This window comes from Leclercia adecarboxylata (assembly GCF_006171285.1).
Classification (GTDB): Bacteria; Pseudomonadota; Gammaproteobacteria; order Enterobacterales; family Enterobacteriaceae; genus Enterobacter; species Enterobacter barmai.
Genome location: NZ_CP040889.1, coordinates 458,079 through 688,764 on the forward strand (window position 1 = coordinate 458,079; position 230,686 = coordinate 688,764).

Annotated in this window: 202 protein-coding genes and 7 tRNA genes (2 of these 209 only partly in view); 75 read left to right on the forward strand and 134 right to left on the reverse strand. The window is 57.6% G+C overall.

Annotation, left to right across the window (positions count from 1 at the left end; genetic code table 11):
• The 3 genes in view from glpA to glpC are tightly spaced (each overlapping or abutting the next) and all read left to right on the forward strand, a layout consistent with a single transcriptional unit that may run on beyond the window.
• Window positions 1-654 carry the 3' end of an anaerobic glycerol-3-phosphate dehydrogenase subunit A gene (gene glpA / locus FHN83_RS03965; RefSeq protein WP_139563283.1) on the forward strand. 975 nt of this gene lie to the left of the window's left edge, so the window shows 654 of its 1,629 coding nt (coding positions 976-1,629); its start codon lies beyond the left edge, outside the window; the stop codon is at window positions 652-654.
• Entirely contained in the window at window positions 644-1,861 is a 1,218-nt protein-coding gene (glpB, locus tag FHN83_RS03970; RefSeq protein WP_139563284.1) for a glycerol-3-phosphate dehydrogenase subunit GlpB, read from the forward strand. Before glpA ends, glpB begins: the two co-directional genes overlap by 11 nt.
• Window positions 1,858-3,048, forward strand: coding sequence for an anaerobic glycerol-3-phosphate dehydrogenase subunit GlpC (gene glpC / locus FHN83_RS03975; protein WP_139563285.1), 1,191 nt, complete (start codon window positions 1,858-1,860; stop codon window positions 3,046-3,048). Before glpB ends, glpC begins: the two co-directional genes overlap by 4 nt.
• 40 nt (window positions 3,049-3,088) lie before the next feature.
• Here glpC and yfaU read toward each other — a convergent pair whose 3' ends face one another.
• The 8 genes from yfaU to tctD form a co-directional block, all read right to left on the reverse strand.
• Window positions 3,089-3,889, reverse strand: a complete 801-nt coding sequence (yfaU, locus tag FHN83_RS03980) for a 2-keto-3-deoxy-L-rhamnonate aldolase (RefSeq protein ID WP_139563286.1) — start codon at window positions 3,887-3,889, stop codon at window positions 3,089-3,091.
• Between the two features lie 16 nt (window positions 3,890-3,905).
• Window positions 3,906-5,195: an MFS transporter gene (locus FHN83_RS03985; protein ID WP_139563287.1), complete on the reverse strand. Its 1,290-nt coding sequence runs from the start codon at window positions 5,193-5,195 to the stop codon at window positions 3,906-3,908.
• Window positions 5,196-5,245: 50 nt separating this feature from the next.
• On the reverse strand, window positions 5,246-6,451 hold the full coding sequence (rhmD, locus tag FHN83_RS03990) for an L-rhamnonate dehydratase (protein ID WP_139563288.1): 1,206 nt from the start codon (window positions 6,449-6,451) through the stop codon (window positions 5,246-5,248).
• Window positions 6,452-6,464: 13 nt separating this feature from the next.
• Window positions 6,465-7,247, reverse strand: a complete 783-nt coding sequence (locus FHN83_RS03995; RefSeq protein WP_139563289.1) for an IclR family transcriptional regulator — start codon at window positions 7,245-7,247, stop codon at window positions 6,465-6,467.
• Between the two features lie 200 nt (window positions 7,248-7,447).
• On the reverse strand, window positions 7,448-8,647 hold the full coding sequence (locus tag FHN83_RS04000; protein ID WP_039030998.1) for a nicotinamide mononucleotide deamidase-related protein YfaY: 1,200 nt from the start codon (window positions 8,645-8,647) through the stop codon (window positions 7,448-7,450).
• Between the two features lie 92 nt (window positions 8,648-8,739).
• The gene (locus FHN83_RS04005) at window positions 8,740-9,282 is read right to left on the reverse strand and encodes a YfaZ family outer membrane protein (protein WP_039030997.1); all 543 of its coding nucleotides are present in this window, start codon (window positions 9,280-9,282) and stop codon (window positions 8,740-8,742) included.
• A 130-nt stretch (window positions 9,283-9,412) separates the two neighbouring features.
• Complete coding sequence (locus FHN83_RS04010) at window positions 9,413-10,822, reverse strand: sensor histidine kinase (RefSeq protein ID WP_138369872.1); 1,410 nt, start codon at window positions 10,820-10,822, stop codon at window positions 9,413-9,415.
• Complete coding sequence (gene tctD, locus FHN83_RS04015) at window positions 10,809-11,483, reverse strand: transcriptional regulator TctD (RefSeq protein WP_039030995.1); 675 nt, start codon at window positions 11,481-11,483, stop codon at window positions 10,809-10,811. The genes FHN83_RS04010 and tctD overlap by 14 nt, the downstream gene beginning before the upstream one ends.
• Window positions 11,484-11,633: 150 nt before the next feature.
• Here tctD and FHN83_RS04020 point away from each other — a divergent pair, with 150 nt between their 5' ends.
• From FHN83_RS04020 to FHN83_RS04030, 3 genes are read left to right on the forward strand one after another with little or no spacing between them, the layout of a single operon-like run.
• Complete coding sequence (locus tag FHN83_RS04020; protein WP_039030994.1) at window positions 11,634-12,614, forward strand: Bug family tripartite tricarboxylate transporter substrate binding protein; 981 nt, start codon at window positions 11,634-11,636, stop codon at window positions 12,612-12,614.
• A gap of 11 nt (window positions 12,615-12,625) precedes the next feature.
• The gene (locus FHN83_RS04025) at window positions 12,626-13,057 is read left to right on the forward strand and encodes a tripartite tricarboxylate transporter TctB family protein (RefSeq protein ID WP_039030993.1); all 432 of its coding nucleotides are present in this window, start codon (window positions 12,626-12,628) and stop codon (window positions 13,055-13,057) included.
• Window positions 13,058-13,068: 11 nt separating this feature from the next.
• On the forward strand, window positions 13,069-14,583 hold the full coding sequence (locus tag FHN83_RS04030; protein ID WP_039030992.1) for a tripartite tricarboxylate transporter permease: 1,515 nt from the start codon (window positions 13,069-13,071) through the stop codon (window positions 14,581-14,583).
• On the opposite strand, the gene menE is transcribed toward FHN83_RS04030, so the two are convergent.
• The 8 genes from menE to FHN83_RS04070 all read right to left on the reverse strand — a co-directional run bounded on the left by menE (window position 14,584) and on the right by FHN83_RS04070 (window position 22,517).
• Window positions 14,584-15,945 (reverse strand): o-succinylbenzoate--CoA ligase, encoded by a 1,362-nt coding sequence (menE, locus tag FHN83_RS04035; protein ID WP_139563290.1) that lies wholly within the window; start codon window positions 15,943-15,945, stop codon window positions 14,584-14,586.
• The gene (gene menC, locus FHN83_RS04040) at window positions 15,942-16,907 is read right to left on the reverse strand and encodes an o-succinylbenzoate synthase (protein ID WP_139563291.1); all 966 of its coding nucleotides are present in this window, start codon (window positions 16,905-16,907) and stop codon (window positions 15,942-15,944) included. Before menC ends, menE begins: the two co-directional genes overlap by 4 nt.
• Window positions 16,907-17,764 (reverse strand): 1,4-dihydroxy-2-naphthoyl-CoA synthase, encoded by an 858-nt coding sequence (gene menB, locus FHN83_RS04045; RefSeq protein ID WP_138369868.1) that lies wholly within the window; start codon window positions 17,762-17,764, stop codon window positions 16,907-16,909. Before menB ends, menC begins: the two co-directional genes overlap by 1 nt.
• Window positions 17,761-18,537, reverse strand: coding sequence for a 2-succinyl-6-hydroxy-2,4-cyclohexadiene-1-carboxylate synthase (gene menH / locus FHN83_RS04050; protein ID WP_139563292.1), 777 nt, complete (start codon window positions 18,535-18,537; stop codon window positions 17,761-17,763). Before menH ends, menB begins: the two co-directional genes overlap by 4 nt.
• Window positions 18,534-20,204 carry a 2-succinyl-5-enolpyruvyl-6-hydroxy-3-cyclohexene-1-carboxylic-acid synthase gene (gene menD, locus FHN83_RS04055; RefSeq protein WP_139563293.1) on the reverse strand — a complete coding sequence of 557 codons (1,671 nt, stop codon included), beginning with the start codon at window positions 20,202-20,204 and terminating at the stop codon, window positions 18,534-18,536. Before menD ends, menH begins: the two co-directional genes overlap by 4 nt.
• 88 nt (window positions 20,205-20,292) lie before the next feature.
• The gene (gene menF / locus FHN83_RS04060; RefSeq protein WP_139563294.1) at window positions 20,293-21,588 is read right to left on the reverse strand and encodes an isochorismate synthase MenF; all 1,296 of its coding nucleotides are present in this window, start codon (window positions 21,586-21,588) and stop codon (window positions 20,293-20,295) included.
• Between the two features lie 99 nt (window positions 21,589-21,687).
• Window positions 21,688-21,993, reverse strand: coding sequence for a stress response protein ElaB (gene elaB / locus FHN83_RS04065; RefSeq protein ID WP_039030985.1), 306 nt, complete (start codon window positions 21,991-21,993; stop codon window positions 21,688-21,690).
• A gap of 62 nt (window positions 21,994-22,055) precedes the next feature.
• The gene (locus FHN83_RS04070; protein ID WP_139563295.1) at window positions 22,056-22,517 is read right to left on the reverse strand and encodes a GNAT family N-acetyltransferase; all 462 of its coding nucleotides are present in this window, start codon (window positions 22,515-22,517) and stop codon (window positions 22,056-22,058) included.
• Between the two features lie 73 nt (window positions 22,518-22,590).
• On the opposite strand from FHN83_RS04070, the gene rnz reads away from it, so the two are divergent.
• Both rnz and FHN83_RS04080 read left to right on the forward strand, forming a co-directional pair.
• A complete protein-coding gene (gene rnz / locus FHN83_RS04075) occupies window positions 22,591-23,508 on the forward strand; it encodes a ribonuclease Z (RefSeq protein ID WP_139563296.1) in 918 nt (305 codons plus the stop codon).
• A 66-nt stretch (window positions 23,509-23,574) separates the two neighbouring features.
• Window positions 23,575-24,579, forward strand: a complete 1,005-nt coding sequence (locus FHN83_RS04080; protein ID WP_039030982.1) for a chemotaxis protein — start codon at window positions 23,575-23,577, stop codon at window positions 24,577-24,579.
• Window positions 24,580-24,679: 100 nt separating this feature from the next.
• On the opposite strand, the gene nuoN is transcribed toward FHN83_RS04080, so the two are convergent.
• From nuoN to lrhA, 14 genes are all read right to left on the reverse strand, one after another.
• On the reverse strand, window positions 24,680-26,137 hold the full coding sequence (gene nuoN, locus FHN83_RS04085) for an NADH-quinone oxidoreductase subunit NuoN (RefSeq protein ID WP_039030981.1): 1,458 nt from the start codon (window positions 26,135-26,137) through the stop codon (window positions 24,680-24,682).
• 6 nt (window positions 26,138-26,143) lie between these two features.
• Window positions 26,144-27,673, reverse strand: a complete 1,530-nt coding sequence (nuoM, locus tag FHN83_RS04090) for an NADH-quinone oxidoreductase subunit M (protein WP_039030980.1) — start codon at window positions 27,671-27,673, stop codon at window positions 26,144-26,146.
• Window positions 27,674-27,832: 159 nt separating this feature from the next.
• On the reverse strand, window positions 27,833-29,674 hold the full coding sequence (nuoL, locus tag FHN83_RS04095) for an NADH-quinone oxidoreductase subunit L (protein WP_138369861.1): 1,842 nt from the start codon (window positions 29,672-29,674) through the stop codon (window positions 27,833-27,835).
• On the reverse strand, window positions 29,671-29,973 hold the full coding sequence (gene nuoK, locus FHN83_RS04100) for an NADH-quinone oxidoreductase subunit NuoK (protein WP_032612773.1): 303 nt from the start codon (window positions 29,971-29,973) through the stop codon (window positions 29,671-29,673). Before nuoK ends, nuoL begins: the two co-directional genes overlap by 4 nt.
• Window positions 29,970-30,524: an NADH-quinone oxidoreductase subunit J gene (nuoJ, locus tag FHN83_RS04105; RefSeq protein ID WP_039030978.1), complete on the reverse strand. Its 555-nt coding sequence runs from the start codon at window positions 30,522-30,524 to the stop codon at window positions 29,970-29,972. Before nuoJ ends, nuoK begins: the two co-directional genes overlap by 4 nt.
• An 11-nt stretch (window positions 30,525-30,535) precedes the next feature.
• Window positions 30,536-31,078, reverse strand: coding sequence for an NADH-quinone oxidoreductase subunit NuoI (nuoI, locus tag FHN83_RS04110; RefSeq protein WP_003861491.1), 543 nt, complete (start codon window positions 31,076-31,078; stop codon window positions 30,536-30,538).
• Between the two features lie 14 nt (window positions 31,079-31,092).
• On the reverse strand, window positions 31,093-32,070 hold the full coding sequence (nuoH, locus tag FHN83_RS04115; protein ID WP_039030977.1) for an NADH-quinone oxidoreductase subunit NuoH: 978 nt from the start codon (window positions 32,068-32,070) through the stop codon (window positions 31,093-31,095).
• Complete coding sequence (nuoG, locus tag FHN83_RS04120; protein ID WP_138369860.1) at window positions 32,067-34,793, reverse strand: NADH-quinone oxidoreductase subunit NuoG; 2,727 nt, start codon at window positions 34,791-34,793, stop codon at window positions 32,067-32,069. The genes nuoH and nuoG overlap by 4 nt, the downstream gene beginning before the upstream one ends.
• Window positions 34,794-34,847: 54 nt before the next feature.
• On the reverse strand, window positions 34,848-36,185 hold the full coding sequence (gene nuoF / locus FHN83_RS04125) for an NADH-quinone oxidoreductase subunit NuoF (RefSeq protein ID WP_039030975.1): 1,338 nt from the start codon (window positions 36,183-36,185) through the stop codon (window positions 34,848-34,850).
• Complete coding sequence (gene nuoE, locus FHN83_RS04130) at window positions 36,182-36,682, reverse strand: NADH-quinone oxidoreductase subunit NuoE (protein WP_119937089.1); 501 nt, start codon at window positions 36,680-36,682, stop codon at window positions 36,182-36,184. The genes nuoF and nuoE overlap by 4 nt, the downstream gene beginning before the upstream one ends.
• Before the next feature lie 2 nt (window positions 36,683-36,684).
• Entirely contained in the window at window positions 36,685-38,487 is a 1,803-nt protein-coding gene (gene nuoC / locus FHN83_RS04135; RefSeq protein WP_138369859.1) for an NADH-quinone oxidoreductase subunit C/D, read from the reverse strand.
• Window positions 38,488-38,576: 89 nt separating this feature from the next.
• Window positions 38,577-39,251: an NADH-quinone oxidoreductase subunit NuoB gene (nuoB, locus tag FHN83_RS04140; protein WP_003861482.1), complete on the reverse strand. Its 675-nt coding sequence runs from the start codon at window positions 39,249-39,251 to the stop codon at window positions 38,577-38,579.
• A 15-nt stretch (window positions 39,252-39,266) separates the two neighbouring features.
• The gene (gene nuoA / locus FHN83_RS04145) at window positions 39,267-39,707 is read right to left on the reverse strand and encodes an NADH-quinone oxidoreductase subunit NuoA (RefSeq protein ID WP_032612789.1); all 441 of its coding nucleotides are present in this window, start codon (window positions 39,705-39,707) and stop codon (window positions 39,267-39,269) included.
• 630 nt (window positions 39,708-40,337) lie between these two features.
• Window positions 40,338-41,276: a transcriptional regulator LrhA gene (gene lrhA, locus FHN83_RS04150; protein ID WP_039030973.1), complete on the reverse strand. Its 939-nt coding sequence runs from the start codon at window positions 41,274-41,276 to the stop codon at window positions 40,338-40,340.
• Between the two features lie 947 nt (window positions 41,277-42,223).
• Between lrhA and alaA the strand changes: the two genes are divergently transcribed.
• Both alaA and yfbR read left to right on the forward strand, forming a co-directional pair.
• The gene (gene alaA / locus FHN83_RS04155; protein ID WP_138369858.1) at window positions 42,224-43,438 is read left to right on the forward strand and encodes an alanine transaminase AlaA; all 1,215 of its coding nucleotides are present in this window, start codon (window positions 42,224-42,226) and stop codon (window positions 43,436-43,438) included.
• A gap of 94 nt (window positions 43,439-43,532) precedes the next feature.
• Entirely contained in the window at window positions 43,533-44,132 is a 600-nt protein-coding gene (gene yfbR, locus FHN83_RS04160; protein ID WP_039030971.1) for a 5'-deoxynucleotidase, read from the forward strand.
• An 81-nt stretch (window positions 44,133-44,213) separates the two neighbouring features.
• On the opposite strand, the gene FHN83_RS04165 is transcribed toward yfbR, so the two are convergent.
• The 4 genes from FHN83_RS04165 to yfbV all read right to left on the reverse strand — a co-directional run bounded on the left by FHN83_RS04165 (window position 44,214) and on the right by yfbV (window position 47,836).
• Complete coding sequence (locus tag FHN83_RS04165) at window positions 44,214-46,046, reverse strand: SLC13 family permease (protein ID WP_139563297.1); 1,833 nt, start codon at window positions 46,044-46,046, stop codon at window positions 44,214-44,216.
• Window positions 46,047-46,123: 77 nt separating this feature from the next.
• A complete protein-coding gene (locus FHN83_RS04170; RefSeq protein ID WP_039030969.1) occupies window positions 46,124-46,783 on the reverse strand; it encodes a sugar phosphatase in 660 nt (219 codons plus the stop codon).
• A gap of 11 nt (window positions 46,784-46,794) precedes the next feature.
• Window positions 46,795-47,289: a YfbU family protein gene (locus tag FHN83_RS04175; RefSeq protein ID WP_139563298.1), complete on the reverse strand. Its 495-nt coding sequence runs from the start codon at window positions 47,287-47,289 to the stop codon at window positions 46,795-46,797.
• 91 nt (window positions 47,290-47,380) lie between these two features.
• A complete protein-coding gene (yfbV, locus tag FHN83_RS04180; RefSeq protein WP_039030967.1) occupies window positions 47,381-47,836 on the reverse strand; it encodes a terminus macrodomain insulation protein YfbV in 456 nt (151 codons plus the stop codon).
• A gap of 336 nt (window positions 47,837-48,172) precedes the next feature.
• Here yfbV and ackA point away from each other — a divergent pair, with 336 nt between their 5' ends.
• On the forward strand, window positions 48,173-49,375 hold the full coding sequence (gene ackA / locus FHN83_RS04185; protein ID WP_039030966.1) for an acetate kinase: 1,203 nt from the start codon (window positions 48,173-48,175) through the stop codon (window positions 49,373-49,375).
• A 76-nt stretch (window positions 49,376-49,451) separates the two neighbouring features.
• Window positions 49,452-51,590, forward strand: coding sequence for a phosphate acetyltransferase (gene pta / locus FHN83_RS04190; RefSeq protein ID WP_039030965.1), 2,139 nt, complete (start codon window positions 49,452-49,454; stop codon window positions 51,588-51,590).
• A 55-nt stretch (window positions 51,591-51,645) separates the two neighbouring features.
• Here pta and yfcD read toward each other — a convergent pair whose 3' ends face one another.
• Genes yfcD through yfcF form a run of 3 tightly spaced genes read right to left on the reverse strand, consistent with a single transcriptional unit; the run spans window position 51,646 to window position 53,495 of the window.
• On the reverse strand, window positions 51,646-52,188 hold the full coding sequence (yfcD, locus tag FHN83_RS04195) for an NUDIX hydrolase YfcD (protein ID WP_039030964.1): 543 nt from the start codon (window positions 52,186-52,188) through the stop codon (window positions 51,646-51,648).
• A 55-nt stretch (window positions 52,189-52,243) separates the two neighbouring features.
• Complete coding sequence (gene yfcE / locus FHN83_RS04200) at window positions 52,244-52,795, reverse strand: phosphodiesterase (RefSeq protein ID WP_138369855.1); 552 nt, start codon at window positions 52,793-52,795, stop codon at window positions 52,244-52,246.
• A 55-nt stretch (window positions 52,796-52,850) separates the two neighbouring features.
• Window positions 52,851-53,495: a glutathione transferase gene (yfcF, locus tag FHN83_RS04205; RefSeq protein ID WP_139563299.1), complete on the reverse strand. Its 645-nt coding sequence runs from the start codon at window positions 53,493-53,495 to the stop codon at window positions 52,851-52,853.
• A 144-nt stretch (window positions 53,496-53,639) separates the two neighbouring features.
• On the opposite strand from yfcF, the gene yfcG reads away from it, so the two are divergent.
• From yfcG to FHN83_RS04225, 4 genes are read left to right on the forward strand one after another with little or no spacing between them, the layout of a single operon-like run.
• Window positions 53,640-54,269 (forward strand): GSH-dependent disulfide bond oxidoreductase, encoded by a 630-nt coding sequence (gene yfcG, locus FHN83_RS04210; RefSeq protein WP_139563300.1) that lies wholly within the window; start codon window positions 53,640-53,642, stop codon window positions 54,267-54,269.
• A 51-nt stretch (window positions 54,270-54,320) separates the two neighbouring features.
• On the forward strand, window positions 54,321-54,683 hold the full coding sequence (gene folX / locus FHN83_RS04215; protein ID WP_039030960.1) for a dihydroneopterin triphosphate 2'-epimerase: 363 nt from the start codon (window positions 54,321-54,323) through the stop codon (window positions 54,681-54,683).
• A 19-nt stretch (window positions 54,684-54,702) separates the two neighbouring features.
• Complete coding sequence (locus FHN83_RS04220; protein ID WP_138369853.1) at window positions 54,703-55,596, forward strand: TIGR01777 family oxidoreductase; 894 nt, start codon at window positions 54,703-54,705, stop codon at window positions 55,594-55,596.
• Window positions 55,597-55,653: 57 nt separating this feature from the next.
• Window positions 55,654-56,163, forward strand: coding sequence for a GNAT family N-acetyltransferase (locus FHN83_RS04225; protein WP_139563301.1), 510 nt, complete (start codon window positions 55,654-55,656; stop codon window positions 56,161-56,163).
• Window positions 56,164-56,238: 75 nt separating this feature from the next.
• Here the strand turns inward: FHN83_RS04225 and hisP are convergent, their stop codons facing one another.
• The 15 genes from hisP to pdxB form a co-directional block, all read right to left on the reverse strand.
• Entirely contained in the window at window positions 56,239-57,012 is a 774-nt protein-coding gene (gene hisP, locus FHN83_RS04230) for a histidine ABC transporter ATP-binding protein HisP (RefSeq protein ID WP_139563302.1), read from the reverse strand.
• Window positions 57,013-57,020: 8 nt separating this feature from the next.
• Complete coding sequence (locus tag FHN83_RS04235) at window positions 57,021-57,737, reverse strand: ABC transporter permease (RefSeq protein WP_039030956.1); 717 nt, start codon at window positions 57,735-57,737, stop codon at window positions 57,021-57,023.
• Complete coding sequence (locus FHN83_RS04240) at window positions 57,734-58,420, reverse strand: histidine ABC transporter permease HisQ (protein ID WP_039030955.1); 687 nt, start codon at window positions 58,418-58,420, stop codon at window positions 57,734-57,736. Before FHN83_RS04240 ends, FHN83_RS04235 begins: the two co-directional genes overlap by 4 nt.
• A gap of 83 nt (window positions 58,421-58,503) precedes the next feature.
• The gene (gene hisJ, locus FHN83_RS04245; RefSeq protein WP_032612831.1) at window positions 58,504-59,286 is read right to left on the reverse strand and encodes a histidine ABC transporter substrate-binding protein HisJ; all 783 of its coding nucleotides are present in this window, start codon (window positions 59,284-59,286) and stop codon (window positions 58,504-58,506) included.
• 241 nt (window positions 59,287-59,527) lie between these two features.
• The gene (gene argT, locus FHN83_RS04250; protein WP_039030953.1) at window positions 59,528-60,310 is read right to left on the reverse strand and encodes a lysine/arginine/ornithine ABC transporter substrate-binding protein ArgT; all 783 of its coding nucleotides are present in this window, start codon (window positions 60,308-60,310) and stop codon (window positions 59,528-59,530) included.
• 297 nt (window positions 60,311-60,607) lie between these two features.
• Window positions 60,608-61,177, reverse strand: a complete 570-nt coding sequence (locus FHN83_RS04255) for a UbiX family flavin prenyltransferase (protein ID WP_039030952.1) — start codon at window positions 61,175-61,177, stop codon at window positions 60,608-60,610.
• A gap of 89 nt (window positions 61,178-61,266) precedes the next feature.
• Entirely contained in the window at window positions 61,267-62,784 is a 1,518-nt protein-coding gene (gene purF, locus FHN83_RS04260; protein WP_039030951.1) for an amidophosphoribosyltransferase, read from the reverse strand.
• A gap of 33 nt (window positions 62,785-62,817) precedes the next feature.
• Window positions 62,818-63,306 carry a colicin V production protein gene (gene cvpA / locus FHN83_RS04265; protein WP_039030950.1) on the reverse strand — a complete coding sequence of 163 codons (489 nt, stop codon included), beginning with the start codon at window positions 63,304-63,306 and terminating at the stop codon, window positions 62,818-62,820.
• 255 nt (window positions 63,307-63,561) lie between these two features.
• Entirely contained in the window at window positions 63,562-64,269 is a 708-nt protein-coding gene (dedD, locus tag FHN83_RS04270; RefSeq protein ID WP_039031117.1) for a cell division protein DedD, read from the reverse strand.
• Window positions 64,259-65,527, reverse strand: coding sequence for a bifunctional tetrahydrofolate synthase/dihydrofolate synthase (gene folC, locus FHN83_RS04275; RefSeq protein ID WP_139563303.1), 1,269 nt, complete (start codon window positions 65,525-65,527; stop codon window positions 64,259-64,261). The genes dedD and folC overlap by 11 nt, the downstream gene beginning before the upstream one ends.
• Before the next feature lie 68 nt (window positions 65,528-65,595).
• A complete protein-coding gene (gene accD, locus FHN83_RS04280; RefSeq protein WP_039030948.1) occupies window positions 65,596-66,501 on the reverse strand; it encodes an acetyl-CoA carboxylase, carboxyltransferase subunit beta in 906 nt (301 codons plus the stop codon).
• A 142-nt stretch (window positions 66,502-66,643) separates the two neighbouring features.
• Window positions 66,644-67,303 (reverse strand): DedA family protein, encoded by a 660-nt coding sequence (locus tag FHN83_RS04285; RefSeq protein ID WP_139563304.1) that lies wholly within the window; start codon window positions 67,301-67,303, stop codon window positions 66,644-66,646.
• A 28-nt stretch (window positions 67,304-67,331) separates the two neighbouring features.
• Window positions 67,332-68,144 carry a tRNA pseudouridine(38-40) synthase TruA gene (gene truA, locus FHN83_RS04290; RefSeq protein WP_138369848.1) on the reverse strand — a complete coding sequence of 271 codons (813 nt, stop codon included), beginning with the start codon at window positions 68,142-68,144 and terminating at the stop codon, window positions 67,332-67,334.
• The gene (locus FHN83_RS04295) at window positions 68,144-69,157 is read right to left on the reverse strand and encodes an aspartate-semialdehyde dehydrogenase (RefSeq protein WP_138369847.1); all 1,014 of its coding nucleotides are present in this window, start codon (window positions 69,155-69,157) and stop codon (window positions 68,144-68,146) included. Before FHN83_RS04295 ends, truA begins: the two co-directional genes overlap by 1 nt.
• A gap of 67 nt (window positions 69,158-69,224) precedes the next feature.
• Complete coding sequence (gene pdxB / locus FHN83_RS04300; RefSeq protein ID WP_138369846.1) at window positions 69,225-70,361, reverse strand: 4-phosphoerythronate dehydrogenase PdxB; 1,137 nt, start codon at window positions 70,359-70,361, stop codon at window positions 69,225-69,227.
• A 114-nt stretch (window positions 70,362-70,475) separates the two neighbouring features.
• Here pdxB and flk point away from each other — a divergent pair, with 114 nt between their 5' ends.
• Window positions 70,476-71,480 carry a flagella biosynthesis regulator Flk gene (gene flk / locus FHN83_RS04305; RefSeq protein ID WP_139563305.1) on the forward strand — a complete coding sequence of 335 codons (1,005 nt, stop codon included), beginning with the start codon at window positions 70,476-70,478 and terminating at the stop codon, window positions 71,478-71,480.
• 48 nt (window positions 71,481-71,528) lie between these two features.
• Here the strand turns inward: flk and fabB are convergent, their stop codons facing one another.
• Window positions 71,529-72,746 carry a beta-ketoacyl-ACP synthase I gene (gene fabB, locus FHN83_RS04310; RefSeq protein WP_039030943.1) on the reverse strand — a complete coding sequence of 406 codons (1,218 nt, stop codon included), beginning with the start codon at window positions 72,744-72,746 and terminating at the stop codon, window positions 71,529-71,531.
• A gap of 158 nt (window positions 72,747-72,904) precedes the next feature.
• Here fabB and mnmC point away from each other — a divergent pair, with 158 nt between their 5' ends.
• Window positions 72,905-74,905, forward strand: coding sequence for a bifunctional tRNA (5-methylaminomethyl-2-thiouridine)(34)-methyltransferase MnmD/FAD-dependent 5-carboxymethylaminomethyl-2-thiouridine(34) oxidoreductase MnmC (gene mnmC / locus FHN83_RS04315; protein ID WP_176556465.1), 2,001 nt, complete (start codon window positions 72,905-72,907; stop codon window positions 74,903-74,905).
• A 70-nt stretch (window positions 74,906-74,975) separates the two neighbouring features.
• Here mnmC and FHN83_RS04320 read toward each other — a convergent pair whose 3' ends face one another.
• The 6 genes from FHN83_RS04320 to prmB all read right to left on the reverse strand — a co-directional run bounded on the left by FHN83_RS04320 (window position 74,976) and on the right by prmB (window position 79,545).
• Window positions 74,976-75,257 carry a YfcL family protein gene (locus FHN83_RS04320; protein ID WP_039030941.1) on the reverse strand — a complete coding sequence of 94 codons (282 nt, stop codon included), beginning with the start codon at window positions 75,255-75,257 and terminating at the stop codon, window positions 74,976-74,978.
• 9 nt (window positions 75,258-75,266) lie between these two features.
• A complete protein-coding gene (locus FHN83_RS04325; protein ID WP_039030940.1) occupies window positions 75,267-75,815 on the reverse strand; it encodes an elongation factor P hydroxylase in 549 nt (182 codons plus the stop codon).
• Window positions 75,815-76,624, reverse strand: a complete 810-nt coding sequence (locus tag FHN83_RS04330) for a sulfite exporter TauE/SafE family protein (protein WP_039030939.1) — start codon at window positions 76,622-76,624, stop codon at window positions 75,815-75,817. The genes FHN83_RS04325 and FHN83_RS04330 overlap by 1 nt, the downstream gene beginning before the upstream one ends.
• Complete coding sequence (mepA, locus tag FHN83_RS04335) at window positions 76,624-77,448, reverse strand: penicillin-insensitive murein endopeptidase (protein ID WP_139563307.1); 825 nt, start codon at window positions 77,446-77,448, stop codon at window positions 76,624-76,626. The genes FHN83_RS04330 and mepA overlap by 1 nt, the downstream gene beginning before the upstream one ends.
• Window positions 77,449-77,450: 2 nt before the next feature.
• Window positions 77,451-78,536 (reverse strand): chorismate synthase, encoded by a 1,086-nt coding sequence (gene aroC / locus FHN83_RS04340; protein ID WP_039030937.1) that lies wholly within the window; start codon window positions 78,534-78,536, stop codon window positions 77,451-77,453.
• Between the two features lie 76 nt (window positions 78,537-78,612).
• Window positions 78,613-79,545 carry a 50S ribosomal protein L3 N(5)-glutamine methyltransferase gene (prmB, locus tag FHN83_RS04345; protein WP_039030936.1) on the reverse strand — a complete coding sequence of 311 codons (933 nt, stop codon included), beginning with the start codon at window positions 79,543-79,545 and terminating at the stop codon, window positions 78,613-78,615.
• 157 nt (window positions 79,546-79,702) lie between these two features.
• On the opposite strand from prmB, the gene smrB reads away from it, so the two are divergent.
• A complete protein-coding gene (gene smrB, locus FHN83_RS04350; RefSeq protein ID WP_039030935.1) occupies window positions 79,703-80,254 on the forward strand; it encodes an endonuclease SmrB in 552 nt (183 codons plus the stop codon).
• Between the two features lie 43 nt (window positions 80,255-80,297).
• On the opposite strand, the gene sixA is transcribed toward smrB, so the two are convergent.
• The 4 genes from sixA to FHN83_RS04370 form a co-directional block, all read right to left on the reverse strand.
• Window positions 80,298-80,783, reverse strand: coding sequence for a phosphohistidine phosphatase SixA (gene sixA, locus FHN83_RS04355; RefSeq protein WP_039030934.1), 486 nt, complete (start codon window positions 80,781-80,783; stop codon window positions 80,298-80,300).
• 210 nt (window positions 80,784-80,993) lie between these two features.
• Window positions 80,994-83,141: a fatty acid oxidation complex subunit alpha FadJ gene (fadJ, locus tag FHN83_RS04360; protein ID WP_139563308.1), complete on the reverse strand. Its 2,148-nt coding sequence runs from the start codon at window positions 83,139-83,141 to the stop codon at window positions 80,994-80,996.
• Complete coding sequence (gene fadI / locus FHN83_RS04365) at window positions 83,141-84,451, reverse strand: acetyl-CoA C-acyltransferase FadI (RefSeq protein ID WP_139563309.1); 1,311 nt, start codon at window positions 84,449-84,451, stop codon at window positions 83,141-83,143. Before fadI ends, fadJ begins: the two co-directional genes overlap by 1 nt.
• Before the next feature lie 154 nt (window positions 84,452-84,605).
• On the reverse strand, window positions 84,606-84,890 hold the full coding sequence (locus FHN83_RS04370; protein WP_139563310.1) for a YfcZ/YiiS family protein: 285 nt from the start codon (window positions 84,888-84,890) through the stop codon (window positions 84,606-84,608).
• A 372-nt stretch (window positions 84,891-85,262) separates the two neighbouring features.
• On the opposite strand from FHN83_RS04370, the gene fadL reads away from it, so the two are divergent.
• Entirely contained in the window at window positions 85,263-86,585 is a 1,323-nt protein-coding gene (gene fadL / locus FHN83_RS04375; protein WP_171029954.1) for a long-chain fatty acid transporter FadL, read from the forward strand.
• Window positions 86,586-86,634: 49 nt separating this feature from the next.
• Here fadL and mlaA read toward each other — a convergent pair whose 3' ends face one another.
• Entirely contained in the window at window positions 86,635-87,387 is a 753-nt protein-coding gene (mlaA, locus tag FHN83_RS04380; protein ID WP_039030929.1) for a phospholipid-binding lipoprotein MlaA, read from the reverse strand.
• A gap of 315 nt (window positions 87,388-87,702) precedes the next feature.
• Here mlaA and FHN83_RS04385 point away from each other — a divergent pair, with 315 nt between their 5' ends.
• From FHN83_RS04385 to FHN83_RS04395, 3 genes are all read left to right on the forward strand, one after another.
• The gene (locus tag FHN83_RS04385; protein ID WP_139563311.1) at window positions 87,703-88,632 is read left to right on the forward strand and encodes a formate/nitrite transporter family protein; all 930 of its coding nucleotides are present in this window, start codon (window positions 87,703-87,705) and stop codon (window positions 88,630-88,632) included.
• A gap of 75 nt (window positions 88,633-88,707) precedes the next feature.
• Window positions 88,708-88,779 (forward strand) — tRNA-Arg (locus tag FHN83_RS04390).
• A gap of 124 nt (window positions 88,780-88,903) precedes the next feature.
• Window positions 88,904-89,125 (forward strand): hypothetical protein, encoded by a 222-nt coding sequence (locus FHN83_RS04395; RefSeq protein ID WP_039032028.1) that lies wholly within the window; start codon window positions 88,904-88,906, stop codon window positions 89,123-89,125.
• 36 nt (window positions 89,126-89,161) lie between these two features.
• Here the strand turns inward: FHN83_RS04395 and FHN83_RS04400 are convergent, their stop codons facing one another.
• Window positions 89,162-91,078 carry a flagellin gene (locus tag FHN83_RS04400; RefSeq protein ID WP_139563312.1) on the reverse strand — a complete coding sequence of 639 codons (1,917 nt, stop codon included), beginning with the start codon at window positions 91,076-91,078 and terminating at the stop codon, window positions 89,162-89,164.
• Between the two features lie 198 nt (window positions 91,079-91,276).
• Here FHN83_RS04400 and FHN83_RS04405 point away from each other — a divergent pair, with 198 nt between their 5' ends.
• On the forward strand, window positions 91,277-91,813 hold the full coding sequence (locus FHN83_RS04405; protein WP_139563313.1) for a cysteine hydrolase family protein: 537 nt from the start codon (window positions 91,277-91,279) through the stop codon (window positions 91,811-91,813).
• Window positions 91,814-91,847: 34 nt separating this feature from the next.
• A complete protein-coding gene (locus FHN83_RS04410) occupies window positions 91,848-92,387 on the forward strand; it encodes a DUF2058 domain-containing protein (RefSeq protein WP_039032031.1) in 540 nt (179 codons plus the stop codon).
• Between the two features lie 42 nt (window positions 92,388-92,429).
• Here FHN83_RS04410 and FHN83_RS04415 read toward each other — a convergent pair whose 3' ends face one another.
• The 8 genes from FHN83_RS04415 to FHN83_RS04450 all read right to left on the reverse strand — a co-directional run bounded on the left by FHN83_RS04415 (window position 92,430) and on the right by FHN83_RS04450 (window position 107,487).
• Window positions 92,430-93,794, reverse strand: coding sequence for an HlyD family type I secretion periplasmic adaptor subunit (locus FHN83_RS04415; RefSeq protein ID WP_138369819.1), 1,365 nt, complete (start codon window positions 93,792-93,794; stop codon window positions 92,430-92,432).
• Complete coding sequence (locus FHN83_RS04420; RefSeq protein WP_139563314.1) at window positions 93,781-95,967, reverse strand: type I secretion system permease/ATPase; 2,187 nt, start codon at window positions 95,965-95,967, stop codon at window positions 93,781-93,783. The genes FHN83_RS04415 and FHN83_RS04420 overlap by 14 nt, the downstream gene beginning before the upstream one ends.
• Window positions 95,968-96,070: 103 nt before the next feature.
• A complete protein-coding gene (locus tag FHN83_RS04425; RefSeq protein WP_039032033.1) occupies window positions 96,071-97,420 on the reverse strand; it encodes a TolC family outer membrane protein in 1,350 nt (449 codons plus the stop codon).
• Between the two features lie 171 nt (window positions 97,421-97,591).
• Window positions 97,592-102,520, reverse strand: coding sequence for a hypothetical protein (locus FHN83_RS28135; RefSeq protein ID WP_176556466.1), 4,929 nt, complete (start codon window positions 102,518-102,520; stop codon window positions 97,592-97,594).
• Window positions 102,521-102,799: 279 nt separating this feature from the next.
• Window positions 102,800-103,141 (reverse strand): hypothetical protein, encoded by a 342-nt coding sequence (locus tag FHN83_RS04435; protein ID WP_039032618.1) that lies wholly within the window; start codon window positions 103,139-103,141, stop codon window positions 102,800-102,802.
• Between the two features lie 26 nt (window positions 103,142-103,167).
• Window positions 103,168-105,114 carry a cyclic di-GMP receptor LapD gene (gene lapD / locus FHN83_RS04440; RefSeq protein ID WP_139563315.1) on the reverse strand — a complete coding sequence of 649 codons (1,947 nt, stop codon included), beginning with the start codon at window positions 105,112-105,114 and terminating at the stop codon, window positions 103,168-103,170.
• A 9-nt stretch (window positions 105,115-105,123) separates the two neighbouring features.
• Entirely contained in the window at window positions 105,124-105,816 is a 693-nt protein-coding gene (lapG, locus tag FHN83_RS04445) for a cysteine protease LapG (RefSeq protein WP_139563316.1), read from the reverse strand.
• Between the two features lie 9 nt (window positions 105,817-105,825).
• Window positions 105,826-107,487 (reverse strand): Mur ligase, encoded by a 1,662-nt coding sequence (locus FHN83_RS04450; RefSeq protein ID WP_139563317.1) that lies wholly within the window; start codon window positions 107,485-107,487, stop codon window positions 105,826-105,828.
• 115 nt (window positions 107,488-107,602) lie between these two features.
• Here FHN83_RS04450 and FHN83_RS04455 point away from each other — a divergent pair, with 115 nt between their 5' ends.
• The 6 genes from FHN83_RS04455 (at window position 107,603) to ypdK (ending at window position 115,306) form a co-directional block, all read left to right on the forward strand.
• Window positions 107,603-108,502, forward strand: a complete 900-nt coding sequence (locus FHN83_RS04455) for an alpha/beta hydrolase family protein (protein ID WP_139563318.1) — start codon at window positions 107,603-107,605, stop codon at window positions 108,500-108,502.
• Window positions 108,503-108,506: 4 nt separating this feature from the next.
• Window positions 108,507-111,824, forward strand: coding sequence for a CapA family protein (locus FHN83_RS04460; RefSeq protein ID WP_176556467.1), 3,318 nt, complete (start codon window positions 108,507-108,509; stop codon window positions 111,822-111,824).
• Between the two features lie 94 nt (window positions 111,825-111,918).
• On the forward strand, window positions 111,919-112,263 hold the full coding sequence (locus FHN83_RS04465; RefSeq protein WP_139563320.1) for a hypothetical protein: 345 nt from the start codon (window positions 111,919-111,921) through the stop codon (window positions 112,261-112,263).
• Window positions 112,260-113,705, forward strand: coding sequence for a hypothetical protein (locus FHN83_RS04470; RefSeq protein WP_139563321.1), 1,446 nt, complete (start codon window positions 112,260-112,262; stop codon window positions 113,703-113,705). The genes FHN83_RS04465 and FHN83_RS04470 overlap by 4 nt, the downstream gene beginning before the upstream one ends.
• A 247-nt stretch (window positions 113,706-113,952) precedes the next feature.
• Window positions 113,953-114,873 carry a kdo(2)-lipid IV(A) palmitoleoyltransferase gene (lpxP, locus tag FHN83_RS04475; RefSeq protein ID WP_139563322.1) on the forward strand — a complete coding sequence of 307 codons (921 nt, stop codon included), beginning with the start codon at window positions 113,953-113,955 and terminating at the stop codon, window positions 114,871-114,873.
• A gap of 352 nt (window positions 114,874-115,225) precedes the next feature.
• Window positions 115,226-115,306, forward strand: coding sequence for a membrane protein YpdK (ypdK, locus tag FHN83_RS28930; RefSeq protein ID WP_353620503.1), 81 nt, complete (start codon window positions 115,226-115,228; stop codon window positions 115,304-115,306).
• A gap of 53 nt (window positions 115,307-115,359) precedes the next feature.
• Here ypdK and alaC read toward each other — a convergent pair whose 3' ends face one another.
• A complete protein-coding gene (gene alaC / locus FHN83_RS04485; RefSeq protein ID WP_139563323.1) occupies window positions 115,360-116,592 on the reverse strand; it encodes an alanine transaminase in 1,233 nt (410 codons plus the stop codon).
• A 386-nt stretch (window positions 116,593-116,978) separates the two neighbouring features.
• Here alaC and FHN83_RS04490 point away from each other — a divergent pair, with 386 nt between their 5' ends.
• Together FHN83_RS04490 and FHN83_RS04495 are read left to right on the forward strand one after the other, a co-directional pair.
• A complete protein-coding gene (locus FHN83_RS04490; RefSeq protein WP_138369807.1) occupies window positions 116,979-118,676 on the forward strand; it encodes a sensor histidine kinase in 1,698 nt (565 codons plus the stop codon).
• A 12-nt stretch (window positions 118,677-118,688) separates the two neighbouring features.
• A complete protein-coding gene (locus tag FHN83_RS04495; protein ID WP_139563324.1) occupies window positions 118,689-119,426 on the forward strand; it encodes a LytR/AlgR family response regulator transcription factor in 738 nt (245 codons plus the stop codon).
• A gap of 40 nt (window positions 119,427-119,466) precedes the next feature.
• On the opposite strand, the gene glk is transcribed toward FHN83_RS04495, so the two are convergent.
• The gene (gene glk, locus FHN83_RS04500) at window positions 119,467-120,432 is read right to left on the reverse strand and encodes a glucokinase (RefSeq protein ID WP_039032608.1); all 966 of its coding nucleotides are present in this window, start codon (window positions 120,430-120,432) and stop codon (window positions 119,467-119,469) included.
• Between the two features lie 204 nt (window positions 120,433-120,636).
• On the opposite strand from glk, the gene FHN83_RS04505 reads away from it, so the two are divergent.
• A complete protein-coding gene (locus FHN83_RS04505) occupies window positions 120,637-121,872 on the forward strand; it encodes an ion channel protein (RefSeq protein ID WP_139563325.1) in 1,236 nt (411 codons plus the stop codon).
• On the opposite strand, the gene ipdC is transcribed toward FHN83_RS04505, so the two are convergent.
• Window positions 121,873-123,528 (reverse strand): indolepyruvate decarboxylase, encoded by a 1,656-nt coding sequence (gene ipdC / locus FHN83_RS04510; protein WP_039032606.1) that lies wholly within the window; start codon window positions 123,526-123,528, stop codon window positions 121,873-121,875.
• A 184-nt stretch (window positions 123,529-123,712) separates the two neighbouring features.
• Here ipdC and mgrA point away from each other — a divergent pair, with 184 nt between their 5' ends.
• Entirely contained in the window at window positions 123,713-124,711 is a 999-nt protein-coding gene (gene mgrA, locus FHN83_RS04515) for an L-glyceraldehyde 3-phosphate reductase (protein WP_039032605.1), read from the forward strand.
• A gap of 126 nt (window positions 124,712-124,837) precedes the next feature.
• Complete coding sequence (locus tag FHN83_RS04520) at window positions 124,838-125,182, forward strand: DUF2502 domain-containing protein (protein WP_039032604.1); 345 nt, start codon at window positions 124,838-124,840, stop codon at window positions 125,180-125,182.
• Between the two features lie 29 nt (window positions 125,183-125,211).
• Here the strand turns inward: FHN83_RS04520 and FHN83_RS04525 are convergent, their stop codons facing one another.
• Complete coding sequence (locus tag FHN83_RS04525) at window positions 125,212-126,453, reverse strand: Nramp family divalent metal transporter (RefSeq protein WP_039032603.1); 1,242 nt, start codon at window positions 126,451-126,453, stop codon at window positions 125,212-125,214.
• Between the two features lie 344 nt (window positions 126,454-126,797).
• Between FHN83_RS04525 and FHN83_RS04530 the strand changes: the two genes are divergently transcribed.
• Complete coding sequence (locus FHN83_RS04530; RefSeq protein ID WP_039032602.1) at window positions 126,798-127,985, forward strand: NupC/NupG family nucleoside CNT transporter; 1,188 nt, start codon at window positions 126,798-126,800, stop codon at window positions 127,983-127,985.
• A gap of 53 nt (window positions 127,986-128,038) precedes the next feature.
• Here FHN83_RS04530 and FHN83_RS04535 read toward each other — a convergent pair whose 3' ends face one another.
• The 3 genes from FHN83_RS04535 to FHN83_RS04545 form a co-directional block, all read right to left on the reverse strand.
• Window positions 128,039-130,222 (reverse strand): EAL domain-containing protein, encoded by a 2,184-nt coding sequence (locus tag FHN83_RS04535; protein WP_139563326.1) that lies wholly within the window; start codon window positions 130,220-130,222, stop codon window positions 128,039-128,041.
• 202 nt (window positions 130,223-130,424) lie between these two features.
• A tRNA-Ala gene (locus FHN83_RS04540) sits at window positions 130,425-130,500 on the reverse strand.
• A 41-nt stretch (window positions 130,501-130,541) separates the two neighbouring features.
• Window positions 130,542-130,617 (reverse strand) — tRNA-Ala (locus FHN83_RS04545).
• 220 nt (window positions 130,618-130,837) lie between these two features.
• On the opposite strand from FHN83_RS04545, the gene FHN83_RS04550 reads away from it, so the two are divergent.
• A complete protein-coding gene (locus FHN83_RS04550; RefSeq protein WP_039032600.1) occupies window positions 130,838-131,197 on the forward strand; it encodes a YfeC-like transcriptional regulator in 360 nt (119 codons plus the stop codon).
• Window position 131,198: 1 nt separating this feature from the next.
• Window positions 131,199-131,585, forward strand: coding sequence for a YfeC-like transcriptional regulator (locus FHN83_RS04555; RefSeq protein WP_039032599.1), 387 nt, complete (start codon window positions 131,199-131,201; stop codon window positions 131,583-131,585).
• Between the two features lie 41 nt (window positions 131,586-131,626).
• On the opposite strand, the gene gltX is transcribed toward FHN83_RS04555, so the two are convergent.
• Entirely contained in the window at window positions 131,627-133,042 is a 1,416-nt protein-coding gene (gltX, locus tag FHN83_RS04560) for a glutamate--tRNA ligase (RefSeq protein ID WP_039032598.1), read from the reverse strand.
• A gap of 257 nt (window positions 133,043-133,299) precedes the next feature.
• Here gltX and FHN83_RS04565 point away from each other — a divergent pair.
• The 5 genes from FHN83_RS04565 (at window position 133,300) to FHN83_RS04585 (ending at window position 134,164) form a co-directional block, all read left to right on the forward strand.
• Window positions 133,300-133,375, forward strand: a tRNA-Val gene (locus tag FHN83_RS04565).
• A 44-nt stretch (window positions 133,376-133,419) separates the two neighbouring features.
• Window positions 133,420-133,495, forward strand: a tRNA-Val gene (locus FHN83_RS04570).
• 48 nt (window positions 133,496-133,543) lie between these two features.
• A tRNA-Val gene (locus tag FHN83_RS04575) sits at window positions 133,544-133,619 on the forward strand.
• Window positions 133,620-133,623: 4 nt separating this feature from the next.
• Window positions 133,624-133,699 (forward strand) — tRNA-Lys (locus tag FHN83_RS04580).
• 120 nt (window positions 133,700-133,819) lie between these two features.
• A complete protein-coding gene (locus tag FHN83_RS04585; RefSeq protein ID WP_039029645.1) occupies window positions 133,820-134,164 on the forward strand; it encodes a FlxA-like family protein in 345 nt (114 codons plus the stop codon).
• 49 nt (window positions 134,165-134,213) lie between these two features.
• Here the strand turns inward: FHN83_RS04585 and FHN83_RS04590 are convergent, their stop codons facing one another.
• The 5 genes from FHN83_RS04590 to FHN83_RS04610 all read right to left on the reverse strand — a co-directional run bounded on the left by FHN83_RS04590 (window position 134,214) and on the right by FHN83_RS04610 (window position 138,601).
• Window positions 134,214-135,098: a LysR family transcriptional regulator gene (locus FHN83_RS04590; RefSeq protein ID WP_139563327.1), complete on the reverse strand. Its 885-nt coding sequence runs from the start codon at window positions 135,096-135,098 to the stop codon at window positions 134,214-134,216.
• Between the two features lie 45 nt (window positions 135,099-135,143).
• A complete protein-coding gene (locus FHN83_RS04595) occupies window positions 135,144-135,311 on the reverse strand; it encodes a XapX domain-containing protein (RefSeq protein ID WP_039029647.1) in 168 nt (55 codons plus the stop codon).
• 57 nt (window positions 135,312-135,368) lie between these two features.
• Window positions 135,369-136,625: a nucleoside permease gene (locus FHN83_RS04600; RefSeq protein ID WP_139563328.1), complete on the reverse strand. Its 1,257-nt coding sequence runs from the start codon at window positions 136,623-136,625 to the stop codon at window positions 135,369-135,371.
• Between the two features lie 50 nt (window positions 136,626-136,675).
• Window positions 136,676-137,509, reverse strand: a complete 834-nt coding sequence (xapA, locus tag FHN83_RS04605; RefSeq protein ID WP_139563329.1) for a xanthosine phosphorylase — start codon at window positions 137,507-137,509, stop codon at window positions 136,676-136,678.
• A gap of 159 nt (window positions 137,510-137,668) precedes the next feature.
• On the reverse strand, window positions 137,669-138,601 hold the full coding sequence (locus FHN83_RS04610) for a LysR family transcriptional regulator (RefSeq protein ID WP_039029650.1): 933 nt from the start codon (window positions 138,599-138,601) through the stop codon (window positions 137,669-137,671).
• An 89-nt stretch (window positions 138,602-138,690) separates the two neighbouring features.
• Here FHN83_RS04610 and FHN83_RS04615 point away from each other — a divergent pair, with 89 nt between their 5' ends.
• Window positions 138,691-139,689: a bile acid:sodium symporter family protein gene (locus FHN83_RS04615; RefSeq protein WP_139563330.1), complete on the forward strand. Its 999-nt coding sequence runs from the start codon at window positions 138,691-138,693 to the stop codon at window positions 139,687-139,689.
• Here the strand turns inward: FHN83_RS04615 and FHN83_RS04620 are convergent.
• From FHN83_RS04620 to zipA, 3 genes are all read right to left on the reverse strand, one after another.
• Window positions 139,686-139,901, reverse strand: a complete 216-nt coding sequence (locus tag FHN83_RS04620) for a DUF3820 family protein (RefSeq protein WP_139563331.1) — start codon at window positions 139,899-139,901, stop codon at window positions 139,686-139,688. The two genes, FHN83_RS04615 and FHN83_RS04620, sit on opposite strands and share 4 nt — an antisense overlap.
• Before the next feature lies 1 nt (window position 139,902).
• A complete protein-coding gene (ligA, locus tag FHN83_RS04625; protein WP_139563332.1) occupies window positions 139,903-141,918 on the reverse strand; it encodes an NAD-dependent DNA ligase LigA in 2,016 nt (671 codons plus the stop codon).
• A 69-nt stretch (window positions 141,919-141,987) separates the two neighbouring features.
• Window positions 141,988-142,971, reverse strand: a complete 984-nt coding sequence (zipA, locus tag FHN83_RS04630; RefSeq protein ID WP_139563333.1) for a cell division protein ZipA — start codon at window positions 142,969-142,971, stop codon at window positions 141,988-141,990.
• A gap of 230 nt (window positions 142,972-143,201) precedes the next feature.
• Between zipA and cysZ the strand changes: the two genes are divergently transcribed.
• From cysZ to crr, 5 genes are all read left to right on the forward strand, one after another.
• The gene (gene cysZ / locus FHN83_RS04635; protein ID WP_039029655.1) at window positions 143,202-143,963 is read left to right on the forward strand and encodes a sulfate transporter CysZ; all 762 of its coding nucleotides are present in this window, start codon (window positions 143,202-143,204) and stop codon (window positions 143,961-143,963) included.
• Window positions 143,964-144,117: 154 nt separating this feature from the next.
• Window positions 144,118-145,089, forward strand: a complete 972-nt coding sequence (gene cysK, locus FHN83_RS04645) for a cysteine synthase A (RefSeq protein ID WP_039029656.1) — start codon at window positions 144,118-144,120, stop codon at window positions 145,087-145,089.
• A gap of 378 nt (window positions 145,090-145,467) precedes the next feature.
• A complete protein-coding gene (gene ptsH, locus FHN83_RS04655) occupies window positions 145,468-145,725 on the forward strand; it encodes a phosphocarrier protein Hpr (protein ID WP_000487600.1) in 258 nt (85 codons plus the stop codon).
• Between the two features lie 44 nt (window positions 145,726-145,769).
• Entirely contained in the window at window positions 145,770-147,497 is a 1,728-nt protein-coding gene (gene ptsI / locus FHN83_RS04660; RefSeq protein WP_039029657.1) for a phosphoenolpyruvate-protein phosphotransferase PtsI, read from the forward strand.
• A 43-nt stretch (window positions 147,498-147,540) separates the two neighbouring features.
• The gene (gene crr, locus FHN83_RS04665) at window positions 147,541-148,044 is read left to right on the forward strand and encodes a PTS glucose transporter subunit IIA (RefSeq protein ID WP_039029658.1); all 504 of its coding nucleotides are present in this window, start codon (window positions 147,541-147,543) and stop codon (window positions 148,042-148,044) included.
• A 48-nt stretch (window positions 148,045-148,092) separates the two neighbouring features.
• On the opposite strand, the gene pdxK is transcribed toward crr, so the two are convergent.
• The 10 genes from pdxK to FHN83_RS04715 all read right to left on the reverse strand — a co-directional run bounded on the left by pdxK (window position 148,093) and on the right by FHN83_RS04715 (window position 156,424).
• Window positions 148,093-148,929: a pyridoxine/pyridoxal/pyridoxamine kinase gene (gene pdxK / locus FHN83_RS04670; RefSeq protein WP_138369794.1), complete on the reverse strand. Its 837-nt coding sequence runs from the start codon at window positions 148,927-148,929 to the stop codon at window positions 148,093-148,095.
• 5 nt (window positions 148,930-148,934) lie between these two features.
• Window positions 148,935-149,846 (reverse strand): cysteine synthase CysM, encoded by a 912-nt coding sequence (gene cysM, locus FHN83_RS04675; RefSeq protein WP_039029660.1) that lies wholly within the window; start codon window positions 149,844-149,846, stop codon window positions 148,935-148,937.
• A 114-nt stretch (window positions 149,847-149,960) separates the two neighbouring features.
• Window positions 149,961-151,055, reverse strand: a complete 1,095-nt coding sequence (gene cysA, locus FHN83_RS04680) for a sulfate/thiosulfate ABC transporter ATP-binding protein CysA (RefSeq protein ID WP_039029661.1) — start codon at window positions 151,053-151,055, stop codon at window positions 149,961-149,963.
• The gene (gene cysW, locus FHN83_RS04685) at window positions 151,045-151,920 is read right to left on the reverse strand and encodes a sulfate/thiosulfate ABC transporter permease CysW (RefSeq protein ID WP_139563335.1); all 876 of its coding nucleotides are present in this window, start codon (window positions 151,918-151,920) and stop codon (window positions 151,045-151,047) included. The genes cysA and cysW overlap by 11 nt, the downstream gene beginning before the upstream one ends.
• Window positions 151,920-152,753: a sulfate/thiosulfate ABC transporter permease CysT gene (gene cysT, locus FHN83_RS04690; RefSeq protein WP_039029663.1), complete on the reverse strand. Its 834-nt coding sequence runs from the start codon at window positions 152,751-152,753 to the stop codon at window positions 151,920-151,922. Before cysT ends, cysW begins: the two co-directional genes overlap by 1 nt.
• Window positions 152,753-153,769 (reverse strand): sulfate ABC transporter substrate-binding protein, encoded by a 1,017-nt coding sequence (locus tag FHN83_RS04695; protein WP_139563336.1) that lies wholly within the window; start codon window positions 153,767-153,769, stop codon window positions 152,753-152,755. The genes cysT and FHN83_RS04695 overlap by 1 nt, the downstream gene beginning before the upstream one ends.
• A gap of 162 nt (window positions 153,770-153,931) precedes the next feature.
• Entirely contained in the window at window positions 153,932-154,831 is a 900-nt protein-coding gene (locus FHN83_RS04700; protein ID WP_139563337.1) for a Dyp-type peroxidase, read from the reverse strand.
• A 93-nt stretch (window positions 154,832-154,924) separates the two neighbouring features.
• Window positions 154,925-155,500 (reverse strand): RpoE-regulated lipoprotein, encoded by a 576-nt coding sequence (locus tag FHN83_RS04705; protein ID WP_039029666.1) that lies wholly within the window; start codon window positions 155,498-155,500, stop codon window positions 154,925-154,927.
• A 62-nt stretch (window positions 155,501-155,562) separates the two neighbouring features.
• Window positions 155,563-156,012 (reverse strand): DUF2919 domain-containing protein, encoded by a 450-nt coding sequence (locus FHN83_RS04710; RefSeq protein ID WP_039029667.1) that lies wholly within the window; start codon window positions 156,010-156,012, stop codon window positions 155,563-155,565.
• A complete protein-coding gene (locus FHN83_RS04715) occupies window positions 155,999-156,424 on the reverse strand; it encodes a GNAT family acetyltransferase (protein WP_032613000.1) in 426 nt (141 codons plus the stop codon). The genes FHN83_RS04710 and FHN83_RS04715 overlap by 14 nt, the downstream gene beginning before the upstream one ends.
• A gap of 212 nt (window positions 156,425-156,636) precedes the next feature.
• On the opposite strand from FHN83_RS04715, the gene amiA reads away from it, so the two are divergent.
• Both amiA and hemF read left to right on the forward strand, forming a co-directional pair.
• Window positions 156,637-157,512, forward strand: coding sequence for an N-acetylmuramoyl-L-alanine amidase AmiA (gene amiA, locus FHN83_RS04720; RefSeq protein WP_139563338.1), 876 nt, complete (start codon window positions 156,637-156,639; stop codon window positions 157,510-157,512).
• Window positions 157,512-158,411 (forward strand): oxygen-dependent coproporphyrinogen oxidase, encoded by a 900-nt coding sequence (gene hemF, locus FHN83_RS04725; RefSeq protein WP_139563339.1) that lies wholly within the window; start codon window positions 157,512-157,514, stop codon window positions 158,409-158,411. The genes amiA and hemF overlap by 1 nt, the downstream gene beginning before the upstream one ends.
• A gap of 58 nt (window positions 158,412-158,469) precedes the next feature.
• Here hemF and maeB read toward each other — a convergent pair whose 3' ends face one another.
• On the reverse strand, window positions 158,470-160,749 hold the full coding sequence (gene maeB / locus FHN83_RS04730) for an NADP-dependent oxaloacetate-decarboxylating malate dehydrogenase (RefSeq protein WP_139563340.1): 2,280 nt from the start codon (window positions 160,747-160,749) through the stop codon (window positions 158,470-158,472).
• A 292-nt stretch (window positions 160,750-161,041) separates the two neighbouring features.
• On the opposite strand from maeB, the gene tal reads away from it, so the two are divergent.
• Together tal and tkt are read left to right on the forward strand one after the other, a co-directional pair.
• On the forward strand, window positions 161,042-161,992 hold the full coding sequence (tal, locus tag FHN83_RS04735) for a transaldolase (RefSeq protein ID WP_039029671.1): 951 nt from the start codon (window positions 161,042-161,044) through the stop codon (window positions 161,990-161,992).
• Window positions 161,993-162,011: 19 nt separating this feature from the next.
• The gene (gene tkt, locus FHN83_RS04740; RefSeq protein ID WP_039029672.1) at window positions 162,012-164,000 is read left to right on the forward strand and encodes a transketolase; all 1,989 of its coding nucleotides are present in this window, start codon (window positions 162,012-162,014) and stop codon (window positions 163,998-164,000) included.
• Between the two features lie 104 nt (window positions 164,001-164,104).
• Here the strand turns inward: tkt and FHN83_RS04745 are convergent, their stop codons facing one another.
• From FHN83_RS04745 to aegA, 3 genes are all read right to left on the reverse strand, one after another.
• Window positions 164,105-165,148 carry a DUF1176 domain-containing protein gene (locus tag FHN83_RS04745; RefSeq protein ID WP_138369787.1) on the reverse strand — a complete coding sequence of 348 codons (1,044 nt, stop codon included), beginning with the start codon at window positions 165,146-165,148 and terminating at the stop codon, window positions 164,105-164,107.
• 125 nt (window positions 165,149-165,273) lie between these two features.
• Complete coding sequence (gene nudK, locus FHN83_RS04750; RefSeq protein ID WP_138370001.1) at window positions 165,274-165,849, reverse strand: GDP-mannose pyrophosphatase NudK; 576 nt, start codon at window positions 165,847-165,849, stop codon at window positions 165,274-165,276.
• Between the two features lie 65 nt (window positions 165,850-165,914).
• Window positions 165,915-167,864, reverse strand: coding sequence for a formate-dependent uric acid utilization protein AegA (gene aegA, locus FHN83_RS04755; protein ID WP_139563341.1), 1,950 nt, complete (start codon window positions 167,862-167,864; stop codon window positions 165,915-165,917).
• Window positions 167,865-168,061: 197 nt separating this feature from the next.
• Between aegA and narQ the strand changes: the two genes are divergently transcribed.
• Both narQ and acrD read left to right on the forward strand, forming a co-directional pair.
• Window positions 168,062-169,756 (forward strand): nitrate/nitrite two-component system sensor histidine kinase NarQ, encoded by a 1,695-nt coding sequence (gene narQ / locus FHN83_RS04760; RefSeq protein ID WP_139563342.1) that lies wholly within the window; start codon window positions 168,062-168,064, stop codon window positions 169,754-169,756.
• A gap of 200 nt (window positions 169,757-169,956) precedes the next feature.
• A complete protein-coding gene (acrD, locus tag FHN83_RS04765; protein WP_039029676.1) occupies window positions 169,957-173,070 on the forward strand; it encodes a multidrug efflux RND transporter permease AcrD in 3,114 nt (1,037 codons plus the stop codon).
• A 106-nt stretch (window positions 173,071-173,176) separates the two neighbouring features.
• On the opposite strand, the gene ypfM is transcribed toward acrD, so the two are convergent.
• Entirely contained in the window at window positions 173,177-173,236 is a 60-nt protein-coding gene (gene ypfM, locus FHN83_RS04770; RefSeq protein ID WP_015572204.1) for a protein YpfM, read from the reverse strand.
• Between the two features lie 389 nt (window positions 173,237-173,625).
• Here ypfM and FHN83_RS04775 point away from each other — a divergent pair, with 389 nt between their 5' ends.
• Genes FHN83_RS04775 through FHN83_RS04785 form a run of 3 tightly spaced genes read left to right on the forward strand, consistent with a single transcriptional unit; the run spans window position 173,626 to window position 175,337 of the window.
• Entirely contained in the window at window positions 173,626-173,982 is a 357-nt protein-coding gene (locus FHN83_RS04775; RefSeq protein ID WP_039029677.1) for an ArsC family reductase, read from the forward strand.
• Window positions 173,983-173,985: 3 nt separating this feature from the next.
• Entirely contained in the window at window positions 173,986-175,113 is a 1,128-nt protein-coding gene (dapE, locus tag FHN83_RS04780; RefSeq protein ID WP_039029678.1) for a succinyl-diaminopimelate desuccinylase, read from the forward strand.
• 26 nt (window positions 175,114-175,139) lie between these two features.
• Complete coding sequence (locus FHN83_RS04785; protein WP_039029679.1) at window positions 175,140-175,337, forward strand: YpfN family protein; 198 nt, start codon at window positions 175,140-175,142, stop codon at window positions 175,335-175,337.
• 38 nt (window positions 175,338-175,375) lie between these two features.
• On the opposite strand, the gene ypfH is transcribed toward FHN83_RS04785, so the two are convergent.
• The 6 genes from ypfH to dapA all read right to left on the reverse strand — a co-directional run bounded on the left by ypfH (window position 175,376) and on the right by dapA (window position 181,906).
• Complete coding sequence (ypfH, locus tag FHN83_RS04790) at window positions 175,376-176,071, reverse strand: esterase (RefSeq protein ID WP_138369782.1); 696 nt, start codon at window positions 176,069-176,071, stop codon at window positions 175,376-175,378.
• A gap of 73 nt (window positions 176,072-176,144) precedes the next feature.
• The gene (locus FHN83_RS04795; protein WP_327062105.1) at window positions 176,145-178,145 is read right to left on the reverse strand and encodes a tRNA(Met) cytidine acetyltransferase TmcA; all 2,001 of its coding nucleotides are present in this window, start codon (window positions 178,143-178,145) and stop codon (window positions 176,145-176,147) included.
• Between the two features lie 15 nt (window positions 178,146-178,160).
• Window positions 178,161-179,030, reverse strand: coding sequence for a neutral zinc metallopeptidase (locus FHN83_RS04800; protein WP_039029682.1), 870 nt, complete (start codon window positions 179,028-179,030; stop codon window positions 178,161-178,163).
• Between the two features lie 123 nt (window positions 179,031-179,153).
• Complete coding sequence (gene purC / locus FHN83_RS04805; protein ID WP_139563344.1) at window positions 179,154-179,867, reverse strand: phosphoribosylaminoimidazolesuccinocarboxamide synthase; 714 nt, start codon at window positions 179,865-179,867, stop codon at window positions 179,154-179,156.
• 109 nt (window positions 179,868-179,976) lie between these two features.
• A complete protein-coding gene (bamC, locus tag FHN83_RS04810; protein WP_039029684.1) occupies window positions 179,977-181,011 on the reverse strand; it encodes an outer membrane protein assembly factor BamC in 1,035 nt (344 codons plus the stop codon).
• A gap of 16 nt (window positions 181,012-181,027) precedes the next feature.
• A complete protein-coding gene (gene dapA, locus FHN83_RS04815) occupies window positions 181,028-181,906 on the reverse strand; it encodes a 4-hydroxy-tetrahydrodipicolinate synthase (protein WP_138369780.1) in 879 nt (292 codons plus the stop codon).
• A 145-nt stretch (window positions 181,907-182,051) separates the two neighbouring features.
• On the opposite strand from dapA, the gene FHN83_RS04820 reads away from it, so the two are divergent.
• The gene (locus tag FHN83_RS04820; RefSeq protein ID WP_039029686.1) at window positions 182,052-182,621 is read left to right on the forward strand and encodes a glycine cleavage system transcriptional repressor; all 570 of its coding nucleotides are present in this window, start codon (window positions 182,052-182,054) and stop codon (window positions 182,619-182,621) included.
• Window positions 182,621-183,091 (forward strand): thioredoxin-dependent thiol peroxidase, encoded by a 471-nt coding sequence (bcp, locus tag FHN83_RS04825; RefSeq protein ID WP_039029687.1) that lies wholly within the window; start codon window positions 182,621-182,623, stop codon window positions 183,089-183,091. Before FHN83_RS04820 ends, bcp begins: the two co-directional genes overlap by 1 nt.
• A 135-nt stretch (window positions 183,092-183,226) precedes the next feature.
• Here bcp and FHN83_RS04830 read toward each other — a convergent pair whose 3' ends face one another.
• Window positions 183,227-184,288, reverse strand: a complete 1,062-nt coding sequence (locus tag FHN83_RS04830; RefSeq protein WP_138369778.1) for an AI-2E family transporter — start codon at window positions 184,286-184,288, stop codon at window positions 183,227-183,229.
• A 222-nt stretch (window positions 184,289-184,510) separates the two neighbouring features.
• On the opposite strand from FHN83_RS04830, the gene bepA reads away from it, so the two are divergent.
• The gene (gene bepA / locus FHN83_RS04835; protein WP_039029689.1) at window positions 184,511-185,974 is read left to right on the forward strand and encodes a beta-barrel assembly-enhancing protease; all 1,464 of its coding nucleotides are present in this window, start codon (window positions 184,511-184,513) and stop codon (window positions 185,972-185,974) included.
• An 11-nt stretch (window positions 185,975-185,985) separates the two neighbouring features.
• Window positions 185,986-186,345, forward strand: a complete 360-nt coding sequence (gene arsC / locus FHN83_RS04840) for an arsenate reductase (glutaredoxin) (protein WP_039029690.1) — start codon at window positions 185,986-185,988, stop codon at window positions 186,343-186,345.
• A 33-nt stretch (window positions 186,346-186,378) separates the two neighbouring features.
• On the opposite strand, the gene FHN83_RS04845 is transcribed toward arsC, so the two are convergent.
• The 4 genes from FHN83_RS04845 to FHN83_RS04860 all read right to left on the reverse strand — a co-directional run bounded on the left by FHN83_RS04845 (window position 186,379) and on the right by FHN83_RS04860 (window position 190,844).
• Window positions 186,379-187,080, reverse strand: a complete 702-nt coding sequence (locus FHN83_RS04845; RefSeq protein WP_071886429.1) for a DnaA inactivator Hda — start codon at window positions 187,078-187,080, stop codon at window positions 186,379-186,381.
• 95 nt (window positions 187,081-187,175) lie between these two features.
• Window positions 187,176-188,465 (reverse strand): uracil permease, encoded by a 1,290-nt coding sequence (uraA, locus tag FHN83_RS04850; RefSeq protein ID WP_039029691.1) that lies wholly within the window; start codon window positions 188,463-188,465, stop codon window positions 187,176-187,178.
• A 94-nt stretch (window positions 188,466-188,559) separates the two neighbouring features.
• Window positions 188,560-189,186, reverse strand: a complete 627-nt coding sequence (gene upp, locus FHN83_RS04855; RefSeq protein WP_032613066.1) for a uracil phosphoribosyltransferase — start codon at window positions 189,184-189,186, stop codon at window positions 188,560-188,562.
• Window positions 189,187-189,413: 227 nt separating this feature from the next.
• A complete protein-coding gene (locus FHN83_RS04860; RefSeq protein WP_039029692.1) occupies window positions 189,414-190,844 on the reverse strand; it encodes a 6-phospho-beta-glucosidase in 1,431 nt (476 codons plus the stop codon).
• A gap of 279 nt (window positions 190,845-191,123) precedes the next feature.
• Here FHN83_RS04860 and purM point away from each other — a divergent pair, with 279 nt between their 5' ends.
• From purM to ppx, 4 genes are all read left to right on the forward strand, one after another.
• The gene (purM, locus tag FHN83_RS04865) at window positions 191,124-192,161 is read left to right on the forward strand and encodes a phosphoribosylformylglycinamidine cyclo-ligase (RefSeq protein WP_139563345.1); all 1,038 of its coding nucleotides are present in this window, start codon (window positions 191,124-191,126) and stop codon (window positions 192,159-192,161) included.
• Window positions 192,158-192,799, forward strand: a complete 642-nt coding sequence (purN, locus tag FHN83_RS04870; protein WP_139563346.1) for a phosphoribosylglycinamide formyltransferase — start codon at window positions 192,158-192,160, stop codon at window positions 192,797-192,799. Before purM ends, purN begins: the two co-directional genes overlap by 4 nt.
• Before the next feature lie 181 nt (window positions 192,800-192,980).
• Window positions 192,981-195,041, forward strand: coding sequence for a polyphosphate kinase 1 (gene ppk1, locus FHN83_RS04875; RefSeq protein ID WP_039029695.1), 2,061 nt, complete (start codon window positions 192,981-192,983; stop codon window positions 195,039-195,041).
• Window positions 195,042-195,044: 3 nt separating this feature from the next.
• Window positions 195,045-196,586 carry an exopolyphosphatase gene (ppx, locus tag FHN83_RS04880; protein WP_039029696.1) on the forward strand — a complete coding sequence of 514 codons (1,542 nt, stop codon included), beginning with the start codon at window positions 195,045-195,047 and terminating at the stop codon, window positions 196,584-196,586.
• A gap of 8 nt (window positions 196,587-196,594) precedes the next feature.
• On the opposite strand, the gene FHN83_RS04885 is transcribed toward ppx, so the two are convergent.
• A complete protein-coding gene (locus tag FHN83_RS04885) occupies window positions 196,595-198,835 on the reverse strand; it encodes an EAL domain-containing protein (protein ID WP_139565416.1) in 2,241 nt (746 codons plus the stop codon).
• Between the two features lie 348 nt (window positions 198,836-199,183).
• Here FHN83_RS04885 and FHN83_RS04890 point away from each other — a divergent pair, with 348 nt between their 5' ends.
• Window positions 199,184-199,390, forward strand: coding sequence for a YfgG family protein (locus FHN83_RS04890; protein ID WP_039029698.1), 207 nt, complete (start codon window positions 199,184-199,186; stop codon window positions 199,388-199,390).
• Window positions 199,391-199,417: 27 nt separating this feature from the next.
• On the opposite strand, the gene FHN83_RS04895 is transcribed toward FHN83_RS04890, so the two are convergent.
• Entirely contained in the window at window positions 199,418-200,302 is an 885-nt protein-coding gene (locus FHN83_RS04895) for a LysR family transcriptional regulator (protein ID WP_139563347.1), read from the reverse strand.
• Between the two features lie 98 nt (window positions 200,303-200,400).
• Between FHN83_RS04895 and FHN83_RS04900 the strand changes: the two genes are divergently transcribed.
• The gene (locus tag FHN83_RS04900) at window positions 200,401-201,582 is read left to right on the forward strand and encodes an MFS transporter (protein ID WP_139563348.1); all 1,182 of its coding nucleotides are present in this window, start codon (window positions 200,401-200,403) and stop codon (window positions 201,580-201,582) included.
• Here the strand turns inward: FHN83_RS04900 and FHN83_RS04905 are convergent.
• Complete coding sequence (locus FHN83_RS04905) at window positions 201,579-202,304, reverse strand: SDR family NAD(P)-dependent oxidoreductase (RefSeq protein ID WP_139563349.1); 726 nt, start codon at window positions 202,302-202,304, stop codon at window positions 201,579-201,581. The two genes, FHN83_RS04900 and FHN83_RS04905, sit on opposite strands and share 4 nt — an antisense overlap.
• Window positions 202,305-202,524: 220 nt before the next feature.
• Between FHN83_RS04905 and FHN83_RS04910 the strand changes: the two genes are divergently transcribed.
• The 3 genes from FHN83_RS04910 to FHN83_RS04920 are packed head-to-tail and all read left to right on the forward strand — an operon-like array spanning window position 202,525 to window position 204,035.
• Entirely contained in the window at window positions 202,525-202,986 is a 462-nt protein-coding gene (locus FHN83_RS04910; protein WP_139563350.1) for a DUF6130 family protein, read from the forward strand.
• A 35-nt stretch (window positions 202,987-203,021) separates the two neighbouring features.
• Window positions 203,022-203,276, forward strand: a complete 255-nt coding sequence (locus tag FHN83_RS04915; RefSeq protein WP_139563351.1) for a DUF1471 domain-containing protein — start codon at window positions 203,022-203,024, stop codon at window positions 203,274-203,276.
• Between the two features lie 9 nt (window positions 203,277-203,285).
• Window positions 203,286-204,035: an alpha/beta hydrolase gene (locus FHN83_RS04920; protein WP_139563352.1), complete on the forward strand. Its 750-nt coding sequence runs from the start codon at window positions 203,286-203,288 to the stop codon at window positions 204,033-204,035.
• Window positions 204,036-204,096: 61 nt separating this feature from the next.
• Here the strand turns inward: FHN83_RS04920 and guaA are convergent, their stop codons facing one another.
• Entirely contained in the window at window positions 204,097-205,674 is a 1,578-nt protein-coding gene (gene guaA, locus FHN83_RS04925) for a glutamine-hydrolyzing GMP synthase (protein WP_138369767.1), read from the reverse strand.
• A 68-nt stretch (window positions 205,675-205,742) separates the two neighbouring features.
• The gene (guaB, locus tag FHN83_RS04930; RefSeq protein ID WP_039029706.1) at window positions 205,743-207,209 is read right to left on the reverse strand and encodes an IMP dehydrogenase; all 1,467 of its coding nucleotides are present in this window, start codon (window positions 207,207-207,209) and stop codon (window positions 205,743-205,745) included.
• 159 nt (window positions 207,210-207,368) lie between these two features.
• Here guaB and xseA point away from each other — a divergent pair, with 159 nt between their 5' ends.
• Window positions 207,369-208,742 carry an exodeoxyribonuclease VII large subunit gene (xseA, locus tag FHN83_RS04935; RefSeq protein ID WP_139563353.1) on the forward strand — a complete coding sequence of 458 codons (1,374 nt, stop codon included), beginning with the start codon at window positions 207,369-207,371 and terminating at the stop codon, window positions 208,740-208,742.
• Here xseA and FHN83_RS04940 read toward each other — a convergent pair whose 3' ends face one another.
• Window positions 208,743-209,876 carry an MFS transporter gene (locus FHN83_RS04940; RefSeq protein ID WP_139563354.1) on the reverse strand — a complete coding sequence of 378 codons (1,134 nt, stop codon included), beginning with the start codon at window positions 209,874-209,876 and terminating at the stop codon, window positions 208,743-208,745. It lies immediately after the preceding gene.
• 158 nt (window positions 209,877-210,034) lie between these two features.
• On the opposite strand from FHN83_RS04940, the gene FHN83_RS04945 reads away from it, so the two are divergent.
• Together FHN83_RS04945 and FHN83_RS04950 are read left to right on the forward strand one after the other, a co-directional pair.
• Window positions 210,035-211,054, forward strand: coding sequence for a M4 family metallopeptidase (locus FHN83_RS04945; RefSeq protein WP_039029709.1), 1,020 nt, complete (start codon window positions 210,035-210,037; stop codon window positions 211,052-211,054).
• Window positions 211,055-211,405 (forward strand): protealysin inhibitor emfourin, encoded by a 351-nt coding sequence (locus FHN83_RS04950; RefSeq protein WP_138369764.1) that lies wholly within the window; start codon window positions 211,055-211,057, stop codon window positions 211,403-211,405.
• Here FHN83_RS04950 and FHN83_RS04955 read toward each other — a convergent pair.
• The 13 genes from FHN83_RS04955 to FHN83_RS05015 form a co-directional block, all read right to left on the reverse strand.
• Window positions 211,402-211,620: a zinc ribbon domain-containing protein gene (locus FHN83_RS04955; protein WP_039029711.1), complete on the reverse strand. Its 219-nt coding sequence runs from the start codon at window positions 211,618-211,620 to the stop codon at window positions 211,402-211,404. The genes FHN83_RS04950 and FHN83_RS04955 overlap by 4 nt on opposite strands.
• 52 nt (window positions 211,621-211,672) lie before the next feature.
• Window positions 211,673-212,707: a Gfo/Idh/MocA family oxidoreductase gene (locus FHN83_RS04960; protein WP_139563355.1), complete on the reverse strand. Its 1,035-nt coding sequence runs from the start codon at window positions 212,705-212,707 to the stop codon at window positions 211,673-211,675.
• Window positions 212,708-212,766: 59 nt separating this feature from the next.
• Window positions 212,767-214,320 carry a peptide MFS transporter gene (locus FHN83_RS04965; RefSeq protein ID WP_138369762.1) on the reverse strand — a complete coding sequence of 518 codons (1,554 nt, stop codon included), beginning with the start codon at window positions 214,318-214,320 and terminating at the stop codon, window positions 212,767-212,769.
• A gap of 308 nt (window positions 214,321-214,628) precedes the next feature.
• On the reverse strand, window positions 214,629-216,101 hold the full coding sequence (gene der / locus FHN83_RS04970; RefSeq protein WP_039029714.1) for a ribosome biogenesis GTPase Der: 1,473 nt from the start codon (window positions 216,099-216,101) through the stop codon (window positions 214,629-214,631).
• A gap of 110 nt (window positions 216,102-216,211) precedes the next feature.
• Window positions 216,212-217,390, reverse strand: coding sequence for an outer membrane protein assembly factor BamB (gene bamB, locus FHN83_RS04975; protein WP_139563356.1), 1,179 nt, complete (start codon window positions 217,388-217,390; stop codon window positions 216,212-216,214).
• 10 nt (window positions 217,391-217,400) lie between these two features.
• The gene (locus FHN83_RS04980) at window positions 217,401-218,021 is read right to left on the reverse strand and encodes a YfgM family protein (RefSeq protein ID WP_039029716.1); all 621 of its coding nucleotides are present in this window, start codon (window positions 218,019-218,021) and stop codon (window positions 217,401-217,403) included.
• Window positions 218,022-218,034: 13 nt separating this feature from the next.
• Entirely contained in the window at window positions 218,035-219,309 is a 1,275-nt protein-coding gene (hisS, locus tag FHN83_RS04985) for a histidine--tRNA ligase (protein ID WP_039029717.1), read from the reverse strand.
• Window positions 219,310-219,400: 91 nt separating this feature from the next.
• Window positions 219,401-220,519 (reverse strand): flavodoxin-dependent (E)-4-hydroxy-3-methylbut-2-enyl-diphosphate synthase, encoded by a 1,119-nt coding sequence (gene ispG, locus FHN83_RS04990; protein ID WP_139563357.1) that lies wholly within the window; start codon window positions 220,517-220,519, stop codon window positions 219,401-219,403.
• Window positions 220,520-220,549: 30 nt separating this feature from the next.
• Window positions 220,550-221,557, reverse strand: coding sequence for a cytoskeleton protein RodZ (gene rodZ, locus FHN83_RS04995; RefSeq protein ID WP_139563358.1), 1,008 nt, complete (start codon window positions 221,555-221,557; stop codon window positions 220,550-220,552).
• 292 nt (window positions 221,558-221,849) lie between these two features.
• Window positions 221,850-223,016 carry a bifunctional tRNA (adenosine(37)-C2)-methyltransferase TrmG/ribosomal RNA large subunit methyltransferase RlmN gene (locus tag FHN83_RS05000; protein ID WP_139563359.1) on the reverse strand — a complete coding sequence of 389 codons (1,167 nt, stop codon included), beginning with the start codon at window positions 223,014-223,016 and terminating at the stop codon, window positions 221,850-221,852.
• Window positions 223,017-223,185: 169 nt separating this feature from the next.
• A complete protein-coding gene (gene ndk / locus FHN83_RS05005) occupies window positions 223,186-223,617 on the reverse strand; it encodes a nucleoside-diphosphate kinase (protein ID WP_039029721.1) in 432 nt (143 codons plus the stop codon).
• A gap of 155 nt (window positions 223,618-223,772) precedes the next feature.
• Window positions 223,773-226,112, reverse strand: coding sequence for a peptidoglycan glycosyltransferase PbpC (gene pbpC, locus FHN83_RS05010; protein WP_419146406.1), 2,340 nt, complete (start codon window positions 226,110-226,112; stop codon window positions 223,773-223,775).
• A protein-coding gene (locus FHN83_RS05015; protein WP_139563360.1) for an alpha-2-macroglobulin family protein crosses the window boundary here: on the reverse strand, window positions 226,099-230,686 show its 3' portion. The gene runs 371 nt beyond the window's last position; only the last 4,588 of its 4,959 coding nucleotides appear in the window; its start codon lies beyond the right edge, outside the window; its stop codon occupies window positions 226,099-226,101. The genes pbpC and FHN83_RS05015 overlap by 14 nt, the downstream gene beginning before the upstream one ends.

A 230,686-nucleotide genomic window follows, 5' to 3' on the forward strand; every position in this document is an offset into this window, starting at 1 on the left:
GGACGTAACGTTAGCCGGGGCATCGTGCTTCTCGATCACGCTGAGCGCGACGGCATGGAGGGGTTCATTACCATTACCGGCGGCAAGCTGATGACCTACCGTCTGATGGCCCAGCTTGCGACCGATGCCGTCTGCCGCAAGCTGGGCAATAGCCAGCCGTGCGTCACCGCAGAACAACCGCTGCCCGGATCGCGGCAGCCCACCGAGAAAACGCTGCAAAAGATCATCTCCCTCCCTGCCCCGCTGCGCGGGTCGGCCGTCTATCGCCATGGCGACAGGACGCCGGCCTGGCTGGGTGAAGGGCGGCTTAGCCGCAGTCTGGTCTGCGAATGTGAAGCCGTTACCGCCGGTGAAGTGCAGTACGCGGTGGAGAACCTGACGGTCAATAGCCTGCTCGATCTCCGTCGCCGCACCCGCGTGGGCATGGGCACCTGCCAGGGCGAACTCTGCGCCTGTCGTGCCGCCGGGTTGTTGCAGCGTTTTAACACCACTACCGCCACCCAGTCGCTGGATCAGCTCAGCGCTTTTCTGAATGAACGCTGGAAAGGCATTCAGCCCGTCGCCTGGGGCGATGCCCTGCGCGAAACCGAGTTTACCCGCTGGGTCTACCAGGGGCTTTGCGGTCTTGAGAAGGAGCAACAGGATGAAATTTGATACGGTGATTGTCGGCGGCGGGCTGGCGGGCTTGCTCTGCGGCATCAAACTCACGAAGCAGGGGCTGCGCTGCGCCATTATCACCCGGGGCCAGAGCGCCCTGCACTTCTCCTCGGGCTCGCTGGATCTGGTGGACGAAAGGTGCCGCGATAAACTGCCGCCGGAGCACCCTTATCATCTGACCGGTGCGCAGCATATTGACCGCCTGGCGCTGGAAACCGAAGCGCTGCTGGCGGAGTGCGGCGCGCGTCTGCAGGGGAGCGCCAGGCAAAATCATCAGCGGGTCACGCCGCTTGGCAAACTGCGCTCTGCCTGGCTCAGCCCTGAAGAGGTGCCCGTTGCCCCCTTTAATGCCGCGCGCGTGCGGGTGGTGGGCATCAGCGGTTTTCTTGATTTTCAGGCACATCTTGCGGCGGCATCGCTGTGTCGCCAGGGCGTTAACGCCGAGGCGGCCGAGATTGAGCTGCCCGAACTGGATGTCCTGCGCGATAACCCGAGCGAGTTTCGCGCGGTGAACATCGCCCGTTTTCTGGATAACGAGGAGAGATGGTCGCTGCTGTACGACGCCCTCAGGCCGCTCGGCGAAACATGTGACGCGCTCTTTATGCCCGCCTGCTTTGGCTTAAGCGACAACAGGCTCTGGCGCTGGCTTTCGGATCGCCTGCCCTGCACGCTCGGGTTACTGCCTGGGCTTCCCCCTTCGGTGCCCGGCATTCGCCTCCATACCCAGCTCCAGCGCAAATTTGTGGCGCAGGGCGGCGTGTGGATGGCGGGAGACGAGGTGAAAAAAATCACCCTGACCGACGGGGCAGTCAGCGAGGTATGGACGCGCAACCATGGCGATATTCCCCTGCGCGCGCACTTCACCGTGCTGGCAAGCGGCAGCTTCTTCAGCAACGGGCTGCTCAGCACCCGCGAGGGGATCCGGGAAGCCATTCTGGGACTGAATGTCAGGCAAAGTCCGTCTCGCGCGGACTGGTATCAGAGCGATTTCTTTACGCCGCAGCCCTGGCAGCAGTTCGGCGTTATCGTGGATAGCCATCTGCACCCGCAGCTTTCCGGTAAGGCGATCGGCAATCTTTTCGCCATCGGCTCCGTGCTGGGCGGCTACGATCCCATCACCCAGGGCTGTGGCGGCGGCGTTTGTGCCGTAACGGCACTCTACGTTGCGGAGCAGATTATTCAGCGCACGGAGGCTGAACAATGAACGATACCCGTTTCGAAAGCTGCATTAAATGCACGGTCTGCACCACGGTCTGCCCGGTCAGCGGCGTGAACCCGCGCTATCCCGGTCCGAAGCAGGCGGGGCCCGACGGCGAGCGCCTGCGCCTGAAGGACGGCAGGCTCTACGATGAGGCGCTGAAATACTGCATCAACTGTAAACGCTGTGAGGTGGCCTGCCCGTCGGATGTCAACATCGGGGATATTATCCAGCGCGCCCGGGCACGCTACAGCAGGCAAAAACCGTCATTGCGGGACGCCATTCTGAGCCATACCGATCTGATGGGCAGCCTCTCAACGCCCTTTGCCCCGCTGGTGAATGCCGCTACCTCACTCGAGCCGGTGCGCAAGCTGCTGGACGCCACGCTTAAAATCGACCATCACCGCAGCCTGCCAAAATATTCTCACGGGACTTTCCGCCGCTGGTATAAATCCGTTGCGGCGGAACAGGCGCAGTTTGCCGAACAGGTCGCCTTCTTCCACGGCTGTTACGTGAACTACAACCATCCGCAGCTGGGAAAAGATCTGCTGAAAGTGCTTAACGCCATGGGGACCGGGGTACAGCTTCTCAGCAAAGAGAAGTGCTGCGGCGTCCCGCTCATCGCCAACGGGTTTACGGATAAAGCGCGCAGGCAGGCAAAAAGCAACGTTTCGTCGCTGCGCGAGGCCATTGTCGACAAGGGGATCCCGGTGCTGGCGACCTCGTCCACCTGTACTTTTACGCTGCGCGATGAGTATCCGCACCTGCTGGATGTCGATAACAGCGGCCTGCGGGAACATATCGAGCTGGCGACGCGCTTTCTGTGGCGCAAGCTGGACGGCGGACAGACGTTGCCCCTGAAGGCGTTACCGCTGAAAGTGGTCTATCACACGCCATGCCATATGGAAAAGATGGGCTGGGCTCTCTATACGCTGGAGCTGCTGCGGTTAATTCCGGGCCTTGAGCTAACGGTGCTGGATTCGCGCTGCTGCGGCATCGCGGGCACCTACGGCTTTAAGCGGGAAAACTACGAAACATCACAGGCAATCGGTGCCCCGCTGTTCCGCCAGATTGAGGAGAGCGGCGCGGATCTTGTGGTGACCGACTGTGAAACCTGTAAATGGCAGATTGAGATGTCCACCCACAAGCGCTGCGAGCATCCCATTAGCCTGCTGGCACAGGCGCTGGTTTAAGCAAGCGCCCGGCAGAACGTCACTGCCGGGCTCCCCCTGATTAATAACTCGTTTTACTGGCCGCGGATAACGGTGTTTTGAACATCGCCAGTCGCCTGTCGAGGGCGTCGGTGTAGAGCATGGTGTCCACGCCTACCGCAACAAAGGTCACCCCCCAGCTCAGCGCCTTTTGCGCCATCTGTGGATCGACCGCAAGAAAGCCTGCGGCTTTACCCGCAGCACAAATGCGGCGAATGCTGCGCTCGATAATCGCCTGGACTTCCGGGTGCCCGGCGTTGTCCGGATAACCCAGCGACGCCGACAGATCGGCCGGACCGATAAACACGCCGTCAATCCCCTCCACTTCCAGGATCGCATCCAGGTTATCCAGCGCCGTTTTGCTCTCCACCTGAATCAGCAGGCAGAGCTCGTCATTGGCCTGAGCCATGTAATTTTCGACTCGTCCCCAGCGCGCCGCTCGCGCCACCCCTGCCCCGACACCGCGCGTGCCCAGCGGCGGATAGCGCGTAGCCGAGACGATCTCCCGCGCCTGCTCTGCGCTGTCGACCATCGGGATCAGCAGCGTTCTGGCACCAATATCCAGCACCTGTTTGATCAGGCTGCGCTCGCCGTCAACCGGGCGGATCACCGGCTGGCTGGCATAAGGGGCAATCGCCTGCAGCTGGTGGTAGAGATCCTGAACGGTGTTAGGCGCATGCTCCCCGTCGATTAACAGCCAGTCATAGTCTGAGGTTGCCGCTATCTCCGCCATGTAGGACGAGGTGGAACTCAGCCACAGCCCAATCTGCGGTTCGCCGTTTCGCAGGGCCTGCTTAAAAGGGTTAGAAAGAACGTTCTGCATAATAACTCCCTGAAAATTAATGATGTATGCGGTCGGCCTGCGGCACGGAGCGGGTCACTCCCAGCACGAAGATCGCCAGCGAACCGAGAATGGCGATGGCGGCCAGCGCCAGCAGCCCGGCGGCATCGCTGCCAAAGACGTTCTGGGCTTCCACCCGGATGAGCGGGGCGAGAAAACCGCCCACCGCGCCAAACAGGTTGACGAAGCCAATCCCTGCCGCCAGCGCGGTGCCGGAGAGCAGCTGCGTCGGCATGGTCCAGAAGACCGGCTGCACGGCAATGAACCCCACCGCGGCCACGCACAGGGCCATTATCGCCAGTACCGGCGACACCAGCCCCGACACACCCACCCCAATACCGGCAGCCAGCAGCGTCAGGGTGGCGATGTTGCGCCGTTCGCCGGTGCGGTCGGAATAACGCGGGATAAGCCAGGTGCCAAACAGCGCCGCAACCCACGGGATCGCCGCCACCACCGAGGCGGTAAAGCCCACTTTGGTGCCAAGCAACGCAGCGACCTGGGTCGGCAGGAAGAAGATCAGCCCGTAGACGGCAATCTGAATGGTCATGTAGATAAAGGCCAGCTGCCAGACCCGGCCATTGCGCAGGGCATCCCTCAGGCGTGACGTCGCTTTGCTCTGCTCTTCACTCGCCAACTGGTTGATCAGCGCCTGTTTCTCCTCTGCGTTCAGGAAGCGTGCCTGCTGCGGTGTATCGTCAAGCCAGAAGAAGGTGAAGACCCCGGCCCCCACGGCGATCAGCCCTTCGATAACAAACATCCAGAACCAGCCGGGATGGCCCATAAAGCCATGCATCTCCAGCAGCGCGCCGGAGAGCGGCGATCCGAGCGACAGCGCCAGCGGCGCGCCCATGTAGAACAGCCCCATGATGCTGGCGCGGTTGCGCTGGGGGAACCACTGGGAGGTAAGGTAAATCATGCCGGGGAAGAAGCCCGCTTCCGCCGCCCCCAGCAGGGTGCGGATCAGCAGGAATTTGCTTTCGGTATCGGCCCACGCCATCGCCGCAGAGAGGAATCCCCACAGCAGCGTGGTGGTGCCAATCCACGTCCGGGCACCGAATTTGCGCATCAGCAGGTTGGCGGGAACCCCCAGCAGGGCATAGACCACAAAGAAGATCCCGGCCCCGAGGGCGTAGGCTTCGTTGCTGAGCCCGGTATCGATCTGGTAGCTCTCCTTGGCGAAGCCGATGTTAGAGCGATCCAGAAACGCCAGCACGTACAGCGCCAGCATAAACGGGATCAGACGGGCGCGGTTTTTCCTGACCACGCCGTCAAGCAGAGTCATACTCATAGACAATCCTCAGTGAACGGTGACGCCACGCCGGTGCGCGGCGCGGCGGTTTAGTGGCTGTAAGGACGTTTCAGGGCGCAGTCACGGTTGAGCTCGACGCCGAAACCGGGTTTATCCAGTACCGATTTGTGGATGCGGCCATTCACCGGCACCGGTTCATCGAGCAGGATCGGGTCAAACTGCGGACGCAGCGTGGCGCAGTCCGGGCTGGTCATCAGGAATTCGCTGAACGGCGTGTTGGTGAAGGTGATCACCGCGTGATGGGAGTAGACCGACGAGCCGTGCGGCACCACCAGCTGCCCACGGGCTTTGGCGATGGCGGCGATCTCCACCAGGGTGGTTAAGCCGCCGCACCAGCCCACGTCCGGCTGCATGATGTCGATCCCGGTCTCCGATAGCGTGCGGAAGGACTGCAGGGTGCCGTGGTGCTCGCCGCTGGTCACCATCATGCCCGGCGGGGCATTGCGCTTCAGCTCGCGGTAGCCTTCATACTGCTGCGGCGGCAGGCACTCTTCAATCCACTTCAGGTTATAGGGCGCACAGGCGTGGGCCAGCTTCGTGGCGTAATTCACATCCTGGCTCATCCAGCAGTCCAGCATCAGCCAGAAATCAGGGCCACATTTTTCCCGGTACTCCGCCACCATCGCCACATCCTGGCGGATCCCGGCGTCGCCGTCGTGCGGCCCCCGGTGAGTCGGCATTTTACCGCCGATGAAGCCCATCTCTTTCGCCAGGTCCGGGCGCGCGCCGGTGGCGTAAAAACGAATTTCATCCCGCACCGCACCGCCCAGCAGCTTGTAGACCGGCAGCCCAACCACCTTGCCGAACAGATCCCACAGCGCCAGGTCGATGCAGGAGATGGTGTTCAGCACCAGCCCGCCAGAGCCTGCATAGAACATCGTCGCCCCGAGCATCTGGTCGTGGATGAGCTTGATGTCGCTGACGCACTTGCCCTCAACAAAGCGGCTGAGGTGTTTCTCCACGATAAAGCAGCCCATCTCTCCTGCGGTGGAGACGGCAAAACCGGTCTGGCCGTTGTCGGCCTCCACTTCGACAATCAGCGTACCGAGGACGTTAATGCCGAACGACTGGCGCGACTGCTCATACTGCGGGTATTTGCTCATCGGGGTGGCGATGTGGTCGTCGATCCAGTGGTTAGCCCCCTGGTCGTGATAATCGCCGCCGCCAGCGCCCTTCTCTGCCGTAGCGCCACCGGTGAACCAGGCGCGGATCTGTTTAATCTTTGGTAGGGTCATGATGTTCTCCATTTTATGAGGCGTGTTGTTCGAAGGGGCTTTTCCAGCCCAGTAAGCGGGAAATGTCTTTCGCGCAGGCAATGGCTTTACCGGCCAGGTAGTCGCGGTTGTCCTCGTTGATTTGCAGCCGGGTGCCCACCACCGAGATCGCCGCGGTGAGTTCGTTGCTGGCATTAACGACCGGGGCCGCCACGCAGCGCACGTCGGGGTAGTCTTCGCCGTTATCAAAGCTCCAGCCCCTGGCGCGAATGCGTGCCAGCTCGCTCCGCAGCTGCCCGGGATCGGTAATGGTGGTCGGGGTGGCTCGCTCCCAGCTCAGACCGGCGATAATTGCCTCCTGCGTCTGGGTGGGTTGCCAGGCAAGCAGACACTTGCCAATGCCCGAGCGGGAGAGCGACAGGCTTTTGCCCTCATGGGAGCGCACGCTGATGGTGGCCGGGGACTCGATCTTCAGAATATAGTAGGCGTTATCGTGATCGATGATGCCGAGGTGGCACAGCATGCCGCATTCGTCCATCAACCGGGTCAGACGCGGGCGCGCCAGCTCGCGCAGATCCATCCGGCTGACGGCTTGGCCTGCCAGCTCCACCAGCTTGGTCCACAGGCAGTAGTTATCCTGGTTATCGAGGCTCAGAAAGCGCTGTTTTCTCAGCTCACCCAGCAGCAGATAGGCGGTGCTTTTCGGGATGCCGAGCTCCTCGATGATGGTCGCGGCGCTGCACGGCCCCAGACGGGCAATGGTATTGAGAATATCAATGGCGCGGGTCAGCGCCGGTACTTTGCTTGATTCCAGCATAGTGGACTCCAGTCCTGAATACTGGAATCAGTGTTGCGGCTGTGAGGGAGTTTATTTGTGAGCGAGTTCAAATCTCGCGCGCTATCCAGCCTGCTGGACAAGCAGCAGTGGAATTATGTGATAAACAGCACGGAAAAAAATCTGGCGAGTACAACAGGTTGGACAAACAGGCGCCGGGCGGGGAGCCCGGCGCGCAACTGTTACGGCAGGAACAGCGACTCAACCACGTTGATCCAGCCATGCTCGCTGGCAACCGGTTTGCCGTTCAGCCAGCGACGCAGCATATTCAGCGCCATCATCGCACAGACCTCCTGACGTACCGCCAGGCTGTAGCGCGTGGCGCTCATTTTGACGCGCAGGCCGTGGGTGCCTTCGGGAGTAGAAAGGGCAAAGTTAAGATGCTCCTCTTCCAGCCCGGAGATCGCCAGCGCCAGCCCGGCGAAGTGGTTCACCCGACGTTCGGCGGCCCAGTGCGCGGTTTGCGCCAGGGTCTCTTCCTGAGAAGGCACCACTTCGCTTGCCAGCAGCGAGGCGTTGGCGCGGGATAACTGCAGAGCCAGAAGCCCGCCGGTGAACTGCTCGCTCAGGGTCAGGCCTAGCTGACGGGCCTGCAGTTCACGAACGATCTGCGCCGGTAACCCCTCGGTACCTTCAAAAATCAGATTCTCACCCGCGACGCGCTGAACTTCTGGCCACAGCGCCAGCATCGCGGCTTTTTCCGTCGCCGGGCCGGTGAGTTTCAGTTCGATAATCGGCATCGAAGAGCGATACCCCATCGTGACGCCCGGCGGTAAAGCGAGATGATCGAGGCTCTGGGCCAGATCGCTTTCGGAGCGGCCAAAGGTAGTAAGACGCAGGCAAATCGGCGGTTCAGGAAGGGTAAAACGGGCCCGCAGTCGCGGCAGGATCTCCTGTTCGACCATCACCTTAAATTCGGAGGGCACGCCGGGGGTGAAGAACATCAGACAGCGGTTAAGCTGAATAGCAAAGCCGCATGCGGTGCCAACCGGGTTATCCACCAGCTCCGCGCTGGCCGGGATTTCGGCCTGCTTGCGGTTGCTGGGCGCCATCACCCTGCCGCGGTCGCTGAAGAAACGTTCCATATGGCTGAGCCACTCGGTGTGCAGCACCAGCTCTTCGCCTTTTGCCGTGGCGGCGGCCAGCGCGCTCAGATCGTCGCTGGTGGGGCCGAGCCCGCCATTCACAATCAGCACGTCGGCGTGTTCGCTGCGCTCGCGCAAAACGTTAACCAGTGCCTCAAGCGAGTCACCCACCGTATTACGCCGCGTTAACGGCAATCCCTGTTCAAAGAAAATATCAGCCAGCCAGGCCGCATTGGTATCGGTAATTTGTCCATGCAGCACTTCATCGCCAGTGGACAGCATCTCCACGTTTATCATTGTGTTCTCCCGCTTAGGTGGTGAAAACACTATAACGCAATCGGCGGGGAGAGGGAGAGAAACAGGCGCGGCAGAACGCCGCGCCGAAGGGATCAGAAGCCTGCGCTCACGCCCACGTACGGGCCATCAGCAATGGCGTTGTCGCGGTTGCCATCTTTGCCCGCCAGGTTCAGGTAGCGGTAGCCCGCTTCAATGGTAATCGGACGCATAATGGTCCAGCGCGCACCGGCGTTGGCTTCTTCATAGCTGTCGATACCGCTGGAGAGGGAGTCCGGAGAGTAGTAGTACTCGCCGAACAGCCCAAAGCTGTCGCCAATTTTCCACTGCAGGCCGCCGCCGACCGCTGCCGCGTAGCCTTCGTCGCCGTCGTTCGGGTTGGTGTAAATGCCTTTACCGCCGACGGTTGCGAGGAATGGACCAAGAGGGATATTGAACCCCAGCCCCAGGCTTGCCGCATCGCCGTCGTCATCGTTATGCGTCCAGCCGCCGGTCATCGCCAGACCTGCGCTATCCGTGCCAAGACCAAAGCCCAGGTGGGTATAGTCCTCGCCCGCCGAGCCGTTAAAGGAGATAGCGTTAGCCGCCGCAGATACAAACATCAGGCCGCTTAAGCCCAGTAATGCCACTTTTTTCATTGTCGTGATCCCGCACAATTTTATTCATGAATGTCCCAAAACCGCGAGATTTTACCCTGAGACTCTCAGGGATCAATGGACTCTGCGTGCGTCAGACAATTAGTTTGTAACGATTTGATAATATCTGCCTTTATGCCATCAGGAGAAAACGCATTTTGACGCACAGCCCGCCAGAGGTTTCGCTGCGCGACAGCTGAAGATGGCTGCGGTGCAGGCGGGCAATATCGCTCGCCAGCGCCAGACCGATGCCCGATCCGCTGGCATCGCCCACGTTATCCAGACGGCGAAACGGCAGCATGGCCTGCGGGATCAGATCCTCGGCTATTCCCGGGCCGCTGTCTTCCACGCTCAGCTCAACCGCGCCGTTATGGGTGCGCAGGTACACCGTCACCATCCCCTGCTCCGGCGTGTATTTAATCGCATTTTCCAGCAGATTGGCGCACAGCTCGCCCAGCAAAACTTCATCTCCTTCGATTATCACCGGCTGCTGCTCACCGTCGTATCCCAGATCGATCGCTTTGCTGCGCGCCTGCGCCAGCCGGGAGAAGCAGCAATTCTGCACCACCTGCACCAGATCGACGGCGGCAAACGGGTGCTCCTCCTGCTCTTTACGCTTCACCGCCGCAAGCTGTAACAGGCGCTCGGTCAGCACGATGGTGTTATCCAGCGTCACGTTCATCGCCCGTAAGCTCTCCTGCCACAGCGCCGGATCGTCCCGCGTCAGGGCAACCGAGACCTGGGTTTTCAGCACCGCTAAGGGTGTTTTGAGCTGGTGAGAGGCATCGGCATTGAAGCGCTCCTGGCGCGAAAGCACCCCGCGTAGCCGGTCAATATAGCGGTTGAAGGCCACGATCAGCAGTCGGGTTTCTGACCAGGGCAGCAGCTCGGGCAGCGGGGCCAGCACCCCCGGTTCGCGCCGGACCATCAGGGATGAAAGCTGGCGCATCGGGCGCAGCACGCGGCGCAACAGCCAGGCGGTTAAAATCAGCGTCAGCAGGACCAGCATCCCCTGAGATACCCATGACGAGAACAGCAAGCTGCTGGCGAGATAGCGACGGGACTGTAGCGTTTCGGCGACATAGATCTCCGCCATGCCGACAATACCGTCCTCGTTGACGGGCTGGAGCAGTTTCGCCACGCGGATCGCCTGCCCGCGGTATTCGGTATGATAAAACCAGGCCAGCGCCGGGTAGAGCGTGGTACGCGACGTTGAAGGGGGCATCTTCGGCAGATCGTCATAACCGGAGATCACCCGCCCGTCGGGGGCGACCACCTTGTAGTAAAGCCGGTCGTTCATGTTGAGCTCAAAGCTGTCGAGCACCACCCAGGGCACATTCACCTCGAGCCTGCCGTCATGAACCACCAGCCGCTCGGAGACCGTCCGCGCCGAGGATAGCAGGGTGCGGTCGTAGGCCTGCGTCGCCGCCTGCAGTGCGCTGACGTAGCTGTTAAACGCGGACAATCCCCACAACAGCAGCAACGGCAGGCCCAGAAAAAGCAGCAGCTGAAAGTAAAGTGACTGCGGCTTAACCCACCTCATCGCCGCACTCCAGCACGTAGCCAAGCCCGCGCAGGGTGGTTACCCGCACCCCGCTGCCGCTCAGCTTTTTGCGCAGGCGATGGATATAGAGGTCGATACTCTCCGGGCTGACGTCGTCGTTCAGGCTGAACACCTGGTCGAAAAGCTGCTGTCGTGAGACGGGTCGGGTCCGGCGATGCATCAACACTTTCAGCAGAGAGAGCTCGCGCGGCGTCAGGGAGAGCGGCTCATCGCGCAGCAGAAAAAAGCCTTCATCGTCGTACTCCAGCTCCCCCAGGCGCTGACGCTCCTGAGTCCGCCCTTCGCTTCTGCGCAGCAGGGCACGCAGCCGGGCATCAAGCTCCTCCAGCTCGAACGGCTTCGGCAGATAGTCATCCGCCCCGGCATTCAACCCTGTCACCCTGTCCGCCACGTTGCTGCGGGCAGTGAGAAACAGCACGGGAAGCGTCTGGCCGCGCTTGCGCAGGCGATGGACCACCTCCAGCCCGTCAAAACCGGGCATGCCGATATCCAGGACGGCGACGGCATAGCTTTCACCCTGCAACAGATGGTCGGCCGCCCGGCCGTCGTTAACACAGTCCACGGCGAAGCCACCCTGCACCAGCGCTTTCTCCAGCCAGTGAGCCAGCTCACGATTATCTTCCGCTAGTAAGAGACGCATATCACATCCTGTAAAGTTGGTGTCGCAGTGAAAGGGAAATGAAAGGTTAATGTTTTAACAATCACGCAACGGAATCGCCACAAGGTGGTTCACATAATCAGAAAAAAGACCTGTACCCGTACTCCCGGTTCTCCGGCGTGAGGATAAACGATGAAAAAACAATTACTTTCTACCCTTGCTGCAAGCGTATTGCTGTTGAGTGCCTCTGTCGTCCAGGCGCAGGATGCCCCGTCCCGCACCGAATGTATCGCCCCGGCTAAACCAGGCGGCGGCTTTGATCTCACCTGCAAGCTGATTCAGGTCAGCCTGCTGGAGACGAAGGCTATCGAAAAACCGATGCGCGTCACCTACATGCCCGGCGGCGTGGGCGCGGTGGCCTATAACGCGATTGTCGCCCAGCGCCCTGCCGAAGCGGGCACCGTGGTGGCCTTTTCCGGCGGCTCGCTGCTGAACCTCTCCCAGGGCAAATTTGGCCGCTACGGTGTGGATGACGTGCGCTGGCTCGCCACCGTCGGCACCGATTACGGCATGATTGCCGTGCGGGCAGACTCCCCGTGGAAATCCCTTCAGGATCTGCTGACCGCCATGGAAAAAGATCCGAACAGCGTAGTGATTGGCGCGGGGGCATCGATCGGCAGCCAGGACTGGATGAAAGCCGCCCTGCTGGCGCAGCAGGCAAAAGTGGATCCACACAAGATGCGCTATGTGGCGTTTGAGGGCGGCGGCGAGCCCGTCACGGCGCTGATGGGCAATCACGTTCAGGCTGTCTCGGGCGATCTCAGTGAAATGGTGCCCTACCTGAGCGGCGATAAAATCCGCGTGCTGGCGGTCTTCTCGGAAAACCGTCTGCCGGGGCAGCTGGCGAACGTCCCGACCGCCAAAGAGCAGGGCTATAACCTGGTCTGGCCAATCATCCGCGGATTCTTCGTCGGGCCAAAAGTGACCGATGCCGAGTACCAGTGGTGGGTCGACGCGTTCAACAAACTTCAGCAGACCGAAGAGTTTAAGAAACAGCGCGATCTGCGCGGGCTGTTTGAGTTTAACCTCAACGGCAAGCAGCTGGATGAGTACGTTAAAAAACAGGTGAATGACTACCGCGAGCAGGCGAAAGCCTTTGGACTGGCGAAATAACCGGAGGCGCTATGAGCGATCGTATTTTTGCCGGGATCTGGCTGCTGCTCTGCATTGGCGGGCTGTTCGTCGCCTGGCAGATCCACAGCGAATACAGCTATGAACCCGTGGGGCCTCGCCCTTTCCCGATGGGCATTGTCGGCCTGATGCTGCTCTGCTCCGTCGCCCTGCTGCTGCGACAGCCGGATGACGTGCAGTGGCCGCTACGCCGCACCCTGCAACGTCTGCTGGTGATGGTGATTGTTCTGTTGACCTACGCGTGGGGCTTTGAGTGGCTCGGCTTCCCGATTGCCACCGCCCTGCTGACGATGGTGATTGGCATGCTGTTTAACGCCTCGCTGCCTGCGGCGGGGATCTCCGGGGTCGTGCTGGGCATTTTACTCTGGTACGCCTTCGACCGCCTGCTGGACGTGACGTTGCCCCTCGGCGCCTGGTTTAACTAACGGAGCACGCTATGGATACCTGGATTTATCTCTCTCAGGGGTTCGCGGTAGCGATGACCCCGGAAAACCTGGTCATTGCCCTGATCGGCTGTTTCGTCGGGACCATTGTCGGCCTGCTGCCGGGCCTGGGGCCCATCAACGGCGTGGCGATCCTGCTGCCGCTGGCCTTTGCCCTGCACCTGCCCGCAGAGTCGGCGCTGATCCTGCTGGCGACGGTTTACATCGGCTGCGAGTACGGGGGGCGTATTTCGTCGATACTGCTTAACGTGCCCGGCGACGCTGCCGCCATCATGACCGCGCTGGACGGTTATCCGATGGCGCAGCAGGGACGCGGCGGGGTGGCGCTCTCCATTTCGGCGGTCAGCTCGTTCTTCGGGTCGCTGATTGCCATCGGCGGCATCATCCTGTTTGCTCCGGCGCTGGCCCAGTGGTCGCTGGCGTTTGGTCCGGCTGAATATTTTGCGCTGATGGTGTTCGCCATCGCCTGCCTCGGCAGCATGATGGCGCAGAATCCGCTGAAGTCGTTTTTATCCGCGCTGATTGGCTTAGGCTTAGCCACCGTCGGCGTGGATGCTAACACCGGGGTGTATCGCTTTACCTTCGACAGCGTTCACCTGTCCGACGGCGTGCAGTTTATCGTCGTGGTGATTGGCTTGTTCTCGGTCTCTGAAATTTTACTGATGCTGGAACATACCAGCAGCGGGCAGACGCTGGTCCGCAAAACCGGCCGCATGATTTTTAACGCCAGAGAGGGTGCGCAGTGTATCGGCGCCACCTTGCGTTCGTCGGTAATTGGTTTCTTCGTCGGCATTCTGCCCGGCGCGGGGGCGACCATCGCCAGTGCTATCACCTACATGACCGAGAAAAAGCTGAGCGGTAACAGCGACAGCTTCGGCAAAGGCGATATTCGCGGTGTGGCGGCGCCCGAAGCGGCAAACAACGCCTCGGCCTGCGGTTCGTTTATCCCGATGCTGACGCTCGGCGTGCCGGGTTCCGGTACCACGGCGGTGATGATGGGCGCGCTGACGCTCTATAACATCACCCCGGGTCCGGCGATGTTTACCGAGCAGCCGGATATTGTCTGGGGTCTGATTGCGGCGCTGCTGATCGCCAACGTGATGTTGCTGGTGATGAACATCCCGCTGATCGGCCTCTTCACCCGCATGCTGACCATTCCCCTGTGGTTCCTGGTGCCCGCCATTGCAGCCGTCTCTGCGGTTGGGGTCTACGCGGTGCACAGCACCACCTTCGACCTGGTGCTGATGGTGCTGCTCGGCGTGCTGGGGTACATCCTGCGCAAGATGCACTTCCCGATGTCGCCGCTGATCTTAGGGTTTGTGTTAGGGGAAATGCTGGAGCAGAACCTGCGCCGCGCCCTCTCCATCAGCAACGGCAATATGGCGATCCTGTGGGAAAGCAGCGTGACGAAGATCCTGCTGGCGATGGCGATTATGGTGATCGTGGTGCCGCCGGTTCTGCGTCTGGTGCGCCGCCGTCAGCGCAAGCCGCAGCCGGATATTGGTTGATTAGCCTCTCAGCAGGGCATTGACCCACTGTTTTAACGCCTGGCGGGAGATTTTAATCCCGCCATTTTTTAGCTCAGCGGGCAATGCCAGCCAGTGTACCGGCTGTTCAAAGCGCGCCACCCTGCCCCGGATCCAGTCAGGGAGGCGGGCAATATCGGTTCCCGGCTCACACTCCACCACCGCGACCGGACGCTGCCCGAACTCGGCGTCGTCCAGCGGAACGATAAACACCTGGCTTATCTGCGGATGCGTGGCGATGATCCGCTCAACGGCTTCCGGCTGAACCCCCTCTCCCCCGCTGAAAAAGAGATTATCCATGCGGCCTAAAATGGTCAGGCGCCCGTTTTGCCACTCCCCGCGATCGCGGGTGGCAAACCAGCCCTGAGCATTCGTCAGGGAGAGTAACGCCCCGTCCCGCCAGTAGCCTGCCGCCATACTTTGCGCTCTGATCCAGACCTCACCGTCAATAACCTGCACCTCCCTGCCGGGCAGCGGAGCGCCAACGTCCGGCTCGCCGTCCGCCGCTTTCGCACAGACGGTTGAGGCGAACTCCGTCAGACCATAACCGCAGAAAGTGCGAATACCCTGCTCACGCGCCTTCTCCGTTAATTCGACAGAAATTGCCGCCCCGCCGAGCAGGACGGCTTTCAGCGCAACCTGATGCTGAGCATTAAGCAGACGCCAGAGCTGGGTCGGCACCAGAGAAGCATGGGAGCAGCCCTGCAGCGCCTGCTCCAGCGGCTGTTTTTCACGTACGGTTAACCGCGCGCCAGCCTGCAGCCAGCGCCACAAAATGCCCTGGCCAGAAACGTGGAACAGCGGCAGGGAGAGCAGCCAGTCGTCATCATCGCTGTAGGGCATCAGCGCCAGAACCCCTTCTGCGCTGGCAAGATGCGCCGCACAGGTGTGCACCGCCGCTTTCGGCAAACCCGTCGAGCCGGAGGTGAGCGTCATGGAGGCCAGACGTTCCGGCTGCCAGGGGACAGCATATTCACCCGGCATCTCTGAGAGGCTAAGTAAAGCGATGCCGTCATAGGCGCCGTCCAGCACCAGCGCATGGCGCAGCGTCATCTGCGGAAGCAGCACGTCCAGCAGCGGTCCCGGAAGCTGGGGATTCACAGGCAGAATGCGCGCCCCGCACTGGAGCAGCGCCAGCCAGGCCAGCAGCGTCTGCGGGTGGTTACAGGCGAGCAGCATGACGCCCTCACCGTCCTCCACACCCTGATGCCGGAACCCGGCGGCAAGGCTGTCGATACGCGCGCAGAGCTGATGCCAGGTGAGCACATCGTCATTCAGCCGCAGCGCCGGTCGATCGGCTTTATGCGCGCACCAGTGCCGCCACGGCCAGTCGGAAAAGGTCATAGCAGCGGCTCCAGCGCCTCGCGGCCCAGACATGGCAAGGCATTGCCCGGCCAGGTGCGCAGCAGCTGCGCCTGCATCAGGTTCAGGGTGTCCAGGCCAGGAAGGGTATCCGGCGTGTACTGCGCGGCAATGCGCGCCAGCTGGGACAGACCGAGGCTCGACTCAATGGACGAGCTGATCACCGCCGTCATCCCCAGGGCATGCGCCGCTTTTACCTGCTCGTGCACCTTCGCGAGGCTGCCGGTGAGCGTGGGCTTGATCACCACTGCCCTGACGCCCGGCTCGGCCGCGAATTCAAAATCGTCCTCGCGCAGGCTTTCATCCCAGGCGATGGCGATCCCGGTCTCACGGGCAAATGCCAGCGAGTCCGCGCGGGTTTTGCAGGGCTCTTCCAGAAAGGCAATCCGATCCCGGTACGCAGGGTTAACGTACTTCGCAAACTGCTGCGCCTTCAGCGGGGTCCAGGCCCGGTTAGCATCAAGGCGCAGGCGCAGATCCGGGATGGCCTCCAGCAGCAGGTTCGCCACCATGCCGTCACGCACCGCTTCATACAGGCCGACCTTGATCTTCGCTACTTTCTCGCCCGGCATCGCGGCGAGAACAGCAAACAGCTCATCGGGATCGCCGGTACAGAGCGGTGCCGCGCGGTAGTTGGCCGCATCAGGTAAAAGGCCAGCCAGCTCGGCCAGCGCACAGCTGATGCCAAAATCCACCGACGCCACGCCCGGCAGCCGCGGCTCTTCGCCGTCACGCCAGGCTATGCACCAGGCCCGCAGGGCAGCTTCTGCGTCTTCCAGCGACTCACGGCTGAAGCCCGGTAGGGGGGAGATCTCTCCCCACCCTTCCCGTCCGTCGTGCTGCAGATAAACGAACAGACCGTCGCGGGTTTTTAACCGCCGCTCGCGCAGTACCACACCCGCGTCCATCGGTATCTGCCAGCGGTAGATCTGCACGCTACGCATTACGGATTCCGTTTGTATTTGCTGAAGTCCGGCTGGCGCTTCTCGTTGAAGGCGTTACGTCCTTCCTGGCCCTCTTCGGTCATGTAGAACAGCATGGTGGCATTGCCCGCCAGCTCCTGCAGCCCGGCCTGACCGTCGCAGTCGGCGTTCAGGGCCGCCTTCAGGCAGCGCAGCGCCATCGGGCTGTTTTGCAGCATTTCACGACACCAGCGCACGGTCTCTTTTTCGAGGTCGGCAATGGGTACCACGGTGTTCACCAGGCCCATATCCAGCGCTTCCTGGGCGTTGTACTGGCGACACAGGAACCAGATTTCACGCGCTTTTTTCTGACCGACGATGCGGGCCATGTAAGACGCGCCCCAGCCGCCGTCGAAGGAGCCGACTTTCGGGCCGGTCTGGCCGAAAATGGCGTTCTCGGCGGCAATCGTCAGGTCGCACATCATATGCAGGACGTGACCACCGCCAATGGAGTAACCCGCCACCATCGCGACAACCGGTTTCGGGCAGGTGCGGATCTGGCGCTGGAAGTCGAGCACGTTTAGGTGGTGCGTGCCCGCATCGTCCTGGTATCCGCCGTAGTCGCCGCGCACTTTCTGATCGCCACCGGAGCAGAACGCCTTCTCACCTTCCCCGGTCAGGACGATCGCGCCGATGTTGTCGTCATAACGGGCATCCGCCAGGGCCTGGATCATCTCTTTGACGGTTAACGGGCGAAACGCGTTGCGCACTTCCGGACGGTTGATGGTGATTTTAGCGATGCCGTCCGCCGATTTGTGGTAGCGAATGTCGGTATAGCCTTCGGAGCAGTCCTGCCATTCCACCGGTGCGTAGAGCATGTTTTCATCAGGGTAGATCATAGAGTGTCCTTTGTTGAAAGACGGAGTATCTGGGCCAGACGCTCAGCCACCGCAACGGGGTTTTCCCGATGGGCGTTATGTCCGGCGTGAGGAATTTCATGGCGGATCGCAGAAAGTTGCCGGGCAATATCCCGAAACTTGTGGTCCTGCTCGCCATAGAGATAGAAAAAAGGGACGGCGCTCTCAGCGAGCGCCGCCCGTAAATCGGGTTGTTCTGCCAGGGACGTGGCCTGCAGCATCGCGGCCAGGGTCGTCCCGTTATTCTGGCTACGCAGAGCGACCAGCTGCTCCCGCTGCGCCGGGGTGAGCGAGGCAAAGACCGGCTGTTGATACCAGTCGGCAAACACCGCTTCCAGGGGCTCCTGGCGAAAACGCGCCGCCCAGTGGGCATCGGAGGCGCGGCGGCTGGCGCGTGCATGTTCATCACTCAAACCGGGATGCGCCCCCTCGACGATCAGCCCCTGCAGCCCGTCGGGCCGCTGGCAGGCGTGATACAGTGCAATGCGGCCGCCGAGGGAGTACCCCACCAGCCAGTAGTTGAGTATGTTGTAACTAATAAGGGTGCGTTCCAGCAGGCGACTGACGTCATCGAAATCGCTCACCGCAATGGACGCCGACTCGCCGTGCCCCGGCAGATCGAGATACAGCCGGGGATACGCATCCAGATGCTCGCCCGGCAGCTGCCATTCGCGGCAATCGCCGGAAAAACCGTGCAGGAACACCAGCCAGGGTTTATCCGCCTGACCTTTACGCTGCGTTCCCGCGAGGATCACAGGTGGCTGACCTGCGCCAGCAGGTTTTGCAGCATCTGCGCCCCGTCGCTGTCGTTCACCACCACTTCGATAAGCGTGGCGCCGGGTTTGCTCCACGCCGTGTTGAGCGCGCTCTCCAGTTCATCCCAGCTCTCAGGGCGCTGATACCTAAGGCTGAACATCGCCGCGGCATGTTCAAACTGCACGTTTTGCGGCATCAGATAAAAGCGTTCCCGTTCGCTCTGCGGGGTCGGCAGCAGGGAGAAAATCTGCCCGCCGTTGTTGTTGATCACCATCAGCACAAAGGGCGCAGAGGCCTGACGGAGCAGCGCCAGCGCATTCAGATCGTAGAGCGCCGACAGATCGCCGACAATGGCCAGCGTCGAACGGGCACTGGCGCGCTGAACCCCGGCGGCAGTGGAGATCAGCCCGTCAATGCCGCTGGCCCCCCGGTTACTGAACACCGGATAGCCCGCCGGCAGGCGGGAGAAGGCGTCAATCAGGCGCACCACCAGGCTGTTGCCCACAAACAGTTGTCCCTGTTCGGGCAGATAGCGATGGATGCGGTGCGCCAGCTGCGCCTCGCCGAATGCGTCGCTCTGTTGCGCCGTCAGCGCCCAGGCCTGGCGGGAGAGTTCGGGGATTTCGCTTGCCCAGGGGGCGCGTTTTTCCGCCGGATGCCGTTCCAGCCAGTCGGCCACGCCGGAGACCAGCCGACGCCCGCGATGATGCGCGGGATCGAGCCGCCCTTCGTGCGGATCCACCAGCCAGTACTCTTCCGGCGTGCAGGTAGCCTGCCACTGTAAAAGGCGTTTTCCCGTCAGGCTGCTGCCAAGCTGCACCACAATCTGCGCCTGCTCCAGCTCGGTGACGGCCCTGGCGTTGCCGAGCCAGAGATCGGCGCACGGCAGCGGCTGTCCGGTCTGGGAGAGCACGTCGCCAATCAGCGGCCAGCCCAGCCGTTGCGCCCACTGGGCCACCTGTTTGCCCTCTTCGGCACTCATCCTGCCCGCGAGCACCACGCCGCGCTTCTGCCGCCAGAAGAACCAGTCGCGCTGGATGGGGCTTGAAAGCTCCGCCGGTGCGCGCAGCCAGGGTTTATCGCTCTGCCACCAGTCGCCCAGCGCCTGCTGCCAGTCAAGATCGGTATCATCCATTTCGCCATACAGCGGCTCGGCAAACGGACAGTTAATGTGCAGCGCACCCGCACGCAGCGCGCCCAGGGCGTTATCCACCGTCGAGACCAGCCAGCGGGCGGGAATATCCCGGGTCGGGCGCGGCAGCGACAGGGTCTGAGAGGGATGGGAAGCAAAAATACCCTGCTGGCGAATGGCCTGGTTTGCGCCGCAGTCAATTAACTCCGGGGGGCGATCGGCGGTGAGCAGGACCAGTTTTTCACCGGTCAGACCGGCTTCAATCAGCGCGGGATAGAGATTCGCCACGGCCGTACCGGAGGTGACAATGACGGCCACCGGCGCGTCGCTGGCTTTTGCCAGCCCCAGCGCCAGATGTCCGAGGCCGCGCTCATCAAAATGGGTGTGATGAATAAAGGCACGGTTTTCAGCAGCGGCCAGGGTCAGCGGCGTCGAGCGCGAACCTGGCGCGATGCAAACGTGCCTGACCCCATGGCGGGTCAGGGCTTCAAGGATCACCGCCGCCCAGCGTCGGTTAAATGAACTCACTGACATGGAATTGTCCGGTATCAATATTGCGACGTAGTATAAATAATAGAGAAAGATGTAATTTTGATATGAATCGGGAATGTACGACTCAGTATTAATCCTTTAGGAGCAGAGTGCGCAGTCCGGCGGCTTTATTTTCAATCTCCTGCCACTCCTGTTCAGGGTCGGAACCGCTCACGATCCCTGCCCCGGCATACAGGCGAACGGCGTTCTCCTGTACCCTGGCCGAACGCAGCGCCACGCAGAACTCGCTTTGCGCCAACGAGAGATAACCCGCAGAACCGGCATACCACTCCCGGTCGAAGGGTTCATTGCGGGCGATGAACTCCCACGCCGCCTGGCGCGGCAGACCGGCCACTGCCGCCGTGGGTTGCAGGCGCAGCAGGCACTGCTCATCGTCCGGCTGTTGCAGCGTGGTCCAGATGCAGCGGCGTAAATGCTGAACCTTACGCAACCGCACGATTTGCGGCGGGAGCACGTCGAGCACGCCGTTATCACGCTGCAGACGCTGACAGATGTCCTCCACCACCAGCATGTTTTCACGCTGGTTTTTATCGTCGTTCATCAGCCAGTTCCCCAGGCGGGCGGCCCTGGCATCGTCAGGATGGCTGGCAACGGTCCCGGCCAGCGCCTCGGTGCGCAGCAGCATGGCGCGCCGCCGCCACAGCCGTTCCGGTGAGGATCCGAGAAACGCCTGGCTGGCATCGCTGCGCATCAGGAAGTGGTAGCACTGGAAGTTGACCTGGCGGCTGGCCGCCATCAGCGCGGCAGGGTTTACCGGCTGGTTAAACTGCAGATCCGTGGCCCGGGCCAGCACCACTTTATCGAACTCCCCCCGGGCGATGGCGTCTGTCGCCCGGGTGATTAACTGCAGCCAGCCTGCTTTGTCAGGCTGATGGGTTTCGCTCACCACCGTCTGCGTCACCGGGGCAACCGGCTGGCTCTCCGCCAGGGAACGTACAAACTCCCGCGCGCGGATGGCCTCGGTTTTTAACGAAGTGTCGCTCCAGAGCACCAGGCGCAACGTGGCGGTTCCGCCGAAGCGCTGCCACAGCAGACGCGGCAGGAACAGGCTGCCCTGGGCTGGATCGAACGCGTTAACGCCAACCACCCGAAGATCGGGCGCGTGCGGATACAAGTGCAAAAATTGACGGGCAGCGGATAACGAGGGGAAATGCTTTATCGCCCCCAGCGCGGCGTACTCTTCATCGCCATTGCGCTGCTGCCAGTAGAACTGCGGGTAGAGTTGCTGGGCATTCAGCCAGCCGAGCGGGTCGAACGCATCATTCAGGGGAAAGGAGACATCGAGACAATGCAGGCCAGGCGCCTCGGGAAAATCAGCAGCTAACTGATGGCAAAGACCTTCCAGCGCGGTGGAAATCGAGTGCACGCGAACTTCTCCCAGCTCAAAAACCTCACATTATAAGGGGTACTTATCAGAAAAAGCAGTACCCCCGATTTGGCAGGGAGAAGCCTTCGTGCTGTGTTGTTAACGGCGGGCGAGCAGAATACCCAACACCAGACCAGCGGCGGCGCCTACGCCAATCCCCTGCCATGGTTTTTCACGGACATAATCATCCGCACGGTAGACCGCTTTTTTGGCCCTGTAATAGTATTGATCGGACGCATGGCCAACGCGCGTTTTCACATCATGCAGAGCCTGCTCAGCACGCGCTTTAAGCTCAACGTATTTCTGATCGGCCGGATCGCCGGAAGAGCGTAAGACCTCTTCCAGGGTTTCACTCAGCAGGGTCAGATCGTCATCAACATGGTTATCCGATGATTGAAAAGACATAGTGTTCTCCATGTGGTTGCATCAGTTCGATAACTATAGACAATGCCTGCCAATTCCGCCTGTTACGCTTGTTGTTCCTCTTTCGCCATCCCGACATGCGGTATGCCGTCTTCATCGTAAATTTCGGTCACCGGGATAAAACCAAAATGGCTGTAAAACGCCTGCAGATGGGCCTGTGCCCCCAGGTATAAGGCCTTGTTCGGCCAGTGGTTTTGACAGGAGCGAAGCGTTTGCTCCATCAGGGCGTAGCCGAGCTTTTCGCCCCGCGCCAGGGGGCTGATAATGACGCGGCCAATCACAACCGGGGAAAAATCATCGTCGCTTTTCAGAATCCTCGCATACGCCACCAGCTGGTTATCTCTCCAGCCGAGGATGTGGCGGTTCTCTCCCACCAGGTCGTCGCCGTCAATGTCCTGATAAGGGCAGGTTTGTTCTACCACAAACACCTCGCAGCGCAGTTGAAGTAAGGCGTAAAGCGCAGGAACGGTCAGCTCGCTATGGTGCAGATCTTGCCACTGGATCATTGAGGTCTCCTTATCGTATAGGTAGCCGTTATACTAATGACTTTTCGTCCCCGGCGCAGAGGCTTAGTGCATTATGGAGCTGCTTTTTTTAGGAACATCCGCTGGCGTGCCGACCCGTACGCGCAACGTCACATCCCTGGTGCTGGATCTACAGCACCCCACCCGCAGCGAACTGTGGATGTTTGACTGCGGCGAAGGCACGCAGCATCAGTTGCTGCGCACCGCCACCCATCCCGGCAAGCTGAATAAAATCTTCATTACCCACCTGCACGGCGACCACCTTTTTGGCCTGCCGGGGCTGCTGTGTAGCCGCTCAATGGCGGGCAATATTCACCCGCTGACCATTTTCGGCCCGCCCGGTATCCGGGAGTTTGTCGAAACCAGCCTGCGGATCAGCGGCTCGTGGACTGACTATCCCCTCGAGATTATTGAGATCAAACCGGGAGTGGTGTTCAGTGATGATGCCTATACCGTGACCGCCGCGGCGCTCAATCACCCCGTAGAGTGTTACGGCTTTCGCATTGAGGAGTGCGATAAACCCGGCGCGCTGGATGGTGCGGCGCTCGTTGCGGCTGGCGTGCCTTTCGGCCCGCTGTTCCAGCAGCTGAAACGCGGTGAAAGCGTGACCCTGGAAGATGGCCGGACGATCAACGGCGCCGACTATCTCTCCCCGCCCCGCCCCGGTAAAAAGCTGGCTATATTCGGGGATACCGCTCCCTGCGAGAACGCCCTTGCGCTGGCAAGCGGGGTTGATCTGCTGGTGCATGAGGCCACCCTTGAGAGTGCGATGGAGGAGAAGGCCAACAGCCGCGGCCACAGCTCGACGCGTCAGGCGGCCATGCTTGCCCGGGATGCGCAGGTCAAAAAACTGATCGTCACCCACGTCAGCTCCCGCTATGACGCCGAAGGCTGCGCCATGCTGCTGGCCGAGTGCCGCACCGTGTTTGCCGACACCCGGCTCGCAGAAGATTTTGCTACAGTGCGCGTTTAATGCTCTGGTTTTCCCCGAAACTGCCGATAACCAAACCAGGCAGGTATTTTTCACTTAGGGGCAAACATGGATAACTTCCAGAAAGACATTGATGACAGGGCAAATCTTACCCTGTCGAACCGTTTTGAGCTGCTGCTGTTTCGTCTGGGCACCTCGTTGAATGAAAACAAATCTGAGCTGTTCGGCATCAACGTCTTTAAGCTTCGCGAGATTGTGCCCATGCCAGCATTCACCAAACCGGCGGGGATGAAGTCGCCGCTGATGGGTATGGTCAACATTCGCGATCAGGTGATCCCGGTCATCGATCTGGCCGCGGTGGCAGGCTGCAAGCCCACCACCGGCCTTAACATTCTGCTGATCACCGAGTACGCCCGTAGCGTCCAGGCCTTTGCCGTGGAGTCGGTTGAGAACATCATGCGACTGGACTGGAAGCAGGTGCATGCGGCGGAAACCGCCGTCAGCGGACGCTATATCACCAGTATTGCCTGCCTGGACGAGAAGACCGATACCAACGATCTGGCGATGGTGCTGGACGTGGAGCAGATCCTCTATGACATCACCCCGGCCAACCACGATCTGCATGCGACCGATCTGAAAACCACCAAATTCAATATCAAGCCAGGTGCGGTGGCAATTGTGGCGGAAGACTCTAAAGTGGCGCGATCAATGCTGGAAAAAGGGCTGCAGGCGATGGAGATCCCGGCGCTGATGCACATTACCGGCAAAGAGGCGTGGGAGAAAATTGGCGTGCTGTCGGCGCAGGCGCAGGCGGAAGGCGTGCCGATCACCGATAAGATCGCGCTGGTGCTCACCGATCTCGAGATGCCGGAGATGGACGGTTTTACCCTGACGCGCAAGATCAAAACCGACGCCATCCTGAAGGACATTCCGGTGGTGATCCACTCCTCGCTTTCCGGTAATGCCAACGAAGACCATATCCGCAAGGTGAAAGCTGACGGCTACGTGGCGAAGTTCGAGCTGAACGAGCTGTCGTCGGTGATTGAAGAGGTGCTGGAGCGGGCAACAAAGAAAATCGACGGGCCGTTGATTAGCCGTAAGCAGTTGGCTTAAGCCCGGCGGCGCTTCGCTTGCACGGGCCTACGGTCTTGTAGGCCGGGTAAGCGCAGCGCCACCCGGCAATAAAAAAACCCGCCGAGGCGGGTTTTTGTTTTTACATCAGCGGCATCGCGTGCTGCACGATGGTGATCAGCGGCTGCGGATAGATACCGAAGATCAGTACCAGCAGCGCGGAGATCAGCACCACAATACCGCCGGCGCTGTACTGCCAGTTGCCCGGCGCATCGCGGTTGAGCTGCGAAGGCGCGCTCAGGTACAGGCTCACGGCAACGCGCAGGTAGTAGTAGAGACCAATCGCGGAGCCGATAACGACACCCGCCGTCAGCCACCACAGACCCGCCTGCACACCCACTGCCAGCACGTAGAACTTACCGATAAAGCCCAGCGTCATCGGGATACCCGCCAGAGAGAGCATCATCACCGTCATCACCGCAGAGAGGATCGGACGGTGCCAGAACAGACCACGGTAGGAGAACAGGGAATCTGCATCCGGGCCACGGTACGGGCTGGACATCAGGCTCACCACGCCGAAAGCGCCGAGGCTGCTGAACAGGTAACCGGCCAGGTAGACACCGACGGTCTCCATGGACATCTGGCCGCTCTGCAGGGCAATCAGCGCCACCATCAGATAGCCCAGATGGGAGATGGAGGAGTAGCCCAGCAGACGCTTGATGTTGGTCTGGCTCAGCGCCATCAGGTTACCGAAGATGATGGAGACGAAGGCGATAATGCCCAGCACCACGCGAACCGCTTCACTCTCGCCAACCGGTGCGTAGAGGAACAGACGCATCACCACGCCGAAGATAGCGATTTTGCTCGCCGTCGCCAGGAAGGTGGATACCGGCGCCGGAGCACCCTGGTAAACGTCTGGCGTCCACAGGTGGAACGGAACCAGAGAGAGTTTAAAGCCGAGGCCCACGATCATCATGCCCAGACCCGCCAGCAGCAGCGGCTCGTGCAGCATGCCGTCGCCGAGGCTCTTGCCGAGCGCTTCGAAAGAGAGGTTACCGGACTGAGCGTAGATCAGCGCAATACCAAACAGCAGGAAGGACGAAGCAGCAGCAGACAGGATCGTATACTTGATACTCGCTTCCAGAGAGCGCTTCTGGCGGAAGGCGTAACCAATCAAGCCGAACAGCGGCAGAGAGATCAGCTCGATGCCGAGGAACAGCGCCGCCAGATGGTTGGCATTGGCCAGCAGAATACCGCCAAGGGCAGCAATCAGAACCAGCAGGTAAAACTCTTCTTTGTTGTCGTTGTAGCCTTCCAGCCACGGGTAAGCAAAGGTACAGGTCGCCAGGCTGGCTAACAGCACCAGCCCGGTGTAGAGCATAGCGAAGCCGTCAACGCGCATCAGCGGCGTGACGTCCATCGCTCCCGCCTGGCCAACAAACCAGAGGGAGACTAACGCAGCGTTCAGACCCAGAACCGCCAGCGTGGCATTCAGGAAGTGATTGCGTCGCCACGCAATGGAGAGCATCACAACCACCACCGTCAATCCGACGATCAGCAGCGGTAGCAGCGCAATCAGTTGTTGTGGAGTTATTGTCATGGCGATTTACGGCCTTGTAGTAGAAGCAGAATTAACAAACCACTGCTGGATATTACCCATCGCGGAGTGCGAGGTATCCAGAATCGGCTGAGGGAAGAAGCCCAGCAGCACCAGCAGTACGACCAGCAGCAGGATGATGAACAGCTCGCGCAGCGACATCCCCGGCAGTTCTTTAGCAGCGATTTCACTCTTCGCTTTACCGAAGTAAGCGCGGTGCAGCATCGCCAGCGAGTAAACCGAAGCGAACACCAGACCGAAGGTAGAGATGACGGTGATCACCGGAACCACTTTGAAGCTGCCGAACAGGATCATGAATTCGCCGACGAAGTTACCGGTACCCGGCATCCCCAGCGTCGCCACCGCGAAGAACATCGACATCGCTGGCAGCCACTTCATCTTGCCCCACAGGCCGCCCATCTGACGCATGTCACGGGTGTGCAGACGTTCGTACAGCTGACCACACAGGATGAAGAGACCGGCTGCGGACAGACCGTGAGCAATCATCTGGATGACCGCGCCCTGGTACGCCAGCTGGCTGCCGGTGTAGATAGCAATCAGCACGAAGCCCATGTGGGAAACGGAGGTGTAAGCAATCAGACGCTTGATGTCGTACTGCGTGAAGGCCATCCAGGCACCGTAGAAGATACCGATCACACCCAGCCACATGGCAATTGGCGCAAACTCTGCGGAGGCATTCGGGAACAGCGGCAGCGCGAAACGCAGCAGGCCGTAGGCCGCGGTTTTCAGCAGGATGCCTGCCAGGTCAACGGAACCCGCCGTTGGTGCCTGGGAGTGCGCATCCGGCAGCCAGCCGTGCAGCGGAACCACCGGCATTTTCACCGCAAACGCGATAAAGAAGCCCAGCATCAGCAGATATTCCACGCCGTGGGACATCGGGGTCTTCAGCAGGTCCTGATAGTTGAAGGTCCAGACGCCGGTCGCGTTGTAGTGCACGAACACCAGCGCCAGGATGGCAATCAGCATCACCAGACCACTCGCCTGGGTATAGATGAAGAACTTGGTTGCCGCCGTGATACGCGTTTTACCGTCGGACGCCTTATGGCCCCACAGCGCGATCAGGAAGTACATCGGCACCAGCATCATCTCCCAGAAGAAGAAGAACAGGAACATGTCGATGGCAAGGAACACGCCGATAACGCCGCCCAGGATCCACATCAGGTTCAGGTGGAAGAAGCCCTGGTATTTTTCGATTTCTCGCCAGGAGCACAGCACCGCCAGAACGCCGAGCAGACCGGTCAGCACCACCATCAGCAGCGACAGACCATCAATCGCCAGATGGATCGTAATACCGAAGCGTGGGATCCACGGCAGAATGAATTCAGACTGCCACTGCGGGATGCCCGCAGACTGGGTGAGTGAATAGCCGCCCTGCAACCAGAGTTGCAGGCCAAGCGCGAGCGTCAATCCCATGGTGATCAGCGCAATCCAGCGCGGCATCTTCACGCCAAAGCGTTCGGTCTGCCAGCACAGGAACCCACCGATAAAGGGAATTAATATTAGCCAGGGTAGTAACATGGCGATTTGCATTCCTTTTTAAAGTCCCTAAGGGACCGATTTTCAACGAATTCGACAAAATTCACGCGTTAGTGCGGTTTGTGGTGTCGGGTGGCGCTCACGCTTACCCGACCTACGGTCTCGTAGGCCCGGTAAGCGCAGCGCCACCGGGCAAAACCACTATCGCAACACCATCAGCAGCGCCAGCACGACAACCGCACCGATGCTCATGGACGCCACATACCAGCGCAGATAGCCGTTCTCGCTGAACAGCAGGCCTTTACCTGCAAAGCGGGAAAGGATCGCCGGGATGTTCATCATGCTATTCAGCGGATCGCGCTTGATAAGCCACGCAATGCCGAGGAACGGTTTCACGAAGATCATGTCGTACAGCCAGTCGAAGCCCCACGCGTTGTACCACCAGGTGCCCAGCAGACGGCCCGGCGCACTGTTGGCAACCGCAGTGACCAGGGTACGTTTGCCCAGCCACAGCCATGCTGCAATCAGGATGCCCGCGATAGCGACCACACCGGAGGTGATTTCAAGCGTCAGAACGCGACCGTGCTCAAGCTCGGTTGTTGCCGGCAGTACGCCCTGCAGCGGTGGCACAATCATCGCGCCAACGAAGGTGGACAGGACCAGCAGCACAATCAGCGGCAGGTGGTGGGTGATCCCCTTCCCTGCGTGAGCGTGAATTTGTTCTTTACCGTGGAAGACGATGAAAATCATACGGAAGGTGTACAGAGAGGTCATAAACGCACCGACCAGACCTGCAACCATCAGATTGATATGACCATTCGCCATGGCGCCCGCAAGGATTTCGTCCTTACTGAAGAAGCCCGCGGTGATAAGCGGCAGTGCCGCCAGCGCCGCGCCGCCGACCAGGAAGCAGACGTAAACCAGCGGAATGGATTTGCGCAGACCGCCCATCTTGAAGATGTTCTGCTCGTGATGGCAGGCGAGGATCACCGAACCGGACGAGAGGAACAGCAGCGCTTTAAAGAACGCGTGCGTCATCAGGTGGAAAATCGCCGCATCCCAGGCCTGAACGCCCAGCGCCAGGAACATGTAACCAATCTGGCTCATGGTGGAGTAAGCGAGAACGCGTTTGATGTCGGTCTGAACCAGCGCGGCAAAGCCTGCCAGCACCAGGGTAACCGCACCGACGATACCCACCAGATGCAGGATTTCCGGCGTCATCAGGAACAGGCCGTGGGTACGCGCAATGAGGTAAACACCGGCGGTCACCATGGTCGCGGCGTGGATCAGCGCGGAGACAGGGGTTGGACCCGCCATCGCGTCGGCAAGCCAGGTCTGCAACGGCAGCTGTGCGGATTTACCCACAGCACCACCGAGCAGCATCAGGGTTGCCCACCACAGCATGTTGTTGCCTGCTTCGAAGTGCGCCGGCGCCAGTTCCACCATCTCGCGGAAGTTCAGCGTGCCCAGCTCGTTGTAAAGAATGAACAGCGCGAAGGCGAGGAAGACGTCACCCACACGGGTCACGACGAACGCTTTCATGGCCGCTGCGCCATTCTTCGGATCGGTGTAGTAGAAACCGATCAGCAGATAAGAGCACAGACCCACGCCTTCCCAGCCGAGATACATCAGCAGCAGGTTATCGGCCAGCACCAGAACCACCATGCTGGCGATAAACAGGTTGGTGTAGGCGAAGAAGCGGGAGTAACCCTCTTCACCGCGCATATACCAGGAGGCGAACATGTGGATCAGGAAGCCCACGCCGGTCACCACGGAGAGCATGGTCAGCGAGAGACCATCCAGCACCAGGTTGAAACCGATGTTGAAATCACCGACTGACATCCAGGTCCACAGCGGAACGCTGAAAGGCTCACGTCCGCTATTTAAGAAGTCGATCCCCGCATACGCGGTCACCAGCGCCGCAAGGCCGATGGAGCCAATACCGACGGTGGCGGAGAGATTCTCAGACCAGCGGCCTCGAGAAAACGCCAGCAGCAAAAAGCCGATCAGCGGAAAAATAATGGTTAAGGCAAGCATGTTCATCCACGCAACTCACTTACTGAATCGATGTTCAGGTTCTGGCGGCGACGATGGAGCTGCAGCAACAGCGCCAGGCCAATACTCGCTTCCGCAGCCGCGAGGCTGATGGCGAGAATGTACATCACCTGACCATCGGTCTGGCCCCAGTAGCTACCGGCAACCACAAAGGCCAGCGCGGCAGCGTTGATCATGATCTCCAGGCCAATCAGCATAAACAGCAGATTGCGGCGGATAACCAGACCGGTTAAGCCCAGCACGAATAAAATCGCGGCGAGGATCAGTCCGTGTTGTAAAGGGATCATGCGCGATCCTCCGTTTTTCTTTGCGCGCTGTCGTCCTTGCGGTTGCTCAGCACTTCACCCATGCGCTCTTCGCGACCCACGTGGAAAGCGACGACCAGACCTGCCAGCAGCAGCATAGAGGCCAGTTCAACCGCCAGAACGTAAGGACCAAACAGGGAGATACCCACTGCTTTGGCGCTGATTGGCGTCCCGTCGATACCCTGGTCGTTAACACCCAGAATGGCGTAAACGATCACCGCCAGCATGATGGCCGACAGAATTGCCGGACCAATCCACACCTGCGGCTTCAGCCACTGACGTTCCTGCTCAATTTCAGACCCGCCCAGGTTCAGCATCATCACCACGAAGACGAACAGAACCATGATGGCCCCGGCGTAAACGATGATTTCAAGCGCACCGGCAAAGTGTGCGCCCAGCGCAAAGAACACCCCGGAAATAGCCAGCAGCGAAATGATTAAATAGAGCAGCGCATGCACCGGATTGGTGTGCGTAATCACTCGCAGCGTAGCCAGGATGGCGATCAGGCCACAGATATAAAAAGCGAATTCCATTGCCCCTCTCCTTACGGTAACAGGCTCTTGACGTCGATAGGCTTGGCTTCGTTCTCTGCTTCGCCCTTATCTTTGCCGTCGATTGCCATACCCGCCATCCGGTAGAAGTTATATTCCGGGTATTTGCCCGGACCGGAAATCAGCAGATCCTCTTTCTCGTACACCAGGTCCTGACGCTTGTATTCGCCCAGTTCGAAATCCGGGGTCAACTGAATCGCCGTGGTGGGGCACGCTTCTTCACACAGACCACAGAAGATGCAGCGTGAGAAGTTGATGCGGAAGAACTCCGGATACCAGCGACCGTCTACCGTCTCTGCTTTCTGCAGAGAGATACAGCCTACCGGACAGGCTACCGCACACAGGTTACAGGCAACGCAGCGCTCCGAACCGTCCGGATCGCGCGTCAGCACGATACGGCCACGGTAGCGCGGCGGCAGATATACCGGCTCTTCCGGGTACATCCGGGTTTCGCGTTTTGCAAACGCGTGCAGGCCGATCATCCAGATACTGCGTACCTGGGTGCCAAAGCCTACCAATAATTCTTTCAAGGTCATGATCTTAAAGCCCCTTATGGCTGCTGCCAGAGAATGACAGCCGCCGTTACCAACAAGTTGACGAGCGTCAGCGGCAGGCACACTTTCCAGCCGAAGGACATTACTTGGTCATAACGCGGACGCGGTAATGCTGCGCGAATCAAAATGAACATCATCATGAAGAACGCGGTTTTCAGCGCGAACCAGATGAACGGCGGTAAGAACGGGCCATGCCAGCCACCAAAGAACAGCGTTACCATCAGCGCGGAAATGGTGACGATACCGATGTACTCGCCCACGAAGAACAGACCGAACTTCATACCGGAATATTCAATGTGGTAACCATCGGCCAGTTCCTGCTCGGCTTCTGGCTGGTCAAACGGGTGACGGTGACACACCGCCACACCGGCGATAGCAAAGGTGACAAAACCAAAGAACTGCGGAATGACGTTCCAGATGTCGGCCTGGTTGTTGACGATGTCGGTCATGTTGAATGAACCGGCCTGCGCCACCACGCCCATCAGGGAGAGACCCAGGAACACTTCGTAGCTCAGCGTCTGCGCGGAAGCACGCATCGCACCCAGCAGGGAGTATTTGTTGTTACTGGACCAGCCCGCGAACAGCACCGCGTACACCGCGAGGCCTGCCATCATCAGGAAGAACAGGATCCCGATGTTCAGGTCAGCCACAACCCAGGTCGGGCTCACCGGAACGATAGCAAACGCCAGCAGCAGCGAGGTAAAGGCGATCATCGGTGCCAGAGTAAAGATCACGCGATCCGAGAAGCGCGGGATCCAGTCCTCTTTAAAGAACATCTTGATCATGTCCGCGACCAGCTGGAGTGAACCACCCCAGCCCACGCGGTTCGGTCCGTAACGGTTCTGGAACAGACCGAGCAGACGACGTTCACCAAAGCTCATGAACGCGCCGCAGGTGACGACCACCAGCAGAATAACAACCGCTTTCAGGATGCTCAGCAGGATGTCGATAAGATCGGGCGTTAACCAACTCATGCTTTTGCCTCCTGCAGGTTATCAAGACGTGCACCCGCCAGGACCGGCGCGATGCCAGGCATACCCATCGGCAGACCCACCTGCCCTGCCGTCAGACCTTCAGAGAGAATCAGCGGCAGGCTGATTGTCTGGCCTTCGTAGCTAAAGCTGATGTTCGCGCCCGCGTTAACGCCAAGCTTCGCGGCATCCGCCGGGTTGAGCTTGATGTACGGCTGCGGCATACGGGTCTGGAAGACCGGGGAACGCTGGGACATTTCGTCGCTACCGAACAGATGGTAGTACGGCGCAATCCGCCAGTTGCCCTCTTCGGCCTGGAAACTTGCCGGAACGGTAGAGAAGAACTCGAGACCGGTTTCAGACGCTTCGATCAGGCGCACGCCCGGATCGCCGTGGCGCAGAGAACCGCCCACTTCAGCCTGGAACTTGTTCCATGCCTGCGGGGAGTTCCAGCCTGGTGCCCATGCGAACGGGATTTGCGAACGCGGTGCAGACGGCTGGTTGTTCCCTTCCATAGAGAAGGCGAACATGGTGTCTTTGTCCTGCGGCTGGCGCGGTTCGTGCACGCTGATGTTGGCGCGCATTGCGGTACGGCCACTGTAGCGGTGCGGTTCACGCGCCAGTTTCTGACCGCGAATACGGAAGCTCGCTTCCGGCGCGGCATCTTTAATGCCTGCCAGCTGCGGCAGTGCGGCGACGGCAGCGTCGATCACGTGGTCGAGCTGGGTCCAGTCCACTTCGCGGCTCAGCACGGTGCTGTGCAGGGAGTGCAGCCAGCGCCAGCTCTCCAGCATCACAATGCTGCTGTCGTAGTACGCCGGGTCATAAACCTGGAAGAAGCGCTGGGCACGGCCTTCGTTGTTGATAACGGTACCGTCGCTTTCTGCAAAGCTTGCCGCAGAGAGCACCAGATGCGCTTTGTCCATAATTGCGGTGCGCTGATGGTCGATAACCATCACCAGCGGCGCTTTTGCCAGCGCAGCGTCAACGCGGGCCGCAGAGGCATGGCGATGCAGGTCGTTTTCCAGCACCACAACGGCGTCAGCGGAACCGGATTCCAGTTCGCTTAACGCCGCTTCCAGAGAGCCGCCGCCGATCATGCCCAGACCGATGCTGTTTACCGCACGGGCAATCATGGTCACGCCAACGTCCGCACCGCGGCCTTTCAGGGCTTTGGCAACGTTTGCAGCCGCTTCAATGATCTCTGCGCTACCGGCGTTAGTACCGGAAACGATCAGCGGTTTTTTCGCACCGGCCAGAGCCTGCACGATCACATCGATCTTGTTCTGCAGATCGCGATCCAGACCTTCAACGGCCGGAGCACTGTTATCCAGCGCGTGGGCAATCGCAAAGCCAAGGCGGGCCTGATCTTCAACCGGCGCACGGTAGGTCCATGCTGCGATATCATCCAGACGGGTGTCATCGACGTTCGTCACAAACAGAGGATGCTTGGCGCGCTGACCGATGTTGAGGATCGCCGCAATCTGCCAGTCAGCCACTTTCTGCGCCGCTGCCATTTCACGTGCTTTACCTTTCACCGCCTGGCGAACCGCCAGGGCAGCGCGAGCGCCGGTCTGGGTTAAATCTTCGCCCAGCACCAGAACCGCATCGTAAGATTCGATTTCGCGCAGCGCCGGGGTATGGATCCCGCCTTCGCGCAACACTTTCAGCACCAGCTGCAGACGTTCCTGCTCGCCTTCGGCGATACCGGTGTAGAAGTTATTCGCCCCCACCAGTTCACGCAGCGCGAAGTTGCTTTCGATGCTGGCGCGCGGGGAGCCGATACCGATCACTTTCTTCGACTGGCGCAGAATATCGGCTGCGCCCTGCATCGCCTGCTCGGCGTTCAGGGTGATGAAGTCGTCGCCACGACGCTGAACCGGCTGACGCGGACGGTCTTTCAGGTTCACATAGCCATAGCCAAAACGACCGCGGTCGCAGAGGAAGTAGTGGTTAACGGTACCGTTGTAACGGTTTTCGATACGACGCAGTTCGCCGTAACGTTCACCCGGGCTGGTGTTACAGCCAAGGGAGCACTGCTGGCAGATGCTTGGCGCAAACTGCATGTCCCACTTACGGTTGTAACGCTCGGAGTGCGTTTTGTCGGTGAAGACGCCGGTCGGACAGATTTCGACCAGGTTACCGGAGAATTCGCTTTCCAGGGTGCCATCTTCCGGACGACCGAAGTAGACGTTGTCATGTGCGCCATACACGCCCAGATCTTCGCCGTCAGCGTAGTCTTTGTAGTAACGCACGCAGCGGTAGCAGGCGATGCAGCGGTTCATTTCGTGAGAGATGAACGGCCCCAGATCCTGGTTGCGGTGGGTACGCTTGGTAAAGCGATAGCGACGGAAGCTGTGGCCGGTCATCACGGTCATATCCTGAAGGTGGCAGTTACCGCCCTCTTCACAAACCGGACAATCGTGCGGGTGGTTGGTCATCAACCACTCCACCACGCTTTCACGGAACTGTTTTGCTTCCGCGTCGTCGATGGAAATAAAGGTTCCTTCGGTGGCTGGCGTCATACAGGACATCACCAGGCGACCACGCGTGTCTTCCGCGTTTTGATATTGCTTCACCGCACACTGGCGGCAAGCACCGACGCTCCCCAGCGCCGGATGCCAGCAAAAATACGGAATATCAAGGCCCAGAGAGAGACATGCCTGTAGCAGGTTGTCCGCCCCGTTCACCTCGTATTCTTTGCCGTCTACATGAATCGTAGCCATTAGCATGCTTCCAGTTGGCTCGGTATAGACCGAGCGTTAATCAAAATTCTGTTTTTACCAGCGCGCTTTCAGCAGGTTCGGCTGAATACCATTGATTGAATGGGTATTGCTGAACGGCTGCTTGATGCCTGCTTCGAATTCTTCGCGGAAATATTTAATCGCGCTCTGCAGTGGCTCAACCGCACCTGGCGCATGCGCACAGAAGGTTTTACCTGGACCCAGGAATCGACACAGTTGCTCAAGTGTCTCGATATCACCAGGCTGGCCTTCGCCACGCTCGATTGCGCGCAGGATCTTCACGCTCCACGGCAGACCATCACGGCACGGTGTACACCAGCCGCAGGACTCGCGGGCGAAGAACTCTTCCAGGTTACGCACCAGCGGTACCATGCCGATCTCGTGGTCGACGGCCATCGCCAGCGCCGTACCCAGACGGCTGCCTGCTTTACCAATGCTTTCGAACTCCATCGGCAGATCGAGGTGCGCTTCGGTCAGGAAGTCGGTCCCTGCCCCGCCTGGCTGCCAGGCTTTGAATTTGAGGCCATCACGCATGCCGCCGGCGTAGTCTTCAAGAATTTCACGTGCGGTGGTGCCAAACGGCAGCTCCCAGACGCCCGGGTTCTTCACGCGACCGGAGAAGCCCATCAGCTTGGTACCGGCATCTTTGCTTGAAGAGATGCCCTGATACCACTCCACGCCGTTAGCGAGGATAGCCGGAACGTTACACAGGGTTTCGACGTTGTTAACGCAGGTCGGTTTACCCCATACGCCGGAGCTCGCCGGGAACGGTGGCTTGGAACGTGGGTTCGCACGGCGGCCTTCCAGGGAGTTAATCAGCGCGGTCTCTTCCCCGCAGATATAACGCCCGGCACCGGTGTGCACGAACAGTTCGAAGTCGAAACCGGTGCCCAGAATGTTTTTACCCAGCAGGCCCGCTTCGGTGGCTTCGGCAATCGCGCGACGCAGGTTCTCTGCCGCCTCGATGTACTCGCCACGCAGGAAGATGTAGCCACGGTAGGCTTTCAGCGCGAAGGCCGAGATCAGCATGCCTTCTACCAGCAGGTGCGGCAGCTGTTCCATCAGCAGACGGTCTTTATAGGTGCCCGGCTCCATCTCATCGGCGTTACACAGCAGGTAACGGATGTTCATGGATTCGTCTTTTGGCATCAGGCTCCACTTCAGACCGGTGGAAAAGCCCGCGCCGCCGCGCCCTTTCAGGCCAGCGTCTTTAACCGCATTAACGATCTCATCCGGAGCCATGCCGCCGAGGGCTTTACGCGCGCCTTCATAACCGTTTTTGCTCTGGTATTCGTCAAGCCATACCGGCTGTTTGTCATCGCGCAGACGCCAGGTCAGCGGATGAGTTTCAGCAGTACGAATTACAGTTTTCATTTGTACTGCTCCAGCAGATCGGGAATGGCTTCCGGCGTCAGATGGCTGTGAGTGTCCTCATCAATCATCATGGTCGGCCCCTTGTCGCAGTTGCCCAGGCAGCAGGTTGGCAGCAGGGTAAAGCGACCATCAAAGGTCGTCTGGCCCGGCTTGATATTAAGCTTCTGCTCAATAGCGGCCTGAATGCCCTGATAACCGGTGATATGGCATACCACGCTGTCGCAGTAGCGGATCACGTGGCGACCAACCGGCTGGCGAAAGATCTGGCTATAGAACGTTGCCACGCCTTCGACGTCGCTCGCCGGGATACCCAGCACTTTTGCGATCTCATAGATCGCGCCATCCGGCACCCAACCACGCTGTTTCTGTACGATTTTCAGCGCTTCAATGGACGCCGCACGCGGGTCTTCGTAGTGGTGCATCTCGTGCTCAATGGCGGCACGCTCTGCTTCACTCAGCTCAAAAGCCTCGGTTTGTGGTTGTTGATTCTCGTGCATAATTAGCGGTCCACATCTGACATAACAAAATCGATACTACCCAGATACACAATCAGGTCGGAGACCAGACTGCCGCGGATGGCGGCCGGGATCTGCTGCAGGTGCGCAAAGCTCGGCGTACGAATACGGGTGCGGTAGCTCATGGTGCTGCCGTCACTGGTCAGGTAATAACTGTTGATACCCTTGGTCGCTTCGATCATCTGGAAGGATTCGTTGGCCGGCATGACCGGACCCCAGGAAACCTGCAGGAAGTGCGTGATCAAGGTTTCGATATGCTGCAGCGTGCGCTCTTTCGGTGGCGGCGTGGTCAGCGGGTGATCCGCCTTGAACGGGCCTTCCGGCATGTTGTTGAGGCACTGCTCAAGAATGCGCAGGCTCTGACGCAGCTCTTCCACTTTCAGCATCACGCGGGTATAGCAGTCGGATACACCGCCGCCGACCGGGATTTCGAAGTCGAAGTTTTCGTAGCCAGAGTAAGGACGGGCTTTACGCACGTCGAAATCAATACCGGTCGCACGCAGTCCAGCACCGGTGGTGCCCCACTCCAGCGCCTCTTTCGCGCCATAAGCGGCAACGCCTTTCGAACGACCAATCAGGATGGTGTTACGCAGTGCGGCTTTTTCGTAAGACGCCAGACGTTTCGGCATCCAGTCGAGGAACTCACGCAGCAGACGATCCCAGCCGCGCGGCAGGTCGTGTGCGACACCGCCGATACGGAACCAGGCCGGGTGCATACGGAAGCCGGTGATCGCTTCCACCAGATCGTAGATTTTCTGACGGTCGGTAAAGGCGAAGAAGACCGGGGTCATCGCGCCGACGTCCTGAATGAAGGTGGAGATGTACAGCAGGTGGCTGTTGATACGGAACAGTTCCGACAGCATGACGCGGATAACGTCAACGCGTTCTGGCACCTTGATGCCGGCCAGTTTTTCCACGGCCAGCACGTACGGCATCTCGTTCACGCAGCCGCCGAGGTATTCGATACGGTCGGTGTACGGGATGTAGCTGTGCCAGGACTGACGCTCGCCCATCTTCTCTGCGCCACGGTGGTGATAGCCCACATCCGGCACACAGTCGACGATCTCTTCGCCATCAAGCTGAAGAATAATACGGAATGCACCGTGGGCAGACGGGTGGTTTGGACCGAGGTTGAGGAACATGAAGTCCTCGTTGTCGGTGCTGCGCTTCATGCCCCAGTCTTCCGGTTTGAAGGTCAGCGCTTCCATCTCCAGATCCTGCTTGGCTTTGGTCAGCTCAAACGGGTCGAATTCGGTGGCGCGCGCCGGATAGTCTTTACGCAGCGGGTGGCCGGTCCAGGTCTGCGGCATCATGATGCGCGTCAGGTGCGGGTGGCCATCGAAGGTCATGCCGAACATTTCCCAGGTTTCACGCTCGTACCAGTTGGCGTTCGGGAACAGTTTGGTGATCGTCGGCAGATGCATGTCGTTTTCAGACAATGCCACCTTGAGCATGATATCCGTGTTGCGGTCTATTGAGATCAGGTGGTAGAAAACGGAAAAATCCGCCGCGGGTAAACCGTGGCGGTGGGTACGCAGACGTTCGTCCATGCCGTGTAAGTCAAACAGCATGACGTAAGGTTTAGGTAGTTTCTTTAGGAAATCAACCACTTCCAGTAACTGCTCACGCTTCACCCAAACAACGGGTACCCCGGTGCGGGTGGCCTGAACAGTAAAGGCATCCGGCCCAAAACGGTTGCGCAGTTCGCCGATGACCGGGTCATCAAGATGATCCCGTGTTTGCCAGGCGGCGTCTTGCGCGGTTAAGTCGGTCATAGTGTTCACCATTGCAAAAGGTCCGTGGTGACTGTCGGGCGTGGCTTCGCGCTATTTGAATAGTGATATGCGAAGGTTATCTCCATGCCCACAGGCGCAAATTAAATTTCGTCTGGTGTACGCAGATTGGTCACTGCAATACGTTCGCCGCGTTTACGCTCGCGCTCAGACTGCATGTTAGCGCGGTACACGCCCTGGTCACCCACAACCCAGGAGAGCGGACGGCGTTCTTTGCCAATCGACTCCTGCAACAGCATCAGCGCCTGCATGTAGGCTTCTGGACGCGGTGGGCAGCCCGGGATGTAAACGTCAACAGGGATAAACTTATCTACACCTTGTACGACGGAATAGATGTCGTACATGCCGCCAGAGTTTGCACAAGCGCCCATGGAGATAACCCATTTTGGCTCGAGCATCTGGTCGTACAGACGCTGAATGACCGGTGCCATTTTGGTAAAGCAGGTACCCGCAACCACCATCAGGTCAGCCTGACGCGGAGAGGCACGCAGTACTTCTGCACCAAAACGCGCAACGTCATGCACCGCAGTGAATGACGTCACCATTTCAACGTAGCAGCAAGAAAGGCCAAAGTTGTATGGCCAGATGGAGTTCTTACGACCCCAGTTGACCATATCGTGCATGGCATGCTCGAGCTTGCCCATGTACACGCTTTTATTGACTTCTTGCTCCAGGGGGTCGGTTACGATCTCCTGCTTTTGCAGGGGGTAACGGTCATTCTCACCGTTAGGATCTATGCGGGTGAGCGTATAATCCATCTTATTGCCTCGCTGTTACTGCTGACGATTAGAGATACTGTTTTCCGGGTTGATACGTTCACGGCGTGAACGCGCAGGTGTCCAGTCCAGCGCGCCAATACGCACCAGATAAACCAGACCGGCCAGTAACACTAAAATGAAAATTGCGGCCTCGACAAAGCCTACCCAGCCACTCTCACGAATGGAGGTCGACCATGCGAACAGGTAAAGCGCTTCCACGTCGAAAATGACGAAGAACATAGCTACCAGATAGAACTTGGCAGACAGGCGTAAACGCGCGGTACCTACCGAATCGATACCCGATTCGAATGGCGTGTTTTTGTGCCTTGCGCGGGCGCGACCGCCCAGGAACCAGCCGCCGACTAACATCAGGCAGCACAGGCCAATGGCAACGATAAGAAAGATTGCGAATGCCCAGTGATGAGCGATGACTTCTGTGGATGTTGACATACTCATTGCTTACTCATCAAAAGTGATACCTGAGACACTGCTCTTACTGGCAGATGGGCATCACATCGATTCATGGGGAGGAACAAATAACCGTACACTAACTGTCGAAAATGAGACATAGACAGCAAAATGATGTGGTTTTTTACTCCTTTCTATAACCTTTTGTCAACTTTAACAAAAGTTTCTTCACATTAAATTACATCGATCGAACTTCATTAACATTTAATGCCCTTTACCCTCAAAAACTGTGAGGCGCGTTCCTGCGTCAGGGTGTTGAATCGTGTCCGTAATGAACTAATACAAAGATTACCCGCCTATTTTGACAGTATTTGCCGTCGATTCCTCCCCCCAAAGAGGAGTATTTTCTTGATCTGTGACACGCTTTTGTTAATTCAATCAAAAAAACGGCAACATCTTTGCTGCTTTTTTAACATGCCCATTGACATTAGAAAGAAGAAGTATAGCGGGTTTTCGGAGGAAGGCTTAATTACTATCAGATTGATAAAAAAGAAGAATAGTAAAAACTTAAGGCAAACTAACGCAGTCGCATGCAAAAAAAGAACCACTGTGCGATGGGGTCGCGCCAGTGGCTCTTTTAAGTATCAACGAATTGTTACCAGAATATGAGGGTTTCGTTTACTCGAAATCGCGCTCGATCACCAGGGAGTCATCCCCTCCTTCTGGGGTAACATTATTGTACTGCCAGGGGTTGTGGTAATTATCCATGGCGTTGAAGATGGTCTGTGCGAGTTCATTGTTGCTGGCCGGGTTGTGGCATAGCATGTACTCGGTATCCGGCAGCGCAGGCAATCCGTCGGCTTTACCTAACACGCGTAAATCAGGGCTCATCATCTCAACAGGTCGTGCCGTCACGCCAAGACCTGCTTTGACCGCGGCGCGGATGGCAGGCAGCGTTGAGGCGACGTAAGCCAGTCGCCATGGAACATTGGCGGCATTGAGCGTGGACAGCACAACGTCGCGGAACGGGCTGGGATCGTCCAGCAGCACCAGCGGCACCGGTTCACCGCGCTGCAGCGTAAACTCGGCGGCACAGTACCAGTGGGTCGGAGAGGTGCGCAGCGTCAGACACTCAAACTGGCTGGTACGATGGGTCGTCACCACCAGATCGACCTCCTGCTCCTGCAGCATATCAACCATAAAAGCGTTGCGTTTAACCCTGACATCAAGAGCAAGTTTCGGATAAACCGAACTGATGCGGTTGAGCAGAAACGGCAGAATGGTATCGGCTGACTCATCGGATGCACCTAATGTTAAGACACCCTGCAGGTTGCTAAACATTAATGATGAACATGCTTCATCATTAAAACGCAGAATTTTTCTGGCGTAACCCAGCAGCTGAATACCATGCTCAGTCAACAGCTTGTTGCGCCCATGGCGGGCAAAGAGCTCTTTGCCGACCAGTTGTTCCAGTCTTTGCATTTGTTGACTGACTGCAGACTGGGTACGGCAAACTGCCGCCGCCGCCGCAGCAAAGGTGTTCAGATCGGCGACCGCCACAAAGGTTCTCAGCAGATCGAGGTCGAGGTTCATTATCGGACGATTTGCATTAATCATATCTTTTCACTTACAGGTTGCTCGTGCGGAGCTGCCCCGGGTTTAAGCTGTGTGCGTAAAAGTAATACAGTTCCCTCTGAACAAAATCCTCTGACGTCCCGGTCCGGCAGTGTGCCTGCAAAATGTAATTGAGCTGGGTATATCAGTGGTCAGAAACAACTTATCTGACGTTATTTTTATTCTCAAAAGCGTTCGAGATATATTGATGTTTGCCGGATGATGTAAATTCCATTAAAGAAGATGCATTTCCAACGTCAACTTTATCGCAGTACAGGTTAAGCAGCAATGGTGTCGCTTAACTTCTCAAGGCAGAGATAATTCTAACAATTACAATAAACTATTAAAGGTCCAGGCATCAAGGCCTGCGGTGGCCTGTTATCTGGCATCACTCAACCCGGGTTACATCTTACCCTAAAACCTTTTTATTTATAAGCCTTATTGCAGTTCTTGTGATTTAACCTTAATGATAACTAACTAAACTAATTTTATTAATATTAACGAAAGTTGCGATTTCGTCTTTATTCAGAAATAAATAATAATTGAAACAGGACTTAATGATTAATAATACTTAACATTAATTTCACATGAGCAACGTTAATATAAAAAGGCAGGAAAGCGAATACCAGGATGTTTCATTCAGCTTTTTCGAAACATCACCAGAGGAAACTGTAGCACTGCCAGCGTAAGTCGCTCAACACGCGGCTTTTTCACAGCGAAAAATCCACTTCAGGCCGCCTCAGGCAATACAAAAAACCATACAAAAGCCGAAATTCACCCGATAAAATGAATTGCGCTTAAAAAAATAGATAAAAATTTCATAGTCGACAGCCACCAATGTTCAAAATCTTCTTCTGCCAATGCTTCAAAATCGGGCAATCGAGGAGTACATTGTTTCGTGCTGACTTCCACGGCAGGACGTCGCAATAACAGTAAAAGGTCAAAGATTCATGTCACCCATCGAAAAATCCAGCAAGTTAGATAACGTTTGTTATGACATTCGTGGCCCGGTTCTTAAAGAGGCAAAGCGTCTCGAAGAAGAAGGTAATAAAGTACTTAAGCTCAATATCGGTAACCCGGCGCCATTTGGTTTTGATGCACCGGATGAAATTCTGGTTGATGTGATCCGCAACCTGCCGACGGCGCAAGGTTATTGCGACTCAAAAGGTCTCTATTCAGCGCGTAAAGCCATCATGCAGCATTATCAGGCGCGTGGCATGCGTGATGTGACCGTCGAAGATATCTATATCGGTAACGGTGTTTCCGAGCTGATCGTCCAGGCGATGCAGGCCCTGCTGAACAGCGGCGACGAAATGCTGGTGCCCGCCCCTGATTACCCGCTGTGGACCGCGGCTGTGTCGCTCTCAAGCGGTAAAGCGGTACACTACCTGTGCGATGAATCCTCCGACTGGTTCCCCGATCTGGATGATATTCGCGCCAAAATCACGCCGCGTACCCGCGGGATCGTCATTATCAACCCGAACAACCCGACCGGCGCCGTCTACTCTAAAGAGCTGCTGCTGGAGATCGTCGAGCTGGCCCGCCAGCATAACCTGATCATCTTCGCCGACGAGATCTACGACAAAATTCTGTACGACGCTTCGCAGCACCACTCCATCGCCGCGCTGGCGCCGGATCTGCTGACGGTCACCTTTAACGGACTGTCTAAAACCTATCGTGTTGCCGGTTTCCGTCAGGGCTGGATGGTGCTGAACGGGCCGAAGAAACACGCCAAAGGCTATATCGAAGGTCTGGAGATGCTGGCCTCGATGCGTCTTTGCGCCAACGTCCCGGCGCAGCACGCGATCCAGACGGCGCTGGGCGGCTATCAGAGCATCAGTGAATTTATCGTGCCGGGCGGGCGTCTGTATGAGCAGCGCCAGCGCGCGTGGGAGCTGATTAACGATATTCCGGGCGTCTCCTGCGTGAAGCCAAACGGCGCGCTGTACATGTTCCCGAAAATCGACATCAAACGCTTTAACATCTTTGACGATCAGAAGATGGTGCTCGATTTCCTGCTGCAGGAAAAAGTGTTGCTGGTTCAGGGAACGGCGTTTAACTGGCCGTGGCCTGACCATGTGCGTATCGTGACGCTACCGCGCGAGGATGAGCTGGAAATGGCCATCAGCCGGTTCGGGCGCTTCCTCTCCGGATACCATCAGTAAAACCATCATCGGGCTGCCACAGGCAGCCCGATTTGCATCTCTCCTCCCCTCCCCTCACAATGAAACCTGTCGCTGTGCAGAATTAAGGTAACTTATGAGTCAGAGTCATTTCTTCGCCCATCTTTCCCGCCTGAAACTGATCAACCGCTGGCCGCTGATGCGCAACGTGCGCACCGAGAATGTTTCCGAACACAGCCTGCAGGTTGCCATGGTCGCCCACGCGCTGGCCGCCATCAAAAACCGCAAGTTCAACGGTCAGGTGAATGCCGAACGGATCGCACTGCTGGCGATGTACCACGATGCTTCTGAGGTGCTGACAGGGGATCTGCCCACCCCGGTGAAATACTTCAATTCGCAGATCGCCCAGGAGTACAAGGCGATTGAAAAAATTGCCCAGCAAAAACTGGTCGACATGGTGCCGGAAGAGCTGCGGGATATCTTTGAGCCCTTGATAGACGAGCAGAGCTACAGCGAAGAAGAACATCGGATCGTTAAGCAGGCCGATGCGCTGTGCGCCTACCTGAAATGTCTTGAGGAGCTTTCAGCCGGTAACCACGAATTTTTGCTGGCGAAAACCCGGCTTGAAAAGACGCTCGAGGCGCGACGCAGTGAAGAGATGGACTACTTCATGGAGGTGTTTGTCCCGAGCTTCCAGCTGTCGCTGGATGAGATCAGCCAGGATTCCCCGCTGTAGATTACGCCTGGCGGCGCTTCGCTTGCGCAGGCCTACGATTGTGCAGGCCGGGTAAGGCGGAGCCGCCACCCGGCTTCAGTCTCAAAACGGGAACAACACCGGGATCATCACTACGCACACCAGCATGACCAGAATGGTAAACGGCACGCCGAGCTTCACGAAGTCGCTGAAGGTATATTTGCCAGGCCCCAGCACCAGGGTGTTAACCGGGGACGAGACCGGAGTCATAAACGCAGCGGAAGCGGCCATCGCCACCATCATGGCGAAAGGATATGGCGATACTCCCATCGATTTCGCCATCGCCAGGGCGATAGGCGCCATCAGCACCGCCGTCGCGGTATTGGAGATAAACAGCCCGATAGTGGCGCACATGATGAACAGGCACATCAGCATTATATAAGGGCCGTAGCCGCCGCCCACCTCCATCAGCCCTTTCACCACCAGATCGACACCGCCGGTTTTTTGCAGGGCCAGCGCGAAGGGCATCATCCCGACAATCAAAATAATGCTCGGCCAGTGAATGGCTTTGTAAGCGCTTTCAGCATCAATGCAGCGGAATTTTCCCATCAGCAAACAGGCGATAATCGCCGCCACCGGATTAGGGATTTCGTCGGTTAGCATCAGGGCCACCATCAGCACCAGACAAAAAATGGCGTGCGGCGCCTGACTGTGGGCGGGAGACGCATCGCTGACTTCCACAGGCAAGTTGAGCACCACAAAGTCCCGGCCTCTCTGACCCAACTGGGTGATCAGCTTCCAGTTACCTACCACCAGGAAAATATCTCCCAGCTGCAGAGGCTCATCCACCACCGAGCCGTTCATCGCTTCGCCGTCGCGCTTTAACCCCACGACGTTCAAACCGTAGCGGGTACGGAATCCTATTTCGCGAATGGTTTTGCCGAGCAGCTCCGACTCGGGGATCAAGGATACTTCGGCCATGCCCACATCCAGCGCCTGATCGGAGAAGTACTCCCCGAGCAGGATCATCGGCTCCAGCAGCTGTTCGCTACAGAAATCGCGCAGATCGACCTCGGCGGATGACATATCAATCAGTAGCACGTCCCGGGCGCGGAATTCCGATACGCCGTTAACGTTGACGATAACCCGGCGAAAACGGCGCCAGCGCTCCACGCCGATAACGTTGGCGCCGTAGCGTTCGCGGAGTTTCAAATCATCCAGACGTTGCCCAATCAGCGGTGAACCGGGGCGGATCGCCAGACGGCGCGCTCGCCCGGTGAGGCGGTACTCTTTAATCAGATCGCGAAACGTGCGGCGCTTCCAGCCGTCGCGGGCTTTATCCTGCTTGTCGCTTTTCAGGGCAAAGCGGGTCAGCAGCATGTAGATAATGCCCATCACCAGAATCACCAGCCCCAGCGGCGTCACGCTGAAGAAGCTGAAACCTTCCAGACCTTCACGCAGCAGTTCACTGTTGACCACCAGGTTCGGGGGCGTCGCCACCAGCGTCATCATGCCGCTGATAAGCCCGGCAAAGCTGAGCGGCATCATCAGGCGCGAGGGGGAGATCTGCATGCGCATGGAGACGCTCAGCACCACCGGAATAAAGATAGCTACCACCCCGGTGGAGCTCATAAAGGCTCCGAGTCCGGCGACCGTGAGCATCAGGAACACCAGCATTTTGGTTTCGCTGTTACCCGCCACGCTGACAAGCCAGGTTCCCATGCTGGTCGCCACGCCGGTACGCACCAGGCCGTCACCAATAATAAAGAGGGCCGCAATCAAAATAACGTTGGGATCGCTAAAGCCTGAAAAGGCTTCCGGAAGCGTTAAGGTGCCGCTCAGCACAAAGGCGACAATCACCAGCAGAGCCACGGCATCCATGCGCACTTTGCCGGTCGCAAAAAGAATAATCGCGATAAGGAGCAGGCTTAACACCCAGATAAGTTCACCGTTCACAACAGATCCTTGTCAGAAAAGAGTGATGCAGATAGTGCCATAAAAAAGCCCCAACAATGTGGGGCTAAATCATGTGATTACATTTTCCGCGAGACTGTTACATTCCCGTCAGGGGTGCGGCTGACGGCGAGAGCCTCCAGCGTGGTGAGCACAAAGTCAGCCTCGTCCAGACGCGGCGAACCGGCAGGGACGTTGACGGCAATGACGTGGCTGCCGGCATTGAGGCCCGCCAGCACGCCGGCAGCGGCATCTTCTACCACTACGCACTCTTCAGGCGGCAGTCCCAGCAGCTCCGCGCCCAGTAAAAAGGCATCGGGCTCCGGCTTGCCCCGCTTGACCCGCTCTGCGGTAATAAACACTTCCGGCAGCGGCAGACCTGCTGCTTTATGGCGCGCATGGGCCACAGGAACCGAACCGGAGGTGACGATAGCCCAGGGGATCGCCGCTTCATTCAGGTGTCTGAGCAGTTCCAGCGCCCCCGGCAGCGCCGTGATGCCGTCGGTATCAGTGGCTTCGACCTGCTCAAGCCAGGTGAACTCCGCCTGAATTTCCGCTTCACTTTTTCCCTGGAGGAAGTGCCGTAAAGAGGTTATGGCCTGTTTGCCATGGATGAAATTCAGTACGTCCTGATGGTCGATGCCATGTCTGTCGGCCCAACGGCACCAGGAGCGTTCCACAACCGGTAGCGAATCAACCAGCGTACCGTCCAGATCAAACAGAAAACCTTTACACTGCACATCTACCTCCGTCAGGCATTAATAATTTGTTGGATCTCATTGCTGCTCAGATGGTACTGACGTGGGCAGGCGTGCCACACGCTGAGCATGCGCTGATATTTCTCCCACATTGGGGTCTGGGCATTAAAACCATGCGTACCAGCATCGAAATGGGTATAACGCCCTTCGATGTTGACCATAAAGCGGACATAGCTCAGGTAGCGAGATTCAGTGGCCGCATCAAACCCCAGGAAGGTGACACGACGTTCGTCGATGGTCTGGGCATCTTTCAGGTTCGTCCAGGAGACATGCAGGGCGTGGTACATCTCCATGATGTCGATGACGGTGCGGCAGGTCTCCTCTTTCAGTTCGCCAAACTCGCGATCCAGCTCGCGCATCTGTAAACCAAATCCACGTTCGACGATAGTCTGCAAGCGGCGATAGCGCTCTGCGTTGTCGGGATCAAGCATAGTCATCATTTTGTACTGATTAGACAAAATCAGACGTTGAGCGTGGGTCATTTCCATCTTTCGACTCCTGTTGCGCATGGCAGCTTTAAAAAAGACACGGTAACGGGGTGTTACTGTGCCTTCTTTTGATCATCGTTTCGATGATCAATCACAAGTCATCAAGGAATGTTTTATCAAGTTGCTTAAATGCACGCTTCAGGGTATCCGCCAGCGCCTGATAATCGGGTTTCCCCTCTACTGGCGCGAGCGCCTGGCCAGCATCCTGCAATTTGCTGCGTACTTCATAGAACCAGGAGAGCACCGACGGCGGCAAAGGTGTCACCGAGCGTTTGCCCAGCCACCACAGTCCCTGCATCGGCAGGCTCAGGGCAAACAGAGCGGTGGCGACGGCCGGGCCGAGTTGGCCACCCAATGCAATCTGCCAGCATAAGGTGAAGACAGCGATGGGTGGCATAAAACGGATTGCGTAACGCGTCATGCGGATCACGCGGTTCTCAACAAACACGGGCGCCAGGCGCTTTTCCATAGGCCACGTCTTTGAATAGTGCTGTCCCCGGCGAAACAGGCTGAAAAAGCTCACGGAAGGATTCTCGGGTGTCGACATGGCTTACCTCAACTTCACATATAAAGATTAAAAAATTCGTGCAAAACCACAACTGGTCATGACAACGTTCAAAAACTTTTGTCAGCGCTACCCAGTATCGGGTATCCTGTGCCGGCCTGCAAAGGCCTTAGACGATGAACGTATACTCGTCAAATTATCGCACATTATGCCATTGCCGGAAAAATGCGCAAAATGGCATAAAATCATATGTATTCTTTTCGTCATGCCAGAATGTCCTTCCGGCATGATGTTAATCATAAATGTCAGCGATATCTTGCGCTACGATCCTTGACTCACTGACGTTTTTTTAGCCACGTATCAATAATAGGTACTTCCATGTCGAGTAAGTTAGTACTGGTTCTGAACTGCGGTAGTTCTTCCCTGAAATTCGCCATCATCGATGCGCTCAACGGTGAAGAGTACCTTTCTGGTCTGGCCGAATGTTTCCATCTTCCTGAAGCACGTCTGAAGTGGAAAATGGACGGCAGCAAACAGGAAGCGGCTTTAGGTGCAGGCGCCGCTCACAGCGAAGCGCTGAACTTTATCGTTAACACTATCCTGGCACAAAAACCGGAACTGTCCGCGCAGCTGACCGCAATCGGTCACCGTATCGTTCATGGTGGCGAGAAATACACCAAATCTGTGATCATCGATGACAGCGTTATCCAGGGCATTAAAGACTCTGCCTCTTTTGCACCGCTGCATAACCCTGCTCACCTGATCGGTATCGCTGAAGCCCTGAAATCCTTCCCGCACCTGAAAGACAAGAACGTGGCCGTATTTGATACCGCGTTCCATCAGACCATGCCGGAAGAGTCTTACCTCTACGCTCTGCCGTACAAACTGTACAAAGAGCACGGCGTTCGCCGCTACGGCGCGCACGGCACCAGCCACTTCTATGTAACCCAGGAAGCGGCAAAAATGCTGAACAAGCCGGTAGAAGAAGTGAACATCATCACTTGCCACCTGGGTAACGGCGGTTCCGTTTCTGCTATCCGTAACGGCAAATGTGTAGATACCTCTATGGGTCTGACTCCGCTGGAAGGCCTGGTAATGGGTACTCGCTCCGGTGATATCGACCCGGCGATCATCTTCCACCTGCACGATACCCTGGGTATGAGCGTGGAAGATATCAACAAGATGCTGACCAAAGAGTCCGGCCTGCTGGGCCTGACCGAAGTCACCAGCGACTGCCGTTACGTTGAAGACAACTACGCAGAGAAAGAAGACGCTAAACGTGCAATGGACGTTTACTGCCACCGTCTGGCGAAGTACATCGGCTCTTACACTGCGCTGATGGACGGTCGTCTCGATGGCGTGGTCTTCACCGGTGGTATTGGTGAGAACGCTGCAATGGTGCGCGAGCTGTCCCTGGGCAAACTGGGCGTGCTGGGCTTTGACGTTGACCATGAACGTAACCTGGCCGCGCGCTTCGGTAAGTCTGGCTTCATCAACAAAGAAGGCACCCGTCTTGCAATGGTTATCCCAACCAATGAAGAGCTGGTCATCGCGCAAGACGCGAGCCGTCTGACTGCCTGATTCCCCACCGCCAGCAATGCTGGCGGTGTTGTTTTGAAGCCCGCCTGTTTTCGGCGGTAACGAAAGAGGATAAATCGTGTCCCGTACTATTATGCTGATCCCGACCGGAACCAGCGTAGGCCTGACCAGCGTCAGCCTCGGTGTGATCCGTGCGATGGAACGCAAAGGCGTTCGTCTGAGCGTGTTTAAGCCAATCGCTCAACCCCGTGCTGGTGGCGATGCGCCAGACCAGACCACCACTATTGTGCGTGCAAACTCTAACCTGCCAGCCGCTGAACCGCTGAAGATGAGCCACGTTGAGTCTCTGCTCTCCAGCAACCAGAAAGACGTGCTGATGGAAGAGATCATCGCTAACTACCACGCTAACGCCCAGGATGCGGAAGTGGTGCTGGTAGAAGGCCTGGTTCCGACGCGCAAGCATCAGTTTGCTCAGTCCCTGAACTTTGAAATCGCCAAAACGCTGAACGCGGAAATCGTGTTTGTAATGTCCCAGGGTACCGATACCCCGGAACAGCTGAAAGAGCGTATTGAGCTGACCCGCAGCAGCTTCGGCGGCGCGAAAAACAGCAACATCACCGGCGTTATCGTTAACAAACTGAACGCCCCGGTTGATGAGCAAGGCCGTACCCGCCCTGACCTGTCCGAAATCTTCGACGACTCGTCTAAAGCGAAAATCGTGAAAATCGATCCGGCTAAACTGCAGGAATTCAGCCCGCTGCCGGTGCTGGGCGCGGTGCAGTGGAGCTTTGATCTGATCGCCACCCGTGCAATCGATATGGCGCGTCACCTGAACGCCACCATCGTGAACGAAGGCGATATCAACACCCGTCGCGTGAAGTCCGTGACCTTCTGTGCGCGTAGCATTCCGCACATGCTGGAGCACTTCCGTGCAGGTTCCCTGCTGGTGACCTCCGCTGACCGCCCTGACGTGCTGGTTGCAGCCTGTCTGGCCGCGATGAACGGCGTGGAGATCGGTGCGATCCTGCTGACCGGTGCCTATGAAATGGACCCACGCGTCAGCAAGCTGTGCGAACGCGCGTTCGCCACCGGCCTGCCGGTCTTCATGGTGAACACCAACACCTGGCAGACCTCCCTGAGCCTGCAGAGCTTCAACCTGGAAGTTCCGGCGGATGACCATCAGCGTATCGAGAAAGTGCAGGAATACGTGGCCGGTTGCATCAATCCTGAGTGGATTGAGTCCCTGACCGCCACCTCCGAGCGCAGCCGTCGTCTCTCTCCACCAGCCTTCCGTTACCAGCTGACCGAGCTGGCGCGTAAAGCGGGCAAACGCGTTGTTCTGCCAGAAGGCGACGAACCGCGTACCGTTAAAGCCGCAGCCATCTGTGCCGAGCGCGGTATCGCGACCTGCGTGCTGCTGGGTAACCCGGATGAGATCACCCGCGTAGCGGCCTCTCAGGGCGTTGAACTGGGTTCTGGTATCGAAATCGTTGACCCTGAAGTAGTGCGCGAAAGCTATGTTGCCCGTCTGGTCGAGCTGCGTAAGAGCAAGGGCATGACCGAAGCCGTTGCACGCGAACAGCTGGAAGACAACGTGGTTCTCGGTACCCTGATGCTGGAGCAGGACGAAGTTGACGGTCTGGTTTCCGGTGCCGTTCACACCACCGCGAACACCATCCGTCCGCCGCTGCAGCTGATCAAAACTGCCCCAGGCAGTTCTCTGGTCTCTTCCGTGTTCTTCATGCTGCTGCCGGAACAGGTTTACGTTTACGGTGACTGTGCGATCAACCCGGATCCAACCGCTGAACAGCTGGCAGAGATCGCGATCCAGTCCGCTGACTCCGCGATTGCGTTCGGTATCGAACCGCGCGTTGCGATGCTCTCCTACTCTACCGGTAACTCCGGTGCAGGTAGCGACGTTGAGAAAGTGCGTGAAGCAACCCGTCTGGCACAGGAAAAACGCCCGGATCTGGTTATCGATGGCCCGCTGCAGTACGACGCCGCAGTGATGGCTGACGTTGCCAAATCTAAAGCGCCGAACTCGCCGGTTGCGGGCCGTGCTACCGTGTTCATCTTCCCGGATCTGAACACCGGTAACACCACTTACAAAGCGGTACAGCGTTCAGCCGACCTGATCTCCATCGGGCCGATGCTGCAGGGTATGCGCAAGCCGGTGAACGACCTGTCCCGTGGTGCGCTGGTAGACGATATCGTCTACACCATCGCTCTGACCGCGATCCAGTCTTCACAGCAGTAAGTTGCCCCAAACGTAAAAAGGCGACCTCGCGGTCGCCTTTTTTATTATCACGCTATTACGCTTCTTCGTGCTTAGCCGGTTCGTTGCTGGCATTGCGGCTCATCCACAGCGCCAGGGCTTTTAACGAATCTGGCGTGAAGTCATCGCAGCGAGCGGTGATCTCCGCCGGGGTCATCCAGCAGACTTCACTCACCTCTTCTTCCTGCAGCGCAAACGGACCGTGGGAAACGCAGCTGAACAGGCCTCCCCAGACGCGGCAGTGGCTGTCTTCAAAGTAGAACTGACCATGCTCGGCAAAGGGCACGCCGGCAATCCCCAGCTCCTCTTCCGCTTCACGGCGGGCGGAATCAAGTAACACCTCATCGGCCTGGACCACACCGCCGGCCGTTGCGTCGAGCATACCGGGCATGAAGTCTTTCGTTTCAGTACGGCGCTGCACCAGAATTTTGCCCATACCATCATGCACCACGATATAGGTCGCGCGGTGACGCAGGCGCTGCGCCCGCATCTGCTCGCGGCTCGCCTGAGCGATGACTTCATTGTCTTCGCTGACTATATCTACCCACTCAGTACTTGCCAAATGACTCTGCTCCACCATCGGGAAACCTTCTCTTTAAAGCGCTCTCACGGCGCGTTTACTGTTGAGGAGTAAGTTACGGATTAATCCTGGACTCTGCAATAACCTGGCTGTCATTCAGCGTCATAACGCACAAATGGTCCTCTTCCAGCATCCCATAGCTGGGAGAAAAACCGCCTTTCGGCAGGCTGACGGAGCCAGGGTTGAAATGAATAATGTCGCCCTTGTTTGCGGCTACCGGAATATGAGTATGGCCGTAAACCAGGACATCGCCAGCATTCAGCGCGGGCAGATTATCCGGGCCAAAAAGATGGCCGTGGGTAACAAACAGGCGGCAGCGTGGCAGCAGGATCTGCTGCCACGGGGCGGTAATGGGGAAGTGCAACAGCATCTGGTCAACTTCGCTGTCGCAGTTGCCCCGCACGGCGATAATCCGCGATGCATACGCATTAAGCCGCTCTGCCACTTCCGCAGGGGCATAGCCTTCGGGCAGCGGGTTGCGTGGGCCGTGATTCAGCACATCGCCGAGGATCACCAGCCATTGCGCCCCGCTCTGGTTAAACAGTGAAAGCACCTTTTCGGTCGCCGGTAGCGAACCGTGGATGTCCGATGCAAACATCAGCTTCATCAGTGACTCCTTATCGTGAAAAGCCACCCCATCATACCCGAATCAGCCGCCCTTATCAGCCTGCCCGCTTCGCCGAAAGCGCCACATAACGCTGCACGGAGGCGCGCTGCCACTGGAAGTTCGCGTAGTCCGCCAGCCGTTGCGGCACGTCGTCGCCGTTGAGCACCAGGCGGTTGAGCATCAGCGCCAGATCGGCGTCCGCAATGCACCACTCCCCGAATAAATTCTGATTACCGTGGGCCAGCAGCGAGGTGGCGGTATCAAACAGCTGACTGGCTGTCCGCCGGGCGGTATCGCTTAGGGCCGGTTTTTTCACCCCGGCAAAGACTACGTCGGTGGAGCGCTCTTCCCGGATGGGCATCAGATCGCTGCGCAGCCACGCCTGGATCTGCCGCGCGCGGGCGCGTTTTTGCAGATCGAGCGGATAGATCCGTTCCCACTCCGGCGGCGCAAAACGCTCTTCCAGATATTCGGTAATGGCTGAAGATTCGCTCAGTTCAAACCCGTCCACCTCCAGCACCGGCACGCGACGGGTCAGCGCATAGCCCCGCCACTGCGGCTGTCGGTTCTCACCCCGGCTGAGATCCACGGTCTTGAGGGCAAAGGGCAATCCCTTTTCGGCCAGCGCGACGTACACGCTCATGACATAAGGAGAGAAATAATCGGCATCTGACCACAGGGTAATCGCAGGTTGGCTCATAACGTCCTCATAAGGCTTTGGATGATGGGTTTATATCCAAAATATAACCTCCTGCCCCGGCTGTCACCTGACGAAAACTCACGATTTATCATCACCACCTATACTCAATCCTGTACAGAAAAAAGCGTTATGACAGGAGTTGCGATGATTGACCTTTATTACGCCCCTACTCCCAACGGGCATAAGATCACCCTTTTTCTGGAAGAGGCCCAGCTGGACTACCGCATCGTGCCGGTGGATATCAGCAAAGGCGAACAGTTTCGCCCCGAATTTCTCGCCATTTCGCCCAACAATAAAATTCCGGCCGTCATCGACCATGATCCGGAGGATGGCGGTGCGCCGCTGAGCCTGTTTGAGTCCGGTGAAATTTTGCTTTATCTGGCGGAAAAAACCGGCAAGCTGCTGAGCGGAGAATTACGCGAACGCCACGTCACGCTACAGTGGCTCTTCTGGCAGGTTGCTGGCCTGGGGCCGATGATCGGGCAGAACTACCACTTTAACCACTATGCGCCGCAGCCCATTCCCTATGCCATCGAACGATTCCAGGTGGAAACGCAGCGGCTTTATAACGTGCTGAATAAGCGCCTGGAAAAATCGCCGTGGCTGGGAGGCGATCACTACAGCATTGCGGATATCGCCTGCTGGCCGTGGATCAACACCCATGAAAGCCATCGCGTCGATCTGGCCTCATGGCCGGCGGTAAACAACTGGTTTGAGCGCATTCGTACCCGCCCGGCAACCGAGCGCGCGATGCAAAAAGTGCAGCAGATATAAACGGTTTCCTCATGTATTATGGTGGCGATAATGACACGGAGGAAGCCTGCAATGTCCCAGCAAGACGCGATTATTCGTATTAAAAATTTACGCCTGCGCACCTATATCGGTATCAAAGAAGAGGAGCGCGCTAACCGTCAGGATATCGTCGTTAATGTGGTGATCCACTACCCGGCCGACAAGGCCCGGGACAGTGAGGATATCAATGACGCTCTGAACTACCGCACCGTCACCAAAAGCATCATTCAACATGTCGAGAATAACCGCTTCTCTTTACTGGAAAAATTAACTCAGGATGTGCTGGATATCGCACGCGAACATCACTGGGTCACCTATGCTGAAGTCGAGATCGATAAACTTCACGCGCTGCGTTACGCCGACTCCGTCTCGATGACGTTAAGCTGGCAACGCTAAGCGCAACCCTGGAGGTTGTATGAAGATCCTGGTAACCGGCGGCACCGGCCTGATTGGCCGGCATCTTATCCCACGATTGCAAGTGTTGGGCCATGAGTTAACGGTTGTGACGCGCAGTCCTGAGAAGGCGCGTCAGCTACTTGGCTCCGGCATCGATATCTGGAAAGGGCTGACGGAACACCAGGATCTTAACGGCTTTGATGCCGTCATCAATCTGGCGGGCGAACCCATCGCCGACAAACGCTGGACGGAAGAGCAAAAACAGCGTCTGTGCAACAGTCGCTGGAACATCACCCAGCGACTGGTGGATATGGTTAAAGCCAGCGACACGCCGCCGTCGGTGTTTATCTCCGGTTCGGCAGCGGGGTATTACGGTGATTTAGGCGAGGTGGTGGTAACCGAAGAGGAGCCGCCGCACAATGAATTTACCCATAAGCTGTGCGCCCGCTGGGAGCAGATTGCCTGCGGCGCGCAGAGCGATCGGACCCGCGTTTGCCTGCTGCGCACCGGCGTGGTGCTGGCCCCGAAAGGCGGTATTCTGGCGAAGATGCTGCCGGTGTTTAAGCTCGGCCTTGGCGGCCCTGTCGGCACGGGTCGTCAATACCTTGCCTGGATCCACATCGACGATATGGTCAACGGCATTCTCTGGCTGCTGGATAACGATCTGCGCGGCCCGTTCAATATGGTTTCCCCCTACCCGGTGCGTAATGAGCAGTTTTCCCACGCGCTGGGCCATGCGGTGCATCGCCCGGCGGTGGTGCGTGCCCCGGCAACGGCTATCCGCCTGCTGATGGGCGAATCGTCAGTGCTGGTGCTCGGCGGCCAGCGCGCGCTGCCGAAGCGGCTGGAAGCCTCCGGGTTCGCCTTCAGGTGGTACGACTTAGAAGAAGCCCTGGGAGATGTGGTAGGTTAAATCTGCCCGGTCGGCTGTGTTACGTTGTTATGCTCGATCCCCATTTAAGGCGCTTTGGTGGCAACAATCACCACTTCCAGGCTGACGCTCTCCCCTTTTGAGCCCTCCGACTGGCCCTTTTTCCGCGCGCTGCGAGAAGCGCCCGAGATCATGCGCTATATGGCCGCTATCGCCCCGGAAACCGAGACCCGACGCCAGTTTGCCGCCCGACTTACCACCCCGCACACCTTTGTGATCCGCGCGCACGATGACGCTACCCCGCTGGGGGATATTGGGCTGCAAATCAGCTCCCGCTACCGCGAAGAGGCGGATATTGGTTATACCGTGATTCCGGCCGCACAGGGCCGGGGGATTGCCAGCGAAGCGCTGCGCGCCGTGTGTGAATACGCGTTTATCCAGCTGGGCGTAAAGGCGGTGAACGCTTATGTGCTGGCGGATAATGGCGGTTCGGTGCGGGTATTAGAGAAAGCGGGATTTGTACGTACCCAGGTGCTGGAGCAGGCGTATGAGATCAATGGCGTACGGTATGACGACTGGGTGTACCGGCTGGAGAGTGGTGCGGCCTGAGTGCCGGGCGGCACTGCGTTTGCCCGGCCTACCAAAACCGTAGGCCCGGTAAGCGTAGCGCCACCGGGCAACAAACTACTTCAACGACCCTTTCAGGAACTGCTGCAAGCGTGGGCTCTTCGGATTACCTAACACCTCATCCGGATGCCCCTGCTCTTCGATCTTGCCCTGATGCAGGAAAATAACATGATTGGAGACGTTACGGGCGAAGCCCATCTCGTGCGTCACCACCACCATGGTTTTCCCCTCTTCGGCGAGCTGCTGCATAATGCGCAGCACTTCACCCACCAGCTCGGGATCGAGCGCAGAGGTCGGTTCGTCAAACAGCAGCACTTCCGGCTCCATCGCCAGCGCACGGGCGATAGAGACGCGCTGCTGCTGACCGCCGGAGAGATGCACCGGGTATTTCATCTGCTGGCGCTCATCGATACCCACTTTCGCCAGGTATTTCTCCGCGCGGGCACGGGCTTCCTGCTTGCTTAACCCCAGCACCTGCACCGGGGCTTCCATCACGTTCTCCAGCACCGTCATGTGGCTCCAGAGGTTGAAGTGCTGGAATACCATCGTCAGTCGGGTACGCAACATCCGCAGCTGGTGCTTATCCGCCACCTTCAGCTGGCCGTCTTTGTCCTGCACCAGATTGATGTTCTCACCGCTCACCACAATAGAGCCGGCACTTGGTTTTTCGAGGAAGTTAATGCAGCGCAGGAAGGTACTTTTACCCGAGCCTGAGGAGCCGATAATACTGATCACATCGCCCGCATTTGCCTGCAGCGACACCCCTTTCAGCACTTCATGTTCGCCGTAGCGTTTGTGCAAATCGATAACGTTTAATTTGTTCTCAGCCATCTTAATTCTCAGTGCGTCGAAGAAGGTTTTATGTGCTGCAACCAGCGTTTTTCCGCTTTGCGGAACAGGCTAATCAGAACGTAAGAAATAATTAAATAGAGCACTGCCGCGATCCCGAAGGCGGTAAACGGCTGATAGGTCGCCGAGTTAATGTCGCGGGCAATCTTCAGCAGATCCGGCACGGTGGCGGTAAAGGCCAGCGCGGTGGAGTGCAGCATCAGGATCACTTCGTTGCTGTAGGCAGGCAGCGCAATACGCAGCGCCGACGGCAGAATAATACAGCGGTAGAGCTTCACGGAAGAGAAGCCATACGCCCTTGCGGCTTCAATTTCACCGTAGGGCACAGAGCGGATCGCACCGGCGAAAATCTCGGTGGTGTAGGCGCAGGTATTGAGCGTTAACGCCAGCACGGTACAGTTCAGCCCGCTGCGGAAGAACGCGTTCAGCATCTCAGTGCCTTTCACGATCTCCAGCGTGTACATCCCGGAGTAGAACACCAGCAGCTGCACGTACAGCGGCGTACCGCGGAACACATAGGTAAACAGCCAGATGGGGAAGCGAATGTATTTATTGTTCGACACGCGGCCAATGGCGAGGAAGATCGCCAGAATCCCGCCCATCACCACAGAAGAAATCAGCAGCCAGAGGGTGATCGCCACGCCGGTAAAGCGGTATCCGTCGGTCCACAGCAGGGATTTCCAGTATTCCTGAATAATTTCGATCACAGGTCAGCCCTCTTCACACCCACGGAATAGCGACGTTCGAGCAGCAGCAGCACGCCGTTGGAGACGGTGGTAAACACCAGGTAAATCACCCCGCAGACAATCGCGAAGTAGAACGGCTCCCAGGTGCTTTTGCCTGCCAGCTGCGTGGCTTTCACCACGTCTTCCAGTCCCAGTAATGAGACCAGCGCCGTCGCTTTGAGGATAACCTGCCAGTTGTTGCCGATGCCCGGCAGCGCAAAGCGCATCATGGCCGGAAACATAATGCGGCGAAACGTCTGTGAGGAGGTAAAACCAAAGGCCGTGGCCGCTTCGATATGCCCTTTCGGCACGGCGAGATAGGCCCCGCGGAAGGTTTCGGTGAAATAGGCCCCGTAAATAAAGCCCAGGGTGATGATACCGGCCACCATCGGATCGATATCAATCTGCGCCATACCAATGGCATCGGTGATGCCATTGAGGGCGATCTGCAGTCCATAGAAAATGAGCAGCATCAGCACCAGGTCAGGAACACCGCGGATAAGGGTGGTATAACCCTCAAACAGCAGCGCCAACGCCCGATTCGCTGAAAGCTTCGCGCCCGCGCCGGCAAGGCCTATTAACACTGCCAGCACCACCGAACTGAGAGCCAGTTCAAGGGTGACCAATGCGCCTTGTAAAATTACGCCAGAAAATCCGTACAGCATACCGCCTGCCCTGTCGTGAGTGGTGTAGCCGTGTCTTTTCCCCTCCCGGAGCGGGAGGGGCCGCACGTTATTGAGTGGAGTAATTAACCACCGTAGACATCAAAGTCGAAGTATTTCTTCGCCAGTTTTTCGTAAGTACCGTCTGCGCGCATTTCAGCAAAGGCTTTGTTCAGCGCTTCACGCAGCTCGTTATCTTCTTTGCGCAGCCCCATGCCGGTGCCTACGCCGAAGAGTTTCTCGTCCTTAATGGACGGACCGCCGAACTTGTAATCTTTACCAACCGGCTGTTTCAGGAAGCCTTCGCTGGCAGCGACTTCATCCTGGAAGGCGGCGTCGATACGGCCCGCAGTCAGGTCAGCATAGATATTTTCCTGGCCCTGATAAGAGACGATTTCAATTCCTTTCGGCGCCCAGTGCTCGTTACCAAAGGTCTCCTGGGTGGTGCCCTGCAGCACGCCCACACGTTTACCTTTCAGTGACTCCAGTGTCGGCTGGATATCAGAAGATTTCGCTACCACCAGACGAGAGTCCGCTGCATAGAGCTTGTCGGTGAAGGCAATCTCCTGCTGGCGTTTTTCGGTGATAGAGAGAGAAGACATAATGGCGTCGATTTTTTTCGCTTTCAGCGAAGGGATCAGCGCATCCAGTGGGTTTTCAACGAAGGTACACTCTGTTTTGATACGTTTGCACAGCTCTTTTGCCAAATCGATATCAAATCCTACCAGTTCACCCTGCGCATTCTTCGATTCGAAGGGGGCATAAGTCGGGTCAGTACCAATACGAACTTTTTGCGGAATTGCTGCGAATGCCGCAGTAGCGCTGGAAAAGGCCAGAGCCAGAGAAAGTGACAAAACCAGTTTTTTCATATCTATCCTCAACAGACTGTCTTCTTACGGGATTTTAACGCCGACGGGGTGCCTTTAATGTGCCACTAATCGCCGCGGCAAGGCAAAAGATTATGCGCGGCAGGCGCGAAAAAGTGCATCGCGAGTGCTTAACTATTCACTTTGTGACCAACGCGGCGCACGATTTGCACCATCATGGTTCGCAAAGGCCATTGTCGCACCATAACGGGGTTCCATTATGGTGCGCACCCGTCAGTTTCGGTTAATCGCCGTAAACGTTGAAGTCGAAGTATTTCTTCGCCAGTTTGTCGTAGGTTCCGTCTTTACGCAGTTCAGTAAAGGCTTTATCAAACGCCGCTTTCAGCTCAGCATCGTCCTTACGCAGACCGATCCCGGTGCCGTCACCGAAGTATTTTTTGTCTTTGACGGAAGGACCCGCAAAGGCAAACTCTTTACCCGCAGGCTGTTTCAGGAAGCCTTCGCTGGCGGCAACTTCATCCTGGAATGCGGCATCCAGACGCCCTGCGGCCAGGTCAGAATAGATCAGATCCTGGTTCTGGTATGCCACCACGTCCACGCCCTTCTCACGCCAGTTGGCATTGGCGAAACCTTCCTGGGTTGAGCCCTGCAGCACGCCAACGTGCTTGCCTTTCAGCGAGTCAATGGTCGGCTGGATTGGGGAACCTTTGGCGGCAATCAGACGTGAGTCCGCAGCGTAGAGCTTCTCAGAGAAGGCGATCTCCTGCTGACGCTTCTCGGTGATTGAGAGCGAGGAGATGATCGCGTCAATCTTCTTGGCTTTCAGGGAGGGGATCAGCGCGTCGAAGTCGCTGCCCACCCAGGTGCATTTCACGGACATGCGTTTGCACATCTCATTTCCCAGGTCGATATCAAACCCGACGAAATCCCCCTTCGCATCTTTCGATGAGAATGGCGCATAGGTAGCGTCTGTACCGATACGTACGTTCTGAGGGAGCGCCGCAAAGCTGCTTGCCGCTGCACTTAATCCCACCAGCAAAGACAGAGCCAAAACCGTCTTCTTCATACATTACCCTCAAGTGTCGTGATTTTCTTATGTAATAGATTGTGTTGTGTGTTGTTGCAGGCGATCTCTTGCAGGTCTTATGCCACATTGCGTTCATAGCAAAATTACGGCGTTAAATATGTTAACGAAAGGTTGCAGGATTGCCTTAATGGTGAAAGATAGCAGGTCTGCCAAACGAACCGCAGTGGCGGGAAGGGAAAAAAGGAATTAAATGTTGAGGATATGATCGCTGTTGCAGAATTGCCCTGAAACAGGGCACGTTGCGCCGATCTGCCCCCGGACAGGACATCTTTTCCGTCAGGCGCCCTGCCAGCGGGTAAAGAGATCGTCCGGAAGGTCAATGTCGAACTGGTCGATAACCCGGTTCACGGTTTGATTGATCACGTCATCAAGCGATTGCGGGCGGTGATAAAACGCCGGCACCGGGGGCATAATCACCGCGCCCAGTTCCGCCGCCTGGGTCATCAGACGCAGGTGGCCCAGATGAAGCGGGGTTTCGCGTACGCACAGCACCAGCGGACGGCGCTCTTTCAGCACCACGTCGGCCGCGCGGGTCACCAGCGTATCGGTATAGCTGTTGACGATACCCGAGAGGGTTTTGATGGAACAGGGCAGGATCACCATGCCCGCGGTTTTAAACGATCCGGAGGAGATGCTGGCGGCGATATCGCGCGCATCGTGTATCACGTCGGCTAACGCCTGAACGTCACGCAGGGAATAATCGGTTTCCAGAGAGAGGGTCTGACGCGCGGCCTGGCTCATCACCAGATGGGTTTCAACCTCGGCGACGTCGCGCAATACCTGCAGCAAACGGACACCGTAAATCGCGCCGCTGGCCCCTGAGATCCCTACTATTAATCGTTTCATGATGTTCGCCCTTGCTGTTACAGGGCTGACTGTGCAGGATTTTGGCGGGAGTTGCAAGCGAGGGCGGACGCCCTCGCCTGTTATAGCGATTAACCTTCGTTGTGCATCTCTAAGCTTTCGAGATCGTTCGCCAGCTGCACGGCTTTCGCATCGTCGTTGCGCAGCGAATCGAGGTAATCCAGGTATTTCTGATCGACGTCTTTGGTCACGTAGATACCGTTAAACACCGAGCACTCAAACTGCTGAATGTCTGGATTTTCGGCACGCACCGCGTCAATCAGATCGTTCAGATCCTGGAAAATCAGGCCGTCGGCACCGATGATCTGGCGGATCTCGTCCACTTCACGACCGTGGGCAATGAGCTCGTTGGCGGTCGGCATGTCAATACCGTAGACGTTCGGGAAGCGAATTTCCGGTGCCGCAGAGGCCAGATAGACCTTCTTCGCACCCGCTTCACGGGCCATCTCGATAATCTGCTCAGAAGTGGTGCCACGCACGATGGAGTCATCCACCAGCAGCACGTTCTTGTCGCGGAATTCAGCGCGGTTGGCGTTCAGCTTGCGGCGCACCGATTTACGGCGCAGCTGCTGGCCCGGCATGATAAAGGTACGGCCAACGTAGCGGTTCTTCACGAAGCCCTGACGGTACGGTTTACCCAGAATACGCGCCATCTCCAGTGCGATATCGCAGGAGGTTTCCGGGATTGGGATCACCACGTCGATATCCAGGTCTTCCCACTCGCGGGCAATCTTCTCGCCGAGCTTGGTGCCCATGTTGACGCGGGCGCTGTAGACGGAGATTTTGTCGATGAAGGAGTCCGGACGGGCAAAGTAGACGTATTCGAACAGGCACGGATTACTGACCGGGTTCTCTGCACACTGACGGGTAAACAGCTGGCCTTTTTCGGTGATGTACACCGCTTCGCCAGGTGCGACGTCACGCAGGAACTCAAAGCCCAGGGTATCGAGCGCCACGCTTTCAGACGCCACCATATACTCGGTGCGGCCGTCGCCAATGTCGCGCTTGCCCAGCACCAGCGGGCGGATGCCGTTCGGGTCACGGAAGGCGACCATACCGTGGCCGATAATCATCGCTACGCAGGCATAGGCACCGCGAATCAGACGGTTAGTGGCAGCCACAGCAGCAAAAATGTTGTCTGCTTCCAGCGGATAGTGACGGAAGTTGTCCAGCTCGCTGGCAAAGATGTTAAGCAGGATTTCAGAATCAGAGGTGGTGTTAATGTGACGACGCTTCTCTTCAAACAGCTTCTTACGCAACTCGTGAGCGTTGGTCAGGTTGCCGTTGTGGGCAAGCGTGATGCCATACGGCGAGTTAACGTAGAACGGCTGGGCTTCAGAGGCGCTGGAACTGCCAGCAGTCGGGTAACGAACGTGACCAATACCCATGTTGCCCTGAAGACGCTGCATATGGCGGGCTTCAAACACATCGTTTACCAGGCCGTTGGCCTTACGTAAACGGAAGCAGTTGTGTGCATCAATGGTGATGATACCCGCAGCATCCTGCCCACGGTGCTGAAGCACCGATAATGCGTCATAAATAGACTGGTTTACCGGCATGAAACCGGCGATACCGACAATACCGCACATTCGTCATTTCCTCGTTAAGCCACATCTCAGGGTTTATGCCCTGGGCAAAAAACTCGACGAGCTTTGCAGATAGTCAAAGAACCATCTGATGATGAAGCTGAACTGCGGGATAAGCTGCGATTTCTGCCAGTCTTCACTCTTTGAGAACCCGGTAAAGGTATCAAGGAAGAAGAGTATCGCGGCGACAATCAGCGCGCCTCGCAATGCTCCGAAGCAGATCCCCAGCACCCTGTCCGTTCCTGACAACCCGGTTTTCTCAACCAGCTGGCCAATCACGTAGTTAACAATGGCGCCGACAATCAGCGTCGCGATAAACAGCACCGCGATGGCAATCCCATTTCGAACCAGTTCATCTTCAAAGCCCGTGAACCAGACAGACAGGTAAGTGTAGTAATGACTGGCAACAAAGAAGGCACAGCCCCAGGTTACCAGCGATAACGCTTCACGAACAAAGCCACGGATCAGGCTAACCAGACAGGAAAAACCTATCACCGCAATGATGGCGTAATCAATCCAGACCATATGTGTCCCACGATCAAACGCCCTGTCATCCAGTTCGGGGCGAATTCTAACAGAAAAAGAAAACGTTTGCGTAGGGATTTCCTTCCCGCGCGTAAATAAAAAAAGCGCTGAAAAAATATTCAGCGCCGTGGGCAGTTTGCGCCTCTGCGGACGTCTGCCTCCCCCTCACCCCGGCCCTCTCCCTCAAGGGAGAGGGGGGAATTCATCCCCTCGCCCCTCCGGGGAGAGGGTCAGGGTGAGGGGAAAATACTTACATCAATTCACGCTGTAGTTCATCACTACGCCGCTCAGACCCGAGAGCTGATTAAGCTCTCCAAGCGACCCCTTCAGCTTGTCTCTCGACGCATCCGGGCCCACGAGAATACGGGTGATTTTACCCTGTACCGGCGTGGAAGGTGAAGTGTAAACGCGATACCCGGCGCCACGAAGCTTAGCCACTACCTCGTTGACCTTATCGGCATTTTTGAGCGCCCCAAGCTGCACAACATAGGCTTTGCCGGTTGGAGCAGGCTTCTCTTCAGCGGCCGGTTTGGCCGGTGGGGTTTCTGTGGCCGCCGCCAGCTGCTGGCTGGTGTTATCGCGCTGCGGTTTCGGCTGCGGCTTTTCAGCCGGTTTCGGCTTTTGCACCGGTTTTGGCGCGTACTGTTCTACCGGGGCCGCAACGGGATCCAGCTCGTTGTTATTCCCGGCAGCCAGACGCGACGGATCTAAAGATGGGGCCGCAGCATCGCCCGCCCGCACCTCTTCGGCGGCCCCTTCAGGTGGCTGCGCTGGCAGGGCCTGCGTCGCCGCTGGCAGCATATCCGGCTCATCCCGGTCGCCGGGTTTCGGCACCAGCGGGATCGCCGCGAACTCATCCTGGTAATGCTTTTTCTGTCCATCAAGCAGCCCGGGGAGAATAATCACCCCCAGCGCCACCAGCACAATGGTGCCTGCTAAACGGTTCTGAAACTTACTTGCCACCGGTTCTCCCCGCATCCATTACGTCCATGACATGTGCCACCGTGTGGAATGAACCACACACCAGCACGGTATCTTCTGGGCTGGCGTCTGCCATTGCCGCACGCCATGCCAGCTCCACGCTTGCAAAGCTTTTGCCCTCGCCGAGATGTTCCATCAGCTGTTCGGCAGTCGCCCCGCGTGGGCCTTCCAGAGGTGCACAATACCAGCTATCGACAACACTCTCCATGCAGGCCAGCGTGCCGCCAATATCTTTATCATGAAGCATACCGATAACCGCCAGTACGCGCCCGGTTTTTGGCAATGATTTGAGACGTCCCGCGAGATACGCCGCGGCATGAGGGTTATGCGCCACATCCAGAATCAGACGTGGTGATTCGCTGACTATCTGGAAGCGCCCGGCCAGAATCGCATTCTGAATACCGTCACGCATCGCCTGCTCGCTCACCGCCAGACCGCTGGCGCGCAGCGCGGCCAGCGCCGTCGCGGCATTCGGCTGCGGTACCTGGGGCAGCGGCAGGTTCTCCAGCGCGCCCACGGCATCTTCAAAGCGCCAGTTGCTTTCCGTCACGCTGTAGCGCCAGTCCACGTCGCGACGCTTAAGCAGCGCCCCTTTTTCCTGCGCCACATCGGCGATGGTGTGCGGCATATCGGGTTCGCCGACGATCGCCGGTTTGCCTGGGCGGAAGATACCGGCTTTTTCACGGCCAATGCTTTCGCGATCGGGCCCCAGCCAGTCGGTATGATCCAGCGCGATGCTGGTGACCACCGCCACATCCGGGTCGACGATATTGGTGGCATCCAGACGCCCGCCTAAACCGACCTCGAGGATCACCACGTCGAGCTGCGCCTGCTTAAACAGCCACAGCGCGGACAGCGTGCCATATTCAAAATAGGTCAGGGAAATCTCGCCGCGCGCGGCTTCGATTTCGGCAAAAGCGGCGGTGTGCGCCGATTCCGCCAGCTCCGTGTTCTGCACCCGCACGCGCTCGGTATAGCGCACCAGATGCGGCGAGCTGTAGACCCCCACTTTGTACCCTGCAGCCATCAGCATGGCTTCCAGGGTGCGGCAGGTGGTGCCTTTGCCGTTGGTGCCCGCCACGGTGAAAACAAAGGGAGCCGGTTTCAGAACATCAAGGCGCGCCGCTACCTGGCTTACGCGCTCAAGTCCCATGTCGATGGCTTTACTGTGCAGGTTTTCCAGATAAGAAAGCCACGCGGCCAGGGGCGACGTGGCTTGGGGAAGAGTGATATTTTCCATGATGCGCGCTTTTCAGTTACGGTTAGAAAGCAAAAGGGCAGTGCCACTGGCCCTGCCCTTTTCAGTTATCAGGCCTCGGGTTCCTGATCCGGTACGACCACGCCTTCGCGCGGCTCATCCGGGCTCGGCGACGGCAGATTCATCAGCTTCGCCAGAACGCTGGCCAGTTTCAGGCGCATTTCCGGACGGCGGACGATCATGTCGATAGCGCCTTTCTCGATAAGGAACTCACTGCGCTGGAAACCCGGCGGCAGCTTTTCACGTACCGTTTGTTCGATTACACGCGGGCCGGCAAAGCCGATCAGCGCTTTCGGTTCAGCGATGTTCAGATCGCCCAGCATCGCGAAACTTGCCGATACGCCGCCCATGGTCGGGTCGGTCAGTACGGAGATGTACGGCAGACCGCGCTCCTGCATTTTCGCCAGCGCTGCAGAGGTTTTTGCCATCTGCATCAGCGACATCAGCGCTTCCTGCATACGGGCACCACCGGACGCGGAGAAGCAGATCAGCGGACAGTTGTCTTCCAGCGCCTGCTCAACGGCACGCACGAAGCGCGCGCCCACTACAGAACCCATTGAGCCGCCCATAAAGGAGAACTCAAACGCCGCTGCGACAACCGGCATCTCGTGCAGAGTGCCTTTCATCACGACCAGAGCGTCTTTCTCGCCGGTCTCTTTCTGTGCAGAGGCCAGACGGTCTTTGTATTTTTTGGAGTCACGGAACTTCAGCACATCTTTCGGCTCAAGCTCGCTGCCCAGTTCAACCAGAGAACCTTCATCCAGCAGGCTATGCAGGCGATTACGCGCCGACATACGCATGTGGTGATCGCACTTCGGACAAACTTCCAGATTACGCTCCAGCTCGGCGCGGTACAGAACCTGGCCACAGCTGTCACATTTCGTCCACACCCCTTCAGGAATACTCGCTTTGCGGGTTGGGGTGATATTGCTTTTAATTCGTTCAATCCAGCTCATTGATAACCTTTCTGCCTGAACCAGGTTTGCTGCAAGGGGCGCATAATGCCATTTTTGCCCCCGACAGACCATGAATGTTGCACATTAAAACATAACAGCCCGAAACTTTGGATAAAAAAGTGGTCGAACCGCAGTCGTGCTTTTATTTTGCTTGTTTTGCCGCCGCGCGTCGGTGACGAATCACTTCGATGACGCCTGGCAGAATCGAAACCACAATAATCCCTACGATCAGCAGCTTAAGGTTTTCCTGGATCATAGGAATGGTGCCGAAGAAATAGCCCGCGTAGGTAAAGCTCAGCACCCATAACAGCGCACCGGTGACGTTATAGAGCGCAAACTGACGGTACGACATGTGGCCCATACCCGCAACAAAGGGGGCAAAGGTTCTGACGATGGGCACAAAACGGGCGAGAATAATCGTTTTGCCGCCGTGTTTTTCATAAAACGCATGGGTTTTATCGAGATAGCTGCGACGGAAAATCTTCGAATCCGGGTTACTGAACAACCGATCGCCAAAAAGCCGACCTATAGTGTAGTTCACCGCATCGCCAAGGATCGCGGCGATAAGCATCAGCACGACCATCAGATGCACGTTGATATCGTTGGTTTCCAGCGACGCCAGCGCCCCCGCCACGAACAGCAGCGAATCGCCCGGTAAGAACGGCGTCACCACCAGACCGGTTTCACAAAACAGGATCAGGAACAGAATGGCATACACCCAGACGCCATAATCGGCGACCAGCTCTGCCAGGTGAACATCAATATGCAGAATGAAATCAATCAGAAAGCGAATAAAATCCATATTGTCTAAACCTTAATTGCCACGGCTATCAGTCCGCTAAAAACAGCGGGCCCATTGGCGGTTTTGGAAGGTCAAATCGATCCGGGTAATCCACCGAGACCAGATACAGCCCTTCCGCTTTCGCCGTTGCTGCCGCCAGCGTTCTGTCCTTCGCTGCCAGCAACTCTGCAATCCAGCTCTCCGGCTGGTGTCCGGCGCCTACTTCCATCAGGCTGCCTGTAATATTCCTGACCATATGATGAACAAAAGCGTTCGCTTTGATATCCACCACCACATACGCGCCATGACGGCTGACGTTAATGTGCATCACGTTGCGCCACGGGGTACGCGACTGGCACTGGACGGCACGAAAAGAGGTGAAGTCGTTCTCGCCAATCAGCGCCTGCGCCGCACGGTGCATGCGATCGGCATCCAGCGGTTCGTAAAAATGGGTGACGCCCTGGCCCAACACTGCCGGACGAAGACGCTGGTTATAGATGATGTAGCGGTAACGGCGCGCGGTGGCGCTGAAACGCGCATGAAAATCATCCGGCACATTTTTGACCCACCGTACCGCGATGTCACCAGGCAAATTCGCATTTACCCCTAACGTCCAGGCCGCGTCTTTACGCACCGCGGTGGTTTCAAAGTGAACCACCTGCCCCGTACCGTGCACACCGGCGTCGGTTCGACCCGCGCACAGAACATTGATAGGCTCATTCGCGACCTGAGAGAGCGCCTTCTCCAGCTTCTCCTGGACGCTGCGTACCTCGTTCTGACGCTGCCAGCCATAGTATTTACTGCCATCGTATTCAATCCCGAGAGCAATTCTATGGACCGGCTTTTGTTCCACTTCAGACATCAGTACAGATACTCCTGCACCAGCTTCTCAGCGATTTTAACCGCCATCAGCGCGCCGCCGAAACGCACGTTATCGGCTACCGACCAGAACTGAACCTGCTCCGGCATGCCGTAATCGTTGCGCACGCAGCCAACTGAGAGGCGGGCATTGCCCGTGGCGTCGCCCACCTGGGTCGGGAACTCGCGCTCTTCGGAGAGCTCAATATCTTCGCCACGGCCAAAGGCGTCACGCGCCTCTTCCGCCGCCAGCGGGCGCATGGCTTCAAAGCTCACCATCTGGGCATGGCCGTAGAACACCGGCGACTGCACGCAGTTGGCGGAGATCATCAGCCCTTCGTCCTGCAGGATCTTACGCACTTCATCGACGATACGGCGCTCTTCGCGCACGCTGCCTTCGCGATCCGGCAGCAGGGGCAGCATGTTGAAGGCCAGCTGACGGCCAAAGAAGTCATCTTCGTCCACCGGGATACCGTTCAGCAGCTTCGCGCTCTGTCCGGCAAGGGCATCCACCGCTTTTTTACCGTGGGCGGAGACCGACAGCAGGCTGGTGACGGTGATGCGGGATAAACCGCCTTCGTCGATCAGCGGCTTCAGAGCGGTTAACAGCTGGCTGGTCAGGCTGTCCGGTACGGCGATGATGTTACGGTTGCGGTAGTCGGCCAGCACGAACGGATTGACGTCCGGCACGACCAACGGTACGTCCGGCTCAAGGGCAAACAGGCCGCTTAAATCGATGACCAGACAGCCGGCGTTGGTGGCGTCTTCAATATAGGCCGCGGAGGCTTCAGCCCCGGCCGCGAAAAAGGCCAGCTGCGCCTGGGTCCAGTCGAACTCAGCCGCGTCCTGAACGCGTACCGATTTGCCCTCATAACGCAGATGCTCACCTGCGCTCTCGTTACGCGCCAGGGCATAGATGTCGCCCACCGGGAACTGACGCTCAGCAAGGGTTTCGAGCAGGGCTTCGCCCACGGCGCCCGTTGCGCCCAGTATGGCAATGTTCCAGCCTTCAGACATGGTGGTTTACTCCAGAAATAAAAAAGCGTCCCCGGCGGAGTATCCGTCAGGGAGCATTAAGAAGACATTAACGAACCGGGTGGTGAACGGCGTTGAAACCCAGCTTATGCAGCAGCGATGCCGCAGCAGGGTCATCACACATCACATACAGGGAAGACCATTCGCGGCGCTCAACGTAATGCTTACGCAGCTTGTCAAATTCACCCGGCGTACCCGCTACTTTTCGCAGCAGCGCGTCATCGCGGCGCACATCATACACTAAATGCACCAGCCTTTTCAGCGTTCCCTGATCCAGCGTGCCGTGCAGGGTGATGCGACCAAAATCCGGGGTTGGCAGCAGCGTGTCCAGCGCTACCTGCTGGGATTTGCCAATAAAGGTGCTGTACGCCTCGAACACCTGGGTAGTACCGCGGGCTTTGCCTTCGAGGGTGTAGCCCGCAATGTGCGCGGTGCCGATATCCACTTTATCCAGCAGGGCCATGTTGAGATCCGGCTCCGGTTCCCAAACGTCCAGCACCACGCTGAGATCCTGCCCGGCCTCCAGGCGCTGCAGCAACGCCGCGTTGTCCACCACCGGACCACGGCAGGCATTAATCAGAATGGTGCCCGGCTTCAGGCGGCTAATCAGCGCGTCATCTGCCAGATGGTGCGATTTATACGGCCCGTCCTTAAACAGCGGCGTATGGAAGGTGAGCACGTCACACTCGGCCACCAGCTCATCCAGGCTGCGGAAATCCCCTTCATCACCACGGTCAGCGCGGGGGGGATCGCACAGCAGCGTGCGGATGCCTAACGCCTCAAGGCGTTTTTGCAGTCGGCTGCCTACGTTACCCACGCCGACAATGCCAACGGTCCGGCTGGTGAGAGTAAAGCCGTCGCGCTCGGCCAGCATCAGCAGGGATGAGAAAACATACTCCACGACGGCAATAGCGTTACAGCCCGGCGCGGCGGAAAAGCCAATCCCGGCCTGCTTCAGCCACGCGTCATCCACATGATCGGTTCCCGCGGTTGCCGTGCCGACAAACTTCACACCTTTGCCAGACAGCAGCGCCTCATTCACTTTGGTCACCGAGCGCACCATCAGGGCGTCGGCATCATCCAGCTCGGCGAGCGGAATGGGGCGTCCGGGAACGGCCTTAACCTCACCCAGGCGGCTAAAGAGCTCGCGGGCGTAAGGCATATTTTCATCAACGAGGATTTTCACGTCTGAGTACCTGTTTGAGAGGAAGTTATCCGGTCAAGTGTGCCATAATCTGGCCGCCAGGCATATACGTAAACCTGGTTAACGATGAGTAACGAATTTAAGGATTTTTTGCCGATGCAGCCCATTTCAGGTACGCCGCCACAACCTCCGGGTGATGGCCCGCGTCCATCCCACGTCGCGGGTGAACAGCCCCTCTCCACACAGCAACGCACTGTACTGGAACGTCTGATCACCCGGCTGATTGCCCTGACGTCGCAGCAGAATGCGGAAGTGTGGGCCGGAGTCAAGCACGATCTGGGAATGAAGAGTGATGCGCCCATGCTGTCGCGCCACTTCCCTGCTGCAGAGCAAAACCTCAACCAGCGCCTGAATACTGCCCAGCAAAATCACACCACCCGCCAGATGGTCTCCCAGCTGACGGAGCTGCTGAATCTGGGTAATAACCGTCAGGCGGCCAGCGATTTTATTCGCCAGCAGTATGGCCAGACGGCCCTGAACCAGCTGACGCCCGAGCAGCTCAAAACGGTACTGACGCTGCTGCAAAATAACCAGCTTGCGATCCCGCAGCCGCAGCAGCGCCCGGCGACGGAACGCCCGTTGCAGCCGGCGGAGCACAACACGCTGAAGCAGATGGTGACCAAACTTGCCGCCGCCACGGGCGAGCCAACCAAACTGATCTGGCAGTCGATGCTGGAGCTGTCGGGAGTAAAGGCGGGAGAGTTGATACCGGCCAGGCAGTTTACCCATCTTGCCACCTGGCTGCAGGCGCGCCAGACGCTGAGCACCCAGAGCGCACCAACCCTGCACACCCTGCAGGCCGCGCTGAAACAGCCGCTTGAACCCCAGGAGTGGGACAACATTCAGGATTATGCCCGACAGACCTGGCAGGCGACGCCGCAGACGGTGCTGACCACTGCCCAGGTTCAGGATCTGCTCAATGAGATCTTCACCCGCCGCAGCGAGCGGGAGAGTGGCACGCTGGAAGTGCGTAATATCCAGCCGATCTACAGCCCGCTGTTTGCCCCGGTGGTCGAGACCTTCAAATCCCTGTCAGCCCGACCTGGCCTGATGCTGGTCGCCCTGCTGGTAGCAATGGCGCTAATCTGGCTGGTGATTTAAAACAAAAAAGGGAGCCATCAGGCTCCCTTTTGACATCCGGCGCAGTCATTACGCTTTCAGCTTACGCATTACCAGCGTGGCGTTGGTGCCGCCGAAACCGAAGCTGTTAGACATCACGGTATTCAGTTCACGCTCGGTTGTCGCGGTAACGATGTTCAGGCCAGCAGCCTGCTCATCCAGCTCTTCAACGTTGATGCTTGGGGCGATGAAGCCGTGTTCCAGCATCAGCAGGGAGTAGATAGCTTCCTGCACGCCAGCCGCACCCAGAGAGTGACCGGTCATGGCTTTGGTTGCAGAGATAGCCGGGCTGTTGTCGCCGAACACTTCGCGGATTGCACCCAGCTCTTTCACGTCGCCTACCGGCGTAGAGGTACCGTGGGAGTTCAGGTAGTCGATTGGCGTATCCAGGCCGTGCATGGCCATCTTCATGCAGCGCACAGCGCCTTCACCTGATGGTGCAACCATGTCTGCGCCATCGGACGTTGCGCCGTAGCCTACGATCTCAGCGTAGATATGCGCGCCACGGGCCAGAGCGTGCTCCAGCTCTTCAACCACAACCATACCGCCGCCGCCAGCGATTACGAAACCGTCACGGTTTGCGTCGTAGGTACGGGAGGCTTTTTCCGGACATTCGTTGTATTTGGTGGACAGTGCGCCCATCGCGTCGAACTCACAGGCCATTTCCCAGCCCAGCTCTTCACCGCCGCCAGCAAATACGATGTCCTGTTTACCCAGTTGGATCTGCTCAACCGCGTTACCGATACAGTGTGCAGATGTCGCACAGGCGGAGCTGATGGAGTAGTTTACGCCGTGGATTTTGAACGGGGTCGCCAGGCACGCGGAAACCGCTGAACCCATGGCTTTGGTCACAACGTATGGACCGACCGCTTTCAGGCCGCGTGGGCTACGCATGGCGTCAGCACCGAATACCTGGGCTTTAGACGAGCCGCCGGAACCGGCAATCAGACCCACACGCGGGTTGTTCTGGTAAACGTCTTCACTCAGGCCAGCGTCAGCAATCGCTTCCTGCATGGAGAGATAGGCGTAGATGGAGGCATCGTTCATGAAACGGACCACTTTGCGATCGATCATGCCCGTGGTGTCCAGTTTTACATTACCCCAAACGTGGCTACGCATGCCGGAATCTTTAAACTCTTCAGAGAAGGTGATCCCGGAGCGTCCTTCACGCAGAGATGCCAGGACTTCCTGCTGGTTATTACCGATGCTGGAAACGATGCCCAAGCCAGTAATCACTGCACGTTTCATTCAATACCTCTGTAAGTCGCACTATTTTAAGTTTCGAGTCGCACAATAGCGTACACTTGTACGCCGAACAAGTCCGATCAGCCAATTTCTGCGGAAATTTGCACCAACAGACGCACATCGTTAAGATCGCGGCACAGCCTGTCAGACGAGTAACTTACGTGAAACAAAACGCCATACAACCTGCCAACCTCGAATTCAACGCTGAGGGTACACCTGTTTCCCGAGATTTTGATGATGTCTACTTCTCTAATGATAACGGACTGGAAGAGACACGTTATGTTTTCCTCGACGGAAACCAGCTGAATTCCCGTTTTCCGCTGCATCCCCGCGATCTGTTTGTGGTGGCCGAGAGCGGATTTGGCACCGGGCTGAATTTTCTCACCCTCTGGCAAGCCTTCGATCGCTTCCGTGCAGCTCACCCTGACGCTACGCTGCAAAGGTTACATTTCATCAGTTTCGAGAAATTTCCGCTGGCCGCCGACGATCTGCGTCTGGCGCACCAGCACTGGCCGGAACTGGCGCCCTGGGCGGAACAGCTCCAGGCCCAGTGGCCGCTGCCCGTCGCGGGCTGCCATCGTCTGCTGCTGGACGGCGGGCGCATCACGCTCGATATCTGGCTCGGTGATATCAATGAGCTCACCGACAGGCTGGATGACTCCCTGAATCAGCAGGTCGATGCCTGGTTCCTCGACGGCTTTGCCCCGTCCAAAAATCCGGATATGTGGAACGCGCAGCTGTTTGCTGCCATGGCTCGTCTGGTCCGGCCGGGCGGGACGCTCGCCACCTTTACCTGCGCCGGATTTGTCCGTCGCGGCCTGCAGGAGGCGGGCTTCAGGGTGCAAAAAACCAAAGGCTTTGGCCGCAAGCGCGAAATGCTCATCGGGGTGATGGAGCAGGATCTTCCCTCCCCTGCCCGCACGCCGTGGTTTACCCGTACGCCCTGCAACGGGCGCGAAACCGCCGTCGTGGGCGGCGGGATCGCCAGCGCCCTGCTGTCGCTGGCGCTGTTACGCCGTGGCTGGCAGGTGACACTCTACTGCGCCGACGATGCCCCGGCGGCGGGTGCCTCCGGCAATCGTCAGGGGGCGCTCTATCCATTGCTGAGCGCACATGATGCCGCGCTGAGCCAGTTTTTCCCGGCGGCGTTTACCTTCGCCCGCCGCCTGTACGATGCCCTGCCGGTAGACTTTGATCATGCGTGGTGCGGCGTCACCCAGCTGGGCTGGGATGAGAAGAGCCAGAAAAAAATAGACCAGATGCTGGCCCTGGGCCTGCCGGAGCAGATCGCGGTGGCGGTGGATGCCGGACAGGTGCAAAAAAGCATCGGCGTGCCCACCGGCTGCGGCGGGATCCAGTATCCGCTCGGCGGCTGGCTGTGTCCGGCCCAACTCACCGCGGCGGTGATTACCCTGGCGCAGACCCTCGGCCTGCAGGTGCACTATGGCCGTCGGGTGAAATCACTGGAGCAGGCCGACACCCGCTGGATGCTGGAGTTTGCCGACGGTGAGCGGGCGCAGCATGGCAGCGTGGTGCTGGCCAACGGACACGGGATCAGCCAGTTCAGCCAGACCGCCCAGCTGCCGGTTTACCCGGTGGGCGGCCAGGTGAGCCATATTCCGGCGGCTGAACACCTCAGCCAGCTGCGTCAGGTGCTCTGCTACGACGGCTATCTGACCCCGCAAAACCCGGTTAACGGTCAGCACTGCATCGGCGCAAGCTATCATCGCGGGCAGACCGAACCGCAGTACAGCGAAGAGGATCAGCAGAATAATCGCCAGCGTCTGATCGACTGTTTGCCGCAGGCAGCCTGGGCGCGTGAAGTGGATGTCAGCGCCGGTGAGGCGCGAAACGGTATTCGCTGTGCCACCCGCGATCACCTGCCGATGACCGGTGCGGTGCCGGATTATGACGCCACCCTGGCGGCGTATCAGGATCTCGCTAATAACAAAGAGCAGGCGGTCAGCGCCCCGGAGTTTCGTAATCTGTTTGTGCTTGGCGGGCTGGGTTCACGCGGACTCTGTACGGCCCCGCTGACGGCGGAAGTGCTTGCCGCGCAGATGAGCAACGAGCCGATCCCGCTGGACAGCCATACGCTGGCGGCGCTCAATCCGAACCGGTTATGGGTGAGGAAGTTGTTAAAGGGGAAAATGGTCAAATAGGTGCGGGCTGGGCCCCTCACCCTGACCCTCTCCCCATAGGGGAGAGGGAATAATTCGTGCGGAATATCACCTACGCGTTTACGCTGGCTTTCTGAAACAACGTATCCCACATCCCCAGCACCAGAGACTGGTCGCGCGGAGAGAGTTCGCCCGCCAGAATGGCTTTTTCCAGGCTACGTGACACTTCAGCGTGCACCGCGTCTGGAGAGTGGTCGTCACCGGCTTCCAGTTCGGCGACGGCGAGCGTCAGGTGACCACGCAGATAACCGCTGGCAAACAGTTCATCGTCACTGGCGTGCTCCACCATGTCATCAATTAATGCCAGAATGCGTGATTCAAATTCTGCGATCATCTTCTTTCCTCAGTTAAGATCTTCCGGCCACGGGAAGCATTCCGCCGTGATCTCCGGCGTGTGGTAATAATTCTGTAAAGCCTTGATCAAGCGTGCCGGACGTTCCGGAATGCCTTTCTCAAGATACTCCATCACCTGCGCGTGAACGCGGCGCTGGAAGACAATACGGTCTGGCTCGAAGTCGCCTTCGAGGTTGTCACAGCTGACGTTAAACGGGAATCCTGCCGCCACGCACAGCAGCCACTCCAGCGCCTGGGGTTTGACCTCTACATCTTCAAACTGCCCCTGGGTCGCGGCGTCGCGGCCGTCCGGGCAGTACCAGTAGCCAAAGTCCACCAGCTCGCGACGCGCTTTTCCTGCGATACACCAGTGCGATATTTCATGCAAACCGCTGGCATAAAAGCCGTGAGCGAACACAATCCGGTTGTACGGCACTTCCGCATCTGCAGGAAGATAGATCGGTTCGTCGTCGCCTTTAATCAGACGGGTATTAAAATCTTCCGCGAAGCAGCCGTTGAAAACCTCAATCAGCTGTTCGTATTTATGCGTACTGTTCATTAGTTCATCCCCAACCAGTGGAGGATCTCCTGTCCGTGGCTGTCATAAAGAAGTTTGGCACTCATTACGGCCGAGACAATGACAATCATCGGACGAATGAGCTGTTGCCCTTTGCTTAACACCAGGCGCGAACCTGCCCGCGCGCCCAGAAATTGTCCGGCCATCATCACAAATCCGGTCGCCCAGATCACCTTGCCGCCGATGATAAACAGCAGCAGACCGCCGAGGTTCGAGGTGGCGTTCAGCACTTTGGCATGGGCGGTGGATTTGGCGAGGTTAAAACCGGCCAGGGTCACGAACGCCAGGGCGTAAAACGACCCGGCGCCCGGGCCGAAGAAACCGTCATAAAAGCCGACACAGCCACCGGCAATCAGCGCAAACGGCAATCCGTGCAGGCGGCGCTGCCGATCCTCTTCGCCAAGCTTTGGCATCAGTAAAAAGTAGAGGCCAATACAGATAACGAGGATGGGTAAGATCTGGCGCAGTATATCGGACTGCACATGCTGCACCAGCAGCGCACCGCTGGTTGAGCCGATAAAGGTCATCAGGATATTGAGCTTCTGGTCGGCGAGGCTCACTACCTTGCGGCGGATAAAATAGATCGAGGCGGATAACGATCCGCCGCACGCCTGCAGCTTGTTGGTCGCCAGCGCCTGCGCCGGGCTCATCCCCGCCGCCAGCAGGGCCGGAACGGTTAACAGCCCGCCGCCGCCCGCCAGTGCATCAATAAAACCGGCCAGCATAGCGATAAAAAACAGCGCCACCAGCAGCAGCGGCGATACCATAAACAACTCAGCAAATTGGTCCATTAAAGTACATGCTCATCCAGTAGCGCCTGGCAGGAAGGCGGCAACGGAGGTGGTGTCTTCTTCTCAGGCTTAGAGGTTCCAGGCTTGGCCGGTTCAAACCAGCTTTGCAGTTCGTAACCACAGCCATCGCCAGGCGGTGGCAGCGGCTGATCTTCGCATTCCAGGCTGTTCGCCGGGCAGCGCAGACGCACGTGCATATGCGCACGGTGCTGGAACCACGGCCGCACTTTACGCAGCCAGTCTCGGTCGGTTCCGGCATCTTCGCAAAGCTGCTGCTTGATGGCCGGGTTAACGAAGATGCGCGTGACGTCGTTATCTTTTGCCGCCAGCTTGATCATGGCGGAAACATCCTGCGACCAGAGCGACGGCACCACACGCTTGCCGTCGCTGGCGACCAGATCGAGCGCCTGGGGCTTCAGCAACTGGGCCGAGGTCCAGCGGGTTTTCGGCAGCTGCAGGAAGATATCCACGTCCAGCCCGGTTTGATGGCTGGCATGGCCGCCGTTAAAGCGTCCGCCTGCCGGCATCCCCATATCGCCAATCAGCACCGCGCCTAGCCCCAGGTTATGCACCTGGTTGCTGAGGCGCTGAATAAACAGCACCAGATCCGGGTGACCAAAGTAGCGGCGCTGATCGGTGCGCATCACCTGATACGTGGAGGACTGCTGCGGCAGCGATTCTGCGCCTACGATACAGCCATTAGAGAACCCGCCGATGGACTGGGCGCTGCCCGCCACCGGGTGGGTGATTTTTTGCCACGGCGTTGCCGCCAGAGCGGTCCCGCTGGCAAGCAGCGCCAGCAGAGCAATTGCGGTTTTTTTCATGGTTACCAGCGTGGAATGGTGGTCGTCACATCCGCATTCTGCGCGCGCTGGCGCAGGAAGTGATCCATCAGCACGATCGCCAGCATCGCTTCGGCGATGGGCACTGCGCGGATCCCGACGCACGGATCGTGACGTCCTTTGGTGATCATCTCAACTTCTTCGCCAGAGCGGTTAATGGTGTGGCCCGGCACGGTAATGCTGGAGGTTGGTTTCAGCGCAATGTTAGCCACAATCTGCTGCCCGCTGCTGATGCCGCCCAGAATGCCGCCCGCGTGATTGCTCTGGAAGCCCTCTTTAGTAATTTCGTCGCGGTTCTGGCTGCCGCGAAGCGCCACCACGTCAAAACCGTCGCCAATCTCTACCCCTTTCACCGCGTTGATGCTCATCATCGCATGGGCAATGTCGGCGTCGAGGCGGTCAAAGACCGGCTCACCCCAGCCCGGCGGAACGCCGTCGGCCACGACCGTGACTTTGGCACCAATGGAGTCACCCTCTTTTTTCAGGGCGCGCATCAGTTCGTCCAGCGCTTCCAGCTTCGAGGCATCGGCGCAGAAGAACGGGTTCTGTTCAACCTGATCCCAGTCTTCGATCGCCAGCGGAATGTCGCCCATCTGGGTCAGGCAGCCGCGAATGACAATACCAAACTTCTGCGCCAGGTATTTTTTAGCAATGGCGCCTGCCGCCACGCGCATGGCGGTTTCACGGGCGGAGGAGCGTCCGCCGCCGCGATAGTCACGAAAACCGTATTTCTGTTCGTAGGTATAGTCAGCGTGGCCCGGGCGGAACACATCCTTGATGGCGCCGTAGTCCTGGGAGCGCTGATCGGTATTCTCAATCAGCAGGCCGATGCTGGTGCCGGTAGTGCGTCCTTCAAAGACGCCTGACAGGATTTTGACTTGATCCGGCTCGCGGCGCTGGGTGGTATAGCGCGAGGTGCCCGGGCGGCGCCTGTCGAGATCGTGCTGTAAATCAGCTTCGGTCAGTTCGATGCCAGGCGGTACGCCATCAACGATGCAACCCAGCGCCAGCCCGTGCGACTCGCCAAACGTGGTCACACGAAATAATTGTCCAATACTGTTTCCTGCCATCACGGCTCCGTTTTCGTTGTTCTGTGTTTGAGCTTTCTGTGTTTGCGCAATGTGAAACGGGCCGAAGCCCGTTGGATTAATCTTTGTAGATGCTGAAGTGCTCGCGCGCGACGAGAAGCTGCGCTTTGGTCAGCATGAAGACGCCGTCGCCACCGTTGTCGAACTCGAGCCAGGTGAACGGCACATCCGGATATTGCTCCATCAGATGTACCATGCTGTTACCGACTTCACAAATCAGAATACCGTCATCGGTCAGATAATCCGGCGCGCAGGCCAGTATACGGCGGGTCAGCTTCAGGCCGTCGGAGCCGGAAGCCAGTCCCAGCTCAGGTTCATGGCGGTATTCGTTTGGCAGATCGGACATATCTTCTGCATCGACGTACGGTGGATTGGTCACAATCAGGTCGTACTGCACTTTCGGCAGGTCACGGAAAAGATCGGAACGGATCGGCGTGACGTGATGGATCAGACCGTGTTCTTCAATGTTGTGTTCCGCTACCGCCAGCGCGTCAGGGGAGATATCCACGGCGTCCACTTCCGCATCCGGGAAGGAATAAGCGCAGGCAATGGCGATGCAGCCGCTGCCGGTGCACATATCGAGGATATGCTCAGGCTGATGGTCAATCAGGCCGGCGAAATGGTTATTGATCAGTTCACCAATCGGCGAGCGCGGCACCAGCACGCGTTCATCGACAAAGAATTCATGGCCGCAGAACCAGGCTTTGTTGGTGAGGTAGGCCACCGGGATGCGCTCGTTAACGCGACGGATCACGCGCTCAACGATACGGTGTTTTTCACTGGAGGTGAGGCGCGCAGAACGCATATCTTCAGGGATATCCAGCGGCAGATAGAGTGACGGCAACACCAGCTGTACCGCCTCATCCCACGGGTTGTCGGTACCGTGACCGTACCAGATATTGGCCGCGCTGAAACGGCTGACCGCCCAACGCAACATGTCCTGAATGGTTTGCAGCTCATTCACCGCTTCATCGACAAAAATTTTATCCACTATGTTCTCCAGGGCATGCTCGCTAAATTTTCGGCGGCTAGTGTGCCATGAAGACGGCGATAAATCAGCACTGTCGCTAACGGCTTGCGGGTAAAAAATGCGTTTTGCCGTACGGCGAGTCAGGTACACTGTCGGAAATAAGAGATGAGACGGACATATGAAAAAGAAAACATCCTTGAGCCAGGAGGATCAAACGCTGTTTCGTCAGCTGATGACAGGCACGCGTAAAATCAAGCAGGACACCATCGTCCACCGCCCGCTGCGTAAAAAAGTGAGTGAAGTTCCCGTAAAACGGTTGCTGCAGGAGCAGGCCGACGCCAGCCACTATTTTTCCGACGAGTTTCAGCCGCTGCTGAATACGGAAGGCGCCGTGAAATACGTGCGGTCGGACGTCAGCCACTTCGAGCTGAAAAAATTGCGTCGTGGGGATTATTCGCCGGAGCTGTTTCTCGATCTACACGGGTTAACCCAGATGCAGGCGAAACAGGAGCTGGGCGCGCTGATTGCCGCCTGCCGCCGGGAACATGTCTTTTGTGCCTGCGTGATGCACGGCCACGGCAAACATATTCTTAAGCAGCAAACCCCGCTGTGGCTGGCTCAGCATCCACACGTGATGGCTTTTCATCAGGCACCCAAAGAGTACGGCGGAGATGCCGCATTGCTGGTGTTGATTGAAGTAGAAGAGTGGCAACCGCCTGAGCTGCCCTGAGAGGCAGGCGGGTGGCAATTGCTACCCGCCTGGATCTGTTACGTCAGATAGCTTTCGCCATCTTCAGATTGCAGGGGCTCATCTGCCAGTTGAAGACGCCAGCACCCGTTTCATTGAGGGTGACATTGGCAATGGCAGAGGTGCTGAACATCGGCGGCGTTTCGCCCGGGCAGAGTTCAGATACCAGATAGCCGACTAACGGCAGATGGGAAATCACCAGCGCAGAAGCGACACCTTCATTGCACAGCGCCTGAAGATAGGCACTGACAAGACCCACATCGCCACACGGGGTAAGCTCTGGCAGAACGTCGACACTGTCTGGCAGGTTCATACACTCCCCTACCACGTCCAGCGTCTGTTCAGCGCGTAAGAACGGACTGACGAGGACACGTTCAATATCCACTTTTTGCCCTTTCAGCCAGGTTGCCATTTGACGGGACTCGTCACAGCCGCAAGGCGTCAGAGGACGTACAGAGTCACTGGCAGCATCAAGTGCCGCGTCACCGTGACGCATGATAAAAACTTGCATATTGCACCGCTTTTGTTGACCAGGATCACCGGTGTTACTTCCCCGCGTGAACAGATAACGAGGTAGAAAACCCGATGGCCGGGCATTGTGCCTGATCCATCCGTTGAATGAAACGCTGTTTTTTACCTCAACGGCGTAAGTATAGTCAATGTCAGTTTACAAATTAGACAGGACCAGACCCTTCAACGGCGGATTTACTCTTATTTGACCTTAATTTACAAGGTCAGTTTCCTTTGCTGGCCAAAATCGCAGCCCCTGATCCGCCATCTGCAATAATGCGTCACACGGCGTAAACCGCGGCCCATATTGCACAGCCAGTCGTTGTAAAATCGCAACAACTTCACCCGCACCTAAGCTATCCATATAGCGGAACGGGCCACCCAGGAAAGGTGGGAAACCAATGCCAAACACGGCGCCAATATCGCCGTCGCGGGCATTTTTAATGACCTTCTCATCAAAGCAGCGCGCCGCTTCGTTGAGCATCATCATGACGCAACGTTCTGCGCACTGTGTCGCAGAGAGTTTGCCCTCGCCGGCAGGCTGAATAAGCCCATAAATTGCCGGGTCTACCTGTTTCTTGCTTTTACGCCCTTTTGGATCGTAAAGATAGAAACCCCGTCCATTTTTTCTGCCTTTGCGATCGTCATTCAAAATTGCAGAAACAATGTTTGCAGGTGCGCTAAACCGTTCACCGTAAGCGTTTTCCAGCACAGGTATAATTTTAGTGCCGGTATCGATTCCCACCTCATCCAAAAGTTGGATTGGGCCGACCGGGAAACCAAACTTCACCAGCGCGTTATCGATATGTTCAACCTTTTCGCCTTCAGTCAGCAGGCGCATGGCCTCATTGATATAAGGCGCCAGAATGCGGTTGACGTAGAACCCGGCTTTATCGGCCACCACCACCGGCGTTTTGCCCTGCATTTTTGCCAGCTTCACCACGGTGGCAATGGTCTGCGGGCTGGTTCCGGCGTGCGGGATGACCTCCACCAGCGGCATTTTTTCTACCGGACTGAAGTAATGCAGCCCGATCACCTGTTCAGGGCGTGCGGCCCCGGCCGCAATATCGCCGATAGGCAACGACGAGGTGTTGGAGGCAAAAATGGTGTGCGGGGCACAGTTCGCCTCTACCTCGGCCACCATCTGCTGTTTCAGGGCCAGATCTTCGAATACCGCCTCAATTACCAGATCGCGATGACGGAAACCGCTGTAGTCAGTGGTGCCGGAGATCAGCGCCAGCTGGCGATCGCGCTCGCTGGCTTTGATATGGCGGCGTTTGACCTTTTTATCAAGCAACTGCCAGCTGTACTGAAGGGCGTGGTTGATCCCCTTCGGGTTGATGTCCTTGATCCGCACCGGTAATTTGCCTTTGCTGGCGCTGACGAAGGCGATACCGCCCCCCATCAGCCCGCCGCCCAGCACACCGACAGACTCCAGCGGCGCTGGCTCCGCCTCGCTGCCGGGATCTTTTTTCACTTCGGTACTGGCAAAAAAGATGCTGCGCAGCGCCTGAGACTGTGGGGTCATCGCCAGTTCGCCAAAGGCTTTCGCTTCTGCGGCATAGCCGCTGCTGCTGCCCTGGGTCAGGCCGGTATGGATCACCTCGAGAATGCGTTTTGTCGCCGGGTAGTTCCCCTGGGTTTTTTGCTCGGTTTTTTTGCCCACCATGTTGAACAGCAGCGCACGGCCCAGCGGCCCTGCCAGCACGCGCTCGCGCACCGGTAAGCGACGGGTGTCCGGTTTGCCTTTCAGGGCCAGCGCAACGGCGGCCTCCAGCAGAATGGAATGCGGAACTACTTCATCCACCAGCCCGACCTTCAGGGCCTGGCGCGGGCGCAGCTGTTTACCGGCGAGGATCATCTCCAGCGCCGTGCTGACGCCCACCAGACGCGGCAGACGCTGGGTGCCGCCCGAGCCCGGCAGTAAGCCAAGCTGCACTTCCGGCAGGCCCAGCACCGTTTTGGCGTCGTCGGTGCAGATGCGTGCGTGACAGGCCAGCGCCAGCTCCAGACCGCCGCCGAGGCAGGCGCCGTGGATCGCCGCAATCACCGGGATCGGCAGGGCATGAATTTCGGCCATGATCTGCTGCCCCTGACGGGCCAGATCTTCCGCCACCTGCGCGCTTTCGGCGCGGGCAATCATGTTGATATCGGCCCCGGCAATAAAGTTGTCCGGCTTGGCCGAGATAAACACCAGCCCGCGCAGGTTTTTGTTTTCACGCACCTGCTTGAGGATGGCGCGAACCTGGCCGCCAAACTCCGCTTTCAGGGTATTCATCTTCTCGCCTGGCGCATCGATGGTGACCACCGCCACGTTGTCCAGACGCACGTGCAGGGTAAACGCCGTTGTCATCTCCATTATTCAGCCTCCAGAACCATTGCGGCACCCAGACCACCCGCCGCGCAGGCGGTGACCAGGCCAAAACCGCCGCCGCGACGGCGCAACTCATGCAGCGTCTGGGTGATCATCCTCGCCCCGGTCGCCGCAAAGGGGTGACCGTACGCAATGGAGCCCCCCAGCACGTTAAATTTGCTCTCATCCACTTCGCCAGTGGCATGGGCGCGGCCCAGCACGTCCCGGGCAAAGCGTTCGCTGGCCAGCAGTTGCACGTTGGCAAGGGTTTGCGCGGCAAAGGCTTCGTGCATGTCGATGAGCGTGAGATCGCCCATGGTAAGCCCGGCACGCTCAAGCGCCAGCGGCGTGGACCAGGCTGGCCCCAGCAGCATGTCCTGCCAGACATCAATGGCGGTGAAGGCGTAGCTGCGCAGATAGCCGAGCGGCTTCAGGCCCAGCTCTCTGGCGCGCGATTCGGTCATCAGGATCACCGCCGCCGCGCCGTCGGTTAACGGAGTGCTGTTCGCTGCGGTGACGGTGCCGTGTTTGCGGTCGAACGCCGGGCGCAGTTTTGCGTAATCCGCAAGCGTTGAGGTGCCGCGAATATTGTTATCCTGGCTGAGCGGCTCGCGGAATGGCGGCGTATAGGCCGTCATGACCTCGTCCGCCAGTTTGCCTTCCGCCCAGGCCTGAGCGGCGCGCTGGTGCGAGCGGTGTGCCAGGGCATCCTGCTGTTCACGGGTGATGCCGTAGGTTTTCGCCATCTGCTCGGCGGTATCGCCCATGCGCAAGCCGGTGGAATATTCCGCCACGCCTGGCGGCACAGGGAGTAAATCGCGCAGACGCAGGCGCGAAAACAGCGACAGGCGCTGCCCGGTGGTGCGGGCTTTGTTGACGTCCACCAGCACGCGGGCGAGCTTTTTGCTGACGCCAATCGGTAAAACGGACGAGGAGTCGGCGCCGCCAGCAATCCCGGCGCGAATGGTGCCGGTTATCAGGCTCTCCGCGACGTTTGCCACCGCCTGAAAGCTGGTGGCGCAGGCGCGACTCACGCTGTAGGCATCGGTGTGCACGTTCATCCCGGTGCCCAGCACGATTTCACGGGCGATATTGGGCGCTTCCGGCATTTGCACTACCTGGCCAAAGACCAGCTGTTCAATGACTTCGGGAGGAATTTCACTGCGAGCCAGTAACTCTCCTACGACCATTTTCCCCAGATCGACGGCAGGAATGCCATGAAACGCCGTCGCCTGACGGGCAAACGGCGTACGTAATCCACTGACAATGGCAATGCGATCGCCCTGACGGGTGATTAGCGGTAATGCCTGACTCATAACGCTCCCCTGTGAATAACAAATGCGCAAAGTGGTCTGACCTGATAACAGTCTTAACCAAATTTTTACATTAGCCAATCAGGGAGAAGAAAAATTGCGAGCGAACACACAGAGAGCAAACGAAACGCCTCCGGGAAGGAGGCGTTGAAAGGAATTAGCGCAGACCGAGTTGAAAAATCAGGGATTCTGCTTCGCAGCTGAACACGAAGTCGATGTCCAGGCGAACCCCGCCTTCCACGTCGGTGAAGGTGGAATTAATTTCGCACGGTTCAGACTCCACGCCGCGGGCTTTTTCGGTCAGGGCAGCCAGCGTCTCTTCGGCGTCGGCACGACTGGCGAACTCACGGCTGTAAGAGGCGGTGCAATCCGTGTTGTCCACGATGGTGCCCACATCCATACAGCAGCAAACCGGGGTTTCATCAGCACTGCATTTACTCATAGTAGATTTCCTCTGAATTCGCGCACGGCGCGAGAATAAACACGATGCTGATATTTTACGCCCCGGGCGGGGGTGGCTCCAGTTGTTAATGGCCGAAAACCGGGTAAGTGAGCAATATCACAAGTAAAAATGATCTAAAACAAAAATCACCCATTCGGAGGAAGCGAACTGGTCACAATTTTGCCACCCAGATCCCGTTTCGAAAAACATATCAGTAAATATTCACAAACACTCTTGCAACATTCTATCTGGTCAGACCTATACTCTCGCCACTGGTCTGATTTCTAAGTGTTACCACAGACCCTACACTTCGCGCTCCTGTTACGGTATGTAACAAATATTGCATAAAAATAACTCAATGAGGTTATGGTCATGAGCCAGAAAACCCTGTTCAAAAAAACTGCGCTGGCAGTCGCAGTGGCAATCGTCTCCACCTCCGCCTGGTCAGCGGGATTCCAGCTTAACGAGTTCTCTTCCTCAGGCCTGGGCCGTGCCTATTCCGGGGAAGGCGCCATTGCTGATGACGCCGGGAACGCGAGCCGTAACCCTGCCCTGATCATGATGTTTGATCGTCCAACCTTCTCCGCAGGTGCCATTTTTGTTGACCCTGATGTAGATATCTCCGGACGCTCTCCAACGGGCGCAAGCCTGAATGCGAGTAATATCGCGCCAACAGCATGGGTTCCAAACCTGCACTTCGTCGCGCCAATCAATGACCAATTTGGCTGGGGCGCGTCCGTTACCTCTAACTACGGACTGGCGACCGAGTTCAATAACAACTACGCGGCAGGAGCGTACGGCGGTACAACCGACCTGGAAACCCTCAACCTGAACCTGAGCGGTGCTTATCGCCTGGATAATCACTGGAGTTTCGGTGTTGGGTTTGATGCTGTGTATGCAAAAGCGAAAATTGAGCGCTACGCGGGTGACCTGGGTCGCATCGTCGCAGGGTCCGGCGCATTACCTCCGGCTCTGGCACGTCAGGTCGCCGGGATCCAGGGAGACACCCAGATTGCCTATCTGAAGGGTGATGAGTGGGGCTTTGGCTGGAATGCCGGTATTCTGTATGAAATCGACAAGAACAACCGGTATGGCTTTACCTACCGCTCTGAAGTAAAAATCGATTTCGATGGCGACTATAAGAGCAGCCTGCCTTCAGCTTACAACCAGATCCTGGGCAACTTTGGTCTGCCAATGGGGACCGATGGCCGCACCACTGGCGGTTCTCTGACCCTGAATTTACCTGAGATGTGGGAACTGTCCGGCTACAACAGAGTCGCACCGCAATGGGCTATCCACTATAGCCTGACCTACACAAGCTGGAGCCAGTTCCAGGAGCTGAAAGCGACTAACAGCGGCGGTGATACGCTTTTCTATAAAGATGAAAGCTTTAAAGACGCGTACCGCATCGCGCTGGGTACCACCTACTATATGGATGATAACTGGACGTTCCGTACCGGTATTGCCTTCGATGACAGCCCGGTTCCGGCAGACAAACGTTCTATCTCCATTCCGGATCAGGATCGCTTCTGGCTGAGCGCCGGTGCAACCTACGCATTCAACAAAGATGCCTCAATCGATGCGGGTGTCTCTTATATGCACGGTCAGAAAGTATCGTTCCAGGAAGGTCCGTATGAGTTCTCTTCTGAAGGTAAAGCCTGGCTGTATGGCATGAACTTCAACTACGCGTTCTAATCACATCACGATTAAAAAAGGTGAGCCTTCTGGGCTCACCTTTTCTTTTTTATTCCGCATCAATCTCGGAGAGTTCGTTTTCGATCGCTTTCGCGTTCGGATTCTCTTCCGGTTTCAGCTTGCCGCCATTAGCAATGAAGTCGTGGTTCTGGAAGTAGGCCTCACGCACCATGAGATACGGATCGGAGGACTGACGCAGCAGACCGTCGGAATCCAGCAGCTGCGCGCGCGTCTCTACCCCTTCCAGCGTCCATTTACCCACCGACAGCGGCCAGGTCAGCCATGACAGCACCGGATAGAGCGTATCGACCATGTCGCCGCCATCGTCACGCAGCGTGAAGCTACCGTAGAACGGCAGGTGCACGTACGGGCCGTAACCCACATTGTAATGACCCAGGGTACTACCGAAACGGTGCGGCTGCTCGCGCTGCAGCTTCGGATTCGCCATCCCGGCAACGTCAATAAAGCCGCCCATCCCTAACAGGGTGTTGAGGAAGAATCGGGTGAAGTGGACCATCCCCTGATAAGGATCGCCCTGCAGGAAGTAGTTCGCCATGACCGCAGGCTCTTCGAGGTTGCTGGTAAAGTTGCTCAGGCCGTTACGGGCAGGCTGGGGAACATAATCCCGCCATGCCACCGCAACCGGGCGCACCACATACGGATCCAGCACGTTATAGTTGAAGTTGTACATGGTGCGGTTAAATCCTTCCAGAGGATCGGAGCGCCCCTGCTGCTCGCCGGAGCTGGCGCAGCCCATCAGCAACGTGGTGCTCAGCGCAACCACCGACAGCCCAAGTTTCATATCTTTCTCCCTGTTAAGTATGGCTATCAGCAAAGCCATCCGTCATGGCGCTTTCGCGCTCTGTCTGTAAACGTGCAAGTGATTGTATCAGCACGACTACTGATGTCTACGACCACAAATCGGGGCAATAAACACGCTCTGGTATGATCTCAGAATAGCCTGGCTTTGGGTTTTCGTTTGGCTGGCAATTTTATACGGCCTTTGCCATTGATGTATCGCCTTTATTGCCATTGCGGGAATTTAAGAGCATCCCCACGGGCGGCGGAGGAAAAAGCGCTACGCTTAAGGGGTATTAGCCACCTCTGGAGCATTAAAATGGACGAATTAAAAGACGAGAAAATAGACGGTCATACCGAAGAACTGGAAGTTGAAAGCGAGGAGAAACGCCGGGGAAAGAAGATTGAGGTCGATGAGGACCGGCTACCCTCACGCGCGATGGCAATACATGAACATATTCGCCAGGACGGTGAGAAAGAGCTGGAGCGCGATGCCATGGCGCTGTTCTGGTCGGCCATCGCCGCCGGACTATCGATGAGCGCCTCATTGCTGGCGAAAGGGATTTTCCACGTTGAGCTCGAAGGCATACCCGGCGGCATCATACTGGAGAACCTCGGTTATACCTTTGGCTTTATTATCGTGATCATGGCCCGCCAGCAGCTGTTTACGGAGAACACCGTCACCGCCGTACTCCCGGTGATGCAAAGCCCGACATGGGGCAATTTCGGCCTGCTGATGCGCCTGTGGAGCGTGGTGCTGCTCGGTAATATTATCGGTACCGGTGTCGCCGCCTGGGCGTTTGAGTATATGCCGATATTTGATGAGCCTACCCGGGACGTCTTTGTGAAAATTGGTATGGGCGTGATGGAAAATAGTCCATCGGAGATGTTCGCCAACGCCATTATCTCCGGCTGGATCGTTGCCACTATGGTCTGGATGTTCCCCGCTGCCGGTTCGGCAAAGATTGTGGTTATCATACTGATGACCTGGCTTATCGCCCTCGCCGATACCACCCACATTGTGGTGGGGACGGTGGAAATTTTATATCTGGTATTTAACGGCACCATCCACTGGACCGAGTTTTTCTGGCCCTTCGCGCTCCCTACCCTGGCAGGCAACATCTGCGGCGGGACCTTTATTTTTGCCCTGCTCAGCCATGCGCAGATTCGCAACGATATGTCGAACAAGCGCAAAGCTGAACTGAAAGCCCGGCAGGAAGAAGAGGAAGAACGCAAAAAATCGGCGTGAATGGCGACACTTTAAGCAGTCAGGCGGTGACGCGCTTAACGCATTGTCTAAATGACGTTATACTCGTGCCGCTTCGTCCCCTTAGTTAAATGGATATAACGAGCCCCTCCTAAGGGCTAGTTGCAGGTTCGATTCCTGCAGGGGACACTTTCCTGCTTTCAACCTTCTCTCCAGCCAATAGCACCCATACACACAACGTCACCTGCCGCTGTGCTGTACTCTCGCGCCGTTAGAACGAATTCCCACCTGAGAGAAACAACGGAGTAATGGAATGAAAAGATTTCTGATCGCTTTGGCGCTAATCGCCCCCTGCTCTGCCTTTGCCGGGGTGGTATTCCATCCGGTGGAGCGCGCGGCCGTGGTCGCAAATTCTGACCACCCTGTCGCAGCGGCAACCGTTACCGCGCAGGCAAGAAACCACCGGGCAGCCAGAGTGGATGCCGTTAGCTGCAACGACGGGCGCTGCGTCCAGCACGGTAATGTTATTCGCTAAGCGTTATGGAGCCCCACAAGCCAGGGCTCCATTCTGTTATTTCATTGAGTCATTCAGAAGAGACAGCACCACCTGCGGTGTCTGATTGGCTTTGGTCATTAACGAGGCAAAAGTTTCCTGAAGCATCTGCGCCCGGGCCATGCTGGACACTTCTGCGGCGTAGTCCGCATCTTCAATCCGTGAGCGGGACGCATTAACCGCAACCGACATCGTCGCCTGCAGATTTTGCGTCGACTCCAGACGGTTCGCCACCGCCCCCAGCGTGCTGCGTCGTTCATCGACCTGCTTAATGGCATCGTCGAGCGCCGCCAGAGGATTCGCAGGGTTTTTCAGGCGAATTTCGTCACCGATTTCAGAGATATTCAGGGTCGTATAGTTGGTTGCGGCATCCGTGGAGGCACTGAAAGACGCCTGGTAGTAGATCTGCAGATCTCCCAGACCATTCAGCGTTTTAAGCAGGTAGCGGGCAGGCGTTTCATCAGTCAAAACCAGCGTGGCTTTTTTGGTCTCGGTGCCGTTCACCACATCCATGTAGTAATTACCGTCCGCATCCAGGCGCAGCACATCGTTCGAGATATTGCCGTCGCCATCGGTGTAACGCACGTTGACCTTCGCAGGATCCATCGTGACCAGGGACGACCCGGTGACCCGGGTCACATCAGAGAAATTATTCAGGCTGGTGGCATTGTTCGCCGTCACTACAAGCGAATGGGCACTACCGTCGGTCGTTGTCGTTACCGAGGCATTGTAATAGCTAAAATTACCGCTGCCATCGTCCACTTCCAGAATGTACTGGCTGCCTGACTTCAGCAGTCGGGAGTTAGCGGCTGAGAGCGGGTTATTACTCGCATCCTTAAAGCTCAGCGCTGCGGTCGTGGCATCAATATTGGGTGTGGTCGTCACGACAGCCGGAAGCGTGGCGAAATCTGTATCCAGTTTTGCCGTGGTGCTGGTCATTTGCGCGGTGACGGCGCCTGTCGAACCATAGGTTAGCGTGGCAGGATAATAATAATCATCCTGCTCAATATAATACTGGCCGTTTGATTCTTTTAATGATGGCGCGGGGCTATTACTTAAAACACCCCCATTGGTGTCGAGATAGCTCACCGAAGGAATTGACCGGCTATTTAGCTGGGTGACGCTGCTGTAGAGTGGCGTTCCATTGGTGGCGCTGATATTTACAGTTCCGGTTCCGCTGGCGGTATTCCAGCTTGCGGCCGTGGTAGCCTGATAATAGGCCGGCTTGCCGTCGACCCCCGTATCCTGAATGTAATACCGGCCGTCAGTGGCGTTGCGCACCAGCTGTGGCGAATTGAATATGCCTGACGGAGACCAGGTTACGCTGACATTACCGCTGTTCAGGTCGATATTACTGGCGCTTCCCGCCACCTGATTGATATCTGAAACCTTGCCGCTGATACCGCGAATAACGAAATCCTTCAGGCCGATATTTTCAACACTGAAGTTTTTCGATAAATCGAGGGAGATTTTTTCATTATCCCGGGTGCCGACCTGAAAACCGACCGTTCCCGCGCTACCATTCAGCAGATTAATACCGTTAAAGTCGACGGAGCCGTTCAGACGGTCGATCTCCTTAAGGTTTAAGTTGATTTCAGCCTGAATGGTATCGGCATCCGCCAGGGTATTGGATTCACTGAGCCCTTTAACCGTAAGCTCGCGGATGCGCTGTAGGCGGTTGTTGATTTCATCCATCGCGCCTTCGGCCGTCTGGATCATCGACAAGCCGTCGCCAGCATTACGCTGCGCCTGTTGCAGCGCATTTTGCTGGCTGGTCATGCGGTTAGCAATGGCCTGGTTGGCCGCATTGTCTTTGGCACTGTTGATGCGCATGCCGGAAGAGAGATTGCGGATCGACTGCTCCAGAGCAGAGGTATTTTTTTGAGATTGACCCCGAAGCGTCAAGGCCATCAGGTTAGTTTTTAGGCTCAGCATTCCGATATACCGATACAGGTTTCGCTGGAGAGGTTATCGACCGGATTCAGGATTAGTTGATGATTTATTTGAGCCTTAACCAAATTTAGTAGGGGTTAAGTACATGTCATTGCAGCTATGTTAATTCGATTCAGGGCTACGAGAATGTCCTGCAGCGGCAAATAACCCTGCCATCAATACTGTTTAAAGGGGATAAAGATGTCTAAAGCACTGCTCATCATCGATATGCAGAATTTTGTCACACAAAGAATTCAACAGGGCGTGGATTACTTTCCGCAAAACAGTATTGAAAACATGACCGCTGTGATTGAGAAATTCAGAAAATCAGGCACCCCGGTCATACACGTTCGCCACCAGACGCCTGAAGAGGGCTCGCCGCTCCATCACAGCTCATCCTCCAGCTTACCTCTAGAGTCTTTTAAAGAACTCAACAACGAACCGGTCTTTATCAAACACACCTCCTCCGCGTTCAGCTCAACGGGTTTGTTTGATTATCTGCAGGATGCCCGTATTTCAGAGCTGGTGGTTATCGGTGCCGTAGCCGGATTCTGCGTTAACTCCACGGTCAGAACGGGCGCTGACCTCGGGTTAAAAATCACTGTGTTAAACGATGCGGTGCTCAGTTTCGAACTTGAACAGCATCAGCTCAGCGCGAAAGCCATTCTGGATGTCACGCTGGGGCTGCTTGCTGCCGGTTTTGCTCAGGTTATCCCTGCCACGGAATTAAAGGTATAATCTGCCCATCATTTGACAGATTTCAGAAACGAAGATGACCAAACTCACACTCCAGGAACAGATGCTGAAGGCTGGCTTAGTCAGCAGTAAAAAGATGGCAAAGGTCCAGCGCACCGCCAAAAAATCCCGCGTTCAGGCGCGTGAAGCACGGGAAGCGGTGGAAGTGAATAAACAGGCGCAGATTGAGCGCGATAAAGAGCTCAGCGAGCAGCAAAAGCAGGCGACCCTGGCTAAAGAGTACAAGGCGCAGATCAAGCAGTTAATTGAGATGAACCGGATCGTGGTAGCGAAAGGCGATATTAGCTTCAACTTCACCGACGGCAATCTGATTAAAAAAGTGCTGGTGGATAAGACCACGCAAAAACAGCTGATCAATGGCCGTCTGGCGATTGCGCGTCTGGTTGCCGGGGCGGATCGCGAAAGCGAATACGCCATCATCCCTGCGGTTGTCGCCGATAAAATTACGCAGCGTGATGCGAGCTATATCGTGTTCAGCGGCGAGCTGACGCAGGAAGCGAAGGACGAAGACGATCCGTACGCTGATTTCGTCGTGCCGGATGATTTGATGTGGTAATCCCTAAAGACCCCCTCTCCCGGAGGGGGTCTTTATCCCCTCTTAACGCTCGTGGAACGCCTCCGCCCTCGCCCGCAAAATCGGTTTTAGCAGATACGCCATCACCGTTTTCTTACCGGTAATGATATCCACCGACGCCACCATCCCCGGAATAATCAACAGCGGCTTTTCATCCGTGCCGAGATGGTTCTTGTCGGTACGCAGACGAATCACGTAAAAACTCTTCCCGTCTTTGTCGGTCACCGTATCGGGGCTGATCTGCTCCAGCGTACCCTTCAGGCCGCCATAGATGGTGTAGTCGTAGGCGGTGAACTTCACCGTCGCCTCCTGTCCCGGACGTAAAAACGCGATGTCCTGCGGACGGATTTTTGCTTCCACCAGCAGTTTGTCGTCCAGCGGCACGATCTCCACCAGGTCGTTGCCCGGCTGGATCACGCCACCGATGGTGTTTACCATCAGCTGCTGCACCACGCCCCGCACCGGTGAGGTCACCAGAGTACGGTTCACCCGGTCGGAAATCGCCTTGCCCGAGGCCTCGATTTTACTGAGATCGGTTCGCGCCTCGTTGAGCTGCCCCAGCGCTTCGCTGCGATAACGCCCGCGCGTTTCGCCGACCTTGCTCTCAATCTCCTTGATGGCCGCTTCCGCCCGGGGAATGGCGAGGGTCACGGAGTCGAGCTGTCCCTGGGTTTCCACCACGCCACGACGCAGGCGGAGCACTTCAACTTTTGAAATTGCCCCTTTAGCCACCAGCGGTTCAGACATGGCGACCTCCTGCTGCTGCAGCGCCAGGCTGCGGCGGTACTGGCTGGCCTTGCCCTGGAAGTCGAGCAGTTCCTGCTTCTTCTGAATAAGCTGTTCGTTAAGCCCGGCCAGTTCGCTCTGAATGCGTTTGTTGACGCTGGCGAACAACTCCATCTCGCCGCTGGCGATATCCGGCGCCTGCTTCACGATCTCCGGCGCCAGGGTCAGGGTTGTGGCATCGTTCAGCTGCGCGGTCAGACGCTGGATGCGCGCCTGCAGCGCCAGCCTGTCGGCCTCGCTCTCCCCGGCGTTAGAACGAAACTGGGTATCATCCAGACGCAGCAGCGGCGCGCCGGCTTTCACCACCTCACCTTCGTGGACAAAGACCTCTGCGACGATCCCCCCTTCGAGGTTCTGCACTTTTTGCAGGCGAGAAGAAGGGATCGCCCGCCCTTCCCCGCGCGTCACCTCGTCGATACTGGCCAGCGAAGCCCAGAGGATCATGGCGATAAAGAAAGCGAAGATAGCCCACAGCGTGACGCGCACCACCCGTGGGGCATCGTCCAGCAGGGCTTTGTTAACCTCGTTGGTGGTAAAGGGCGCGGGCTGTTTATCCCCTGACAGCCAGCTCATCAGGCGGCTAAGCGTCTCAACGATTCGCATGAATTTGTCCTTTCTTCAGCGCACTCATGACGCTCTCTTTCGGACCGTCGGCAATGATTTTGCCGTTGTCGACGATAATCAGACGATCCACCAGCGTCAGCAGCGACGCACGGTGGGTGACCATCAGCAGCGTTTTGTTGGCGATCGCCGGCACAAGCGCCTTTTTGATCAGATCTTCGCTGGTGTTATCCATTGAACTGGTCGGTTCGTCCATCAGCAGCACCGGCGGGTCGAGCAGCAGCGCCCTCGCCAGCGCGACAGCCTGCCGCTGACCGCCGGAAAGACTCATCCCCCGTTCGCCCACCTGCATGTTGTAGCCGGACGGGTGACGACGGGCAAACTCGTGTACGCCGGTCAGGGTGGCCACCCGCAGCATGGTTTCCTCGTCAACGTAGCTGGCGCCGTAGACCAGATTGTCGCGCAGGGTGCCGCTGAACAGATGGATATCCTGCGGCGCGTAGCCAATGTTATGGCGCAGATCGTGAACATCAATCTGGCGGGCATCGATACCGTCAATCAGCACATTGCCGCTGTTCGGCTGGTAAAAACCGACCAGCAGTTTCGCCAGGGAGCTTTTACCCGACCCGCTGCGCCCGATGATGCCCACCTTCTCTCCGGGCTGGATCGTCAGAGAGACATTGATGAGCGAAGCATACTGATTGCCAGGGTAGATAAAGGTCACATCGCGCAGCTCGATGGCGCCGGAGAGGGTTTCCCGCTTCAGCGGCACTTCGTCGTCCTGCACTTCCTGCTCAAGATCCATCATCCGGTCGATGGTGGCTTTGGTCATTCGCGCGCGCTGGTAGCGGGTGATCAGGCTGCACAGCTGGCCGATGGGCATCATGGCGCGACGGTGCAGCAGATAGCAGGCGATCAGCCCGCCCATGCTCAGGTTGCCGCCAATAATGATGTAGACCCCGGCCACGATCAGGGCCACGCCGCTGAACTGCTGCAGCCAGGCGGTAAAGTTTACCGCCACGTACGAGAGCGACTTCACCCGCAGCTCCAGCTTGCTCAGCTGGCCGGTAAGGTGCTCCCACTGATACTGGCGCTCGCTCTGGGCGTTGTTGATCTTGATGGCATCCAGTCCGGTGAGCGTCTCCACCAGCATCGCCTGACGTTCGTTGGAGAGCTGATAGGTTTTCTTCACCCGCGACATCAGCGGGCGCTGGATCAGCCAGTTCACCAGCAGGGCCAGCGGATAGGAGAGCAGCGGGATAAACACCAGCGGGCCGCCGATGATGCCAATCACCAGCAGGATCAGCAGGGTAAACGGAAAGTCGATAAAGGCGGTGAGCGTCAGGGAAGAGAGGAAGTCACGAATCGACTGGAACTCCTGAAAGTTCTGCGCAAAGCTCCCCACCCGCTGCGGGCGAAGCTTCATCTTCATGCCCAGCAGCCGCTCGAACAGCGCCGAGGAGACCACCAGATCGGTTTTCTTACCGGCCAGATCGAGACAGATGCCCCGCAGGATCTTCAGCACAAAGTCGAACACAAAGGCGATGCTGACGCCGATGGCCAGCACCCACAGTGTGGCGGTGGCCTGATTAGGCACGACCCGGTCATAGACGTTCATCACAAACAGCGGGGCGCTGAGCGCCACGAGGTTGACCAGGAAACTGGCGACCACCGCATCCAGATAGAGGAATTTCGACAGCCTGAGCGTGTCCTGGAACCAGGATTTGGTGCGCGGCAGCGTGGCCGTCGGCTGGGCGTCAAACTCATGCTCCGGGGAGATAAAAATCGCCCGGCCGCTGTAAATCTCCGCCAGCGTCTCTGGCGAGACGTTAATTTCACCGCCCTCCGTTTCGCTGGGCAGCAGGCGCGCGCGCTGCTGTTCATCCCAGCCAATGAGTACTGCGGCCTGGTTGTTCTTCAGCAGCAGAATGGCAGGCAGAGAGAGCGCGGTAATGTTTTCCAGCCCGCGCTGCACCACCCGCGCCTTGAGCCCGGCCCGGCCGGCGGCACGCGGAAAGGTCTCCGTCGTCAGGGTGTAGGCGTCCAGCGGCAGCCCGGCGGTCAGCACATTACGGCTGGTGACGACGTTATGCAATTTACAGACGATCATCAGCGCGTCCAGCAGCGGATCGTCATGGCTTTGCCGCGGATCCTGTCTGCCCTGCGCCTGCGGGGTCATCTCTATGCGATCGGAGGAGTCAATATCAGGCGTCATTCTCTGCCTCAGTGTTCTGCAGACGGCGGTCGCAGATGTAAAAAAGAGAGGGTTGTTGCCGTTTATCCTGCCAGCAACAACCCCGTCAGCCTTTCAGGGCGTCTTACTTTAATTCAGGCAGTTCTGCCTGGGAAGATTTTGCCTGGTCGAGCGGCTCGGCGGCCGACGGAGCCTGAATATTCAGGTTCTTGAGCAGTTCACCGGTACGGGCGCTGATGCGATAGGTGGTAAACATATCGACGAACTGCAGCTCGACGTAGCGGCGCTGGGCGCTGAACACTTCGTTTTCGCTGTCCAGCATATCGAGCAGGGTACGGTCGCCCAGGCTGAACTGCTCCTGATAGGCGCTACGCACCTGCACGCTGCGATCGGCGTACTCTTTGGCGATCGGCACCTGCTGACCGGCATTTTTCAGGGCGTTCCAGGCCAGACGCAGATCTTCGTTCAGCTGACGCTGGGCGTTGTTTTTCACATCCTGCGCCTCTTTCATTTTGTAGGCGTATGAGGTGAGCGTCGCCTGGTCGCTGCCGCCGTTGTAAAGGTTGTAGCGCATGCGCAGCATCGCCTGCCACTCCTGGCTGTGGCCGCGGGTACCATCGATGTTGTTATCCATGGTACGCCCGACTTCGACGTTCACATCCGGATAGAAGCGCGATTTGGCCGCCTCATACTGCTGGCGGGTCGCTTCCACGTCGGCATCAGCCTGTTTCAGCAGCGGGTTATTTTCCAGCATCACGGTACGCGCGGCATCCAGGGAAGCGGGAACGGCGATTTTAGCGGGCATCACCAGGGTGTCAGGCTCTTTGCCGGTGATGCTCTGATAGTTGGCGCGGGAGTCTTCGAGGTTGGTTTGCTCGGTCAGCAGGTTGTTGCGCGCCTGTGCCAGACGGGCCTGGGCCTGCTCGAAGTCCGCCTGACGGCCGACACCCTGCTCGGTACGCAGGCGGATCTGATCGAACACGCGCTCGTGGTTTTTGAGGTTATCTTCCGCCAGCGCCACCATCTTCTGGCGCATCAGCACGTCGAGATAGGTCTGGATCGCCTGCAACGCGGTAGATTCGCTGGTATTCAGCACCGTCCAGGCCCGGGAGTTGACCGTGGCTTTCTGGCGGCCGACTTCGCTGGTGGTGGCAAAACCGTTGAACACATTCTGGCGCAGGTTGATAGCGGACTCGCTGCGATGCAGATCGCGCAAATGGTCGCCTGCGGCGCGGGTGCTGGCGTTATCGGTCTGCTCCCAACCGGTGCCTGCGGTGAGATCCAGCGTCGGGAGATAGCCACCTTTAGCTGCGCGGAGATCCTGATCGGCGGAATAACGACTATTTACCGAGGCGTTAACTTCCGGATGCCATAGCAGGCTATCTTTCACCGCCTGCTCAAGCGTCGTGGCCTGGCTGTGTGTGGCGCTCAGCACCAGAGCTGCGCCCATAACGAACTGACTATACTGTTTCATCTTGTCGACTTTCCTTCATATCCCTTGATTGTTGGTCAATATCCACCAGAGAAAATCCCATTAGACCGAGGGAAAAAATGCGTCCTGCGATTTTGCGGTCAGACGGGATCCGTCGTCTGATCTGAATAATGTGTGCCGCGCAGAGCCAGACTGCCCCTGCGCGGCGACCTGTCAGGCATGATCTTCCGGTTTGGCGATCAGGTTATCGAGCATCGCGTCGTTACCGCCGTCATAGCCATCGGTTCCGGCGATCTCGCCGCCTTCAGCGGGAACATGCTCGACTTCCGCCGGGCCATCCGCCGTGTCGCTCTGCGGCCCCGCCTGGATCAGCGTGCTGAGATCGTTGTGCTCCTCATCGTGGATGAGATCGCTGAAGTTCAGCTGCTCCTGCTGATCCGTACTCTGGAGCGTGAGGGTCTCGCTTTGCGCAGCATCCGCGTGATCGGCCGAGGCCGTCGGCATGCTGCTATTATCCGCCGCCGTGGTGCTGAGCAGCAGATTGTCGTCATCGATTAACGATGCGGCGTGCTCCGCGCTCGCCAGACTGTGGTCTGCGTCATGGTCATCAGCCGTCAGGCTGCTGTGCGCCTGCTTCTGATTCTCATCACTGTCGCTGTCCGCATGATGCTCCTCAACGCTGTGGGCGGCCATCAGCGGATGATCGTCCACGTTGTCATCGGCGTGCTCTTCCCCGCCGTGTGACCCGCTGACAAAGGTCCCGCCCTCTTTGCCGTCGACGGTAAAGTCGGTTTCATGATGCTCGGCGGCGGATGAGTCTACTACCAGGCCAATCTCCCCGAAATCGCTCTGGCCGTTTGGCAGCTCAACGCTTACCTGGCCGTTGAAGTGCGAGGTGTCGTTATCAAAGGTCAGGGTGTAGGTCTTATCCTCAGCGTTGTAACTGACGTCCGCATAGTTGCCGGTAAAGGTCGCGTTTTCCGGGATCCCGCTCAGCGTGATGCTGTTAAGGTGGTCGCTGCTGTCCGACGTTTCGAGATTGACATCCAGGTTCAGCGTTACCGTGTAGCTGACGGTGGTATTGCCGCCGAGCTCAGAAGACGGGCCATCACCAAATACGACCCCTTCGATACCGTTGGCATTATGGAACGGCGATTTCCCGGTCTCGTTATCGACAATATGCAGGTTGTCTATGTCATTGTTCTTACCGTTCTGTGGATGTTCGACCCCGGTGACGGTGTAGTCAGCCTCATTACCCTGGACAAAGATATAGTCCTTACCCGCCTCGCTTTGCGGTACGCCCTGGTTGCCGGTAATACCGTTGACCGGCCTGAACTCATATTTATCCTCCGGCCAGTCGCCCTGCTGGTAGTAACCCCCGGTGTGATCCCCGACCACAAAAATATCGGTGTAGGTTTTGTCGCCGTTGTTGGCGTTGGCGTTACCCTGGCTGTTGTAGTAGTGGATCTGATCCGGGCTATCGGCCTTAGGCACGAAGTCGCCAGGGATCTTGCCATCCGGGCTATCCGGGGTCAGCCAGACGTGCACGTTGCTGCCGATGGCCACAATCACGCCGTTCTGGATGTCGTAACCGTTAGGATCGCCGCTACCGCCGTTAACGTGGATGATCTTGTCGTCCGTTGTCTCGGAGGTTTTATTGCCCGGAGTGACGGTGACGGTTAGTTTGACGTCGGCGTCGGCATCGGCGTCCGCATCCGCATCGGCATCCGCGTCGGCGTCAGAATCTGCGTCGGCATCGGCATCTGCGTCAGAATCCGCATCCGCATCCGCATCCGCATCAGCATCAGAATCCGCATCGGCGTCTGCATCGGCATCGGCATCAGCATCAGCATCGGCATCCGCATCCGCATCGGCGTCAGAATCCGCATCAGAATCGGCATCTGCATCTGCATCTGCATCGGCATCAGAATCCGCATCAGCGTCAGCGTCAGCATCGGCATCGGCATCGGCATCGGCATCCGCGTCGGCATCAGCATCAGCGTCGGCATCAGCGTCCGCATCTGCATCCGCATCTGCATCTGCATCTGCGTCGGCATCAGCGTCGGCATCGGAATCGGCATCGGCATCTGCGTCAGAATCCGCATCCGCATCTGCGTCCGCGTCGGCGTCCGCATCGGCATCCGCGTCCGCGTCAGCATCGGCGTCGGCGTCGGCGTCTGCATCAGAATCGGAGTCCGCATCCGCGTCGGCATCTGCATCAGCGTCGGCATCGGCATCGGCATCCGCATCCGCATCAGAATCGGCATCTGCATCTGCATCTGCATCTGCATCTGCATCTGCATCTGCATCTGCATCAGCGTCGGCGTCGGCGTCGGCGTCGGCATCAGCATCTGCATCTGCATCTGCATCGGCGTCCGCGTCCGCATCAGAATCGGAGTCCGCATCCGCATCTGCGTCAGCGTCTGCATCAGAATCGGAATCCGCATCCGCGTCCGCGTCGGCATCAGCGTCCGCATCCGCATCGGCATCAGCGTCAGCGTCAGCGTCAGCATCGGAATCAGCATCAGCATCAGCGTCCGCATCTGCATCCGCATCGGCATCAGCGTCCGCATCTGCATCCGCATCCGCATCCGCATCGGCATCAGCATCAGCGTCGGCATCGGCATCGGCATCGGAGTCAGCATCCGCGTCGGCATCGGCGTCCGCATCGGCATCGGCATCCGCGTCCGCGTCCGCGTCAGAATCTGCGTCCGCGTCCGCATCGGCGTCAGCATCCGCATCGGAATCAGCATCCGCGTCAGAATCGGCGTCGGCATCGGCATCGGCATCCGCGTCAGAATCGGAGTCCGCATCAGCGTCAGCATCGGCATCGGCATCAGCGTCCGCGTCTGCATCAGAATCGGAGTCCGCATCCGCGTCCGCGTCGGCATCAGCATCAGCGTCCGCATCTGCGTCAGCGTCTGCATCAGAATCGGAGTCCGCATCCGCATCCGCATCTGCGTCGGCATCCGCATCGGCATCGGCATCCGCGTCGGCGTCGGCATCTGCGTCGGCATCAGCATCTGCATCGGCGTCCGCATCGGCATCCGCGTCCGCGTCAGCATCGGCGTCTGCATCAGAATCGGAGTCCGCATCCGCGTCGGCATCTGCATCAGCATCAGCGTCGGCATCGGCATCCGCATCCGCATCCGCATCGGCATCTGCATCTGCATCTGCATCAGCGTCGGTGTCGGCGTCGGCGTCGGCATCAGAATCGGCATCTGCATCTGCATCTGCATCTGCATCTGCATCAGCGTCGGCGTCGGCGTCGGCGTCGGCATCAGAATCCGCGTCCGCGTCGGCATCAGCATCGGCGTCCGCATCGGCATCCGCGTCCGCATCAGAATCGGAGTCCGCATCCGCATCTGCGTCAGCGTCTGCATCAGAATCGGAGTCCGCATCCGCATCTGCGTCAGCGTCTGCATCAGAATCGGAGTCCGCATCCGCATCCGCGTCCGCATCGGAATCAGCATCCGCGTCAGAATCGGCATCAGCATCTGCATCTGCGTCCGCATCGGCATCAGCATCTGCATCTGCATCTGCATCTGCATCGGAATCAGCATCCGCGTCAGAATCGGCGTCGGCATCGGCATCTGCGTCAGAATCGGCATCCGCATCAGCGTCCGCATCGGCATCAGCATCAGAGTCCGCATCTGCGTCGGCGTCCGCATCGGTATCCGCATCGGCATCGGCGTCCGCATCCGCATCCGCATCAGCGTCAGCGTCAGCGTCAGCATCGGCATCTGCATCTGCATCTGCATCCGCGTCGGCGTCGGCGTCGGCGTCGGCATCGGCGTCCGCATCAGCATCGGCATCCGCGTCAGAATCGGCGTCCGCATCGGAATCGGCGTCGGCATCCGCGTCGGCATCGGCATCCGCGTCGGCATCGGCATCCGCGTCGGCATCGGCATCAGCATCAGCATCAGCGTCGGCATCCGCATCGGCATCGGCATCCGCGTCAGAATCGGCGTCCGCATCGGAATCGGCATCGGCATCCGCGTCGGCATCAGCATCAGCATCAGCATCAGCGTCGGCATCCGCATCGGCATCGGCATCAGCGTCCGCATCGGCATCCGCATCCGCATCCGCATCCGCGTCGGCGTCTGCATCGGAATCAGCATCCGCGTCCGCATCAGCGTCTGCATCCGCATCGGCATCGGCATCGGCATCAGCATCAGAATCGGCATCGGCGTCGGAATCCGCATCCGCATCAGCATCAGCATCTGCGTCCGCGTCGGCGTCCGCATCCGCATCAGAATCCGCGTCAGCATCGGCATCGGCATCCGCGTCGGCATCGGCATCCGCATCGGCATCCGCGTCGGCGTCCGCATCGGCATCGGCGTCCGCATCAGCATCTGCATCTGCATCCGCATCAGCATCTGCATCGGCATCGGCATCGGCATCGGCATCGGCATCAGAATCTGCATCGGCATCGGCATCGGCATCGGCATCAGAATCTGCATCGGCATCGGCATCGGCATCGGCATCAGAATCTGCATCGGCATCGGCATCGGCATCAGAATCTGCATCGGAATCGGCGTCCGCATCCGCGTCGGCGTCAGCGTCTGCATCAGAATCGGAGTCCGCATCCGCATCCGCGTCCGCATCCGCATCCGCGTCCGCATCAGAATCCGCGTCCGCATCAGAATCGTCAGTGTCGAGCAGCGTTAACTCTTCCGGGGGTTCGTCGTCGGGGAAATCAAGCCCGACCGTTGGGTAGCCCGCATTGGGGTCAACAATTTCAGCGGTAAGATCGAGCACGACGTGGGTATGTGACCCGCCGCCGCTGCCGCCTGGCTCGCCGCCAGTGTTACCGGATTGTGGACCTGCAGCTGGTGCCTCCAGGGTTTGCGTCGGGTCCTGCCCGTCGGCAATTGCCTGCTGGATGGCAGCAATATCTTGCTGCTGGGCCGCCGCGTCTGGCGTGACGACGTGCCCTGAGCTGTCCCACTGGGTGTCACGGCCCAGATCCAGCTGTTTACCGTCCGCCAGAGATAAGGTAATTGCGCCAGTCGCTCCCGTCTGGACTTGTTCTCCTTCGAGAACGCGGTCGCCTTCGGTCAGTAAACGCTTGCTGCCGTCAGGGCTGACGGCAAATACTTGTCCGATTACGGCTTTGACGATCCCGGATACGCCACTCATATATTGTCTCCCTCAATCTTTTTCTCGCCCAATTCATCCATTGCTCAGGCTCAGAATGCGAAAAGAGTATTTAATCTGTATTGATAATTCGCTGTGCAACTATAACTACGATACGCCTTTCTGCCGCTGATTTATTGATTCAGATTCAGGTCAGAGCAGGATATTAATAGATGCCATGAATAAACAGGAATCGAAAAAGGTCAGCACTATCAAAATAGGGGAGTGTGAAAAATAACCCTCTATTTCGTGCTGATTAATTTAGTCACGTAATAATAACGGCTAAATAAGGCCTTCATCGTCATCGGCAATTAATCCCTCCAGCCCACTCAGCGAGCGACGCGCCTGCGCACGGCTGGTGAGTTTGGCCTGTGCGGCTGGCGGCAGGTCGGTGATGGTGATCACCCCTTTGCTCATCAGCACCTCGATCAGATCCTCCAGCACACGCACCATCTCAAGGTCGCTTTGCCGCAGCTGATACAGCGTGGCTTCTCGGGTATCGCGCTGGCGCAACCACTCGTCAATCTCAGGCGTACAGAGATCGTGCTGTTCCGTCATTGCGGGAAAAGGTGTCAGTTCCACCCGAATTATTCGTCTTTCCGTATCGCGTTCTAAGTAATACATTTTCAGCCTCTCATTAGCCTTTGCGGTTAATTTCCACCCAGCGTACTGGCATCAGCGAAATAGCGCCCCATCGCGCCATATAACCCCATTTTTTCGAGGGTCGCCAGTTCGCCCGCTGTTTCCACGCGCTCGGCAATTAAGGGAAGATTAATCTGGCGGGCGGCCCAGTAAATTGCCTCAATAAACAGTTTTTTATCGTCTTCGCTGTCTATATCGCGAATATAACTGCCATCAACTTTAATCCAGGCCAGACCCCATTGCGGTAAATTGCCGATAAGGTGGAAGCGTCCTCCAAAATGCTGGATCCCCAGACGACAACCCAGCGCCTTCAGGCGACTGACCAGCACGTTCACCCGCTCGACGTCGGGCAGTTCATTCTCATCCAGCTCAAACGTCAGCCAGTTTGCCAGTTGCGGCGCGCTTTTCAGCGGCTGCAACAGGGCGTTGAGGCTCTGGTCGTCCGCGACGCTGGCACCGCTGATGCTGAGCGCCAGCGGGCGCGGCGATTTTGCCAGCTCACCCAGGGTCTGCTGGAGCATCACGATGTCCATGCGACGGCTGAGGTCGAGGCGGTGGATCCACGGCATAAAGCGCCCCGCTGGCACCAGTTCGCCCTCCTCGGTTTTGATGCGGGCGAGGATCTTATGGTGCAGCACCACATGCCGGTTATTGCACTCGTAAACCGGCTGCGAGAAGAGCTCGAAGCCACCGCGGGTCAGCACCGCATCAAGACGGGTGTACCAGCTGTGATGATCCTCTTCGCTCCCGGTATCCGCTGCGGTATCGGGCGTGGCAAAGATGCGCATCTCGGTTTCGGCTCTCGCCAGCGCCTGGTCCGCCTGGGTCAGAACCGCCTGCGGGGTATCGCCAACGTTAAACGGCACCAGCGCGAAGTGCGCCACCGGCGTCACGTCGCTCATGCCCATCTCAGAAAGCGCCTTCAGCTGCGTGCTGAGGGTGTTGCGCAGATTATCGAGATCCTGGCCCAGGATCTGCGGGGCGATAATGGCAAACTCCCCGCCGCGCACGCGGGCTAAAAAGCCCTCGTTGTGGAAATAGTTGCGCTGCAGGCCGCTCAGAATATCCGCCACCGCCACCAGCAGCTGGTCAGATTTGGCTCCGCCAAGACGCTGGTTCAGGCCCATCAGATCCTGCACCCGCAGCAGCATAATATGACCGGCAGCGTTCTCTTCATCGCTCAGGCGAGACTGCAACTGCATGTCAAATGCCCGGCGGTTGCTCAGGCCGGTCAGGCTGTCGTGATAGGCCTCCTGACGCAGCGCTTCGGTGCGCCGGGCCTGCTCGCTGAATAATACCTTGAGCTGCGTCACCATCATGTTGGTGGCATCCACCACCCGGCGCAGTTCGGGGGTTTTCGGCAACGCCTGAATGTTGAGGAACTCGCGACGGCAGATAGCCATCGCCTGTCCGGCAATATAGTTAAGCGGACGCAGGGCGCGGCTTAACATCAGCGTAGCCGCCAGCACAAACAGCAGGCTGCAGCCGATCAGCCATAAAAAGCTGGCGACGATGCTGTTCCACAGGCGGGCCAGGGCGAACATCGGATGGCTGACCACCTCCACCCGGGCGGCCTGGGTCCAGCCCCGCATCACAATGGCATCGCCTTCACCGGGGCTGAGGTTCACCATCCGCACAAACCACTGCGGCACGCGGGTGCTCTGGGGAATGTCGCTGCGCTCGAAGATCGGTTTATTGGTTTGAATGTCCACCACGCGAATGCGATAGAAATAGCCGCTGTCGAAGATGGAGTTCACCATCAGCTCGGTCATGGTCGGATCGTCGATATGGGTCGTCAGGGAGAGGCCCAGCGCCGTCGCCGCGTCCTGCGCGTGGGCGCTGAGCTGATTGCGGTACTGATCCCGTGAGCTTTCCAGGGTAACGAAAAAGTTGCCGCAGAAAATGACGAGCGTAAATAAACAGATGCCTATCAGTAGCTGTTTATAAAGAGACATGGCCCTATCCTATTCATTAATTACAAATCCTTCTGCACGCATTCGGGTGAGAAGATCCTGCCAGCGGGAGAGCCTTTTGCTGTCACCCACGCGTTTGTTGCCGCCGGACTGCGGCAGCCACAGCCCTTCGCCGTTAAACGCATAAACCGGAAGCAGGTCGGTTCGCTGTGTGGCCGGCAAGATGGCGGTTTTCAGATTATCCAGAACCAGCGGGATCGCCGTGGGGGTGGAATACCATGTCACCACCATGTGCGCCTGGTTCAGTTCAAGTGCCTTAACATAGGTAATACGTAACTGGTTTGCCGGAACGCCCATTTCGCGCAGGGTGAAATATTTCGCCAGCGCAAAGTCCTCGCAGTCCCCTGCCCCCTTACGTAAAAACTCAATCGGCGTGGCCCAGTAATCCTGCTGCTTCCAGACGACGATATCATCGCGAAACGCCATGCGGGCGTTAAAAAACTGGTTAACCCGGTTTAGCCTGTCCTGGATCGATCCCTGAGACGGCTGCTTAAGCAACGCGGCCCACTCGTCAATCCGCTGCCGGGCGGCCGGGGTCGCCGGGCCATAAAGCCGTTCGGTACGGGTGCTGATGGCGCTGAAATCCCACCCGGCGCCAAGCCCGGGGGAGATAATCAGCAATACCACCAGCCAGAGCGACAGCCAGCGTCGACAGCTCACGAAACGGGAACGAGAAAGCCGCATGGCGCTGGCTTACTTCTCGCCTGACCGGGCAAGCCAGCGCTTAAGGTACGCGACATAGCCGGAAAGGTAGTGCTCAACGTCGTCGATCCGCACCCGGTAGCTATGGTGACGAATGAAAAAGCTGCCGACAATGCGTGGCGGATTTTTGAAGAACATCGCCAGTTCCGGCCAGAAAAAGCCGTTCGCCAGATAGCGGGCGCGGGTCTCCAGCGCCTCGTTGAATACCGCCATATCAAAGCCCGCCAGCAGATGCTTATGCGGCGATGTTTCAAGCCGCGCAATCATCCCCGACGCCGCCATCATCAGCTCCAGCAGGGTGGGATACGTGGTGACGCGGTTCTGCACGAAGTCGAGGTGGTCGCGCACGTTATCCAGCCCAAACTGATAGTAGCGCTCCAGCGGCCGGTAGAGCGTCAGCTCGTTGACGCAGTAGCTGAGCCAGTGATCGTGGGCCTGCCAGTGCTTTTGCGCAATAAAATGATCCATCGCCCGCTCGACCATCTCCAGCCAGCGCGGGGCCTGAGTCAGGCCGTAAAGACGCATCAGGGCAAACGCCGCTTCACCGTCGTAATAGATAATGCGGTGCGCCGCCTTCAGGGAGAGATCCCCGGCGTTCAGCACGTGGACAAACCCGCCCGTCTTACGGTCCTGCATATAGCCGATCCCGTTCGCCAGCCGCGCCATCTGCGCCAGATACTGATTATCGCCGGTCAGCTCGCTGTATTTCGCCATCGCCAGAATGCACACCGCGTTGCCGCCAAGCTTAATTTCATCCCCGGTATCCACCAGGAAATCGGCGTCACTGCCATCGGGGAGCCGGTAAGTGCGAATAAAGCTGCGGCAAAGATCCTGGAGCGCCCGTTCGATGGCCGCCCGTTGTTCCGGCTGCTGCGTCACCTCCCACCCTTCAAGTAGCGCATAGGTGGAGCTGGCGTGACGCAGGGCGTTATAGGTCGGAATAGCGCGATCGAAGCAGGGGAACCAGCCGTACTGGTAGCGCCCGGAAGGGGTAATCTGGCGTGCGAGATAGTCGGTGGCGGAGGCGATCATCGGCTCCAGCGCCGTCGCCTGCCAGTCGGGAAGCTGGCGGTAGCCGCTGTTACGCCCGGTCGATTCGATGGGCAGCAGCCGCTCGCCGTCGCAAAACAGCGCCTGGGTGGTAAAGCGCCAGATCGTCTGGTCAGGCTGCTCCGGCCATGTCAGCAGCGCGCCGAAGCGGCGGCGGGAGAAATGGGCCAGGTTGTTGGCATTGGGCGTGGCGACGCCGTGGTCGCCGTGGTAGAGCAGCGCGTTGGCCGCAATCTCCTGCTCCAGTATCGCGTAGCGAAACGCCGGATCCAGGCTCAGGCCAAAGCGAAAATAGTTACGTTTGGTTTTGGCTAAACGCGCCTGCAGGTTATCCCAGCGCAGGGCCTGTACTTTATCGACAAGATCTACCCGCAGCCAGCAAACCTCGGTGCCGCTCTTTCGCTGCCACTGCTGCAGCGCCTGTGCGCCCTGCTGCCAGGCCTGATCGAAGGTGTCGCCGCACCCCTGCACAATATGCGCACGGCTCTGGCTGTCGGAAGCACTAAAAAAGATCGCCCAGGCGGGGCAGATCGACGGTTTGGGCGCGACGTCCAGCAATTCCATCGCCGGGCGGGTTTGCGCCAGTAATTGGCTGAGCGGCATTTGTACTCCTGATAACGCCTGAGGAAACCCTGTCAGAAAAATCTTAATCGATGATACCATTATGTATGACAAGATGTGTATTCTGTATGTCTATTGTTTCTCCCGGGGCGGTGTTTTGAGTCGATGTTTCGCGGTATGGATCCTGCTGCTGGTCAGCGTTTTTGCTTACGCTGATACGCCGCTGCTGTGGAACCAACCGGCCTCCCGACAGCACTGCCCGACCGGTAACGATGCCCTGTGGGTGCGCACCCCTAACGGCAACGCCTGTATGCGCTATTTCAGCGCAGGAAACCTTCAGGCCGCCCCGCTGGTGGTGGTGATACTGAAAGGCGATCGCGTCTCGCAGATTGAGCGCCCACCCGAATCCATCCCCGGCAATACCGCAGCCGATCAGCGCCGTCAGGCCCGGGCCATCCTGCGCCAGACCGGGTTGCCCACGATTATTATCGCCCGCCCCGGCACCTACGGCTCCAGCGGTAACCATTATCACCGTCGTCAGGCTGAAGAGTTCCAGGCGATAGATGCCGCCCTCGATGCCATCAAGGCTCGCTACGGTATCCAGCGCTTTATTCTGAGCGGACACAGCGGGGGCGCAACCGCCGCGTCGGCACTGTTAGCCACCGGTCGCCGGGATATCGACTGCGCGGTGCTTACCTCCGGCGCCTGGGGAATACTGGAGCGGGCGCAGCGCATCCGCCAGCGGCGCGGTGAAGCCCCTGCCCCTGGGCTGGACAATACCGGACTTCCTCACCCCTGGGACCCGCTCGACCATATCAGCGGGATCGCCGCCGATCCCTTCCGGCTGATCCTGGTGATCGGTAATCCGCAGGATCGCACTACGCCTTTCGATCTGCAGGCACGCTTTGCCGCTGCGCTGCGCGAGCACGGCCATCGGGTGGAACTGCTCGAACGCCCCGCCGTCCCGCCGCACTACCACGATCTGAAGGGTAACGCCGGGATCACCGCCATTCATCTTTGTCCGCTACGCGGATATGCCGCAAAAAATCAGGAATAAGCTCATGAGTCAGCAACGTGCTGAGACGCCACCCCGGGGATGGACCGCCGCCGACCTCGAAAAATTGCCCGGTAGCGTCTGGCACAATCGACCGGAGGCAGGCTGGCAGGCCTGCGACATCGCCATTTTTCATGACAAGACGCCGCCCACCCGTCCCTGCCTGTTTATTGCCATGGATACCGACACCTGGCTGCAGGGCTCCGGCAATACCGGCATTTATGCGGGCTGGAACGATACTCATCTTTCGCTTTCCCGCCACGCCTCCCGCTACTGCGGGGCGATTGTTCAGCGCAGGGTTGACGGGCTGCCGCCGGACTTCCCTCAACTGGTAGTCGGTAACAGCTATGAGGCGCTGCAGTGGCTGGGGGAAGAGGCGCGGCGACGGCTGGACGGTAAACTGGTGGCGATCACCGGTACGGTAGGGAAAACCTCCACCAAAGAGATGCTGGAGAGCATTCTTGCAACCCGCATGTCGGTGGTGGCGAGTCACGGCAACCACAACACCCGCACCGGCGCCTCGGTGACTCTGGCCCGGACCGTCTGCAACCCGCAGGCGGTGGTGATGGAAGTGGCGATCTCGGCCCTGTGGATGCGCAACGGCGGGATCGGCCCGCGTATCAAGCCGCATATCGTCATCATTACTGAAATCGGCATGACCCAGGTGGGGAAGAACGTCACCTCTTTAGATGACGTGGCGCGCTTTAAAGCACGCATCAGCCATGGCCTGATCCCCGGCGGCTACGCCATTTTGAACCGCGATATGGCCGGGTATGAGACCCTGGCCGCGAGCGTCACCCGCGACGGGGCCCGCATCATCAGCTACGGTTTTCATCCTGGCGCAGACGCGCGCATTACGGCGTTTACCCCGGATGGCAACGGCAGCCTGGTTACCCTCAACTTCCGCCAGCAGAGCCTGAGCTACCGGCTGGCCGTGCCGGGCAAGGGGGCTGCACTTAACTCGGTGGCCTCGCTTATCGCCGCCGACCTGCTCGGGGTGAGCCTGCCGGAGATCGTCTCCTGCCTTGAAGCCTGGCACAGCGACGGCCAGCATATGGGTATTACCCGCCTCACGCTGCCGGACGGCGGGGCCGTTACCCTGATTGACGACAGCTACAACGCCGAATACCTCTCCATGCTCAACGCCTTCGAGGTGGCCGGGCAGCGCGCCCGGGAAAGCGGTGGCCGGGTGGTTGCCCTTTTAGGGAGGATCGTCAACCTCGGCGACCAGTCCGACGCGATCCACCGCTCGCTGGCGGAGCCGTTGCTGGCGGCGGGCTGCGGGAAAGCATTTTTACACGGTGAGGAGATGGCAGCCCTGCACGGTGCCCTGCCGGAGACGATTCGCGGCGGCCACTTCCGCACTGCGCAGATGCTGGTGGATGCCGCGGCACCGACGCTACGCGACGGCGATATCGTGCTGGTCAAAGGCAGCGTGCGCAACTCTGACTTCAACCGGGTCATCAGCCTGCTGAAAACCCGTCTCGCTGCGCCACCAGCCCTGAAAAAAGAGCAGACCGCCCGCCTGCTGGTGAATCTCGCCACCGGCGAAACGCGGGTATCCGAACTGAGCGACAGCATCTTTGCGCCGACGTATCTCAGCCAGCTGTTGCTGACCACCTGCGTGGCGGAGCGGCTGCTGATGAAAGAGATGACCCTTGAAACGCCTGTTGAAATGCACGGCATCGCCGCCCACGTCCTGGAGGGTAACCCGGCGCTAGGCCTGCCGCCGGGCAGCACGGTGACCCTGAAGTCGCTGTTGCAGGGGATGCTGATTCATAACGCCTGCGACGCTGCCATTCACATCGCGGAACAACTGGCAGGCAGCAGCGCCGGGGCGTTGACGCAGCTCCGTGAGCTGATGGGTGAGCGGGCGATGGCGCATACCCACATCAATAACGTATCCGGCCGCCCGCGTCCCGGCCAGCGCACCACGCTCAAGGATGTCGCCAGGCTGCTGTACCATTTCTACCTGCGCTACCCGCACCTGCTGTCGTGGTTTGCTGAGCACGAGGCGGCCATCGGCGAGCACGTGTACCGTAAAACCGCCAACCTGCACAGCAACGGCAGCGCCTGGGGGCAATTCAGTGCCGGACGCTGGGGCTTTGCGCTGCAGTGGGTCGCGGGCGATCTCTGGCTGGCCTGCGCCGCCGGGGCGGATGACGCCTTTCATCTTGACTATCTGCTGGATGAGTTGCTCTCCCGGGCGGAGGGCGCGCAGCCCGCACCGGTCCCCGTCGAACGCCAGATCGACAAACCCGCAGCAACAATTACCCTGCTGGGGGACACCTATTTTGGCGAGTGGTACACCCGCAAGCGTCAGCGGCGCGGTATCGACGATGCCCTGCAACGCTACGGATACGATCACAGCTTTGCAGGCATCGCCCCGCTGCTGCGCGGCAGCGATTTTACCCTTGCCAACTTCGAAGCGGCCCTTGCCACCGACCTGAGCGCCAGCCCGGAAGGCCGAAAAACATTCTGCCTGGCCGGGGATCCGCAGGCCTCTGTTGCGGCCCTGCGCAAACAGGGCATCGACGCGGTGGCGCTGGGCAACAATCACGCCATGGACGCCGGACTGCCGGGTCTGCACAGCACCCTGGCGGCGTTTGCCGACGGGGGCATCGCCACAATTGGGGCCGGACTCAATGCCCAGCAGGCGCACGCCCCGCTGGTGCTGACGGTCGGCGACAGGCAGTACAAGATTTTCAGCGCCTACTGGTACCGACGCTTTATGGAGCAGGAGTGCGCCTTCTATGCCCGCCCGCGCCGGGCGGGCGTCGCCTGTCTGAGCGGTGGGCTGACGGAACAGCTGCGTCTGGAGAAGGCCAGCGCCAACCCGGCCACCACCATCGTGCTTGCCCACTGGGGGCTCGACTACCGCTGGACGACGGCGGGACAGCGTGCCCTGGCGCAGCGCCTGAGCGAGGCCGGAGCGGATCTGATTATCGGTTCCGGGCCGCATATGCCCGGCGAAGCGGCCCGCCTCGGCGAAAGCCTGGTGCTCTACAGCATCGGCAACGGGGTGTTTAACAGTAACGGCGAGTATCGGGAACGCGGTATGCCGCCGTATGGTTTTATCGTCCGCCTGCTGCTTGGCGAACAGGTGCCGCAGATCCAGCTCCTGCCGATCCTGACCGACAATAAAAAGACCTTCTGGCAGCCCCGCCCGGTTAACGAGGCTGAATTCACCGATCTGATCGCACACCTGACCGCTCAGGGAATGCCCATTATCCGGGAGGAAGCCTCCGGCGCGGGCTGGCGCGCGGTATGTGAAGAAGGAGAGTACAAGCTGATCATGACGCTGGATGCGTATGTAGAACAGTAAGCAGAATTTTTAAGCGATACAGCTACCTGAATGAAAATTCCCGATTACAGTTAAAAGACGTCACTTCGCTGTGCGACAGAGTCAGGACCTACTGATGAGCGTGCCACTGCAAAAAATGCCCCGCTGTGGGATGGTGTTGTTAGCGCTGCTGCTGGGCGTAGGCGGTTGTGCTTCCCATGATAAAAACCCCAGCCGGGCGCGCGTGGCGCCGAAGTATGTTCTCCCCGCACCTGTGCAGCCCGCCTATAGCGCACCTGAACCTCTCCTCAGCGCGCCAGAAGAAGCCCCCTCGCCGCCGGTAAAAGTCAAAAAACGGCCGTCGGTCAAAGCCGCAGAACAGTCAGCGCCACGGGCGTTGCCGGTGCTGGACAATTCATTGCCAGAGCAGATCTGGCAGCCGGCTGTTACCCGTCAGACCAGCCTGGAGCTTAAATCATGACGGAACGCGCTGTCGGTGAACTGGAAAGCCGGGCGGATATTAAGCGCCCGACGCTGCCGCTGTGGCAAAACGCGCTGGTTATTCTCCTTACTCTTACCTACCTCATCTGCGAGCTGGCGTTTAACTCGCGCCTGCTCGATCTGGTGGGCAGTCTTTCCACACCCGGTGACATCCACAGCATGGAGCGCTACGGGCGGGCATTAACCGCCATCGCCGCTGCGCTGCTGGTGTTTCAGCTGGTTCTGGCGGGTAACGCCTGGCTGAAAAAACGCGGCGTTGAGTTCCCCGCCCCCTGGGTGGCAGGCATGGTGTTTTCGCTGTGCCTGCTCACCGGCGTGGTGACCTGGCAGATGGTGGAGTGGGTGATTGAGCGCCAGGTCGCGCAGAGCACCGGCGAGTTTCGCCAGAAGTCGATGCTGGCCCAGCTCTATCAACAATCGTTAATTGACGGACACCAGACGCTGGAGGGGATCCCGCTTGACGACGACGGCAGCCAGCGTGACACCTGGACCAGCCCCTCCGGGAAAGCGTTTCTGGCGATGCTGCCGCTGCTGATGAGCTCGGTCAGCCGCTATCACGAGCTGCTTGAGCGGGAGGCCGGGCAAAATCTGCGCGACAGCATCAGCGTCCAGGAGGGCGGTCTCCTCGGCTATTACAAGCTCTGGCTGGCCGCGCGTGGGGAAATTTATAAAGACTATCTCGGCTGTAACAGCGCCACAGAGACAAAGGGGCTTTATAACGGCGTGGCGATCCCGGCCCGGCTCGACTGGGAATCGTTTTTTATGCTGGAGGTGGTGCAAAACACGCTGCGTGATAAGCTGGCTCTCCCCCGGGACACCCGGGTCAGGCCTGAATACCCGAAAGATGACGCCCTGAAACAGTTTGCGCAGGATCTACAGGCCCCCCATCTTGATCACGCCATGCATCAGCAGCTCCCTCGCCTGCAGGCAGCGCTGGCCAGCTACGGCGTGGGCGGGGAAAATGAAAAACGGGGTGAGGATGCGGCGCGGGCGGTGATTGTTCCCCCCATTGCGCTGATGTTCTCCCTGCTTGGGGCCCTGACCCACCTGGCAAAACTGCTCTACCTGCTGCTTCTGCCCTTAAGTGCCGCCCTGCTGTATATCGCCCCCTGGCGCCCGGTTCGTCTGGTCAACCGCCATCCGCTGATCTTTCCGGTAATGTTGATCTGCCTGCTGCTCGGCCTGTGCAGCGTGATGAATAACAGCATCACCGCCTCTGCGGCCTATCAGTCTTTGCGGCATGCGTTGCAGGGGGCGGAGGTGACCATTACCGACGCGCCCTCCTCCCTGCGTGGCGACACGCTGCTGCGGGTGATCCACGCCGTCAGCATCGGGCAAAGTTACAGCTATCCGCTGAATCACGCCTTACGCCAAAACGTGCTGCTCGACTTTGATTTTGGATATGAAACACGTAATGAATAAGTCTCCATCAGGATAAAAACAGGCCTCTGTTTTGGTTATTTTAATGCTGGTTTTTTGAGCAAAAAGTAGTGTTAGCAGTTAAGATATATCAGTGCTACATTACGCCGCCCAAAGGCGTCAGCCGTTTTTCAGACCATGAGTATGTACGGCAACAGCCCGGAACCATTAGTATTTACGCGAGTCATAAAAGCAGTACGGCGTAACGCCACTCTGGCGCTACCTACACACTCTTCATAAAGGTCGTTTCATCTTGTCTCAATGCAAATTCACACTCACCCTTTTGCACCCCCGTTACTGGTTTACGTGGTTTGGTCTGGGTGTCCTGTGGCTGCTCGTACAACTCCCCTACCCGGCGCTGAGCTGGCTGGGTGCTACTCTCGGGAGTATTTCACGTCGTTTTCTGAAACGCCGGGAGTCTATCGGTCGCAGAAACCTCGAACTCTGCTTTCCGGCGCTCTCCCCCGAAGAGCGCGAACGTCTGATTACTGAGAATTTTAAATCCATCGGCATGGCGTTGCTGGAAACGGGGATGGCCTGGTTCTGGCCGGATCGCCGGGTACGCAAGCTGTTTGATGTTGAAGGGCTGGAAAATTTGCAGCGCGCGCAGGCTAAAAACCGCGGCGTGATGGTCATCGGCGTTCACTTTATGTCGCTGGAACTGGGTGGCCGGGTGATGGGCTTGTGCCAGCCGATGATGGCGACCTACCGTCCGCATAACAGCGCTCTGATGGAGTGGGTGCAGACGCGCGGGCGCATGCGCTCCAATAAAGCGATGATCAGCCGCAACAACCTGCGCGGGCTGGTCAGCGCCCTGAAAAAAGGGGAAGCGGTCTGGTTTGCGCCGGATCAGGACTATGGCCGCAATGGCAGCAGCTTCGCCCCCTTCTTTGCGGTAAAGGATGTGGCGACCACTAACGGCACATTCGTGATTCAGCGCCTCTCAAAGGCGGCGATGCTCACCGTCACGATGGTCAGAAAAGCGGATAAGAGCGGCTACCGCCTGTTCATCATGCCGGAGATGGAAAACTATCCGCAGGAAGAGGTGGCCGCCGCGGCTTACATCAACAAGGCGATCGAGAACGAGATCATGCGTGCCCCGGAGCAGTATTTATGGGTGCATCGCCGCTTCAAAACCCGCCCTGTCGGTGAACCTTCCCTCTACCGTTAGCCCCAGAACAGAGGTTAGTTTCTGCGTGAAACTAACCTTTTCAATCACCTGTAATCACCCCGATTTATCGTTAGCAGGCTATGTTGCCGAAGGGCAATTTATTACGCCGCGAAATTAATCTGTCGCCGTTCCACGACACTCGTAAGTCGCAGAAATTATTTAAAAAAATGCCCCTTGTCACTCCTGAAATTTAGGCGTACATTAGCGCCGTCTGGCTACCTGAAAGCACAGAATTCTGAGCTGGAGTCGCTGCCAAAACGGGGATAATTCTCATTTCCGCCCTGGACCGACTTCACCTCTCTATAATCAGTTGGACTCTGTTTTTAATGCGTATCACGAAATACGCGGAGCGATGAACGTGAAATATTTCTTGATGGGTTTTTCAGTGATTTTGTTCGCCTGGGTCGGCACGTTTGCCCTGATGATGAACTGAGCAAAGAAAATGTAGTCAAAAAAACAGGCGCCTGAGGCGCCTGTTTTTTTTGGTTACTGTTCCGGCGCGGTCTTTGCGGCCTGCGGTAACAGCCCGTCGGCGCGGAACATGCCCTTAATGCCCCTCACCGCCTGACGAATACGGTCGCTGTTCTCAATCAGCGCGAAACGCACGTGCGTATCACCGTAGTCGCCAAAGCCAACGCCCGGGGAGACGCACACTTTCGCGTCCTGCAGGAGTTTTTTGGCAAACTCCAGCGATCCCATCGCGGCGTAAGCCTCCGGGATCTTCGCCCAGACGTACATTGAGGCTTTCGGCATCTCGACCATCCAGCCTGCTTCATGCAGCCCTTTGACCAGCACATCGCGACGACGCTTGTACTGGGCGGCAATGTCCTTCACGCACTGCTGATCGCCTTCCAGCGCTGCAATCGCCGCCACCTGCAGCGGGGTGAAGGTGCCGTAGTCGTGGTAGCTTTTGATGCGCGCCAGGGCGTTCACCAGGGTCTTGTTGCCGACCATAAAGCCGATACGCCAGCCCGCCATGTTGTAGCTTTTCGACAGGGTGAAGAACTCCACTGCCACGTCGCGCGCGCCGGGAACCTGCATGATCGACGGCGCTTTCCAGCCGTCATAGACGATATCGGCATAGGCCAGGTCATGCACCACCAGCACGTCATAGCGCTTCGCCAGCGCCACGACCTTCTCAAAGAACTCGAGTTCGACACACTGGGCGGTCGGGTTTGACGGAAAACCGAGGATCATCATCTTCGGCTTCGGATAGCTTTCGCGGATGGCGCGTTCCAGTTCGTTGAAGAAGTCGACGCCTTCCACCAGCGGAACAGAGCGCACCTGCGCCCCGGCGATGACCGCGCCGTAAATATGGATCGGGTAGCTGGGGTTCGGCACCAGTACGGTGTCGCCGTGGTCCAGGGTCGCCAGCATCAGATGCGCCAGCCCCTCTTTCGACCCAATGGTGACAATGGCTTCGCTCTCGGGGTCGATCTCAACCTGATAGCGGTCCTGATACCAGCGCGAAATGGCGCGGCGCAGGCGCGGAATGCCTTTGGAAGTCGAGTAGCCGTGGGTGTCCGGGCGCTGGGCGACGGTACAGAGCTTTTCCACGATATGCGGTGGCGTAGCGCCGTCGGGGTTACCCATGCTGAAATCAATAATGTCTTCGCCGCGCCGACGCGCAGCCATTTTCAGTTCAGCGGTGATGTTAAATACATACGGGGGAAGACGATCGATACGCGAAAAACGGCGTTCAGGACTGGAGTCAGCCATAAATTCCTCAGATTACGTTAGCGCCCGGACCGTCCGAGCGACGTCGCCACGAATGTGGCGTGCTTAGAAAATAACCTGAAAAAATTCGTCTTGTCGAGAGGGGAGAAATAAAAAAATAACGTAGCGCTAAAATGGGAACTCTGCTCGGGTAAAAACGGGAAGCGATTATGAAAAGAGGCATTTTCAATGCCATTTAGTTAACATTTTAATATCAGTACAGTTACGACTTTTGGATTATTTTTTCCCTTCAGACCCCTTTGCGCGGCAACGAAGTCAATCCCCTTTCATTTTTATGGTTTATCCCCATTTGATAAAAAGGACGGATAACTGGTCATTGGGCGTCAGGTTTTTTATCATGGTTCTTTCCCGTTTTCCCAGGTTTCCTCGTGCACGAAATATTCAATATGCTGCTGGCGGTTTTCGATCGCGCGGCATTAATGCTGATTTGCCTGTTCTTCCTCATCCGCATCCGCCTGTTCCGCGAGCTGCTGCATAAGTCTGCCCACTCGCCGCGAGAGCTGCTGGCGGTCACCGCCATCTTCTCGATGTTTGCCCTGTTCAGCACCTGGTCCGGGGTGCCGGTAGAGGGATCGCTGGTCAACGTGCGGATCATTGCCGTGATGTCTGGCGGGATCCTGTTTGGCCCGTGGGTGGGGATCATCACCGGGGTTATTGCCGGGACGCACCGCTATCTGATTGATATCGGCGGCGTGACGGCGATCCCCTGCCTGATCACCAGTATTATTGCCGGCGTGCTGTCGGGGGTGATTAACCGTAAGATCCCGAAAAAGCAGCACTGGAAAGCGGGCATTATCGCCGGGATGGTCTGCGAAACCCTGACCATGATCCTGGTGGTAGCGTGGGCGCCGACCGTTGAGCTTGGGCTGGATATCGTCTCGAAGATCGGCATCCCGATGATTCTCGGCAGCGTCTGCGTGGGCTTTATCGTGCTGCTGGTGCAGAGCGTGGAGGGCGAAAAAGAGGCCAGCGCTGCCCGGCAGGCCAAGCTGGCGCTGGATATCGCCAATAAAACGCTGCCGCTGTTTCGCGATACTAACGCCGAATCCCTGCGCCAGGTGTGCGACATCATCCGCCGGGATATTGACGCCGATGCGGTGGCGATCACCAACATCGACCGGGTGCTGGCCTACGTGGGCGTGGGGGAAGCTAACTACCGGGATAACGACGATACCGTCAGCCCCACCACCCGCCAGGCGATCAGCGGCGGTAAGATCATCATCAAGAACAACGATGAAGCCCACCGCACCCCGGAGATCCACTCCATGCTGGTGATCCCGCTGTGGGAAAAAGGGGTGGTTACCGGCACGCTAAAAATTTACTACTGCCACGCGCACCAGATTACCTCCTCCTTACAGGAGATGGCGGTCGGGCTGTCGCAGATTATCTCCACCCAGCTGGAGGTCTCCCGAGCCGAGCAACTGCGGGAGATGGCAAACAAGGCAGAGCTGCGCGCCCTGCAGAGCAAAATTAATCCCCATTTCCTGTTCAATGCCCTGAACGCGATCTCCTCGTCGATCCGCCTGAATCCGGACACCGCCCGCCAGCTGATCTTCAATCTCTCGCGCTATCTGCGCTACAACATTGAGCTGAAAGACGACGAGCAGATCGACATCAAAAAAGAGCTCTATCAGATCAAGGATTACATCGCCATCGAGCAGGCGCGGTTTGGCGATAAGCTCACCGTCATCTACGACATCGATGAAGAGGTGAACTGCGTGATCCCGAGCCTGCTGATCCAGCCTCTGGTGGAGAATGCCATTGTTCACGGCATTCAGCCGCGCAAGGGCAAAGGCGTGGTGACGATAAGCGTGGCCGAGTGCGGTAACCGCGTGCGGGTGGCGGTGCGCGACACCGGACACGGGATCGACCCGAAAGTGATTGAGCGGGTGGAGTCCAACGAGATGCCCGGCAATAAAATTGGTCTGCTGAATGTCCATCACCGCGTTAAGCTGCTCTATGGTGAAGGGCTGCACATCCGCCGCCTTGAGCCGGGAACCGAGATCGCGTTTTATGTGCCGAATGAACGCTCCGCCGTTCATGCCCAGCCGTTGTTGTTGCCCTAGAGGGAGTGACGCATGAAAGTCATCATTGTGGAAGATGAAATACTCGCTCAACAGGAGCTGAGCTGGCTGATTAAAGAACACAGCCAGATGGAGATCGTCGGCACCTTTGAGGACGGCCTGGACGTGCTGAAATTTTTGCAGCACAACCGGGTCGACGCCATTTTTCTGGATATCAACATTCCGTCACTGGACGGCGTACTGCTGGCGCAAAACATCAGCCAGTTTGCCAGCAAGCCGTTTATCGTCTTTGTCACCGCGTGGAAAGAGCATGCGGTGGAGGCCTTCGAGCTGGAAGCGTTCGACTACATTCTGAAGCCTTATCAGGAGTCGCGGATCGTCACCATGCTGCAGAAGCTGGAACACGCCTGGCAGCAGCAATCCGGCGCGGAGCAGGTCGCGGCCTCACCGGTGACGCGTGAAAATGACACCATCAATTTGATTAAGGACGAGCGCATCATCGTGACGCCGATGGACGACATCTATTACGCCGAAGCGCACGAGAAGATGACCTTCGTCTATACCCGCCGCGAGTCGTTCGTCATGCCGATGAACATCACCGAATTTTGCGCCAGACTGCCGACGAGCCACTTCTTCCGCTGCCATCGTTCTTTTTGCGTGAATCTGAACAAGATCCGCGAGATCGAACCCTGGTTCAACAACACCTACATTTTGCGGCTGAAGGATCTGGATTTTCAGGTGCCGGTTAGTCGCAGCAAGGTGAAAGAGTTTCGCCAGCTGATGCACCTGTGAAGGGAGTGCCCCGGTGACGGACGTCACCGGGGACGGGCTGTTACAGTACCTGGCCCAGCGTCTGACGCAGATGCGCACCAGAGCCCAGCAGGCCCGGGTTGTCATGGACGATCAGGTACACCGGGATATCCCGGACGTAATCGCGGAAGCGGCCTTTATCTTCAAATCCGCCGCGGAAACCGGATGATTTAAAGAAGTCGAGGAAGCGCGGCACGATCCCGCCCGCGATATAAACCCCGCCAAAGGTGCTGAGATTCAGCGCCAGGTTGCCGCCAAAACGCCCCATGATGACGCAGAACAGCGACAGCGCGCGACGACAGTCGGTACAGGAATCTTCCAGCGCGCGTTCGGTGACGTCTTTCGGCTGCAGATTTTCCGGCAGACGGCCGTCGGATTTCACGATAGCCCGGTAGAGATTCACCAGCCCCGGACCGGAGAGCACGCGCTCCGCCGATACGTGGCCGATCTCCGCGCGCAACTCTTCAAGGATAATGCCCTCTTCTTCGCTGTTTGGCGCGAAATCCACGTGTCCGCCTTCGCCCGGCAGGCTGATCCAGCGTTTGTCGACGTGCACCAGATGCGAGACGCCAAGGCCGGTGCCTGCGCCATAGACGGCAATTGGCTTACCTTCAACCGGCTCAGTACCGCCGAACTGGATCAGATGCTCCGGCTTTAACATCGGGATCGCCATCGACACCGCGGTAAAGTCGTTAATAATTTCCAGATGGGCGAAACCGAGGTTGGCTTTCATTTCGGCAATAGAGAATGCCCAGGTGTGGTTGGTCATCGCCACCCAGTCTCCGGTAATCGGACAGGCAATAGCGATACAACCATCCTCAACGCTGACCTCATGCTCCGTCAGATAGACACGAACCACCGCTTCCAGGCTGGGATAATCCAGCCCGGAATAGGTTTTGGCGCGGGAGATTTCGCCGGTATTGACGTCACATAACGCCAGACGCGCGTTAGTCCCCCCTACATCACCTACCAAAGCATACTTTGTCATTCTTCTACTGCTCCGCTAAAGTCAAAATAACTGATTGGCACACTCTAAATTCAAGGCCCGATAACAACAACGACCTGAATAAAAGCACCCCAGGATTATCGATCTTCGTCACAGAATAACTTTACCGTTTCAGCACCATTTGCACTATTACCATAAGGCTGAGAGTGCAAAGTAAAGACAGCCATTTTCTACAAGGAAATCATCATGCTCCATCCGCGAGCCAGAACGATGCTGCTGCTGGCCCCTCCTGCCCTGATTATTGGCGTGGCATCCAGTCTGATTCTGATAATCATCATGAAGGTTGCCTCGGTGCTGCAGTCGCTTTTGTGGACCTCTTTACCCTCCACAATGGGTCTGAGCGCGAACTCCCCGACGTGGATTATTCTGACCCTGACCCTGACCGGCATCGCCGTGGGGCTGGTGATCCGTTATACCCCAGGCCATGCCGGGCCCGACCCGGCCACAGAGCCGTTGATTGGCGAACCGGTCAACGCCGCCGCCCTCCCGGGGCTGATAATCGCCCTGATTATCGGTCTGGCGGGGGGCGTCAGCCTCGGGCCTGAGCATCCGGTGATGGCGGTAAACATCGCCCTGGCCGTCGCCGTAGGCGCGCGCGTCTTCCCCCGGGTGAACGCCCTGGACTGGACCATTCTTGCCTCTGCCGGCACCATCGGCGCGCTGTTCGGCACCCCCGTCGCGGCGGCGCTGATTTTTTCCCAGACCCTGAGCGGCAACGCGGAGATCCCGCTCTGGGATCGCCTGTTCGCCCCCCTGCTCGCCGCCGCAGCGGGCGCGCTGACCACCAGCCTGTTCTTCCATCCCAACTTCTCGCTGCCCATTGCCCACTACAGCCAGATGCAGCTGGTCGATATATTTAGCGGCGCAATTGTTGCCGCCATCGCCATCGCGCTGGGTATGGTGGCGGTGTGGTGTCTGCCGCGCCTGCACCGGCTGATGCATCGCCTGAAGCATCCCGTACTTATTCTCGCGGTCGGCGGATTTATTCTGGGGATCCTGGGCGCCATCGGGGGCAACATGACCCTGTTTAAGGGGCTGGACGAGATGCAGCAGATGGCTTTCAGCCAGATCTTCAGCGTGTCGGATTATCTGCTCTTTGCGCTGATCAAGCTGGCGGCGCTGGTGGTGGCGGCGGCCTGCGGTTTTCGCGGCGGGCGCATTTTCCCGGCGGTGTTTGTTGGCGTCGCGCTGGGATTGATGCTGCACGAGCACGTTGATGCGGTTCCGCTGGCGATCACCATCTCCTGTTCCATTCTGGGCTTGGTTCTGGTTGTCACCCGGGATGCGTGGCTGAGCCTGTTTATGGCGGCAGTGGTGGTGCCGGACACCAGCCTGCTGCCGCTGCTCTGTATTGTGATGCTGCCCGCCTGGCTGTTGCTGGCGGGCAGACCGATGATGATTGCCGGACGTCAGGAGAAATAATCAGGCGCTTTTACGCGCCTCCAGCGCCTGGAGAATGCCGCTCAGCAGCGGCGGAACGTCGGCTTTCGGCAGCATGACCTCAATCAGCGACAGCCGTTCCGGGTGCCCCACTCTCTCCAGCACCTCCTCCAGCTGCACCGTCTCGCTGACCCGCCAGCACTCGGCCTGACAATTCAGGCTGAGGGCCTGCGGGATCTGCGTCCAGTTCCACAGCGCAATGTCGTTATAGCGCTGGTTCGGACCGTGAATGGCGCGCTCCACCGTATACCCTTCGTTATTGAGCACCATGATCACCGGGCGCTGCTTGTCACGCAGCATCGAGCCCAGCTCCTGAATGGTGAGCTGTGCCGCGCCGTCGCCGGTAATCGCAATCACGCGGCGATCCGGGCAGGCGGTCTGGGCACCGTAGGCGGCGGCCAGGGTGTAACCAATCGAGCCCCAGATCGGTTGCACGATAAAGTTCACCTCATCCGGCAGCCTCAGCGCGCCCGCACCAAACGCCGAGGTGCCCTGGTCGGCCAGAATAATATCCCCCGGACGAATATAGGTTTGCAGGGTTTTCCAGAAGCTGTCCTGGGTCAATGAGCCTGGATGAACCGCATGCAGCTGGCGTGCCGGGCGCGGCGTGCTGCTGGTGTTGGCATACTGGTGACACAGGCTGGAGAGCACTTCAATGGCCTGGGTCATCGGGATGCCGGTGTACCAGACATCGCCGATGCGCGAGGCGTGCGGCTGCACGTCGATGGTCTGCTGAGGGGTGAGTTTGTGGGTGAAGCCGGCGGTGAGCGTATCGGTGAAGCGCGTCCCCACGCAGATCACGGTATCGGCGCCTTCAATGGCCTCGTTGACGTCGGCGGCGCTGGCGGAGCCGCTGTAGGTTCCGGCAAAGCCCGCTTTGCGCTCGTCAAAAATGCCTTTCCCCATCAGCATGGTGGCGTGGGCGACGGGCGTCTGGTCCACCCAGCGCTGCATCTGGTTTTTCAGGCCGTAGCGCAGGACCAGGAAGTCGGCCAGCAGCGCGATGCGATCGCTTGCGGCCAGCCGTTTTTCCGCCGCCTGACGGAATGCATCCAGGCGGAAACTGTCACTTTCATAAATTCGGTCAATGAGCGCGCTTACTGGCGGAGTGGCAGGTTTCTTTGCCACGTCGGCAGGCAGCATGATGTAGCCAGGGCGGCGCTCACGGAGCATTTCGGTCAACACCCGGTCAATTTCATAGCAGGCGTTCTGTTCGGTCAGGTGCGCCTGCGCCACGGTCACGGGCTCACTCATCTTATAGAAATGACGAAACTCACCGTCACCGAGGGTATGGTGCAACAACTCCCCTTTTTTCTGCGAGGCGCTGCCCGGTGCGCCGACGATATGCAGTACCGGAACATGTTCGGCGAAACTGCCCGCGATGCCGTTCATGGCACTGAGCTCGCCAACCCCAAACGTCGTCAGCAGCGCGGCAAAACCCTTGCAGCGCGCATATCCATCAGCGGCGTAGGCCGCATTCAGTTCGTTGGCACAACCTACCCAGCCAATATCCGGGCTGGCGATAACGTGATCGAGAAACTGCAGATTGTAGTCGCCCGGCACGCCAAACAGATGATCGGCACCACAATCTGTAAGACGGTCCAGCAGGTAATCGGCGACGGTGTAGGGGGTATGCATGACAGTTATCCTTATAATGTTGACTTCAATTTGAGTATTGAAGAAGCGTGATAGCTGTCCAGGAATGGCGATAATCAGCGCATGGAAATAATGCTTTACGTATTTTCGCGGGGTAATCTGCTTGCCTGACGTTTAGTGTAAACGTATACACTGAATGACATTCTGACGCAGAGGGGCAAGACTCATGGTTTATCAGGCGGATCAAAACCGTTATCAGTCAATGGTGTATCAACGATGCGGGCAAAGCGGTCTTAAGCTCCCTGCCATCTCCCTGGGGCTGTGGCACAACTTCGGCGATGCCACGCTGATTGAAAACAGCCGTCAACTTTTACATCGTGCCTTTGACCTGGGCATTACGCACTTCGACCTTGCCAATAACTACGGTCCACCGCCGGGTTCGGCAGAGCGTAATTTCGGACGGATTTTACAGGAAGATTTCAGCGCCTGGCGCGATGAGCTGATCATCTCAACCAAGGCGGGCTACACCATGTGGGACGGCCCCTACGGCGACTGGGGTTCGCGTAAGTATCTGATCGCCAGCCTCGATCAGAGCCTGAAACGGATGGGGCTGGAGTATGTCGACATCTTCTATCACCACCGTCCTGATCCGGAAACGCCGTTACAGGAGACGATGAAAGCGCTCGACCATATCGTACGTCAGGGCAAGGCGCTGTACGTCGGGCTGTCCAACTATCCGGCAGAACTGGCGCGTCAGGCCGCTGAAATCCTCGATGACCTGGGCACCCCCTGCCTTATCCACCAGCCGAAATACTCCATGTTTGAACGCGCGCCGGAGGCGGGTTTGCTGGACGTGCTTAAGGATAAAGGGGTGGGCTGCATTGCCTTTTCTCCGCTTGCGGGCGGCCAGCTAACCGACCGTTATCTGAACGGCATTCCGGCAGATTCCCGCGCCGCCAGCACCAGTCGCTTCCTGAACCCGGACCAGATAACCGACGAGAAGCTGGCGAAAGTGCGTCAGCTCAACGCCCTGGCCGAACGCCGGAACCAGAAGCTGTCGCAAATGGCGCTGGCGTGGGTGCTCCATCAGGAGGCCGTCACCTCGGTCTTAATCGGTGCCAGCAAAACGGCGCAAATTGACGATGCGGTGGGAATGCTGGCGAAACGCCATTTCACGCCTGAGGAACTTCAGGAAATAGAATTGATTCTGAACAGCACAAATTAAACGCGCTTTTAGCAAAAAGTGCTACGCCTTCTGAATTAGGAGTTAAAGCGATTATCCGGGCCTTTACCGCCCCTTAAAATTGCGTTAACAAGCCGATTACGGCTCCGATCGTGAAGGAGAATAACCATGTTCAGGTCCCTGATTCTGGCAGCAGTATTAATGGCTTCAGCCCCGCTGGTCGCTAATGCTGGCGAAATCACCCTGTTGCCATCCATAAAATTACAAATTGGCGATCGTGATAATTATGGTAACTACTGGGACGGCGGCGGCTGGCGTGACCGCGACTACTGGCGTCGTCATTATGAATGGCGTGATAATCGCTGGCACAGACATGATAACGGCTACCACCGTGGCTGGGATAAACGTAACGCCTACGAGCGCGGCTATCGCGCAGGCTGGAGCGATCGTGATGACCATCGCGGCCCTAAAGGTCACGGGCGTGGTCATGGCGGACACGGCCATCGTCACTAATATAAAAAAGGCGCCTTACGGCGCCTTTTTTACAATCCTAATGCAGTCCCGATAAGCAACCACAGATTCAGGGCCACCACCAGCACCACTATTGCCCACCCGGTCCGTTTCACCGTCACACTGTTCACCAGATCGCCCATCAACTTTTTGTCGCTGGTAAAGACCAGCAGCGGCACCAGCGCCAGAGCAATACCGAAGCTCAACAGCACCTGGCTCATCACCAGAATGCGCGTCGGATCCAGCCCCATCAGGATCACAATAAACGACGGCAGCATGGTGATGGAGCGGCGCACCCACAGAGGAATGTGGAAGCGCACAAAGCCCTGCATCACCACCTGCCCCGCCAGCGTGCCCACAACGGTAGAAGAGAGACCCGCCGCCACCAGACTCAGACCAAAAATAGTGGCCGCCGCATGGCTGAGTAGCGGTTCCAGCGTCAGGTAGGCCTGGTCGAGATCGGCAATACCGGTATGGCCGTTGAAATGGAACGCCGCTGCGGCGGTAGCCATCATCGCCAGATTGACAAACCCGGCGATGGTCATGGCGATCGCCACGTCCCATTTTGTCGCAGAGTAGCGCTCATGCCGCGAGCCTCCGTGCAGGTTCTGGGTCAGCGACGAGTGCAGATAAATGACGTGCGGCATAATAGTCGCACCCAGCACCCCGGCCGCAAGGAACACCGCTTCCGTGGTGGGCAGGCTCGGGATCGCCATCCCTTTCGCTAACTGTGCAAAGTCAGGCCGGGAGAAGATCAGCTCCACGATATAGGCCGCCGCCACGAACAGCAGCAGGCCGCCAATCACTTTCTCCAGCGGCTTTTGCCCGCGTCGTTGCAGCATCAGAATAAGGAAAGTGGCAATACCGGTTAATACCGCCCCCTGCAACAGCGACACGCCGAGGATCAGCTTAAAGCCGATGGCCGCCCCGATAAACTCCGCGAGGTCGGTCGCCATGGCAATAATTTCAGCCTGCACCCAGTAAAACCAGACCAACGGACGCGGATAGTGGTCGCGGATCTGCTCCGCGAGGTTTTTCCCGGTAGCGATACCCAGTTTTGCCGACAGCACCTGGATCATCATCGCCATCAGGTTGGCCCAGACCACCACCCACAGCAGTTTGTAGCCAAAGCTGGCCCCGGCCTGGATGTTGGTCGCAAAGTTACCGGGATCGATATAGCCAATGGCGGCAATAAACGCAGGTCCCATTAATGCGAACCGCATTTTGCGTGCTGCTCTGCCACTGCTACTCTCATCAACGCGACTATTGCTCATTTTTGCCTCAGAAATATAGCCTTTGCTATGTTTAATGCTATCAAAATGCGAATGATTATCAAGTTCATTTAAAAGGGTTATAGTGATTGCACCGATAGCGAAGAACGATAAGCAGGCTGAGTCGTGGATAAGTTGACGGCGAAAATGCACGCAACCTTTGTGAAGCGTAGCACACAAACTTAACTTTTAATTCATTTACACAACATAACGAAAATGTATCGTATGTCACTATTTTTGAGACTCGTCACAGGACTCAACGATAGTGTGGCTTTGATCTCGTTTTCTTTACGCTTGTTTCATAGAATGTGCAGCGAAATTAAACCTGCCTCATATTTGGAGCAAATATGGACCGCGTCCTACATTTTGTCCTGGCACTTGTTGTCGTTGCCGTGCTTGCGTTGCTGGTCAGCAGCGATCGCAAAAAGATCCGCATTCGCTATGTTGTTCAGTTACTCGTTATTGAAGTATTGCTCGCCTGGTTCTTCCTGAACTCAGACGTGGGGCTGGGCTTCGTAAAAGGCTTCTCCGAGATGTTCGAAAAACTCCTCGGATTCGCTAATGAAGGGACCAACTTCGTGTTCGGTAAGATGAACGACGAAGGTCTGGCGTTCTTCTTCCTGAAAGTGCTGTGCCCAATTGTCTTTATCTCTGCCCTGATCGGTATCCTGCAGCACATTCGCATTCTGCCGATTGTGATCCGCGCTATCGGTACCGTGCTGTCTAAAGTGAACGGCATGGGCAAACTGGAGTCTTTCAACGCCGTAAGTTCCCTGATCCTCGGTCAGTCTGAGAACTTCATCGCCTATAAAGATATCCTCGGCAAAATGTCCCGCAACCGCATGTACACCATGGCGGCCACGGCAATGTCTACCGTTTCCATGTCTATCGTGGGCGCGTATATGACCATGCTGGAGCCAAAATACGTGGTTGCTGCGCTGGTTCTGAACATGTTCAGCACCTTTATCGTTCTGTCACTGATCAACCCGTACCGCGTGGATGAGAGTGAAGAGAACCTGCAGATGGCTAACCTGCACGAAGGCCAGAGCTTCTTTGAAATGCTGGGTGAATACATCCTGGCAGGCTTCAAGGTTGCGGTTATCGTTGCGGCGATGCTGATCGGCTTTATCGCGCTGATCTCCGCGCTGAACGCCCTGTTTGCTGCCGTGCTGGGTATCTCCTTCCAGGGCATTCTGGGTTACATCTTCTACCCGGTAGCCTGGGTGATGGGTGTGCCGGCAAGCGAAGCGCTGCAGGTGGGCAGTATTATGGCAACCAAACTGGTTTCTAACGAATTCGTCGCAATGATGGATCTGCAGAAAATCGCCGGTTCCCTCTCCCCGCGCGCCGAAGGCATTCTGTCCGTCTTCCTGGTCTCTTTCGCTAACTTCTCTTCCATCGGCATCATCGCCGGTGCGATTAAAGGTCTGAACGAAGAGCAGGGTAACGTGGTTTCCCGCTTCGGCCTGAAACTGGTTTACGGTTCTACGCTGGTCAGCGTCCTGTCTGCGTCTATCGCCGCACTGGTACTGTAATCAGCATAAAAAAACCGGGGATGATAAGTCCCCGGTTTTTTTTCGCCTGTCATTTAGTGAAGCGGTTGCGGTTTGCCGACCAGGTATCCCTGCAGATAATCCACCCCCGAGGCGAGCAACTTCTCGCGCTGCTCCTCCGTTTCAACAAATTCCGCCACCACGCACAGGGAGCGGGTCTTCGCCAGATTGCAGATGGATTTCACAATCATCGCATCCATGCTGTCGCTGCAGATATCCTTCACGAAGCAGCCATCAATTTTAATGACGTCCGCCTCCAGGCGCTTGAGCCGCTCGTAGTTGGCGTAGCCGGTACCGAAATCGTCGATGGCGATTTTAAAGCCGTACTGACGCAGCTGCTGAATGTTGGCGATACTGACTTCCGAGTTGGAGAACGCCTGCTCTTCGGTCACCTCGATAATCACCGACTGCGGCCTCACCCCGTAACGTTCAAACAGAGTAATGATCTCTGCCGCCACCTCTTTCTGCATCAGCGTCAAGGGCATCAGATTCACGGAAAAACGCGCGCAGCAATCGTCTGAGGGATGCTCCTGCAGCCAGGCCAACAATGATTCAACCACGCCGATATCGAAGCGGCGGCTCAGGTTAAACTGCGCTACCAGCGGCAAGAACTTATCAGGCGTTAAGAGCTCACCCTCACTTTCCAGGCGGGAAAGGATTTCGTGGTAACCCAAGCCATCGGCTCGCTGAATGGGTTGCGCGTACAGGCGTAATCCCCCCTCATCCAGCGCCCGCTTGATGCGACTCAGCATCAGCACGCGCTCAGTCGTCTGGCCTGAAACCGTTTCAAGGCTGTTATTCAGGGACAGAACCTGGTTCGCCGAGCAGGCTTTTTCCGCCAGCCAACTTAACTGGCCCAGCGTGTGGTACAGGCTTTCTCCGCCGTTAGACTCCACGCCGCCCCAGGCGCCGCCAAATTCAATATCCAGACCGATATTGTTCCAGTAAATTTTGCGGCTGTTCATGTAATCAATGATGTGCTGCAAGCGCGCCCCGGTTTCCGGCCCGCTGAGCACCACCACCAGCTCATTACCCGGGATCTGGAAAACCTGCTCATTGGCCATCAGCAGCGGCTGGAGCTGGCGAATGATGGCCCGTTTGCACTGCACGCGCATCATCAGGCCATAGTGACGGCTCAGGAACTCCAGATTATCCATCCGTAAACAGCACAGGGTGACCTCTCTGTTGTCACTCAGGAAGCACTCCAGCGCGCGCAGGTTACGCAGTCCCGTCAGGGGATCGATCAACGCCCTTTCCTGCCAGCCACGTTTAAGCCATTCGCTGCGCTGAAAAATACGAGACATATAAACCAGACAGATAGCGAAGGAGATCAGCACCGACAGCACGAACGCCAGTGAGTAGCCGTTTTGCACGCCCTGTAAAAAATTGCTGTTGTAGGTCAGCAGCAGCAGTGTGCTTAACGCCCAGCCCAGCGTAATGAAGGGATAGCGGAATCGACTCACGCCTAAGGTGAACAGAATAAATATCACCGGGACCAGGTAGCCCGCAATAATATCGGAAGTAAAAGGCAAACAGAGCAGAAGCAAGAAAGCGGCAAGCAACAGAAGTAATACGGATGTAAATATTTGGTTGCGAATTGAAAATGAATTATTAATGTTCTTCCGCCAGAAGGCGCGCGCATAATTCGGATTAATAATCATTCTTAAAGGATAATAGAACAGCATTGTGAAAATCAGAACGGCGCAAATCAGGCTCTGGACATCCACGACATGATATATGACGGAGCCTCTGTCCGAGAAATTAGCAAGGGTAACAGGGAAGTCACAAAAATAACCGGCAAGAAACATTGAGAGTTTTATTGCCAGGGGTAAGGCAAATCCTAACCAGAAAATGCGCGCCCCAAGAAAGCGGCTGGGTATCTGATAGCGCCAGCGCGAACCAAGCTGCCAGCGCAGGATCCCGCAGACCAGCAGCGTGCTAAACACCTGACAGAACAGCAAAATAACATCCTGCTCCGGCGATAATTGAAGGTTCCACTGGTTAATTATGGCGAAACTAATAACGATCGGAATAATTGCCTGGCGACCAAATAATAATATTATCGCCAGCATGACGCTCAGCGGCATCCATGCCAGATAAACCTCAAAACCATCGATAACAGATTTCGGTGAAATAAGACGGGAGAAAGGGACGAAGACGAGGCATAACGCCAGGGCGAGCGTGAAGCTCTTTAAGTTAATATTAATTTTAGTATTCATTAATTTTGTTAAACTATTTACCTGGCGATATTAATTTCACATAAATACTATTTCCTTTAAAAAGGCAATTCAAGTTCAAGGCCGGGAAATAGCATTTCCTGACTAAGAATTTACCTAAACAAGATTTATTTACAGGAAAAAGAGATAAACGGTTTATTGCAGGCATAAAAAAACCCCCGCCATTCGGCGAGGGTTTAAATTTTGGTGGAGCTAAGCGGGATCGAACCGCTGACCTCTTGCATGCCATGCAAGCGCTCTCCCAGCTGAGCTATAGCCCCACAGTTTTCTTTACGCACCAGACTCTGTTGGGTTCAGAGTTTGGTGGAGCTAAGCGGGATCGAACCGCTGACCTCTTGCATGCCATGCAAGCGCTCTCCCAGCTGAGCTATAGCCCCATCGCGTAAAGCGTGTCGTGTTGACGGGCGGCATAATATGAATTCCATTGCTGAGTGTCAACGGCAAAATCTCACACTGTGGTTCAACCGCTGAAAATTCATGCAAATGAATCACATTGCGAGGGTGCTCGCAGCCATGAGTTAATCTTGTCACGTTTTCCAGTAAAACGGTGTTATAAAATGAGCCACTAATTACCCACACTCTTACTCAGGAAATTGCATGATCAAGGAACGAATGACGCCGGAAGAGCTGGCCCGGCTCACAGGCTACAGCCGACAGACCATCAATAAATGGGTGCGCAAAGAGGGTTGGTCCACATCACCGAAACCCGGTGTTCAGGGCGGTAAAGCGCGCCTGGTGCATGTGAATGAGAAAGTTCGGGAGTTTATTCGCAACGCACGCAGAGCCCCGGATGTGGTGCCCTCACCTGACGTTTATGCAGATAACTCGCTACAGGCCCTGCTGATCACGCTGGCTAACGAAATGACACCCACGGAACAGAAACAACTGACCTCTTTATTACTCCGGGAAGGGATCACCGGATTGTTGCAACGCTTAGGGATCCGCGAGCAAAAATAATATGAAAAAATTACGTAGCAAAATGACCACCGAAGAGCTGTCGGATACGCTGGGGGTCGCCAGGCAAACCGTTAACCGCTGGGTACGCAAGAATAACTGGAAAACGGAAGGCATTAATGGCGTTAAAGGCGGTAAAGCGCGTCTCATTCATATTGATGCGCAGGTGCGCGAGCACATCATGAACATCCCCGCCATTCGTAAACGACAGGCTAACTATCAGCTTGCTGAAACCGCGGCCAGCTATGAGCCCGTTGCCGTGCTGCGTCAGATTATCGATGCGCTGGAAAATATGACTCCGCCAGAACAGGAGCGGCTTGCCGTTTTACTGGCGCGGGAAGGAATACAGGGTTTTCTGGTGCGGCTGAATATTCATCAGCCAGAGGAATAAAAAACGGCAGGGAAACCTGCCGTTTTGTTTTTGCTTTCTGATTACTGCTGGCTTTCGCGCTCAGCAATAAAATCGAGCGCTCTGTTGATACGCGCCACGCTGCGGGTTTTACCAATCGCGTGTACGGTAACGTCCAGCGCCGGGGACTGACCGGCACCGGTAACAGCGACACGCAGCGGCATGCCTACTTTACCCATCCCGACTTCCAGCTCATCTGCTGTCGCCTGAATGGCATTATGGACATTCTCAGCGCTCCAGTCGGTAATAGCAGCCAGTTTATCGCGAACCACTTCCAGCGGCTGACGCGCAACCGGGCGCAGGTGCTTCTTCGCGGCGTCGGCGTCAAACTCATCGTATTCTTCATAGAAGTAACGGCAGTTTTCCGCGATCTCTTTCAGGGTTTTACAGCGCTCGCCCAGCAGTTTGATCAGATCGGCCAGCTGTGGACCGTTGCGGGTATCGATGTTCGCCTGCTCAATATGCCACTGCAGCTGGGTCGCAACGTACTCTGGCGGCAGAGTATTGATGTAGTGATGGTTCAGCCACAGCAGTTTATCGGTATTGAACGCACTCGCAGACTTACCTACCGCGCTCAGGGTAAAGAGCTTGATCATCTCTTCACGGCTGAAGATCTCCTGATCGCCATGGGACCAGCCCAGACGCACCAGATAGTTCAGCAGCGCTTCCGGCAGGTAGCCGTCATCGCGATACTGCATCACGCTGACCGCGCCGTGGCGTTTGGAGAGCTTTTTACCGTCGTCACCGTTGATCATTGAAACGTGCGCATAAACCGGTACAGGTGCATTCAGCGCTTTAAGGATGTTGATCTGGCGTGGGGTGTTGTTGATGTGGTCTTCGCCACGCACCACGTGGGTGATCGCCATATCCCAGTCATCAACCACAACACAGAAGTTATAGGTTGGTGAGCCGTCGGTACGGCGGATAATCAGATCGTCCAGCTCCTGGTTGCTGAATTCGATCGGGCCGCGGATCTGATCGTCAAAAATGACCGAGCCTTCCTGCGGGTTAGCGAAACGCACTACGCAGGGTTCGTCCGCCGCGTGGTGTGAATGATCGTGACGGCAGCGGCCGTCGTAGCGCGGCTTTTCGTTATTCGCCATCTGCTCTTCGCGCAGCGCTTCCAGACGCTCTTTCGAGCAGTAGCACTTATAGGCAGTGCCCGCTTCCAGCATGTCATCAATAACGGCGTTGTAGCGATCAAAACGTTTGGTCTGGAAATAAGGGCCTTCGTCCCACTCCAGATTAAGCCAGTTCATACCATCCATAATGGCTTCGATTGCTTCCGGCGTGGAGCGTTCGAGATCGGTATCTTCGATACGCAGCACAAACTCACCGCCCTGGTTGCGAGCAAACAGCCAGGAATAGAGAGCAGTACGCGCACCGCCGACGTGCAGGTAGCCTGTCGGGCTTGGCGCGAAGCGAGTTTTGATTTTCATGAAGTGGCCTTACAGTGATAAAGATGCCGACAACCGGCATATCCTGGAAACTAAAGTGGGCAATATTCTATCACTCCAGCCTGATTCCTCAATCTTGTTGCTGTCAGATCGTTCTTTGTAGCCGTTTTTGTTTAGAAATCATGCATCACAGGTGTTTTTGCGATCGTTTTGTTTAATTTTACGACGAACGAACAAAATCTTTAGAAAAGGCGTTGACTCATTTTCAACTCTCCCTATAATGCGACTCCACACAGCGGGGGTGATTAGCTCAGCTGGGAGAGCACCTCCCTTACAAGGAGGGGGTCGGCGGTTCGAACCCGTCATCACCCACCAACTACTTTATGTAGTCTCCGCCGTGTAGCAAGAAATTGAGAAGTGGGTGATTAGCTCAGCTGGGAGAGCACCTCCCTTACAAGGAGGGGGTCGGCGGTTCGATCCCGTCATCACCCACCACTTTCTCGCCAGCTGGATTTCTTGCAGTAGTAAATGAAGTACCGAAGTGGGTGATTAGCTCAGCTGGGAGAGCACCTCCCTTACAAGGAGGGGGTCGGCGGTTCGATCCCGTCATCACCCACCACTTCGGGTCGTTAGCTCAGTTGGTAGAGCAGTTGACTTTTAATCAATTGGTCGCAGGTTCGAATCCTGCACGACCCACCAATGTAAAAAAGCGCCCTAAAGGCGCTTTTTTGCTATCTGCAATCCCTACCAGTTCAGGTAGATATTCTCAAGTCCTTCAATTTTCTGCCGATACCTCTTCTTTAGGCAGAGGAAATCAGCATGACAACTATTCAGGCATCCACACCCTCAATACAAACAAAAAGCAGCGGCAGCAGCAGTGGCTCCGCCGGTAGCGACATTGCATCGCAAATTAGCCGCCTCACCTCACAAATTACTAAACTGACCAAACAGCTGAAAGACGTGGCTAACGGCAGCGGCACCGCGGAAGAGAAACAAACCCAGCAGGACCTGCTGCAGGCGCAGATCAGAATGCTGCAGGCGCAGCTGGAGCAGCTGCAGCGTCGTCAGGCGGAAGAAGCCCAGCAGAAGCAGGACAAACAGCAAGGTAAGGTGGAAGGCGTTAACTCCCCTTCCGCTGAGCATCAGATTGATATTTACGTCTGACGCAGCTTAAAACTGTGCAGGCCAGATGCAGCGCCTGCACAATTTCTGTTTACGCTGTCAGCGCCGCGATCAGTTTTGCCATCGCCCCCGTCAACTGCTGCTCTTCGTAGACGATATACAGATCCGCCGGAATACGCTCCTCAAGCGGACGGAACACCACGCCGGGCCAGTTCATCTGCGCATAGCTGTCCGCGATAAGCGTAATTCCCAGACCCATGCTGATCATAGCGAGTACGGTTTGTGGCTCCATCACTTCACGCACCACCCTGGGCGAGAAGCCAACGCTCTGACAAACCCGCTGCAGGAAGGCCCAGTCGGTATGCATGGCGGGCATGGTAACAAAACATTCATACCGTAACGCCTCAAGCGGCACGACGTCACGGGCGGTCAGAGCATGATCCTCCGGCATCGCTACCAGAAATGACGACTCGTGCAGGCGTACACGGGTAAATCCCGCCATCGGCTCCGTCGCCATTCGCCAGATGCCCGCATCCAGCTCGCGTCTTTCCAGCAGCGCCATCTGCTTTGCAGGCATTTTTTCCCGGAAAATCAGCTCGATGTCAGGATGCGTTTTCAGAAACTGGTGCATAACAGGGCGCATCTTTCCCCACATCGCCGTGCCCACCACGCCAAGCTCAATTCGCCCTGCTTCACCCCGCCCAATCTGCTCTACCCGCGCCAGAATCTGGTTCGCACTGGAGAGCAAGCGACGTGACTCTTCCATCAGGATTTTACCGGCATGGGTTAATGCCACACTGCGGGAGTGACGAAGAAACAACAGCGTACCGAGCTGCTGTTCCAGCTCTTTGATATGCATACTTAAGGGGGGTTGGGACATGTTAAGACGGGCCGCAGCCCGTCCAAAATGAAGTTCTTCTGCCACGGCGAGAAAGTAACGCAGCAGCTTTAGATCGATGCGGGTTGTTCGTTCCATCACCCCTGCGCTCCTTACAGAAAAGAGAGTAACGGAACGAATTTATCATACCGCCTGGCGAAAAATGAATTGAACCGCAATGTAGCCAAGATACATAAATACGATGGAAAGTACGCCGGGTAACACATTGGGTGCCGGAATAGGTAACCGGCATAAGGTGAATAACGCCCCGATACCGAAACCAATGCCCGATGAGAAAAGAATGTCTTTCATACACTGTCCCTGCTGATTAAATGGACTGGCGAGCATCCCCTCGCCAGTAAAAATGCCCTAGTGGGTCAAAGACTGAGCCGCTAACGCTTCAGGCTTATGCTGATATTTGAAGCACACCGCAAAGATCGCTGCCAGCGCCAGGGTATAGGCCGCAAACAGCAACCAGATGGTTTGCCAGTCTTTAACGCCCTCCACCGAGAAGTAATCCACCGCCATCCCGCTCAGAATGGAGCCGACCCAGGCGCCGACGCCATTCACCATGGTCATAAACAGCCCTTGCGCGCTGGCGCGAATGGTGGAGCTCACCTCCTGTTCGACGAATACCGAGCCCGAAATATTGAAGAAATCGAACGCGCAGCCATACACAATCATCGACATCAGCAGCAGAACCACGCCTGTTGGAGACGGATCGCCAAAGGCAAAGAAACCAAAGCGTAAGGTCCAGGCTAGCATGCTCATCAGCATCACGGTTTTGATGCCATAACGCTTCAGGAAGAACGGGATGGTCAGGATGAAGCCCACCTCTGCCATCTGCGAAACGGAGAGCAAAATGGAGGGATACTTAACGACAAAGCTCTCAGCAAACGCCGGGTCACGGGCAAAATCGTGGAGAAACGGATTGCCAAAGACGTTAGTGATTTGCAGCACCGCGCCAAGCATCATCGCGAACAGAAAGAAGATGGCCATCCGCGGATTTTTAAACAGCACGAAGGCATCCAGACCGAGCTTGCTGATAAGCGTGGTTGCCGCGCTCTTTTCAGCAATCGGGATCTTCGGTAGCGTCAGCGCGTAGGACGACAGCAGCAATGAGGCACCCGCGGCGATAAACAGCTGCGTGCTGCTCAGCTCAAGGCCCATCAGACTCACCGTCCACATGGCGAGAATAAACCCTAACGTGCCAAACATCCGCACAGGCGGAAAGGCCGTAACAGGATCCTTTCCTGCCTGGGCAAGACACGAATAGGAGATGCTGTTTGAGAGCGCAATGGTCGGCATATAGGCCATGGCGTTAATCAGCATCACCCAGAACATAGTGTCCGGATCGGTCACGGTCGTCGCATACAGCAGCATTCCGGCGCAGACCAGATGACACAGCATGTAGGCCCGTTCGGCACGCAGCCATTTGTCGGCAATAATTCCCATAATGCCGGGCATGATAATCGCCGCCAGCCCTTTGGAGCTGTAGACCATGCCGACGTTGGCACCGCTAAAATGGAGGGTGTTAATCATGTATGACCCCAGGGTGACAAGCCAGCTTCCCCAGATGAAATACTGCAAAAACGACATGATCTTCAGTCGAGAGGTTATACCCATTTTTTTATTCCTTGCCGCAGAGGCTAAGCCCCTTTTCAGGGGCATGGGTATCAGGCCAATTTGCGTAAGAAGCCGCAAATCAGGTTGATAAAATTTGGCCGGGAGAGTTCAGCGGCGGCCAGGGTTTGCGCATGGGAAAGCTTAATGTCGCCCAGCCCTTCCGCCAGGTTGGTAATGGCCGACACGGCAACCACCTTAAGCCCGCAATGGCGAGCGGCAATCACCTCCGGCACCACGGACATTCCTACCACATCCCCGCCAAGGATCTGCATCATGCGGATCTCTGCCGCCGTTTCGAAGTTTGGTCCCGGATACGAGACAAACACCCCTTCGGTAAGCGGGAAGCCCTCTTCAGCGGCCACCGCCTGGAGCAGCGCGCGATAATCGGCGTCATAGGCATTCGCCAGGGAGAAGAAACGCTCGCCATAACGATCGTCGTTCAGACCCACCATCGGCGTTCCTGGCATAGTGTTGATGTGATCGCTTAACGCCACCAGGCTGCCGGGGCCCACGTTGGGGCGCAACGAGCCTGCGGCATTGGTGCAAAACAGCATCTCGCAGCCCAGCAATTTGAGCGTGCGGATCGCATCGGTCATCACGCTCATCCCACGCCCTTCATAGAAATGTCCGCGCCCTTTCATGCACGCCACCGGAACACCCGCCAGATGACCCAGCACCAGCTCGCCGGCATGCCCGTGGACCGTACTGACCGGGAACCCGGGCAGCTTCTCGTAAGAGATGGCCACAGCGCCTTCAATTTGCTCTGCCAGGGCACCTAAACCCGAGCCGAGGATCAATGCCACACGTGGCGTAAAGCCGGGTTTGTAACCGCGAATAATGTCTGCGCTATAGCCGGGATTTGGCGAGAAATGAGAGTGGCTCATGGGAAGTCCTTATTATGAGTAAATGTGGGTACCGCCTTTTTATAGCGAGAGGGAGGGGCCCTTTACCAATACACTTTTCCGTGTCGATCGATACAGGTTCTGTATTGATTCAAAAGAGAATTCAGCTTCCCCAGCCGGGAGGCTGGCGAAGAAGAAGTATTACGAAGAGATCTGATACAGCGGGTTTTGCGCACGCCCGGCGGTGAGTTCACAGGCCTGCATCCGCACCACGTCCCACAGCGCCTGAGCTGCGGTGGAGAGCGAACGATTTTTACGTCGCACCAGCATCAACTGTCGCTCCACCACCGGGGTGAGGCGTTTTACCTGCAAATGGCTTCCCTGCGGCAGGGGCAGCGCCAGGGCGGGTAATACGCTGATGCCAATCCCCGCCTCGACCATCGGAAACAAGGTCGCCGGATGGCCGATCTCCTGCACAATATCCGCCTCAACCGCAAAACCCGCCAGCGCGGCGTCAATGAGCGGTCGGCTCCCGGAGGCGTAATCCTGTAAGACCAGCCGCTGGGCATGAAGCTCCTGCCAGCCCACCGATTCTCGCCCGGCGAAGGGGTGATCGTCGCGGCACAGCAGCAGGAAAGGCTCCGACAGAACCGTCTCACACTCAAGATCGGTTGCCGCACCGGGATCGATAACGATGCCAAAATCCACCTCCCCCTGGCGAATGCTCTCCAGTACCCACTGCTGGGGGCGGTCGTGGAGAACAAATTTGATATCCGGGTAGAGGTGATTGCTCCGGGCAATACAGTGGGGGATGAGATGCGCTGAAATGGTCTGGCTGGCGGCCACCCGCACGGTGCCGGAGAGCTGCTGCCCTACCCGGCCCGCATCCCGTAGCGTGCTGCTCAGCTCATCCAGCAGTCTTTCGAGACGCGCGGCCAGCTGCTGGCCCGCCTCCGTCAGCACCACTTCCCGCGTAGTACGATCGAGTAGCCGCACGCCGGCCTGCAACTCCAGCTCTTTCACGCTATGGCTCACCGCCGACTGGCTCAGGCCAATCATCTCCCCCGCGCGGCTGAAACTCTTCGCCTGCGCGACGGTGACAAATACACGAAGTTGCCGCAGAGAGTAATTCATCTGTTTTACTCATGAATTGATGCAATAAATCAATTTTATTTCTCAAACAGATAAAAGCACAATAGCGCTATCTGTTTTCAGGAGCGTTTATGAAACTTTTCCGCATTCTCGATCCATTCACTATCACCCTTATCGTCGTGGTACTGCTCGCCTCCTTCTTCCCTGCCCAGGGTGGCTTTGTCCCCTTTTTTGAAGGTTTGACTACCGCCGCCATCGCGTTGCTGTTCTTTATGCACGGGGCAAAACTCTCCCGCGAGGCGATTATCGCGGGGGGCAGCCACTGGCGACTTCATCTGTGGGTGATGTGCAGCACCTTTGTTGTCTTCCCCGTGTTGGGCGTGCTGTTTGCCTGGTGGGCGCCGGTTAACGTCGATCCGGCGATCTATACCGGCTTCCTGTACCTCTGCATATTGCCGGCGACGGTGCAGTCGGCAATTGCCTTTACCTCCATGGCGGGGGGCAACGTGGCGGCCGCCGTCTGCTCGGCGTCAGCCTCCAGCCTGTTGGGGATTTTCCTGTCGCCGCTGCTGGTTGGGCTGGTGATGAACATGCACGGCGCGGAAGGAAGCCTGGATCAGGTGGGCAAAATCATGCTCCAGCTGCTGCTGCCGTTTGTGCTGGGTCATCTTTCCCGTCCGTGGACCGGGGCCTTTGTGGCGAAGCATAAGAAGTGGATTGCCAAAACCGATCTGTCATCGATTCTGCTGGTGGTCTATTCCGCGTTCAGCGAAGCCGTGGTGAATGGTATCTGGAATAAGGTGGGGGTTGGTTCGCTGCTGTTTATTGTGGTGGTCAGCCTGGTACTGCTGGGGATTATCATTGCCATCAACGTCTTTGCCGCCCGCCGCTTTGGCTTTAACAAAGCCGATGAAATCACCATTGTCTTCTGCGGTTCGAAAAAGAGCCTGGCAAACGGTATCCCGATGGCCAACATTCTGTTCCCGACCTCGGTGATCGGGATGATGGTGCTGCCGCTGATGATCTTCCACCAGCTGCAGCTGATGATTTGCGCGGTGCTGGCACGTCGCTACAAACGCCAGACCGAGGAGTTGCAGGCCCGGGAGCAGGCCCGCGAGGCAAAAGTTTAAGGACGTTTCAGGGGCTGAACCAGCTGGGTCAGCCCTTCGGTTTTAATCAGTAACGTTAGCGCCATCAGCTCGCCAAGATGCCCGGCAGGAAATTGATCCTTACGGGCAAACCACAGCAGATACTCTTCCGGCACATCAATCAGCCGTCGGCCTTTGTACTTGCCGAACGGCATTTCGGTGTTGGCTATCTCGATAAGCTGCGCTTTATCCACGTTACTCTCCTAACAGACGCAGCATTTCGGCTTCGTCAATCACGTCAATCCCCAGCTCCTGCGCTTTGGCCAGTTTAGAGCCCGCCGCTTCACCGGCAATCACCAGGTCGGTTTTCTTCGACACGCTGCCTGCCACTTTGGCCCCCAGCGCGACCAGCCGCGCTTTAGCATCATCGCGCGAAAGCTGGCTCAGGCTGCCGGTCAGCACCACGGTTTTACCGGCAAACGGGCTGTCGATCTCTTCGGCGTTGATAACCTGCGGCGCAGGCCAGCGAATACCTTCGTTCAGCAGCTGGCCGATAACCTCGCGGTTGCTCTCTTCCGAGAAGAAGTTAAAGACGTGGGTCGCAACCACGATGCCTACGTCCGGCACCTTTTGCAGCTCGTCGATGGAGGCCTTCTCAAGCGCCTCCAGCGTACCAAAATACCCGGCCAGCCCGGCAGCCGTTGCCTCGCCCACTTCGCGAATACCTAACGCATAGAGGAAACGGGCAAAGGTGGTCTCTTTGGATTTTTCCAGCGCGTCGGCCACGTTCTGTGCAGACTTCGGCCCCATGCGATCCAGACCGGTCAGCTTGCCCGGCGTCAGGCGGAACAGGTCAGCAGGCGTATGGACGTACTCTTTTTCCACCAGCTGATCGATGATTTTGTCGCCCATGCCGTCAACGTCCATCGCCCGGCGGGAGACGAAGTGTTTCAGCGACTCTTTGCGCTGGGCACCGCAGACTAATCCGCCGGTACAGCGGGCAACGGCTTCGCCTTCGACGCGCTCAACGTCGGAACCACACACCGGACAGTGGGTCGGGAACTCAACGGCGCGCGTATCGTCGGGACGTTCTGACTCCACCACGTTAACCACCTGCGGGATCACGTCCCCGGCGCGGCGGATCACCACTTTATCGCCGATACGCAACCCCAGACGGTCGATTTCGTCGGCGTTATGCAGGGTCGCATTGCTGACCAGCACCCCGGCCACCTGAACGGGCTCCAGACGCGCAACCGGCGTTATCGCCCCGGTACGGCCCACCTGAAACTCCACATCGCGCACGAAGGTCATCTGCTCCTGCGCCGGGAACTTAAAGGCTACCGCCCAGCGCGGCGCGCGGGCCACAAAGCCTAACTGCTCCTGCAGCGCGAGGGAGTTCACTTTGATGACCACGCCATCGATATCAAAACCCAGCGTCGGACGATCGGCTTCGACCTGACGGTAAAACGCCAGCACCGCTTCCGGCGAGTCGCACAGCTGAACGCGGTTACTGACCGGCAGGCCCCAGGCCTTAAACTGCAGCAGGCGGCCAAGGTGGGTATCAGGCAGCTCGCCCCCCTCCAGGATGCCGACGCCATAGCAGAAGAAAGTGAGCGGTCGCTTCGCGGTGATGCGCGGATCCAACTGGCGTAGCGAGCCTGCGGCGGCGTTGCGGGGGTTAGCGAAGATTTTGCTCCCGGTGCGGCGCGCCTCTTCGTTGATTTTTTCAAAGCCCGCCTGTGGGAGGAACACTTCGCCGCGCACTTCGAGACGGGCCGGAATGTTCTCGCCATGTAATTTGAGCGGAATGGCGCGGATGGTGCGCACGTTGGCGGTAATGTCCTCGCCGGTAGTGCCGTCGCCCCGGGTAGCCGCGCGGATCATCACCCCGTTTTCGTACAGAATGCTGACGGCCAGGCCATCCAGCTTCAGTTCGCAGCACCAGCTCAGGGCATCGGTCTGCTTCAGGCGATCCTGCACGCGTTTGTTGAAAGCGAGGAAGCTCTCTTCGTCGAAGACGTTATCCAGCGACAGCATCGGTACTTCGTGACGCACCTGGCTGAAAAAGGCCAGCGGTGCCGCCCCGACGCGCTGGGTAGGCGAGTCCGGCGTGATTAGCTCGGGGTGTTGTGCTTCAAGCTCGCGCAGCTCACGCATCAGACGGTCATACTCCGCGTCCGGCACTTCTGGCGCATCCATCACATGATAAAGATATTCATGGTGGCGAAGCGTGGTTCGCAGTTCGGTAAGTTGTTGTTCGATTGAGTCCATGTCGCACCATTAATGAGAAAAACCCCCGACATGCGGGGGTTGAGGAGGTGTGAAACAAAACGCTGACGTTTACGCGTTAGCTTCTTTAACTTCGCGGATGCGGTCCTGATATTCGCGCAGTTTCTGCGGCGTCATCATTCGACGCTGATCGTCGAGCACCATACCGCCGACTTCATCGGCGATGTGCTGGGCAGACTGCAGCATCAGCTTAAAGTTTTGCAGTTCATCGCCATAAGACGGCACCTGCATAAAGATCGTAATACCCGGCGTGGTGAAATCACCGGTCATCTCAGGATCAAAGGTTCCCGGATTAACCATGTTCGCCAGGCTGAACAGCGAAGGACCGCTGCCATCAGGACTGAGATGGCGATGGAAAATATTCATGTCGCCAAACTTAAAGCCCGCCTGATGAATGCTGTTGAGCAGCACTTCACCGTTAATGGTCGTGCCCTGGTGGGCCGCCACGCTCATGACAATCACCGTCTCTTTACGCTGCGGTTTTTCAACCACTGGCGCAGCTTCGACAACCGGCTCTGGCTCTGCGACAGGCGCTGGGGCGGGTTGCGGCGCAGGAGCTACCGGCTGTGGAGCCTGCTGCACGACGGGTTGAGGCTGCGGCTGAGGTTCAGGCTGAGCGGCATACTGCGGCTGTTGCACCGGCTGCTGACGCACAGGTTCATGCTGCTGCGGTTGCTGCTGCGGCTGGTGTACCGGTTCGGCCACAGGCTGCGGCGCAGCCGGACGTGGCTGAGCAGATGCGTAAGGCGGCTGGTACTGATGCTGCGGAGGCTGACGAGGCGCTTCATGCTCCCCATGGCCTGCGCCGGGCGCAGTATTAGCCCGATGAACGCGTACTTCACCCACACCCTCGTCTTCCGTCTCGTCGATATCGTCATCGCTATCGTCGTCACGGTTAGACTTCATGCGCTTCAGTGGGCGATCGCGAAACATAGAAGAGCGCTCTTTACGGCTGGTCCAGAAACCATGTACCAGTAAAGCGATTATGGCGATCGCGCCAACAATGATTAATATCAGACGCAAATCCTGCATCATTATATTCTCTGTTGTTCTAACACCTTGCCACCACGGCAAACATTTACTCACTAAGAGTATTTGCCGATTACGTCAAGTGCAAGTGCGTGCAGAGCATTCGCAGCATAAAGATGAACTAAATCGTGCTTTTTGCTGTTTTTTCGAACATTTCTGAACTGGTCAACGTGCCGCAACTGGCTAATATAGGCAGGCAATTTCACTGGTTGTGATAAAAGGAGCTCAACCTGGTTATGGTTTCATCGACATCTTCCCCTCCACGCAGCGGCGTCTGGTACTTTTCCCAGGGCTGGAAACTGGTTTCATTGCCCGGCATCAGACGTTTTGTGATCCTGCCTCTGCTGATCAACATTCTGCTGATGGGTGGCGCCTTCTGGTGGCTGTTTACCCGCCTCGACACCTGGATCCCGGCGCTGATGAGCCATGTTCCCGACTGGCTGCAGTGGCTGAGCTATCTGCTGTGGCCAATCGTTATCATTTCGGTTCTGCTGGTGTTTGGCTATTTCTTCTCGACCATTGCCAACTGGATTGCGGCCCCCTTTAACGGTCTGCTGGCCGAACAGCTTGAGGCCCGGCTGACGGGCGCCACGCCGCCTGACACCGGCGTGCTGGGTATCATGAAAGATCTGCCGCGCATCATGAAGCGCGAGTGGCAGAAGTTGGCGTGGTATCTGCCCCGCGCCATCGTGCTGCTGCTTCTCTACTTTATACCGGGGATCGGCCAGACCGTTGCGCCCGTGCTGTGGTTCCTGTTCAGCGCCTGGATGCTGGCCATTCAGTATTGCGACTACCCGTTCGATAACCATAAGGTACCGTTTAAAGAGATGCGCACTGCCTTGCGCAGCCGTAAGGTGGCCAATATGCAGTTTGGCGCGCTGACCAGCCTGTTCACCATGATTCCGTTCCTGAATCTTTTCATCATGCCGGTGGCGGTCTGCGGCGCGACGGCGATGTGGGTCGACTGTTATCGAGACAAACACGCGTTGTGGAAATAAGTTAAAAAAAGGGGTGGCTTATGCCATCCCTTATTCCATACTGATCCCCATTATTTCCTTGCAGCATATAGATATGCGAATTCCTTACTTCCCCATACTTTTGCAACAGGTATGCTGGGTCGGTATCCCAATTTCAAACAGTTAAGGACAGGCCATGAGTAAGATTTTTGAAGACAACTCGCTGACTATCGGTCACACGCCACTGGTTCGACTGAACCGTATTGGTAATGGACGCATTCTGGCTAAGGTGGAATCTCGTAACCCAAGCTTCAGCGTAAAATGCCGTATCGGTGCCAATATGATTTGGGATGCGGAAAAGCGTGGCGTGTTGAAGCCTGGCGTGGAGCTGGTTGAGCCAACCAGCGGTAACACCGGGATCGCGCTGGCCTATGTTGCTGCAGCGCGCGGTTATAAGCTGACGCTGACCATGCCTGAGACCATGAGTATTGAACGCCGCAAGCTGCTGAAAGCCCTGGGCGCAAATCTGGTCTTAACCGAAGGCGCTAAAGGTATGAAAGGCGCGATTCAGAAAGCCGAAGAAATTGTTGCCAGCGATCCGGCGAAATATCTGCTGCTCCAGCAGTTCAGCAACCCGGCTAACCCGGAAATTCACGAGAAGACCACCGGTCCGGAAATCTGGGAAGATACCGACGGCCAGGTTGATGTCTTTATTTCAGGTGTGGGTACCGGCGGTACGCTGACTGGCGTTAGCCGCTATATTAAAGGCACGAAAGGTAAAAAGGATCTGATTACCGTTGCCGTTGAACCAACCGATTCTCCGGTTATTGCTCAGGCGCTGGCCGGTGAAGAGCTGAAGCCAGGCCCGCATAAAATTCAGGGTATCGGCGCGGGCTTTATTCCGGGCAACCTGGATCTGAAACTGATTGATAAAGTGGTGGCTATCACTAACGATGAAGCTATCTCTACCGCACGCCGCCTGATGGAAGAAGAAGGCATTCTGGCAGGTATCTCTTCCGGTGCTGCCGTCGCCGCCGCGCTGAAATTACTCGAAGATGAAACCTTTACCAATAAGAATATCGTGGTTATTCTTCCATCGTCGGGTGAGCGTTATTTAAGTACTGCACTGTTTGCCGATCTCTTTACCGAGAAAGAACTGCAACAGTAGTGCCAGAATGTAAATATCGCGTAAAAAAGCACCCATATGGGTGCTTTTTTGTGGCCTGCTTCAAACTTTTATCTCTTCCGGCATTGCTCAACCCCGTTGGCTCTGGTATTTAAGCTGACAATTATTTTGAAGCACGAAATTAATCGTTGCAGGAATTCCCGCTGCTGAATCGATTTTATGATTTGGTTCAAGTCTTGCTTTCGCGGCATAATGTTTAATGTCGAGCGAGACGTCAGCAGCCTGACATGCCAGCACCGGATATGTTTGACACTTTGGTGTCACGTGCCGTTGAGCCGGTGCTAACAATACAGGCTAAAGTCCTGCCGCCAGGCTAGACTTTAGTTCCACAACACTAAACCAATAAGTTGGGGAAATACAATGTTCCAGCAAGAAGTTACCATTACCGCTCCGAACGGTCTGCACACCCGCCCTGCTGCTCAGTTTGTTAAAGAAGCAAAAGGCTTCACTTCTGAGATCACTGTGACTTCCAACGGCAAAAGCGCGAGCGCAAAAAGCCTGTTCAAACTGCAGACTCTGGGTCTGACTCAGGGCACCGTTGTGACCATCTCCGCTGAAGGCGAAGACGAGCAGAAAGCAGTTGAGCATCTGGTAAAACTGATGGCTGAGCTCGAGTAAGTTTCCGGGTTCTTTTAAATATCAGTCACAAGTAAGGTAGGGTTATGATTTCAGGCATTTTAGCATCCCCGGGTATCGCTTTCGGCAAAGCACTGCTGCTGAAAGAAGACGAGATCGTCATCGACCGGAAAAAAATTTCTGCTGATAAGGTAAATCAGGAAGTTGAACGTTTTCTGAGCGGCCGTGCAAAAGCATCTGCGCAGCTGGAAACGATCAAAACTAAAGCTGGCGAAACTTTCGGTGAAGAAAAAGAAGCCATCTTCGAAGGGCACATCATGTTGCTCGAAGATGAGGAGCTTGAGCAGGAAATCATAGCCCTGATTAAAGATAAAGGCATGACGGCGGATGCCGCTGCGCATGAAGTTATCGAAGGTCAGGCAACTGCCCTGGAAGAGCTGGACGATGAATACCTGAAAGAGCGTGCGGCTGACGTGCGTGATATCGGTAAGCGCCTGCTGCGCAACATCCTCGGCCTTGCCATCATCGATCTGAGCGCCATTCAGGATGAAGTTATTCTGGTTGCTGCTGACCTGACCCCGTCAGAAACCGCACAGCTGAACCTGAACAAGGTGCTGGGTTTCATCACTGACGCCGGTGGCCGTACCTCCCACACCTCTATCATGGCGCGTTCTCTGGAGCTGCCAGCCATCGTGGGTACCGGTAGCGTCACCGCTCAGGTTAAAAACGACGACTATCTGATTCTGGATGCCGTAAACAATCTGGTTTACGTCAACCCAACTAACGAAGAGATCGAAAAACTGCGCGCGGTTCAGGAGCAGGTTGCGACTGAAAAAGCGGAGCTGGCTAAGCTGAAAGATCTGCCAGCCATCACCCTGGATGGTCATCAGGTTGAAGTGTGCGCAAACATCGGTACCGTTCGCGACGTCGATGGCGCTGAGCGCAACGGCGCGGAAGGTGTTGGTCTCTATCGTACTGAATTCCTGTTCATGGACCGTGACGCCCTGCCAACCGAAGAAGAGCAGTTCGCTGCCTATAAAGCGGTTGCTGAAGCCTGTGGCTCCCAGGCCGTTATCGTCCGTACCATGGACATCGGTGGCGACAAAGAGCTGCCGTACATGAACTTCCCGAAAGAAGAGAACCCGTTCCTGGGCTGGCGTGCCGTGCGTATCGCGATGGATCGTAAAGAGATCCTGCGCGACCAGGTCCGCGCTATCCTGCGTGCGTCCGCTTTCGGTAAGCTGCGCATCATGTTCCCGATGATCATCTCTGTTGAAGAAGTGCGCGCACTGAAGAAAGAGATTGAGATCTACAAACAGGAACTGCGTGACGAAGGTAAAGCATTCGATGAATCCATCGAAGTTGGCGTGATGGTGGAAACCCCAGCCGCAGCAACGATTGCCCGTCATTTAGCGAAAGAAGTCGATTTCTTTAGTATTGGTACCAACGATTTAACCCAGTACACCCTGGCAGTTGACCGTGGTAATGATATGATTTCACATCTTTACCAGCCAATGTCACCGTCCGTCCTGACGCTTATCAAGCAAGTTATTGATGCTTCTCATGCGGAAGGCAAATGGACTGGTATGTGTGGTGAGCTTGCAGGCGACGAACGTGCTACACTTCTGTTGCTGGGTATGGGTCTGGACGAATTCTCTATGAGCGCCATTTCCATCCCGCGCATTAAGAAGATCATCCGTAACACGAACTTCGAAGATGCGAAGGTATTAGCAGAGCAGGCTCTTGCTCAACCGACAACGGACGAGTTAATGACGCTGGTTAACAAGTTCATTGAAGAAAAAACAATCTGCTAATCCACGAGATGCGGCCCAATTTACTGCTTAGGAGAGATGGCTAATGGGGTTATTTAGTAAACTGTTCGGTGACAAAGGCAACAACGACACCGGAACTATTGAGATTGTTGCTCCGCTGTCTGGTGAAATCGTCAACATCGAAGACGTGCCGGATGTCGTGTTTGCAGAGAAAATCGTGGGTGATGGCATTGCTATCAAACCAACCGGTAACAAAATGGTTGCACCGGTAGATGGTACCATCGGTAAGATCTTTGAAACCAACCACGCATTCTCTATCGAATCTGATAGCGGTATTGAGCTGTTCGTTCACTTCGGTATCGACACCGTCGAGCTGAAAGGCGAAGGCTTCAAGCGTATCGCTGAAGAAGGCCAGCGCGTTAAAGTTGGCGACCCGGTTATTGAATTCGATCTGCCACTGCTGGAAGAGAAAGCCAAGTCTACCCTGACTCCGGTTGTTATCTCCAACATGGACGAAATCAAAGAACTGATCAAACTGTCCGGCAGCGTTACCGTGGGTGAAACCCCGGTTATCCGCATCAAAAAGTAATTTTTAGCCGCACAGAGAAATGGCGCCTTCGGGCGCCATTTTTGTTTGTTACGCGGGTAAAACCAGCTCGTCGTAACCCTTCTCCTGGGTGTACTGCATGACCTGCGTCACCCTGTCCCCTGCCCGGCTTATCGCCGCCGCCACGCTCTCCTGCTGTACCAGCGCACTCACCAGCTCAGAACAGAAGAGATCGCCGGTGCCTTTCAGATCGGCTTTGATACGTGGGTGCGCGCTGACCGTCACGTTATCGTGGGAAACCAGCACCACATGAATAGCGTCCGCATCGCCACTTACAGGGGCGCTGGTGATCGCCACCCACTGCAGGGTATCGGAAAGCAGCCCTTTTGCGGCGGCAATGGCGCTGTCGTTATCGCGACAGGTTTTTCCGCTGAGCACTTCCAGCTCGTAGACGTTCGGCGTAATCCCCTGCGCCAGCGGCAGCAGATGCTGGCGGTAGGCTTCCGGGATTTCGGGTTTAACGTAGGTTCCGCTGTCGGTGTCGCCAATCACCGGATCGACCAGAATAAGCAGGTCGGGATGCTGCACCTTCACCGCGCGCAGCCAGTTTGCCAGCAGGATAATCTGGCTGGCGCTGCCCATATAGCCGGTAGTGACCGCCTTCAGCTCGCGCAAAATGTCACGCTCTTCCAGCGCTTTCAGGTAACCGCTGAACCATTCGTCGGGGATCACCCCGCCGTAAAAGGTGTCGTAGTGCGGAGTATTACTGAACAGCACCGTCGGGACCGCCGTCACGTTAAGACGATGCTGGCGGATATTGGGTACCGCAATGCTGTTACCCACGCTGCCGTACACCACCTGGGACTGAACCGCCACAATATCGCTCTGCTGCGCCCGGGTTTTATCCCGGAATAAAATCATCTCCATCGCGTTTAGATCCCTGCGCCCTGCGCATAGCTCTCCTCACCAAAGACGCCGGTAGATAAATAGCGATCGCCGCGATCGCAGATGATCGCCACGACTACCGCGCCGGGCACTGCCTCTGCAATCCGCAGTGCACCCGCTACCGCGCCGCCAGAACTGACGCCGCAGAAAACGCCTTCGCGCACGGCCAGTTCACGCATGGTATTTTCCGCCTCGCGCTGGTGAATATCCAGCACCTGGTCCACAAGCTGGGCATTAAAGATGCCCGGCATGTACTCCGCAGGCCAGCGGCGAATACCCGGGATGCTGCTGCCCTCTTCCGGCTGCAGGCCGACAATGGTGACCGCCTTTTCCTGCTCGCGCAGAAAACGGGAGACACCGGTGATGGTGCCCGTGGTGCCCATGCTGGAGACGAAATGGGTGATGCGCCCTTCGGTCTGCTGCCAGATCTCCGGCCCGGTGGTGGTGTAATGCGCGTAGGGGTTATCAGGATTATTGAACTGATCGAGCAGCTTGCCTTCACCGCGCTCAGCCATCGCTTGCGCTAAATCGCGCGCCCCTTCCATGCCCTGCTCTTTGGTCACCAGAATCAGCTCGGCACCGTAAGCGCGCATCGCGGCACGGCGCTCCTGGCTCATGTTGTCCGGCATCAGCAGCTTCATGCGGTAGCCTTTAAGCGCGGCAATCATCGCCAGCGCAATGCCGGTATTCCCGCTGGTCGCCTCGATCAGCACATCGCCCGGTTTGATTTCTCCGCGCTTTTCCGCCTGGACAATCATCGACAGCGCAGCCCGATCCTTGACCGAACCCGCCGGGTTGTTGCCTTCCAGTTTGATCCAGATTTCGCTGCCGTTGTCCGGCCCCATGCGCTGCAGTTTGATCAGGGGGGTGTTGCCGATGGTTTGTTCGAGTGTATTCACGATTTTTACTCAATAAAAAAGCCGGGTGGCGCTTCGCTTACCCGGCCTACATCCGTATTTTTGTAGGCCCGGTAAGCGTAGCGCCACCGGGCGATAAACATGGTCAATAAACTATCAGGCAGATTCCGCCAGAGCAAGATCTCCCCGCGTCTCGATGCGATCATTATCGTGATAAATACGCGCGTGTTGCAGACCGACAAACAGGCGTTCACCGCGGTATGGCGGCTCTTCGTCGCGCATCACCACCGTCAGCGGTTCGCTGTACCAGCCGAGCGGCTGCACCACCAGCTGGGTATAGTGACCTTTCGGGCTGGCTTCCAGCACCTGTACCGGCAGCGGCGAGTCGAGGCTGGTGCGGCGGCTGACGTCCACTTCCCACGGGCGCAGGAAGAGATCCACCGGCCCCTGATACGCAGGCGTATAGCCGAGCGGCCAGCGGTGGGCGCCGACGTGGAACTGACCGCCGCGGATGTTGCCGTGCAGACGGTTCACTTCGCCCATAAACTCCAGCACGAAGCGGGTTGCCGGCTCGCGCCACAGTTGATCGGGTTCGTCGACCTGTTCGATATTCCCCTGGCTCATCACCACCACCCGGTCGGCCACTTCCATCGCCTCTTCCTGATCGTGGGTGACGAAGACGCTGGTGAACTTCAGCTCTTCGTGCAGCTGACGCAGCCAGCGGCGCAGCTCTTTACGCACCTGCGCATCCAGCGCGCCAAAAGGTTCATCAAGCAGCAGAATTTGCGGCTCTACCGCCAGGGCACGGGCCAGGGCCACGCGCTGTTTCTGGCCACCGGACAGCTGCGCCGGATAGCGATCGGCCAGGTGAGCCAGCTGCACCATCTCCAGCAGTTTTGTGACTTTCGCCTTGATGGTCGCGGCGTCCGGGCGTTCACGACGCGGCAGCACCGTCAGGCCAAAGGCGATGTTGTCGAACACCGTCATATGGCGGAACAGGGCGTAATGCTGGAACACGAATCCCACCTTACGGTCGCGCGCGTGCAGGCGGCTGACGTCGGTGCCGTGGAAACGTATGTGCCCGCTGGTCTGATGCTCCAGACCGGCGATAATACGCAGCAGCGTGGTTTTCCCGGAGCCAGATGGCCCCAGCAGCGCCACCATTTGTCCGGAAGGGATATCCAGTGAGATATCATTCAGCACCTGGGTGCGACCAAAAGACTTCTTAATATTGGCAATCTCAATGCTCATGATTTCCCTCCTGATGCTGGCGTTTTTCCTGATTCTCTAAACGCCACTGCACCATACTCTTTAAAAACAGGGTCAAGATAGCCATCAGCGTTAGCAACGCTGCGGCAGTAAACGAGCCGATGGTGTTGTAGTCTTGCTGCAGCAACTCAATCTGTAACGGCAGCGACAGGGTTTCGCCGCGGATCGAGCCGGACACTACCGACACCGCGCCAAACTCGCCAATCGCGCGGGCGTTGGTCAATACCACGCCATACAGCAGCGCCCAGCGGATGTTAGGCAGGGTGACGCGGCGGAACATCTGCCAGCCGGATGCGCCCAGCAGAACCGCCGCTTCGTCTTCGTTGCTGCCCTGACTTAACATCACCGGCACCAGCTCACGCACTACAAACGGACAGGTGACAAAGACCGTGACCAGCACCATGCCCGGCCAGGCGAACATGATCTGCAGGTTATGTTCATCCAGCCAGCCGCCCAGCGGGCCATTGGAGCCGTAGAACAGCAGATAGACCAGACCGGCGACCACCGGCGAGACCGCGAACGGAATGTCCAGCAGGGTCAGCAGCAGCTGGCGGCCCGGGAAGTCAAAGCGCGTCACCAGCCAGGCCAGCAGGATGCCAAACACCAGGTTCACCGGCACGGTAATAAGGGCAATCATGACCGTCAGCCAGATCGCATGCAGCATATCCGGATCGGCCAGGTTTTGCAGCGCGGGCATAATCCCCTTGCTGAACGCCTGGACAAAGATGTAGACCATCGGCACGACCAGTATGAAGGCCGATACCAGCACGCCGGTGCCAATCAGCACCCACTTTCCCCAGTTAATGCGGGGGGCGTCGTAGCGTTTCAATTGAGTAACTTCCGCCATTAGTGACCTACCACGCGTCGACCAAAGCGACTTTGCAGAGTGTTAATCGAGAACAGCAGCAGCAGCGAGGCTGCGAGGATCACCGAGGCAATGGCGCTCGCCGCCGGGTAATCAAACTCCTGCAAACGGACAAAAATCATCAGCGAGGTCACTTCAGTTTTCCACGCGATGTTACCGGCGATAAAAATCACCGCGCCGAACTCACCGAGGCTGCGGGTGAACGACAGCGCCACGCCTGCCAGCAGAGCCGGAGAGAGCTCGGGCATAACCACTTTGCGGAAACTCTGCCAGCGCGTCGCGCCCAGGGTCTCTGCCGCTTCTTCGTATTCCGGACCTAACTCTTCCAGCACAGGCTGCACGGTACGCACCACAAACGGGATGCTGGTAAAGGCCATCGCCACCGCAATGCCGAGCCAGGTGTAGGTCACTTTGATATCAAACTTCGCCAGCCACTCGCCGTAAAAACCGTTAACGGAGAACAGCGAAGCGAGCGTTAAGCCCGCCACCGCCGTCGGCAGCGCGAAGGGTAAATCCATCAGCGCATCCAGCAGCGTGCGGCCCGGGAAGCGGTAGCGGGTTAAGATCCACGCCATCAGCAGGCCGAACACGCCGTTAAAGATAGAAGCGACAAACGCCGACAGCAGCGTCACTTTATAGGCCGCCACCACCTGCGGGTTGCTGATCACCTCCCAGTACTGGGACCAGCTCATCTCAGAGAGCTGAACCACCAGCGCGCTGAGCGGTAATAACAAAATCAGACAGACGAACAGCAGGCTGGTCCCGAGGCTTAAGGTAAAGCCCGGCAGCACACGTCTGGAGGAAACTGCAAACATTACTTACGCCCCGCCGCCAACAGTTTGTCTAACTCACCGCCGCTGACGAAATGGGTTTTCATCACTTCAGGCCAGCCGCCAAAATGGTCTTCCACGCGGAACAGGTCGGTCTGCGGGAATTTATCTTTCAGCTTGTTCATCACGTCCGGGTTGTTCACGCGATAGTAATAATCGGTGATCACCGTCTGGGCCTGTGGGCTGTAGAGATAGTTCAGATAGGCTTTCGCCGCTTTCTCTGTGCCGTTGGCTTCGACGTTTTTATCCACCCACGCCACCGGGAACTCCGCCAGCACGTTGGTTTTCGGGATCACCACTTCAAAGCCCTGGGCTTCGTACTGCTTACGGATGTTGTTCACTTCCGATTCAAAGCTGATCAGCACATCACCCAGACCGCGCTCCGCGAAGGTGGTGGTCGCCCCGCGCCCGCCGGTATCGAACACTTCGACGTTTTTCAGGAACTGGGTCATGAACTGTTCGGTTTTGGCTTTATCGTTGCCGTCCGCTTTGTCCGCGGCGCCCCAGGCGGCCAGATAGGTGTAACGGGCGTTGCCGGAGGTTTTCGGGTTCGGGAAAATCAGCTTCACGTCTGAACGCACGAGGTCGTTCCAGTCGTGAATGTTCTTCGGGTTGCCCTTACGCACCAGGAAGCCCATGGTGGAATAGAACGGCGAGCTGTTGTTCGGCAGACGGGTCTGCCAGTCGGCCGGGATCAGCTTGCCTTTGTCGTGCAGGATCTGCACGTCGGTAATCTGGTTATAGGTGACTACATCGGCCTTCAGCCCCTGCAGAATGGCCAGCGCCTGCTTCGACGAGCCGGCATGGGACTGCTTGATCGTCAGTTTGTCGCCGTTATTGTCTTTCGCCCACTGCTGTTCGAATGGCGGGTTCAGGGCGGCAAAGAGCTCGCGCGAGACGTCATAAGAGCTGTTCAACAGCTCGGTTGCCTGCGCCTGCGCGGCCAGCAACACGGAAGCTGCCAGCACCAGAGATCCTTTTTTCAGTACAGTAACGGCCATTGCGCACCCTTAAGATGTGATGTTTTTCTAAGGGTCATCATATTTATAACGAGTACTAAAGGAGTAACGGTTTTATATACCGTTTAGTGATTTGGAAGCAGAAAAGGGAATAAGCATTAATCCCCTCTCCCCACAGGGGAGAGGGTCAGGGTGAGGGGGCTTTTATAACGCCAGCAGACGCTCGATGGACGGTGCAAAGTAGTAGCCGCCGGTCACCGGTTTGGTGAAGCGCAGCATTGCGTCGCGCTTGCCGTCGGTGTCGCCAAACATGCTCAGCAGCTGCTGTTCGATGTTGTACAGGCGTGCGCAGTAGGCGCAGAAGTAGAGGCCATTTGTCCCGCTGGCGGTGCCGTACGGCAGGCTCTGGCGGACAATCTTCAGTCCTTTACCGTCCTCTTTCAGATCCACGCGGCTCAGGTGTGAGGTCGCCGGGCGGTCGTCGCCGTCGATCTCTTCGTTGGCCTCTTTGGTGCGGCCAATCATCATCTCCTGGTCGTGCACGCTCATGCGGTTAAGCTGCTTGAGGTTGTGCTCCCAGCGCTGAACGAACACGTAGCTGCCGCCCGCATCCACGCCCTCCTTGATCACCGCCACTTCACGGCGGGTCTCATCCCCTGCCGGGTTTTCGGTGCCGTCAACGAAGCCGCTTAGATCGCGCTCTTCCACCCAGCGGAAACCGTGGATCTCTTCTTTTACCTCAACGCAGTCGCCAAAGGCAGCCATCGCGGCCTGGGCAATGGAGAAGTTCACGTCGTGACGCAGAGAGAGAATATGGATCAGCACGTCGTACTGGGTGGCCGGGGCCAGACCTTTACCGTAAGGGACAAAGTCCTTCAGCTCTTCTGCCCCTTCCCCGCCGCTCAGCTGACGCCAGACGTCGTGGCCAAACGCCACCACCGCGCCGCAGTGCGCATCCGGGAATTTGGCCTGGAAGGTGGCCACGTTATCAATAAAGACTTTGCTGGCCGCACGCAGGGCATCGGTATCCCCTTTGACATTGGCTTCGATCCAAATCGCCGCGCGGCAATGTTCTGGCAAAATGCCACTCTGAACCTGAGACATCGCTCCTCCTGAAAAAAAGATGCCACGAAGTCGTGGCATTGTTGGCGGCGATTATACCCGCTTTTTTAACGAGGCGGCTTGTCCAGGCGCAATTTACTGCTGCCAGATAATTTTGCTGACTTTCCAGTTTTTCAGCGCGTCGTCAGAAGGCATCAACCCTTCCGGGCCGTTCCAGGTTCCGCTGAACTGATAGCTGATGTGCTGGCTGCCTTCCGCCTTACACTCCACCGCCACGCTCTCTTCGTTCGGGGCGCTGGTGCAGTTGCCGTAGGCCTTCTGATACAGGTCGCTGAACGGGGTACCGACCTTCACGCCGCTGTCGGTTTCAACGTCGCTGTCCAGCACTTCGATGCGCGTCACCGTGTTTTTGTCACCGTTTATTACCATCGCCAGCTGGTCATCTTTCAGCGCTTCGAAATAGTGCACGATGTTGCCGTTCTGTGTTTTCATGCCGCTGCGCAGCCGGTAATCACCGCCCAGTGCCGATTCGATGGCGCTCTGTTCCAGCGGCGTGGCGGCGGTGAGATTTCCGACGCCCTGCTCGGTCACGTCGGTGGAGGAGCCGAACCAGTTCCAGGGATAGGCCGCAGACCAGTTAACGGCGGAGAGCGTTGAACAGCCCGTCAGGACAACGGGGAGCGCGCATAACAGTAAACGCAGCGATTTCATCGGGAGTTCCTTTCTGGTTATTTGAACGCTTGTTGGAGTACAGCATCGCTAAAAAGTGCCGTTTAATCTTTCTCAGGCGTAAAACAGGCGCGCAGACGGGGGTTGGTCAGCAGCCACAGCAGCGCCACAATATCGGCCACCACCAGCGCAATCCCCACGCCGCTCAGGGCTTCCCCTTTCAACCACAGCAGGGGCTGCCAGCACAGCAGAACGCACTGAGCAAGGATCAGCAGCCCGCGTAGAGCCTGCCACAGGCGCGGCCAGAGATGCCGCCGCCCGCTCAGCATAAAGGCCAGCACCGCCGGGATCCCCGGCAGCAGCCCGAGCCAGAAGTTATCGTGATCGGGATAAAACAGGTTCAGCAGGGTGTTGCCCTGATCGCGGGAAGCCCCGGCCATCACGAACAGCACCCAGGTACGGGCCTGAAGCAGCAGCACGCACCAGAACAGAAACGGCAGGCGGACCCGGCCGTGGCTGTCGTAGTCGCCCGGGTGGAAATCAATACTCTTCATCTTCTATCAGGCGCTTGCCCAGCGTCAGCACGTCGGCATGTTCATAGTTAAGTCGCTCGTACATGCCCAGCACCATGTCATTATCTTCCCGCACCATGATCTGAATTTTTGGACAGCCGCGGGCGATCAGTTTCTTTTCCAGACGATTAAGCAGCGCGTTAGCGATGCCGCGTCCGCGAAATTCCGGGTGCACGCCCAGATAGTACGCCGAGCCGCGATGCCCGTCGTAGCCGCCCATCACGGTGCCCACCACTTCACCGTTGACCTCCGCCACCAGGAACAGACTGACGTCATGATTGAGCTTACGCTCAATGTCCATCTCCGGATCGTTCCACGGTCGCAGTAGCTCGCAGCGCTCCCAAAGGGTGATGACCTCTTCGAAGTCTGCCTGGCGAAAAACGCGTATCTCCATGGTATTAACCGCCTTTTTGGGTTCAAAAACAGTGATTATGACGCGAACGCCCTCTTTCGCCAATATCCAGCGAAAAACGCCTGAAAATTTGGCATAATGGCACTTTGTCACGTATTGAAATGAAAAGTAAAACAATTCGCCACATGGACTGTCGTAACGGAAAAGACGATACGATATAACACCAGGACCCCAATTTTTACAATTCAGGCCGCATGAGCACATTCAAACCATTAAAAGCACTCACATCGCGTCGTCAGGTTCTCAAAGCGGGGCTGGCGGCCTTAACGTTAACAGGCATCGCAAAGCAGGCTCAGGCAAAAGAAGAGAGCACGCTAAAAACCAGTAACGGACACAGCAAGCCCAAAACCAAAAAAGCCGGGGCGAAGCGTCTGGTGATGCTCGATCCGGGCCACGGGGGCATTGATACTGGCGCCATTGGCAAAAACGGTTCGAAAGAAAAACACGTTGTGCTGGCGATTGCAAAAAATGTCCGGTCGATTTTACGCAGCAACGGCATTGACGCCCGCCTGACGCGCTCCGGCGACACCTTTATTCCGCTGTACGACCGCGTGGAGATCGCCCACCAGCACGGCGCGGATCTGTTTATGTCGATCCACGCGGACGGTTTTACTAACCCCTCGGCGGCCGGCGCATCGGTGTTTGCCCTCTCCAACCGTGGTGCCAGTAGCGCCATGGCAAAATACCTCTCCGACCGGGAAAACCGCGCGGATGAGGTGGCCGGGAAGAAAACCACCGACAAAGATCATCTCCTGCAGCAGGTGTTGTTTGACCTGGTTCAGACCGATACCATCAAAAACAGCCTGACGCTCGGGTCGCATATTCTGAAGAAGATTAAGCCGGTGCACCGTCTGCACAGCAAAGGCACCGAACAGGCGGCGTTTGTGGTGCTGAAATCGCCGTCAATTCCGTCCGTGCTGGTGGAAACCTCCTTTATTACCAACCCGGAAGAAGAGCGTCTGCTCGGCACCACGGCGTTTCGTCAGAAGATCGCCAACGCGATTGCCTCCGGCATTATCAGTTACTTCAGCTGGTTCGATAACCAGAAAGCGCACTCCAGGAAACGTTGATGAAACCCAATGCACATCTGGTCAAAGCCTTCCTGCTGCAACTGCAGGATGACATTTGCCAGAAACTGAGCGCCGTCGATGGCGGTGAATTCCAGCAGGATGAGTGGCAGCGCGAAGCCGGCGGCGGCGGGCGCAGCCGCGTACTGCGCAACGGCGGCGTATTCGAGCAGGCCGGGGTCAACTTCTCCCACGTGCACGGCGACGCGATGCCCGCCTCGGCGACCGCGCACCGCCCGGAACTGGCAGGCCGCAGCTTTGAGGCGATGGGCGTCTCGCTGGTTGTCCATCCTCATAACCCGTTCGTACCCACCAGCCACGCCAACGTGCGCTTTTTTATCGCCGAGAAACCGGGCGCCGATCCGGTGTGGTGGTTTGGCGGCGGCTTCGACTTAACGCCTTTCTACGGGTTTGAAGAGGACGCGGTGCACTGGCACCAGACCGCCCACGACCTGTGCCAGCCCTTTGGCGAAGAGGTCTACCCGAAATACAAAAAGTGGTGCGATGACTATTTTTACCTCAAGCACCGCGACGAGCAGCGCGGCATTGGCGGCCTGTTCTTTGACGATCTGAACACCCCGGACTTCGATACCGCCTTCAGCTTTATGCAGGCGGTCGGCAATAGCTACACCGACGCCTACCTGCCGATTGTCGAACGGCGCAAGAACCACGATTACGGCGTGCGCGAGCGCGAGTTCCAGCTCTATCGCCGCGGGCGTTACGTGGAGTTTAATCTGGTGTGGGATCGCGGCACGCTGTTCGGCCTGCAGACCGGCGGACGCACGGAGTCGATTCTGATGTCGATGCCGCCGCTGGTGCGCTGGGAGTACAGCTTTGAACCGAAAGAAGGCAGCCGCGAGGCTGCCCTGAAGGAGTTTATTAAGGTTCGGGACTGGATTTAACCCCCTCACCCTAACCCTCTCCCCAAAGGGGAGAGGGCCGGGGTGAGGGGAATCCCACTTACAGCGGCTGCGTCTGCGCCTCTACCACCGCCAGCGCCACCATGTTCACAATGCGACGCACAGAGGCAATCGGGGTTAACACATGCACCGGTTTCGCCACGCCCATCAGCACCGGCCCCACGGTCACCCCTTCAGAACTGGAGACGCGCAGCAGGTTGTAGCTGATACGCGCCGCTTCCACATTCGGCATGATCAGCACGTTGGCAGAGCCTTTCAGCGGGCTGTCCGGCATGCGTTCGTTGCGGATGCTCTCCACCAGCGCGGCGTCGCCGTGCATTTCCCCGTCGATCATCAGCTCAGGCGCGCGCTCGCGTACCAGGTCCAGGGTCTGGCGCATTTTGCAGGCGGCAGCCGATTTGGATGAGCCAAAGTTGGAGTGCGACAGCAGGGCCACTTTCGGTTCGATACCAAAGCGACGCACCGTTTCCGCCGCCATCACGGTGATCTCCGCCAGCTGTTCCGGGGTTGGATCGTCGTTAACGTAGGTGTCGGCAATAAAGGTGTTGCCGCTTGGCAGCAGCAGCGCGTTCATCGCCCCGGCGGTATGCACGTTTTCGCGATAGCCGAAGATCTCCTGTACCACGCTGAAGTGCTCGTGATAGTCACCAATGGTGCCGCAGATCAGCGCGTCAGCCTCGCCGCGGTGAACCATGATCGCCCCGATCACCGTAGTGTTGCTGATCACCGCCCGCTGGGCCTGCTCCTGGGTGATCCCCCGGCGCTTCATGATGGCGTAGTACTCGTTCCAGTACTCCTTAAAGCGCGGATCGGACTCATTGTTGACGATCTCAAAGTCCACGCCCGGCTTGATCTGCAGCCCCAGCTTCTGGATACGCATCTCGATCACGCTCGGACGGCCAATCAGGATCGGCTTCGCCAGCCCCAGGCTCACCAGCTCCTGAGTGGCGTGCAGGACGCGCGCCTCTTCCCCTTCCGCCAGCACCACGCGTTTTGCGTCCGTGCGCGCCTGGGAGAAGATCGGCTTCATAAACAGGTTGGTTTTGTAGACGAACTCGGTGAGTTTATCGACGTAGGCGTCAAAGTCCTGAATCGGGCGTGTCGCCACGCCGGAGTCCATCGCCGCCTTCGCAACCGCCGGAGCAATCTTCACGATCAGGCGCGGATCGAACGGTTTAGGAATGATGTAGTCCGGGCCGAAGCTCAGATCCTGATCGCCATAGGCTGAGGCCACCACTTCGCTCTGCTCGGCGTGGGCCAGTTCGGCAATGGCGTGAACCGCAGCCAGCTTCATCTCTTCGTTGATGGCGGTAGCGCCGACGTCCAGCGCCCCGCGGAAGATGAACGGGAAGCAGAGAACGTTGTTCACCTGGTTCGGATAGTCAGAGCGGCCGGTACAGATAATGGCATCCGGGCGCACCGCTTTTGCCAACGGCGGCAGGATCTCCGGCTCCGGGTTGGCCAGGGCGAGGATTAACGGCGCGCGCGCCATCTTCATCACCATCTCTTCGCTGAGCACTTTCGGGCCTGAGCAGCCGAGGAAGATATCCGCGCCGTCCATCACTTCTGCCAGGCTGCGCTTGCCGTCGTCATCCACGGCGTAGGCGGCTTTGGTCTCCGCCATATTGGCTTCGCGGCCCTTGTAGATCACCCCTTTGGAGTCGCAGACCACGATGTTGTGCTTCTGCATGCCCAGCGCCACCAGCAGGTTCATACAGGCGATGGCTGCCGCACCCGCGCCGGAGACCACCATGCGCACGTCAGAGAGGTTTTTCTCCACCACCCGCAGGCCGTTGAGGATGGCGGCGGTGCTGATGATCGCCGTTCCGTGCTGATCGTCGTGGAACACCGGAATGTTCATGCGCTCACGCAGCTTCTGCTCGATATAGAAACATTCCGGCGCTTTGATGTCCTCGAGGTTGATGCCGCCAAAGGTCGGCTCCAGCGCGGCCACCACGTTGATGAATTTGTCCGGGTCGAGCTCGTCCACTTCAATATCAAACACGTCGATACCGGCGAATTTTTTGAACAGTACGCCTTTCCCTTCCATCACCGGTTTACCGGCCAGCGCCCCGATATTGCCCAGCCCCAGAACCGCCGTACCGTTGGAGATCACCGCCACCAGGTTGCCGCGGGCGGTGTATTTGTAGGCCGCCAGCGGATCTTTTTCGATTTCGAGACAGGGCGCGGCGACGCCGGGCGAGTAGGCCAGCGCCAGGTCGCGCTGGGTGGCGAGAGGTTTGGTCGGAGAAACCTGAATTTTGCCTGGTACGGGGAATTCATGAAAATCGAGGGCACTCTGTTTTAACTGCTCATCCATTGTAGGGTTCCTTTCACTTATCGTTAAAAAGGGTGATGTAGTTATGGTCCTGATGTTCACCCTGGCGTGGCGGACAGTATCGCCGTTGACCGCCGTTCAAACTTTGAAGGCTGCCAAACTCTGACCATCCAGAAACAAAAATTGTTATCAATTTATAACAATCATGTTACCTGCCCAACGAAGCAAGACCATGCTCGTCTGCTATGCTTTTTTGTTAAGTACGTCGCGAAATTCACAGAAGTGTGTTTCTAAGCACTCCATCAACTCTTTTATTTATAAGGAGTAATCATTTATGAACCAACTAGACGGCATCAAACAATTCACCACGGTCGTTGCAGACAGTGGTGATATCGAATCCATCCGCCACTACCAGCCCCAGGATGCGACCACCAACCCGTCGCTGCTGCTGAAAGCCGCCGGCCTGGCGCACTTCTCGCACCTGATTGACGACGCCATCGCGTACGGTAAAGGACGCGGTAAAACCAAAGAACAACAGGTTGCCGAGGCCAGCGACAAGCTGGCGGTGAATATTGGTAGCGAAATTCTGAAAAGCATTCCGGGGCGCGTCTCCACCGAAGTGGACGCCCGCCTCTCCTTTGACCAGGAGAAAAGCATCGCCAAAGCGCGGCACCTGGTGCAGCTCTACGAGGCGCAGGATGTCGAGAAGTCACGCATTCTGATCAAGCTGGCCTCCACCTGGGAGGGGATCCGCGCCGCCGAAGTGCTGGAAAAAGAGGGGATCAACTGTAACCTCACCCTGCTGTTCTCCTTCGCTCAGGCACGCGCCTGCGCCGAAGCCGGCGTGCATCTGGTTTCCCCGTTCGTCGGGCGTATCTATGACTGGTATCAGGCCCGCCAGCCGATGGACCCCTACGTGGTGGAAGAAGATCCCGGCGTGAAATCCGTTCGCAATATCTACGACTACTACAAGCAACACCGCTACGAAACCATCGTGATGGGTGCCAGCTTCCGCCGCACCGAGCAGATCCTCGCCCTTACCGGCTGCGACCGCCTGACCATCTCCCCTAACCTGCTGAAAGAGCTGCAGGACAAAGATGAGCCGGTTATCCGCCGCCTGGTGCCGTCCTCGACGGTGCTGCCAAAACCAAAACCCATGACCGAAGCCGAATTCCGCTGGGAGCATAATCAGGACGCCATGGCGGTCGAGAAGCTGTCAGAAGGGATCCGTCTTTTCGCGGTCGACCAACGCAAACTTGAAGATCTGCTCGCCGCCAAACTGTAACCTTGCCATGGAGTGAACTATGTCCCGTAAAGAGTTAGCCAATGCCATTCGCGCCCTCAGCATGGATGCCGTGCAAAAAGCCAATTCCGGCCATCCAGGCGCACCTATGGGCATGGCCGATATCGCCGAAGTGTTGTGGAACGACTTCCTGAAACATAACCCCAACGATCCGACGTGGTACGACCGCGACCGCTTTATTCTCTCTAACGGTCACGCCTCGATGCTGCTCTACAGCCTGCTGCATCTCTCCGGCTATAACCTGCCGCTGGAAGAGCTGAAAAATTTCCGTCAGCTGCACTCGAAAACGCCGGGACACCCGGAGCTGGGGTATACGCCAGGCGTCGAAACCACCACCGGGCCACTCGGTCAGGGGCTGGCGAATGCGGTTGGGCTGGCGATTGCCGAGCGCACGCTGGCGGCGCAGTTTAACCAGCCGGGACATGAAATTGTCGATCACCATACTTATGTGTTTATGGGCGACGGCTGTCTGATGGAGGGGATCTCTCACGAGGTCTGCTCTCTGGCGGGCACGCTGGGTCTGGGCAAGCTGATTGGTTTCTACGATCACAACGGCATCTCCATTGACGGCGAAACCGAGGGCTGGTTCACCGACGACACCGCCAAACGCTTTGAAGCCTACCACTGGCACGTGGTGCATGAGATTGACGGCCACGATCCCGAGGCGCTGAAAGCGGCTATTCAGGAAGCGCAAAGCGTGACGGACAAACCGTCGCTGATTATCTGTCGTACGGTCATCGGATTTGGTTCCCCGAACAAAGCCGGGAAGGAAGAGGCCCACGGCGCGGCGCTGGGCGAAGAGGAAGTGGCCCTGACCCGGCAGAAGCTGGGCTGGAAATACCCGGCCTTCGAAGTGCCAAAAGAGATCTACCAGGCCTGGGATGCCCGCGAGGCGGGCGAAAAAGCCCAGAAAGAGTGGAACGACAAATTCGCGGCCTACCAGAAGGCGCATCCGGAGCTGGCGGCTGAGTTCAGCCGTCGCATGAGCGGTGGGCTGCCTGAGGACTGGGAAGAGACCACCCAGGCGCTGATTGAGAATCTACAGGCTAACCCGGCGAAAATCGCCACCCGTAAGGCGTCGCAAAACGTCCTTAATGCCATCGGCCCGAGCCTGCCGGAGCTGCTGGGCGGCTCGGCGGATCTGGCGCCCAGTAACCTGACGATCTGGTCGGGTTCCACCTCGATCAAAGAGGATCTTGCCGGGAACTACATTCACTACGGGGTGCGCGAGTTCGGGATGACCGCCATTGCCAACGGTATCGCCCATCACGGCGGATTCGTGCCTTACACCGCCACCTTCCTGATGTTCGTGGAGTATGCGCGTAACGCCGCGCGTATGGCGGCGCTGATGAAGGCCCGGCAGATCATGGTCTATACCCACGACTCCATTGGTCTCGGGGAAGATGGCCCGACCCACCAGGCGGTGGAACAGCTGGCCAGCCTGCGTCTGACGCCGAACTTCAGCACCTGGCGTCCTTGCGATCAGGTCGAAGCAGCGGTGGGCTGGAAGCTGGCGGTGGAACGTCATAACGGCCCGACGGCGCTGATCCTCTCCCGTCAGAACCTGGCGCAGATCGAACGTACCCCGGAGCAGGTGAAAAACATTGCCCGCGGCGGGTATATCCTCAAAGACAGCGGCGGCAAGCCGGACGTGATTTTGATTGCCACCGGTTCGGAGATGGAGATCACCGTCAAGGCGGCCGAGAAACTCACCGCCGAAGGCCATGCGGTGCGGGTGGTGTCGCTGCCTTCCACGGATATCTTTGATGCCCAGGATGAAGCCTACCGCGAGTCGGTGCTGCCTTCAGACGTGACGGCGCGTGTGGCCGTTGAAGCGGGGATTGCGGATTACTGGTACAAGTACGTCGGGCTGAAGGGGGCAATCGTCGGGATGACCGGCTACGGTGAATCCGCTCCGGCCGACAAGCTGTTCCCGTTCTTCGGCTTTACCGTGGAGAACGTGGTAGAGAAGGCGCAGAATTTGCTTTAAGTGCGTTGCCGGGTTGTGCGGCCTGATGCCCTCACCCCGGCCCTCTCCCACAAGGAGAGGGAGCAAACACTAAAAACGGCAACCATAGGGTTGCCGTTTTGCTTTTACCTTGTAATCCACAGCGTCGGCCATGAATCCGGGCCATGCCAGTTATCGCAGCTCGGCTCTTCGGCATAGCGCACCAGACGGAAGCGCTGCCCGCTAAAACGCCAGCGCGTCTGGATACCGCAGTCTGCAATGCCCCGGCCCAGCGCCAGGGTGGTCAGCTCGCGGCTCTTCTCATCAAAACTGGCGTTCATTAACTCCATCTCGCTGCTGTCGCTCGACGGCACAAAAGGCAGGCGCAGGCGCACCACGTGCGAAGCGAACGGCTTTTTACGCGAGACCAGCCAGGCCAGATCGACGGTGTTGTATGCCCCCGCCTCGCAGCTGACTATCAGCAGCGCTTTGTCATCCGTTAAGGCGGTGACCCGCACTTCACGACGCGCCGGGTCGAGGGAACACTGGCTGTTATTGATGCGCCAGGTACCATAGTCCAGTAGATCGCTGCGCTCCTCGCGGGTAAGCGGCGTCGGGGTCGGGTTCACCACGGCCACCTCTTTCAGCGCAGGTGCGGGCGGCACGCTCAGCGGCGGCTGCGCGCCTTTGTTGATCCACGCCGTTTCACTCCCGCCACGCTTTTGCTGGGCGTCAATAAACTGCAGCGCCTCTTTCAGCCCATCCAGAGAGATCGTCTGCTTGCCGTCGGCAAGGGTGATAGCCCTTTTTTGCTGCAGGGTGGTCAACAGGGCGGTAATGGTGGCGGCATGGTCAGTGGTCAAGCGCCACGGGGTAATTTTCCAGTGCGGGGGATCGAGGCGCAAGGGCTCGCCGTCAAGCAGCAAGCGGGGCGCGATGGCGGGCTGTTTAGGATCGGGCGTTTCCAGCCCACCGAGATCGATACGCAGCACCGCGTCGGTTTTCGCCCCGGCGCTGCGGCTTAAGGTCATCACCAGCCCGTTGTGCTCGCCGGTGTTGCGCGCGATGCAAAAGTTCTGGTTATTGCAGGTCACCTGCCAGTCAGTGAACGACTGCTGTGCAGGTGCCGCCCGGGCCAAAGACGCAGGCAGCACGCTGAGCATGAAAACAAGTAAAAGGCAGTGACGCATGAATAGCAGGATCCCGGAAGCAATGACTGGACAGACAGACCGTATCTTCCTGCTCATAACGGGGTAGCTCAATCAGATTTATCGGATAGATTTATATAAAATACATCTTATTAACGGTAATAAGATCAAGCCATTAACCCGGAACTTTGCAAATATTGCAATAATATCACCGTTTTGCCGTCCCGTATTTCACCCGTCTGTATCATCGCAAGTGCCTGAACGAAGGGCAGTTCCAGCACCTCAATCTCTTCATCTTCAATCCCGCCGCCCTCCCCGGCGCGCCGGGCGTCGCTGTATTCCGCCACGAAGAAATGGACGATCTCTGTTACTCCGCCCGGAGACATATAGAGTTCAAACACTTTACGCGCCTCGCCGACCACAAAGCCGGTCTCTTCAACCGCCTCTTTTCGAATGCACACTTCCGGCTCGTCGTTGTCCAGCAGCCCGGCGCAGGCTTCAATCAGGCGTCCGTCGGGGTTGCCGTTCACCCAGGTGGCGATGCGGAACTGGCGGATCAGCACCACGCTCTTCTTCTCACGGTTATAGAGCAGGACCGTGGCACCGTTGCCGCGATCGTAAACTTCGCGTTTGTGGCGCACCACTTCGCCGTTACGCCGCGTCAGGTCGTAGGTAAGGTTACGCAGGATGAAATAGTTATCCGAAAGGCACTTGTCTTTAATTAGTTCAATTTTCACGGTAATACGGGCTCCGTTGCGCATCATGCCGGTCATACTACGCTGCGAAGCCCGCATTGTCGCCCGTCGGGTTAATGGATGACTCCAAGCCAGTCGGCGATCCCCTGGGCGGCATGTCGCCCTTCGGCCATCGCCGTCACCACCAGGTCGGCGCCGCGCACCGCGTCGCCACCGGCAAAGATCTGCGGGTTGCTGGTCTGATAGCGGTAGCGTGATTCGACGCTGGCGGCAATCCGCCCCCAGTCATCCACCTCCACACCCTGCGCCTGCAGCCAGGGCATCGCATGGGGGTTAAAGCCGAAGGCCATAATCACCGCATCGGCAGGCATGACAAACTCGCTGCCCTCAACCGGCACCGGACGGCGGCGGCCCTGGGCGTCGGGTTCACCCAGTCGGGTGCGCAGCAGGCGGATGCCGTTTACCCGGCCATTATCATCAAGGGTCAACTCCACCGGCTGGACGTTGAATTCAAAGGCCGCGCCTTCTTCTTTAGCGTTCTTAACCTCTTTCTTCGAGCCCGGCATGTTGGCTTCATCCCGGCGATAGGCGCAGGTGACGTTTGCCGCCCCGTGACGCAGGGCGGTACGCACGCAGTCCATCGCCGTATCGCCGCCCCCCAGCACCACCACGTTCAGCCCGGCGGTATCAACAAAGGGGTCATCCGCTGATGACGGCAGTCCCATCAGCTGGCGGGTATTGCCCACCAGGAACGGCAAGGCATCGTAGACCCCCGGGGCATCCTCATGAGGAATGCCCGCTTTCATCGAGCGGTAGGTGCCCACGCCGACAAACAGGGCGTCGTAATCGCTGAGCAACTGCGTAAGCCGGATGTCTTTGCCCACCTCGCAGTTGAGCTCAAAGCGGATGCCCATGGCGGTGAAGATCTCCCGGCGGCGGGCCAGCAGGGATTTATCCAGCTTAAAGGCCGGAATGCCGAAGGTGAGCAGGCCGCCGATTTCCGGATGACGGTCAAATACCGTGACGCTGATACCGCGGCGGATCAACGCGTCGGCGCAGGCCAGCCCGGCAGGTCCCGCCCCGACAATCGCCACCTTTTTATTGACCGGCGTGACCTGGCTTAGATCCGGCCGCCAGCCTTTGGCCAGCGCCTGATCCGAAATATAGCGCTCGATGTTGCCGATGGTCACCGACCCGGCCACGTCGCGCACCGTGCAGGCCCCTTCGCAGAGTTTGTCCTGCGGGCAGACCCGGCCCGTGATTTCCGGCAGGCAGTTGGTCTGATGGGATAACTCTACCGCAGCGTCGATATCCCCCGCTTTTACCCGCTCGATCCACTGGGGAATATGGTTGTGCAGCGGGCAGGTCCATTCGCAGATCGAATGCTCGCCACACTTCAGGCAGCGGTCTGCCTCCCGCTGCGCCTGCGCCGGGCGGAACGGCAGATAGATTTCGTCAAAATTACCCGCCCGCGCTTCGGGGGTGAGCTTATCCGGCTCGCCGCGCGCTGGCAGCGCGTTCATGTGCTCGCGTTTGCTAAAGGTTTTGCTCACGCTCGCCGACCGGGTCTGCCACGGCTGGGCCTCATGCCGCGCGGTGCGCAGTCGTCGGGCACGAGCCAGCTGGTTCAGGTTATCGGGGGTGACCAGCGACAGGGCATCTGCCGGGCAACTCTCCACGCAGGCGGGGCCCTGCGGGCGTTCAGGGCAGAGATCGCACTTCTGGGCAGTGGCCGCAAGAGGCGTGGTGACGATCTCCATGGTGCCAAACGGGCAGGCAACCACGCAGGCTTTACAGCCGATACATTTGTGTCCTTCCACCTGCACACTGTCATCCACCCGGCTGATGGCCCCGTTCGGGCAGCTCTGCATACAGGGGGCGTTTTCACAGTGATGGCAGGTGACGGCGCTACGCTTACTGCCCTCTTTCACCACCGTGATACGAGGGGTAAACTGGCGCTGGCTGAGGACGTGTTGCTCATTATTATGTGCCATGACGCAAGCGACCTCGCAGGCATAGCATCCTATACATTGCTGGCTATTTGCCATAATAAAACGGTTCATGACGATTCCCTTGCAGGCTCTGATAACCTTATTCTTTTAATGGAATAGTGTATTTACCCACCGCAACGGTAACAGGCAATGTTCATTTGCCCAGGAACGGGAAATATTTCGCCTGAACCTGTGTCAGATCAATTAATTTCACCGCCAGTGAAATTACGTTTCATTCCTTTAAAACAAGGCTTATCAGGACGCGATTAGTGAGAGTTAAACAACCTGTTTCACGCAGCCTTGCCCGGGCCTTTTTCTCCATCATCTCCCTCTCTCTGCTGACCAGCGCCATCGCGCTATTTACCCTCGCCAGCGGGCAGCGTGATGCCGAGGCGATTAACCTGGCCGGCTCGTTGCGAATGCAGAGCTATCGCCTGGGATACGATATCCAGCGGGGCAGCGTCGACCTGCTGCCGCATCGCAAAATCTGGCAGCAAACCCTGAACGCCCCTGCCCTGCTCACCCTGAAAAGCTGGTATGTGCCGGACGAGGTAAAAGAGCGCTATCGCCAGCTGCAGATCTCATGGCAGGCGGTGGATCAGAAACTCGCCCAGGGCGATTACGTCTGGTATCAGGGCCAGATGGACGCGTACGTGGCGCGTATCGACGCTTTTGTTCTCTCCCTGCAGCACTACGCCGAACATAAGATCCGGCTGGTGTTCGCCATCTCCCTGGCGGGCGGGACGGGTATTTTCCTGCTGGTGTTTATCACCCTGCGCCGGATCCGCCGGCAGGTGGTCGCCCCGCTCAATCACCTGGTGACCTCCAGCCTGCAAATCGAGCAAGGCCACTTTGATACCCCGGTGCCGGATACCGATCTGCCCAACGAGCTTGGCCTGCTCTCCCGCACCTTCAATCATATGTCGACGGAACTGCACAGCCTGTACCGCTCGCTGGAGAGTTCGGTTGAGGAGAAGACGCACCATCTGCACGAAGCCCATCAGCAGCTGGAGATGCTGTTTACCTGCTCCCAGGCGCTGAATACCGGCAAGATAGACAGCCACTGCTTCCGCAACATCCTGCACACTGTCTGCGAATATACCGGGATAAATTATCTGGCCCTGCACACCAGCGACGGCTGGCAGATGCAGGAGGGGGAAGCCGCAGCGCACCTCGACACCCAGGTGCTGCCGGTGGTGATGCTGGAGACCCGCTTCGGCGAACTGCGCTGGCAAAGCGCGCAGCGCGCCGTTCCGGTGCCGCTGATGAAGAGCGTCGCGACGATGCTTGGCCGGGGCCTGTTTTCCAACCAGGCGCAGAAGCACTATCACCAGCTGCTGCTGATGGAGGAGCGCGCCACCATCGCCCGCGAGCTGCATGATTCCCTGGCGCAGGTGCTCTCTTATCTGCGCATCCAGCTGACGCTGCTTAAACATGCGGTACCGGAGGAGAACGAAACGGCGCAGGCGATCATCACCGATTTCTCCCGGGCGCTGAATGCCGCCTACCGCCAGCTGCGCGAACTGCTTACCACCTTCCGCCTGACGCTGAACCAGGTCAATCTGCCTGCCGCCCTGCAGGAGACGCTGGAGGATTTACAAAAACAGACCGCCGCCCGGCTGAGCCTCGACTGCCAGCTTTCGTCGCTGGCGCTGGATGCGCAGATGCAGGTGCACCTGCTGCAGATTGTCCGGGAGGCGGTGCTGAACGCCATCAAGCATGCGCAGGCCAGCGAGATTACGGTCAGCTGCGTCACCGACCCGGACGGCAGCCACAGGGTGACTGTTCGTGATAACGGCATCGGGATTGGCGATGCCAGCGAACCGCCGGGTCACTACGGCCTGAACATTATGCGCGAGCGCGCCGACCGCCTGGGGGGAACCCTGAGCTTCTCGCAGCCGCCGGACGGCGGCACTCAGGTCAGCGTGAGTTTTCGCTCTTCAACTACCATCGAGGGTAAATAACGGTAAAAACAGCCGGGGAGTCATCTTTCAGCCGCGCGGATGAACAATACTCACCGCTGCACAACGGGCGATGGCGCGGAGAAAGCGCATGATAATTTACATTATCTCCTTTATTTCTCCACGTTTGACATCCCCCTTACCGCTAGAGTTATGCGGGCTATAAACAATTACGACGCGCAGCAAAACGAGGTCCTACTTTAATGGCGAATTTTTTCATCGATCGCCCCATTTTTGCCTGGGTGCTGGCAATTCTGTTGTGTCTGACCGGCACGCTGGCTATTTTTTCCCTTCCCGTTGAGCAGTATCCCGATCTGGCTCCGCCTAACGTGCGGATCACGGCCAACTATCCGGGAGCATCCGCGCAAACCCTGGAGAACACCGTCACCCAGGTGATTGAGCAGAACATGACGGGCCTCGACAACCTGATGTACATGTCGTCCCAGAGCAGCGCCACCGGCCAGGCGTCGATAACCCTGAGCTTTACCGCGGGCGCTGACCCGGATGAAGCGGTGCAACAGGTGCAGAACCAGCTGCAGTCGGCCATGCGTAAGCTGCCGCAGGCGGTACAGAATCAGGGCGTGACGGTGCGTAAAACCGGCGATACCAACATCCTGACCATTGCGTTTGTCTCCACTGACGGCTCAATGGATAAGCAGGATATCGCCGACTATGTCGCCAGTAATATTCAGGATCCGCTGAGCCGTATCAACGGCGTGGGGGATATCGACGCCTACGGGTCGCAATACTCGATGCGTATCTGGCTCGACCCGGCGAAGCTCAACAGCTTCCAGATGACCGCGAAAGACGTCACCGACGCCATCGAATCACAGAACGCGCAGATTGCGGTGGGCCAGCTGGGCGGAACACCGTCCGTGGACAAGCAGGCGCTGAACGCCACCATCAACTCCCAGTCGCTGTTACAAACCCCGCAGCAGTTCCGCGATATCACTCTGCGCGTCAATCAGGATGGATCCGAGGTGCGTCTGGGGGATGTTGCCACCGTGGAGATGGGGGCCGAGAAGTACGATTACCTGAGCCGCTTTAACGGCAAAGCGGCCTCCGGGCTGGGCGTTAAGCTGGCCTCCGGCGCTAACGAGATGGCCACCGCGGAGCTGGTGATCGACCGTCTCGATGAGCTGTCGCACTATTTCCCCCACGGGCTGGAATACAAAATCGCCTACGAGACCACCTCGTTCGTGAAGGCCTCCATTGAAGATGTGGTGAAAACCCTGCTGGAAGCCATCGCCCTGGTATTCCTGGTGATGTATCTGTTCCTGCAAAACTTCCGCGCAACGCTGATCCCGACCATCGCCGTCCCGGTGGTGTTGATGGGCACCTTCACGGTGCTCTACGCCTTTGGCTACAGCATTAACACCCTCACCATGTTCGCGATGGTGCTGGCGATAGGCCTGCTGGTGGATGACGCCATCGTGGTGGTGGAGAACGTCGAACGTATCATGAGCGAAGAGGGACTCTCGCCCCGTGAAGCCACACGGAAATCGATGAAGCAGATCCAGGGCGCGCTGGTGGGTATCGCCATGGTGCTGTCGGCGGTCTTTGTGCCGATGGCCTTCTTCGGCGGCACCACCGGGGCGATCTACCGCCAGTTCTCGATAACCATCGTTGCGGCGATGGTGCTGTCGGTGCTGGTGGCGATGATCCTCACCCCGGCGCTGTGCGCCACCCTGCTTAAGCCGCTGCATAAGGGCGAGCAGCACGGTCAGAAGGGGTTCTTCGGCTGGTTCAACCGCATGTTTAACCGCAACGCGGCGCGCTACGAAGCGGGCGTAGGGCGGATCCTGCAACGCAGCCTGCGCTGGATGCTGATCTACGTGCTGCTGCTGGGGGGCATGGTCTTTATGTTCCTGCGCCTGCCCACCTCGTTCCTGCCGCTGGAAGACCGGGGCATGTTTATCACCTCGGTACAGTTACCGAGCGGCTCGACCCAGCAGCAGACCCTGAAGGTGGTGCAGCAGGTGGAGTCGTACTTCTTTAACCAGGAGAAAGACAACGTGCTGTCGGTCTTTGCCACCGTGGGCTCCGGCCCCGGCGGGAACGGGCAGAACGTGGCGCGTATGTTTGTCCGCCTGAAAGACTGGGATGAGCGTGATGCCAAAACCGGCAGCTCGTTCGCCATTATCGAGCGCGCCACCAAAGCCTTCAGCCACATTAAAGAGGCGCGGGTCTTTGCCAGCAGCCCACCGGCCATTAGCGGGCTCGGCAGCTCGGCAGGCTTTGACATGGAGCTGCAGGATCACGCCGGAGCCGGTCATGACGCCCTGATGGCCGCCCGCGACCGGCTGCTGGAGCTGGCCGGGGAAGAGCCTTCCCTGACCCGCGTGCGCCACAACGGTCTGGACGACAGCCCGCAGCTGCAAATCGATATCGATCAGCGCAAAGCGCAGGCGCTGGGCGTCTCCATCGACGACATCAACGACACCCTGCAAACCGCGTGGGGCTCAAGCTACGTGAACGATTTTATGGATCGTGGCCGCGTGAAGAAGGTCTATGTCCAGTCGGCGGCTAAATACCGCATGCTGCCGGACGATATCAACCTGTGGTATGTGCGCAATAAAGACGGCGGCATGGTGCCCTTCTCGGCCTTTGCCACCTCGCGCTGGGAGACCGGTTCACCGCGTCTGGAGCGCTATAACGGCTACGCTGCGGTAGAGATTGTCGGGGAAGCCGCGCCGGGCGTCAGCACCGGTACCGCCATGGATACGATGGAAAATCTGGTGCAGCAGCTGCCTGCCGGGTTTGGCCTCGAGTGGACCGCCATGTCCTATCAGGAGCGCCTCTCGGGTGCCCAGGCTCCGGCATTGTATGCCCTGTCGCTGCTGGTGGTGTTCCTGTGTCTGGCCGCGCTGTATGAGAGCTGGTCGGTGCCGTTCTCGGTAATGCTGGTGGTTCCACTGGGGGTGATCGGCGCCCTGCTCGCCACCTGGATGCGCGGCCTGGAAAATGACGTCTACTTCCAGGTGGGGCTGTTGACGGTTATTGGCCTGTCGGCGAAGAACGCCATTCTGATTGTCGAGTTTGCCAACGAGATGAACGAAAAAGGTCACGACCTGATGGCCGCGACGCTCGAAGCCTGTCGCCAGCGTCTGCGTCCTATTCTGATGACCTCCCTGGCGTTCGTCTTTGGCGTGCTGCCGATGGCAACCAGCTCCGGTGCGGGGTCCAGCAGCCAGCATGCGGTGGGTACCGGGGTGATGGGCGGGATGATCTCGGCGACGATCCTCGCCATTTACTTCGTGCCGCTGTTCTTTGTTCTGGTGCGTCGACGTTTCCCGTTAAAGGAACGACAGAAATAAGCTACTGAAAATAAAAAAGGCGTCCTTACCGGACGCCTTTTTTGTGTGTTTATTTTCACACTATTGTTATTAACTAATTAAGTGCTCTTGCAATTCTTGCTGAATGTCATTTACGAAGCATGCCTTCGATAAAATCTTTCCAGTTCCCCAGTTCACGTTCAATCATAACTACCTCTCTTATTATTATGGGCCATTCTACGAGAATATATCATCATTGTGAAGACTTTTTAATCAGTGGTACTGCTCTACCCCCGTTGGTACGACTGGCTTGTAGATAATATGGGTCCTTCTCCATAAATTTTATGTGACCAACTGCAATATTTTGAAATAACCTTAATCGAGGGTGAGATGTTTATTTACTCCCTGTTCTTACTAAACTTTTTCGCCGTTGGACTTCTATGCGATAAAGATGAAATAATATTCATGACCTGTGCACTATTTATGCCGCGGTTGAATATTCAATAATGTAATAAAACAAATGTGTTATATTTCCGCAAACCTTTAATCATCGAAAATACTGAGCAACTGCCCACTTTTAAGACAAAAGGATTCACCATGACCACCCTGTACGGCATCAAAAATTGCGACACCATTAAAAAAGCCCGCCGCTGGCTGGAGCAGAACAACGTTGACTACCGTTTTCACGACTATCGCGCTGACGGCCTTGATGCTGATTTGATGCAGAAGTTCATCGCCGAGCTCGGCTGGGAAGCCCTGCTGAACACCCGCGGCACCACCTGGCGTAAACTGGATGAATCCCTGCGCGCCAGCATCAACAATGCGGACAGCGCCGCGGCGTTAATGCTTGAAATGCCAGCAATCATCAAACGCCCATTGCTCTGGGCGCCCGGTAAGCCTATGCTGCTGGGTTTCAACGAAAATCAATACCAAACCTATTTTATTGAGGTGTAGTCTATGTCATGCCCGGTCATTGAGCTGACTCAGCAGCTTATTCGCCGCCCTTCCCTGAGCCCCGATGATGCGGGTTGTCAGGCTCTGATGATCGAACGCCTGCGGGCGATTGGTTTTACCGTCGAACCGATGGATTTTGGCGACACGCAAAATTTCTGGGCCTGGCGCGGTCAGGGTGAAACACTGGCGTTTGCCGGCCATACCGATGTGGTGCCAGCCGGGGATGCCGACCGCTGGATCAATCCGCCTTTCGAACCGACCATCCGCGACGGCATGCTGTTTGGCCGCGGCGCGGCGGACATGAAAGGCTCCCTGGCGGCGATGGTGGTTGCCGCCGAACGTTTCGTGGCGCAATACCCGAACCATAAAGGCCGTCTGGCGTTCTTGATCACCTCTGATGAAGAGGCCAGCGCTAAAAACGGCACCGTGAAGGTGGTTGAAACGCTGATGGCGCGCAACGAACGTCTGGATTACTGCCTGGTGGGCGAGCCGTCCAGCACCGAAGTGGTGGGTGACGTGGTCAAAAATGGCCGTCGCGGCTCCATCACCTGTAACCTGACCATTCACGGCGTGCAGGGTCATGTGGCCTATCCGCATCTGGCCGATAACCCGGTACATCGCGCCGCCCCGATGCTCAACGAGCTGGTCGGGATCGAATGGGATAAGGGCAACGACTATTTCCCGCCAACCAGCATGCAGATTGCCAACATTCAGGCCGGTACCGGCAGCAACAACGTTATCCCTGGCGATCTGTTTGTGCAGTTTAACTTCCGCTTCAGCACCGAGCTGACGGACGAGATGATCAAAGCCCGCGTGGTGGCCCTGCTGGAGAAACACCAGCTGCGCTACAGCATCGACTGGTGGCTGTCCGGCCAGCCGTTCCTGACCGGACGCGGTAAGCTGGTGGATGCGGTGGTTAACGCTATCGCGCACTATAATGAAATTAAACCGCAACTGCTGACCACTGGCGGAACCTCTGACGGACGCTTTATTGCCCGCATGGGTGCACAGGTGGTCGAACTTGGGCCGGTGAACGCCACGATTCATAAAATCAATGAATGCGTGAACGCCGCAGATTTGCAACTGCTGGCCCGTATGTATCAACGTATCATGGAGCAGCTCGTCGCCTGACGGTTGCCCCAAAGAAGGATAAGCGAATGGACTGGCTGGCTAAATACTGGTGGATCCTGGTACTGGTTTTTCTGGTAGGCGTGCTGCTGAACGTGATCAAGGATCTCAAGCGCGTTGACCATAAGAAATTCCTCGCCAACAAACCTGAACTCCCTCCCCACCGTGATTTTAATGACAAGTGGGATGATGAAGACGACTGGCCGAAGAAAGACCAGAAGAAGTAACGCCTTCACCCTCTCCCCGACGGGGAGAGGGTTATCCGCTAAAAGAATTCAACAATATCGTCATCATTCGGCTTGCCGCCGCTGAGCGCTTCATCGAAGTAGTGTTTCGGCACGGTATACCGCAGGTGATCCAGCGCAAACTGAACGCTGCGATCGTCAATGGCGTGGCCCAGATCGTCGACAATATCCAGCGTCACATCGCCCCCTGCGCGGATCAGCGCTTCCTGAGCGGCAACCGCATGGGAAAGCTCGATCACGCGATCTTCCCCGCCGTGGATCAGATGGATAGTGGTCTTCGTGGTCGCCTGCTCGGGCAAGGTCGCATAGCGACCGTTGAAAGCAATCACCCGTGAGACCAGACCCGGCTCCGCCTTTACGCTCTCCAGCGCCATGATCGCGCCCTGAGAAAAACCAATCAGCGCGGTGGCATCTGACTTCACCCCGCTCTGCTGCTGCCAGTAACGCACCGTTTCGACAAAGGTCGGCATGATGGCATCCACCCGCCCCTGACGGCTCTCTTCGGTCACGTCCTGCACCGAAAACCACTGGCGACCGTTCGGGCCGCACGGCTGTGGACCGCCCACGCTGACCACCAGAGCGTCGGGAAACAGCGGCGCAAACCAGCTGCCAACCTGCCCCATATTGACCGGGTTATCGCCGACGCCATGAAACAGCAGCAGCAGCTGTTTGGCCGGTTTATCGGGGCTCTGGACAACAAAATGGTCATGTTTCATGGCAGTCTCCTTAATTGATAAACGGGATTCTACGCCTGACAGGCAGAATGAACATGCCAGTTTACTGATGAAGTCATTGAAAAAATTGCCATTGCAAAACAGTCTGTTTCAGCTCCTGACAGCGAGGGTTGTCCAGCTGCGCCAGCGCCTGGCCCGCCTCGCTGCGCAGATAGCTCAGCAGCGCCTTGCGCCCGCTCAGCCCCAACAGTTGGCTCAGGTCGCTGTCGTCCATGCCCTGCCCGATTTTGCCCCGCAGGCCGGTCAGCGGCAGATCCGCCGTGTTCAGCAATCGCGTCAGACTGGCGAGCGATGCCGTGAGCGGGCGGTGCGCAAAAGCAAACCCGGCCAGCTCCAGCCAGTCATCATCATTAAGGGTAGCTTCCCCTGCAGGCTGTACCGGGATCTTTTCACCGTTCCAGCGCTCAATTACCGCAGCATCGCGGCACAGCCGATGATGCTCACGCTGGCACAGCGCCTGCCCCGCCGCGCTGAGCGGCAGGATCGCCATCGCGGTGAAGCAGCCACTGCTGGCTTCGCGGTGACTTCCCATGCGTACCAGCACAAATCCACAGCGCTGCCAGAAGCGCCACAGCTCGTCGGTGTAGCCGAAGCTGACGGAAAGGTAGTCGAGGCTCTCCTGCTGGCGGCTACTGGCCACCAGCGCCTGACCAATGCCTTCACGCTGGCGGGCAGGATGGACGGCCACCCGGGTTACCCGTCGGGCGGTGAGCGTCGCCGCCTGAGGTGAGCCGCCGTGGGCTGCTAAAGATTGCGCCACCAGATTGCCGCGCGGACGCCGGTAGCCCGCCCACACCGCCTGGCTGAGCGTCGGGCTCAGACCGCCCTCCTCCACCAGCCACAGCGCGCCGCAGACGCTCTCCCCGGCGCGGGCGACGGCAAAATGCTGCCCGGGGGCATCCATCATGCGCCGCAGATCCAAGGGTGACGTTCGGTAGTGGGCGGCGCAGAGCAGTTTGTAGACGGCGGTCGGCAGCGCGGGCTCGCGGCTCCAGGCCTCATGCTCCAGCGGCATATAACTGATTCCGCCCTGCGGAACGCGGTCGTCGGGCTCATCATCAAACAGCAGGACATCCGCAATAATGCGCTCCAGCGGACAGCCTGCGGCCCAGCGCACCGGGGCGGAGAGCGTGAAGTAACGCAGCCCGGCAAAACGGGCGCAGAATTTCAGTAAAAAGCCCCGGCCGGTGCCTTCGTAGCCCTGCACCGTAGTGGTGAGCAGAACGCGGGGGAAGCGCGTCACCAGCCGCTCCAGCAGCGGGCCGGGAATGGCTGCCGCCTCATCGACAATCAGCCAGTCGGCGTGCAGATCCGAAGCCAGCAGCGCATCCGGGGCTATAAAGTGGTAGCGCTCGCCGCCAAAGCGGGCAATGACCTCCGTCGCCGCTCTGGCGGGGGCGGTGACAATGGCGTTGCCGGCAATGCGCTGCAACAGCATGCCCGCCAGCGCCGATTTGCCGCGCCCGCGCGGGGCGGTCACGGCGGCGACGCCTTCGGGCATCGTCATGAGTTGGTCGAGAACAGCCGCCTGCTCGCTCTGCGGTTCGCCGCTGGCCGGGTGCCAGGCGGGTGCCGGTGCGGATGGCGTAAAGCTAAAAGGCTCGCCCTGCTGCCAGCGTAATACCAGCGGATCGCGCAGGATGTGGCGGCAGAAGCGGTGAATAAAACGCGGCGTGGGGATGGGCTGCGGGCTGTCGCTCCAGCGCAGTGAATCCTGGTCGGATTCCTGCGGCCAGCGCGCCAGATCGGGCGTGAGTAATACCAGCACGCTTCCGGCACGCAGCGTGCCCGCCACGGCGGCAAACGCCGAGACCTCAAAGCCCTGTCGGGCATCGAAGATAGCGTGCAGAAACTCGCGGCCCAGCAGTTGATGCAGCGCCTGCGGCGCGCAGGAAGGCAATTGCGGAGCGTCAGGGCCAATCCACAGCCAGTCCCCGGGATAGTGCCCTTTCAGCAGCAGCGCCTGCTGCTGCGTCCAGATGTCATCTCCGCTCAGCACCAGCAGCCGCCGGTGCCCCTCCCGCGCCAGTTGTTCAGGCAGGCCTGATAAATTCATCCCTGACATTGAGGATCAGATTGCCTTGCCGAAGGTATTGCATTGCGCCGGATCGCCGCCGTCAAAACCTTTTTTGAACCAGCTGTAGCGCTGTTCCGACGTGCCGTGGGTAAAGCTGTCCGGCACGACGTGACCCTGACTTTGCTTTTGCAAACGGTCATCGCCAATGGCGTGGGCGGCGTTAAGTGCCTCTTCCAGATCGCCCGCTTCCAGCACCCCCTCCTGCTGCATACTGTGGCCCCAGACGCCGGCAAAGCAGTCGGCCTGCAGTTCCATGCGCACTGACAGGGCGTTCACTTCTTTCTCGCTGGCATTCTGCTGGAGCTGGCGGACTTTAGGCTCAATCCCGAGCAGTTTTTGCACGTGATGACCCACTTCATGGGCGATGACGTAGCCCTGGGCAAAGTCGCCGTCGGCGCCCAGTTTGCGTTTCATGTCATCGTAGAAGGAGAGATCGATATAGACGGTAGAATCAGCAGGACAGTAGAACGGCCCCATCACCGATTGCCCGGTACCGCAGCCGGTGCGCGTGGCGCCGCGATACATCACCAGCTTCGGCTGCTGGTAGGTCCGGCCCATTTTGTCGAACAGCTGGCCCCAGGTATCTTCCGTTGTAGCGAGGATCACCGAGGTAAACTTCGCCGCTTCATCTTCGTTCGGGCTGATGGATCGCGGAGACTGATACTGTTGCTGCTGCATCGGTTGCCCGGTCAGCAGCCCGCTGAGGTCGACGCCGTAGTAGCCCGCCACCACCACAACCAGCAGGATAATGATGCCGCCCTTGCCGCCAGGTAAACGAAAACCCGGGCCGCCCATGGATGGGCCACCGCCGCCACTACGTCTGTCTTCTACATTGTCGCTTTCGCGACGTCCTTGCCAACGCATAACCACCTCGAAAAATATCATCCTAATAATAGGTAGATCGTAGGCGGTTCGGGACAAGATTACCACTGGAAACAGGGGTGAGATGCCAGAGGACCTTTCGCTCCCCTGGCAGAAAAGGCAGGATTAGTCGAGATTGACGCCCAGACGGTGGGCAACGGCTTCATACGCTTCGATTACGCCGCCGAGGCTTTGGCGGAAGCGGTCTTTGTCCATTTTATCCAGGGTCTCTTTGTCCCACAGGCGGCTGCCGTCCGGGGAGAATTCATCACCCAGCACCACCTCGCCTTTATACAGTCCGAATTCCAGTTTGAAGTCGACCAGGATCAGGCCCGCGTCGTCAAACAGCTTCTTCAGCACGTCGTTGGCTTTGTAGGTCAGTTCCTGCATGCGCGCCAGGTTCTCTTTGCTCACCCAGCCAAAGGTTTCGCAGTAAGATTCGTTGACCATCGGATCGTGCATGGCGTCGTTTTTCAGGAACAGGTCGAACAGCGGCGGATTCAGCTCGATACCCTCTTCGATACCCAGACGCTTCACCAGGGAGCCCGCGGCGCGGTTACGAACGACACATTCGACCGGCACCATATCCAGCTTCTTCACCAGACACTCCGTATCGGACAGCAACGCTTCCATCTGCGTCGGGATGCCCGCTTCTTCCAGCTTGCTCATAATGAAGTGGTTGAACTTGTTGTTCACCATCCCTTTACGGTCAAACTGCTCAATGCGCGCGCCATCTCCTGCTGACGTATCATTGCGGAACTCGAGCACCAACAGATCCGGGTTTTCCGTGCTGTATACGGTTTTCGCTTTGCCACGATACAACTCAGCTTGCTTCTGCATCTTAATTACTCCTGGTGTGATGATTTGTGTTCAAAACTGGAGATATTATGCCACGCACACGTTTGCGTAGCACGAAAATTAAAAGGGCTGGAGTAACCAGCCCTTTTTTTTACTTGCTGAAGGCTGCCTGGAGGACAGCGACCAGCGCATCGTTCTGCGACTGGGTCAGCGTATGGCCTTTCGGATCGATAAACTGCAGGCTGCTACGGTTATCCAGGTCGCCGACCTGAAGTTTGTAATCGCCAGAAGAGAGTCCCGGATCGCGTACGCCCAGCGCTTCCCAACTGCTGTCAGACAGCGGCTTGTAGGTGAGCGTCACGCTGCCCGTTGAACGGGTGCTGTCGGTTACTTTCATGCCGACGCGCTCAAGGGTGGATGGCAGACGCTGCCAGACCTGGTTGAACGGACCACGCACCACCAGCATTGGCAGACCAGTATCGTCGGCAGCGCTCTGCACGTCGAAGGTCGCGCCATTGCGGCTCTGAGCGGCATTGGCAGCGTCGGTGGCGTTCTTGTCGAGACCCGCAGCAATGACGTTAAGCAGTTCGGTGCTGTAACGCTGCATGGATGCCGCGTCTGCAACCGGTTTGCCCGCCTGCTCCAGGTTCAGCAGTTTAACCACCACCGCCTGCTGATAACCCTGAGGTTTAACAGAGACTTGATAGCGTCCACGGTACTGTTGATCTTCGTCCAGACGGTTCCATTCGATCCAGTCTGTCGACAGCGTCTGGCTGGCGTCGTCGCGCTGAGTAATCGCGTAGTTCTTCGACTGAAGGACGCTAACCACCTGCGGCCACAGCGTGGCGTTACGCGCGCTTTCAACCTGCAGCGTTGCGGTATCGCCAGTGAACTGAGTACGCGCCCCGCTCACCAGCGCCAGAGGCTGTGCTGGCGGACGAATATCAAGCGCTTTGCCTACCGCGCCGCTGCCGTTGGTGACCGGAATGTTGTAGTCGCCATTCTGAATCGGCAGGATCATGCCAGCAGGTGCATGAAGTTCAGCAAGCGGCGCGGCATCCAGATAGGATTCGTCACCACTCACCTGGCGCTTGTAGCGTGAATCTGAGCTACAGGCCGCGAGCAGCATAACAAGCGAAACACCCGCAACCTTCGCCAGGCGCGACTTCTGTACTGAGTAAGCCATCAAATCTCCCTAAACTTTACAGCAGACCGGCATGCTTAAGCGCGCTCGTGACCGTTTCGCGACCGTGGTCGGTAATCGGGGTCATTGGCAGGCGCAGCGTATCGGTCGCTACAAGTCCCAACTCCTTACATGCCCATTTCACTGGGATCGGATTGGGTTCGACAAATAATTTGTTGTGCAGCGGCATCAGACGCTGGTTAATCAAGCGTGCTTCATGGAAATGACCGGCCGCAGCCAGTTTACACATTTCAGCCATATCGCGGGCTGCAACGTTGGAGGTCACGGAAATCACGCCGTGGCCACCGAGCTGCATAAAGTCCAGCGAGGTCGCATCATCGCCACTCAGCAGAATAAAGTCGTCTGAAACCAGCTCTTTGATCTGATGAACGCGGCTTAAGTTCCCGGTCGCCTCTTTAATACCGATAATATTTTTTACTTTCGCGAGGCGGCCTACCGTTTCTGGCAGCATATCGCAGCCAGTGCGCGACGGCACATTATACAGAATTTGTGGCAAGTCAGTATGTTCAGCGATGGCTTTGAAATGCTGGAACAAACCTTCCTGGGTCGGGCGGTTGTAGTATGGCGTGACCGTCAGGCAGCCTACCACACCACTGTCGTTAAAACGCTGGGTCAGGCTGATGGCTTCCGCGGTCGCGTTGGCGCCCGTACCGGCGATAACCGGGATACGCCCGTCAGCCAGTTCGAGAGTCATCATGACCACTTCGCCATGCTCTTCATGGCTCAACGTTGCAGATTCACCGGTAGTCCCTACCGAAACAATCGCCGAGGTTCCGCTGGCGACATGATAATCAATCAGTTTCTTCAGGCTTGACCGGCAGACATTACCTTTCTCATCCATCGGTGTAACAAGCGCGACAATACTTCCCGTGAACATGGGCCATCCTCTGTGCGTACAAGAGCCTCAATGGTACGTTTGGTGCTGTAATAAAAGCAAGCGACGTGAGGCCTCCAGGTTATTGTATGCCGGTTTTTTTTATGCTTTCCTTAGAAAGACTAAACCACGCAAAGGAAGAACAGGTTTGACAACCTCATCACAACATTACCTGGTTATCACTGCGCTGGGTGCCGACAGGCCGGGGATCGTGAACACCATCACCCGCCACGTCAGTAGCTGCGGCTGCAATATCGAAGACAGCCGCCTGGCGATGCTGGGTGAAGAGTTTACCTTCATCATGCTGCTTTCCGGGTCGTGGAATGCGATCACCTTAATTGAATCGACCCTGCCGTTAAAAGGCGCAGAGTTGGATCTGCTGATCGTGATGAAGCGCACCACCGCGCGCCCGCAGCCGGCCCTGCCCGCCACCGTATGGGTGCAGGTGGAAGTGACGGACTCCCCGCATTTAATCGAACGCTTTACCGCCCTGTTTGACAGCCACCAGATGAATATCGCTGAGCTGGTTTCGCGTACTCAGCCGGGTGAAGTCGGCACCGTGCCTAAACTGTTTATTCAGATCACCGCGCACAGCCCGGCGTCGCGCGATGCGTCAAATATCGAGCAAGCGTTCAAAGCCCTCTGTACAGAACTGAATGCGCAAGGCAGTATTAACGTCGTCAATTATTCCCAGCATGAACAGGATGGAGTTGAGTAATGAATCCACTGAAAGCCGGTGACATCGCACCGAAATTTAGCTTGCCCGATCAAGACGGTGAGCAAGTAAATTTAACCGACTTCCAGGGACAGCGTGTACTGGTCTATTTCTACCCGAAAGCCATGACCCCAGGCTGTACCGTACAAGCCTGCGGCTTACGCGATAACATGGACGAGTTGAAAACTGCTGGCGTTGAAGTGCTGGGTATCAGCACCGACAAGCCGGAAAAACTGTCTCGCTTCGCCGAAAAAGAGCTGCTGAACTTCACGCTGCTGTCCGACGAAGATCACCAGGTCTGCAACGCGTTTGGCGTCTGGGGTGAGAAAACCTTTATGGGTAAAACCTATGACGGTATTCACCGCATCAGCTTCCTGATCGACGCTGACGGCAAGGTTGAACACGTGTTTGATGATTTCAAAACCAGCAATCACCATGATGTGGTGCTGGAATGGGTTAAAGCGAACGCCTGAAGGTAAATGCAAAACGGCAACCTGAGTTGCCGTTTTTAGTGTTTGCTCCCTCTCCACGTGGGAGAGGGTCGGGGTGAGGGCGTCAGCCCGCACAAAACCGTAGGCCGGGTAAGCGTAGCGCCACCCGGCAAAAAACTACTCCTCCACCGCCGGCACATCCGGCCATGCGTGAACCACCGCTTTAATCAGCGTTGCCAGCGGGATCGCAAAGAACACGCCCCAGAATCCCCATAATCCGCCAAAAATGACCACCGACAGGATAATGACCAGCGGGTGAAGGTTCACCGCTTCCGAGAACAGCACCGGCACCAGCAGGTTTCCGTCCAGCCCCTGAATGATCAGATAAACAACGAAACAGCTCCAGAACTCCGTGCCCAACCCAAACTGGAACAGCGCCACGCCCACCACCGGAATAGTGACCACAAAGGCTCCGATATAGGGGATCAGCACCGAGAAGCCGACCAGTACCGCCAATAGCAGGGAATAGTTCAGGCCAAAGATCAAGAAACCAATCCAGGTGGCGACCCCAACGACAATCATCTCCAGCACCTTGCCGCGGATGTAATTGGTGATCTGCTGGTTCATCTCCTTCCACACCTGCCCTGCCAGGCCACGGTTACGCGGCAGAACGCGACGCACCGCGTTAAGCATCTGCTCTTTATCTTTAACCAGGAAGAAGACCATCAGCGGCACCAGCACCAGATAGACCGCCAGCGTCAGCAGGCCCACCAGCGACGCGAGGGAGAATTTCACCACCGTATCCCCCATCGTCATGATGCGGGTACGCATGTTTTCAGCCATCGCATCAATAATGCCCGCGTCCATCAGGGCCGGATAGCGGCGCGGCAGGGTGGCGGAAAAGTCAGACAGTTTGCTCAGCATCCCCGGCATGTCGCGGATCAGGTTTATCCCCTGCTGCCAGGCGATAGGCAGAACCACAAAGGACATCACCATTAATATGCCGACAAAAAAGACCAGCACGATGATGCTGGCCCAGCGGCGGGAGCAGCCAATATTTTCCAGCCGGACGGTAGGCCACTCCAGCAGATAGGCGAGCACAATCGCCACCAGCAGCGGTGCCAGCAGCCCGCTAAAGAAGAAGAGGATGCCAAATCCGGCAACCAGAATAACCAGTAAAGCAATGGCTTCGGGATCGCTAAAGCGTCGGCGGTACCACTGCATTAATAACTCGAGCATACAACCCTTCCCTGAAGATGTTGGCTGGACGTAAAGGGTGAATTGTATCGAAGAGTTAATGAAAAGACTTTCGCTTTTTCGTGCTCTGTCACAAAACGCAAAAGCCTGAAAAGAGGGATTTTCTTATCGCCCTGACGCGAATACACTGGCAGAGCAGCCGCAGATGAACGATATGCGGGTTCTTCGGTCAAATTAGCACACCCACCAGACAGGACAGAGGTTATGTTCAGGCAGTTGAAAAAAACGTTGGTTGCGACGCTCATCGCTGCGCTGACCGCTGGCCAGATGATGCCAGCCTTCGCTGACTCTGCAGACTCATTGCCGGATATGGGCACCTCGGCAGGAAGCACGCTCTCCATTGGTCAGGAGATGCAAATGGGCGACTTCTATGTGCGCCAGCTGCGCGGCAGCGCGCCGCTGATTAACGATCCGCTGCTGGTGCAGTACATCAATTCGCTGGGGATGCGTCTTGTCTCCCATGCGAATTCGGTCAAGACGCCTTTCCACTTCTATTTAATCAATAACGACGAGATCAACGCCTTCGCCTTCTTCGGCGGCAACGTGGTGCTGCACTCGGCGTTATTCCGCTATGCCGATAACGAAAGCCAGCTGGCCTCGGTCATGGCGCACGAAATCTCCCACGTCACCCAGCGCCACCTGGCGCGAGCGATGGAAGATCAGAAGCGCAGCGCCCCGCTCACCTGGGTGGGCGCGCTGGGCTCTATCCTGCTGGCGATGGCCAGCCCGCAGGCGGGTATGGCGGCGCTGACCGGTACTCTGGCGGGAACCCGTCAGGGGATGATCAGCTTTACCCAGCAAAACGAACAGGAAGCCGACCGCATCGGTATTCAGGTGCTGCAGCGCTCCGGGTTTGACCCGCAGGCGATGCCGGGCTTCCTCGAAAAATTACTCGACCAGGCGCGCTACTCTTCACGCCCGCCGGAAATTTTGCTCACCCACCCGCTGCCGGAAAGCCGCCTTTCGGATGCGCGCAACCGCGCCAACCAGATGCGTCCGGTGGTGGTGCAGTCTTCGCAAGATTTCTACATGGCGAAGGTCAGAACCCTCGGCATGTACAACTCCGGGCGTAACCAACTGACCAACGATCTGCTGGATGCCCTGAACAAAGGCAACGTCCGTGAGCAGCGGGCGGCTCAGTATGGGCGTGCACTGCAGGCGATGGAAGCCAGTAACTACGACGAAGCCCGCAAGAACCTGCAGCCGCTGCTGGCCGCAGAGTCAGGCAACGCCTGGTATCTCGATCTCGCAACCGATATCGATTTAGGGCAGAAAAAAGCCCAGGATGCGATTAACCGCCTGAAAGGTGCCCGCGATCTGCGCAACAATCCGGTACTGCAGCTCAACCTGGCGAACGCTTACTTACAGGGTGGACAGCCGCAGGACGCCGCCACGCTCCTCAACCGCTACACCTTCAGTAATAAGGATGACCCTAACGGTTGGGATCTGCTGGCCCAGGCAGAAGCCGCGCTTGGCCATCGCGATCAGGAGCTGGCTGCCCGGGCCGAAGGTTTTGCCCTTGCCGGACGCCTGGATCAGGCCATCTCCCTGCTGAGCAGCGCCAGCTCGCAGGTAAAACTCGGCAGTCTGCAACAGGCCCGTTACGATGCCCGCATCGATCAGCTGCGCCAGCTGCAGGAGCGCTATCGCCCGTATGAAAAGATGTAAAAGGAGAAAAGATGTCTGACGCGGTTACGATCTACCATAACCCTCGCTGCTCAAAGAGCCGTGAAACCCTGAACCTGCTCAAGGATAACGGCGTTGAGCCGCAGGTGGTGCTCTATCTGGAGACGCCGCCGGATGCCGACACCCTGCGCACGCTGCTTGGCCAACTGGGGATGTCCAGCGCCCGGGAGTTAATGCGCCAGAAAGAGGAGCTTTACAAAGAGCTGGGACTGGCGGACAGCGCGCTCAGCGAAGCGCAACTGATTCAGGCGATGGTGGAAAATCCGAAGCTAATTGAGCGCCCGATTGTGGTGGCGAACGGTCAGGCACGGATTGGTCGTCCGCCTGAACAGGTACTTGAGATTGTGAAGTAAGCATGAAGTGGCCCGGTAGCCTGTGCGCCGGGCCTACAGATTGAGGATGTCTTTTACAAAAGGAATGGTTAATTTCCGCTGGGCGGTGATGGAGGCTTTATCCAGCTGATCGAGGGTCATAAACAGCGTACGCATCTCGCGATCCAGACGTTTTAACAGAAAACGCCCCACGTCTTCCGGCAGTTCAAACCCACGTAACCGCGCCCGCAGCTGCAAAGCCTGCAGCTTATCTTCATCGGAGAGCGGCTGTAATTTGTAGATTTGTCCCCAGTCGAGTCGTGAAGCCAGATCGGCCAGCCCGAGATTCAGCTGACGCGGAGGACGATCGCCGGTGATCAGCAGCCGGGTTTTCCCGGACTCCAGAATGCGGTTATAGAGATCAAAAATCGCCATTTCCCACAGCTCATCCCCCGCCACGCATTCGATGTTATCGATGCAGACCAGCGACAGCTGCTCCATCCCATCAAGGACTTCCGGCACAAACCAGGTGCGTTTATCCAGCGGCACATAGCCGACCGCATCCCCACGCTGGGAAAGCTCGGCACAGGCAGCGTGCAGCAGATGACTGCGTCCCGCGCCTTCGCGCGACCAGATATAGATGTAACCGCTGTGCTCCTGGCGCAACACGTTTTGCAGTGCAGCCAGTAAAGAGGGGTTATCGCCCGGCCAGAAACTCGCGAAAGTTTCGTCGTCGGGAAGATAAAGTGGCAAAGAGAGCTGTGCCGGTGCGTTCAGAAATACCTCAACCAGGTCTTACTCGGAATCGGCCCAGAGTTTAACACGGAACAAGCGGAGTGAGAACCGGGCGGATCGGCCGCCCGGTTAGACGATCAATGAGAGACTTTTTCGCTCTCTTCCGCGTCCAGGACCACTTCTTCCGGGCGCAGAACGGAGATCAGTTTGAAGATCAGGGCCAGGCCTACACCGACGATGGTCGCCAGCGCCATGCCCTTCAGCTCGGCTGCGCCAATGTGAACCTTCGCGCCGCTCACGCCGATGATCAGGATAACGGAGGTCAGGATCAGGTTCTGCGCTTTGCTGTAGTCCACTTTGGACTCAATCAGCACGCGGATACCGGAAGCACCAATTACCCCGTACAGCAGCAGAGAAACACCGCCCATCACCGGCACCGGGATGATCTGGATGGCTGCAGCCAGTTTACCCACGCAGGAGAGCAGGATGGCGATAATTGCCGCGCCGCCGATAACCCAGGTGCTGTACACGCGGGTAATAGCCATCACGCCGATGTTCTCACCGTAGGTGGTGTTTGGCGTGGAGCCAAAGAAGCCGGAGATGATGGTCGAGAAACCGTTGGCGAACATCGAGCGGTGCAGGCCCGGGTCGCGGATCAGGTCGCGCTTGACGATGTTCGCCGTCACCACCAGGTGACCAACGTGCTCGGCAATGACCACCAGCGCCGCAGGGAGAATGGTGAAGATGGCAAACCACTCAAAGCGCGGGGTGTAGAAGGTAGGCAGCGCGAACCAGTGGGCCTGGGCAATTGGCGTGGTATCCACAACGCCCATGGCGAAGGAGAGCGCATAGCCCGCCAGCACGCCAATCAGGATCGGGATAATCGCCATAAAGCCGCGGAACAGCACGGAGCCAAAGACCGTCACGCCCAGCGTCACCAGCGAGATGATAATGGTTTTGGTGTCCGGCGCCTGGCCGTCGGCAGGCAGCAGCCCCGCCATGTTCGCCGCAACGCCCGCCAGTTCAAGGCCGATGACGGCAACGATTGCGCCCATCGCCGCAGGCGGGAACATCACGTCCAGCCAGCCGGTACCCGCTTTCTTCACAATGAAAGCCACCAGGCAGAACAGCACGCCGCACATGATGAAACCGCCCAGCGCCACTTCATAACCTAACGGCAGCAGCAGCAGGACCGGAGAAATAAATGCAAAGCTGGAACCCAGATAGGCCGGGATTTTGCCTTTACAGATAATGAGATACAGCAGCGTCCCGATGCCATTAAACAGCAGCACGGTGGCCGGGTTAATGTGGAACAGAATAGGCACCAGCACGGTTGCGCCAAACATCGCAAACAGGTGCTGCAAACTAAGCGGGATAGTCTGCAAAAGTGGCGGTCTTTCACTCACCCCGATAGCACGGCGCGTCATAGATTCTTCCTCAAGTGTTGTTTGTTTTAAGCGGTTGGGTTTTTTATTCAAAAAAAAGCCGACTATCAAAGTCGGCTTCTTTTTCGTTATTCACTTATTTGGTACCAAAAATCTTATCGCCGGCATCGCCGAGGCCCGGGATGATGTACCCGTGCTCGTTCAGTCCCTGATCGACAGACGCGGTGTAAAGCTCAACGTCCGGGTGCGCTTTTTCCAGCGCGGCAATACCTTCCGGCGCGGCAACCAGCACCAGCACCTTGATGCTGCTGCAGCCAGCGTTTTTCAGCAGGTCGATGGTGGCGATCATGGAACCACCGGTCGCCAGCATTGGGTCAACGACCAGCGCCATACGCTCGTCGATGTTGGACACCAGCTTCTGGAAATACGGAACCGGCTCCAGCGTCTCTTCGTTACGGTAGATACCGACCACGCTGATACGCGCGCTTGGGACGTGCTCCAGCACGCCTTCCATCATGCCCAGACCCGCACGCAGGATTGGCACAACGGTAATTTTTTTGCCTTTGATCTGCTCAACCTGTACCGGGCCGTTCCAGCCTTCAATGGTCACCGTTTCGGTTTCCAGATCGGAGGTTGCTTCATAGGTCAGTAAGCTGCCAACTTCAGAGGCCAGTTCACGAAAGCGCTTAGTGCTGATGTCATGCTCACGCATCAGGCCCAGCTTGTGTTTAACGAGTGGGTGTTTCACTTCCACAATCTTCATTCTCTTTCTCCTTCGGGTGGCAGCCACAAAAAAAATCGCCGGATTATACCGCTTTTTGCGGACAGCGCCATACCCATCTTGCTTGACGTACATCAAGCAAAGTGATTTAGAGACAAAAAAAGCCGGAGACAGGGCTCCGGCTTGGGTGCGGGATCTGCCCGGTGGCGCTACGCTTATGCGGGCCTACGTGTAGTGTAGGCCGGGTAAGCGTTAGCGCCACCCGGCAACTAAAGGTTCTCTCCGTTGCTGGCGATCACCTTCTGATACCAGGCGAACGACTTTTTCTTGCTGCGATTCAGCGTGCCGTTGCCTTCGTTGTCTTTATCCACGTAGATAAAGCCATAGCGTTTTTTCATCTCGCCCGTTCCGGCAGAGACCAGATCGATGCAGCCCCACGGGGTGTAGCCCATCAGATCCACGCCATCCTCCTCCACCGCTTTTTTCATCTCGCGGATATGGGCGCTGAGATAGTCGATGCGGTACTGGTCGTTCACCGTGCCGTCGCTCTCCAGCACGTCGATGGCGCCAAAACCGTTCTCGACAATAAACAGCGGCAGCTGGTAGTGATCCCAGAACCAGTTCAGGGAGTAGCGCAGCCCCACCGGGTCAATCTGCCAGCCCCAGTCAGACTTCTGCACGTACGGGTTGGAGACCAGGCTTTTGCTTTCGTCATAATCCAGCTGCGGGTTGTCGTCCGTCGCTTTGGTGGCAAACGACATGTAATAGCTGAAGCCAATGTAGTCCACGCAGCCCTGCTTCAGCGCCGCTTTATCCTCTTCGGTGATATCCAGCTCAAAGCCGCGACGGGCGAAGTAGTTGAGCAGATGCTGCGGATAGGCTCCGCGCACGTGCACGTCGGTGAACCAGTAGCGGCGGTGCATGGCGTTCATCGCCATCATCATATCGTTCGGGGCGCAGGTCAGCGGATAGATTGGGCACATGGCGATCATGCAGCCGATACGCAGGGACGGGTTGATGTCGCGTCCGGCTTTCACCGCCAGAGCGCTCGCCACCAGCTCATAGTGCGCCGCCTGGAACATCACCGGCTCGCGATCTTCACCCGGCTGATAGTGCAGGCCGGAGTTAGTAAAGGGTGCGAAATCCTCGTGGAAGTTGGCCTGGTTGTTGATCTCGTTAAAGGTCATCCAGTACTTCACTTTGTGCTGATAGCGCTCGAACACGACGCTGGCAAAGCGCACAAAAAAGTCGATCAGCTTGCGGTTACGCCAGCCGCCGTACTCTTTTACCAGGTGATAAGGCATTTCGAAGTGCGAGAGGGTGATCACCGGTTCGATGCCGTGCTTCAGACACTCATCAAACAGATCGTCGTAAAACTTCAGCCCCGCCTCGTTAGGTTGCAGCTCGTCGCCTTTGGGGAAAATACGCGTCCAGGCAATGGAGGTGCGGAAGCATTTAAAGCCCATCTCCGCGAACAGCTGGATATCTTCTTTGTACCGGTGATAGAAATCGATGGCTTCGTGGTTGGGGTAGTTTTTACCCGGCAGCACGCCGTCGGTGATTTCGCGGGGGACGCCGTGTGCGCCAGCGGTCATCACGTCCGCAACGCTCGCGCCCTTCCCGCCCTCCTGCCAGCCGCCTTCAAGTTGATGCGCCGCCACCGCGCCGCCCCACAGAAAACCCTCTTTGAATCCTGACATGCGATATCCCTCATTCAGCGTTAATTATCGGCAAAAAAGAGTACAGAAACCGGTTTCAGTAAAATGATGTGCATTCGCTGGCAGGGTTGCAAGAATAAGAATGTACCCGGTTTCATTTTCGTGAACGGGTTCATGTTTGCGTGCTAAGGCGTGATTTTTACTGGATTTTCACGGGCGCTATTTTCTGTTGCAGAATGGGCTCGCAAACGTTTGCCTGGACTGTTAGAATTGCGCCGATTTTTCTTACTATCGCAATGCAATCGCGTGGGGACTTGAGCCGTGACCAACAAAACTTCTCTCAGCTACAAAGATGCCGGTGTTGATATTGACGCAGGTAATGCGCTGGTTGACCGTATCAAAGGTGTGGTGAAAAAGACCCGCCGCCCGGAAGTGATGGGAGGTCTGGGAGGATTCGGCGCACTGTGCGCGCTGCCGCAAAAATACCGTGAACCGGTTCTGGTCTCAGGCACCGACGGCGTGGGCACCAAGCTGCGTCTGGCGATGGATCTGAAACGCCACGACACCATCGGCATCGATCTGGTCGCGATGTGCGTGAACGACCTGGTCGTTCAGGGCGCTGAGCCACTGTTCTTCCTCGACTACTACGCGACCGGCAAGCTGGACGTGGATACCGCAGCCAGCGTGATCAGCGGCATCGCCGAAGGCTGTCTGCAGTCTGGCTGTGCGCTGGTGGGCGGTGAAACTGCCGAAATGCCGGGCATGTACCACGGCGAAGATTACGACGTTGCTGGCTTCTGCGTGGGCGTTGTCGAAAAATCAGAGATCGTTGACGGCAGCAAAGTGACCGACGGCGACGTGCTGATCGCCCTGGCGTCCAGCGGCCCACACTCTAACGGTTACTCCCTGGTGCGCAAAATTGTCGAAGTGAGCGGCTGCGACCCCCTCACCACCGAGCTGGAAGGGAAACCGCTGGCCGATCACCTGCTCGAACCTACCCGTATCTACGTGAAATCGGTTCTGGAGCTGATTGAGAACGTGGACGTTCACGCTATCGCCCACCTGACCGGCGGCGGCTTCTGGGAAAACATCCCGCGCGTACTGCCGGACAACACCCAGGCGGTGATCGACGAATCTTCATGGCAGTGGCCTGCGGTATTTAACTGGCTGCAGGATGCCGGTAACGTCAGCAATCACGAAATGTATCGCACCTTCAACTGCGGCGTGGGGATGGTTATTGCCCTGCCGGCAAGCGAAGTGGACAAAGCCCTGGCGCTGCTGCAGGCGAAAGGTGAAAACGCGTGGAAAATCGGTATCATCAAAGCGTCTGATTCCGAAGAGCGTGTGGTCATTGAATGAAAAATATAGTGGTGCTCATTTCCGGTAACGGAAGTAATTTGCAGGCTATCATCGATGCCTGCAAACAGAAGAAGATCAACGGCACCCTCCGCGCAGTATTCAGTAACAAGGCCGATGCGTACGGCCTTGAGCGTGCCCGCGATGCGGGCATTGCCGTGCATGCGCTCAGCGCCTCCCAGTTTGCCAGCCGCGAGGCCTTTGACCGCGAGCTGGTGCAGGAGATAGACGCCTACGCCCCGGACGTGGTGGTACTTGCCGGCTACATGCGCATCCTCAGCCCGGCGTTTGTTGCGCACTATGCCGGGCGACTGCTGAACATCCACCCTTCCCTGCTGCCAAAATATCCTGGCCTGAACACCCATCGTCAGGTGCTGGATAACGGCGATGAAGAGCACGGTACCTCGGTCCATTTCGTCACTGACGAGCTGGATGGCGGCCCGGTTATTCTGCAGGCGAAAGTGCCGGTATTTGCAGGCGACAGCGAAGAGGATGTCACCGCCCGGGTGCAGGCCCAGGAGCACGCCATCTACCCGCTGGTGGTCAGCTGGTTTGTTGACGGTCGTCTGGAAATGCGCGACGGCGCCGCCTGGCTGGACGGCGCGCCGTTACCCCCGCAAGGACATGCGGCAGAAGAATAGTATATTTGTCGGGTGGCGCTTCGCTTACCCGACCTACTTAACTAACTCTCTATTTTCCCTCAAAAAATAATTTAACTGTCATACTTTTCTGACACAGTTGGACATATTGTGGAAATGCTCGCCATAATAAAGGCGAGACGGATTTACCACGTCCTGTGATTGAACTGGAGTGTGAGTAGTAATGGGTCAGGAAAAGTTATACATCGAGAAAGAGCTAAGCTGGTTAGCATTCAACGAGCGCGTGCTTCAGGAAGCGGCGGATAAAACTAACCCGCTGATTGAGCGCATGCGTTTTCTGGGGATTTACTCCAATAACCTGGATGAGTTCTATAAAGTTCGCTTTGCTGAACTGAAACGCCGAATCATCATTAGCGAAGAGCAGGGTTTAAACTCGAACTCGCGTCATCTGCTGGGCAAGATCCAGTCCCGCGTACTGAAAGCCGATCAAGAGTTTGATAGCCTCTATAACGAATTGCTGCTGGAGATGGCGCGCAATCAAATCTTCCTGATCAACGAGCGTCAGCTCTCGGTCAACCAGCAGAGCTGGCTGCGTCACTATTTCAAACATTATCTGCGCCAGCACATCACTCCGATCCTGATTAACCGCGAAACCGATCTGGTGCAGTTCCTGAAGGATGACTACACCTATCTGGCGGTAGAGATTATCCGCGGCGACAGCATCCGCTATGCGCTGCTGGAGATCCCGTCAGATAAAGTCCCGCGCTTTGTCAATCTGCCGCCGGAAACGCCGCGTCGCCGCAAGCCGATGATCCTGCTGGATAACATTCTGCGCTACTGCCTGGACGACATCTTTAAAGGCTTCTTCGACTACGATGCGCTGAACGCCTACTCCATGAAGATGACCCGCGACGCCGAGTACGATCTGGTGCACGAGATGGAGGCCAGCCTGATGGAGCTGATGTCCTCCAGCCTCAAGCAGCGTCTGACGGCCGAGCCGGTGCGCTTTGTCTATCAGCGCGATATGCCCGATGCCATGGTCGAGATGCTTCGCGAGAAGCTGACTATCTCCCGCTACGACTCCATCGTGCCGGGCGGTCGCTACCATAACTTCAAAGACTTTATCGGCTTCCCGAACGTTGGCAAAGCCAACCTGGTGAACAAGCCGCTGCCGCGCCTGCGCCACATCTGGTTTGATAAGTTCCGCAACGGCTTCGACGCCATTCGCGAGCGCGACGTTCTGCTCTACTATCCGTACCACACCTTTGAGCACGTGCTGGAACTGATGCGTCAGGCGTCGTTCGATCCCAACGTGCTGGCGATAAAAATCAACATCTACCGCGTGGCGAAAGATTCCCGCATCATCGATGCGATGATCCACGCTGCCCACAACGGCAAGAAAGTGACCGTGGTCGTTGAACTGCAGGCGCGTTTCGATGAAGAGGCCAATATCCACTGGGCCCGTCGTCTGACCGAAGCGGGCGTGCACGTGATCTTCTCCGCCCCAGGCCTGAAGATCCACGCCAAGCTGTTCCTCATCTCCCGTAAAGAGGGCGATGACGTGGTGCGTTATGCCCACATCGGCACCGGTAACTTCAACGAAAAAACCGCACGCATTTATACCGACTACTCGCTGCTGACCGCCGATGCGCGGATCACCAACGAAGTGCGTCGGGTGTTTAACTTTATTGAAAACCCGTATCGCCCGGTCAGCTTCGACTATCTGCTGGTCTCCCCGCAGAACTCCCGTCGCCTGCTGTATGACATGATCGACCGTGAGATCGCCAATGCGCAGAAGGGCCTGCCTTCCGGCATCACGCTGAAGCTCAATAACCTGGTCGATAAAGGGCTGGTGGATCGCCTGTATGCTGCGTCCAGCTCGGGGGTGATGGTTAACCTGCTGATCCGCGGTATGTGCTCCCTGATCCCCGATCTCGAAGGGATTAGTGAAAATATTCGCGTCATCAGTATCGTCGACCGCTATCTCGAGCACGATCGCATCTATATTTTTGAGAACGGTGGCGATAAACGCGTTTACCTCTCCTCAGCCGACTGGATGACGCGTAATATCGATTACCGTATTGAAGTGGCGGCACCGCTGCTTGATCCACGGTTGAAGCAACAAATTCTTGATATCATTGACTTATTGTTAAGTGATACTGTAAAAGCACGCTATATCGATAAAGAACTGAGTAACCGCTATGTGCCGCGCGGCAACCGCCGTAAGGTGCGCGCACAGCTGGCGATTTACGACTATATCAAATCACTCGAGCAACCCGATTAACCTATGCCGATAAACGACAAGACCCCACGACCGCAGGAGTTTGCTGCGGTCGACCTAGGTTCTAACAGCTTCCACATGGTCATCGCCCGTGAGGTGGATGGCGCAATGCAGATCATCGGTCGTCTGAAGCAGCGCGTCCACCTGGCTGACGGCCTGGGTGCGGACAATATGCTCAGCGAAGAGGCGATGGAGCGCGGGCTGAACTGCCTGTCATTGTTCGCCGAACGTTTGCAGGGCTTCACCGCATCAAGCGTCTGCATTGTCGGAACCCATACCCTGCGCCAGGCGTCGAACGCCACGGAATTTTTAAAACGCGCTGAAAAGGTGATCCCCTACCCTATTGAGATCATTTCGGGTAACGAAGAAGCCCGTCTGATTTTTATGGGCGTGGAACATACGCAACCTGAAAAGGGCCGCAAGCTGGTGATTGACATCGGCGGCGGCTCGACGGAGCTGGTGATTGGCGAGAACTTTGAACCGCACCTGGTTGAAAGCCGCCGGATGGGCTGCGTCAGCTTTGCCCAGCTCTATTTCCCGGGCGGTGTTATCAGCCGGGAGAACTTCCAGCGCGCGCGTATGGCGGCGGTACAGAAACTGGAGTCCCTCGCCTGGCAGTATCGTCTGCAGGGCTGGAACGTGGCGCTTGGCGCCTCGGGTACCATCAAAGCGGCGCACGAAGTGCTGGTAGAGATGGGCGAAAAAGATGGCTTTATCACGCCAGAGCGTCTGACCATGCTGATGGAAGAGGTGATCAAGCATAAGAGCTTTGATGCCCTGAGCCTGCCGGGTCTGTCCGAAGAGCGCAAAGCGGTCTTTGTGCCGGGTCTGGCAATCCTGTGCGGCGTGTTCGATGCGCTGGCAATCCGTGAGCTGCGTCTGTCCGACGGAGCGCTGCGTGAAGGCGTGCTGTATGAGATGGAGGGCCGCTTCCGTCACCAGGATATTCGCAGCCGTACCGCCCAGAGCCTGGCCAATCAGTACAATATTGACCGCGAACAGGCCCGACGCGTGCTGGAAACCACGATCCATATGTACGATCAGTGGGAAGCCCAGAATCCGAAACTGGCGCATCCGCAGCTGGCAGCTCTGCTTAAGTGGGCGGCGATGCTGCATGAAGTGGGGCTGAACATCAACCACAGCGGGATGCATCGCCATTCGGCCTATATCCTGCAAAACAGCGACCTGCCCGGCTTCAACCAGGAGCAGCAGACCATGATGGCCTCGCTGGTACGCTATCATCGTAAAGCCGTTAAGCTGGACGAGTTGCCGCGCTTTACGCTGTTCAAGAAAAAACAGTTCCAGCCGCTGATCCAGCTGTTACGTCTGGGCGTGCTGCTGAACAACCAGCGCCAGGCGACCACCACGCCGCCAACGCTGACGCTCACCACGGACGATAACCACTGGACGCTGAGCTTCCCGCACGACTGGTTTAGCCAGAACGCGCTGGTTCTGCTGGATCTGGAAAAAGAGCAGCAGTACTGGAGCGCCGTCACCGGCTGGTGCTTAAAAATTGAAGAAGAGCGCTCGCCGAACGTCGCTGCGTAACCCTCCCCTCAGGCGCTCTGACTGAGCGCCTCTGTCATCAACACATTTTCCAGCGGCACGGGTTTCCCAATCAAATAGCCCTGAAAATAGTCAATGCCCATCGCCTCGGCGGCATCGCGGATCTCTTCGCTTTCAACATACTCCGCCACCACCAGCATCTTTTTCATCCGCGCCAGATGGCAGATGGAGGCAACAATCTGATAGTCCAGGCTGTTGCTGACGATGTTACGGATAAAGCTGCCGTCGATCTTGAGGATATCGGCATCGACATTTTTCAGGCGCGCATAGCTGGCGTAGCCGGTACCAAAATCATCAATGGCAATCCGGCATCCCATCTGCTGTAAGTGATTCACGGTCTGCATCGCCAGCCCGGCATTGCCAAAACTGCTGCTCTCGGTGATCTCGAAGATCAGCTGCCAGCTCTCAACAGAATATTTTTGCAACATCCGGCTGACCTCAAGCGGCAGCTGGGCCCGGCAGACGGACGTTGGCGAAAGATTGATAGCGAACCGCTGTGCCGGCAATGCTTCCCGGTTATCCGCCATAAACTGAAGCGTCTTCTCCAGCACCAGCAAATCAATGCGCGACGAGAGGCCAAACTCCTGGGCAACGGGCAGGAAGACATCGGGCGAAATCAGTCCGTCGTCGCCATTTTGCAGACGAAGCAGGATCTCGTGATAGTTATCACCGCGTATGCCCTGCACGGGCTGCGCCAGCAGGGTAAATTCGTCTTTTTCCAGCGCCCGCTGCAGGCGGTTCATCATCTCGACTTTGTCTTTCAGGCCGCGCTGAAGATTAATGGCGCCGCGCTGCTGCAGGTTTTCCGGGTGATTGGTCGCCAGAGAGAGATCCGCAATGGTGCTCAGCTCGCCCAGCAGCAGATAGAGATGCACCACCGGGGAACGCACATAGCAGTAGCTGACCCCCACCGGCGGCTGGAGCGGCATTCCGTCCCAGATAAAGCGAAAACGCTTGATGTGCAGATCCAGTTCGTCAATGCGGGACTGATGCATTTCGGTATTCAACCGCAACACCAGATCGTGACCCGACAGCTGATACACGCACTCATCTGATTCCAGGTATTCATTCAGCCACGCGGCCAGCTTCTGTTTGTACTGGATACGCAGCAATACGCCGTAGTTACGCCCCAGAACCTCCAGTTCCGGAATGCGCAGGAAGCAGAGCACCGACCAGGGCTTCTTTCCAAGGGCACGGTTGAGCGCACGCAGGTTGGGCATGTGCACCACCGGGTCGAGGAACGCCAGACGCCGGGCGCGAATATTCACTTCCCGCTGACGCGTCGCCAGCATCGCCATATAAACCACCACGAAGGTAAAGACCAGATAGCTGGATGACGTAATGGTGAGCTGGATGTCGTAACCCTGCGACCAGGGGATATAGCGGTAAAAATAGTGAATGGAGAGGATTAGCACCGGGGTCCAGATCAGGGACATCAGCTTGTAACCGAAGCGCATCGAGCCCCACAGCATCACCGGCATCAGCAGCGACAGCGTGTAGTTGGTACTAAAGATGGTGCTGTTTTCATTGATAGGCCACAGCAGCAAGGAGAGCAGCGAGCTGGTTGCTACTATCCAGATAATAACTTCCGTCACCGTCACCTTGCTGTCAATCTGGTGCGCAATCTGGGAGATCAGGCTGCGCAGATAGCGGGGGTGGCGAAGGGTGCGGATAACCAGGTAGCAGAACGGCACCCCGGTCAGACAGCCAACCAGCAATCCCTGATAGTTAATCAGCGAGCGGATGCCGATGGTGTTGATACCTACCAGATCGAACCTTGTCTGATAGACGCCAAGGTAGACAGCAAACTGAAACAGCAGCAGGAAAATGGTGGACGGGCAGAACATTTGCCAGAACAGACGCTGCGCCATCAGCCGTCCGTCGCCGTATGAGACCCGGTTCCGACGCGGCGCAAAGACCTTATATCCGCCCCAGCTGAGCGTTATCGGGATCAGGTAATGCGCCATGGTAACGGCGGTTTCGTAGCCGCCGATCGAGGGATAGTAGCGCAGGAACAGCGAAAGCATAATGCCAGGCACGGCCGCCATGCCATAAAACAGCATCAGCGAGAGCAGAAACGCCAGGGGCATGTAATAGAGCACCACAACGTGACCCTCCACCTGGGTGTAGGTTGTGGCATGACGTACAATAGGCAGCAGGAGCACCGGCAGGAGCAACGGCAGTCCCCACCAGTGGTCTTTGTATTTTTTGTATAACGCGAAAATAGTCATAGATGCCATAGTAAACCCGCTCATCCAGGGGGGTAGTTCAGACAGGCATCCAACCTGACAATGTTGCCGTGCAGACGAAATATCGATTACACGAAAGGAATAAAGATTTTAGTTAGCAACGGCGAGTGACATTTGACTTAAATCAAACATATTAATATCGATAAATAATATTCACGCTTTTTAACCCTACTTTTGTGCTAATTATCAATGGCGTAAATAAACTTATTATTATACATAACAATAAATGGGTGAGTTGTTGACGGAATTTTACATTAGGATTAATTGACCCCTGCCCGCCCGTATGCCTTAATGGCGTACCGCCCGCAGGGTATTTTCAGGAAAACTACAGTGAGTCAGGCCACACGTATGCGAAGACGACATCGGTTTAACACTCGGATGACGCGTATCATACTGCTTATCAGCCTCTTCTTTTTCGTCGGCCGCTTCGTTTATTCTTCTATTGGTGCGTGGTATCACCATCAGGAGAAAAAGCAGGCCCAGCAATCCAGCCTCTCCGTCGATTACGCCGAGCGTTCCCCGTCGACAATTAATTAATCGTTTGGATTTTGTTGGTTAATTTAATTATTCCGCAGGCTGTAATAATCGAATAATTTCGCTAATTCCTTTGCTCAGAATTTTATCCTGACGCATTACGATGGCCAGCTGGCGCTGTAATACCGGCGTAAGCGACCGCACGCATAACCCCTGCCTGTCTTCCACGCAATCGACCGCCATTCGGGGAATGATGCTGTATCCCAGCCCGACACGAAACATACGCTTGATCGCTTCGATACTGCCGGATTGCATAATCGGCTGCGCTTCCACGCCGCTTGCCTGAAACCAGGCGTCGATCACCAGGCGCGTACTGCTTCCCGCACTGAACGCGATAAAGGGCCGATCCTGCAGATGCTCTGCGGTCAGCGTGTCAAATTGCGCCTGCTGTTCCCCGGCGGCGATAAACACAAACTCCTCATCCATCACCGGGGCGATCGCCAGCGCCGAACCGGCTGCCGGGAGCGTCACCAGCCCCAGATCGAGACGGTTCTCCTCGATAGCGCGAACGATCTCAAGGGTGTTGCCGGTAGTGACGCCGACCCGCAGCAGCGGATGCGACTGACGCAGTTCCTGCAGGAGCGGTGGCAACAGGTGGATGCAGGCCGTCGCGCCCATTCCAATGGTGATGGTTCCGCTCACTTCCTGGCTGAACGCGGCCACGGAACGTATCGCCTCATCCACCGCCCGCCCGATGCGCTCGCCGTGGGTTAATAACGCCAGCCCGGCCGCCGTGGCTTTAACACCCCGCCCGGTACGCTCAATCAGTCGCGCCTGCAGAAACTGCTCCAGCTGGCGGATCTGCAAGCTCACGGCCGGCTGCGAAAGCCCAAGCACATCCGCAGCGGCAGAAAAGCTGCCCCGCTGCACCACCAGGCGAAAGGTCGCCAGCTGTACCAGATTCAGCGTCGTCATCACAAAGTTTCTCTTATAGGAGCCATAAACGCCCGGGCCTGCCTGCGCCCTGATGCAGTGGATATGCTCAGGATAACTCCCTGATGGAATGAAAGATAATGAAAAACCCTGCCATACCTCGCGCCATCCCGCTTACCACCGGCTGTAACCAGCTTATCAACTGGGGGATCTCCTTTTATATGCCGGGCACCTTTGCCCGGGCGATCGCCGCCGATATCGGCTGGTCTTCTGCGCATATTTACTCGGGCCTGACGCTCGCCATGCTGGTGATGGCCGCTCTCTCGCCCTTTGTTACCCGCCTCCTGGCGCGGGCCGGGGGCCAGCGGGTGGTGATGACAGGCTCTCTGCTGCTCGCTATTAGCTGTTTGCTGATGGCGGAGTCGCACTCCCTCATCGCCTGGTACAGCGCCTGGGTATTGACCGGCATCGGCATGCGCCTGGCGCTGTACGACGCGCTGTTTGCGGCGCTGGTCAATCTCTACGGCCAGCAGGCGCGGCGAACCATCTCCCGCGTCACGCTGGCAGGGGGGCTGGCCTCGGTAGTGTTCTGGCCGCTGGGCGAGGCGCTGCTGACACGCATGAGCTGGCGTGACGCGCTGCTCGTTTATGCCCTGTTCGGCTTGCTGAGCGCGGCGTTAACCCTGTCGTTACCCAATCAAACGCGCCCTGTCGTCAATAAACCTGCCGTATCTGGCGGGGGACAGGATCGGCGCAACGGCTGGCTGTACGCCGCGTTTATCGCACTGATCACCTTTGTCTCCAACGGCACCTCCACCCATCTGCCGGAATTTATCGCCAGCCTCGGCCTGCCGGTTGCCGTCGGCATGCTTTGGGGCATCGGGCAGACCGGCGCACGCTTTCTGGAGGTGATCGCCGGAGCGGGGCTCACTCCGCTGCGCCTGACGCTGCTCACCGCCCTTGCGATGCCGGTCTGCTTTTTGCTGGGGCTGAGCAGCCTGCTATGGCTCTGGTCGGCCGCCGGTTTTGTATTGGGCTACGGGGCGATTAACGGTCTGGTAACCATCGTAAAAGCGACCCTGCCCTTGCAGCTGTTTGCGCCGGAAGAGTACGCCAGACGCACCGGGGTGCTGCTGATCCCCGCCCAGCTGATGGCGGCGGCATCCCCGCTGGCTTATGCCTGGCTGAACCGGGCGCTGGGCGTGATGGGCGCAATGTGGATTTCGTGGGGGTTAACGCTGGCGATCGCCGGGCTGGCTGTGGCCATTGTGAAGAGCCAGGCAGTGCGTGATGGTGAGGGCATCCCTGCCCTCAGCGACTAAAGGACAAATCCGCCGTCAATGGTCAGACTTGAACCGGTCATGTAACCGGAAGACTCACCGGCAAGCCAGGCTGCCAGCGAGGCGATCTCTTCCGGCTTACCGATACGTTGCAGAGGGACGAGCGGAGTAATCTGGTCCACCATGCTGGCGGTCATATCGGTGGCAACCGGCCCCGGCTGGATGTTGTTTATGGTGATGCGCCGTGGTGCCAGATCCAGAGCGAGGTTTTGCACCATCGATGCCACCGCCGCTTTACTCATGGCGTAAACGCTGCTGCCCGCATGGCCCGTGCGCACCGCGGTATTGCTGCCGATGGTGATAACTCTTCCCCCTTCAGCCATCGTTTTTACCGCCGCCTGAATGGCGAGAAAGACGCCGCGCACGTTGACGGCCAGGGTAGTATCCAGATCCGCCAGCGCATACTCCTCAATCGTCCCTGGGCGAAGCACACCCGCGTTCACCACGGCAACATCCAGCCTGCCGTAGCGGTGCAGCGTCTTATCGACTGCCGCCTGGATTGCCGCCGCATCAGCGCTGTCGGCTTCTATAGCTATCGCCTGCCCGCCCTGGCGTTCAATGGTTGAGACCACGTCCTGCGCCCTGTCGGGACGAGATACCCATGTGATGGCTACCCGGTAGCCGTCGTGCGCCAGACGTGCCGCAATGGCCGCCCCGATACCGCGCGCCCCGCCGAAAACCAACGCTACTTTTTCGTGATTCATGATGGTCATTCTCCTGTTTGCTTAAGCACCCACCCGGGTGCCTCTGCAGACACCATGCCAGCGAAAATGCCCCCGCGCTTGCGCGGAATGTATCGCACTGTATCCACACCCTCCTGCTTACGCAGCCATACAAAAAAGCCGCCCACAGCAAACAGACCCGATACATAAAAATGGTTTTCTGTATCTGTCGCCATTGATGACCTGAAGAGGAGATACCCGAATGATGCGTCGACATTTACTGCTCACTCTGTTCGCACTGACATCAGCCTGCACCTGGGCCGCGCCGTTAAGCGGCCTCAGCGCGGCAGATGTTAACGGCCCCGCCGCCGTTGCACCGCCCGAACAGCTCCAGCCTCCGGCGAAGCTGATTGTGGATCCGCCCCTGGCAGGCCCGCTGAGTAAAGGCGCGGTCTTTATTCAGTACCGCACAGAGAACATGCGTATTGAACCCGTGTTCGGGCCCGAGGCGCTAAAAGTAACGCCGCGCATCGGCCATATCCACGTCATCGTGGATGACAACCCCTGGCACTGGGCGGACGCCAGCGGCGAGCCGGTCATTCTGGTGGGACTGCCTGCAGGCCATCACAAGGTAACCATTATTCTTGCCGATCCAACCCATAAGCCTGTCGATCGTAAAACCGTCGAATTTACCGTGCCGCCGCATGCTGCGGCGATGCACTGAACGCAACCACTCACTTATTTTTAAGGGTTTTAACCATGAACACATTACTGATTGCTGTCCTGACCTTCACTACTGCCATGACGTCATCCGCATTCGCGGCCCAGGAAATTAACCAGGCCCAGGGGCAACAAAAGATCGGCACTGTTTCCGACAGCAGCGGCGCATCGTCGCTCGCGGATCTGGAGGCAAAACTGCAGGCCAAAGCAGACAAAGCGGGCGCCAGCGCGTTTCGCATTACCTCCGCCGGGGGAAATAACACCCTGTCAGGCACCGCCGACATTTATCGTTAAGGCTAAATCATGAAAAAACGGTTTACACACACCCTGATGGCCAGCCTGCTGCTGGCCTCTGCCAGCGGCGCTGCGCTGGCGAATAACGATAAAACCGTGGTGCTGGTGCACGGGGCTTTTGCCGACGGCAGCAGCTGGAACCGCGTGATTAGCGACCTGCAACGCCAGCATATCGAGGTTTTTGCCGTTCAACTGCCGCTCACCTCGCTGCAGGACGATGTGGCCGCCACCCGGCGCGCCATCGCCCGGGCTCAGGGGGATGTGGTGCTGGTGGGGCACTCCTGGGGCGGCACGGTCATCAGCGAGGCGGGTAACGATGCGCGGGTTAAATCGCTGGTGTATGTGGCGGCGTTTGCCCCGGACTCGGGCCAGTCGACGGCGGATCTGGCGGACAGCTTCCCTGCCCCGCCGGGCAGCGCAGGCATCGCCAAAACCGCAGACGGTTTCCTCTATCTGCCTGGCAAATCGGTACGCCAGGATTTTGCCCCGGACATTCAGGCCGCAGAGCAAAACACGCTGGAGGCAACTCAGGGCCCGATCCGCGCGGAGGCCTTTGCAGAAAAGGTGACCCACGCGGCATGGCACGATAAGCCGAGCTGGTATGTGGTGAGCAAAAATGACCGGATGATCAACCCGGATCTGGAACGCGCGATGGCGAAGGCGATTGATGCAAAAACCAGTGAGGTGGCGGCAAGCCATGTTTCAATGGTGAGCCATCCGGAGGAGATTGCCCGGGTGATTGAGCAAGCGGTGAAATGAGACAGACGAAAAAAAGCCCGCGAGAGGCGGGCTTGATTTTTTAACGCTTAACGGGCGGGAATTATTCCCACTCGATCGTCGCTGGCGGCTTACCGCTGATGTCATACACCACGCGGGAAATACCGTTCACTTCGTTGATGATGCGGTTAGACACACGGCCCAGGAAGTCATACGGCAGGTGCGCCCAGTGCGCGGTCATAAAGTCGATGGTCTCTACCGCACGCAGGGAGACAACCCAGTCGTACTTGCGGCCATCGCCCATTACGCCAACGGAACGAACCGGCAGGAACACGGTGAACGCCTGGCTCACTTTGTTGTACAGGTCGGCTTTGTGCAGCTCTTCGATGAAGATCGCGTCGGCGCGACGCAGCAGGTCGCAGTACTCTTTCTTCACTTCACCCAGCACGCGCACGCCCAGACCCGGACCCGGGAACGGGTGACGGTAGAGCATGTCATACGGCAGACCCAGCTCCAGACCGATCTTACGCACTTCGTCTTTGAACAGCTCACGCAGCGGCTCAACCAGACCCATCTTCATCTCTTTCGGCAGGCCGCCCACGTTGTGGTGAGATTTGATGACGTGTGCTTTACCGGTGGCAGATGCCGCGGACTCGATCACGTCAGGGTAGATGGTGCCCTGCGCCAGCCACTTCACGTCTTCCAGCTTCAACGCTTCTTCGTCGAACACTTCAACGAACACGCGGCCGATGATTTTACGTTTGGCTTCTGGATCGTTTTCGCCTTCCAGCGCGTCGAGGAAGCGCTTCTCGCCTTCAACGTGAACGATGTTCAGGCCGAAGTGGTCGCCGAACATGTCCATTACCTGCTGGGCTTCGTTCAGACGCAGCAGGCCGTTGTCCACGAAGACGCAGGTCAGGTTTTTACCGATGGCGCGGTGCAGCAGCATCGCGGTTACGGAGGAGTCAACGCCGCCGGACAGGCCGAGGATCACCTTGTCGTCACCCACCTGCTGGCGGATACGCTCAACGGCGTCGTCGATAATTTTTGCTGGTGTCCACAGGGCTTCACACTGGCAGATATCGCGAACAAAGCGCTCCAGCATGCGCATACCCTGACGGGTATGGGTCACTTCCGGGTGGAACTGCACGCCGTAGAAGCGTTTTTCCTCGTTCGCCATGATCGCGAACGGACAGGTTTCGGTGCTGGCAACGGTCACAAAGTCGGACGGGATCGCGGTGACTTTGTCGCCGTGGCTCATCCAGACGTCGAGCAGCGGTTTGCCGTCGGCGGTCAGGGAGTCTTCGATACCGCGGATCAGGGCGCTGTCGGTCTGTACTTCAACCTGCGCGTAACCGAATTCACGCTCGTTAGAACCTTCGACGTGACCACCCAGCTGCATCGCCATGGTCTGCATGCCGTAGCAGACGCCGAACACCGGCACACCGGCTTCGAATACGTACTGCGGCGCGCGCGGGCTGTTATCTTCGGTGGTGCTTTCCGGGCCGCCGGAGAGGATGATGCCGCTTGGATTGAACTCGCGAATCTGAGCTTCCGTAACATCCCACGCCCACAGTTCGCAGTAAACGCCCAGCTCACGCACGCGACGTGCCACCAGCTGAGTATATTGAGAACCGAAATCGAGGATGAGAATGCGATGTTTATGAATGTTTTCCGTCATTGACGCTAATTCCGAGGCAAGTGAAACAAAAACAGAGCGCCCGGCTGAGAGCCGGGCGCGGAAATTAATCAGGAGCCCATACGGTAGTTCGGAGACTCTTTGGTGATCGTCACGTCGTGAACGTGGCTTTCCTGGATACCCGCACCGCTGATACGCACGAATTCCGCTTTAGTACGCAGCAGGTCAATGGTACCACAGCCGGTCAGGCCCATACAGGAGCGCAGGCCGCCCATCTGCTGGTGGATGATCTCTTTCAGGTAGCCTTTATAGGCCACGCGACCTTCGATACCTTCCGGCACCAGTTTGTCAGCGGCGTTGTCGGTCTGGAAGTAACGGTCGGAGGAGCCTTTGGACATCGCGCCCAGGGAACCCATACCGCGGTAGGATTTATAAGAACGCCCCTGGAACAGTTCGATTTCGCCCGGAGACTCTTCGGTACCCGCCAGCATGGAACCGACCATGACCGCTGCCGCACCGGCCGCGATGGCTTTCGCGATGTCGCCAGAGAAGCGGATGCCGCCGTCAGCGATAACAGGAATACCGGTACCTTCCAGCGCTTCAACCGCGTCGGATACGGCGGTAATCTGTGGAACGCCTACGCCGGTCACGATACGGGTAGTACAGATGGAGCCTGGGCCAATACCTACTTTCACCGCGCTGCAACCCGCGTCGGCCAGGGCACGCGCGCCCGCACCGGTCGCTACGTTACCGCCGATGATCTGCAGGTCCGGATATTTTGCACGGGTTTCACGAATACGTTGCAGCACGCCTTCGGAGTGGCCGTGAGAGGAGTCGATCAGCAGGACGTCAACGCCCGCAGCAACCAGCGCGTCAACGCGCTCTTCGTTGCCGGCACCCGCGCCAACTGCCGCGCCGACGCGCAGACGGCCATGCTCGTCTTTACAGGCGTTGGGTTTACGTTCTGCTTTCTGGAAGTCTTTAACGGTGATCATGCCGCGCAGGTGGAAGCCATCGTCCACAACCAGCGCTTTTTCAACGCGTTTTTCGTGCATTTTGGCGAAGACCACGTCGCGGGATTCACCTTCACGTACGGTGACCAGACGCTCTTTCGGAGTCATGTAGACGCTGACCGGCTGGTTCAGGTCGGTGACGAAACGCACGTCACGACCGGTGATGATGCCCACCAGTTCGTTATCGGAGGTCACAACCGGGTAGCCTGCGAAGCCGTTACGCTCGGTCAGCGCTTTCACTTCGTGCAGGGTGGTGGTTGGCAGGACGGTTTGTGGGTCGGTAACGATGCCAGATTCATGCTTCTTCACGCGGCGAACTTCTTCCGCCTGGCGCTCGATAGACATGTTTTTATGAATAAAGCCAATGCCGCCTTCCTGAGCCAGGGCGATAGCCAGGCGCGCTTCAGTCACGGTGTCCATTGCCGCGGAGAGCATAGGAATGTTCAAGCGAATGGTTTTGGTCAACTGCGTGCTGAGGTCGGCAGTATTCGGCAGAACGGTGGAATGAGCGGGAACGAGGAGGACGTCGTCAAACGTCAGTGCTTCTTTAGCGATACGTAGCATGGGCAATATCTCTGACCTGGGTGGTTAAATATTGCCGTGGCATTATACAGAGCGTAACCGATTGCATCTACACTTTTTTATAAAAAATGCTTGCGATTGCCTCTTATCGGGTTACTATCGACTGAATAACCTGCTGATTTAGAATTTGATCCCGCTCACATGTTATCCTCCCAGTCCCCCTCAATTTTTACCGTCAGCCGCCTGAATCAGACGGTCCGTTTGCTGCTTGAGCAGGAAATTGGCCAGGTGTGGATTAGCGGAGAGATCTCCAATTTCACGCAGCCAGCTTCCGGTCACTGGTACTTCACCCTGAAAGACAACACCGCTCAGGTGCGCTGTGCGATGTTCCGCAACAGCAACCGGCGGGTGACGTTCCGGCCGCAGCACGGGCAGCAGGTGCTGGTTCGCGCCAGTATCACTCTGTACGAGCCGCGCGGTGATTACCAGATTATCGTCGAAAGCATGCAGCCTGCAGGTGAAGGACTTCTACAGCAGAAATATGAGCAGCTGAAAGCCGCACTTTTAGCAGAAGGGCTGTTCGATCAGCAATATAAGCAGCCGCTTCCCTCCCCCGCCCACTGTGTGGGGGTGATCACCTCGAAAACCGGCGCCGCGCTGCATGACATTCTGCACGTGCTGAAACGCCGCGACCCTTCCCTGCCGGTCGTGATCTACCCAACCGCCGTTCAGGGCGAGGATGCGCCGGGGCAGATTGTTCGCGCCATACAGCTCGCTAACGCCCGTCAGGAGTGTGACGTGCTGATCGTCGGGCGCGGCGGCGGCTCGCTGGAAGATCTCTGGAGCTTTAACGACGAGCGGGTCGCGCGGGCCATTTTTGCCAGCCGGATCCCGGTGGTGAGCGCCGTCGGCCATGAAACCGACGTCACCATCGCCGATTTTGTCGCCGACCTGCGGGCACCAACGCCGTCCGCGGCAGCAGAAATGGTGAGCCGGAACCAGCTGGAACTGCTGCGCCAGATCCAGAACGGCCAGCAGCGCCTCGAGATGGCGATGGACTATTTCCTCGCCAACCGCACCCGTCGCTTTACCCAGCTTCATCATCGCCTGCAGCAGCAGCACCCGCAGCTGCGCCTGGCGCGCCAGCAGACCGTGCTGGAACGCCTGCGCCAGCGGATGAACCTCGCGGTGGACAACCAGCTTAAACGCGCGGTGCAGCGTCAGCAGCGAACCTCTCAGCGTCTGAATCAGCAGAACCCGCAGCCGCGCATCTGGCGCGCGCAGACGCGTATCCAGCAGCTGGAATACCGGCTGGCTGAGAACGTGCGCGCCCGCCTCGGCAGCACCCGCGAGCGCTTTGGTAATGCGGTGACCCACCTTGAAGCGGTCAGCCCGCTTTCAACGCTGGCGCGCGGTTACAGCGTGACCACCGCCACCGACGGCAAAGTGCTGAAGCAGACGAAACAGGTCAAAGCCGGGGATGTGCTCACCACCCGGCTGTCAGACGGCTGGGTGGAAAGCGAAGTGAAAGGCGTAACGCCGGTGAAGAAAACGCGCACGCGCAAAAAAGCGTAATTATTGTTGGCCGTCAGGCGTGACGGCAAGCATCACCCAGGACAGCCCGGAAAAAATGACCAGCGCGACCGCTGCGCCCGCCATTCCCAGCAACAGGCCAAACATCACGGAGCCGACAATTTGCCCGGCTGCCAGCATCAGAAAAGCCATACTGACCCCCACAGCCGGTGACGGATGAGCGATAACCGCCCCCTGCACCAGCAGTACGCCGGATAAAATAACGTATCCCGCCCCGCTCATTGCCACCACCGGGACGAGCCACCAGGCAAACCCTTCACTTAACGCCAGAGCCAACAGCGAAGCGGCCATGAAAATCTGCGATCCCCGGTAAACGCCCCGCATCCCGATACGTTTTTCCGCACTACCGGTAAACACGGCCAGGATCCCTGCCCCGCCGCTCACCAGCCACAGAACCCGCGTGACGGCGCTATCAAGCCCGCTATGATTCCTGAGCAGCTCCGGGCCAAAACTCCACCAGGCGGCGCTGGCAACGCCGCTCACAAAAGCAATACTTAACAGCCGGAACATTCCCGGCTTGCGAAGCGACTCGCGCCAGGATGGCGTTTGTTCACGCTTGCGCGAAGCCAGACCCGGCAGATAACGCCAGGCTGCCAGCAGGCAGAGCAGTGCCAGCAGGGCAAAGACGATACAGGCCGCCCGCCAGCCGCCGGGCATAAAAAGCAGAACCGGCACCGAGAGGATGATCCCGGCGCTTGTTCCGGCATTAATGACGGTATTCACCAGGGTCTGGCGATCCGGGGCAATGGTGTCATTTACGGCCCCGGCAAGCGCGGGTGAGGCCAGGCCAGAACTCAATCCGGCAATAAATAATCCTGTCGCCAGGGTAAGCGGCAGCGCCGAGAAAGCCAGAATAATCAGCCCGCCTGCGGCCGTGGCGGCGGCCAGCAAAGCCGGTACGCGAGGGCCATAGCGACTGGTGAGAAAAGAGGCAAAAAATACTGACAGGCAATAAGCCGCATAGCTGCAGGCTGCAATCAACCCGGCAACCTGGGGTGAGAAAGGAATGTCCTGACGGATATCGGGCAGCATCAACCCCCAGGAAAATCTCGCCATGCCGTATGTCACCGCGATTAATGAGAACCCGGTTATACCCAGTGCGATCGGTCTGTTCATTACGCTCCTCTTATTGCCGCTGTAAAAAACCTAAACGCTGAGAAGGCGTTGTGCCAGTTTTTACCGGTACGAATACTCCGACTTCTCCCCGCCCCCGGCGTCATCATTTACACTGAAAGTGTTTCTTTTTTCGGCATTGCCAGAAACAGGAGAGAAGCATGACCCGAATTCACAGCGTGATCCCGCCCTATATTCTTCGTCGTATTATTGAGAGTGGCTCTGAGCCTCAACAGCGTTGCGCCCGCCAGACGCTGACGCATGTACAAACGCTGATGGCCCATATGCCAGGTAAACCCGCCGCGCCGCACGTGAATAAAACCGGGCAGCTGGAGCGTGATATTTATGATGCAAAACAGGCCCAGGAACTGCCTGGCATTCAGGTGCGTTATGAGGGGCAGCCGTCAAACGGGGATATTACTGTCGATGAAGCCTATGATTATTTAGGTATCACCCATGAATTTTTCTGGAAAAATTATCACCGCGACTCGCTGGATAATAAAGGGCTGATGCTGACGGGCACCGTTCATTATGGGCGGGAATATCAGAACGCTTTCTGGAATGGTCAGCAGATGGTATTTGGCGATGGCGACGGCGAGATATTTAACCGCTTCACCATTGCCATAGACATAGTGGCGCATGAACTTAGCCATGGGGTGACCGAAACCGAAGCCGGGCTAATCTACTTTGAACAATCGGGCGCGCTGAATGAGTCTTTATCGGACGTTTTCGGCTCGCTGGTGAAACAGTATCACCTGAAGCAAACGGCTGATGAAGCCGACTGGCTGATTGGTGGAGGGCTGCTGGCTGAAGGGATCAACGGCAAGGGGCTGCGATCGATGTCAGAGCCCGGCACCGCCTATGACGATCCGCTGCTCGGAAAAGATCCGCAGCCCGCGCACATGAAAGACTTTATCAAAACGCGCGAAGATAACGGCGGCGTGCATCTTAATTCAGGCATTCCCAATCGCGCGTTTTATCTTGCTGCAACGGCCATTGGCGGCAACGCCTGGGAGAAAGCCGGTTATGCATGGTATGACACGGTTTGCGATCGACAGCTGGCGCAAGATGCAGATTTTGACGCCTTTGCGAAACTGACGGTTGCCCACGGTGAAAAGCGATCGGGTGGCGACGTCGCAGCAGCCATTGAACAAGCCTGGAAACAGGTGGGAGTGTTGTGAATGCAGGTTCCGGAACTGACCGAAGACGCGGTCGTCGAGCTGGCGCGTGAAGGTGGCGTGGCCTATATCCCGCATCTCAGCGGGTTGCGGCGAATCGCCCTCTCGACTCTTAACAGTGCACAGCGCCAGCGCGTGGTGAACATACTTCAGCAGGCGATTCCTCGTGGAGAGCCGCCCGGCCAGCCGTCGTCACCCGGCGGCGGCGACCAGCGCTATTTTCGCATTCAGATAATCTGGACCCGGCACAATCAGGCGCAATACACCGACATCATCGTGCTGGTTCCCGAACAGGAAGCGCCAGAGTCGCTGGTCGAACTCTGGCAAAAAGGCGAAGGCTGCGTATGCGATTAGTCAGCCGCGACGAACTCCACGCGCTTTTTCGAGATCAGCCCGTGGCCGTTCTGGCAGAAATAATCCACCGCTCCGCAGGCTTTTAACACCTGGAGTGGCTGATGGCACTCCGGGCAGCGGGCTTCCAGGGCAATATCTTTATTGCAGCTCTCGCAGTGCGCCACACCGTTTTGCGGCTCCAGCTCTGCGTGACATTCCGGGCAGGTAATCGACATGATGACTCCTTTGAAGGATATTCAGTACTCAATCGATTTTACCACGATGCGCTCAGTGAGGGCCACGCAGCTGCTGCTGTAATCTCAGCAGGAGCTCAACCTCTTCCAGCCGCCGCTGCGTTGTGCGGCTCACCTCCTGCGGGTCGCGTACAAACAGGCTCTGCTCCCCCAGAATATGTTCTGCCAGACAGTTCGCGTAAATCGTGCCGCCAAAGCGCCAGCACTGAACCTGCTCGCCGTCGGTGAGCGTCAGCACATCCTCTGCCCCGCGCCGGTCGTGGCTGATGATGCGTCCGTCCCGCAGATGCAGTCGCAGCCCTTTTTGCCCGCCTGACGGCCCGGCATATTTGTTCAGCCAGATATCCACCGGCACGCCGCCCATCGTCCCCTGAAGATGCGCCTCGCCTTCGGCAGTGGTCATATCGCCTCTGGCGATATCGCGCCCCAGCCGATCTCTGGCCGTCACGACCTGTAAAGCAAGCTCGCCGCTGCCGCCCAGATACCGCACCGTCTCGCGCATCATCGCCAGCACGTGGGTGCCGATATCCAGGATTACCCCATCCGGATGGCGAAGCGTCCGGGTATCCGGCTCGCCGGTGGCAAAGTTAAGCGCGAAGGGCTCACCCGCCGCGTTAAACCCGCTTGGCTCCTGCAAAAAACCCTCGATCCTGACGATATCAGAAAGGTGTCTGACCAGCCCCAGGCGCACCAGGTTTATGCGCGCCATCCAGTGATCGAGTGCCAGCACCCGCGCGGCTGCCTCCGGCCTCGCCAGCAGCGATCTCAGTTTTTCGGTCTGGCCCAGGGTGGCGACGATCGGTTTTTCCACCACGATGCGCGGGATGGAAGACGCCAGCGCCTGCTCAAGCACGTCAAGGTGTTGTAGCGATGCGGTGGTGATAAACAGCGTATCGAGGGGTCGGGCAAGAAGGTCGGCAAGGGTTGGAACTCGCGTAACGCCATCCAGGGTTTTCGCGGGCTGGATATCAAATCCCGGACAGGGAAGTGATTCAGCAAAGGTACCTTGTAATGCGGGCAAATAGGCGGTTTCGACTACCGCTCCAAGTCCAACAAACCCAATCTGCATCTGAACCTCTTTCGTTGCATTGCCGGCGCGTAACCACGCCCCGGCAATGTCGGTCAGATTCAGGCGTTAGTTACGGGTTTCGGCTCACTTTTCGTCTGCGCATTTTCCAGCATACGACGCACCGGAACAATGAGCACCGTCAGAACGGCGGCACAAATCAGCAGAGCAACGGAGCAGCGCGCGAAGAGATCCGGCAACATATCCAGCTGGTCAGCCTTCACGTGGCCGCCAATCAGGCCCGCCGCCAGGTTGCCCAGCGCGCTGGCGCAGAACCACAGCCCCATCATCTGGCCGCGCATTCTTTCCGGAGCCAGCAGGGTCATGGTCGCCAGACCAATCGGGCTCAGGCACAGTTCACCGAGGGTCAGCATCAGGATACTGCCCACCAGCCAGAACGGAGAAACGCCTGCCCCACCGTTACTGAGGACGTTCTGCGCCGCCAGCATCATCAGGCCAAAGCCGCCTGCCGCGCACAGAATGCCGATCACGAACTTGGTGATGCTGCTCGGGCGAATGTTGTTGCTCGCCAGCTTCGGCCATGCCCAGCTAAAGACCGGTGCCAGCAGAATAATAAACAGGGCGTTAATCGACTGGAACCACACGGCCGGGATTTCGAAATCGCCGATCATGCGATTAGTGTAGTCGTTGGCAAACAGGTTAAACGACGTCGGTTTTTGCTCGAACGCAGACCAGAAGAACGCCGCAGACACCAGCAGAATGAAGCAGACCAGCAGTCTGGCGCGCTCTTTACGGTTCAGACCGGCAAAGACAAACAGCCAGATGAAGTAGAGGGCCACCGAGGCGGCAATGAAGTAAACCAGCACGCTGGCCACGGCAACCGGGTTAATTACAATCACGCCCTGGGCGATCAGAGTGACGATAATCGCGACACCCGCTGCCAGCGCCAGCAGCCAGCCGCCAACACCGTTTTTCTTCACCACCGGGCTGTTCCAGGTGGAGTCCAGCCCCACTTCGCTGTCGTAGCGTTTCATCGCCGGAACGGCAAACAGGCGGAAGATGACCAGCGCGACCAGCATCCCGATGCCGCCGATGCCAAAGCCCCAGTGCCAGCCGTGAGATTTAATCAGCCAGCCGGAGATCAGCGGCGCGATAAATGAGCCCATGTTGATGCCCATATAGAACAGCGAGAAGCCGCCGTCACGACGCGCATCGCCTTTCTTATACAGGGTGCCGACCATTACCGAGATGCAGGTTTTGAACAGGCCCGAACCAAGGACAATAAACATCAGGCCGATAAAGAACAGGTTGTTGCCCATCACCGCAGACAGCGCAATCGACAGGTGGCCGAGCGCGATCAGAATTGAACCGTACCAGACCGCTCTCTGCTGTCCGAGCCAGTTATCCGCCAGCCAGCCGCCCGGCAGCGCGGCCAGGTACATGGTCCCGGCAAAGATACCGACGATGGCGGAGGCGTTTTCACGCGCCAGCCCCATCCCGCCGTCATAGACGGTGGCGGCCATAAACAGGATCAGTAGTGGACGAATGCCGTAAAACGAGAAGCGCTCCCACATCTCGGTGAAGAACAGCGAGCCAAGTGGATAAGGATGGCCGAAGAAAGTTCGGCTTTCGTTTTTATTAACAGAGGATTGCATAATTCTCCCGAGATGATGTGTCGTCGTGCTTGTAAACACCGGAGGTCAGCCACGCAGAGAGTGTTCTGGCGGCTTTTTTACATCCGGCGAAATGTTATTTAACCATTTGATAACCTGAGGCTACTTTTGTCCAGCCCCCACCCCACCACCAAAAGATGAAAATTCGACAATCGTCTTATTTCTTAGATTTTATGTTGGATAAACATGAATAGTGATTGACATCACATCAATAATTATTCGTTGCTTTCAGAGGAGTTGAGGCATAAAAAAACCCGCGACAGGCGCGGGTTTTTCAGCAGATCGGCTAATTATTTGCTTTTCTTGATGTGTTTAATCAAACGCTTACGCTTACGCATCTGGTTCGGGGTCAGGGTGTTGCGTTTGTTGGCAAACGGGTTGTCCCCTTCCTTGAACTGAATGCGGATCGGCGTACCCATCACGTCCAGCGATTTGCGGAAGTAGTTCATCAGGTAGCGTTTGTAAGAATCGGGCAGATCCTTCACCTGGTTACCGTGGATAACCACGATAGGCGGGTTATAACCCCCCGCGTGGGCATACTTCAGCTTCACGCGACGACCGCGCACCAGCGGTGGCTGATGGTCTTCTGCCGCCATGGTCATGATGCGGGTCAGCATCGCGGTACCCACACGACGGGTGGAGCTGTCGTAGGCTTCGCGAACGGATTCGAACAGGTTGCCGACGCCGCTGCCGTGCAGGGCAGAGATAAAGTGCACGCGGGCAAAGTCGATAAAGCCCAGACGGAAGTCCAGCGTCTCTTTCACCTGCTCACGTACTTCATTGCTCAGGCCATCCCACTTGTTGACGACGATAACCAGTGAGCGCCCACTATTGAGGATAAAGCCGAGCAGGGAGAGATCCTGATCGGAGATGCCTTCACGGGCATCGATAACCAGCATCACCACGTTGGCGTCTTCAATCGCCTGCAGAGTTTTGATTACCGAGAATTTTTCCACCACGTCGGTGATTTTGCCGCGCTTACGCACGCCCGCGGTGTCGATCAGCACGTATTCACGCTCGTCGCGCTGCATGGGGATATAGATGCTGTCGCGGGTCGTGCCCGGCATGTCGTACACCACCACGCGGTCTTCACCGAGGATGCGGTTAGTAAGTGTGGACTTACCTACGTTCGGACGACCAACAATCGCCAGCTTGATCGGCAGATCCTGCGGGTTGAAGTCGTCTTCAGGCTCTTCTTCGCCCTCTTCACCTTCTTCGAACTGCGCCCAGTATTCTGCGTCTTCATCGACCTCTTCCGGCGGGCTGATCTCGTCAACGTACGGCAGGAGTGCGGTTTCCAGCAGGCTGGTTACGCCACGGCCGTGAGAGGCGGCGATCGGATAGATGTCGCCCAGGCCCAATGACCAGAAATCCGCCATCGCCTGATCGGGATCGATGCCGTCAGTTTTGTTTGCCACCAGGAAAGTGGCTTTTTCACGCGAGCGCAGGTGCTTGGCGATAGCCGAGTCGGCAGGCATCAGGCCCGCACGCGCATCGACCATAAACAGCACGATGTCGGCTTCTTCAATCGCCAGCAGGGATTGCTCCGCCATGCGGGTTTCAACGCCGTCCTCTGTACCGTCGATACCACCGGTATCGATACAGATAAACTCACGACCTTCCACTTCGGCACGACCGTACTTACGGTCACGCGTGAGCCCCGGGAAATCCGCAACCAGCGCATCACGGGTGCGTGTTAAACGGTTAAAAAGAGTGGATTTTCCAACGTTCGGGCGCCCGACAAGCGCGACCACAGGTACCATGTTTAAAGCCTCATAAAATTCGATATCACGTCGCGTTTGCGGCGTTTTTTAAAAAATCAAAACGGCCCCTGAAGCAACAGGAGCCGTTGAGTATACTACAACCGCGGTGATTAACGCGTGATCGCGTACAGCGTACCGTCTTTTGCCTGGATCAGCAGTTTGCCGTCAACCGATACCGGCTCGGTCAGGAAACCGGAACTGTCGACTTTCTCCTGGGCAACAAAACGACCGTTGCTCGGGTCAATCCAGTGCATGTAACCTTCGCTATCACCCACCACCAGGCTGCCATTATAGAGCGCCGGTGCGGTCAGCAGACGGTGCAGCAGATCGCTTTGCGTCCACAGCGTCACGCCGCCTTCAGTGCTCAGGGCCAGCAGGCGGTCGTTCTGATCGACCAGATAGATGCGGTTGCCGTCGACGATGAAATCATTCACCGAGCCCAGCTCACGTTTCCACATGATCTGGCCGCTACGCAGATCCATCGCGGTCAGGTTGCCGTTATAGGCCAGGGCATACACCACGCCGTTGACGATAACCGGGGTGGTATCCACGTCGCTCAGACGGTCGATTTCGGTCGGACCGGTAGCCTGAGAGATACGCTGCTGCCAGATCAACTGGCCCTGCTGCATCAGCACGGCGCTGACGCGACCGTTATCACCGCCCACGATGGCAGCACCAAACGCGGTGGCCGGAGCTGATTCACCGCGCAGGGAGAGCGCAGGCATATCCAGGTTTACGGTCCACTTCACCGCGCCGTCAGTTTCGTTCAGCGCCTGCAGCTGGCCGTTTGCGGTATGTACCAGCACCATGCCATCGCTGACGACCGGACGAGAGAGTGCTTCGCCAGCCACGCGGGTTTGCCAGGCAATGGAACCATCGCTGGCGTTAAGGGCATAGACCTGGGCCTTCTCGCTACCGATATAGACATGGCCACCGGCAACCGTTACGCCACCTGACAGCAGCGCTGGCGTGCGTGACAGCCAGCCGCTTTTCTCGGCGAGGTTAACCGACCAGACTTCTTTGCCGTCATCGGCGTTCAGGGCTTTCACCGAGCCTTTGCGGTCAGCCGCATAGACAACGCCGTCCGCTGATGCCGGGTGCAGGTTAGAGTAGAAATCGCCAATACCGCCGCCCACGGAGGTGCTCCAGGCGGTGGATGGCTCAAACTGGTTTTCAACCGTCGGCAGTGGCGACATGGTGACAACATCTTCTTCGCCGCTGAACAGTGAACAGCCGCTCAATAACGTAACGGAAAGCAGTCCTGGCAGAAGTAATTTACGCAATTGCATCGGGTCCCTCTCAGACGGACAAATTATTTATTTTCATCTGCAGCATTTCGCTCAGCGCTGGGGAGGCGTTACTTTTCACGCCCGCTTCCCACGCGCTGCGCGCGCCCTGTTTGTCACCTTTGCTCAGCAGTGCTTCACCACGCAGGTCGGCGACAATAGCGGCAAAACCTTCACCTTTAACGCTGTCCAGCGTCTTCAGCGCTTCGTCAGCTTTCTTCTGCTGAACCTGAATACGGGCAAGGCGCAGATTGATAACCGCTTTCAGGTTATCGTCTTTAGCTGCTGCCAGACCCTGCTGCAGCTGTGCCGCCGCTTTATCCAGCTCATTTTTATCAACCAGCTGCTGAGCCACTTCCAGCGACGCCAGCGCGCCGTAGGTGTTTTTATTGTCAGCGGCAAATTTCTCTGCCGCCGTCAGCGTTTGCGGCTGATCGGCGCGGATTGCGCTCACGGTATTTTCATACTGTAAGGAAGAACCGCGCGCCGAATCGACCTGATGACTGTTCCAGTAACGCCAGCCCACCAGCGCGCCAATACCTAAAATTACCCCAACAGCCAGGGCTTTGCCGTTTTCGGCAAAGAAGCGTTTGATCGCATCAACCTGGTCGTTTTCGTTCTCGTAAATTTCCACGCAGTCCTTCTCCTTAGCCCAGTAGAGTGCGCAAGTGCGCCGCAACGCCGTCCTGCGTTACCGTTGTTTGCTCACCAGAGCGCAGATCTTTCACTACGACTTCGCCGTTAGCCACTTCTGACTCGCCGAGTACCAGTGCGATACGCGCGCCCCACTTATCGGCACGGGCGAACTGTTTCTTAAAGTTGCCGCCGCCGTGGTTGGTCATCAGCTTAGCGTCCGGCAGCGCATCGCGCACGCGTTCAGCAAGCTGCATTGCCGCAGACTGCGTTTCCGCGCCTGAGGCTACCAGGTATATATCGACAACAGGATCGGCTTTAAATTCCGGATTAACTGCCTGAACTAACAAAACAAGTCGCTCCAGGCCCATGGCAAAGCCAACTGCAGGTGCAGGACGACCGCCTAACTGCTCTACCAGGCCGTCGTAACGACCGCCGGCACAGACAGTACCCTGTGATCCGAGGCTGCTGGTGACCCACTCAAATACGGTGCGGTTATAGTAGTCGAGACCACGTACCAGACGCTGGTTAACCGTATAGGTGATACCGGCACCTTCCAGCAGTTTGCACAGACCGGCAAAATGTTCGCGGGAGTCGTCATCCAGGTAATCGCCCAGCGCAGGCGCATCGTTCAGCAGTGCCTGTACGTCCGGGTTCTTGGAGTCCAGCACGCGCAGCGGGTTGCTGTACATACGGCGTTTGCAGTCTTCGTCCAGCTTCTCTTTGTGCTGTTCCAGGAAGGCTACCAGCGCATCGCGGTAGTTAGCGCGCGCTTCAAGAGAACCGATAGAGTTCAGCTCCAGCGTAACGTGCTCGGCAATGCCCAGCGCACGCCACCAGCGGGCGGTCAGCATGATCAGCTCAGCGTCGATGTCCGGGCCCTGCAGGCCAAAGGCTTCGACACCCAGCTGGTTAAACTGACGGTAGCGGCCTTTCTGCGGACGTTCGTGGCGGAACATCGGGCCGATATACCACAGGCGTTGCTCCTGATTGTACAGGAGACCATGCTCGATGCCGGCGCGTACACATCCCGCCGTACCTTCCGGACGTAAGGTCAGGCTGTCGCCGTTACGATCCTCAAAGGTGTACATCTCTTTTTCAACCACGTCGGTGACTTCGCCGATAGCGCGTTTGAATAACGGGGTCTGCTCTACAATCGGCAAACGGATTTCGCTGTAACCGTAGCTGCCGAGCACCTGTTTCAGGGTGCCTTCAATGCGCTGCCAGATGGCGGTCTCGCCAGGCAGATAATCGTTCATGCCGCGAATGGCTTGAATATTCTTTGCCACGTTTGTTCTCTTTCTATAGACAAAAATGAACCCTGGGGTTCGTAACCGAAGGGTTCAATCATACACAGGAAGCAGACCGCTTCCCATCACGTTATTTTTCGACCTGGAGCACGCTGATGCGCTGCGCTTCATCCAGCATGGCCGCTTTGGCGCGGATATGGGCTTCAAGCTGATCAATCATGTCGCCATTATCCAGACGATCTTTGCGAACGCCATCTTCATAGAGACCACTTTTCTTGTTGCCGCCCGTAACGCCAAGTGTTGACACCAGCGCTTCACCCGGACCGTTCACCACACAGCCGATGATCGAGACGTCCATTGGGGTGATGATATCTTCCAGACGCTGCTCAAGCGCATTCACGGTACCGATGACATCAAACTCCTGGCGCGAACAGGTCGGGCAGGCGATAAAGTTGATGCCGCGGGCACGAATACGCAGGGATTTCAGAATGTCGAAACCGACCTTAATCTCTTCCACCGGATCGGCGGCCAGCGAGACGCGCAGGGTATCGCCGATACCTTCGTTCAATAGCAGACCGAGGCCAATGGCTGATTTCACTGCCCCACTGCGGGCGCCACCGGCTTCGGTGATCCCGAGGTGCAGCGGCTGGTCGATCTGCTTCGCCAGCAGGCGATAGGATTCGACGGCAAGGAAAACATCGGAGGCTTTCACGCTGACTTTGAACTGGTCGAAGTTCAGACGATCGAGATGATCCACATGGCGCATAGCGGATTCGAGCAGCGCCTGCGGCGTCGGCTCGCCATATTTTTCCTGCAGATCTTTTTCCAGAGAACCGGCGTTCACGCCGATACGGATGGGGATGTTCTTGTCGCGGGCGCAATCAACCACCGCGCGGATACGCTCTTCGCTACCGATATTGCCGGGGTTGATACGCAGGCAATCGACGCCGTATTCCGCCACTTTCAGCGCGATACGGTAATCGAAGTGAATATCGGCAACCAGCGGAACAGAGACCTGCTGCTTGATGAGCCTGAACGCTTCTGCCGCATCCATCGTGGGCACGGAAACGCGGACAATGTCTGCGCCTACACGTTCTAATGCTTTGATCTGATTGACCGTCGCTTCCACATCAGTGGTGCGGGTGTTGGTCATCGACTGAACGGCGATGGGGGCACCATCGCCAATTGGCACATTCCCGACGTAAATACGTTTCGATTTTCTACGTGGAATAGGAGCCTGGTTATGCATGGAAAATCTCCCGCGTTGCCTGTCTGTTACTTACTGTGCTGCTGATTGTTCGGCATTTACGGTCAGGCGCGCAACCTGGTTAGTTCTGATAAAACGGCTCAGATCGACAGGTTTACCCTGGAACTGGATCTGGACCGCAGCCGGAGCACCAATCTTGAGCTTGTACGGCGCCTGGCCTGTCAGATTTAAATTCCCGTCTTTACGCTGCAGGCCGCTGAACAGCTTTTTGCCCGTTGCATCGGTCACTTCCAGCCAGCAATCAGCGGTGAAGTTCATCACCAGCGCGTTCGGGTCGGCAGTTGCCGCCGCAACGCCTGCCGGATCGGAAGGCAACGTCTGGGTGGCATCCGCCGTTGCCGCAGGCGCGGTTGCAGGTGCAGCGTCAACGTTAGCCTGAGATGGCGAAACTACCGCGTTGTCTGCGGGTGCCTGCGCCGTCTGTTCGGCGGTTGGCGCAGCACTCTGCGCCGTTGCCGTATCCTGAGTGCCGGTTGCTGGTGCCTGCGTTTCGCTGGCGGTCGCAGAAGCATCGGTATTCAGCGGGATGCTCTGGGCACCATCGCCCGCTGAGTTGTTCAGCTCGGCTGAAGTCTGATCGGCCATGGTGGTGATCTCTTCCTGCTGCGCCTTGTGGTTTTGCCACCACCATGCGCCCGTCAGGCCGATCACCACAAACAGCACCAGCCAGGTAAAGCTCATCAGCCAGCCATCACGTTTTTTACGACGCTTGCCCAGGGAAAAACTCTGCATCGGCGCGACTTTCGCCGCTCTGACCGGTGCCTGTTTTTCCATCATTGGCAGCAGTTCATCTTCAGGGATATGCACCAGTTTCGCATATGAGCGGATATAACCACGCAGAAACGTTGAAGCAAGATCGGCAGGAGCCTTATCTTCTTCAATATCGCGGACCGTGGAAACCTTCAGACATAAGCGCTCCGCAACGACTTGCTGGCTTAGTCCGAGTTGTTCACGGGCGTTGCGAAGACGAACGCCAGTGGAAAGTGCTGCATTTTGGTCGTGAGTGGCTTCAGTATTCATTCGCTACAACTAATGGTACGTGAAAATTGAGGATCCTGGCGCCGGTGAGTCACAATGCCACCCGCACCGCGAAACTTCTGGTCAGTTAACCTTAGTAAGACCGCACAACCCTGTCAGGTTTACATTGGCAGAGGCGGCTTGTCAGTGAGGCTAAACTGTTGTTGCGTCGTTACATACTGCCTTAAAGTCATATAAAACGCACCGTAATTATTACCCATAAACCGGCGCAATGACTGTTTATTCGCATCCGCAGCCGCCACGGCGCAATTAACGCGCCGTGACTGCATAATAATTACACGGACTTGATGGCGATGGACTCGCCCTGCATACGTTTACGCAGCGTACGCTTGGTACGGTCGATAACGTCACCGGCCAGCTGACCGCAGGCGGCATCGATATCATCACCGCGGGTTTTACGCACGATAGTGGTAAAGCCATACTCCATCAGAACCTTTGAGAAACGGTCGATACGGCTGTTTGAGCTACGGCCATACGGCGCGCCCGGGAACGGGTTCCATGGGATCAGGTTGATCTTGCACGGCGTGTCTTTCAGCAGTGCCGCCAGCTCGTGAGCGTGCTCGGTCCCGTCGTTGACGTGATCCAGCATGACGTACTCAATGGTGACGCGTCCCTGGTTGGCGTTGGACTTCGAAATGTAGCCGCGAACCGAGTTCAGGAAGGTCTCAATGTTGTACTTCTTGTTGATTGGCACGATCTCATCGCGAATGGTGTCGTTTGGCGCGTGCAGCGAAATAGCCAGCGCAACGTCAATCATATCGCCGAGTTTATCCAGCGCGGGCACAACGCCTGAAGTGGAGAGCGTAACGCGACGTTTGGACAAGCCAAAACCGAAGTCGTCGAGCATGATTTCCATCGCCGGAACCACGTTAGTCAGGTTCAGCAGCGGCTCGCCCATCCCCATCATCACCACGTTGGTGATAGGACGGGTGCCGGTGACTTTTGCCGCACCGACGATTTTCGCCGCGCGCCACACCTGGCCGATAATCTCAGATACGCGCAGGTTACGGTTAAAGCCCTGCTGCGCCGTGGAGCAGAATTTACACTCCAGCGCACAACCCACCTGGGAGGAGACGCACAGGGTAGCGCGGTCGTCTTCCGGGATATAAACCGTCTCAACGCGCTGGTCGCCAACCGCAATCGCCCACTTGATGGTGCCATCAGCAGAACGCTGCTCTTCCACCACTTCCGGCGCGCGGATTTCGGCCACGTCTTTCAGCTTGTTGCGCAGCACTTTATTGATGTCAGTCATGTCATCAAAGTTGTCGCTGCAATAGTGGTACATCCATTTCATGACCTGATCGGCACGAAACGGCTTCTCGCCCATCTCTTTGAAGAACTCGCGCATCTGCTGACGGTTCAGGTCCAGCAGGTTGATTTTTCCATTTTTATTGGGAACCGCAGGAATGGCGACTTCGGAGGTGTTAACTAATTCAGACATAATATTTTCCGGCCTCGTTGTTACACGTTATGGCCCGTGGAGGGTTGAAAAGAAACGCCCCGGAAAGCGGTCTGCTCGTCCGGGGCGTTGCATTGTACAAAGTCTGGTGCAGGGATGCCACGTTTGCACGCGGCATTTACGAAAATAATGTGTAAACGAAACCGTTAAATTAACGGGTACGTGGACACACTTCGCCTTCTGCGAAGAAGTAGGCGATTTCACGTTTAGCAGATTCTACGGAGTCGGAACCGTGGGTGCCGTTCTCGGTGAAGCTGTCAGCGTAATCTGCGCGCAGGGTACCTGCCAGCGCGTTGTCCGGGTTAGTTGCACCCAGCAGATCGCGGTGACGCTGAACGGCATTTTCGCCTTCCAGTACGGAAACCACGATTGGGCCAGAGGTCATGAACTCAACCAGGCCGTCGAAGAATGGGCGACCTTCGTGCTCAGCATAGAAACCGCGAGCCTGCTCAACGGTCAGATGCAGCATTTTGGTACCAACAATTTTGAACCCTGCCGCTTCAAAGCGAGCAAAGATGCTGCCAATAACGTTTTTTGCCACCGCGTTTGGCTTGATGATGGAAAAAGTACGTTCAATAGCCATGATTACCTCTGTGATTTGTTCTGTTGTTTTGCATTCATGCGAAATATATGGCGCGGATTATAATGAGCATTGGCGCCATTGCCTATGGATGCATGTAACATTTTTTTAAAATAAGACGAGTTTTAACAACAGATCCTTGCCGAAACGCGTTTTTTTCATTGCAGGGTGAAATCCACGGTCGCCACCTGCCCCGCCTCATCCATCACCAGCAGTTGATAATCCCCTGCCTTTTCAAGGCGCAGCGTATACACCCGCCCCTGGACATTCAGCGGTTCGCCGTTGAGAAACCACCAGCGCGGTCCGTCGCTGCCGCTGACCTGCAGAGGCAGCGAGACCTGCGACTCGCCCGGCAGGCGTTTAATCACCACTCCCTGACGAATGCCGGAGAGCAGCAGCGGCGCCGGGAAGGCCTGGTTCAGCGGTGGGCAGGCTGTTGACGCAGGCGGAATGCGCGACGATCGCCGCTCCGCCTGGGGCAGCCACGGCTCCAGCGGCAGCGGCCAGACGTCCACGCTTTTTTCCTGCGCCTGCGGGCAGTCCGCCGCTACCCGTTTGCCGCTATTATCGAGCCAGACCGGGAAACGAATGCCGCGAATGCCCTCCTGCTCCGGCAGGAGCAGCGTCGGCGGCTGGCTTCCTTCAAGCAGCCAGGTCGCGAGCCGACGGCGGCAGTTGCTGTCCCCCTCCGGCAGCGACTGGCCGGCTGGCCAGCAGATCACCCCGCGGCTCACCGATTCAGGGCGCGGATCGCGCGGCAGACGCGCTTCCTCCAGCGCCGAGCGCGACTGCAGTAGATTGTTGACCTGATTCAACACCGGCACGGCGCTGGCAAACCCAAACTGCCCGGCCACCGGGGTGCCGTCCGGCCTGCCGGTCCAGATGCCAATCACGTAGCGCGCGTTCACCCCTATCGCCCATGCGTCACGATAGCCGTAGCTGGTGCCGGTTTTTACCGCCAGCGGCACCACCTGCGCAAGGGCGCTGTCCGGCAGCGGTTGCGCCTCGTTCGCCAGAATGCGCCGGATGATCCACGCGGATCCCGGCGACAATAAGGGCCGTTCGAGCAGCGGATCTGCTGGCTGTAAACGCAGTTTCCCTGCGCGACCCTGCCGGGCAAAGGCGCTGTACGCTGCGGCAATGTCCTCCAGACGCGCCCCGGTCCCCCCCAGGATCAGGGAGAGGTTCGGCTGAGCGCCAGCAGGCAGAAGAAGCGGTAATCCGACGTTACGCAGCATCCCGGCAAACTTTTTCGGCCCGTAAGCCTCCAGCACCTGAACGGCGGGCAGGTTCAGGGATCGCACCAGCGCCTCGCTCATGCTGATCGGACCGTGAAAGCCGCTGTCAAAGTTACCCGGACGGTAATCGCCGGTGCGTCGCGGCACATCCTGCAGCAGCGAGGCCGGGTGGATCAGCCCGTCATCCATCGCCAGGCCATAGACAAACGGCTTCAGCACCGATCCCGGGGATCGGATCGCGCTGACCATATCCACATGGCTGAAACGGCTGTCGTCGTTGATGTCCACCGATCCAACCCAGCCGCGCACTTTCATATTGGTATGATCCACGACGATCATCGCCAGCGAACTGCGGGGTGGCAGGCGGGACTTCCAGTTCAGGGCCAGCTTTTCCAGCTGGCGCTGCAGCGTGGCATCCAGAGTAGTCACCACTTTGCTGTCCCGGCTTTTGCCCAGCATCATGCGCGAGAACAGCGGCGCAAGCTGCGGCATCTGCCGGGGCGCCAGCCAGACGGGTTCTTCCTGCGACTCTTTAACCTGACGCGCAGACCAGACGCTCTGAGAGGCCATGCGGTTGAGGACTTTATTGCGCGCCGCCTCGGCACGTTGCGGCCAGCGGTCCGGGCGTAAACGGCTCGGCGCCTGCGGCAATACGGCAAGCAGCGCGGCTTCGGAGTAACTCAACTGCGCAGGGGATTTTCCCAGATAGGCCCAGCTTGCGGCCCCCACGCCCTGCAGGGTGCCGCCAAACGGGGCGCGATTGAGATAAAGCGTCAGAATGTCACGTTTTGAGAGGTGCCACTCCAGCTGGAACGCCCGCCAGAGCTGACGGACTTTGCCGCCCAGCGTGCGGGAATGGGGATCCAGCAGACGGGCCACCTGCATGGTCAGCGTACTGCCGCCCGAGATCACCTTCCCGGCAATCAGATCCTGCCAGGCAGCGCGCAGTACCGAAAAGGGATTGACGCCCGGATGATCCCAGAACCAGCGATCTTCATACTGGATCAGCGCCTCAAGATAGCGCGGCGAAACCTCTTCGATGGTGACCGGATAACGCCAGATCCCGTCGCGATCGGCAAAGCGCCACAGCGGGATGCCTTTTTCGTCCACCACCACGCGAGCCGGATTGACCTCGTGTAACGGCAGCGGCCACAGGCGATCGGCGGCAACAACGCCGCCCCAGAGCAGAAGAAGCGCCCCCGCCAGCCACAGCCAGCGGGAGCGTAACAGAGCGCGAACCCGCACGTTACGGAACGACAATCAGCGGGCCGCTGGCCGCACCTGTTGCCCGCCACTGCGGTACGTACATCGATTCCACCATCGGCACAGGCACCGCGTAGGTTCCCGGCGTAACGGCGCGCGCCAGATAGACCAGCGTCACCGGCTGGCCTTCATTGACCGGTACGGCGGCGACAAAGCGGTCGTCGCGGAACTCCATATGCTGGATATCGGCCTGCTGCATCTGGCTGAGCAGGTTTTGTACCTCACTGCCGCTCTCCTGCAGGCTGGCGCTGCTGCTGGCGAGGTTCTGGTTTTCCAGCTCCAGCCCCGCAGGCAGCAGATCCACCACCAGCGCATCCGGCACGCTCTGGGTGGCAGTGACGTTCAGCCAGACCAGCACCAGCTCGCCGCTTTTCAGGGAGGAGAGCGACTTGCTGCTGCCATCGGTTGCCAGGATCTGGCGCTCAATTTTCAGCACGTTCGAGGCAGGCTGTGGGGCGTACTGCGGATAGCCGCTGCTGTCCAGACGCAACCACAGCGGCGCGGTACCGGTGTTAGTCACCTGCAGCGCCGCCAGCTGGTCGGCATTGAGGTTTTGCACCTGCGGTTTATCGCCCTGAATGTTGCCTTCCTTAACCGACGTGGTGGCCTGCCAGGCTCCGGAGAGCGTCTGCAGGGAACGTCCCGCCAGGAAGAGGGAATTACTCTCCTGGGTCGAGAGCCAGCGCTGGCTGAAAGCCTGCTGGGAAAGCACGTTCAGCAGCGCGTTCTGGGCATCCGGCAACAGTTTGTACTCTTCCAGCAGGCTGAGCATCATCGCGTTGTCGCGAAGCGGGCTGCCGTAATCGGCCAGCCAGTTTTGCGTCTCGCTGCGCGGCGTTTTGATGGCCAGATCCAGCGCCTGCTGGCTGCGCGGCGCATCGCCCATCAGCTTCAGCGCCATCCCCAGCTGCATCAGCGGCAGGCCTGATTTGGCCTGGGCATGACGCTCCCAGATTTCGCGCAGCGCGCCCAGCGGAGCTTTCTGCTGGCGCGCCAGCACCAGCGCGGCATAAGCCTGAACGGCGAACTTGCTGCCCTGGGTATCTTCGCTGTAACGAATCGCCATCATGCCCGGATCCTGCAGGTAGCGCAGCAGGCGGTTGTTGGCATTGGTGATGGCATCAGCCGGTACGCTGTAACCCTGCTCCCCTGCCCGCACCAGGAAATCGGTGACGTAGGCAGTGAGCCAGTACTCTTCCGGGCCATTTTTATCCCACAGGGCAAAACCGCCATCGTCGCGCTGCATCTGCAGCAGGCGGGAGATGCCGATCTCAATGGCCGCCCGACGCTTGTCGTCACTGTCGCCCTTGATGCCCAACGCATTCAACTGGGCGGCATTGGTATAGAGGGACGGGAACAGGCCGCTGGTGGTCTGTTCCAGACAGCCATACGGATATGCCTGCAGCTCGCGGATGTAACGGGCCAGGTTAAGCGGCGGCTTGCCGCTGAGCATAAGCTGTCCCTGTAGCGTCAGCGGGGAGAAATTAGCGAGCTGTTCGGTCGGTACATGCCAGCTTTCACCCGGATTAAGCATCGTGCCGGTATTCACCGTCTGCGCCGGGAACGCCGGGCGCACGCCGATTTTCCAGCTCTTCTGCTGCGGGGCAAAGGTTTCGCCTGGAAGCATCAGCCCGCTTACCTGGGCGGCGATTTCGCCCTCGCCGTAGCCGTCCAGCGCCCGCACCGGAATAAACAGCGTATAGCGTTCACCCGCGCCCAGCTGGATCGGCTGCGGTTGGGCACCTTCCAGCGCCAGGTTGCCGCCCGCGGTCAGGGCTACGTTCAGGGTCTGCGGACGATCGGTGAGGTTGGTCAGATCCAGCGTCAGCCTTGCGTTATCGCCGCTGGCAAGGAAGCGCGGCGTGTTCAGCTCGGTGATAACGGGTGCTGCGACGATGATTTTGCTCTCGCTGCTGCCGAAATCGTCATCGGTCCAGGCCTGGGCCATCAGACGCAGCTCGCCGTTAAAGTCGCCAATCGGTAACGAGACGGTGCCCTCCCCGTTGGCATCCAGCTCTACCGGCTGCGCCTGCTGGGCGATAATGGTGACATGGTTAACCGGCGGTTTGCCGCCACGCTTAAGTTCATCGCCATCGCCGCCAAAACGCAGCGACGCCAGACGGCCCTGGCCCTCAATCACCTGGCCGTAGATATCGTAGATGTCCGCGCCATAGCGCTTCTGACCAAAGAAGGCCTGCCACGGATCGGGGGTAACGTAATCGGTAATGTTCAGCACACCGCTGTCCACCGCCGAGACCAGTACGTTGACTTTTTGCGGAGCCGCACCCTCCTTAACGCTGGCTTTTACTTTCACCGCCAGCGTCTGGTTTGGGCGCATTTTTGGCGGGTTTTCCAGGGCGATGCTCAGGCGACGACTTTCGTCGCCCATCGGCAGGTGCAGCAAGCCTACCGCACGTTTTGGCGTGGCTGATTTGGATTTATCGCCAGGGCGGACCACCAGCGTGGAGAGGTACAGATCGTGGCGTTTCCAGGCTTTATCCACCGGGATCGTCATATCCAGCCCCTCGGCAGGCACGTCGATCTCTTTCCACCACAACGGCCCTTCACTGGATTCGATCATCGCGTAGCCTTTACCTGCCGCCGGTGCGGCAATGTGCAGCTTAATGGTGTCCCCAGGCTGATAGGCCGGTTTATCCAGCTTCATGGTGACGCGGTCCGGACGCGCCGCGCCGGAGCCGTCGCTGTTGTCCTGCCAGCTGTAACCTGCCCAGAAGCGAACGCTGCTGACTGCATCGTCAGGGGCTTTAACCTCCAGACGATAGGAGCCCCACTCCACCGGGAAGCTCACTTTCCCGGTTTCGTCCGCGGCCAGATCCAGCGCCTGCTCGCCTTCAATCAGATCTTTTTGATCAAACTGGGACTGCCAGCCCTCGCTTTCCGACCAGTTCCAGGAGTAGTCCCGACGCTCGCGGATCAGGCGAACCTGCAGGCCGGAGACCGCTTTTTTCGCTCCGCTGGCATCGGCATAAACGATATCGAACCCGGCCTGGCTGTTCTCCTCAACAATCGGCTGGTTGACGGTGGTGTCGGTGCGGTAGTCATAGACCGCTTTGCTGGCGAACTGCGGACGGATGCCCGGCAGGGTTGCCGCTGGCCAGACCGCCTGCTCCGCTCTGCGGGTCACCGGACGTCCGCCGGACTCCAGCAGGCTGGCCTGCAAAATTACCTGCAGCGGAGAGTGCGTCTCTTTCCACTGGCTTTCGCTGGTCACCTGCCCGCGCCCCTCCTCATTGAGGGTGAGCTGCACTTCATCCAGGCTACGGCTCAGGTTCTCTTCGGCGATGTCGCCAAACTGGAAGCCCGGCAGTGCGGCCACGGCCTCACGCAGCGGACGCAAGAACATCTGCCCCTGCAGGCTGTTGCCGTTGGCAGGGGCGCCGTACAGGTAATACCCCGTCACGTCGAAGGCGATGTCATCCTGCGGCGCGACTGGCGCTTTTTGCCCGGCGATATTCAGCGCCATGCGTTCCGGCATAAAGTCTTCGACGTGGAAATCCCACATCCGCTGCTGGTTATCGCCGGTGCTGGCGCGCACGTGCCACATTCCGGTCTGCGCCCCGCTATCCAGCTGGTAGTTAAAACGATAGAGGCCGTTTTCCGGCTGGCTGACCACCGTGCGGGCTACCTGGCCGTCCGGGCGCAGCACCTCCAGCTTCACGGGCTGGTCGGGCAGCGGCTTGCCGTCGCTGTCGCGCAGCAGGCCGTTAAGGATCAGCGTTTCGCCCGGGCGATAGAGATCGCGCGGACCAAACATAAAGAATTGTTTACTGAAGCCCGGCGCGCCGGAGATGGCGAACTCCGCCAGATCCAGCGCCGGGAGCGTTAAATCCAGCATCGTGGTCTGCCCGTCTTTACGGGCGAGGAGCAGCGCCGCCTCTTTATCGGTCTGCAGCGTCGCGTGGCCGTCGGCGTCGCTGGTGGCCTGGGCCAGCGTCTGCCCTTTATCGTTCAGCAGCTGTACCTCAATGGCCGATTGCGCCGCGCCATTCTCCAGGCTCTGGGTAAAGATATCCAGCCGGTTATGGTAGCGGTGCGCGGAAAGGCCAATATCGCTGAGGGTAAAGAGCGTGGCGGCGTTGCTGTAGTTATAGTGCCCGGCCTGATTCATCACCGCGATGTAGACCCCCGCCTGCTGTAACGGCTTGATGTCCGCCAGCGGCAGGAGCAGTTTTTCCCGCGTGTTTCGCGCCGGGTTCAGGTCGAAGCGGCCGGTATAGACCAGCTCGGCCATCTTCAGCAGATTGTCGGATTCCCAGTTGGTGAGCGAGCTGCGGTACTCCCACTGGCTGACGAAGGCGGCCAGCGATTCCGGTTTGATGCGGTAGAAATTCACATCAACGTTATTGACGTTCAGCGCCATTACCGGCAGCCCTTCGACGACCTTGCCTGGCAGCAGCGAGCCGCGGCTGGCGAAGCCCACGCTCGGCTCTATATCGCGGGTGGTAATGGTTTTTTCGATGTCGCTGCCGAGGGTGGCTTTATTCAGCCCGAGCAGCGCACTTTCGACGGTGACCACCAGGTTGCGATTTGGCTCCAGGTGACGCAGGCGC

Coding starts and splice junctions, on each gene's coding strand:
- glpB (WP_139563284.1), top strand. CDS start 644: ATGAAATTTGATACGGTGATTGTCGGCGGCGGGCTGGCGGGCTTGCTC.
- glpC (WP_139563285.1), top strand. CDS start 1,858: ATGAACGATACCCGTTTCGAAAGCTGCATTAAATGCACGGTCTGCACC.
- yfaU (WP_139563286.1), bottom strand. CDS start 3,889: ATGCAGAACGTTCTTTCTAACCCTTTTAAGCAGGCCCTGCGAAACGGC.
- FHN83_RS03985 (WP_139563287.1), bottom strand. CDS start 5,195: ATGAGTATGACTCTGCTTGACGGCGTGGTCAGGAAAAACCGCGCCCGT.
- rhmD (WP_139563288.1), bottom strand. CDS start 6,451: ATGACCCTACCAAAGATTAAACAGATCCGCGCCTGGTTCACCGGTGGC.
- FHN83_RS03995 (WP_139563289.1), bottom strand. CDS start 7,247: ATGCTGGAATCAAGCAAAGTACCGGCGCTGACCCGCGCCATTGATATT.
- FHN83_RS04000 (WP_039030998.1), bottom strand. CDS start 8,647: ATGATAAACGTGGAGATGCTGTCCACTGGCGATGAAGTGCTGCATGGA.
- FHN83_RS04005 (WP_039030997.1), bottom strand. CDS start 9,282: ATGAAAAAAGTGGCATTACTGGGCTTAAGCGGCCTGATGTTTGTATCT.
- FHN83_RS04010 (WP_138369872.1), bottom strand. CDS start 10,822: ATGAGGTGGGTTAAGCCGCAGTCACTTTACTTTCAGCTGCTGCTTTTT.
- tctD (WP_039030995.1), bottom strand. CDS start 11,483: ATGCGTCTCTTACTAGCGGAAGATAATCGTGAGCTGGCTCACTGGCTG.
- FHN83_RS04020 (WP_039030994.1), top strand. CDS start 11,634: ATGAAAAAACAATTACTTTCTACCCTTGCTGCAAGCGTATTGCTGTTG.
- FHN83_RS04025 (WP_039030993.1), top strand. CDS start 12,626: ATGAGCGATCGTATTTTTGCCGGGATCTGGCTGCTGCTCTGCATTGGC.
- FHN83_RS04030 (WP_039030992.1), top strand. CDS start 13,069: ATGGATACCTGGATTTATCTCTCTCAGGGGTTCGCGGTAGCGATGACC.
- menE (WP_139563290.1), bottom strand. CDS start 15,945: ATGACCTTTTCCGACTGGCCGTGGCGGCACTGGTGCGCGCATAAAGCC.
- menC (WP_139563291.1), bottom strand. CDS start 16,907: ATGCGTAGCGTGCAGATCTACCGCTGGCAGATACCGATGGACGCGGGT.
- menB (WP_138369868.1), bottom strand. CDS start 17,764: ATGATCTACCCTGATGAAAACATGCTCTACGCACCGGTGGAATGGCAG.
- menD (WP_139563293.1), bottom strand. CDS start 20,204: ATGTCAGTGAGTTCATTTAACCGACGCTGGGCGGCGGTGATCCTTGAA.
- elaB (WP_039030985.1), bottom strand. CDS start 21,993: ATGTCTTTTCAATCATCGGATAACCATGTTGATGACGATCTGACCCTG.
- FHN83_RS04070 (WP_139563295.1), bottom strand. CDS start 22,517: ATGATCCAGTGGCAAGATCTGCACCATAGCGAGCTGACCGTTCCTGCG.
- rnz (WP_139563296.1), top strand. CDS start 22,591: ATGGAGCTGCTTTTTTTAGGAACATCCGCTGGCGTGCCGACCCGTACG.
- FHN83_RS04080 (WP_039030982.1), top strand. CDS start 23,575: ATGGATAACTTCCAGAAAGACATTGATGACAGGGCAAATCTTACCCTG.
- nuoN (WP_039030981.1), bottom strand. CDS start 26,137: ATGACAATAACTCCACAACAACTGATTGCGCTGCTACCGCTGCTGATC.
- nuoM (WP_039030980.1), bottom strand. CDS start 27,673: ATGTTACTACCCTGGCTAATATTAATTCCCTTTATCGGTGGGTTCCTG.
- nuoL (WP_138369861.1), bottom strand. CDS start 29,674: ATGAACATGCTTGCCTTAACCATTATTTTTCCGCTGATCGGCTTTTTG.
- nuoK (WP_032612773.1), bottom strand. CDS start 29,973: ATGATCCCTTTACAACACGGACTGATCCTCGCCGCGATTTTATTCGTG.
- nuoJ (WP_039030978.1), bottom strand. CDS start 30,524: ATGGAATTCGCTTTTTATATCTGTGGCCTGATCGCCATCCTGGCTACG.
- nuoI (WP_003861491.1), bottom strand. CDS start 31,078: ATGACCTTGAAAGAATTATTGGTAGGCTTTGGCACCCAGGTACGCAGT.
- nuoH (WP_039030977.1), bottom strand. CDS start 32,070: ATGAGTTGGTTAACGCCCGATCTTATCGACATCCTGCTGAGCATCCTG.
- nuoG (WP_138369860.1), bottom strand. CDS start 34,793: ATGGCTACGATTCATGTAGACGGCAAAGAATACGAGGTGAACGGGGCG.
- nuoF (WP_039030975.1), bottom strand. CDS start 36,185: ATGAAAACTGTAATTCGTACTGCTGAAACTCATCCGCTGACCTGGCGT.
- nuoE (WP_119937089.1), bottom strand. CDS start 36,682: ATGCACGAGAATCAACAACCACAAACCGAGGCTTTTGAGCTGAGTGAA.
- nuoC (WP_138369859.1), bottom strand. CDS start 38,487: ATGGTGAACACTATGACCGACTTAACCGCGCAAGACGCCGCCTGGCAA.
- nuoB (WP_003861482.1), bottom strand. CDS start 39,251: ATGGATTATACGCTCACCCGCATAGATCCTAACGGTGAGAATGACCGT.
- nuoA (WP_032612789.1), bottom strand. CDS start 39,707: ATGAGTATGTCAACATCCACAGAAGTCATCGCTCATCACTGGGCATTC.
- lrhA (WP_039030973.1), bottom strand. CDS start 41,276: ATGATTAATGCAAATCGTCCGATAATGAACCTCGACCTCGATCTGCTG.
- alaA (WP_138369858.1), top strand. CDS start 42,224: ATGTCACCCATCGAAAAATCCAGCAAGTTAGATAACGTTTGTTATGAC.
- yfbR (WP_039030971.1), top strand. CDS start 43,533: ATGAGTCAGAGTCATTTCTTCGCCCATCTTTCCCGCCTGAAACTGATC.
- FHN83_RS04175 (WP_139563298.1), bottom strand. CDS start 47,289: ATGGAAATGACCCACGCTCAACGTCTGATTTTGTCTAATCAGTACAAA.
- yfbV (WP_039030967.1), bottom strand. CDS start 47,836: ATGTCGACACCCGAGAATCCTTCCGTGAGCTTTTTCAGCCTGTTTCGC.
- ackA (WP_039030966.1), top strand. CDS start 48,173: ATGTCGAGTAAGTTAGTACTGGTTCTGAACTGCGGTAGTTCTTCCCTG.
- yfcD (WP_039030964.1), bottom strand. CDS start 52,188: ATGGTGGAGCAGAGTCATTTGGCAAGTACTGAGTGGGTAGATATAGTC.
- yfcE (WP_138369855.1), bottom strand. CDS start 52,795: ATGAAGCTGATGTTTGCATCGGACATCCACGGTTCGCTACCGGCGACC.
- yfcF (WP_139563299.1), bottom strand. CDS start 53,495: ATGAGCCAACCTGCGATTACCCTGTGGTCAGATGCCGATTATTTCTCT.
- yfcG (WP_139563300.1), top strand. CDS start 53,640: ATGATTGACCTTTATTACGCCCCTACTCCCAACGGGCATAAGATCACC.
- folX (WP_039030960.1), top strand. CDS start 54,321: ATGTCCCAGCAAGACGCGATTATTCGTATTAAAAATTTACGCCTGCGC.
- FHN83_RS04220 (WP_138369853.1), top strand. CDS start 54,703: ATGAAGATCCTGGTAACCGGCGGCACCGGCCTGATTGGCCGGCATCTT.
- hisP (WP_139563302.1), bottom strand. CDS start 57,012: ATGGCTGAGAACAAATTAAACGTTATCGATTTGCACAAACGCTACGGC.
- FHN83_RS04240 (WP_039030955.1), bottom strand. CDS start 58,420: ATGCTGTACGGATTTTCTGGCGTAATTTTACAAGGCGCATTGGTCACC.
- hisJ (WP_032612831.1), bottom strand. CDS start 59,286: ATGAAAAAACTGGTTTTGTCACTTTCTCTGGCTCTGGCCTTTTCCAGC.
- argT (WP_039030953.1), bottom strand. CDS start 60,310: ATGAAGAAGACGGTTTTGGCTCTGTCTTTGCTGGTGGGATTAAGTGCA.
- FHN83_RS04255 (WP_039030952.1), bottom strand. CDS start 61,177: ATGAAACGATTAATAGTAGGGATCTCAGGGGCCAGCGGCGCGATTTAC.
- purF (WP_039030951.1), bottom strand. CDS start 62,784: ATGTGCGGTATTGTCGGTATCGCCGGTTTCATGCCGGTAAACCAGTCT.
- cvpA (WP_039030950.1), bottom strand. CDS start 63,306: ATGGTCTGGATTGATTACGCCATCATTGCGGTGATAGGTTTTTCCTGT.
- folC (WP_139563303.1), bottom strand. CDS start 65,527: ATGGAAAATATCACTCTTCCCCAAGCCACGTCGCCCCTGGCCGCGTGG.
- accD (WP_039030948.1), bottom strand. CDS start 66,501: ATGAGCTGGATTGAACGAATTAAAAGCAATATCACCCCAACCCGCAAA.
- FHN83_RS04285 (WP_139563304.1), bottom strand. CDS start 67,303: ATGGATTTTATTCGCTTTCTGATTGATTTCATTCTGCATATTGATGTT.
- truA (WP_138369848.1), bottom strand. CDS start 68,144: ATGTCTGAAGTGGAACAAAAGCCGGTCCATAGAATTGCTCTCGGGATT.
- FHN83_RS04295 (WP_138369847.1), bottom strand. CDS start 69,157: ATGTCTGAAGGCTGGAACATTGCCATACTGGGCGCAACGGGCGCCGTG.
- flk (WP_139563305.1), top strand. CDS start 70,476: ATGCAGCCCATTTCAGGTACGCCGCCACAACCTCCGGGTGATGGCCCG.
- fabB (WP_039030943.1), bottom strand. CDS start 72,746: ATGAAACGTGCAGTGATTACTGGCTTGGGCATCGTTTCCAGCATCGGT.
- FHN83_RS04320 (WP_039030941.1), bottom strand. CDS start 75,257: ATGATCGCAGAATTTGAATCACGCATTCTGGCATTAATTGATGACATG.
- FHN83_RS04325 (WP_039030940.1), bottom strand. CDS start 75,815: ATGAACAGTACGCATAAATACGAACAGCTGATTGAGGTTTTCAACGGC.
- FHN83_RS04330 (WP_039030939.1), bottom strand. CDS start 76,624: ATGGACCAATTTGCTGAGTTGTTTATGGTATCGCCGCTGCTGCTGGTG.
- mepA (WP_139563307.1), bottom strand. CDS start 77,448: ATGAAAAAAACCGCAATTGCTCTGCTGGCGCTGCTTGCCAGCGGGACC.
- aroC (WP_039030937.1), bottom strand. CDS start 78,536: ATGGCAGGAAACAGTATTGGACAATTATTTCGTGTGACCACGTTTGGC.
- smrB (WP_039030935.1), top strand. CDS start 79,703: ATGAAAAAGAAAACATCCTTGAGCCAGGAGGATCAAACGCTGTTTCGT.
- sixA (WP_039030934.1), bottom strand. CDS start 80,783: ATGCAAGTTTTTATCATGCGTCACGGTGACGCGGCACTTGATGCTGCC.
- fadJ (WP_139563308.1), bottom strand. CDS start 83,141: ATGGAGATGACAACGGCGTTTACCCTGCACGTGCGTCTGGACAACGTG.
- fadI (WP_139563309.1), bottom strand. CDS start 84,451: ATGAGTCAGGCATTACCGCTAATCACCCGTCAGGGCGATCGCATTGCC.
- FHN83_RS04370 (WP_139563310.1), bottom strand. CDS start 84,890: ATGAGTAAATGCAGTGCTGATGAAACCCCGGTTTGCTGCTGTATGGAT.
- fadL (WP_171029954.1), top strand. CDS start 85,263: ATGAGCCAGAAAACCCTGTTCAAAAAAACTGCGCTGGCAGTCGCAGTG.
- mlaA (WP_039030929.1), bottom strand. CDS start 87,387: ATGAAACTTGGGCTGTCGGTGGTTGCGCTGAGCACCACGTTGCTGATG.
- FHN83_RS04385 (WP_139563311.1), top strand. CDS start 87,703: ATGGACGAATTAAAAGACGAGAAAATAGACGGTCATACCGAAGAACTG.
- FHN83_RS04395 (WP_039032028.1), top strand. CDS start 88,904: ATGAAAAGATTTCTGATCGCTTTGGCGCTAATCGCCCCCTGCTCTGCC.
- FHN83_RS04400 (WP_139563312.1), bottom strand. CDS start 91,078: ATGCTGAGCCTAAAAACTAACCTGATGGCCTTGACGCTTCGGGGTCAA.
- FHN83_RS04405 (WP_139563313.1), top strand. CDS start 91,277: ATGTCTAAAGCACTGCTCATCATCGATATGCAGAATTTTGTCACACAA.
- FHN83_RS04410 (WP_039032031.1), top strand. CDS start 91,848: ATGACCAAACTCACACTCCAGGAACAGATGCTGAAGGCTGGCTTAGTC.
- FHN83_RS04415 (WP_138369819.1), bottom strand. CDS start 93,794: ATGCGAATCGTTGAGACGCTTAGCCGCCTGATGAGCTGGCTGTCAGGG.
- FHN83_RS04420 (WP_139563314.1), bottom strand. CDS start 95,967: ATGACGCCTGATATTGACTCCTCCGATCGCATAGAGATGACCCCGCAG.
- FHN83_RS04425 (WP_039032033.1), bottom strand. CDS start 97,420: ATGAAACAGTATAGTCAGTTCGTTATGGGCGCAGCTCTGGTGCTGAGC.
- FHN83_RS28135 (WP_176556466.1), bottom strand. CDS start 102,520: ATGAGTGGCGTATCCGGGATCGTCAAAGCCGTAATCGGACAAGTATTT.
- FHN83_RS04435 (WP_039032618.1), bottom strand. CDS start 103,141: ATGTATTACTTAGAACGCGATACGGAAAGACGAATAATTCGGGTGGAA.
- lapD (WP_139563315.1), bottom strand. CDS start 105,114: ATGTCTCTTTATAAACAGCTACTGATAGGCATCTGTTTATTTACGCTC.
- lapG (WP_139563316.1), bottom strand. CDS start 105,816: ATGCGGCTTTCTCGTTCCCGTTTCGTGAGCTGTCGACGCTGGCTGTCG.
- FHN83_RS04450 (WP_139563317.1), bottom strand. CDS start 107,487: ATGCCGCTCAGCCAATTACTGGCGCAAACCCGCCCGGCGATGGAATTG.
- FHN83_RS04460 (WP_176556467.1), top strand. CDS start 108,507: ATGAGTCAGCAACGTGCTGAGACGCCACCCCGGGGATGGACCGCCGCC.
- FHN83_RS04465 (WP_139563320.1), top strand. CDS start 111,919: ATGAGCGTGCCACTGCAAAAAATGCCCCGCTGTGGGATGGTGTTGTTA.
- FHN83_RS04470 (WP_139563321.1), top strand. CDS start 112,260: ATGACGGAACGCGCTGTCGGTGAACTGGAAAGCCGGGCGGATATTAAG.
- ypdK (WP_353620503.1), top strand. CDS start 115,226: ATGAACGTGAAATATTTCTTGATGGGTTTTTCAGTGATTTTGTTCGCC.
- alaC (WP_139563323.1), bottom strand. CDS start 116,592: ATGGCTGACTCCAGTCCTGAACGCCGTTTTTCGCGTATCGATCGTCTT.
- FHN83_RS04495 (WP_139563324.1), top strand. CDS start 118,689: ATGAAAGTCATCATTGTGGAAGATGAAATACTCGCTCAACAGGAGCTG.
- glk (WP_039032608.1), bottom strand. CDS start 120,432: ATGACAAAGTATGCTTTGGTAGGTGATGTAGGGGGGACTAACGCGCGT.
- FHN83_RS04505 (WP_139563325.1), top strand. CDS start 120,637: ATGCTCCATCCGCGAGCCAGAACGATGCTGCTGCTGGCCCCTCCTGCC.
- ipdC (WP_039032606.1), bottom strand. CDS start 123,528: ATGCATACCCCCTACACCGTCGCCGATTACCTGCTGGACCGTCTTACA.
- mgrA (WP_039032605.1), top strand. CDS start 123,713: ATGGTTTATCAGGCGGATCAAAACCGTTATCAGTCAATGGTGTATCAA.
- FHN83_RS04520 (WP_039032604.1), top strand. CDS start 124,838: ATGTTCAGGTCCCTGATTCTGGCAGCAGTATTAATGGCTTCAGCCCCG.
- FHN83_RS04525 (WP_039032603.1), bottom strand. CDS start 126,453: ATGAGCAATAGTCGCGTTGATGAGAGTAGCAGTGGCAGAGCAGCACGC.
- FHN83_RS04530 (WP_039032602.1), top strand. CDS start 126,798: ATGGACCGCGTCCTACATTTTGTCCTGGCACTTGTTGTCGTTGCCGTG.
- FHN83_RS04535 (WP_139563326.1), bottom strand. CDS start 130,222: ATGAATACTAAAATTAATATTAACTTAAAGAGCTTCACGCTCGCCCTG.
- FHN83_RS04550 (WP_039032600.1), top strand. CDS start 130,838: ATGATCAAGGAACGAATGACGCCGGAAGAGCTGGCCCGGCTCACAGGC.
- FHN83_RS04555 (WP_039032599.1), top strand. CDS start 131,199: ATGAAAAAATTACGTAGCAAAATGACCACCGAAGAGCTGTCGGATACG.
- gltX (WP_039032598.1), bottom strand. CDS start 133,042: ATGAAAATCAAAACTCGCTTCGCGCCAAGCCCGACAGGCTACCTGCAC.
- FHN83_RS04585 (WP_039029645.1), top strand. CDS start 133,820: ATGACAACTATTCAGGCATCCACACCCTCAATACAAACAAAAAGCAGC.
- FHN83_RS04590 (WP_139563327.1), bottom strand. CDS start 135,098: ATGGAACGAACAACCCGCATCGATCTAAAGCTGCTGCGTTACTTTCTC.
- FHN83_RS04595 (WP_039029647.1), bottom strand. CDS start 135,311: ATGAAAGACATTCTTTTCTCATCGGGCATTGGTTTCGGTATCGGGGCG.
- FHN83_RS04600 (WP_139563328.1), bottom strand. CDS start 136,625: ATGGGTATAACCTCTCGACTGAAGATCATGTCGTTTTTGCAGTATTTC.
- xapA (WP_139563329.1), bottom strand. CDS start 137,509: ATGAGCCACTCTCATTTCTCGCCAAATCCCGGCTATAGCGCAGACATT.
- FHN83_RS04610 (WP_039029650.1), bottom strand. CDS start 138,601: ATGAATTACTCTCTGCGGCAACTTCGTGTATTTGTCACCGTCGCGCAG.
- FHN83_RS04615 (WP_139563330.1), top strand. CDS start 138,691: ATGAAACTTTTCCGCATTCTCGATCCATTCACTATCACCCTTATCGTC.
- ligA (WP_139563332.1), bottom strand. CDS start 141,918: ATGGACTCAATCGAACAACAACTTACCGAACTGCGAACCACGCTTCGC.
- zipA (WP_139563333.1), bottom strand. CDS start 142,971: ATGATGCAGGATTTGCGTCTGATATTAATCATTGTTGGCGCGATCGCC.
- cysZ (WP_039029655.1), top strand. CDS start 143,202: ATGGTTTCATCGACATCTTCCCCTCCACGCAGCGGCGTCTGGTACTTT.
- cysK (WP_039029656.1), top strand. CDS start 144,118: ATGAGTAAGATTTTTGAAGACAACTCGCTGACTATCGGTCACACGCCA.
- ptsH (WP_000487600.1), top strand. CDS start 145,468: ATGTTCCAGCAAGAAGTTACCATTACCGCTCCGAACGGTCTGCACACC.
- ptsI (WP_039029657.1), top strand. CDS start 145,770: ATGATTTCAGGCATTTTAGCATCCCCGGGTATCGCTTTCGGCAAAGCA.
- crr (WP_039029658.1), top strand. CDS start 147,541: ATGGGGTTATTTAGTAAACTGTTCGGTGACAAAGGCAACAACGACACC.
- pdxK (WP_138369794.1), bottom strand. CDS start 148,929: ATGGAGATGATTTTATTCCGGGATAAAACCCGGGCGCAGCAGAGCGAT.
- cysA (WP_039029661.1), bottom strand. CDS start 151,055: ATGAGCATTGAGATTGCCAATATTAAGAAGTCTTTTGGTCGCACCCAG.
- cysW (WP_139563335.1), bottom strand. CDS start 151,920: ATGGCGGAAGTTACTCAATTGAAACGCTACGACGCCCCCCGCATTAAC.
- cysT (WP_039029663.1), bottom strand. CDS start 152,753: ATGTTTGCAGTTTCCTCCAGACGTGTGCTGCCGGGCTTTACCTTAAGC.
- FHN83_RS04695 (WP_139563336.1), bottom strand. CDS start 153,769: ATGGCCGTTACTGTACTGAAAAAAGGATCTCTGGTGCTGGCAGCTTCC.
- FHN83_RS04700 (WP_139563337.1), bottom strand. CDS start 154,831: ATGTCTCAGGTTCAGAGTGGCATTTTGCCAGAACATTGCCGCGCGGCG.
- FHN83_RS04705 (WP_039029666.1), bottom strand. CDS start 155,500: ATGAAATCGCTGCGTTTACTGTTATGCGCGCTCCCCGTTGTCCTGACG.
- FHN83_RS04710 (WP_039029667.1), bottom strand. CDS start 156,012: ATGAAGAGTATTGATTTCCACCCGGGCGACTACGACAGCCACGGCCGG.
- FHN83_RS04715 (WP_032613000.1), bottom strand. CDS start 156,424: ATGGAGATACGCGTTTTTCGCCAGGCAGACTTCGAAGAGGTCATCACC.
- amiA (WP_139563338.1), top strand. CDS start 156,637: ATGAGCACATTCAAACCATTAAAAGCACTCACATCGCGTCGTCAGGTT.
- hemF (WP_139563339.1), top strand. CDS start 157,512: ATGAAACCCAATGCACATCTGGTCAAAGCCTTCCTGCTGCAACTGCAG.
- maeB (WP_139563340.1), bottom strand. CDS start 160,749: ATGGATGAGCAGTTAAAACAGAGTGCCCTCGATTTTCATGAATTCCCC.
- tal (WP_039029671.1), top strand. CDS start 161,042: ATGAACCAACTAGACGGCATCAAACAATTCACCACGGTCGTTGCAGAC.
- tkt (WP_039029672.1), top strand. CDS start 162,012: ATGTCCCGTAAAGAGTTAGCCAATGCCATTCGCGCCCTCAGCATGGAT.
- FHN83_RS04745 (WP_138369787.1), bottom strand. CDS start 165,148: ATGCGTCACTGCCTTTTACTTGTTTTCATGCTCAGCGTGCTGCCTGCG.
- aegA (WP_139563341.1), bottom strand. CDS start 167,864: ATGAACCGTTTTATTATGGCAAATAGCCAGCAATGTATAGGATGCTAT.
- acrD (WP_039029676.1), top strand. CDS start 169,957: ATGGCGAATTTTTTCATCGATCGCCCCATTTTTGCCTGGGTGCTGGCA.
- FHN83_RS04775 (WP_039029677.1), top strand. CDS start 173,626: ATGACCACCCTGTACGGCATCAAAAATTGCGACACCATTAAAAAAGCC.
- dapE (WP_039029678.1), top strand. CDS start 173,986: ATGTCATGCCCGGTCATTGAGCTGACTCAGCAGCTTATTCGCCGCCCT.
- FHN83_RS04785 (WP_039029679.1), top strand. CDS start 175,140: ATGGACTGGCTGGCTAAATACTGGTGGATCCTGGTACTGGTTTTTCTG.
- ypfH (WP_138369782.1), bottom strand. CDS start 176,071: ATGAAACATGACCATTTTGTTGTCCAGAGCCCCGATAAACCGGCCAAA.
- FHN83_RS04795 (WP_327062105.1), bottom strand. CDS start 178,145: ATGAATTTATCAGGCCTGCCTGAACAACTGGCGCGGGAGGGGCACCGG.
- FHN83_RS04800 (WP_039029682.1), bottom strand. CDS start 179,030: ATGCGTTGGCAAGGACGTCGCGAAAGCGACAATGTAGAAGACAGACGT.
- purC (WP_139563344.1), bottom strand. CDS start 179,867: ATGCAGAAGCAAGCTGAGTTGTATCGTGGCAAAGCGAAAACCGTATAC.
- bamC (WP_039029684.1), bottom strand. CDS start 181,011: ATGGCTTACTCAGTACAGAAGTCGCGCCTGGCGAAGGTTGCGGGTGTT.
- dapA (WP_138369780.1), bottom strand. CDS start 181,906: ATGTTCACGGGAAGTATTGTCGCGCTTGTTACACCGATGGATGAGAAA.
- bcp (WP_039029687.1), top strand. CDS start 182,621: ATGAATCCACTGAAAGCCGGTGACATCGCACCGAAATTTAGCTTGCCC.
- FHN83_RS04830 (WP_138369778.1), bottom strand. CDS start 184,288: ATGCTCGAGTTATTAATGCAGTGGTACCGCCGACGCTTTAGCGATCCC.
- bepA (WP_039029689.1), top strand. CDS start 184,511: ATGTTCAGGCAGTTGAAAAAAACGTTGGTTGCGACGCTCATCGCTGCG.
- arsC (WP_039029690.1), top strand. CDS start 185,986: ATGTCTGACGCGGTTACGATCTACCATAACCCTCGCTGCTCAAAGAGC.
- uraA (WP_039029691.1), bottom strand. CDS start 188,465: ATGACGCGCCGTGCTATCGGGGTGAGTGAAAGACCGCCACTTTTGCAG.
- upp (WP_032613066.1), bottom strand. CDS start 189,186: ATGAAGATTGTGGAAGTGAAACACCCACTCGTTAAACACAAGCTGGGC.
- FHN83_RS04860 (WP_039029692.1), bottom strand. CDS start 190,844: ATGTCAGGATTCAAAGAGGGTTTTCTGTGGGGCGGCGCGGTGGCGGCG.
- purN (WP_139563346.1), top strand. CDS start 192,158: ATGAAAAATATAGTGGTGCTCATTTCCGGTAACGGAAGTAATTTGCAG.
- ppk1 (WP_039029695.1), top strand. CDS start 192,981: ATGGGTCAGGAAAAGTTATACATCGAGAAAGAGCTAAGCTGGTTAGCA.
- ppx (WP_039029696.1), top strand. CDS start 195,045: ATGCCGATAAACGACAAGACCCCACGACCGCAGGAGTTTGCTGCGGTC.
- FHN83_RS04885 (WP_139565416.1), bottom strand. CDS start 198,835: ATGACTATTTTCGCGTTATACAAAAAATACAAAGACCACTGGTGGGGA.
- FHN83_RS04895 (WP_139563347.1), bottom strand. CDS start 200,302: ATGACGACGCTGAATCTGGTACAGCTGGCGACCTTTCGCCTGGTGGTG.
- FHN83_RS04900 (WP_139563348.1), top strand. CDS start 200,401: ATGAAAAACCCTGCCATACCTCGCGCCATCCCGCTTACCACCGGCTGT.
- FHN83_RS04905 (WP_139563349.1), bottom strand. CDS start 202,304: ATGAATCACGAAAAAGTAGCGTTGGTTTTCGGCGGGGCGCGCGGTATC.
- FHN83_RS04910 (WP_139563350.1), top strand. CDS start 202,525: ATGATGCGTCGACATTTACTGCTCACTCTGTTCGCACTGACATCAGCC.
- FHN83_RS04915 (WP_139563351.1), top strand. CDS start 203,022: ATGAACACATTACTGATTGCTGTCCTGACCTTCACTACTGCCATGACG.
- FHN83_RS04920 (WP_139563352.1), top strand. CDS start 203,286: ATGAAAAAACGGTTTACACACACCCTGATGGCCAGCCTGCTGCTGGCC.
- guaA (WP_138369767.1), bottom strand. CDS start 205,674: ATGACGGAAAACATTCATAAACATCGCATTCTCATCCTCGATTTCGGT.
- guaB (WP_039029706.1), bottom strand. CDS start 207,209: ATGCTACGTATCGCTAAAGAAGCACTGACGTTTGACGACGTCCTCCTC.
- xseA (WP_139563353.1), top strand. CDS start 207,369: ATGTTATCCTCCCAGTCCCCCTCAATTTTTACCGTCAGCCGCCTGAAT.
- FHN83_RS04940 (WP_139563354.1), bottom strand. CDS start 209,876: ATGAACAGACCGATCGCACTGGGTATAACCGGGTTCTCATTAATCGCG.
- FHN83_RS04945 (WP_039029709.1), top strand. CDS start 210,035: ATGACCCGAATTCACAGCGTGATCCCGCCCTATATTCTTCGTCGTATT.
- FHN83_RS04950 (WP_138369764.1), top strand. CDS start 211,055: ATGCAGGTTCCGGAACTGACCGAAGACGCGGTCGTCGAGCTGGCGCGT.
- FHN83_RS04955 (WP_039029711.1), bottom strand. CDS start 211,620: ATGTCGATTACCTGCCCGGAATGTCACGCAGAGCTGGAGCCGCAAAAC.
- FHN83_RS04960 (WP_139563355.1), bottom strand. CDS start 212,707: ATGCAGATTGGGTTTGTTGGACTTGGAGCGGTAGTCGAAACCGCCTAT.
- FHN83_RS04965 (WP_138369762.1), bottom strand. CDS start 214,320: ATGCAATCCTCTGTTAATAAAAACGAAAGCCGAACTTTCTTCGGCCAT.
- der (WP_039029714.1), bottom strand. CDS start 216,101: ATGGTACCTGTGGTCGCGCTTGTCGGGCGCCCGAACGTTGGAAAATCC.
- bamB (WP_139563356.1), bottom strand. CDS start 217,390: ATGCAATTGCGTAAATTACTTCTGCCAGGACTGCTTTCCGTTACGTTA.
- ispG (WP_139563357.1), bottom strand. CDS start 220,519: ATGCATAACCAGGCTCCTATTCCACGTAGAAAATCGAAACGTATTTAC.
- rodZ (WP_139563358.1), bottom strand. CDS start 221,557: ATGAATACTGAAGCCACTCACGACCAAAATGCAGCACTTTCCACTGGC.
- FHN83_RS05000 (WP_139563359.1), bottom strand. CDS start 223,016: ATGTCTGAATTAGTTAACACCTCCGAAGTCGCCATTCCTGCGGTTCCC.
- ndk (WP_039029721.1), bottom strand. CDS start 223,617: ATGGCTATTGAACGTACTTTTTCCATCATCAAGCCAAACGCGGTGGCA.